The organism is Streptomyces chrestomyceticus JCM 4735, from assembly GCF_003865135.1.
Taxonomy (GTDB): domain Bacteria; phylum Actinomycetota; class Actinomycetes; order Streptomycetales; family Streptomycetaceae; genus Streptomyces; species Streptomyces chrestomyceticus.
The window spans coordinates 2,292,958-2,523,643 of record NZ_BHZC01000001.1 but is presented as its reverse complement, the minus strand read 5'-3'; the positions used below and the strand labels follow the sequence as shown (position 1 = coordinate 2,523,643).

The 230,686-nt window shown below is 72.0% G+C and carries 159 protein-coding genes, 3 rRNA genes, 10 pseudogenes and 1 riboswitch; of the genes and pseudogenes, 117 read left to right on the top strand and 55 right to left on the bottom strand.

The features are described from left to right. The first annotated feature begins 49 nt into the window (after window positions 1–49). The 3 genes from EJG53_RS10295 to EJG53_RS10285 all read left to right on the top strand — a co-directional run bounded on the left by EJG53_RS10295 (window position 50) and on the right by EJG53_RS10285 (window position 2,476). Entirely contained in the window at window positions 50–538 is a 489-nt protein-coding gene (locus EJG53_RS10295) for a DUF1453 domain-containing protein (RefSeq protein ID WP_125044605.1), read from the top strand. 73 nt (window positions 539–611) lie between these two features. Continuing rightward, entirely contained in the window at window positions 612–1,802 is a 1,191-nt protein-coding gene (locus EJG53_RS10290) for a sensor histidine kinase (protein WP_125044604.1), read from the top strand. Beyond that, the gene (locus tag EJG53_RS10285; protein ID WP_125044603.1) at window positions 1,799–2,476 is read left to right on the top strand and encodes a response regulator transcription factor; all 678 of its coding nucleotides are present in this window, start codon (window positions 1,799–1,801) and stop codon (window positions 2,474–2,476) included. Before EJG53_RS10290 ends, EJG53_RS10285 begins: the two co-directional genes overlap by 4 nt. Before the next feature lie 35 nt (window positions 2,477–2,511). Here EJG53_RS10285 and EJG53_RS10280 read toward each other — a convergent pair whose 3' ends face one another. From EJG53_RS10280 to EJG53_RS10265, 4 genes are all read right to left on the bottom strand, one after another. Next, window positions 2,512–3,186, bottom strand: coding sequence for a DUF7342 family protein (locus EJG53_RS10280; protein WP_125044602.1), 675 nt, complete (start codon window positions 3,184–3,186; stop codon window positions 2,512–2,514). Further along, window positions 3,183–5,009 (bottom strand): ATP-binding protein, encoded by a 1,827-nt coding sequence (locus tag EJG53_RS10275; RefSeq protein ID WP_244955087.1) that lies wholly within the window; start codon window positions 5,007–5,009, stop codon window positions 3,183–3,185. The genes EJG53_RS10280 and EJG53_RS10275 overlap by 4 nt, the downstream gene beginning before the upstream one ends. 377 nt (window positions 5,010–5,386) lie before the next feature. Further along, on the bottom strand, window positions 5,387–6,403 hold the full coding sequence (locus EJG53_RS10270; protein ID WP_125044601.1) for a sucrase ferredoxin: 1,017 nt from the start codon (window positions 6,401–6,403) through the stop codon (window positions 5,387–5,389). Between the two features lie 1,030 nt (window positions 6,404–7,433). Next, window positions 7,434–8,642 (bottom strand): citrate synthase, encoded by a 1,209-nt coding sequence (locus EJG53_RS10265; RefSeq protein ID WP_125049295.1) that lies wholly within the window; start codon window positions 8,640–8,642, stop codon window positions 7,434–7,436. A 561-nt stretch (window positions 8,643–9,203) separates the two neighbouring features. Between EJG53_RS10265 and EJG53_RS10260 the strand changes: the two genes are divergently transcribed. Further along, window positions 9,204–10,370 (top strand): citrate synthase/methylcitrate synthase, encoded by a 1,167-nt coding sequence (locus EJG53_RS10260; protein WP_125044600.1) that lies wholly within the window; start codon window positions 9,204–9,206, stop codon window positions 10,368–10,370. Between the two features lie 58 nt (window positions 10,371–10,428). Further along, on the top strand, window positions 10,429–11,646 hold the full coding sequence (locus tag EJG53_RS10255; protein WP_244955086.1) for a CobW family GTP-binding protein: 1,218 nt from the start codon (window positions 10,429–10,431) through the stop codon (window positions 11,644–11,646). Between the two features lie 128 nt (window positions 11,647–11,774). Here EJG53_RS10255 and EJG53_RS10250 read toward each other — a convergent pair whose 3' ends face one another. After that, window positions 11,775–14,222, bottom strand: coding sequence for a DNA gyrase/topoisomerase IV subunit A (locus EJG53_RS10250; RefSeq protein WP_125044599.1), 2,448 nt, complete (start codon window positions 14,220–14,222; stop codon window positions 11,775–11,777). Between the two features lie 241 nt (window positions 14,223–14,463). On the opposite strand from EJG53_RS10250, the gene EJG53_RS10245 reads away from it, so the two are divergent. The 4 genes from EJG53_RS10245 to EJG53_RS10230 all read left to right on the top strand — a co-directional run bounded on the left by EJG53_RS10245 (window position 14,464) and on the right by EJG53_RS10230 (window position 19,367). After that, window positions 14,464–15,807, top strand: coding sequence for a M16 family metallopeptidase (locus tag EJG53_RS10245; RefSeq protein ID WP_125049294.1), 1,344 nt, complete (start codon window positions 14,464–14,466; stop codon window positions 15,805–15,807). A 20-nt stretch (window positions 15,808–15,827) separates the two neighbouring features. Beyond that, window positions 15,828–17,195, top strand: coding sequence for a M16 family metallopeptidase (locus EJG53_RS10240; RefSeq protein ID WP_125049293.1), 1,368 nt, complete (start codon window positions 15,828–15,830; stop codon window positions 17,193–17,195). A gap of 248 nt (window positions 17,196–17,443) precedes the next feature. Further along, window positions 17,444–17,631, top strand: a riboswitch (cyclic di-AMP (ydaO/yuaA leader). Between the two features lie 13 nt (window positions 17,632–17,644). After that, window positions 17,645–18,442: a M23 family metallopeptidase gene (locus tag EJG53_RS10235; RefSeq protein WP_031009122.1), complete on the top strand. Its 798-nt coding sequence runs from the start codon at window positions 17,645–17,647 to the stop codon at window positions 18,440–18,442. 232 nt (window positions 18,443–18,674) lie between these two features. Then, complete coding sequence (locus tag EJG53_RS10230; RefSeq protein WP_125044598.1) at window positions 18,675–19,367, top strand: GntR family transcriptional regulator; 693 nt, start codon at window positions 18,675–18,677, stop codon at window positions 19,365–19,367. 302 nt (window positions 19,368–19,669) lie between these two features. On the opposite strand, the gene EJG53_RS10225 is transcribed toward EJG53_RS10230, so the two are convergent. Next, on the bottom strand, window positions 19,670–19,951 hold the full coding sequence (locus tag EJG53_RS10225) for an HPr family phosphocarrier protein (protein ID WP_030021209.1): 282 nt from the start codon (window positions 19,949–19,951) through the stop codon (window positions 19,670–19,672). 328 nt (window positions 19,952–20,279) lie between these two features. On the opposite strand from EJG53_RS10225, the gene EJG53_RS10220 reads away from it, so the two are divergent. The 4 genes from EJG53_RS10220 to EJG53_RS10205 all read left to right on the top strand — a co-directional run bounded on the left by EJG53_RS10220 (window position 20,280) and on the right by EJG53_RS10205 (window position 25,851). Then, a complete protein-coding gene (locus EJG53_RS10220; protein ID WP_125044597.1) occupies window positions 20,280–23,165 on the top strand; it encodes a bifunctional acetate--CoA ligase family protein/GNAT family N-acetyltransferase in 2,886 nt (961 codons plus the stop codon). A 91-nt stretch (window positions 23,166–23,256) separates the two neighbouring features. Then, on the top strand, window positions 23,257–23,844 hold the full coding sequence (locus EJG53_RS10215) for a DUF5998 family protein (RefSeq protein WP_003981824.1): 588 nt from the start codon (window positions 23,257–23,259) through the stop codon (window positions 23,842–23,844). After that, on the top strand, window positions 23,844–25,043 hold the full coding sequence (locus EJG53_RS10210; RefSeq protein WP_125044596.1) for an alkaline phosphatase family protein: 1,200 nt from the start codon (window positions 23,844–23,846) through the stop codon (window positions 25,041–25,043). The genes EJG53_RS10215 and EJG53_RS10210 overlap by 1 nt, the downstream gene beginning before the upstream one ends. Before the next feature lie 154 nt (window positions 25,044–25,197). Beyond that, window positions 25,198–25,851: a thymidine kinase gene (locus EJG53_RS10205; RefSeq protein WP_031012774.1), complete on the top strand. Its 654-nt coding sequence runs from the start codon at window positions 25,198–25,200 to the stop codon at window positions 25,849–25,851. Between the two features lie 123 nt (window positions 25,852–25,974). Here EJG53_RS10205 and EJG53_RS10200 read toward each other — a convergent pair whose 3' ends face one another. Then, the gene (locus EJG53_RS10200; RefSeq protein WP_125044595.1) at window positions 25,975–26,748 is read right to left on the bottom strand and encodes a VOC family protein; all 774 of its coding nucleotides are present in this window, start codon (window positions 26,746–26,748) and stop codon (window positions 25,975–25,977) included. A 291-nt stretch (window positions 26,749–27,039) separates the two neighbouring features. Between EJG53_RS10200 and EJG53_RS10195 the strand changes: the two genes are divergently transcribed. Next, window positions 27,040–27,876, top strand: coding sequence for a sulfurtransferase (locus EJG53_RS10195; RefSeq protein WP_125044594.1), 837 nt, complete (start codon window positions 27,040–27,042; stop codon window positions 27,874–27,876). 202 nt (window positions 27,877–28,078) lie between these two features. On the opposite strand, the gene sepH is transcribed toward EJG53_RS10195, so the two are convergent. Beyond that, window positions 28,079–29,134, bottom strand: coding sequence for a septation protein SepH (gene sepH, locus EJG53_RS10190; RefSeq protein ID WP_125044593.1), 1,056 nt, complete (start codon window positions 29,132–29,134; stop codon window positions 28,079–28,081). Between the two features lie 496 nt (window positions 29,135–29,630). Here sepH and EJG53_RS10185 point away from each other — a divergent pair, with 496 nt between their 5' ends. Next, on the top strand, window positions 29,631–30,776 hold the full coding sequence (locus tag EJG53_RS10185; protein WP_125044592.1) for a hypothetical protein: 1,146 nt from the start codon (window positions 29,631–29,633) through the stop codon (window positions 30,774–30,776). 295 nt (window positions 30,777–31,071) lie between these two features. Here the strand turns inward: EJG53_RS10185 and EJG53_RS10180 are convergent, their stop codons facing one another. Beyond that, complete coding sequence (locus EJG53_RS10180) at window positions 31,072–32,460, bottom strand: D-arabinono-1,4-lactone oxidase (protein WP_125044591.1); 1,389 nt, start codon at window positions 32,458–32,460, stop codon at window positions 31,072–31,074. Next, on the bottom strand, window positions 32,351–33,664 hold the full coding sequence (locus EJG53_RS10175) for an MFS transporter (protein ID WP_244955085.1): 1,314 nt from the start codon (window positions 33,662–33,664) through the stop codon (window positions 32,351–32,353). The genes EJG53_RS10180 and EJG53_RS10175 overlap by 110 nt, the downstream gene beginning before the upstream one ends. Before the next feature lie 145 nt (window positions 33,665–33,809). On the opposite strand from EJG53_RS10175, the gene EJG53_RS10170 reads away from it, so the two are divergent. Next, on the top strand, window positions 33,810–34,991 hold the full coding sequence (locus tag EJG53_RS10170; RefSeq protein WP_125044590.1) for a ferrochelatase: 1,182 nt from the start codon (window positions 33,810–33,812) through the stop codon (window positions 34,989–34,991). Window positions 34,992–35,129: 138 nt separating this feature from the next. Next, on the top strand, window positions 35,130–35,930 hold the full coding sequence (locus tag EJG53_RS10165; RefSeq protein ID WP_125044589.1) for an inositol monophosphatase family protein: 801 nt from the start codon (window positions 35,130–35,132) through the stop codon (window positions 35,928–35,930). 79 nt (window positions 35,931–36,009) lie between these two features. Here EJG53_RS10165 and EJG53_RS41045 read toward each other — a convergent pair whose 3' ends face one another. Continuing rightward, the gene (locus EJG53_RS41045; RefSeq protein WP_167515092.1) at window positions 36,010–36,183 is read right to left on the bottom strand and encodes a hypothetical protein; all 174 of its coding nucleotides are present in this window, start codon (window positions 36,181–36,183) and stop codon (window positions 36,010–36,012) included. A 495-nt stretch (window positions 36,184–36,678) separates the two neighbouring features. On the opposite strand from EJG53_RS41045, the gene EJG53_RS10160 reads away from it, so the two are divergent. From EJG53_RS10160 to EJG53_RS10145, 4 genes are all read left to right on the top strand, one after another. Then, window positions 36,679–37,332 (top strand): response regulator transcription factor, encoded by a 654-nt coding sequence (locus EJG53_RS10160; protein WP_030021221.1) that lies wholly within the window; start codon window positions 36,679–36,681, stop codon window positions 37,330–37,332. A 5-nt stretch (window positions 37,333–37,337) separates the two neighbouring features. Then, complete coding sequence (locus EJG53_RS10155) at window positions 37,338–38,591, top strand: sensor histidine kinase (protein ID WP_125044588.1); 1,254 nt, start codon at window positions 37,338–37,340, stop codon at window positions 38,589–38,591. A 545-nt stretch (window positions 38,592–39,136) separates the two neighbouring features. Next, on the top strand, window positions 39,137–39,439 hold the full coding sequence (locus tag EJG53_RS10150) for a DUF4193 domain-containing protein (protein WP_003982531.1): 303 nt from the start codon (window positions 39,137–39,139) through the stop codon (window positions 39,437–39,439). A gap of 15 nt (window positions 39,440–39,454) precedes the next feature. Beyond that, entirely contained in the window at window positions 39,455–40,309 is an 855-nt protein-coding gene (locus EJG53_RS10145; RefSeq protein WP_371858673.1) for a hypothetical protein, read from the top strand. 204 nt (window positions 40,310–40,513) lie between these two features. Here the strand turns inward: EJG53_RS10145 and EJG53_RS10140 are convergent, their stop codons facing one another. Further along, complete coding sequence (locus EJG53_RS10140; protein ID WP_125044587.1) at window positions 40,514–40,957, bottom strand: DUF3093 domain-containing protein; 444 nt, start codon at window positions 40,955–40,957, stop codon at window positions 40,514–40,516. Between the two features lie 58 nt (window positions 40,958–41,015). On the opposite strand from EJG53_RS10140, the gene EJG53_RS10135 reads away from it, so the two are divergent. From EJG53_RS10135 to EJG53_RS10095, 9 genes are all read left to right on the top strand, one after another. Further along, window positions 41,016–41,609 (top strand): PaaI family thioesterase, encoded by a 594-nt coding sequence (locus EJG53_RS10135; protein WP_031012938.1) that lies wholly within the window; start codon window positions 41,016–41,018, stop codon window positions 41,607–41,609. Next, window positions 41,606–42,127 carry a dUTP diphosphatase gene (dut, locus tag EJG53_RS10130; protein ID WP_031012935.1) on the top strand — a complete coding sequence of 174 codons (522 nt, stop codon included), beginning with the start codon at window positions 41,606–41,608 and terminating at the stop codon, window positions 42,125–42,127. The genes EJG53_RS10135 and dut overlap by 4 nt, the downstream gene beginning before the upstream one ends. 1 nt (window position 42,128) lies before the next feature. After that, window positions 42,129–42,911 (top strand): DUF3710 domain-containing protein, encoded by a 783-nt coding sequence (locus EJG53_RS10125; RefSeq protein ID WP_031012933.1) that lies wholly within the window; start codon window positions 42,129–42,131, stop codon window positions 42,909–42,911. A gap of 262 nt (window positions 42,912–43,173) precedes the next feature. Further along, window positions 43,174–44,130, top strand: a complete 957-nt coding sequence (locus tag EJG53_RS10120) for a hypothetical protein (RefSeq protein WP_125044585.1) — start codon at window positions 43,174–43,176, stop codon at window positions 44,128–44,130. A gap of 323 nt (window positions 44,131–44,453) precedes the next feature. Continuing rightward, window positions 44,454–44,543: a K(+)-transporting ATPase subunit F gene (gene kdpF / locus EJG53_RS10115; RefSeq protein ID WP_073760453.1), complete on the top strand. Its 90-nt coding sequence runs from the start codon at window positions 44,454–44,456 to the stop codon at window positions 44,541–44,543. A gap of 8 nt (window positions 44,544–44,551) precedes the next feature. Then, window positions 44,552–46,228, top strand: a complete 1,677-nt coding sequence (kdpA, locus tag EJG53_RS10110; RefSeq protein ID WP_125044584.1) for a potassium-transporting ATPase subunit KdpA — start codon at window positions 44,552–44,554, stop codon at window positions 46,226–46,228. Window positions 46,229–46,269: 41 nt separating this feature from the next. Then, complete coding sequence (gene kdpB / locus EJG53_RS10105) at window positions 46,270–48,381, top strand: potassium-transporting ATPase subunit KdpB (protein ID WP_371858797.1); 2,112 nt, start codon at window positions 46,270–46,272, stop codon at window positions 48,379–48,381. Between the two features lie 7 nt (window positions 48,382–48,388). Beyond that, window positions 48,389–49,048, top strand: a complete 660-nt coding sequence (gene kdpC / locus EJG53_RS10100; RefSeq protein ID WP_125044582.1) for a potassium-transporting ATPase subunit KdpC — start codon at window positions 48,389–48,391, stop codon at window positions 49,046–49,048. A 116-nt stretch (window positions 49,049–49,164) separates the two neighbouring features. Then, window positions 49,165–50,925, top strand: coding sequence for a hypothetical protein (locus EJG53_RS10095; protein WP_125044581.1), 1,761 nt, complete (start codon window positions 49,165–49,167; stop codon window positions 50,923–50,925). A gap of 102 nt (window positions 50,926–51,027) precedes the next feature. On the opposite strand, the gene EJG53_RS10090 is transcribed toward EJG53_RS10095, so the two are convergent. Continuing rightward, on the bottom strand, window positions 51,028–51,567 hold the full coding sequence (locus EJG53_RS10090; RefSeq protein ID WP_125044580.1) for a GNAT family N-acetyltransferase: 540 nt from the start codon (window positions 51,565–51,567) through the stop codon (window positions 51,028–51,030). A gap of 114 nt (window positions 51,568–51,681) precedes the next feature. On the opposite strand from EJG53_RS10090, the gene EJG53_RS10085 reads away from it, so the two are divergent. Then, on the top strand, window positions 51,682–52,263 hold the full coding sequence (locus EJG53_RS10085) for a hypothetical protein (protein WP_125044579.1): 582 nt from the start codon (window positions 51,682–51,684) through the stop codon (window positions 52,261–52,263). Window positions 52,264–52,346: 83 nt separating this feature from the next. Here EJG53_RS10085 and EJG53_RS10080 read toward each other — a convergent pair whose 3' ends face one another. Continuing rightward, complete coding sequence (locus EJG53_RS10080; RefSeq protein ID WP_125044578.1) at window positions 52,347–53,282, bottom strand: GlxA family transcriptional regulator; 936 nt, start codon at window positions 53,280–53,282, stop codon at window positions 52,347–52,349. Between the two features lie 71 nt (window positions 53,283–53,353). Between EJG53_RS10080 and EJG53_RS10075 the strand changes: the two genes are divergently transcribed. The 7 genes from EJG53_RS10075 to EJG53_RS10045 all read left to right on the top strand — a co-directional run bounded on the left by EJG53_RS10075 (window position 53,354) and on the right by EJG53_RS10045 (window position 61,626). Beyond that, window positions 53,354–53,689, top strand: a complete 336-nt coding sequence (locus EJG53_RS10075; RefSeq protein WP_125044577.1) for a cupin domain-containing protein — start codon at window positions 53,354–53,356, stop codon at window positions 53,687–53,689. 211 nt (window positions 53,690–53,900) lie between these two features. Continuing rightward, the gene (locus EJG53_RS10070; protein ID WP_244955084.1) at window positions 53,901–54,731 is read left to right on the top strand and encodes an ABC transporter ATP-binding protein; all 831 of its coding nucleotides are present in this window, start codon (window positions 53,901–53,903) and stop codon (window positions 54,729–54,731) included. Window positions 54,732–54,735: 4 nt separating this feature from the next. Continuing rightward, window positions 54,736–56,700 (top strand): FtsX-like permease family protein, encoded by a 1,965-nt coding sequence (locus EJG53_RS10065; protein WP_125044575.1) that lies wholly within the window; start codon window positions 54,736–54,738, stop codon window positions 56,698–56,700. A 208-nt stretch (window positions 56,701–56,908) separates the two neighbouring features. Beyond that, a complete protein-coding gene (locus EJG53_RS10060; protein WP_125044574.1) occupies window positions 56,909–59,476 on the top strand; it encodes a sensor histidine kinase in 2,568 nt (855 codons plus the stop codon). Between the two features lie 124 nt (window positions 59,477–59,600). Beyond that, window positions 59,601–60,284, top strand: coding sequence for a response regulator (locus EJG53_RS10055; protein ID WP_030021237.1), 684 nt, complete (start codon window positions 59,601–59,603; stop codon window positions 60,282–60,284). 79 nt (window positions 60,285–60,363) lie between these two features. Beyond that, entirely contained in the window at window positions 60,364–60,762 is a 399-nt protein-coding gene (locus EJG53_RS10050) for an OB-fold nucleic acid binding domain-containing protein (protein ID WP_073760467.1), read from the top strand. A gap of 3 nt (window positions 60,763–60,765) precedes the next feature. Then, window positions 60,766–61,626 carry a DUF3159 domain-containing protein gene (locus EJG53_RS10045; RefSeq protein ID WP_125044573.1) on the top strand — a complete coding sequence of 287 codons (861 nt, stop codon included), beginning with the start codon at window positions 60,766–60,768 and terminating at the stop codon, window positions 61,624–61,626. Between the two features lie 104 nt (window positions 61,627–61,730). On the opposite strand, the gene EJG53_RS10040 is transcribed toward EJG53_RS10045, so the two are convergent. Further along, window positions 61,731–62,399 (bottom strand): potassium channel family protein, encoded by a 669-nt coding sequence (locus tag EJG53_RS10040; protein WP_031011504.1) that lies wholly within the window; start codon window positions 62,397–62,399, stop codon window positions 61,731–61,733. After that, window positions 62,396–63,064: a potassium channel family protein gene (locus EJG53_RS10035; protein ID WP_031011502.1), complete on the bottom strand. Its 669-nt coding sequence runs from the start codon at window positions 63,062–63,064 to the stop codon at window positions 62,396–62,398. Before EJG53_RS10035 ends, EJG53_RS10040 begins: the two co-directional genes overlap by 4 nt. A 379-nt stretch (window positions 63,065–63,443) precedes the next feature. Between EJG53_RS10035 and EJG53_RS10030 the strand changes: the two genes are divergently transcribed. From EJG53_RS10030 to EJG53_RS10000, 7 genes are all read left to right on the top strand, one after another. Then, complete coding sequence (locus tag EJG53_RS10030) at window positions 63,444–65,495, top strand: NAD(P)-binding protein (protein WP_125049291.1); 2,052 nt, start codon at window positions 63,444–63,446, stop codon at window positions 65,493–65,495. A 127-nt stretch (window positions 65,496–65,622) separates the two neighbouring features. Further along, the gene (locus tag EJG53_RS10025; protein ID WP_174856390.1) at window positions 65,623–66,714 is read left to right on the top strand and encodes a PucR family transcriptional regulator; all 1,092 of its coding nucleotides are present in this window, start codon (window positions 65,623–65,625) and stop codon (window positions 66,712–66,714) included. A 221-nt stretch (window positions 66,715–66,935) separates the two neighbouring features. Beyond that, window positions 66,936–67,535, top strand: a complete 600-nt coding sequence (locus EJG53_RS10020; protein WP_125044571.1) for a hypothetical protein — start codon at window positions 66,936–66,938, stop codon at window positions 67,533–67,535. Between the two features lie 114 nt (window positions 67,536–67,649). Then, entirely contained in the window at window positions 67,650–69,659 is a 2,010-nt protein-coding gene (locus tag EJG53_RS10015; protein ID WP_125044570.1) for an SPFH domain-containing protein, read from the top strand. A gap of 220 nt (window positions 69,660–69,879) precedes the next feature. Then, a complete protein-coding gene (locus tag EJG53_RS10010) occupies window positions 69,880–74,964 on the top strand; it encodes a DNA repair ATPase (protein ID WP_371858672.1) in 5,085 nt (1,694 codons plus the stop codon). A gap of 257 nt (window positions 74,965–75,221) precedes the next feature. Next, the gene (locus EJG53_RS10005) at window positions 75,222–77,273 is read left to right on the top strand and encodes an APC family permease (protein WP_030021246.1); all 2,052 of its coding nucleotides are present in this window, start codon (window positions 75,222–75,224) and stop codon (window positions 77,271–77,273) included. Between the two features lie 172 nt (window positions 77,274–77,445). Beyond that, complete coding sequence (locus EJG53_RS10000) at window positions 77,446–78,774, top strand: class I SAM-dependent RNA methyltransferase (protein WP_125044569.1); 1,329 nt, start codon at window positions 77,446–77,448, stop codon at window positions 78,772–78,774. A gap of 596 nt (window positions 78,775–79,370) precedes the next feature. On the opposite strand, the gene EJG53_RS42375 is transcribed toward EJG53_RS10000, so the two are convergent. From EJG53_RS42375 to EJG53_RS09990, 3 genes are all read right to left on the bottom strand, one after another. Continuing rightward, on the bottom strand, window positions 79,371–79,514 hold the full coding sequence (locus tag EJG53_RS42375; protein WP_244955083.1) for a hypothetical protein: 144 nt from the start codon (window positions 79,512–79,514) through the stop codon (window positions 79,371–79,373). A gap of 1,370 nt (window positions 79,515–80,884) precedes the next feature. Further along, on the bottom strand, window positions 80,885–81,034 hold the full coding sequence (locus EJG53_RS40605; protein ID WP_154806367.1) for a hypothetical protein: 150 nt from the start codon (window positions 81,032–81,034) through the stop codon (window positions 80,885–80,887). A 442-nt stretch (window positions 81,035–81,476) separates the two neighbouring features. Continuing rightward, window positions 81,477–82,295 carry a hypothetical protein gene (locus tag EJG53_RS09990; protein ID WP_125044568.1) on the bottom strand — a complete coding sequence of 273 codons (819 nt, stop codon included), beginning with the start codon at window positions 82,293–82,295 and terminating at the stop codon, window positions 81,477–81,479. Between the two features lie 675 nt (window positions 82,296–82,970). Between EJG53_RS09990 and EJG53_RS09985 the strand changes: the two genes are divergently transcribed. Next, window positions 82,971–83,330, top strand: coding sequence for a hypothetical protein (locus EJG53_RS09985; RefSeq protein ID WP_125044567.1), 360 nt, complete (start codon window positions 82,971–82,973; stop codon window positions 83,328–83,330). A 110-nt stretch (window positions 83,331–83,440) separates the two neighbouring features. On the opposite strand, the pseudogene EJG53_RS41710 reads toward EJG53_RS09985, so the two are convergent. The 6 genes and pseudogenes from EJG53_RS41710 to EJG53_RS09955 all read right to left on the bottom strand — a co-directional run. After that, window positions 83,441–83,647: pseudogene (locus EJG53_RS41710) on the bottom strand (SCO5918 family protein); the annotation flags it as partial. Further along, entirely contained in the window at window positions 83,644–84,048 is a 405-nt protein-coding gene (locus tag EJG53_RS09975) for a CBS domain-containing protein (protein WP_125044566.1), read from the bottom strand. The gene EJG53_RS09975 and the pseudogene EJG53_RS41710, both read right to left, overlap by 4 nt. 46 nt (window positions 84,049–84,094) lie before the next feature. Continuing rightward, a pseudogene (locus EJG53_RS09970) lies at window positions 84,095–85,611 on the bottom strand (DEAD/DEAH box helicase). 329 nt (window positions 85,612–85,940) lie between these two features. After that, the gene (locus tag EJG53_RS09965; RefSeq protein WP_125044565.1) at window positions 85,941–86,144 is read right to left on the bottom strand and encodes a cold-shock protein; all 204 of its coding nucleotides are present in this window, start codon (window positions 86,142–86,144) and stop codon (window positions 85,941–85,943) included. A 325-nt stretch (window positions 86,145–86,469) separates the two neighbouring features. Then, a pseudogene (gene trhA / locus EJG53_RS09960) lies at window positions 86,470–87,076 on the bottom strand (PAQR family membrane homeostasis protein TrhA). A 225-nt stretch (window positions 87,077–87,301) separates the two neighbouring features. Beyond that, on the bottom strand, window positions 87,302–87,634 hold the full coding sequence (locus tag EJG53_RS09955) for a MerR family transcriptional regulator (protein WP_125044564.1): 333 nt from the start codon (window positions 87,632–87,634) through the stop codon (window positions 87,302–87,304). Window positions 87,635–88,436: 802 nt separating this feature from the next. Here EJG53_RS09955 and EJG53_RS42370 point away from each other — a divergent pair. From EJG53_RS42370 to EJG53_RS42360, 24 genes and pseudogenes are all read left to right on the top strand, one after another. Next, window positions 88,437–88,637: pseudogene (locus tag EJG53_RS42370) on the top strand (ATP-binding protein); the annotation flags it as partial. A 328-nt stretch (window positions 88,638–88,965) separates the two neighbouring features. After that, window positions 88,966–90,204, top strand: coding sequence for a glycosyltransferase (locus tag EJG53_RS09940; RefSeq protein WP_174856544.1), 1,239 nt, complete (start codon window positions 88,966–88,968; stop codon window positions 90,202–90,204). A 184-nt stretch (window positions 90,205–90,388) separates the two neighbouring features. After that, on the top strand, window positions 90,389–91,864 hold the full coding sequence (locus EJG53_RS09935; protein ID WP_244955082.1) for a glycosyltransferase family 39 protein: 1,476 nt from the start codon (window positions 90,389–90,391) through the stop codon (window positions 91,862–91,864). Between the two features lie 110 nt (window positions 91,865–91,974). Continuing rightward, window positions 91,975–93,510 carry an ArnT family glycosyltransferase gene (locus EJG53_RS09930; protein ID WP_125044563.1) on the top strand — a complete coding sequence of 512 codons (1,536 nt, stop codon included), beginning with the start codon at window positions 91,975–91,977 and terminating at the stop codon, window positions 93,508–93,510. A 149-nt stretch (window positions 93,511–93,659) separates the two neighbouring features. Continuing rightward, on the top strand, window positions 93,660–94,673 hold the full coding sequence (gene mppJ, locus EJG53_RS09925; protein WP_125044562.1) for a phenylpyruvate C(3)-methyltransferase: 1,014 nt from the start codon (window positions 93,660–93,662) through the stop codon (window positions 94,671–94,673). 73 nt (window positions 94,674–94,746) lie between these two features. Next, window positions 94,747–102,921 (top strand): annotated as a pseudogene (locus tag EJG53_RS09920) (non-ribosomal peptide synthetase); the annotation flags it as partial. Then, a complete protein-coding gene (locus tag EJG53_RS09915) occupies window positions 102,918–113,966 on the top strand; it encodes a non-ribosomal peptide synthetase (protein WP_125044560.1) in 11,049 nt (3,682 codons plus the stop codon). The pseudogene EJG53_RS09920 and the gene EJG53_RS09915, both read left to right, overlap by 4 nt. A 3-nt stretch (window positions 113,967–113,969) precedes the next feature. Beyond that, window positions 113,970–115,313: a serine hydrolase domain-containing protein gene (locus EJG53_RS09910; protein ID WP_125044559.1), complete on the top strand. Its 1,344-nt coding sequence runs from the start codon at window positions 113,970–113,972 to the stop codon at window positions 115,311–115,313. Next, entirely contained in the window at window positions 115,310–116,686 is a 1,377-nt protein-coding gene (locus EJG53_RS09905) for an MFS transporter (protein WP_125044558.1), read from the top strand. Before EJG53_RS09910 ends, EJG53_RS09905 begins: the two co-directional genes overlap by 4 nt. A gap of 457 nt (window positions 116,687–117,143) precedes the next feature. Continuing rightward, window positions 117,144–118,340 (top strand): acyltransferase family protein, encoded by a 1,197-nt coding sequence (locus tag EJG53_RS09900; protein WP_125044557.1) that lies wholly within the window; start codon window positions 117,144–117,146, stop codon window positions 118,338–118,340. 179 nt (window positions 118,341–118,519) lie between these two features. Continuing rightward, window positions 118,520–119,542: a guanitoxin biosynthesis L-enduracididine beta-hydroxylase GntD gene (gene gntD, locus EJG53_RS09895; RefSeq protein WP_125044556.1), complete on the top strand. Its 1,023-nt coding sequence runs from the start codon at window positions 118,520–118,522 to the stop codon at window positions 119,540–119,542. A 211-nt stretch (window positions 119,543–119,753) separates the two neighbouring features. Further along, window positions 119,754–120,905 (top strand): enduracididine biosynthesis enzyme MppP, encoded by a 1,152-nt coding sequence (gene mppP / locus EJG53_RS09890; RefSeq protein WP_125044555.1) that lies wholly within the window; start codon window positions 119,754–119,756, stop codon window positions 120,903–120,905. Further along, window positions 120,902–122,155, top strand: a complete 1,254-nt coding sequence (gene mppQ / locus EJG53_RS09885; protein ID WP_167515091.1) for an enduracididine biosynthesis enzyme MppQ — start codon at window positions 120,902–120,904, stop codon at window positions 122,153–122,155. The genes mppP and mppQ overlap by 4 nt, the downstream gene beginning before the upstream one ends. Continuing rightward, a complete protein-coding gene (mppR, locus tag EJG53_RS09880; RefSeq protein WP_244955081.1) occupies window positions 122,152–122,994 on the top strand; it encodes an enduracididine biosynthesis enzyme MppR in 843 nt (280 codons plus the stop codon). The genes mppQ and mppR overlap by 4 nt, the downstream gene beginning before the upstream one ends. 95 nt (window positions 122,995–123,089) lie before the next feature. Next, window positions 123,090–124,037, top strand: coding sequence for an ArsR/SmtB family transcription factor (locus tag EJG53_RS09875; RefSeq protein WP_125044553.1), 948 nt, complete (start codon window positions 123,090–123,092; stop codon window positions 124,035–124,037). A 162-nt stretch (window positions 124,038–124,199) separates the two neighbouring features. After that, window positions 124,200–124,415 carry an MbtH family protein gene (locus tag EJG53_RS09870; protein WP_125044552.1) on the top strand — a complete coding sequence of 72 codons (216 nt, stop codon included), beginning with the start codon at window positions 124,200–124,202 and terminating at the stop codon, window positions 124,413–124,415. 100 nt (window positions 124,416–124,515) lie between these two features. Continuing rightward, entirely contained in the window at window positions 124,516–125,178 is a 663-nt protein-coding gene (locus EJG53_RS09865) for a response regulator (protein WP_125044551.1), read from the top strand. 92 nt (window positions 125,179–125,270) lie between these two features. Then, window positions 125,271–126,455, top strand: coding sequence for a sensor histidine kinase (locus EJG53_RS09860; RefSeq protein ID WP_125044550.1), 1,185 nt, complete (start codon window positions 125,271–125,273; stop codon window positions 126,453–126,455). Window positions 126,456–126,668: 213 nt separating this feature from the next. Beyond that, window positions 126,669–127,064: a hypothetical protein gene (locus EJG53_RS09855; RefSeq protein WP_125044549.1), complete on the top strand. Its 396-nt coding sequence runs from the start codon at window positions 126,669–126,671 to the stop codon at window positions 127,062–127,064. 2 nt (window positions 127,065–127,066) lie between these two features. Continuing rightward, window positions 127,067–127,987, top strand: a complete 921-nt coding sequence (locus EJG53_RS09850) for an ABC transporter ATP-binding protein (RefSeq protein WP_125044548.1) — start codon at window positions 127,067–127,069, stop codon at window positions 127,985–127,987. 5 nt (window positions 127,988–127,992) lie between these two features. Further along, window positions 127,993–129,594 carry a hypothetical protein gene (locus EJG53_RS09845; RefSeq protein WP_125044547.1) on the top strand — a complete coding sequence of 534 codons (1,602 nt, stop codon included), beginning with the start codon at window positions 127,993–127,995 and terminating at the stop codon, window positions 129,592–129,594. 59 nt (window positions 129,595–129,653) lie between these two features. After that, complete coding sequence (locus EJG53_RS41705; protein WP_125044546.1) at window positions 129,654–130,274, top strand: hypothetical protein; 621 nt, start codon at window positions 129,654–129,656, stop codon at window positions 130,272–130,274. 127 nt (window positions 130,275–130,401) lie between these two features. After that, complete coding sequence (locus EJG53_RS42365) at window positions 130,402–131,133, top strand: hypothetical protein (protein ID WP_244955080.1); 732 nt, start codon at window positions 130,402–130,404, stop codon at window positions 131,131–131,133. After that, window positions 131,130–131,738, top strand: a complete 609-nt coding sequence (locus EJG53_RS42360; protein ID WP_244955604.1) for a GDSL-type esterase/lipase family protein — start codon at window positions 131,130–131,132, stop codon at window positions 131,736–131,738. The genes EJG53_RS42365 and EJG53_RS42360 overlap by 4 nt, the downstream gene beginning before the upstream one ends. On the opposite strand, the gene EJG53_RS42355 is transcribed toward EJG53_RS42360, so the two are convergent. After that, window positions 131,696–132,859, bottom strand: coding sequence for a transposase (locus EJG53_RS42355; protein ID WP_280526813.1), 1,164 nt, complete (start codon window positions 132,857–132,859; stop codon window positions 131,696–131,698). The genes EJG53_RS42360 and EJG53_RS42355 overlap by 43 nt on opposite strands. A 150-nt stretch (window positions 132,860–133,009) precedes the next feature. Between EJG53_RS42355 and EJG53_RS09825 the strand changes: the two are divergent. After that, window positions 133,010–133,926, top strand: a pseudogene (locus EJG53_RS09825) (ISAzo13 family transposase); the annotation flags it as partial. A gap of 565 nt (window positions 133,927–134,491) precedes the next feature. On the opposite strand, the gene EJG53_RS09820 reads toward EJG53_RS09825, so the two are convergent. Beyond that, complete coding sequence (locus EJG53_RS09820) at window positions 134,492–134,899, bottom strand: hypothetical protein (protein WP_125044545.1); 408 nt, start codon at window positions 134,897–134,899, stop codon at window positions 134,492–134,494. Beyond that, entirely contained in the window at window positions 134,859–138,728 is a 3,870-nt protein-coding gene (locus tag EJG53_RS43300) for a polymorphic toxin-type HINT domain-containing protein (RefSeq protein ID WP_167515088.1), read from the bottom strand. The genes EJG53_RS09820 and EJG53_RS43300 overlap by 41 nt, the downstream gene beginning before the upstream one ends. 902 nt (window positions 138,729–139,630) lie before the next feature. Between EJG53_RS43300 and EJG53_RS09810 the strand changes: the two genes are divergently transcribed. Beyond that, window positions 139,631–140,620: a hypothetical protein gene (locus tag EJG53_RS09810; protein WP_125044543.1), complete on the top strand. Its 990-nt coding sequence runs from the start codon at window positions 139,631–139,633 to the stop codon at window positions 140,618–140,620. A gap of 111 nt (window positions 140,621–140,731) precedes the next feature. Here EJG53_RS09810 and EJG53_RS09805 read toward each other — a convergent pair whose 3' ends face one another. Continuing rightward, the gene (locus tag EJG53_RS09805; RefSeq protein ID WP_125044542.1) at window positions 140,732–142,006 is read right to left on the bottom strand and encodes a PIN-like domain-containing protein; all 1,275 of its coding nucleotides are present in this window, start codon (window positions 142,004–142,006) and stop codon (window positions 140,732–140,734) included. Between the two features lie 210 nt (window positions 142,007–142,216). On the opposite strand from EJG53_RS09805, the gene EJG53_RS43595 reads away from it, so the two are divergent. From EJG53_RS43595 to EJG53_RS42335, 3 genes are all read left to right on the top strand, one after another. Further along, window positions 142,217–142,903 (top strand): helix-turn-helix domain-containing protein, encoded by a 687-nt coding sequence (locus tag EJG53_RS43595; RefSeq protein ID WP_307721673.1) that lies wholly within the window; start codon window positions 142,217–142,219, stop codon window positions 142,901–142,903. Between the two features lie 302 nt (window positions 142,904–143,205). Beyond that, window positions 143,206–143,400 carry a hypothetical protein gene (locus EJG53_RS09795; RefSeq protein WP_125044541.1) on the top strand — a complete coding sequence of 65 codons (195 nt, stop codon included), beginning with the start codon at window positions 143,206–143,208 and terminating at the stop codon, window positions 143,398–143,400. Between the two features lie 140 nt (window positions 143,401–143,540). Next, the gene (locus tag EJG53_RS42335; RefSeq protein WP_244955078.1) at window positions 143,541–144,668 is read left to right on the top strand and encodes a DUF2637 domain-containing protein; all 1,128 of its coding nucleotides are present in this window, start codon (window positions 143,541–143,543) and stop codon (window positions 144,666–144,668) included. Between the two features lie 59 nt (window positions 144,669–144,727). Here the strand turns inward: EJG53_RS42335 and EJG53_RS09785 are convergent, their stop codons facing one another. Together EJG53_RS09785 and EJG53_RS09780 are read right to left on the bottom strand one after the other, a co-directional pair. Continuing rightward, a complete protein-coding gene (locus EJG53_RS09785; RefSeq protein WP_244955077.1) occupies window positions 144,728–145,429 on the bottom strand; it encodes a hypothetical protein in 702 nt (233 codons plus the stop codon). A gap of 100 nt (window positions 145,430–145,529) precedes the next feature. Further along, the gene (locus tag EJG53_RS09780; protein WP_125044540.1) at window positions 145,530–145,772 is read right to left on the bottom strand and encodes a hypothetical protein; all 243 of its coding nucleotides are present in this window, start codon (window positions 145,770–145,772) and stop codon (window positions 145,530–145,532) included. A 464-nt stretch (window positions 145,773–146,236) separates the two neighbouring features. Here EJG53_RS09780 and EJG53_RS09775 point away from each other — a divergent pair, with 464 nt between their 5' ends. Beyond that, a complete protein-coding gene (locus tag EJG53_RS09775) occupies window positions 146,237–147,454 on the top strand; it encodes an FUSC family protein (RefSeq protein WP_244955076.1) in 1,218 nt (405 codons plus the stop codon). Between the two features lie 253 nt (window positions 147,455–147,707). Next, window positions 147,708–148,685, top strand: a complete 978-nt coding sequence (locus tag EJG53_RS09770) for an iron-containing redox enzyme family protein (RefSeq protein WP_125044539.1) — start codon at window positions 147,708–147,710, stop codon at window positions 148,683–148,685. Here EJG53_RS09770 and EJG53_RS09765 read toward each other — a convergent pair. From EJG53_RS09765 to EJG53_RS09755, 3 genes are all read right to left on the bottom strand, one after another. Beyond that, entirely contained in the window at window positions 148,665–148,967 is a 303-nt protein-coding gene (locus tag EJG53_RS09765; protein WP_125044538.1) for a CDGSH iron-sulfur domain-containing protein, read from the bottom strand. The genes EJG53_RS09770 and EJG53_RS09765 overlap by 21 nt on opposite strands. After that, the gene (locus EJG53_RS09760; protein ID WP_125044537.1) at window positions 148,948–149,610 is read right to left on the bottom strand and encodes a HemK2/MTQ2 family protein methyltransferase; all 663 of its coding nucleotides are present in this window, start codon (window positions 149,608–149,610) and stop codon (window positions 148,948–148,950) included. The genes EJG53_RS09765 and EJG53_RS09760 overlap by 20 nt, the downstream gene beginning before the upstream one ends. Window positions 149,611–149,715: 105 nt before the next feature. Continuing rightward, window positions 149,716–150,486, bottom strand: a complete 771-nt coding sequence (locus tag EJG53_RS09755) for a 2OG-Fe dioxygenase family protein (protein WP_125044536.1) — start codon at window positions 150,484–150,486, stop codon at window positions 149,716–149,718. Between the two features lie 274 nt (window positions 150,487–150,760). On the opposite strand from EJG53_RS09755, the gene EJG53_RS09750 reads away from it, so the two are divergent. Next, the gene (locus tag EJG53_RS09750; RefSeq protein ID WP_125044535.1) at window positions 150,761–151,960 is read left to right on the top strand and encodes a glycosyltransferase; all 1,200 of its coding nucleotides are present in this window, start codon (window positions 150,761–150,763) and stop codon (window positions 151,958–151,960) included. A gap of 123 nt (window positions 151,961–152,083) precedes the next feature. On the opposite strand, the gene EJG53_RS09745 is transcribed toward EJG53_RS09750, so the two are convergent. Then, on the bottom strand, window positions 152,084–152,881 hold the full coding sequence (locus EJG53_RS09745; protein ID WP_031012857.1) for an ABC transporter ATP-binding protein: 798 nt from the start codon (window positions 152,879–152,881) through the stop codon (window positions 152,084–152,086). A gap of 154 nt (window positions 152,882–153,035) precedes the next feature. Between EJG53_RS09745 and EJG53_RS09740 the strand changes: the two genes are divergently transcribed. Continuing rightward, the gene (locus EJG53_RS09740; protein ID WP_125044534.1) at window positions 153,036–154,037 is read left to right on the top strand and encodes an ABC transporter substrate-binding protein; all 1,002 of its coding nucleotides are present in this window, start codon (window positions 153,036–153,038) and stop codon (window positions 154,035–154,037) included. A 64-nt stretch (window positions 154,038–154,101) separates the two neighbouring features. On the opposite strand, the gene EJG53_RS09735 is transcribed toward EJG53_RS09740, so the two are convergent. Continuing rightward, a complete protein-coding gene (locus tag EJG53_RS09735; protein ID WP_125044533.1) occupies window positions 154,102–155,280 on the bottom strand; it encodes an amidohydrolase in 1,179 nt (392 codons plus the stop codon). A 147-nt stretch (window positions 155,281–155,427) separates the two neighbouring features. Here EJG53_RS09735 and EJG53_RS09730 point away from each other — a divergent pair, with 147 nt between their 5' ends. Both EJG53_RS09730 and EJG53_RS09725 read left to right on the top strand, forming a co-directional pair. Next, window positions 155,428–163,083 carry an amino acid adenylation domain-containing protein gene (locus EJG53_RS09730; RefSeq protein ID WP_125044532.1) on the top strand — a complete coding sequence of 2,552 codons (7,656 nt, stop codon included), beginning with the start codon at window positions 155,428–155,430 and terminating at the stop codon, window positions 163,081–163,083. Window positions 163,084–163,087: 4 nt separating this feature from the next. Continuing rightward, window positions 163,088–164,539 carry a DHA2 family efflux MFS transporter permease subunit gene (locus tag EJG53_RS09725; protein ID WP_125044531.1) on the top strand — a complete coding sequence of 484 codons (1,452 nt, stop codon included), beginning with the start codon at window positions 163,088–163,090 and terminating at the stop codon, window positions 164,537–164,539. A gap of 74 nt (window positions 164,540–164,613) precedes the next feature. On the opposite strand, the gene fes is transcribed toward EJG53_RS09725, so the two are convergent. Both fes and fhuB read right to left on the bottom strand, forming a co-directional pair. Then, on the bottom strand, window positions 164,614–165,870 hold the full coding sequence (gene fes, locus EJG53_RS09720) for an enterochelin esterase (RefSeq protein ID WP_125044530.1): 1,257 nt from the start codon (window positions 165,868–165,870) through the stop codon (window positions 164,614–164,616). A gap of 4 nt (window positions 165,871–165,874) precedes the next feature. Beyond that, window positions 165,875–168,241, bottom strand: coding sequence for a Fe(3+)-hydroxamate ABC transporter permease FhuB (gene fhuB / locus EJG53_RS09715; protein WP_244955075.1), 2,367 nt, complete (start codon window positions 168,239–168,241; stop codon window positions 165,875–165,877). Between the two features lie 109 nt (window positions 168,242–168,350). Here fhuB and EJG53_RS09710 point away from each other — a divergent pair, with 109 nt between their 5' ends. The 5 genes from EJG53_RS09710 to EJG53_RS09690 all read left to right on the top strand — a co-directional run bounded on the left by EJG53_RS09710 (window position 168,351) and on the right by EJG53_RS09690 (window position 173,049). Next, a complete protein-coding gene (locus EJG53_RS09710) occupies window positions 168,351–169,139 on the top strand; it encodes a 2,3-dihydro-2,3-dihydroxybenzoate dehydrogenase (RefSeq protein WP_125044529.1) in 789 nt (262 codons plus the stop codon). Window positions 169,140–169,267: 128 nt separating this feature from the next. Continuing rightward, window positions 169,268–170,473, top strand: coding sequence for an isochorismate synthase DhbC (dhbC, locus tag EJG53_RS09705; RefSeq protein ID WP_125044528.1), 1,206 nt, complete (start codon window positions 169,268–169,270; stop codon window positions 170,471–170,473). Then, on the top strand, window positions 170,470–172,131 hold the full coding sequence (locus EJG53_RS09700) for a (2,3-dihydroxybenzoyl)adenylate synthase (protein ID WP_125044527.1): 1,662 nt from the start codon (window positions 170,470–170,472) through the stop codon (window positions 172,129–172,131). Before dhbC ends, EJG53_RS09700 begins: the two co-directional genes overlap by 4 nt. 49 nt (window positions 172,132–172,180) lie before the next feature. Continuing rightward, window positions 172,181–172,813: an isochorismatase family protein gene (locus EJG53_RS09695; RefSeq protein WP_125044526.1), complete on the top strand. Its 633-nt coding sequence runs from the start codon at window positions 172,181–172,183 to the stop codon at window positions 172,811–172,813. 5 nt (window positions 172,814–172,818) lie between these two features. After that, window positions 172,819–173,049 (top strand): phosphopantetheine-binding protein, encoded by a 231-nt coding sequence (locus tag EJG53_RS09690; RefSeq protein ID WP_031012127.1) that lies wholly within the window; start codon window positions 172,819–172,821, stop codon window positions 173,047–173,049. Between the two features lie 76 nt (window positions 173,050–173,125). Here EJG53_RS09690 and EJG53_RS09685 read toward each other — a convergent pair whose 3' ends face one another. From EJG53_RS09685 to EJG53_RS09665, 5 genes and pseudogenes are all read right to left on the bottom strand, one after another. Beyond that, window positions 173,126–173,971 (bottom strand): hypothetical protein, encoded by an 846-nt coding sequence (locus tag EJG53_RS09685; RefSeq protein WP_125044525.1) that lies wholly within the window; start codon window positions 173,969–173,971, stop codon window positions 173,126–173,128. After that, window positions 173,971–175,250 (bottom strand): annotated as a pseudogene (locus tag EJG53_RS09680) (VWA domain-containing protein). The gene EJG53_RS09685 and the pseudogene EJG53_RS09680 overlap by 1 nt, the downstream one beginning before the upstream one ends. A 138-nt stretch (window positions 175,251–175,388) precedes the next feature. Next, on the bottom strand, window positions 175,389–176,078 hold the full coding sequence (locus tag EJG53_RS09675) for a DNRLRE domain-containing protein (RefSeq protein WP_125044524.1): 690 nt from the start codon (window positions 176,076–176,078) through the stop codon (window positions 175,389–175,391). Between the two features lie 181 nt (window positions 176,079–176,259). Continuing rightward, complete coding sequence (locus EJG53_RS09670; protein WP_125044523.1) at window positions 176,260–177,075, bottom strand: DNRLRE domain-containing protein; 816 nt, start codon at window positions 177,073–177,075, stop codon at window positions 176,260–176,262. Between the two features lie 285 nt (window positions 177,076–177,360). Then, complete coding sequence (locus EJG53_RS09665; protein ID WP_125044522.1) at window positions 177,361–178,875, bottom strand: SDR family oxidoreductase; 1,515 nt, start codon at window positions 178,873–178,875, stop codon at window positions 177,361–177,363. Window positions 178,876–179,617: 742 nt separating this feature from the next. Between EJG53_RS09665 and EJG53_RS09660 the strand changes: the two genes are divergently transcribed. From EJG53_RS09660 to rrf, 3 genes are all read left to right on the top strand, one after another. Further along, window positions 179,618–181,146 (top strand): 16S ribosomal RNA (locus EJG53_RS09660). A gap of 299 nt (window positions 181,147–181,445) precedes the next feature. Next, window positions 181,446–184,566 (top strand): 23S ribosomal RNA (locus tag EJG53_RS09655). Window positions 184,567–184,640: 74 nt separating this feature from the next. Then, window positions 184,641–184,757, top strand: a 5S ribosomal RNA gene (gene rrf / locus EJG53_RS09650). The 16S, 23S and 5S rRNA genes sit together here, the layout of an rRNA operon. A gap of 121 nt (window positions 184,758–184,878) precedes the next feature. Here the strand turns inward: rrf and cynR are convergent. Further along, the gene (cynR, locus tag EJG53_RS09645; protein WP_125044521.1) at window positions 184,879–185,790 is read right to left on the bottom strand and encodes a transcriptional regulator CynR; all 912 of its coding nucleotides are present in this window, start codon (window positions 185,788–185,790) and stop codon (window positions 184,879–184,881) included. A 145-nt stretch (window positions 185,791–185,935) separates the two neighbouring features. On the opposite strand from cynR, the gene EJG53_RS09640 reads away from it, so the two are divergent. Next, complete coding sequence (locus EJG53_RS09640; RefSeq protein WP_125044520.1) at window positions 185,936–186,547, top strand: carbonic anhydrase; 612 nt, start codon at window positions 185,936–185,938, stop codon at window positions 186,545–186,547. A 56-nt stretch (window positions 186,548–186,603) separates the two neighbouring features. Then, window positions 186,604–187,074 carry a cyanase gene (gene cynS, locus EJG53_RS09635; protein WP_125044519.1) on the top strand — a complete coding sequence of 157 codons (471 nt, stop codon included), beginning with the start codon at window positions 186,604–186,606 and terminating at the stop codon, window positions 187,072–187,074. Between the two features lie 90 nt (window positions 187,075–187,164). On the opposite strand, the gene EJG53_RS09630 is transcribed toward cynS, so the two are convergent. After that, on the bottom strand, window positions 187,165–187,494 hold the full coding sequence (locus EJG53_RS09630) for a putative quinol monooxygenase (protein WP_125044518.1): 330 nt from the start codon (window positions 187,492–187,494) through the stop codon (window positions 187,165–187,167). 715 nt (window positions 187,495–188,209) lie between these two features. On the opposite strand from EJG53_RS09630, the gene EJG53_RS09620 reads away from it, so the two are divergent. Continuing rightward, a complete protein-coding gene (locus EJG53_RS09620; protein ID WP_167515085.1) occupies window positions 188,210–188,893 on the top strand; it encodes an alpha/beta hydrolase in 684 nt (227 codons plus the stop codon). Between the two features lie 18 nt (window positions 188,894–188,911). Here EJG53_RS09620 and EJG53_RS09615 read toward each other — a convergent pair whose 3' ends face one another. Beyond that, entirely contained in the window at window positions 188,912–190,453 is a 1,542-nt protein-coding gene (locus EJG53_RS09615; protein ID WP_125044515.1) for an alpha/beta hydrolase, read from the bottom strand. 210 nt (window positions 190,454–190,663) lie between these two features. Here EJG53_RS09615 and EJG53_RS09610 point away from each other — a divergent pair, with 210 nt between their 5' ends. From EJG53_RS09610 to EJG53_RS09560, 11 genes are all read left to right on the top strand, one after another. Then, on the top strand, window positions 190,664–191,923 hold the full coding sequence (locus tag EJG53_RS09610) for an ATP-grasp domain-containing protein (protein WP_174856389.1): 1,260 nt from the start codon (window positions 190,664–190,666) through the stop codon (window positions 191,921–191,923). Continuing rightward, window positions 191,920–192,822: a Rossmann-like domain-containing protein gene (locus EJG53_RS09605; protein ID WP_244955074.1), complete on the top strand. Its 903-nt coding sequence runs from the start codon at window positions 191,920–191,922 to the stop codon at window positions 192,820–192,822. Before EJG53_RS09610 ends, EJG53_RS09605 begins: the two co-directional genes overlap by 4 nt. After that, a complete protein-coding gene (locus EJG53_RS09600; RefSeq protein ID WP_125044514.1) occupies window positions 192,819–193,907 on the top strand; it encodes a PLP-dependent cysteine synthase family protein in 1,089 nt (362 codons plus the stop codon). The genes EJG53_RS09605 and EJG53_RS09600 overlap by 4 nt, the downstream gene beginning before the upstream one ends. Beyond that, window positions 193,904–195,040, top strand: coding sequence for a dipeptide epimerase (locus EJG53_RS09595; protein WP_125044513.1), 1,137 nt, complete (start codon window positions 193,904–193,906; stop codon window positions 195,038–195,040). Before EJG53_RS09600 ends, EJG53_RS09595 begins: the two co-directional genes overlap by 4 nt. Continuing rightward, window positions 195,024–196,277, top strand: a complete 1,254-nt coding sequence (locus EJG53_RS09590; protein ID WP_125044512.1) for an MFS transporter — start codon at window positions 195,024–195,026, stop codon at window positions 196,275–196,277. Before EJG53_RS09595 ends, EJG53_RS09590 begins: the two co-directional genes overlap by 17 nt. Continuing rightward, window positions 196,274–197,119 carry a class I SAM-dependent DNA methyltransferase gene (locus tag EJG53_RS09585; RefSeq protein ID WP_125044511.1) on the top strand — a complete coding sequence of 282 codons (846 nt, stop codon included), beginning with the start codon at window positions 196,274–196,276 and terminating at the stop codon, window positions 197,117–197,119. The genes EJG53_RS09590 and EJG53_RS09585 overlap by 4 nt, the downstream gene beginning before the upstream one ends. A gap of 100 nt (window positions 197,120–197,219) precedes the next feature. Next, a complete protein-coding gene (locus EJG53_RS09580; RefSeq protein WP_125044510.1) occupies window positions 197,220–198,818 on the top strand; it encodes an ABC transporter substrate-binding protein in 1,599 nt (532 codons plus the stop codon). A 113-nt stretch (window positions 198,819–198,931) separates the two neighbouring features. Next, window positions 198,932–199,897 carry an ABC transporter permease gene (locus EJG53_RS09575; RefSeq protein WP_244955073.1) on the top strand — a complete coding sequence of 322 codons (966 nt, stop codon included), beginning with the start codon at window positions 198,932–198,934 and terminating at the stop codon, window positions 199,895–199,897. 53 nt (window positions 199,898–199,950) lie between these two features. Continuing rightward, entirely contained in the window at window positions 199,951–200,874 is a 924-nt protein-coding gene (locus EJG53_RS09570; protein ID WP_244955072.1) for an ABC transporter permease subunit, read from the top strand. Beyond that, on the top strand, window positions 200,871–202,538 hold the full coding sequence (locus tag EJG53_RS09565; protein ID WP_125044509.1) for an ABC transporter ATP-binding protein: 1,668 nt from the start codon (window positions 200,871–200,873) through the stop codon (window positions 202,536–202,538). The genes EJG53_RS09570 and EJG53_RS09565 overlap by 4 nt, the downstream gene beginning before the upstream one ends. Before the next feature lie 177 nt (window positions 202,539–202,715). Beyond that, the gene (locus EJG53_RS09560) at window positions 202,716–203,462 is read left to right on the top strand and encodes a phosphotransferase family protein (protein ID WP_125044508.1); all 747 of its coding nucleotides are present in this window, start codon (window positions 202,716–202,718) and stop codon (window positions 203,460–203,462) included. A 540-nt stretch (window positions 203,463–204,002) separates the two neighbouring features. Here EJG53_RS09560 and EJG53_RS09555 read toward each other — a convergent pair. Next, window positions 204,003–204,674, bottom strand: coding sequence for a class I SAM-dependent DNA methyltransferase (locus EJG53_RS09555; RefSeq protein ID WP_125044507.1), 672 nt, complete (start codon window positions 204,672–204,674; stop codon window positions 204,003–204,005). A 164-nt stretch (window positions 204,675–204,838) separates the two neighbouring features. After that, complete coding sequence (locus EJG53_RS09550) at window positions 204,839–205,381, bottom strand: hypothetical protein (protein ID WP_125044506.1); 543 nt, start codon at window positions 205,379–205,381, stop codon at window positions 204,839–204,841. A 229-nt stretch (window positions 205,382–205,610) separates the two neighbouring features. Between EJG53_RS09550 and EJG53_RS43850 the strand changes: the two genes are divergently transcribed. From EJG53_RS43850 to EJG53_RS09535, 3 genes are read left to right on the top strand one after another with little or no spacing between them, the layout of a single operon-like run. Then, window positions 205,611–205,934: a hypothetical protein gene (locus EJG53_RS43850; protein ID WP_371858671.1), complete on the top strand. Its 324-nt coding sequence runs from the start codon at window positions 205,611–205,613 to the stop codon at window positions 205,932–205,934. A 21-nt stretch (window positions 205,935–205,955) separates the two neighbouring features. Next, window positions 205,956–206,597, top strand: a complete 642-nt coding sequence (locus tag EJG53_RS09540) for a chemotaxis protein CheB (RefSeq protein WP_125044505.1) — start codon at window positions 205,956–205,958, stop codon at window positions 206,595–206,597. Window positions 206,598–206,624: 27 nt separating this feature from the next. Then, window positions 206,625–207,359 (top strand): Crp/Fnr family transcriptional regulator, encoded by a 735-nt coding sequence (locus EJG53_RS09535; protein WP_125044504.1) that lies wholly within the window; start codon window positions 206,625–206,627, stop codon window positions 207,357–207,359. A 13-nt stretch (window positions 207,360–207,372) separates the two neighbouring features. On the opposite strand, the gene EJG53_RS09530 is transcribed toward EJG53_RS09535, so the two are convergent. Further along, window positions 207,373–207,759, bottom strand: a complete 387-nt coding sequence (locus EJG53_RS09530) for an LppU/SCO3897 family protein (RefSeq protein WP_125044503.1) — start codon at window positions 207,757–207,759, stop codon at window positions 207,373–207,375. 846 nt (window positions 207,760–208,605) lie between these two features. Here EJG53_RS09530 and EJG53_RS09525 point away from each other — a divergent pair. From EJG53_RS09525 to EJG53_RS09500, 6 genes and pseudogenes are all read left to right on the top strand, one after another. Continuing rightward, window positions 208,606–209,118: a hypothetical protein gene (locus tag EJG53_RS09525; RefSeq protein WP_244955071.1), complete on the top strand. Its 513-nt coding sequence runs from the start codon at window positions 208,606–208,608 to the stop codon at window positions 209,116–209,118. Between the two features lie 488 nt (window positions 209,119–209,606). Next, window positions 209,607–211,205, top strand: coding sequence for a S1 family peptidase (locus EJG53_RS09520; RefSeq protein ID WP_125044502.1), 1,599 nt, complete (start codon window positions 209,607–209,609; stop codon window positions 211,203–211,205). Window positions 211,206–211,425: 220 nt separating this feature from the next. Continuing rightward, window positions 211,426–213,189, top strand: coding sequence for a lytic murein transglycosylase (locus EJG53_RS41685; RefSeq protein ID WP_125044501.1), 1,764 nt, complete (start codon window positions 211,426–211,428; stop codon window positions 213,187–213,189). Window positions 213,190–213,270: 81 nt separating this feature from the next. Next, on the top strand, window positions 213,271–215,115 hold the full coding sequence (locus EJG53_RS09510; protein WP_125044500.1) for a trypsin-like peptidase domain-containing protein: 1,845 nt from the start codon (window positions 213,271–213,273) through the stop codon (window positions 215,113–215,115). Window positions 215,116–215,370: 255 nt separating this feature from the next. Further along, window positions 215,371–218,231 (top strand): annotated as a pseudogene (locus EJG53_RS09505) (bifunctional glycosyltransferase/CDP-glycerol:glycerophosphate glycerophosphotransferase). Between the two features lie 65 nt (window positions 218,232–218,296). Further along, on the top strand, window positions 218,297–219,448 hold the full coding sequence (locus EJG53_RS09500) for a glycosyltransferase (RefSeq protein ID WP_244955602.1): 1,152 nt from the start codon (window positions 218,297–218,299) through the stop codon (window positions 219,446–219,448). 84 nt (window positions 219,449–219,532) lie between these two features. Here the strand turns inward: EJG53_RS09500 and EJG53_RS09495 are convergent, their stop codons facing one another. From EJG53_RS09495 to EJG53_RS09485, 3 genes are all read right to left on the bottom strand, one after another. Next, window positions 219,533–220,678, bottom strand: coding sequence for a winged helix DNA-binding domain-containing protein (locus tag EJG53_RS09495; RefSeq protein WP_125044498.1), 1,146 nt, complete (start codon window positions 220,676–220,678; stop codon window positions 219,533–219,535). Between the two features lie 32 nt (window positions 220,679–220,710). Next, a complete protein-coding gene (locus EJG53_RS09490; RefSeq protein WP_125044497.1) occupies window positions 220,711–221,541 on the bottom strand; it encodes a DUF4253 domain-containing protein in 831 nt (276 codons plus the stop codon). Between the two features lie 78 nt (window positions 221,542–221,619). After that, a complete protein-coding gene (locus EJG53_RS09485; protein ID WP_125049278.1) occupies window positions 221,620–222,489 on the bottom strand; it encodes an alpha/beta fold hydrolase in 870 nt (289 codons plus the stop codon). Between the two features lie 206 nt (window positions 222,490–222,695). Here EJG53_RS09485 and EJG53_RS09480 point away from each other — a divergent pair, with 206 nt between their 5' ends. After that, on the top strand, window positions 222,696–223,691 hold the full coding sequence (locus tag EJG53_RS09480) for a LysR family transcriptional regulator (protein WP_125044496.1): 996 nt from the start codon (window positions 222,696–222,698) through the stop codon (window positions 223,689–223,691). A gap of 47 nt (window positions 223,692–223,738) precedes the next feature. Here EJG53_RS09480 and EJG53_RS09475 read toward each other — a convergent pair whose 3' ends face one another. Beyond that, a complete protein-coding gene (locus EJG53_RS09475) occupies window positions 223,739–224,245 on the bottom strand; it encodes a MarR family winged helix-turn-helix transcriptional regulator (protein ID WP_244955070.1) in 507 nt (168 codons plus the stop codon). Between the two features lie 171 nt (window positions 224,246–224,416). Between EJG53_RS09475 and EJG53_RS09470 the strand changes: the two genes are divergently transcribed. Beyond that, window positions 224,417–225,796: an FAD-dependent oxidoreductase gene (locus EJG53_RS09470; RefSeq protein WP_125044495.1), complete on the top strand. Its 1,380-nt coding sequence runs from the start codon at window positions 224,417–224,419 to the stop codon at window positions 225,794–225,796. A 196-nt stretch (window positions 225,797–225,992) separates the two neighbouring features. Here EJG53_RS09470 and EJG53_RS09465 read toward each other — a convergent pair whose 3' ends face one another. Continuing rightward, on the bottom strand, window positions 225,993–226,976 hold the full coding sequence (locus tag EJG53_RS09465; protein WP_125044494.1) for a hypothetical protein: 984 nt from the start codon (window positions 226,974–226,976) through the stop codon (window positions 225,993–225,995). Between the two features lie 17 nt (window positions 226,977–226,993). On the opposite strand from EJG53_RS09465, the pseudogene EJG53_RS42330 reads away from it, so the two are divergent. Then, window positions 226,994–227,185 (top strand): annotated as a pseudogene (locus EJG53_RS42330) (cupin domain-containing protein); the annotation flags it as partial. Window positions 227,186–227,455: 270 nt separating this feature from the next. Here the strand turns inward: EJG53_RS42330 and EJG53_RS09455 are convergent. Further along, on the bottom strand, window positions 227,456–228,616 hold the full coding sequence (locus EJG53_RS09455) for a magnesium and cobalt transport protein CorA (protein WP_125044493.1): 1,161 nt from the start codon (window positions 228,614–228,616) through the stop codon (window positions 227,456–227,458). A gap of 225 nt (window positions 228,617–228,841) precedes the next feature. Here EJG53_RS09455 and EJG53_RS09450 point away from each other — a divergent pair, with 225 nt between their 5' ends. Both EJG53_RS09450 and EJG53_RS42325 read left to right on the top strand, forming a co-directional pair. Continuing rightward, on the top strand, window positions 228,842–229,231 hold the full coding sequence (locus EJG53_RS09450) for a cell division protein SepF (RefSeq protein WP_125044492.1): 390 nt from the start codon (window positions 228,842–228,844) through the stop codon (window positions 229,229–229,231). Between the two features lie 54 nt (window positions 229,232–229,285). Then, window positions 229,286–229,930: pseudogene (locus tag EJG53_RS42325) on the top strand (biotin transporter BioY); the annotation flags it as partial. Window positions 229,931–230,686 lie beyond the last annotated feature (756 nt).

Here is a 230,686-nt window from a genome sequence, read left to right as displayed (position 1 = left end):
TCCGTAGCGTCGGGACGGTTGCTGTTCCCGTGCTTCGGAGGCCCAGGTCATGAGCGGCTCGCTCAACGTTCTCGTCATCGTCGCGATCATCGCGTTGGTGGTTGTGCGGCAGGTCAAGCCGCAGCGGCTGGCGTCGGAGAACAGGCGCTGGTGGCTGCTGCCCGCCGTCCTCGGCTTCATGGCGGTCCGCGAACCGGGCCTGGTCGACAGCGCGCACCCCACCGGATCGGCCGCCCTGCTGGCCGTCGGTGTCGTCCTCGGCCTGCTCACCGGCGCCGGCTGGGCCTGGACCATGCGGATCTGGACGGACGAGGACGGGCAGGTGTGGTCCGCCGGCCGCTGGGTCACCGTCGTGGCCTGGGTCCTCGGAGCGGGGCTGCGGTTCGGCCTGTACGGGATCGCGGTGCTGGTGGGGGTCCACCTGGGCACCCAGGCCACGATGCTGACCGTGGCCGCCACGCTGCTCGCCCGTACGGGCACCCTGATGTGGCGCGCCCAGCAGGTCCGGCCGACGTACCGTGTTGCTGCCGGTGGCTGAGACCGCGGTCCTGCGGCCCGGCCGTACGTGCCGGCGGCCCAGCCCCGGGAGCATCACGCCGGAAGGATCGTTTGTGCCGCTGAGTTTCTGGACGAGCTGGCCCTCGCGGGAAGCGCTCTCCCGCAGGGCTTCGAGCCGGACACGGGTGTGGATCGGCAGGGCCATCCGCACCGTGATCATGGCCGGTCTGCTGTGGAGCGCGCTGGCGGACCAGGCGTTCCGGGACACGGGAACAGTGCTGGGGCTGGCCGCGGTCGCGCTCTGCGGCCTGCTCCTGTGGGGGTTCTTCCGTACGACGCTGGAGCACCGGCTGTGGCCGGCCCTCGGTCTGCTGGCGCTCCTGGAGGCCGGCGCGTTCTGGTTCCACACGGAAGGCGCCAGAGTGCCCGCCGCCGTGGTGTGGGGCGCGTGCGCCGTCCTCTCGATGGCACGGCTTCCGCTGGCGGCGGCCGTGCCGTGCATGGTGGTGTCCCTGGGGGCGTACGCCACGCGCAGCCCGGACGGCTGGCTGTCGATCACGGCGACCGTCACCGGGCTCGGACTGGCCGGATACGTCGTACGGCTGGACTCCGAGGCACAGGGCAACGCGCAGCGGCTCCTGGCTCAGGAGCGAGCCGCCCGTAAGGCCGAGGCCGAGACGGCCGCACTGGCCGAGCGCGGACGCATCGCCCGTGAAGTGCACGACGTACTCGCGCACAGTCTGAGCGCGCAACTTGTGCACTTGGAGGCGGCACGGCTGTTGATCCAGCGCAGCGGCGACCTGGAGGCGGACCGGCAGCAGATCCTGGAGCGGGTCGTGGCGGCGCGCGGCATGGCCAGGGAGGGCCTGGACGGCACGCGTCAGGCCCTGTCGGCGCTGCGCGGCGAGATGGCGCCGGTGGAGGACTTCCTGCGCCATCTGACCGCCGCCGAGAACGCCCGCCTGGAGGTGACGGGGGAGCGGCGCGAGCTGTCGCCCGAAGCCGGCCTCGCACTGCGCAGAGTGGCCCAGGAGGCGCTCACGAACGTACGGAAGCACGCGCCGGGCGCGCGGGTGACCGTACGGCTCGCCTATACGGAGACCGAGGTGGAGCTGGAGGTACGGAACTCCGCCGCGCGCGGGAAGCTCCGCGATGGCGGGCCGGGGACCCTCGGCGACCTCGGCTCGTCCGGTTCCGGGTACGGTCTGCTGGGGATGCGGGAGCGCGCCGAACTCCTCGGCGGAACGCTGGACTCCGGTCCCGCCGAGGAGGGTTTCGTGGTGCGGTTGAGGGTGCCGGTATGACGGCTCGGGTCGTGGTCGCCGACGATCAGACGGTGGTGCGTGAGGGCATCGTGATGCTGCTGGGACTGCTGCCGGGCATCGAGGTCGTGGGCTCCGCCGGGGACGGTGAGGAGGCGGTACGGCTCACCGCCGAACTGGCCCCGGACGTCGTCCTGATGGACCTCCGGATGCCCCGCTGTGACGGCGTCGAGGCCACCCGGAGGATCCGGAGGGAGCACCCGGGCACCGAAGTCGTCGTCCTGACGACCTATGCGGACGACGACCACCTCTTCCCCGCGCTGGAGGCCGGCTCCCGGGGCTACCTGACGAAGGACGCGGACGGCGACGAGATCGTCCGGGCCGTCGAGGACGTGCTGTCGGGCGCGGCCGGGTTGTCGCCGCAGGTGCAGCGGCGGCTGCTGGAGCGGTTCGCGGAGCCCGTACGGGCAGCCGCCCCGGCAGCGCCGACCGAGCCCCCGGACGGGCTGACCGCGCGCGAGACGGAGGTGCTGAGGCTGGTCGCCGAGGGACTCTCCAACCCGGAGATCGCCCGGTCGCTGCACGTCTCGAACGCGACCGTGAAGACCCACATCAACAACCTCTTCGCCAAGGCCGGGCTGCGGGACCGGGCCCAGGCGATCCACTACGCCTACCGGCACGGTCTCGCACAACCGCCCGGCTCGTCCATCACCTGATGGGGTGAAGAGCCCGTGAGAACGGCGCCCGGCCGTCAGATCCAGACGTAACGGTGTTCGGGACGGCCGGTCTCCCCGTACCGGAGGCTGAGGCGGACCCGTCCGGCCCGTTCGAGGAGCTTGAGGTACCGCTGCGCGGTCTGTCGGCTCAGGCCCGCCTGCCGGGCCACCTCCTGGGCGGACAGCGGCGCGTCCGCCGTGCGCAGGACGGACCGGACCCGGTCGGCGGTGGCCGTCGAATGCCCCTTGGGCAGCTCCGCGGGGCCGGCGTTGACGGAGCCCAGCGCCCCGAAGAGCCGGTCGACTTCGGACTGTTCGGCCTGGCCGCCGCCCTCGAAGGTGCGGCGCAGGGCCGCGTAGCCCTCCAGCTTGGACCGGAGCCCGGCGAACGTGAACGGCTTGACCAGGTACTGCAGCGCCCCGTGCCGCATGGCCGCCTGGACGGTCGCGATGTCACGCGCCGCTGTCACCATGATCACGTCGGTCTGCAGGCCGCGCTGCCGCAGCCGTGAGACGAGCTGGAGGCCGGTCTCGTCGGGCAGGTAGTGGTCCAGCAGGACGAGATCGACGGAGGCGGTCTCCAGGGCGTCCAGGGCCTCGGCGGCGGAGTGGGCGAGGCGGCTGACGCGGAAACCCGGGATCTTCGCGACATACGCGGCGTTGATCTCGGCGACCCGTATGTCGTCGTCCACGACCAGTACGTCGATCATCGCGCGCCTCCTGGGCCGTCACCGGAGCCACGGCCATCGGGCCCACGCTCCTCCGAGGCGTGTGCGCCCCCGTCTCGGCCGATCGCTCCGGCTTCCCCAGCGGTGCCACCGTCCGGCACCTCCTCCGAGAGGGCGTCGGACAGCGCGTCAGGGAGCGTGACGGTGAATTCCGCGCCCCCTCCGGGGCTCTCGGCCACCGCGGCGGTGCCCCCGTACCGTTCGGCCAGGCGGCGCACGAGCGCGAGGCCGATGCCGCGCTGCCCGTGCGCAGGGGGCTCCTTGGTCGTCCAGCCCTCGGTGAAGATTTCCGCGCGCCGGGCCTCCGGCACTCCGGGGCCGTTGTCACGGACCCGGACGACCGCGGTACGACCCTCGGCGCGCACCTCGACCTCGACACACGCCCCGGGAGTGCCGGCCGTGGCATCCAGGGCGTTGTCGACCAGGTTGCCCAGGACGGTGACCAGGCTGTGCGGGTCCACCACCCGGTCCGGGAGGCGGCTGCCGGGCGCGATGCGCAACGAGACGCCGCGTTCGGTGGCGACCGTCGCCTTGCCGACCAGCAGGGACGCCAACAGCGGATCGCGCACCCGCTCGGTGACCTGCTCGGCCGTCGCCCGGTGCACGCCCACCGCCTGGGTCACGAACTCCACGGCCTCCTCGTACAGCCCCAGTTCGAGGAGGCCCAGCAGGGTGTGGAGGCGGTTGGCGTGCTCGTGGTCCTGGGCGCGCAGCGCGTCGATCAGCCCACGGGTGCCGTCCAGCTCACGGCCCAGCCGCTCCAGCTCCGTACGGTCGCGCAACGTCACCACGGCCCCTCCGTCGTCGGTCGGCATCCGGTTGGCCACCAGGACGCGCTGCCCACTGACGGTGAGCAGGTCGGCGCCGCTCACCCGGCCGGACAGCACTTCCGCGGTACGGCCGGGCGGCAGTGCCTCCGCCAAGGGCCGGCCGGCGTCCTCGGAACGCAGGTCCAGCAGGCGCTGCGCCTCGTCGTTCAGCAGACGGATACGGCCGTGCGCGTCCAGCGCGACGAAGCCCTCCCGGATGCCGTGCAGCATCGCCTCGCGCTCCGTGAGCAGGGCGGAGATGTCGGAGAAGGCCAGGTCATGGGTACGGCGCTGGAGGCGACGGGCGACCAGGTAGGCGGCCAGCGCGCCGACGGCAAGCGCTCCGCCCGCGTAGGCGAGCAGTTGCGGCACGGTGCTCAGCAGCCGCTGCTGCACGCTCTCGTAGGCGATACCGACCGAGACGGCGCCGACGATCTTCCCCTCCTCGTCCCGCAGCGGCACCTTCCCGCGCGCGGAGCGCCCCAGGGTGCCCTCGTCGATCTGCATGACCTCGCGGCCCGCCAGAACGCCGCTGGGGTCGGTGGAGACATGCCGCCCGATCTCGTCGGGATCGGTGTGCGACCAGCGCACGCCACGCGTATCCATGATCACGACGTACTCCGCCCCGGTGGCACGGCGAATGCGCTCGGCCTCGTTCTGCACGGGTCCGCCGCGGCCGGGGCGGGAGCTTTCCAGCGCGTCGTCGAGCCTCGATTCGGCGGCGGTGGTCTGGGCGATGGCCAAGGCCCGGCGCATCGCCTGGTCGTCGAGCTGTGCGCTGAGCGGCGCGAGGAAGAGGCCGGTGGCGAGCGCGGTGACACCGGCGGCGATGGCCAACTGCACCAGCAGCACCTGCGCGAAGACGCGGCGCGGCCAGCCCACGCGGAGACGCAGCCCCGACAGCACGGAACGCAGCGACGACGGCACGGCACGCAGCCCGCTGCCGGCGGGCCGGTCCGTACGCGGGGGCGCGCTGCTTTCGGCCTGTTCGCTCATATGAACGAACAGTAGGCGGGGTGGGGTGCGGCTCGGTAGCCAGGTCGAGGGCGAGCGGCTGAGGCGACCGGAGCGCCTGTGGGCAAGTGATGAGGAGTTATCCACAGGGCTTTCGCGAGCTTACCGAGCGTGGTTAACCTCGAAGAGTCACAGAGAGTGACCGGCTGCTGGCGGCGAAAGCGGCGGGGCGGTCAGAAGAGGTTCGAGGGATTCAAGGACTTCGTGGGACTCAAGGGGGCGTCATGAGGGCGGAGACGGTGGGTGCTGTTGGGAGGCGCCGGGGAAGGTGCGGAAGGCGCGGTAGGTGCGGAGGAAGTGGGGGAGGCGGAGGGCGCGTGCGGTGCGGCGAGCGCGGGGGAGACGGTCGAGCGGTTGCTTCAGCCGAGAGGGCGTACGGAGAGTACGGCCAGGCGGGCGGGCCTGCCGAGCGGAGAACCGCAACTGACCGGCGCGGGGATGCCGTCGGCGCGCTGCTGGACGGTGACCAGCCAGGACCGGCCGTCGCGGTGCGTGACGGTGACGGCCCAGGTGGGGGCGGGGGCCTCGTTGTGGGCGGCCGTCGAAGGTGCCGGGGTCGTAGTGCTGGTGTCCTTGTGGCGAGGGCCTTCCGCCGCCTCGCTCGCGCCCTTTCCGCCGCCGACAGGAGGCGGCACGGATTCACAGCGCACGATGTCGATCGCGTCCGCCCGGTCCTCGCGTATCAGCTCGCGCACGGCGAGGTCGGCGGCCTGCGCCGGGCGCTCCCAGGCCGAGCGGCCACGGCAGTGGTCCAGCAGGATCCGACCGTCCCGGGCCGACGCCACGGCCTCCTTGACCAGCGGAGCGGAAGCCCGCCCGTAGGCGTAGCCGTACGGGAGGACGAAGAGGGTGGGGGAGAAGCGGTGACCGCCGATGTGGGTGACTTCCCACGCCTCGGCGCCGCTGTCGGCGAGTTCGGAGGCCAGTGGGCGTCCGAGGACGGCGCAGCAGCGGTCACGCTTGCCGTTGGTGCAGACGAAGACCAGCGGTTCACCGTCATACGGATCCCAGAGCCCACCGTGCTCACCCGCGCCCAACCGGGCGAAGTCGAGGTGCAGCAGGGCTGCCGGGTCGGTGACGGAGGTGGTCCGGATCCAGGGGCGATCGGGTGTGGTGTGGGCAAGGAAAGCCCTGCGGGCGGCGGCCCCGTGGCAGTCCGCGTGCCGGCCCGGTCGGCGGACGAGCGCCACCCGTACGCCCGTGTTCTCCGCCGCCGATTCCAAGGCCCGGCCGATGCGGGGATCGAGGTGGCTCTCGGTCAGCGCCTCAGTACCCCAGGGCCCGGTCTGCTCGACGAGCAGCCAGGTCCGGGCGGTGGCCGAAGTGCCCGCGACAGGCTCGGCGGCCTCGCGGGAAGCGGTTGCGCACGTGCTCACATAGGTAACCCTAACCTGCCGCGGAGCGGCTGGAATCCCGAACCGATACCGGGGGCATCTGAAACCGAGAACGCATGAGCTGGGAGGTGAACGGGGAGGGCGACGAGCCGGGTTGGGGATGGGTGTCTTCGCTGGTGGGCCGACGGCGGGATCGCCGTGAGGTCGCCCGCAAGGCTCGGCCAGGAGGGAGCGAACGGTGTGACATGAGCGAGGTGGTGCGAGCGACTCGGTGCGAACGGTGCAGCTCGGTGCGTACGGTGCGGCTCGGTTGAGCAGGGGGCGAGGTGAGTGGCGTGGCGCGTGGCGCGGTCAGGTGCGGGGGGCGCTGAGGTAGAAGCCGCAGGTGCAGACGAGGGCGACTTCGGGGCTGGGTATCGGCGGAGCTGCTGATGGGCGGGATGGCGTCTTGGTGCTCAGCGGTACTCGCGAGTAGAGGGCTAGGCCCCAGGTGCTGGCGGATCCGCTGCAGCGCAGGCGCATCTGTTCGCCGTCGTTCGAGCGAGGCGATCGACAGTGAACCCTGTCGTTCAGGCTTCCTTGTCAGCGCGCCTGGCCGCTCTTCGGCCCGATTCCTTCGGTCCTGGTCGGGGTCCGTCCGGGGCGAACGAGGCCGGGGCGGTGGTTTTCGCCGTACGGCGCGTGCCGTACCAAGCCGGTACGGCGGACTCCCCCCCAGGCGCCCCAGTCGAGGTCGAAGCTGCCCAAGTGGCCTCCTGCACCGGCCATTGCGGGGCTGGGGCAGTGACTGGCGGGGCGGGCTTCGGGGGCCAATGGTTCACTTCGGCCGATCAGTCCGCCCACCGTGCTCGTGGGCGCCCCGGACCCACAACCCCGAGTGCCGTCGAACGGGTTGCATGTGGAGACTGTGCGTCGTTGAGGGGCCGGTGCGCCCAGGGGCCTGCCGTACCGCTCCCACGCTGGTCGTGCCCGGAACCGCCCGGCGAGGCCGCCCCGTGAGGCCGCCAGGCGGGGCATCGCCCGTGCATGTCGGCGTCGACCGGCTGCCGCCCCACCCTGGCCCCCGGCCGGGTCAGGGGAGGGGCTGGGGTGGGGTGGGGCCTGTGTAGTGGCCGTTGGGGCGTAGGCGCATGGGGCGTTCTGCGTACTCCTCCAGGGCGTGGGCGATCCAGCCTGCGGTCCGGGCCACCGCGAAGACGGTTTCGCCGGCCTCGGGGGTCATGTTGGCCGTGACGGTCAGTACGCCCAGGGCGAGGTCGACGTTGGCGTGGAGTGCGGTGTGGCGGGCGGTCGTGGCGGCCACCTCGCGTGCGGCCCGCAGTGCCGGGGCGGCGTGCGGTACGTCCTCCAGGAGGCGGAACAGGGTACGGGCGCGCGGGTCTTCGCCCCGGTAGAGGCGGTGGCCGAGGCCCGGTACCCGGCGTCCGGCGCGCAGGTGGTCCGCCACCACGGCCGCCGCGCTGCCCCGTTCCAGCACGTCTTGGAGCATGCGGTGGGTGAGGCTGCTCGCGGCGCCGTGCAGCGGGCCGTCCAAGGCGCCGAAACCGGCCGACACGACGGTGTACGGGTGGGCCCGCGCGGAGGCGGCCACCCGGGCGGCCAGCGTGGAGGCGGCCAGGTCGTGGTCGATGAGCAGGACGAGCGCCGCGGCCAGCACGCGTAGTGACGCCTCGTCAGGTCGCTGCTCGGTGAGGCGGGACCACAGGCGGCGGGCGATCGGGGAGGTGGCGCGGTCCGTTCCGCTTTCCAGGCGGGGCAGGGCGTCGACGAGTACGGGGATGAGTGAGCGCGCCGTACCCAGGACGGCGGCCTCGGACAGGTCGAAGCGCAGCGGGTCGGCGGAGGCCGCCGCCACCACCGCGACGCGCAGCCGGTCCATCGGGCTGCTGTGGGCGGGCAGTGCGTCGACGGCCCGTCGGGCGGCCGCCAGGGCTTCCTCCGGGGCGGTGAAGTGGACGCCGGGGCGCAGTACGCCGGTCCAGAGCCACTCGGCGACCTCTTCGTAGCCGTAGCGGCCGGCCAGCTCGGTCGAGTCCACGCCGCGGAAGTAGCAGCGGTCCGCGTCGATGAGGGTGATGCCGGTACGGAGCGCCAGGTCGCCGCTGCCGGCGGACGGCTCACGCCGGGCGCCGCGTCGGGCGAGGGCGTCCACTTCCTCGGCGTCGAAGGTGCTGCCCCGGCCACCGGGCGCCCGGCGGCTGGTCAACTGGCCGCGGCTGACGTAGGCGTAGATCGTCTCCGGCTTCACGCCGAGCCGGTCGGCTGCTTCCCGGGTGGTCAGCCGCCGTTCGCTGCTGCTGCCTCCGGTGCTGCCGACGCCGTCGGCGACATCTCCGGTACTGCCGGCGCCGTCACCGAGGACGCCGGTGCTGCCGCCACTTCCTCCGCCGGCCGAACCGATGCAGGAATCGCCGGGACCGCCATCCGGATCATCCGGGCTGCCGGAGTCGTCGGGGCCGCTGGAGCTGTCGCGGCCGTCGGAGTCGCTGCTGGCGCCATGGAGTCCGTCGCCGTGGCGACCCCCACCGCCGTCGCCGGCGCTTGCGCCCGTACCTCCACAATTGCCGCCCGTCCCGCCATCGCCGACGCCTCCGAGATCGCTACCCCCGCCCCCACCGCCATCGATCCCGCCGATCTGCTCCCCGCCTTTCCCGCGGCCCACCACACCCCGCCCCTCGCCCGTTCCCTGATCCATTCCCCGATCCGCCATGCCCTTCATGCCCCAACCCTATCGATTGATCCCGCGCATGTATTGATCTGATCAACATTGACACCCGTCCAATCCAGAATAGACAGTCAAGTCAATGGGAGTGCCCAGGAGACAGACACAGGGAGGACCGTCATGTCGATTGCCGAGGCCGGCGCGACGTTCGACGCGCCCCGCGGGCTTGCGGGAGTGATCGTCACCGAGACCGAGCTGGGGGACGTACGGGGCGGGGAGGGCTTTTACCACTACCGGCAGTACTCCGCCGTGGAGCTCGCGCAGAGCCGTACCTTCGAGGATGTCTGGCACCTGATGCTCCGCGGGTACCTGCCGGACGCGGAGCAGCGCGCGGCCTTCCAGGCGGAGACCGTGGCGCTGCGTCACCTGCCCGGCGCCGTACGGGACGCACTGCCCGGTATCGCCCGTGCGAGCGCCCGCAGCGGCCCGCTCGCGGGGCTGCGTACCGCGCTCTCCCTGCTCGGCGCGGCAGCGGACTTCCAGCCTCTCTACGACATCGACGCCCGGCAGCGTGGCGCTGACGCGCTCGCCGCATGCGCCGCCGTACCCACCGTGCTCACCGCGCTGCACCGCATCGGCCGCGGCCTGGAACCGGTCGAGCCGCGGGACGACCTCCCGTACGCCGCCAACTACCTGTACATGCTCACCGGTGAGGAGCCGGACCCCGCGCGTACCCGTGCCATCGAGCGGTACCTGATCTGCACCGTCGACCACGGCTTCAACGCGTCGACGTTCACCGCCCGCGTCATCGCCTCCACGGGCGCCGACCTCGCGGCCTGCCTGGCGGGTGCGGTCGGCGCGCTCTCCGGGCCGCTGCACGGCGGCGCGCCCAGCCGGGCGCTGGACTCCCTCGACGCCATCGGCAGCCCGGACCGTATCGACGCCTGGATCCGCGAACGGGTCGGTTCGGGCGAGCGGATCATGGGATTCGGGCACCCCGTCTATCGCACCGAGGACCCGCGCTCGCGGATGCTGCGCGACATCGCCCGGGGGTTCGGCGGACCGCTCGTGGACTTCGCGGTGCAGGTGGAGGAGCGGGTCGAGGCGCTGCTCGCCGAGCTCAAGCCCGGCCGGGAACTGCACACCAACGTCGAGTTCTACGCGGGTGTGGTGATGGAGCTGTGCGGTCTGCCGCGTGAGATGTTCACTCCCACCTTCTGTGCGGCCCGGGTGGTCGGGTGGAGCGCCAATATCCTGGAGCAGGCGGACGACTCGAAGATCATCCGCCCGGCGGCCCGCTATGTCGGTCCGCCCCCGCCGCAGCCGGTGCCCGCCGCGCTGAACTGACGGCGTGCCGGACCGACGGCGCGCCGCCGCACCGACGTACGACGATGGAGGCGCCCCCTTGGCCCCGCAGGCCCCGCGACAGATTCCGGTCATCGTGCTCGCCGGATTCCTCGGTTCCGGCAAGACGACCCTGCTCAACCATCTGCTGGGCCGCAGCGGCGGCAGCCGCGTCGGAGCGGTCGTCAACGACTTCGGCAGCATCGAGATCGACGCCATGACGGTGGCCGGGCAGGTCGACTCGATGGTCTCGCTGGGCAACGGCTGTCTGTGCTGCGCCGTCGACACCAGCGAGCTGGACGAGTACCTGGAACGGCTGGCCCGGCCGTCGGCCCGTATCGATGTGATCGTCATCGAGGCGAGCGGCCTGGCCGAGCCCCAGGAACTCATCCGCATGGTCCTGGCCAGCGAGAACGACCGGATCGTCTACGGCGGACTGGTCGAGGTCGTCGACGCGGCGGAGTTCGGGGCCACCCGGGCCCGGCACCCGGAGATCGACCGGCATGTGGCCATCGCCGATCTGGTGGTCCTGAACAAGGCCGACCGGATCGGGGAGGCGGAGCAGCGCTCGCTGCTGGAGACCCTTGCCGAGCTGAGCCCGGGGACGCCGGTCGTGCCCGCCGCGTACGGGCGGATCGACCCGGAGCTGTTCTTCGACCGCAAGCCGCGCGAGGCGGACGACGAGGCGGTCCGTCAGTTGTCCTTCGAGGATCTGTTCCGTGAGGAAGCGGAGGCCGAGGAGGGGGACGAGTGTGGTGAGCACGGGCCGGGGTGTGGTGGCCACGGCCACGGTCATCGGCAGCACCTCCACGCCGCGTACGAGAGTGTCGCGTTCGAGTCGGACGAGCCGATGAACCCGCGCCGGCTCATGGCCTTCCTGGACAGCAGGCCCGCCGGTCTCTACCGGATCAAGGGGTTCGTCCACTTCGACGTACCGGAGAACCGCCAGAAGTTCGCCGTGCACGCGGTCGGCGACTTCCTGCGCTTCTACCCGTCGCCGTGGCAGCCGGACGAGGAGCGCCGCACCCAGCTCGTCCTGATCGGCAGCGGGGTCGACACGGCGGCGGTACGCAAGGAGCTGACCGACTGCCGGGAGACGGGCCCGGAGCGCGCCGACGTGAACAGCATGTGGGGCGTACTCCGGTACGTACCGTCCACGGGCGAGCCTGATGAGACCGCTGACTTCGCCGGTCCGGACGAGCCGGAGGAGCCGGAGCGGCCGGGGGAGTCGGAGCGGCCGGGGGAGTCGGAGCGGCCGGGGGAACCCGACAACCGGTAGCCGTCGGCAGCCCGCCTCTCGCGGACACCGAGCCCCCGTGGACGCCGCGACGGGCAAGGCAACGCCCCCGGCCCGGCCGCAGCCGTCCCAGGGGCGTCGTCACCGTTCTCGACGCGGAACCGTGCCCGCTACACCGGCCCGGCGAGCGCGGCGACCGGCTTCGTCAGTGGTACGCCCGAGCCGTCCCGGCGCGGGTCCGGCTCCGGCAGGTCGACCGGGACACCCTTGGCGTTCGCCGCCCGCACCGGCGCGGCGCCCGCCCAGGCCAGGGAGAGACAGTCCTCACCCTTCAGGAACCGCTGGCAGCGCACGCCGCCGGTCGCCCGGCCCTTGCGCGGGTACTGGTCGAAGGGAGTGAGCTTGGCCGTGGAGACGGAGTCGTCGAGGGTGCCGTGCGAGCCGGAGACGGTGAAGACCATGGCGTCGGCACCGGGGTCGACGGCCGAGAAGAAGATGACCTTCGCGTCCGGGCCCAGCTTGATGCCCGTCATACCGCCCGCCGGCCGCCCCTGCGGCCGTACCTGCCCCGCCGGATAGCGCAGAAGCTGCGCCTCGTCGGTGATGAAGACCAGGTCCTCCTCGCCCGTGCGCAGCTCGGCGGCGCCCACGATGCGGTCGCCCTCCTTGAGGGTGATGACCTCCAACTCCTCCTTGTGCGACGGATAGTCCGGCACCACGCGCTTGACGATGCCCTGCTGCGTGCCGAGGGCCAGGCCCGGCGAGGACTCGTCCAGCGTCATCAGGCAGATCAGTTCCTCGCCGTCCTGGAGGCTGAGGAACTCGGAGACCGGCGCGCCGCCCGACAGGGTCGGTGCCGCGATGGTGTCGGGGAGCTGCGGCAGGTCGACGACCTGGAGCCGCAGCAGCCGACCGGTGGACGTCACCGCGCCCACCTCGCCGCGCGTGGTGGCCGGCACCGCCGAGACGATCACGTCGTGCTTGACGCGCTTGGCCTCCGCGTCGAAATTGACTTCGCCGTTGGCCGTACGGGCCAGCAGGCCCGTGGAGGACAGCAGCACCCGGCACGGGTCGTCGGCGACCTCCAGCGGCATCGCGGACACCGGGGCGCCCGCCGACTCCAGCAGCACGGTGCGCCGGTCCGTGCCGTACTTCTTGGCCACCGCGGCCAGCTCGCCGGAGACCAGCTTGCGCAACTCGGCGTCCGATTCGAGGATCTTGGTCAGCTCCTCGATCTCCGCCTTGAGCTTGTCGCGCTCCGACTCCAGCTCGATCCGGTCGAACTTGGTCAGGCGGCGCAGCGGGGTGTCGAGGATGTACTGCGTCTGGATGTCGCTCAGCGAGAAGCGGTCCATCAGCCGTTCCTTGGCCTGGGCGCTGTTCTCGCTGGAGCGGATGAGGCGGATCACCTCGTCGATGTCGACCAGGGCCGTGAGCAGGCCCTCGACCAGGTGGAGGCGGTCGCGCTTCTTGGTACGGCGGAATTCGCTGCGCCGGCGCACCACGTCGAAGCGGTGGTCGACGTAGACCTCCAGCAGCTCCTTGAGGCCCAGCGTCAGCGGCTGGCCGTCCACCAGCGCGACGTTGTTGATGCCGAAGGACTCCTCCATGGCCGTGAGCTTGTAGAGCTGCTCCAGGACGGCCTCCGGGTTGAAGCCGTTCTTGATCTCGATGACCAGGCGCAGGCCGTGCTCGCGGTCCGTGAGGTCCTTGACGTCCGCGATGCCCTGGAGCTTCTTCGCGCCCACCAGGTCCTTGATCTTGGAGATGACCTTCTCGGGGCCGACCGCGAACGGCAGTTCGGTGACGACCAGCCCCTTGCGGCGGGCGGTGACGTTCTCCACCGAGACCGTGGCGCGGATCTTGAAGGTGCCGCGTCCCGACTCGTAGGCATCACGGATGCCGCCCAGGCCGACGATCCGGCCACCGGTCGGAAGGTCGGGGCCCGGCACGTACTTCATCAGCGTGTCGAGGTCGGCGTTCGGGTGCTTGATGAGGTGGCGGGCGGCGGCGATGACCTCGCCGAGGTTGTGCGGCGGCATGTTCGTCGCCATGCCGACCGCGATGCCGGACGCGCCGTTGACGAGGAGGTTCGGGTAGGCGGCCGGCAGGGCGACCGGCTCCTGCTCCTGGCCGTCGTAGTTCGGGGCGAAGTCGACCGTGTCCTCGTCGATGGACTCCGTCATCAGGGAGGTCGCCGAGGCCATCTTGCACTCGGTGTACCGCATGGCGGCGGGCGGGTCGTCGTTGCCGAGCGAGCCGAAGTTGCCGTGGCCGTCCACCAGCGGCAGCCGCATGGAGAAGGACTGCGCCATCCGCACCAGGGCGTCGTAGATGGAGGCGTCGCCGTGCGGGTGGAGCTTACCCATCACCTCGCCGACGACACGGGCGCACTTGACGTAGCTGCGCTCGGGACGCAGCCCCATCTCGTTCATCTGATAGAGGATGCGGCGGTGTACGGGCTTGAGGCCGTCGCGGGCGTCCGGGAGGGCGCGGGAGTAGATGACCGAGTACGCGTACTCAAGGAAGGAGCCCTGCATCTCGTCGACGACGTCGATGTCGAGGATCCTCTCCTCGAAGTCGTCCGGCGGCGGGGTCTTCGTGCTACGGCGGGCCATCGCGGCTGCGGCTCCTTCGCTTGCGTCCTGCTGCTTGCCGATGCGGGATCAACGTTCGGGTCTTTCGCGGACCATTGTGGCCCGGCCCACTGACAACGCCGACCGCGACCCTCCCCAGGCCCCGGACGAGGTCGCCGCGAAGTCCGCTCGTACGAGGCAGCCCGGCCGGGAACTTCGCCATAGCTCGGCACGCTTGCATACAGTGACAGAACTTTCTCGCAAGCGGATCGAAGGGACGTACATGCCCATGGGTCACACGGCCACAGAACAAGCCGGCTCCGGCGGCCTGACAGCGACCGAGCACCGGCTGGCCAACGGCCTGCGTGTGGTGCTCTCCGAGGATCACCTGACCCCGGTCGCCGCGGTCTGCCTCTGGTACGACGTCGGCTCGCGGCACGAGGTCAAGGGCCGTACGGGCCTGGCCCACCTCTTCGAGCACCTCATGTTCCAGGGCTCCGCCCAGGTCTCGGGCAACGGTCACTTCGAACTGGTCCAGGGCGCCGGCGGCTCCCTGAACGGCACCACCAGCTTCGAGCGCACCAACTACTTCGAGACCATGCCCGCCCACCAGCTCGAGCTCGCGCTGTGGCTGGAGGCCGACCGCATGGGCTCCCTGCTGACCGCGCTCGACGAGGAGTCCCTGGAGAACCAGCGCGACGTCGTCAAGAACGAGCGCCGGCAGCGCTACGACAACGTCCCCTACGGCACGGCCTTCGAGAAGCTGACGGCCATGGCCTACCCGGAGGGACACCCGTACCACCACACGCCCATCGGCTCGATGGCCGACCTGGACGCCGCCTCCCTGGAGGACGCGCGGGCCTTCTTCCGTACGTACTACGCGCCCAACAACGCGGTGCTGTCGGTCGTCGGCGACATCGACCCGGAGCAGACCCTCGCCTGGGTGGAGAAGTACTTCGGCTCGATCCCGGGCCACGAGGGCAAGCAGCCGCCGCGCGACGGCTCCCTCCCGGACGTCATCGGCACGGAGCTGCGCGAGGTCGTCGAGGAGGACGTCCCGTCCCGCGCCCTGATGGCCGCCTACCGCCTCCCGCACGACGGCACCCGTGAGGCCGACGCCGCCGACCTGGCACTGACGGTGCTCGGCGGCGGCGAGTCCTCGCGGCTGTACAACCGCCTGGTGCGCCGTGACCGTACGGCCGTCGCGGCGGGCTTCGGCCTGCTCCGGCTGGCCGGCGCCCCCTCGCTGGGCTGGCTGGACGTGAAGACCTCCGGCGGCGTCGAGGTGCCGGACATCGAGCGCGCCGTGGACGAGGAGCTGGCCCGCTTCGCCGACGAGGGCCCGAGCCCCGAGGAGATGGAGCGCGCGCAGGCCCAGCTTGAGCGCGAGTGGCTGGACCGGCTCGCCACGGCCGCCGGGCGCGCCGACGAACTGTGCCGTTACGCGGTTCTGTTCGGCGACCCGCAGCTCGCCCTGAGCGCCGTGCAGCGCGTCCTGGAGATCACCCCGCAGGAGGTGCAGGAGGTCGCCAAGGCCCGGCTGCGCCCCGACAACCGCGCGGTCCTCGTGTACGAGCCGACCGAGCCGACCGCCGCCGAGGACAACGACGAGGAGGCGGCCCAGTGAGCGACGCCGTCAGCAGCACGATGACCTTCCACCCGCAGCCGGCCGGCGGCGACCCCAAGCCGTGGGCCTTCCCGGCCCCCGAGCGCGGCCGGCTCCCCAACGGGCTCACGGTCCTGCGCAGCCACCGTCCGGGCCAGCAGGTCGTCGCCGTCGAGATCGACATCGTCGCGCCCCTGGAGGCCGAGCCGGCGGGCCTGGACGGCGTCGCCACGATCATGGCGCGCGCCCTGTCCGAGGGCACCGACAAGCACGACGCCGAGGAGTTCGCCGCCGAGCTGGAGCGCTGCGGCGCCACTCTGGACGCGCACGCCGACCACCCCGGCGTCCGGGTGTCCCTGGAGGTCCCGGCCTCCCGGCTGGACAAGGCGCTCGGCCTGCTCGCCGACGCCCTGCGCGCCCCCGCCTTCCCGGACGGCGAGGTCGAGCGCCTGGTGGCCAACCGCCTCGACGAGATCCCGCACGAGCTCGCCAACCCGGCCCGGCGTGCCGCGATGGCCCTGTCCAAGGAGCTGTTCCCGGCCGACTCGCGGATGTCGCGGCCGCGCCAGGGCACCGAGGAGACCGTCGCCCGTATCGACGCGGCGGCCGTGCGGGCCTTCTACGAGGCCCATGTACGCCCCGCCACGGCCACCGCGGTCGTCGTGGGCGACTTCATCGGCGTCGACCTGGACGCGGCCCTCACGGAGACCCTCGGCGCCTGGACGGGGTCGCCCGCCGAACCGGTGAAGGCCAGCCCGATCACCGCCGACGACACCGGCCGGGTCGTGATCGTCGACCGCCCCGGCGCCGTCCAGACCCAGTTGCTGATCGGCCGGATCGGCGCCGACCGGCACGACCGCGTCTGGCCCGCGCAGGTGCTCGGCACGTACTGCCTGGGTGGCACCCTCACCTCCCGCCTGGACCGGGTGCTGCGCGAGGAGAAGGGCTACACCTACGGGGTGCGCTCCTTCGGGCAGGTGCTGCGCTCCTCGGCCGACGGCGACGGCGCCGCGATGCTCGCCATCAGCGGCTCCGTGGACACCGCCTCCACCGGCCCGGCGCTGGATGACCTCTGGAAGGTGCTGCGCACCCTCGCGGCGGAGGGCCTGACGGACGCCGAGCGCGATGTGGCCGTACAGAACCTCGTCGGGGTCGCGCCGCTGAAGTACGAGACCGCCGCGGCTGTCGCCGGCACCCTCGCCGACCAGGTCGAGCAGCAGCTCCCCGACGACTACCAGGCCCGGCTGTACGAGCGGCTGGCGCGGACCGGCACGGTCGAGGCGACCGCCGCGGTCGTCAACGCCTTCCCGGTCGACCGTCTGGTGACGGTCCTGGTGGGCGACGCCGCCGAGATCGAGGAGCCGGTCAAGGCGCTCGGCATCGGAGAGGTGACGGTCGTCAAGGGCTGAGGGGCGTCACCGGCACGTCTCCGGCCCGGACGGACGGCCTGTGACCCGAGTGTGTGACGAACGGTGACATAAGGGATCCAGTGGTGCGCAGGCGCCACTGGATCTTCTTTATGTCCCAATTGTTGGGGGTGGTTGCACGGTGCCCGTGTGGCGTACGGCACAAATCCGGGGTTCTGTTTGCCGATTGAAAGTGGCCCCGTTTAGCGTCGATCCGGCTGTCCGCAGGATCACCGCCGCAACCGCGGCACGGACAGTCATCGCCGAGTCCCCGTACGGCGCGAGCCAGGGGAGCCGGGGACCCGCCCTCTTGTCGCCGACTTCGGCGCAGGAGGGGCCCGTCCTTGGGGTGAATCGGACGCCTTCCCGGAGGCGCCCGTAGGAGACCTTCCTGCTCCGAACCCGTCAGCTAACCCGGTAGGCGAGAGGGAAGGAAAGGACACAGCCAGCCCATGGCGTTCACCCGTGCCACCGGGAAGCACCGTGGTCCGAGCCGCAGCGCGCGGACGACCCGTAACCTCGCCGGCATAGCCACGCTCGCCGCGTCCGGCGTCATCGCCTCCGTCGCCTCCCCGGCCCTGGCGGCCGGCAACCCGGACGACGCGGGCAACCACGACACCGGCCTCCACCACGCCGTCGTCCTCGGCGACGAGCTCGCCGAGCAGATCGAGGCGCAGGCCGACGCGCAGCAGGAGGCCGCCGAGGCCGCCGCCGCGCAGGCCAAGGCCGAGGCCGAGGCGCGCAAACAGGCCGAGGAGGCCAAGCGCCAGGCCGAGGCCGAGGCCAAGAAGGAGCGCGAGGCCAAGGAGCGCGCCGCCCGCGAGGCCGAGCGCAAGCGCCTGCTCATGTACGTCGCGCCGATCGACGGCTCCTACGTCTCCACCAGTTACAAGGCGTCCAGCGGCCTGTGGTCCTCCGGCAGCCACACCGGCATCGACTTCCACGCCGACTCCGGGACCACCGTCCACGCCGTGGGCTCCGGCACCGTCGTCGAGGCCGGCTGGGGCGGCGCGTACGGGAACAACGTCGTCATCAAGATGAACGACGGCACCTACACCCAGTACGGCCACCTGTCGTCGATCAACGTCTCGGTCGGCCAGACCGTCACCCCGGGCCAGCAGATCGCCCTGTCGGGCAACACCGGCAACACCACCGGCGCGCACCTGCACTTCGAGGCCCGCACCTCGCCTGAGTACGGCTCGGACATGGACCCGGTCGCCTACCTGCGCTCGCACGGCGTGAACGTCTGACGGACACCCGTCCCGCTCGTCACTCCCGTCGCACCCGTCCCCCGTACGATGCCCCGGCCCCCGTGGCCGGGGCATCTGCGTTTCCGCCCGTGCGGCACCTGGCCAAAAAATATCCATGAATGCGCCATGGCCGTCGGATATCCGGTTCCTGTCGCATAGAGTCGCGTCGGGAAAGTCGCCGTCCGGCGGCATTTCCGGAAGTTCCCAGCGGATTACGGCGGAGGCACAGACGATGCGAGGTCCCCTTTCCGCGCATGTGGTGTGCACGGCGATCCGCGACGACATCGTATCCGGCGTCCTCCCGCCGGGCAGCCGCCTGATCGAGGAAATGCTGGCCGGCCGTTACGGGGTCTCCCGCGTTCCCGTACGCGAGGCGCTGCGCACGCTGCAGTCGGAGGGCTTCGTCGTCATCCGGCACCACGCGGGTGCCTGTGTGGCCGAGCCGACGGAGCGGGAAGCGGCCGACACCCTGGACGTCCGGGCGCTGCTGGAGCCGCTCGGCGCCGCGCGCGCCGCGGCCCGCCGCACCGCGGCGCACATCAAGGTGCTGCGCGGTGTCGTACGGCTGGGCCGTGAGCGCGCCCGGCACGGCCACTGCGCCGAGCTGCGCCAACTCGACGGCTGGTTCCACGAGACGCTCGCCCAGGCGTCCGGCAGTACGGGCCTGGCGGCGCTGCTCACCCAGGTGCGGCGCAAGATCGACTGGATGTACGTGGTCGAGCCCCCGGCCCGCGACGAGCGCTCCTGGGAGGAGCACGGGGCGGTGCTGGACGCGGTGGGCCGTGGGGACGCCGAACGGGCCCGCGCCCTGATGGCGGCGCACATCGAGCGCTCGCGCCCGGCGTACCGGCTGCGTCCGGTGGTTCCCGGGCCGGCGGTGAGGGATTCGAAACAGACCGTAAACACGGCGCGCGAACGGAATTAACAGGCGGGCCGTATACAAGCGGTAGGTGATTTCGTCGGGGTATCGGCAGGGGTTCCGGTGCGGTGCGGCGGGCTGCGGAAAAGTGCGGATGAATTACCGCGAGGGTTTTGCAGGGGTGCAGTGGAATCGCGGGGGAGGCGTTGCGGGAATTCCCCGGCGTGCTCCGTAGCGGCGGCGTGTGCATTTCCGGGGTGCCGCCCTTCGGCCGTGGCCTACGGCGACGCACGAAAAACGGCCCCGCCCCGGCGCCGGTGAACCGGCTACCGCGGCGGAGCCGCGAACACAGTGACCCGCGAAGCGGTTCAGACGGTCTCCGGGAGCTCCTCGAGGCCCTCGGCGACCAGCTTCGCGAGACGGTCGAGCGCGGCGTCGGCGCCCTCGGCGTCGGAGGCCAGCACGATCTCCTCGCCACCCTGGGCCCCCAGGCCCAGCACGGCCAGCATGGAGGCCGCGTTGACCGGGTTGCCGTCGGCCTTCGCGATCGTCACGGGAACCCCGGCGGCGGTGGCCGCACGGACGAAGATCGAGGCGGGGCGGGCGTGCAGACCCTCGGCCCAACCGACATTGACGCGGCGCTCAGCCATGGTGTTGCCCTTCAAGTCGTAACGGTTGTCTAGACCAGTGTCTCATGTCGCCGGGAGTGCTCCGGCAGCCCGCGGCGGCGCCGGGGACGGCGCTTTCCGCAGGCCGGGGGCACGCTACCGGCGGCTCCACGGCGCACGCCCGCACCGTCCGCCATCCGGGACCGCGCCGTCCAGTCCCCACCCGGCCCCTCCTCCTGAACCCTTCCGCCGCCGCGCCCGCCGCCCGGCCCCCTCCGTCCGGGGCCGACCGTCCCGACCCAGACTGCCCCGGCCCGCACGGGCCCGCACACCGAGCCGGTTGTCAGTGCCGGGCCGTACGCTGTCCCCCATGCAGAGCCCGTCGGACAGCGTCTACCCGGCCCACTGGGAAGCCGATGTCGTGCTGCGCGACGGCGGCACCGCGCGCATCCGTCCCATCACCCCCGACGACGCGCAGCGCCTGGTCTCGTTCTACGAACAGGTCTCGGACGAGTCGAAGTACTACCGCTTCTTCGCGCCCTACCCGCGCCTGTCCGACCGCGACGTGCACCGCTTCACCCACCACGACTACGTCGACCGGGTGGGCCTGGCCGCCACCGTGGGCGGCGAGTTCATCGCCACGGTCCGCTACGACCGCATCGACGACCGCGGCCGCCCCGCCAAGGAGCCGGGCGCCGACCAGGCCGAGGTCGCCTTCCTCGTGCAGGACGCCCACCAGGGCCGCGGGGTGGCCTCCGCCCTCCTGGAGCACGTCGCCGCGGTCGCCCGGGAGCGCGGCATCCGCCGGTTCGCGGCCGAGGTGCTGCCCGCCAACACCAAAATGATCAAGGTCTTCACGGACGCCGGGTACACCCAGCAGCGCACCTTCGAAGACGGCGTGGTGCGCCTGGAGTTCGACCTGGAGCCCACCGAGCAGTCCATGGCCGTCATGCGCGGCCGCGAGCAGCGCGCCGAGGCCCGTTCCGTGCAGCGCCTGCTGGCACCCGGCTCGGTCGCCGTCATCGGCACCGGCCGCGCCCCCGGCGGCGTCGGCCGCTCCGTCCTGCGCAACCTCCTCGACTCCGGCTACCCGGGCCGGGTGTACGCGGTCAACCGCGCCTTCCCCGAGGGCGGCGCCCGCCTCGACCCCGAAGGCGTGCCCGGCCACCGCTCGGTGCCCGAGATCCCCGAGCCCGTGGACCTCGCGGTGCTCGCCGTCCCCGCCGCCCAGGTCCCCGACGTGGTCCGCGACTGCGGCGAGCACGGCGTACGCGGCCTGGTGATCCTCTCCTCCGGGTACGCCGAGTCCGGCCCCGAGGGGCGCGAGCGGCAGCGCGCCCTGCTGCGCCAGGCCCGCTCGTACGGCATGCGGCTCATCGGGCCGAACGCCTTCGGCCTGATCAACACCGCGCCGGACGTCCGGCTGAACGCCTCCCTCGCCCCCCAGATGCCCGGCGCCGGGCGCATCGGCCTGTTCACACAGTCCGGTGCGATCGGCATCGCCCTGCTCAGCGGACTGCACCGGCGCGGTCCCGGCGACGGCTCGATCGCCGGCATCTCCACCTTCCTGTCGGCCGGCAACCGCGCCGACCTCTCCGGCAACGACCTGCTCCAGTACTGGTACGACGACCCCGCCACCGACGTCGCGATCCTCTACCTGGAGTCCATCGGCGACCCGCGCAAGTTCATGCGGCTCGCCCGCCGTACGGCCGCCGTCAAGCCCGTCGTCGTCGCCAAGGGCGCCCGCCACACCGGCACCGCGCCGCTCGGCCACACCGTCCCCACGGTCCGTATCCCCGACAGCACGGTCTCCGCCCTGATGCGCCAGGCCGGCGTGATCCGCGTCGACACGGTCACCGAGCTGATCGACGCCGGGCTGCTGCTCGCCTCCCAGCCGCTGCCCGCCGGCCCGCGCGTCGCCATCCTGGGCAACAGCGAGTCGCTCGCCCTGCTGACGTACGACGCCTGCCTCACCGAAGGACTGCGTCCGCTGCGTCCGCACGTCCTCGCCGCCGCTGCCACTCCCGAGGACTTCCGTACGGCGCTGTCCGCGGCTCTGGCCAACGGGCTCTGCGACGCCGTCGTCGTCACGGCCATCCCCTGGGTGGGGGAGGAGGGTGTGGCCTCCCCGGGCGAGGGCGCCGACCTCGCCGCGGCGCTGCGCGAAGCGGCCTCGTCCGCCGCGCCCGCCAAGCCGGTCACCGTCGTCCACCTGGCCATGGACGCCCTCGCCGACGCGCTGGCGGCGCCGCCGCCGTCCGAGGCCCCCGCCCCGCAGCGCGGCAGCGCCCCGCAGCCGTCCGAGGCCACCCCTCCACAGCCCGGCCCCACCCCGCCGCCCTCCGCCCCAGCCACCTCCGCCCCCGCTCCCGCCCCTCTCATCCCCGCCTTCCCCGCCGCCGAGCGCGCCGTCCGGTCGCTCGCCCAGGCGGTGCGGTACGCGAAATGGCGCCGGGACGCCGCCGACCCGGGCCGGGTGCCCGAGTACGAGGACATCGAGGAGGCCGCCGCCGGCGCCGACATCGACCGGCTGCTCGACGAGCTGGCCCGGCACGCCGACATCACCCGCTCCGTCCCGCTGCCGGCCGAGGACGCCCACGCCCTGCTGGCCCGGTACGGCATCCCCGTCCGCCCGGCCCACCCGGCCCCCGACCCGGACACCGCCGTACGGGCCGCCGCCCGCCTGGGCTACCCGGTCGCCCTGAAGACCACCGCACCGCACCTGCGGCACCGCCCCGACCTCGGCGGCGTCCGCCTCGACCTGACCGGCGAGGCGGAGCTGCGCCGCGCCTACGCCGAGCTGACCGACTTCCTCGGCAAGCCCGAGGAGCTGCGCCCGGTCGTCCAGCCGATGGTGCCGCGCGGCGTCGACACGGTCGTCCGCGCCGCCATCGACCCGGCCGCCGGCGCCGTCCTGTCCTTCGGCCTGGCCGGCGCCCCCTCGCAGCTCCTCGGCGACACGGCACACCGCCTCATCCCGGCGACCGACCGCGACGTCGCCGAACAGATACGGTCCATCCGCACGGCTCCGCTGCTGTTCGGCTGGCGCGGCAGCCAGCCGGTGGACACCGCCGCCCTGGAGGACCTGCTGCTGCGGGTCTCCCGGCTGGTCGACGACCACCCCGAGGTCGTCGGCGTCGACCTGGAGCCGGTCGTCGTCGCGGCACACGGCCTGGCCGTCCTGGACGCCACGGTCCGCCTGGCCCGTCCGCCGGTCACCACCGACCTGGGCCCGCGCCGGATGCCCGCCTACTGAGCGCCGGCACCCGGGACCCCGGCCGGGGGCCCCGGGCCCGGACGCGGCCTCTCGGGCCCGCCCCGGCCGGTACGCCCCGTAAGATGGCCGCATGGCTAAGACCGGTACGACGACCCAAGGGCTGCGCGCGGCGATCGAGCGCAGCGGCTATTACCCGGCCCTGGTGGCCGAGGCGGTGCAGGCCGCGGTCGGCGGCGAGCCGGTGGTGTCGTACTTGGTCCACCAGGAGACGACCTTCGACGCCAACGAGGTCCGCCGCCATGTCACGGTCCTGGTCCTGACCGGCACCCGCTTCATCGTCAGCCACACCGACGAGCAGTCCGCCGACGACACCTCCCCGTCGCCGTACGCGACGACCTCCACCGAGTCCGTGAAGCTGGGCCGGATCTCCTCGGTCGTCCTCAGCCGGGTGGTCGCCAACCCCGAGTCGTACACCCCGGGCCGGCTGCCCCGCGAGGTCGTCCTGACCATCGGCTGGGGCGCCGTCGCCCGTCTGGACCTGGAGCCCGCCACCTGCGGCGACCCCAACTGCGAGGCCGACCACGGCTACACCGGCTCCTCGACGGCCGACGACCTGTCGCTGCGGGTCAGCGAGGCCGGCGACGGCCCGGACACCGTGCGGCAGACCCTCGCGTTCGCCCAGGCCCTGTCCGAAGCCACCGCGGCCACCACCCGCTGATGGCGTACGCCGTCCCCGCCTGGCCGGAACCGGAACCCCTCGACCTGGCCGGCGCGCCGGTGCCCGCGTACGGCACCGGCTCGCTCGCCGACCTGCTGCCCGCCGTCACCGCGGGCCAGGGCCTGACCCTGCCCGGCGCCGCGGGCCCCGGCATGGACCTGGACCCCGCCGACCGGGTCTGCGTCTTCCTCGTCGACGGTCTCGGCTGGGAGCTGCTGCGCGCCCACCCGGACGAGGCGCCGTTCCTGACGTCCCTGCTGGACAGCTCGTTCAACCGCACCGGCCGTCCGGTCACCGCCGGCTTCCCGGCCACCACCGCCGCCTCGCTGGCCTCCGTCGGCACCGGGCTGCCGCCGGGCGAGCACGGCCTGGCCGGCTACACCTGTCTGAACCCGGACACCGGCGAGTTGATGAACCAGCTTCGCTGGCACCCGTGGACCGACCCGTACGCCTGGCAGCCGTACCCGACCGTCTTCCGGCAGGCGCACGCCGCCGGCATCCACACCTGCCAGGTCTCCGCGCCGAACTTCGAACGCACCCCGCTCACCGAGATCGCGCTCAGCGGCGGCACGTTCCACGGCCGGCTCGCCGGTGAGGAGCGGATGGACCTGGCGGCCGAACAGCTCGCCGCCGGCGACCGCTCGCTGGTCTACACGTACTACGCCGAGGTGGACGGCGCGGGGCACCGCTACGGCGTCGACTCCGACGCCTGGCGCGGCCAGCTCATGTACGTCGACCGCCTCGCCCAGCGCCTCGCCGAGCAGTTGCCGCCGCGCAGCGCCCTGTACGTCACCGCCGACCACGGCATGATCGACATCCCGTTCGGCCCGGACCACCGCATCGACTTCGACGAGGACTGGGAACTGCGGGCGGGCGTGCGGCTGCTGGGCGGCGAGGGGCGCGCGCGGCATCTGTACGCGCACCCCGGCGCCGCCGGTGACGTGCTCGCGGTATGGCGCGAGGTGGTCGGGGAACATATGTGGGTGGCGGGCCGGGACGAGGCCGTCGCCGCCGGGTGGTTCGGCCCCCGGGTCGACGACCGGGTCCGGGCCCGCATCGGTGACGTCGTCGTCGCCGCGCACGCCGACATGGTGATCGTGGCGAGCGAGACGGAGCCGCGCGAGTCCGCGATGGTCGGGATGCACGGCTCGATGACGCCGGCCGAACAGCTCGTACCGCTCCTCGAAGTCCGCACCTGAGCCCCGTACCCGGGCCGCGCGCCTGAGCCGGCCCCGCACGCCTGCCCCCACACCCTGACCCGCAAGCCCTGTCCCGTCCGCCCGGCGAGCCCACCCCCACGTGCGCTCCCGCCCGCCCCCACTCGCCCCGAGCCCGAAAGGCCCGCGTTCTCCCATGCCCGAGCTGGTGTTCTTCTCCGGAACGATGGACTGCGGAAAGAGCACCCTCGCTCTGCAGATCGAGCACAACCGCTCGGCCCGCGGCCTGCAAGGAATGATCTACACGCGGGACGACCGGGCGGGCCGCGGCAAGCTCTCCTCCCGCCTCGGACTGGTCACCGAGGCCGTCGAGGCGACGGACGGGATGGACTTCTACGCCCACATCGTCGCCGCCCTGAGCTCCGGCGGCCGGGTGGACTACGTCATCGCCGACGAGGCGCAGTTCCTCGCCCCGGACCAGATCGACCAGCTCGCGCGCGTCGTCGACGATCTGGAGCTGGACGTCTTCGCCTTCGGCATCAGCACCGACTTCCGCAGCAAGCTCTTCCCCGGCTCGCAGCGCCTGGTCGAACTGGCCGACCGCATAGAGGTCCTCCAGGTCGAGGCGCTGTGCTGGTGCGGCGCCCGCGCCACGCACAACGCCCGCACGCTCGACGGCCAGATGGTCGTCGAGGGCGCGCAGGTCGTCATCGGCGACGTCCACAGCGCTCCCGCCGAGGTGGGCTACGAGGTGCTCTGCCGCCGCCATCACCGGCGCCGCCAGACCTCGGCCTCCGCCCACGCGGCGGCGCTGTCCCCGGACGTCCTGCCGGTCTACAGCGCCGAATAGCCCCGGCCGGCGGAACCGGAGGGCGCGCGGCACCGGTACCGCGCCTCGCTCAGCACCGCGCGCCCCGTCCGCGCCCCTCCGGCCGCTCGCTCAGCGCCGCGCCCTGGCCGGGCCCCCGCCCGCTCAGCCCGGCTGCTGGAGCACCGCGAACACGGCCCCCTCGGGGTCGGCGACCGTCGCCACGCGCCCGTACGCGGTGTCCTGGGCCGCGCGCACCTCCTGGCCGCCCAGCTCCGTCACCCGCCGCACCGCGGCATCGGTGTCCGAGACGGCGAAGTACGTCATCCAGTGCGGCCCCAACTCCCGCGGCAGCGCGTCACCGACACCGTGGACGCCCGCCACCGGCCGCCCCTTCAGATGCAGCGTCAGGTAGTCCGGGACCGTGCCCTCCGGCCGGGTCTCGTACCCGAACACCGCTTCGTAGAAGGCGGTCACCCCCGTCTCCCGGGTCACCAGCTCGTTCCACACCGGCGCCCCGGGCACGCCGACCAGCGCCGCGCCCACCATCTCCTTGCCCTGCCACAGCCCGAAGACCGAACCCTGCGGGTCCGAGGCGATCGCCATCCGCCCCGCCTCGTCGTCCGCGTCCAGCGGCCCGACGGCGACCGTGCCGCCGCAGCCGCGGATCTGCTCGGCCGCCGCGTCCGCGTCGTCACTCGCCAGATAGGTCGTCCAGGCGACCCGCAGGTGGCGGTCGGGCGCCAGTTCCCCGATACCGGCCACCTCCCGCCCGTGGAGATACGCCCGGACGTAGGGACCGAAGTGCTGCGGTCCCGGTTTGAAGTCCCAGCCGAACAGCGCGCTGTAGAACTGCTCCGTCGTGGCCAGGTCGTGCACCATGAGACTCACCCAGCAAGGCGCGCCGGGCGTCCGCCGAGTCGTTGCCTCGGTCGTCATCGTCACTCTCTCCTCGGACCATCGGGGTGGTGGCCGTGCGGGGACCGGGCGCGAGTGCGCCGTCCCGTGCAGATGCTCGCACCCCTCATCCGCTGCGCGTCCCGGCCGCGCCGTCTTCGGCGCGTTCCCATGGGAGAATGCCCGATTTGATGTTTCGCACCCGTTTCGGCGACGTTGCCGTTCGGGGACGTACGACGTGCGCCGCCCGGAGGAGCCCCGTAGGACCCGGCGAAGATCCGCAGGGGTGCGGGCACCTTCAGTACTCCGCCCTCCCTGCGCGAGGATGACCCCATGAATCCCCTCATCACCGCCGCCGGACTGGCGGACGCACTGGCCTCCGGGACCCCACCGGTCCTCCTCGACGTCCGCTACCGGCTCGGCGGCCCGCCCGGCCGCCCCGAGTACGAGGCGGGGCACCTGCCCGGCGCCGTCTACGTGGACCTGGACGACGAGCTCGCGGGCCCCCCGGGGCCGGCCGGCCGACACCCCCTCCCGGACCTCGACGCCTTCGCCGGGACGATGCGCCGGGCCGGGGTCTCGGCGGACCGCCCGGTCGTGGTGTACGACGGCGCGCAGGGCTGGTCGGCGGCCCGTACGTGGTGGCTGCTGCGCTACACCGGCCACCCCTCGGTGCGGGTCCTGGACGGCGGCCTGGCCGCCTGGACCGCGTCCGGGGGAGCGCTGAGCACCGAGGAGCCGGCCCCGGCGCCCGGCGACTTCACCGCGGCGCCCGGCGCGCTGCCGCTGCTGACGGCGGACGAGGCGGCGGCCCTGGCCCGGCGGGGCGTCCTGCTGGACGCGCGGGCCGGGGAGCGCTACCGCGGCGAGGTGGAGCCCATCGACCGCGTCGCCGGGCACATCCCGGGCGCGCTGTCCGCGCCGACGACGGAGAACCTCGCCGCCGATGGCACGTTCCTGCCACCCGCCGAGCTGGCCGCACGCTTCACGGCCCTCGGGGCCACCGCGGACGCCGAGGTCGGCGTGTACTGCGGTTCGGGGGTCTCCGCCGCCCAGGAGGTGCTGGCGCTGGCGGTCGCGGGGGTGCCGGCGGCGCTGTACGTGGGTTCCTGGAGCGAGTGGTCGGGCGACCCGGCACGGCCGGTGGCCACCGGAGCGGAGGCGGGCTGACACCCGAGGCGGGCTGACGCCGGCAGCGGCGCCTGGCACCTGGCCGAAAACGTCCCGTACGCCCGTTCGCGATGACGGGCGGGTGTACGGACGGCGGCCGAATGGGTGACGGGCGCGGCCGACCGTACGGGATGGCGGACGGGGGCACGGGGCGGCGGAGGACGGCGTCCTCGTCGCCGGGCCGCCGGCCGTACCGTCCCCGCTACTCCGGTTTCTTGCGCCGCGTCCCGAAGACGATCTCGTCCCAGCTCGGTACGGCGGCGCGCCGCCCGGGCCGTACGCCGTCGGCCTCGGCCTGGCGGTCGGTGGTGCCCGTGAGGCGGTCCCGGTGACCGGCCACCGCCCGTGGCATGAGCACGTCGGCGTAGGCCGAGCCCGCGCCCGCGCTCGCCGCCGGAGCGGCCGGCTCCTCCAGCTCCTCGTCCTCGACGGACTCCTCCTGCGCCGGTGCCTTCACCGGCTCGGGGACGACCATGTCGCCACGGAAGCTCGGCACCGCCTCCAGGAGGCTGGTCAGGGAGTCGCGCTCGCCGGAGCCGTCCTCGGCCCGCGCCGGCTCGTCGTCCTCGGCACCCGCACGGTCCCGGTCGCGGTCCTGCGACTGGCGGTCCAGGGCGCGGTCCAGCGGCCGGTCGCGCGGCAGCCGCGCGATCCGCGGCACGAACGGGAAGCTGGGCTCCGGGGTGTCGTCGGTCTCGCCGATCAGCGCCCGCGCCTCGTCGTCGACGGCCTGGACCAGCCGCCGCGGCGGGTCGTAGGTCCAGCTCGCCGAGTGCGGCTCGGCGGCGACGCGGTAGACCAGCAGGACTTCCCAGGTGCCGTCGTCGCGCCGCCAGGAGTCCCACTGCACGGAGTCCTTGTCGGCGCCGCGCAGCAGCAGCCGCTCCGCGACGGCCTCGCCGAGCTGCGGGCCGGTGTTCTCCCCGGGGCGGCGTACGGGCGTCTTGCGGGCCCGCTCGGCCATGAAGGCGCGCTCGGCGAGCACCGGGCCCTCGAAGCGGCGCACCCGGTCGACCGGGATGCCGGCGAGCTGGGCGACCTCTTCGGCGGAGGCACCTGCTCTTATACGCGCCTGGATGTCCCGCGGGCGCAGGTGGCTCTCCACCTCGATCTCGATCTGGCCGAGCCGCGCGCGGTCGTTGCGGACGGCGGCGCGCAGCCGCTCGTCGATCGGAAGCGTGTACTCGGTGCTGTCCGCAGCTTTGAGCACCAGCCGTGTGCCGTCGTTGGAGACGGCCACGACACGCAGTTCGGGCATGGGGACCTCCCGGGTGGTGCCTGCCGACGTCACGTGCGTCGCTGCTTCCGCTAGTCGAGTGTGGCCTGCCCGGGTGCAGCCTGCCACAACATTGCCGAGTTACCCGGCGTGTCGAGGCTTGGCCCAGAAACGCCGTTATGACACGGTTACCTGTTCGCAACGCTCAGTGACCATGTCCTGTTCCTGCTCCCAGTCACCCGTGCCCGGTGGCGGCACCCGGGGGTGAGTGCCACCTTCCGGCCCCCTCCCGTGTATCCGGGCAGCCGGACGGGATTCCGGGGCCAGGGCTCGCCACAGTACTCCATTCGGGCCACGGAGGTGGACCGCCGCGCCGCCCAAGTTCTCCCGCGCCAAGGGAGTTGGTCGCCTTGTCGATCTCTCTACACGGTGTGACGGGTGGCGAGGTTCACAGAATCCGCAGAATCGGAACTACCGGCTTCGCCCATAGGTCACTTGTCCGTGCAAGATGGATCGAAGGGGCGATCAAAGGCTGGAGATGGACAACAAAAGCGATACCGACACGAAAAACAAGGAGAAACGGCTCGACCTGAGCGTTCCTCAGGTCGCGGGCAGTGCCCTGGCGGCCGCCGTCGCCGCCTTTCTCGCCGGGCAGCTCGGCGTGTACGGGACCATCATCGGCGCGGGTGTGGTGAGTGTCGTGGCCACGACCGGTGGCTCGATCTTCCAGCACCTCTTCCGGCGGACCGGCGAGCAGCTCAAGGAGGCCGCCACCGTCGGCACCCGGCCGAAGCCGCGCCGGTCCTCGGGCTCCCGCAGAACGCCGGGCGCCGGGTCCGGCACCGGCATGGTGCTGCCCACCTTCGACCGGCAGGGCGCGGAGGACGAGATCACGTCCGTCGCGGCCAAGGACGAGGGCCGGGCCGGCGACGCCGACCGTACGCAGTTGCTGCCGCAGGCCGGGGACCCGGACGGCGACCGTACGCGGCTGCTCCCGCAGGCCGATCCGGCGCGGGCCTCCGGAGCGGACGCCGGAGCCACCGACAAGACGCAGATGGTGCCGCGTCTCGACGACCGGACCATGGCGCTGGGGCAGGCCCGGCCCGGCCACCCGCCGGCCGGCGCCACCGCGGTGCCGCAGCGGGCCGACGAGGTCAGCACCGCCACGTACGGCACCCGGCTGCGCGGCTGGAAGCGGCCGGCGCTGGCCGCGTTGGCGATCTTCGTGCTGTCGATGGGGGCCGTCACCTGCGTCGAGATGGTCACCGGGAAGGACGCGTCGGGCAGCCCGGGTACCTCGGTGGGCAACTTCTTCGGGAGCAGCGGGCACAAGTCCGAGCCGAAGACTCCGCCCGCCACGGACCAGCCGTCGCCCGGCACCTCCCACGGTGACGGCTCGACGGGCAGCACGCCGTCGCCCGGCGTCAGCAGCTCCACCGGCACCGGCACCGGCACCGGCGACGGCGGCACCGGCAGTACGGGCAAGCCGTCCACGCCGACGCCGAGCCCGGACGCGAGCCGGAGCGGCAAGCCGACGCCGCCGCCGAGCCCGCAGCCGTCGAAGTCCGGCGGCGGCACCGGGGGCGACACCGGCAAGGGCGGTGACGACTCCGGGGGCGATTCCGGCGACCGGAACAAGCAGGAGCCCGGCGGACAGCAGGCTCCCGACCCGAAATCCTCGTGAACACGGGACGGAAATCCGTGCCCGGGCGGGACGTAATGCCGCCCCGTCCGGGGACCGAATCCCCTTAACCGGAGCGGAATTTCCGTCCTCCGCGCGGACCGAATGCCTTTCGGCGGGAGAACGGACGGGGCCGCCCCGCGCGGGCGGTGACCGAACGGCCCGGACCCGGCACTGCGCCGGGTCCGGGCCGTTCCGCTGCCGGGCCCGCGGGCCCTCCGGGCCGTTCATCCCTGCGGGACGTTGGGCCGAATGAGCGTTTCAGCCGTCCGGGCGGTCCGGCCGGCCCGGCCCTGCCTCACTCGCCCAGCACGCGCCGCAGGTAGGCGTTGGTGAACAGGCGTTGCGGGTCCAGCCGGTCGCGCAGCGCGGTGAACTCGCCGAATTGCGGGTAGACGCCGGAGAGGTACGCGGCGTCCCGGCTGTGCAGCTTCCCCCAGTGCGGCCGGCCGCCGTGCGCCGTCATGATCCGTTCGGCCGCGGTGAAGTACGCCCGGTACGGCGTCCCCCGGTACATGTGTACGGCCAGGTAGGCGGTGTCCCGCCCGGAGGCGGTGGACAGCGGGATGTCGTCGGCGGGCGCGGTCCGCACCTCCACCGGGAAGCTCACCCGGAAGTCCGAGCGTTCCACCAGCGCCCGCAGCTCGCGCAGCGCCTCGACGGCGGCCGCCCGCGGCAGCGCGTACTCCATCTCCACGAAGCGCACCCGGCGCGGGCTGGTGAAGACCTTGTACGGGATGTCGGTGTACGTACGGGCCGACAGCGCGCGGCTGGAGAGCCGGGCGATCCCCGGGACGGTGGCGGGCACCGCCCGGCCGACGGCGCACGCGGCGCGGAAGACCCCGTTGGAGAGCAGCTCGTCGTCTATCCAGCCGCTGACCCGGCCGAGCGGGGCGGCGGGGCCCTGGCTGCGGTTGTTGCGCTTGGTGCTGCAGTTGCCGGTGTGCGGGAACCAGTAGAACTCGAAGTGCTCGTTCTCCGCCACGAGCTGGTCGAACTCGGCCGTCACCCGGTCGAACGCCATGGGCTCCTCGCGGGCCGACAGCCAGAACTGCGGCTCCACGGCGAAGGTGACGGAACTGATCACGCCCAGCGCCCCCAGGCCCACCCGGGCCGCCGCGAAGACCTCGGGGTTCTCGGTGGCGGAGCAGGTGAGCACCGAGCCGTCGGCGGTGACCAGTTCGAGCGCGGTGATCTGGGCGGCTATGGACGCCGAGTCGCGGCCGGTGCCGTGGGTGCCGGTGCTCGCCGCGCCGGAGACGGTCTGCTCCATGATGTCGCCCATGTTGGCCAGCGACAGGCCGTGCGCGGCGAGGGCGCGGTTGAGCTGCTGGAGCGTGGTGCCGGCCGCCACGGTCACGGTGCCGGCGGCGCGGTCCACCTCCCGTATGCCGGTCAGGCGCTCGGGACGGATGAGCAGCCCGTCGGTGGCGGCGACCGCGGTGAAGGAGTGGCCGGTGCCGGCCGCCTTGACCGTGAGCCCGTCGGCGGCCGCCGCGCGGACCGCCGCGGCCAGTTCGCCGGTGGAGGCGGGCGAGACGCTGCGGGCCGGCTCCACGGCGACGGTGCCCGCCCAGTTACGCCAGGCGGGCCGGGGCCTGGTCCCCCGTATCGCCCGGACCGTGCGGGCCGCTCCCGCCCGTACCGCTGTCCTGTTCCTGCCGGTCGTCCGCTGTGCCTCGGTCATCTGCGCCCGTCCCCTCCCGATGCGGCGCCGGCCGCAGCCGGCGGTATCCGAGGAACGCCACCGCCGCCGCGAGCGCCCCCGCCACGGCCGGCACCAGGTAGCCGCGCCCGGCTCCGGCCGCGTCCACCACCCACCCGGCGGCGGACGAGCCGAACGCCACTCCGACCGCGAGCCCGGTGCTGGTCCAGGTCATGCCCTCGGTCAGATTCGCGCGCGGTACGTGCTGCTCGACGAGGGCCATGGTGGTCACCATCGTCGGCGCGATGGACAGGCCCGCGAAGAAGAGCGCCACGGCCAGCAACGGCAGGTTCCCGACCAGTTGGAGCGGGATCATACTCACGGCCATCGCACAGACACCCACCAGCCACCGGCGGGCGGCCGGGCCCTTGAAATGGATCATCCCGAAGACCACGCCGGCGGCGCACGACCCGAGCGCGTAGGACGCCAGCACCAGGCTGGCGGCGCCCTGGTGGCCCTGCTCCTCGGCGAACGCCAGCGTCACCACGTCGGTCGCACCGAAGATCGCGCCGGTCGCCACGAACGTCACCACCAGCACCTGGAGGCCGCGGGAGCGCAACGCCGAGCCCTTGGCCTGGTGTTCGCGCGGATGCGGCGGCGGCTCGGTCGCCCGCTGCGCCGTCAGCCAGAAGACCCCCGCCACCAGGAAGACCGTGGCCAGCAGCGGGCCCGCCTCGGGGAACCAGGAGGTGCACAGGCCGATGGAGAGGATGGGCCCGACGATGAAGCACGCCTCGTCGACGATCGACTCCCAGGAGTAGGCGGCGTGCAGCAGGCGCGGCGAGCTGTGGTGGACGGCCGCCCAGCGGGCCCGGACCATCGAGCCGACGCTCGGCACACAGCCCGCGCAGGCCGTGAAGACGAACAGCGTCCAGTCCGGCCAGCCCTGCTGCGCGCTCACCAGCAGGCCCGCGATCGCCGCCGCCGAGATCAGGGTCACCGGGCGCAGCACCCGGCGCTGGCCGTGCCGGTCCACCAGCCGGGACACCTGCGGGCTGAGCACCGCCGAGGCCAGCGCGACGGTCGCCGCCAGGGCGCCCGCGAGGCCGTACCTGCCGGTCAGCAGGGAGACCATGGTGACGATGCCGATGCTGGTCATCGACAGCGTCATCCGGCCCAGGAAACCGGCGGCCGTGAACGACTTGGTGCCGGGCGTGTCGAAGAGCGCGCGGTACGGGCTAGGCATGGGGGAGCTCCGCCGGTGAAGAGCCGATGCCCGGAAGGTCCGGGAGTCGGTAAGGCATGTCTGAGGCCGACACAGCTTACGCGCGCCGCGCTGGTGGCCGCCTCCGGTTTTCCGCCTGTCAGTGGCTGGTGGCAGGATCGAAGACATGCCCGAACAGTGCGATCCGTCCCGTCCGACCGCCGGGGGGACCCCCGGTCCCTACGACGCCCTGCTGCTGCTGTCCTTCGGCGGCCCCGAAGGCCCGGACGACGTCGTCCCCTTCCTGGAGAACGTCACCCGCGGCCGCGGCATCCCCCGCGAGCGCCTGAAGGAGGTCGGGCAGCACTACTTCCTGTTCGGCGGCGTCAGCCCGATCAACGCGCAGAACCGCGAGCTGCTGGACGCACTGCGCAAGGACTTCGCCGAAAACGGCCTGGATCTGCCCGTCTACTGGGGCAATCGCAACTGGGCGCCCTACCTGGTCGACACGCTGCGCGAGATGGTCCGCGACGGCCACCGCCGGATCGCCGTCCTGGCCACCAGCGCCTACGCCTCGTACTCCGGCTGCCGCCAGTACCGCGAGAACCTGGCCGACGCGCTGACCACCCTCCGGGCCGACGGGCTGCCCGTGCCCCGGGTCGACAAGCTCCGCCACTACTTCAACCACCCCGGCTTCGTCCGCCCGATGGTCGACGGGGTGCTCGCCTCCCTCGCCGAACTGCCCGCGGACGTCCGCGACGGCGCCCACATCGCGTTCACCACCCACTCCATCCCGACCGCCGCGGCCGACACCTCCGGCCGCCCGGAGGACCACACCGGCAACGGCGAGGGCGGCGCGTACGTCGCCCAGCACCTGGACGTGGCCCGGGTGATCGCCGACGCGGTACGCGAGGAGACCGGCGTGGACCACCCGTGGCGGCTGGTCTACCAGTCCCGCAGCGGCGCCCCGCACATCCTCTGGCTGGAGCCGGACATCTGCGACCACCTCGAAGAGGTGCACGGCGCGGGCGTCCCCGCGGTCGTCATGGCGCCCATCGGCTTCGTCTCGGACCACATGGAGGTCAAGTACGACCTCGACACCGAAGCCACCGCCAAGGCCGCCGAACTGGGTCTGCCGGTCGCTCGCTCCGCCACCGTCGGCGCCGACCCGCGCTTCGCCGCGGCCGTCCGCGACCTGGTCCTGGAGCGCGCCGCCGCCGAGCAGGGCCGCGCGCCGGCCCGCTGCGCCCTCGGTGAGCTGGGGCCGAGCCACGACCTGTGCCCGGTCGGCTGCTGCCCGGCCCGCACCCCGCGCCCGGCCGCCGCGGGCGCGGACTGGACGGGGCCGGTGGCGGAGGTCCAGGGGTAGGCCCCGCAGCGGGGGCCGGCCCCCGGAGCCCGAGGGACCCGAGGGCAGGCCCCGGAGCCGTACCGAGACGACAGACGGCGGCGCCGCGCCGCCCCGCAGGACGGTCCCGAGCGGCCGCCCGTACGAGCAAGGAGCACCGTGTCCGATCCGCTGCAGGACGAACTTCTCGGCCTCGCCCTGGAGGCCGCCCGCCGCGCCGGTGAGCTGCTGCGCGACGGCCGCCCCGCCGACCTCGGCGTGGCCGCCACGAAGACCAGCCCCATCGACGTCGTCACCGAGATGGACATCGCCAGCGAGAAGCTGATCACCGGCTTCCTCGCCGAGCACCGTCCCGACGACGGCTTCCTGGGCGAGGAGGGCGCCAGCGTCGCGGGCAGCAGCGGGGTGCGCTGGGTCATCGACCCGGTCGACGGCACGGTCAACTACCTGTACGGACTGCCCTCCTGGGCCGTGTCCATCGCCGCGGAGAAGGACGGCGAGGCCGTCGCCGGCGTCGTCGCGGCGCCGATGCGCGGCGAGACCTACCACGCCGTCCTGGGCGGCGGCGCGTTCCGCAACGGGGAGCCGGTGCGCTGCCGTCCCGCGCCGCCGCTGTCCCAGGCCCTGATCGGTACGGGCTTCGCCTACCTGAGCGAGCGCCGCGCCGCCCAGGCCGAGGTGCTGCGCACCCTGCTGCCGCAGGTCCGCGACATCCGGCGCGGTGGTTCGGCCGCGATCGACCTGTGCGACGTGGCCTGCGGCCGGCTCGACGGTTACTACGAGCGCGGGCTGAACCCGTGGGACATGGCGGCCGGCGCCCTGATCGCCCGCGAGGCCGGCGCGCTCACCGGCGGCCGCCCCGGCGAGCCCGCCTCGAACGACCTGGTCGTGGCCGCCTCGCCGGACGTGTTCGCGACCCTCCAGCCCCTGCTGGAGGAGCTGGGGGCCTGGCACGACTGAGTATCCGTACGGCGACGCGACAGCGCCCCGGACCCTTCGCGGGTCCGGGGCGCTGCCGTCGTACGTGGCCGGGAGACGGTCAGGCGCTGGCTGCGGTGACCTGCACGCCGTGCTCGGAAGCAAGGCGCTGCAGATCCTCCAGCTCGGCCTGTTCCACCTCGACGAGGAAGTCGTCGCCCGACTCGCGGGCCCGGTCGAGGTCGGCTTCGGTGTTCCGTATGCGCTGCAGAATTCCTGCGGTGAACGCGTCCATGGTGCGCCCCCTCGTCGTGGGTCGGTGGCACGGGGATGTGCCGACGGGCGGGGCGATCACGGCGTGGTCCCTGCGAATGGATCAGAGCGCGGCATGGCGCCGTACAGGGCGTGATCGCGGGTGTGCAGTCGTCCTCCCCATGAGCAACCTCACGGAAACCTCAAGCGGCACGGCAATTCGAAAACCGCCCGGAAGGCGCCGTTCCGGGCCCTGTGCCGCCTCGGCCCGGCCCGTCCGGCCCACTCGAACGGGCCCTGCGGCCCGCCTGCCCGGCCCTTGCGGCCCGCCCGTTCGAGGCCCCTGCCCCGCCCGTCCGGGGCCCGCACCCCACCGGCTCGGCGCCGCGCGAAACGGTGCCGCAAGCCGTGCGGAACGGGACCGCGAGCGTCCACCCACCCCTCTTACTGCCGGTTTACAGCCGTTCGGGGCAGGATGGAGGGGCTCCGAGTTTGCCGTGCCCCGGAACATCCAGGGCCGTGAGGAAGGATTTGCGACGTGCGTGTTCTCGTCGTCGAGGACGAGCAACTGCTCGCCGATGCGGTGGCCACCGGGCTGCGCCGGGAGGCCATGGCCGTCGACGTGGTGTACGACGGCGCGGCCGCCCTGGAACGCATCGAGATCAACGACTACGACGTGGTGGTGCTGGACCGGGACCTCCCGCTGGTGCACGGCGACGACGTCTGCCGCAAGATCGTCGAGCTGGGGATGCCCACCCGGGTCCTGATGCTGACCGCCTCCGGCGACGTCAGCGACCGTGTCGAGGGCCTGGAGATCGGCGCCGACGACTACCTCCCCAAGCCGTTCGCCTTCACCGAGCTGACCGCCCGGGTACGGGCCCTGGGACGCCGTACGACGGTCGCCCTGCCGCCCGTACTGGAGCGGGCCGGCATCAAGCTGGACCCGAACCGCCGTGAGGTCTTCCGCGACGGCAAGGAGGTCCAGCTCGCGCCGAAGGAGTTCGCGGTGCTGGAGGTGCTGATGCGCAGCGAGGGCACGGTCGTCTCGGCCGAGCAGCTCCTGGAGAAGGCGTGGGACGAGAACACCGACCCCTTCACCAACGTCGTGCGGGTCACGGTCATGACCCTGCGCCGCAAGCTGGGCGAGCCCGCGGTGATCGTCACGGTGCCGGGTTCCGGCTACCGGATCTGACGCCGATGCCCGCTTCGTCCAAGGCGCCCACCCCGCCGCCCGCCGCCCCGCCCATGCCCACCTGGGATCCCCAACCGGTCAACGTCCGGCCCTTCCCCTGGCTGCGCCCCACCATCCGGATACGGCTCACGCTGCTGTACGGCGGCATGTTCCTGATGGCCGGCATCGTGCTGCTCACGATCATCTACATGCTGGCCGCCAACGCGCTCCAGGAAGGCAGCGAGCTGCCCGTCAAGATCCTCCGGGGCAACTTCGCCGCCACCAGCAACGTCTGCGACCTGCCCAGCCAGTCCTCCGGGGAGATCTTCACCCAGGCGATCCAGAGCTGCCTCCAGCACCAGCGGGCGCAGGCACTGAACACCCTGCTCAACCGTTCCCTGCTGGCGTTGCTGGGGCTGACGGTCGTCGCGTTCGCCTTCGGGTACGCGATGGCGGGGCGGGTGCTGTCGCCGTTGGGGCGGATCACCCGTACCGCGCAGCGGGTGGCCGGTTCGGACCTGCACCGCCGGATCGAGCTGGGCGGTCCGGACGACGAGCTCAAGGAGCTGGCCGACACCTTCGACGAGATGCTGGACCGGCTGGACCGGGCCTTCGAGTCGCAGCGCCGGTTCGTCGCCAACGCCTCGCACGAGCTGCGCACGCCGCTGGCGATCAACCGGACGCTGCTGGAGGTGCAGCTCGCCGATCCGGGGGCCTCGCCGGAGCTGGCGCAGCTCGGCAAGACGCTGCTGGCCACCAATGAGCGCAGTGAGCAGTTGGTGGAGGGATTGCTGCTGCTGGCGCGCAGCGAGAACAAGATCGTGGACAAGAAGCCGGTGGATCTGGCCGAGGTGGCCTCGCAGGCCGTCGACCAGGCCCGTACCGAGGCGCAGGCCAAGGGCGTGGAGATGCGCGGCGTGCGCCAGCAGGCGTTCGTCCAGGGCAACGGCGTCCTGCTGGAGCGCATCGCGCTCAACCTCGTACAGAACGCGGTGCGCTACAACGTGCCCCAGGACGGGTGGGTGGAGGTGACGACCGAGCCGCAGCAGGGCTGTGCGGTGCTGGTGGTCTCCAACACCGGCCCGGCCGTCCCGGCCTACGAGGTGGAGAACCTCTTCGAGCCGTTCCGGCGCCTGCGCACGGAACGCACCGGCAGCGACAAGGGCGTCGGCCTCGGCCTGTCCATCGTGCGGTCCGTGGTGCGCGCGCACGACGGCACCATCACGGCGACGCCTCGCGAGGGCGGCGGACTGGAGATGCGGGTCGTCCTACCGCTGTGAGGGCCGCAGACGGACGGGGAGCCGCGGGTGAGGGGTGCGCCCCCGTCCGTGGCTCCCGGCTCGTCCTGCTGTCCTTTTTGACCTGAGACCCCACCTCTTGGCACTCTTGGTCGCCCTCCGCACGCCGACCACCCCGGCTTGACGTGACGGCGGGCGGCCATGGATCCTTCGCCGAGTTCGCTTTGCGCTGAATTCCTCCGGTCCGCCCGACGGCCCGTCCGTGTGTGATCCCTCACAGGCGCGAGATTCGAGCCACCCACTCTCCGTGATCGGAACGGTCGGCGGAAGGCCGGGAAAATCCGGGTTTCCAGGGGCCTTGATCACGGGAAGTACACGTGATGGCGTGCGCGAGGTGCGACATTCGGACCGTGTACGGTCCTGATCGCCATCCAAACCGATCACCTCTTCAGGGGTGCGGTTGGGTGTCGATTGAGTAACAGACCTTGATGTGAGGCAAAATCTCCGCCTCAGGTCGGGCACAAGTCCGGCCTCTCACGCGTTACGTGCGCTGGAGACACCGCAGACACCCAGAGGGGGAGAGCGACATGGCTACGGATTACGACACCCCACGCAAGACAGATGACGACCTCAACGAGGACAGCATCGAAGAACTGAAGTCGCGGCGGAACGACAAGTCCGCCTCGGCCGTCGACGTCGACGAGTTCGAGCAGGCCGAGGGCCTGGAGCTGCCCGGCGCCGACCTTTCCAACGAAGAGCTCGCCGTCCGGGTGCTGCCCAAGCAGCAGGACGAGTTCACGTGCATGAGCTGCTTCCTGGTCCACCACCGCAGCCAGCTGGCCGCCGAGGACAAGAACGGCCAGCCGATCTGCCGCGACTGCGCGGCCTGAGGACCGGTCGACGCCGTGGCAGGCGTGAACCCGTTCCGTAAGGGACGCAAGGGCGAGGAAGGCCCGGCGGCCGGCGCACGATCACGCGACGAAAACGCGCCCGTGCCCGCCGACCCGACCGCCCTGCCCGCGGAGCGGACGACCGGTGCACTGGAGGAGCGAGGCCGTGCGGCCTCGCTCGCGGCGGCCGTGGGCCGCGGCACCAGGAAGGGCCGTGACGGTGCCCGCAAGGGCCTGACCACGGTCGCCGGGCGCATCATCGACAACGCCCCGCGGATCCCGGTCCGCGACCTGGCGACGCTGCGCCGGCAGTTCCCCGGACTGACCCCCGAGGAACTGGCCGACAAGCTGGTCTCCGGTGCCACCCGGGGCACCGCCACCGTCGGCGCGGGGGTGGGCGCGGCGGCGATGCTGCCGGTACCGCCCGCCATGCCGGCCGAGCTGGCCGCCGAGATCGTCGGGGTGGCCTCCGTGGAGATCAAGCTCATCGCCGAGCTCCACGAGGTCTACGGCCTGCGCCCGCCGGGCACCCGCAGGCAGCGCGCCACCGCCTACCTGACGTCCTGGACCGAGGAACGCGGCATCGACGTCACCAAGCCCACCACGGTCAACGCGGCGCTGGGCGGCCAGATGAAGCGCGAACTGCGCCAGCAGATCATGAAGCGCACGCTGCGCAACCTGCCGAACCTGACCCCGTTCATGGTCGGCGCCGCGGTCGGCGCGGTGATGAACCGGCGGGACACCAAGAAGCTCGCGGACAAGATCCGCAAGGACCTGCGCACCAGACAGGTGCCGTGGGACGCCCTGCCGCACACCGAGGCGATGCCGGACAGCGCGCCGCCGGCCCTGCCGCCGGAGGACGGCCGCTGAGGCCCGCCGGAGTCGTCGTACGGCCATCGGCCGTGCTGCCGTCACCGGCCGTACGGACCGTGAGAGCCGCCGGAACCGGCTGAGAAGCCACCGAAGCCCCGCCGAGGTGTCCGGCTGCCGCCGGAACGCCGCCCCGTACCCCCGAAAAGGCCCCTGTGGCGCCCGACGGCGCCCTGCCCGCCCCCGCGGCCCCTCCGGGTCGGTTCAGGCCCGTACGGCCGCCAGCGCGGCCACCAGGCGCTCCGGCTCACGGGTCGAGAGATACGCGTACGGAGTCGGGTCCGCCGGGTCGGTGATCTCGACCCGCACCGCGGTCGGCACGTAGCTGCGCAGCAGCATGAAGGCACGGGTGTCGGCCTTGTGCGTACGCCAGGCCACCGCCTCCTCCGCGTCCAGCGCCCGCGCCTCACCCAGCGCCGAGACCGGGATCCGGGCGTCGCCCGCGATCAGCGAGTCGCCCACCACACGGATCCGTACCGAGCCGTACGAGCTGACCGCCACCGCGGACAGCGCCGCGCCGCCGATCAGCCCGCCGAGCATCGGCAGCGTGCCCAGCGGGAGCAGCATCAGGGCGCAGGCCACGCCGATCAGGCCGGCGATCACCCACCAGGAGCGGGGCGCGGTGAGGCGTTCTTCGTACGACTGCATGGCTCCAGCTTGGCACGGCGGCGCGGGCCGGTTACGCGCGCGGGTAGGGTCTGCACTCGTGAGTGGAACCGACAAGGCCCCGACGCGGCTGACGCCACCGGCCGACGCCGTCGCCCCGGTGCGGCACCCCGACGCCCCCGCGCCCGGAGAACTCCTCGGCGCGCACTACGACCACTGCTTCGGCTGCGGCCCGGCGCAGGCCCACGGCCTGCAGTTGCGGGCCCGCGCCGAGGACGGCGTCCGGGTGACCGCCGAGTTCACGGTCAAGGAGGCCCACCAGGGAGCGCCCGGCCTCGCGCACGGCGGGGTGCTGGCCACCGCCCTGGACGAGACGCTGGGTTCGCTGAACTGGCTGCTGCGGGTGATCGCGGTGACCGGCCGGCTGGAGACCGACTTCCTGCGGCCCGTACCGGTCGGCACGGTGCTGCACCTGGACGCGGAGATAACCGCCGTCCACGGCCGGAAGATCTACTCGACGGCGGTGGGCCGCATCGGCGGACCCGGGGGCCCGGTCGCGGTGCGCGCCGACGCCGTCTTCGTCGAGGTCAAGGTCGACCACTTCATCGACAACGGAAGGCCGGCCGAGATCCAGGCCGCGATGGCCGACCCGGACCAGGTCAGACGAGCTCGTGCTTTTGAGGTGAACCCGTGAGTCAGGTACGCAATCCGGTGGATGTGCTGATCCGGCGTCTGGACCCGGAGGTGCCGATTCCCGCCTACGGTCATCCCGGTGACGCGGGCGCCGACCTGGTGACCACCGAGGCGGCGGAACTCGCGCCGGGGGAGCGGACGGTGCTCCCCACCGGAGTGTCCGTCGCCCTGCCCGACGGGTACGCGGCGTTCGTGCACCCCCGCTCGGGCCTGGCCGCCCGGTGCGGAGTGGCGCTGGTGAATGCCCCCGGGACGGTGGATGCCGGGTACCGTGGGGAAATCAAGGTGATCGTGGTCAATCTGGACCCGCGCGAGAGTGTGCGGTTCGAGAGGTTCGACCGGATCGCCCAACTGGTCGTCCAGCAGGTCGAGAAGGTGCGCTTCCACGAGGTGGCGGAACTTCCCGGCTCGGCGCGGGCCGAGGGGGGATTCGGTTCCACCGGCGGTCATGCGGCGGTGGACGGCTCCACGGGTGGGAATGGATACGCATCGGTCGGTGCCGACCGGGAAGGACAGTGACGTGTTCGGTCGTCGCAAGAAGAACGAGGCTCCCGCAGAGTCGGTCCCCGCAGCGGAAGCCGCCGACGAGACGGCCTCGGACGAGACCTTTGCGGACGAGGGTGCCGGGTCCGGCGAGGAGGAGCGCCGGGTGAACCTGCCCCCGGCCCCCCGCCCCGACGGCCCCTGGGACCTCTCCGAGGTCACGGACGCCGCCGAGGGCCGGGTGGACCTGGGCGGCATGTTCGTGCCCGGTGTCGAGGGCATGGAGCTGCGGGTGGAGGTCGCGGGCGACGCGATCGTCGCCGCGACCGTGGTCCTCCAGGACAGCGCCGTACAGCTCCAGGCGTTCGCCGCGCCCAAGAAGGAGGGCATCTGGGGCGAGGTCCGCGAGGAGATCGGCGTCGGCATCACCCAGCAGGGCGGCGTCATCGACGAGGTCGAGGGCCCGCTGGGCTGGGAACTGCGCGCGCAGGTCCCCGTACAGCTCCCGGACGGCACCAACGGCGTCCAGGTCGTACGCTTCGTCGGCGTCGACGGCCCGCGCTGGTTCCTGCGCGGCGTCATCTCCGGCCAGGGCGCGGTCCAGCCCGAGGCGGCCGGCATCCTGGAGCACATCTTCCAGGACACCGTGGTCGTCCGCGGCGACGCCCCCATGGCCCCCCGCGACCCGATCGTCCTCAAGCTCCCCGACGACGCCCAGATGGTCCCCGACGGCGTCCAGCAGGAGCCCGCGGAAACCTCCCGCTTCGGCGGCGGCGTCGAACGCCTGGAGCGCGGACCGGAGATCACCGAGATCCGCTGACGCGCGGCGTCTTCCGGCGCACCCGCACGTCGCTCCCGTAACCGTCGCGGTTCCGGGAGCGACGTGCGTAACGGGCCGCCGGAGCACTTCCGCCACGTCGCGGACGGGGCCCGTGTGCCACGCTTCCTCCGATTCGAGGGCGGTGTTCGCCCGCCCTCCCGGATTCCGAATCGGAGGAAGCACTTCCGTGCGCGTTCTCATATCGCCTTCCTACGGGAGTTCAGCGACGCGTCGCCACTGGTCCGACACCGTCGACCAGCCCGTGGCCTTCGCCGACGACAGGTACGCCCATGCGCTGACCGCAGATCAGCGCGCCCGGCTGCAGGCTGCCCATCCGGAAGGCACGGCGTGTTTCTGGGGCGCGGTGCCCAAGCACGACGCGAAGCTGCGCGATGTCGTGCCCGGCGACATCGTGTTGTTCACCGGGCAGAACAAGGTGCGGGCGGTGGGGGAGATCGGGGCGATCTTCCGCAACGCCGAACTGGCCGATCTCTTATGGCCCCCGAAGCAGGGCGACCCCAGCTGGCACACCATCTACACCGTGCTGGACCTGGCCGAGGTGGACATCCCGTACACCGAACTGAATGCCGTGCTCGGTTACCAGCCGCAGCACACCCACCCGGGACTGAAGGTCCTGCGCGATGACAAGGCGCAGGCCGTTCTGGACGCCTTCATGATCACTTCTGGTCTGTTCTTCAGCCGGGCTTGCGCGGAAACGGTCCCCGCGCCGACCGCGGACGAGGCCCGCGAAGCCGTCCGCCGGGCTGCGGCGGAGGAAATGCGCACCTCCTCGACTTCGTACCGGAGGACCGGGCGGCTCATCATCGTCGACCGCCGGGAAGCCCGGCTGGTGGCTGCCTACCGGGAGCACCTCGCGTCCTGCGGGCGAGGACCGGCCGATCGCTTCTACTGCCGGTCGGGCATCAGCGACCTCTATCTCGACGATGCCGAAGGCGCCGAGCTCATAGAAGCCAAGAGTGATGCCTCGCACCAGTGCGTCCGCCAGGCGCTCGGTCAACTGCTGGACTACGCGCCGTACTGCCCGGCGCCGCCCGATCGCTTGAGCGCGCTGCTCCCGTCCCTGCCGGCGCGCACAGACCTCGCTCTGCTGCATCGCTACGGCATCGACTGCATCCACCGCGGCACCTCGGAATCCTTTGTACGGGCCGAGGCTCCGGCGGAGCGCCGCGAGCTGATGCGGTCGCTCTGGTCCTCCTGACCAGTGCCGCCACCGGCGCTCCCCAAGAGCGCCCGATCGGCTCGAAACCCGCGTCCCGATGGGTCGTGCCCCCTCGCGAGGGGATGCGGCCCATCGGCGTTTCCGCAGGTCAGATCGGTAAGCGTATGAGAATCGTCAACGGGGCGCTAATGGCCGTAAGGGAGGCGTCAACGGCGTTCGTAAACGGTCATGTTGACGGTTTGCTCTAGGTGTCCGTTCAACCGAACCCACTAGGAGCACCCGATGGCCGACGTGGCCTTCGTCGTCACCATGCTCGCGGTCTTCGCGCTGGTGGCCCTCGTCGCCAAGGGGGTGACGAGGCTGTGACCGTCGAGAACGTCGTCGGGCTGATCGTCGCGGTCGCCCTGCTCGGCTACCTGGTCCTCGCCCTCGTCTTCCCGGAGAGGTTCTGAGCGTCCCGATGAGCCCCATCCTGGCCGGCGTGCTCCAGCTCACCGCGCTCGTCGCGGCGCTCGCCCTGGCGTACCGTCCCCTCGGCGACCACATGGCCGCCATGTACAGCTCGCGCAAGCACCTGCGCGTCGAAAAGGTGATCTACCGCTGCATCGGTGCCGACCCGGACGCGCAGATGCGCTGGCCCGCGTACCTGCGCGGGGTCCTGGCCTTCTCGCTCGCCGGTGTGCTCTTCCTCTACCTGCTGCAGCGGCTCCAGGGCAGCCTGCCCCTGTCGCTCGGCTTCGCGTCGATCAGCCCGGACCAGGCGTTCAACACGGCGGCGTCGTTCGTCGCGAACACCAACTGGCAGTCGTACAGCGGTGAACAGGCCATGGGCCACGTCGTGCAGACGGCCGGCCTGGCGGTGCAGAACTTCGTCTCGGCCGCGACCGGCATGGCCGTCGCGATCGCCCTCGTCCGCGGCTTCGCCCGCACCCGCACCGGCGACCTGGGCAACTTCTGGGCCGACCTGGTACGCGGCACCGTGCGCATCCTGATACCGATCGCCGTGGTCGGCGCGCTCGTCCTCGTCGCGTGCGGCGCCATCCAGAACTTCTCCGGCATCCACGAGGTCGGGCAGTTCCTGGGCGGCACCCAGCAGACCAACGGCGGCGCGGTCGCCTCCCAGGAGGTCATCAAGGAGCTGGGCACCAACGGCGGCGGCTACTTCAACGCCAACTCGGCCCACCCCTTCGAGAACCCGAACGGCTTCACCAACCTCTTCGAGGTCTTCCTCATCCTGGTCATCCCGTTCGCGCTGACCCGTACCTTCGGTCGGCTCGTCGGCAACGTACGGCAGGGCTACGCGATCCTGGCCACGATGGGCGTCATCTGGCTCGGCTTCACCGCCCTGATGATGTGGACCGAGTTCGCGCACGGCGGCCCGGCGCTCCAGGCGGCGGGTGCCGCGATGGAGGGCAAGGAGAACCGCTTCGGCATCGGCGGCTCGTCGATCTTCTCGGTCGCCACCACCCTCACCTCGACCGGCGCCGTGGACGGCTTCCACGACTCCTTCACGGCCTTCGGCGGCGGCATCCAACTGCTGGGCATGATGCTCGGCGAGATCGCGCCCGGCGGCGTCGGCTCCGGCCTGTACGGCATGCTCGTGATGGCCGTGATCGCGGTGTTCCTCGCGGGCCTGATGGTGGGCCGTACCCCCGAGTACCTCGGCAAGAAGCTCGGCACCCGCGAGATCAAGCTCGCGGCCTGCTACATCCTCGTCACCCCGACCCTGGTGCTCGGCTTCACCGCCGTCTCGATGGTGCTGCCGGACGCGCTGGGCTCGATGCTCAACACCAAGGCGCTGGGCGCCGGGTCGCACGGCTTCTCCGAGGTGCTGTACGCCTTCACCTCCGGCGCCAACAACAACGGCTCGGCCTTCGGCGGCCTGAACGCGAACACCCCCTGGTACAACACCACGATCGGGCTGGCGATGCTGCTGGGCCGCTTCCTGCCGATGGTGTTCGTCCTCGCCCTGGCCGGCTCGCTCGCCGAGCAGCAGCCGGTGCCGGAGACGGCGGGCACGCTCCGTACCGAGAAGCCGCTCTTCGCGGGACTGCTGGTCGGCACGATTCTGATCATCACCGGCCTGACGTACTTCCCGGCGCTGGCCCTCGGCCCGATCGCGGAAGGGCTGTCATGACCACCGATGTGAACGACGTACAGCAAGAGGAGCGCCGCTCCATGTCCACCGCAACCCCGACCCGCGCGCCCCACCAGGACGTACCCGGCGGGCACCCGCCGGACGGCGGCCGCGTCGGCGGCGGGCTCTTCGACCCCAAGCAACTGGTCAAGTCGCTGCCGGACGCGCTGCGCAAGCTGGACCCCCGGGTGATGATCAAATCCCCGGTGATGTTCGTGGTCGAGGTCGGATCGGTCCTGACCACCTGCTTCGCCGTCGCGTCCCCCGCGGACTGGTTCGGCTGGGCCATCGCCGTCTGGCTCTGGCTCACCGTGATCTTCGCCAACCTGGCGGAGGCGGTCGCCGAGGGCCGCGGCAAGGCCCAGGCGGACACGCTGCGCAAGGCCAAGACGGACACCGTGGCCCGGCGGCTGAACGGCACGGCGGAGGAGCGGGTGCCCGGCACGGAGCTGCGCATCGGCGACCTCGTCGTCTGCGAGGCCGGCGACATCATCCCGGGCGACGGCGACGTCGTCGAAGGCGTCGCCTCGGTCGACGAGTCCGCCATCACGGGCGAGTCGGCCCCGGTGATCCGCGAGTCCGGCGGCGACCGGTCCGCGGTGACCGGCGGTACGAAGGTGCTCTCCGACCGCATCGTCATCAAGATCACGACGAAGCCCGGCGAGACCTTCATCGACCGGATGATCAACCTGGTCGAGGGCGCCGCCCGGCAGAAGACGCCGAACGAGATCGCGCTGAACATCCTGCTCGCCTCGCTGACCATCGTCTTCCTGCTGGCCGTGGTCACCCTCCAGCCGTTCGCGATCTACGCGGGCGCCGAGCAGCCCATGATCGTACTGCTGGCGCTGCTGGTCTGCCTGATCCCGACGACGATCGGCGCGCTGCTGTCGGCCATCGGCATCGCGGGCATGGACCGCCTGGTCCAGCGCAACGTGCTGGCGATGTCCGGGCGCGCCGTCGAGGCCGCCGGCGACGTCTCCACGCTGCTGCTCGACAAGACCGGCACCATCACCCTCGGCAACCGCCAGGCCGCCGAGTTCGTCCCCGTCAAGGGCGTGACCGAGGCCGAGGTGGCGGACGCCGCCCAGCTTTCCTCGCTCGCCGACGAGACCCCCGAAGGCCGCTCCATCGTCGTGCTGGCCAAGGAGAAGTACGGCCTGCGCGAACGCCACCAGGGCGAACTGGCCGAGGCCGAGTGGGTGCCCTTCACCGCCCAGACCCGCATGTCGGGCGTGGACGTCACCGAGCACGGCACCGTACGCAAGGTCCGCAAGGGCGCGACCGGTTCGGTCATCGCCTGGGTGCGGGAGCAGGGCGGCACCGTCCCCGACGACGCCGACCGGCTGGCCAACGGCATCTCCGAGGCCGGCGGCACGCCGCTGCTGGTCGCCCTGGAGGACGAGCGGGGCGCCCGCGCGCTCGGCGTCATCCACCTCAAGGACGTCGTCAAGGACGGCATGCGCGAACGCTTCGTCGAACTGCGCAAGATGGGCATCAAGACCGTCATGATCACGGGCGACAACCCGCTGACGGCCAAGGCCATCGCCGACGAGGCGGGCGTGGACGACTTCCTCGCGGAAGCCACCCCCGAGGACAAGATGGCGCTGATCAAGCGCGAGCAGGCGGGCGGCAAGCTGGTCGCCATGACCGGCGACGGCACCAACGACGCCCCGGCCCTGGCCCAGGCGGACGTCGGCGTCGCCATGAACACCGGCACCTCCGCCGCCAAGGAGGCCGGGAACATGGTCGACCTGGACTCCAACCCGACCAAGCTCATCGAGATCGTCGAGATCGGCAAGCAGTTGCTGATCACCCGGGGCGCGCTGACCACCTTCTCGATCGCCAACGACGTCGCGAAGTACTTCGCGATCATCCCGGCGATGTTCGCGGTGGCCTACCCGGGCCTGGACACCCTCAACATCATGCGGCTGCACAGCTCGCAGACCGCGATCCTGTCCGCGATCATCTTCAACGCGCTGATCATCGTCGCGCTCGTACCGCTGGCCCTCAAGGGCGTGCGCTACCGCCCGGTGAGCGCCGACCGGATGCTCCGCCGCAACCTCGGCATCTACGGACTCGGCGGCCTGATCGCCCCCTTCATCGGCATCAAACTCATCGACCTGCTCATCTCTGCGATCCCCGGGATCGGGTGACTTCCTCATGAACAACTCGGTACGCAACACCGCCCGCCTCCTCGGCGCCGGCCTGCGCGCCCTGCTCGTCCTGACCGTGGTCTGCGGCGTGCTCTACCCCCTGGTGGTCACCGGCGTCGCCCAGGCCGCCTTCCACGACAAGGCCAACGGCTCCGAGGTACGCCAGAACGGCAAGGCCGTCGGCTCCGAACTCCTCGGCCAGCGCTACGACAAGGGCACCGACGCCAAGGGCAACCCGATCCCCGACCTCCGCTACTTCCAGCCCCGCCCGTCCGCGGGCCTGGGCAGCAACAAGACCAACGGCGTCAACCCCCAGTACGACCTCCAGGTCTCCGGCGCCACCAACCAGGGCGCCACCAACACCGACCTGATCGCCGCCGTCCAGGAACGCAAGAAGTGGGTCGCCGAAACCTACGGCGTCCCCGAGTCCCGGGTCCCCGCCGACGCCGTCACCTCCTCCGGCTCCGGCCTCGACCCGGACATCTCCCCGGCCTACGCCGAACTCCAGGTCACCCGGGTGGCAAAGGAGAACCACCTGGACCGCGCCAAGGTCGAACGCCTGGTGCAGGACAGCGTGGAGGGGCGGGTGCTGGGGCTCATGGGGGAGCCTCGGGTGAATGTGCTGAGGTTGAACATGGGGGTGAGGGATCTGCTCGGCAAGTCCTGACCTCGCCGCTTGCCCGATCTGCTCGACCGGCCCCTGAATCCCGCATTCAGGGGCCGGTTTCCGATTTCTTCCTGTACAGCTGTACGGGTTCGGGAACGTGTGGTGAGGGAGCCTGGATGCGCGTACCGGAAGATCTGAACCCCTCCGAGCGTCGACTGTGGACAGCCTTCACCGAGGGTGGCCAACTCGACCTGGCAGAAGGCCGCGATGCACGCACCGACGTCCGGCGGGCGACCGAGTGGGGGCCTGAGCGCCGGATCCGGGCAGCGGCACTCACCGCCCTGCTTCACGGGGTGCGCGAGGCGTCCGGAGGAACAACCGCCTTGCACCTGAACGGGGCAAGGATCACGGGAGCACTCGGCTTACGGCATCTCAGAGCCGAATGCTCGTTGCTCCTTGAGAACTGCTACTTCGACGAGCCCGTGGACATGGCCCACGCCGAGGTGCTCTCCCTGTCGTTCCGAGGTTCGCGGATCCCCGGAGTGGACGCTTACGGTGTGATCGCCAGAGGCGACCTGATGCTCAGCCACGTCACCGCGGACAGAATCGAGCTCTTCGGGGCACGTGTGGAGGGACGACTGTGGTTGGTCGGCGCCCGGCTCACCTGCGCTGACGGGTACGCCCTCGACGCGCCGGACATGGTGGTCTCGGGGGGACTGTACTGCGGCGGCGGATTCACCGCGCACGGCGGTGTGAACCTGTACGGCGCGTCAGTAGGAGCGGGTTTTGAACTGGACGGTGCCAGGCTCGTCAACTCACGCGGCTTCGCACTCCGAGCCCCCAACCTGGTCGTCGCATCGGACCTGACATGCCGCAACGCGGTGTTCGCGGGTGGCGTCAACGTATTCGGGGCGGAAATCGGCGGACAGTTCTGGCTGAACGCGACCCGGCTGACGAACACCGACGGGTGGGCGCTCAATGCTCCCAACGCGAAGGTCGGAGGCGGGCTTTACAGCCGTGGCGGCATGGTGGCCGAAGGCGGGGTGAACCTGTACGGCGCGACGATCGGAGCGGGCGTCGAGCTGGAAGGCGGGAAGCTCGTCAACCGTCGAGGTGCCGCGCTCAGGGCGCCGCACATGACGGTGGCGGGAGATCTCACGTGCGGCGACGGATTCAGCGCGGTCGGTGGTGTCGAGCTGTCGGGCTGTCGCGTCGCGGGTCGCCTCTCCTTCCGGGGAGCCGACCTGGGCGGCGGCGAGCCCATGGTGCTCACCTGCACGAATGCTGAGGTGCGCGAGTTCTTCCTCGACCGGCTCCGGTCCGCACCGGGTGTTGTCTCCCTGGCGGGAGCCACGGTCGAGACGATCCACGACGATGCCGGCTTCCGGCCGGAGAGCCTCGACCTGGACCGGGCCCGGTACGTCGTGCTCGCCCCCTACCGGCCTGCCCGCGACCGCATCGCGTGGATCCGGCACGGCCGAACCTGTTACCAGCCATGGTGTTACGAACAGCTGGCGGCCTACTACCGGCGTATCGGACACGACGAGGACGCCCGCACCGTACTGCTGGCGAAACAGCGGCACCGGCGGGACACGCTGCGTCTGCCGGCGAAACTGTGGGGACGACTGCAGGACGCCACTGTCGGTTACGGATACCGCCCGCTGCGTGCTCTCGGGTGGCTAGGGAGCGGAATCGCGGCAACGGCCGTCTTCTTCGCGCTCCATCCGCCGAAGCGTGCCACCGGAGAGGGTACTCCGCACTTTTCGGCGGTGGCCTACGCGGCGGATGTGTTCCTACCGGTGCTCGACCTGGGGCAGCAACGTGCGTTCGTCCCTCAGGGGGCGGGGCAGTGGGTGGCCTGGGCAGCCGTGCTGGCAGGGTGGGTTCTGGCCACGACGGTGATCGCGGGAATCACCAGGAACCTGGCTCGGACCTGACGAGCGGGTCTCCGGCCGCCCGTCGGCAGGGACCGCATCGGCGCACGGACCGCATCACCGGCCCGGAACCGTCATCAGGCGTCCCCCGCTCCCGAGATCCGGCTACCAGACATCCCCGCTCCGCCAGTCGCAGGCCAGTTGCCCCGTGAGATCCAGCGGGGCGCCGGCCTGCAGGACGTAGATAGCGCCGTCCTCCTCCTTGGTGAGTTGCAGGCCGGTGGGGGAGAGGACGGCGGACGGGCCCTGCCAGAGGTGCCAGCCGCGGGCCGCGTAGAAGGCGGCGGCGTCCTCGGAGGCGCTGAGGGCGCCCAGGTCGTAGGCGGTGCGGACGATCCGTTCCAGGGCCGTCATCATGGCGGCTCCGTGGCCACGGCCGCGCCGGTCCGCGCGGACGCCGACGCCCTCCACGTAGCCGCAGCGCAGAGGGCGGCCGACGTGCAGCATCTGGCGCTGTACGACGGAGGCGTGGCCGATCAGTTCGTCGCCCTCCCACACCAGGGCGTGTACGCCGCCCAGTGCGTGGTCCCAGTCCTCCTCGGTCAGGTCGCCCTCGAAGACGTCGTGGAGGAGTGCCTTGGCCGCGGCGCGGGTACGGGCGTCGAGTTCCGCGGTGTGGGCGAGGTGGGTGTGTGCGTCGGTCATGGTTGCCATGATCGTGGAGTGGGTGGGGGAGGGCCAGTTGGGGCGGAGGGGGCGGGCCGGGGCGCGCGTTGGGGTGCGTTGTCATGTACTGCGCCATCGTGGTGGGATGGCTCCGTGAGTATGCCCGCAGCCCCGCCGCGCCCGCCCGGTCAGCCGTACGTCCAGCTCGGCGGCCCGCCACCGTACTTGGGCGAGGAGTGGGAGGCGCAGCCGAACCGCTCGCGGCGGGTACTGATCCTGTGCCACGTCGGGATGCTGATTCACTTTCCGGTCCATGTGGCGATGTTCCTCGCCGTGTTCGCCTTCATCCTCGCGTTCTCGCTCGTGGGCGAGTTCGTCTTCGTGGTGTTCTTCTTCCTGGAGAAGCCGGCGTTCCGGCTGCTGGACCGCGGCTTGGGTCTCCTTACCCTCCGGCCCAAGTGGTGGGCGACGTGGCGGGAACTGCGTCACGAGGGCGAGCCCGGATTCCCCCGGGACCGTATCGAGGCAGTGCTGAGCAGGCAGAAGCCCAAGGCCACTGACGCCATGCTCCGGGCCCACCTCTACCGAGGCATCGGGCCGCGTGCCGCACTGGAGCTCGCTGCGTCGTACGGCTGGCAGTTGAGCGACAAGGTTCCGGTCCGTCCGAAGGTCGAACTGGTTCTGCGCCGCGCACCGGGGCCCGCCGATCTGACAAAGACTGGGCCCGTCGGCTGAGGTGATCGGGTCGGTCGCCTCGCGGTCCGAGGCAGTCCGGGGTGGTCCGGGGCGGTCCGAGCACCTGGGGCCCGTCCGGCGGATCACGGAACCCGGAACGCCCGCCGGTAGGCGCCCGGAGTCGTGCCCGTCGCCGAACGGAAGCGGCGGCGCAGGTTGACCGGGGAGGAGAGGCCGACGCGGGCCGCGATCGCCTCGACCGGCAATTCCGTCTCCTCCAGCAGGGTGCGTGCCGCGGCCACGCGACGGGAGAGCAACCACGCGCCCGGGCTCGTGCCGAGCTGGTCGGCGAAGCGCCGGGCCAGGGTGCGGGGCGAGACGCCGAGGTACGCGGCCAGGTCGGCCACCGACAGTGGCGTGCCGAGGCGCTCGTCGGCCCATTCGAGCAGGCCGTCGAGCGCGTGCCCGGGCGGCGGGGGCGGCGTGTACGGTACGTGGCCGGCCTCGCGGTGCGGCGGCAGCACCATGTGCCGCCTGAGCGCGGCGGCGTACGCGGCCCCATGGTCCTTCCGGACGAGATGCAGGCACAGGTCGAACCCGGCGCCCGCGCCGGCGCTGGTGGCGACATCGCCGTGATCCACGTAAAGCCTGTCCGGTTCCACGCGCACGCGCGGGAACGCACGCCGCAGTTGCTCGGCGCGCGCCCAGTGGGTGGTGGCCGAGCGGCCGTCCAGCAGTCCGGTGCGGGCCAGGGCGAAAACCCCGGAGCAGATCGTGACCAGCCGGGCCCCGCGCGCGTGCGCCCGCAGCAGGGCCCGGCGTACGGGGTCGGAGGGCGGCTCCTCCACCGGGAGCCAGCCCGGGATGATCACGGTGTCCGCGGTCGTGAGCGCCGAGAGGCCCTGCGGCACGGTCATCGCGTACCCGCCGGTGGTCGGTACGGGGCCGGGCGTCTCCGTGCACGTTTCGAACGCGTAGTGCTGCGGCATCCCGGGGCGCTCCGTGCCGAAGACCTCGACGGCGCAGCCGAGTTCGAAGACCGACTGCACCGGCCGTACCAGAGCCACCACGCGATGCATGGCAGGAAAGTACCCCATGACGTCATGGTCGTCTCTGCCCGCCGTGGCCCGCGCGCGGCACTGTTGCAGGCATGCACCCCGAGATCCTTGCGCAGGAGGGTTACGCCTCCGTCTCCGTCGGCGAATCCCCGGTCCGTGAGCTGTTCCCCGGTATCCGGCTGCGCCCCTTGTGGCGGGGGCCGGACGGCGCGCACGCCAACGTGCTGGAGATGGAGGCGGGTGCCTCCTGGCCGCACCGCGATGTCCACGAGCCGGGCCCTGAGGAGGTCTATGTCGTTGCCGGAACCTTCAACGACGGAGCCCGCGACTACCCTGCCGGCACGTTCCTGCACGCCCCGGCCGGGTCGTGGCACGTGCCTTCGACCGCCACCGGATGCACGCTGTTCCTCTTTTATCCAGAGGGCTAGGCACTGCCATTTCCGGGTTGCTGACTCGCCGGTACGGCACGCCGGGGTGCCAGCCCGGTCGCGGCAGTGAGAGGTGGCGTGAATGCGTGGGTCGGCCGCGTGCCGGGCCCGCTCGGTATGACCCGGTGTGAACCGCCGTGTTATGACGACCGGGTTTGCACGGGGTGGACGTCGGCCGCCCCGGGTGGTGCACCGGACGGAGAGAAGGCACGTGGACAAGCACGCAGGCGTGGGGACCCGCCGTTACGAAGAGGACGGAGCGGCCCGCAGCCGGGCACGGGGGCGTGCCGGGGCAGGGCAGGCGCGGCGTTCGCCCTGGGCGGTGCGCCTCGGCGGGGTCACCAAGTCGCACGGCAGTGGGAGGGCGGCTGTCACGGCGCTCGACGAGGTCACGGCGGAGTTACCCTACGGAACGTTCACCGCCGTCATGGGCCCTTCCGGATCGGGCAAGAGCACGTTCCTGCACTGCGCCTCCGGGCTGGAGCGCCCGGACCGGGGCACGGTGGAGATCGCGGGCCACGACCTGGGCCCGCTGAACGAACGACAGCGGACCGAACTGCGTCGCGAACGCGTCGGTTTCGTCTTCCAGGGCTTCCACCTCCTCCCGGCGCTGACGGCGGAGCAGAACATCACCCTGCCGGTGCGGCTGGCCGGCCGCCGCCTGCGCCTGGATTCCGGCCGGCTGGAGGAGTTGCTCACCCGCACCGGCCTCGCCGACCGCCGTAAGCACCGGCCGGGGGAGCTGTCCGGCGGACAGCAGCAGCGCGTGGCGATCGCCCGCGCCCTGATCGCCCGCCCCGAGGTGGTCTTCGCGGACGAACCCACCGGAGCCCTGGACACGGCGTCGGCCCGCGACGTGCTGGAACTTCTGCGTCAACTCGTGGACGACGTCGGGCAGACGGTCCTGATGGTGACCCACGACCCGGTGGCCGCCTCGTACGCGGACGCCGTGCTGCTGCTGGCGGACGGACGCGTCACCGACGTCCTGCACCGGGCTCCGGCGGAGGCCATCGCCGAGCGCATGACCCGCCTGGGAGCGTGAGGCCGTGCTTCTCCCACTGGCGTGGTGGACCATCCGGTCCCGTAAGGCGTCCTTCGCCGGTTCGTTCGTCACCATGCTCTGCGCGCTGGCCCTGACCACCTGCTGCGCGGTGCTGCTGGACGCCGGTGCCGGGGCGTCCCCGGCGCAGGGCGGCGCGGAGGTGGTGTCCTTCGCCGTACCTTTCGGGTTCGTCTGCCTGTGCGTCATGGCGTTCGCGGTGGCGGGCACCTTCTCCCTGTCGGTCCAGCAGCGGACGCGGGAGATCGCCCTGCTCCGCGCCGTCGCCGCGACCCCAGGGCAGGTCCGCCGGCTGATCGCTCACGAAGTGCTCGTCCTCACCGCGGTCGCCGCCGTCCCGGGCTGCGCCCTCGGCGTGCTGCTGGCCGACGGACTGAGGGCCTGGCTGGCCGCCCGGGACATGATCCCGGCATCCTTCCCCTTCGCCTTCGGGCCGGTCAGCGTGGTGGCCGCCGTGCTGATCTGCTGGGTGACCGCCGAAGCGGCCGTGTGGAGCAGTGGCCGACGCGCGTCCCGGGTGCGCGCGGTGCAGGCGCTCGGCGAGGCGGCGGTGCCCCGTCGGCGGGTGGGCGCGGCCCGTACCTGTCTCGGTCTCGTGATCCTGGCCTCGGGGGTCTGGGGGCTGGTGGCGATCGGGAGCTCGGACGGTCCGGGCGCCGCGAACACGGCCGTGAGCATGGTCATGGTGCTGATGGCCGCCGTCGGGCTGCTCAGCCCGTGGGTGGGCAAGCTGGCGGGAAGCGTCTTCGGGGCGCTGTGCCGGGCGCTGTTCCCCGCCGTCGGGCTGCTGGTGAAGGCCAACCTCGGCGCGGGTTACCGGAGGTTGGGCGCCGCCGCCGGGCCGCTGTCCCTCACCGTGGCCTTCGCGGCCGTCGCCCTGCTCGTCCCGCAGCTGAAGTGGGACGAGCAGTGGCACCAGGAGCGGCAGCGGCTGGTCGCCGACGAGGTGGTACGCGGAGACGGGGCGGGCCTGCCGGTCGCTGCCGCGCGTACGGCCGCGGCGGTGCCCGGAGCGGGAGCGGCTGTGGGTGCCACGGGGACGTTCGTCAACGTGCTCGGCGACGGCGGTGGCGACGGTGACGGCGGCGGCGACGGTGACGGTCAGGGCGACGACGCCGCCCTGGGCCCCGGCGGTATGGCGCAGGCCGTCACGGACGGGCCGCTCGACGCGGTCCTCGACCTCGGGATCACGCACGGAAGCATGCGGCATCCGGGCCCGCGGGACATCGCCCTGAGTGCGGACCTCGCGCAGCGTGCGCACGTCGGCGTCGGTGACACGGTGACGCTGTCCATGGAGGACGACCGGACGGAGAAGGCGCGCGTCGCGGCCGTCTACACCCGCTCCCGGGGCTTCGGTGAAGCCGTCCTTCCGCTACGGCTGGCCGCCCGCCACCTGGACGGCGAGCAGCCGCTCCTGGACGAGGTGTACATACGGGCCGCCCCCGGCGCCCAGCGGCAACTGGCCGACGGCCTGCGGGCCCTGCACCGGGCCGAGCCGTCCTGGCGGCTGCTCGACCACGCCGCCTACCGTGCCGAGGCACTGCGCGCCAGGGACGCCTCCATGACCGCCACGTACCTGCTCCTGCTGGTGGTGACGGCCTTCACGTCGATCTCGGTCGTGAACACCCTGGTGATGACGACGATGGAACGTTCCGGCGAATTCGCGCTGCTGCGCCTGGTGGGCGCCACCCCCGGACAGGTCGCCCGCATGATGCGCCTGGAGAACGCGGTGGTCGTCATCACCGCGCTGCTGGTCGGAGCGGCGGTGGCGGGAGCGGTGCTCGCGGTGTTCAGCCGGGCTCTGACCGGCTCGGCGGTCCCGCACCTGCCGGCCGGCACCGTCGCCCTCGTCCTGGGCGGTGCGGGTCTCCTGGCCCTGGGGACAGGGATCGTGACCACGCGCATCGCCCTGCGGCAGTCCCCGACGGCGGCCCTGCGGGGAGCCGGGTAGGCGGCGGCACGGGTCCGGGCCGGGTGGCGGTACGGCCCGGCCCGGACGGCCGCCGCCTGCCCGCCCGGGCGGCCCCCGCCCCCGTATCAGAGTCGCGTCAAGACCTGGCCCGCACCCGTCACCTGCGGCTTTTGTGCGGGTGTGGGGTCGGTAGGGTCGCCTCAGGTTCAGCCCGGTGGGGGCGGCCTTCACGTAAGACAATGGGGCCATGGCACGCGGCAAGCTACGGATCTATCTCGGCGCTGCACCGGGCGTCGGCAAGACGTACTCGATGCTGTCCGAGGCGCACCGGCGGGTGGAGCGCGGTACGGACGTCGTGGTGGCGTTCGTCGAGCACCACGACCGGCCCCGCACGGAGGTCATGCTGCACGGGCTGGAGCAGACCCGGCGCGTGGAGCTGGAGTACCGGGGCTCGGTCTTCACCGAGATGGACGTGGACGCGGTGCTGCGCCGCGCACCGGCGGTGGCCCTCGTCGACGAGCTGGCGCACACCAACGTGCCGGGCTCCCGCAACACCAAGCGCTGGCAGGACGTCGAGGAGCTGCTGGAGGCCGGGATCGATGTGATCTCGACCGTCAACATCCAGCACCTCGAATCGCTCGGCGACGTCGTCGAGTCGATAACGGGGGTACGGCAGCGCGAGACCGTGCCGGACGAGATCGTCCGCCGGGCCGACCAGATCGAGCTGGTCGACATGTCGCCCGAGGCGATCCGGCGCCGGATGGCGCACGGCAACATCTACAAGCCGGACAAGGTGGACGCCGCCCTCTCGAACTACTTCCGGCCGGGCAATCTGACCGCTCTCCGGGAGCTCGCGTTGTTGTGGGTCGCCGACCGGGTGGACGAATACCTCCAGCAGTACCGTTCCGAGCACAGTGTCTCCAAGATCTGGGCGGGCCGCGAACGCATCGTCGTCGGCCTCACCGGCGGCCCCGAGGGGCGTACGCTCATCCGCCGCGCCTCCCGGATGGCGGCCAAGGGTTCGGGCAGCGAGGTGCTCGCTGTCTACATCGCGCGCAGCGACGGGCTGACCTCGGCCTCGCCCAAGGAACTCGCCGTGCAGCGGACCCTCGTCGAGGATCTCGGCGGCACGTTCCACCACGTCATCGGCGACGACATACCGAACGCGCTGCTGGAGTTCGCGCGCGGCGTCAACGCCACCCAGATCGTGCTGGGCTCCAGCCGCCGCAAGACCTGGCAGTACGTCTTCGGGCCCGGCGTCGGCGTCACCGTCGCCCGGGACTCGGGGCCCGACCTCGACGTCCACATCGTCACGCACGACGAGGTCGCCAAGGGGCGCGGCCTGCCGGTGGCGCGCGGCGCCCGGCTCGGGCGCACCCGGATCATCGCCGGCTGGCTGGTCGGCGTCGTCGCCCCCGTCCTGCTGTCGCTGCTGCTCACCGCCATCGACAACGGCCCGGGCCTGGCCAACGACGTCCTGCTGTTCCTCTTCCTGACCGTCGCCGCCGCGCTGCTCGGCGGGCTGATGCCGGCACTCGCCGCGGCCGCCGTCGGGTCCGTACTGCTGAACTTCTACTTCACCCCGCCCACCCACTCGATCACCATCGCCGACCCCAAGAACATCGTCGCCATCCTGATCTTCTTCGCGGTCGGCGTCTCGGTGGCCTCCGTCGTCGACCTGGCCGCCCGCCGCACCCACCAGGCGGCGCGGCTGCGCGCCGAGTCGGAGATCCTCTCCTTCCTGGCGGGCAGCGTGCTGCGCGGCGAGACCACGCTGGACGCGCTGCTGGAGCGGGTACGGGAGACCTTCGGCATGGAGTCGGTCGCGCTGCTGGAGCGGGCCGGCGACGTCGAGCCGTGGACCTGCGCGGGCCGCGTCGGCGGCGCCGCGGAGGGCGACCCGCAGACCAGGCCGCTGATGCGGCCCGAGGACGCGGACGTGGACATGCCGGTCGGCGACCACATGGCGCTGGCCCTGACCGGCCGGGTGCTGCCCGCCGAGGACCGCCGGGTGCTCGCCGCCTTCGCCGCGCAGGCCGCCGTCGTACTGGACCGCCAGCGGCTGGTCGGCGAGGCGGAGCGGGCCCGCGAGCTGGCCGAGGGCAACCGCATCCGTACGGCGCTGCTGGCCGCCGTCAGCCACGACCTGCGGACGCCGCTGGCGAGCATCAAGGCGTCGGTGACCTCGCTGCGCTCCGACGACGTCGCCTGGTCCGAGGAGGACGAGGCGGAGCTGCTGGAGGGCATCGAGGCGGGCGCCGACCGGCTGGACCACCTGGTCGGCAACCTGCTGGACATGTCCCGCCTGCAGACCGGCACGGTCACCCCGCTGATCCGCGAGATCGATCTGGACGAGGTGGTGCCGATGGCGCTGGGCGGCGTCCCCGAGGGCAGCGTCACCCTGGACATTCCCGAGGAACTGCCGATCGTCGCCGTCGACCCGGGGTTGCTGGAGCGCTCCGTCGCCAACCTGGTCGAGAACGGCGTCAAGTACAGCCCGGAGGGCGAACGGGTGCTGGTCTCCGCGAGCGCCCTCGGCGACCGCGTCGAGCTGCGCATCGCCGACCGCGGGCCGGGCGTGCCGGACAGCGCCAAGAACCGTATCTTCGAGCCCTTCCAGCGGTACGGTGACGCCCCGCGCGGCGCGGGCGTGGGCCTGGGCCTCGCCGTCGCCCGCGGCTTCGCCGAGGCGATGGGCGGCACCCTCGCCGCCGAGGACACCCCCGGCGGCGGCATGACCATGGTCCTCACCCTGCGGGCCGCCCCCGGCGGACCGCCGGTGCAGCCCGACCTCCCGGCTCAGGCGACGACGTGAACGGGCGTCCCGCCGCCACCGGGGCGGCACCGCGCGTGCCGCCCCCCGGCCCACTGGAGCCGCCATCCAGCCGACACCCCGCGGGCGTGGCCCGGCGGGTTTCCCCACCACGAGGAGAACGACAGTGAACCGGGTGCTTGTGGTCGATGACGAGCCGCAGATCGTACGGGCCCTCGTGATCAACCTGAAGGCGCGCAAGTACGAGGTCGACGCCGCCCCCGACGGGGCCACCGCCCTCAAGCTGGCCGCCGCCCGCCACCCCGACGTGATCGTCCTGGACCTCGGGCTGCCCGATATGGACGGCGTGGAGGTGATCAAGGGGCTGCGCGGCTGGACCCGGGTGCCGATCCTGGTGCTCTCCGCCCGGCAGACCTCCGACGAGAAGGTCGAGGCGCTGGACGCCGGGGCGGACGACTACGTCACCAAGCCGTTCGGGATGGACGAGCTGCTGGCCAGACTGCGGGCCGCGGTGCGCCGGGCCGAGCCGACCGGGCCCGCCGAGGACGAGGTGGTCGTGGAGACCGAGGGCTTCACCGTCGACCTGGCCGCGAAGAAGGTCAACCGGGACGGCCGGGACGTGCGCCTTACGCCGACCGAGTGGCATCTGCTGGAAGTCCTGGTCCGCAATACGGGCCGTCTCGTCAGCCAGAAGCAGCTCCTCCAGGAGGTCTGGGGGCCCTCGTACGGCACCGAGACCAACTACCTGCGGGTCTACATGGCACAACTGCGCCGGAAACTGGAGAGCGATCCCTCGCACCCCCGGCACTTCGTCACCGAGCCCGGCATGGGCTACCGCTTCGAGCAGTGACCCCGGCCCCCGGAGACCGGCCGGTGCGGCGTCGTCCGCGGCCGTGATCCAGGGCCCCGCGCACCGGTACGCTGGCCTCATGAGCGCTGGGACCCGATCCGAGAAGCCGGCAGGCCGTTTCCGCCGGATGCTCGACAGGCTGTCCTCCTCCGAGGAGGAGCTGGAGTCCGCCGAGCTGCAGCAGGACGCGCAGAACACCGGCTGTACCCGTATCTGCGACTGCGACGACCGGCAGATCGTCAAGGTCACCGGCACCCTGCGGCATGTGACGCTGCGGCCGCGCGCCGGTGTGCCCGCCCTGGAGGCGGAGCTGTTCGACGGCTCCGCCGCACTGGACGTGGTGTGGCTCGGCCGGCGTGCCATCACCGGCATAGAGCCGGGCCGCAAGCTCATCGCCTCCGGCCGGATCTCCATGAGCCACGGCCGCCGGGTGCTGTTCAATCCGAAATACGAACTCCGACCACTCGGACAGGAGTAGCCGGTGACGTCTGACGACCGACCGAACCGAACCACCGGACCGGCCGGCGGGCCGGCCCAGGAGCAGGACGCCGCCGCGGACGGGAGAGCCGTCACCGAGGCCGCCCTGTTCGAGGCTTTCGGCGGCGTGCGCGGCATGGTCGAGACCGTGCTGCCCGGCCTGCTGTTCGTCACGATCTACACGGTCAACAAGGACCTGCACGTCTCGGCGATCGCCGCGCTGGCGGTCTCGCTGGTGCTGGCCGCCGCCCGCCTGGTCCGCAAGGACACCGTCAAGCACGCCTTCGGCGGCGTCTTCGGGGTGGCCTTCGGCGTGGTCTTCGCGATGATGACCGGCAACGCCAAGGACTTCTACCTGCCCGGCATGCTCTACACGCTGGGCCTGGGCGTCGCCTACATCGTCACCACGCTGGCCGGCGCGCCGCTGATCGGCCTGATCCTGGGGCCGGTGTTCAAGGAGAACCTCTCCTGGCGCACCCGCAACCCGGGCCGCAAGAAGGCGTACGCCAAGGCCAGCTACGCCTGGGGCGCGATCCTGCTGGCCAAGTGCGCGATCCTCTTCCCGCTGTACTGGTGGGCGGACACCACGCACCTGGGCTGGGTGCTGATCGCGCTGAAGATCCCGCCGTTCCTGCTGGCGGTCTGGCTGACCTGGCTGTTCCTGGCCAAGGCGCCGGCGCCCATCGACGTCTTCGCGGAGATGGAGGCCAAGGAGAAGGCCGAGGAGGAGACGAAGGCGCGGCGCGAGCGCGAGGCGCGGGAGAACGGCGTCCTGGACGGGGTGGCCGCGGATCTCGCCGCGGACGTCACACCGCAGGCGCTGGCCGCCGAGCAGCAGGGCCGGGCGCCGCAGCACCGCGGCTGACACCGGGCCGTACGTACGAAGGCACCGGGCCGTACGACGGCGAAGGGCCGGGAACCTACGGGGTTCCCGGCCCTTCGCCGTGTCGTCCTACGGACCGCCCGCCGTCACGCCTCCCGGCGTACCGACAGCAGGTCCTCCAACTGCTCCTCGCGCGACTGGGCCGCGACGAACAGCAGCTCGTCCCCGGCCTCCAGCGCGTCCTCCTTGTTCGGAGTGAGCACCCGGGTGCCGCGGATGATCGTGACCAGGGAGGTGTCCTCCGGCCAGTCGACGTCCCCGACGCGGGTGCCCGCCAGCGCCGCCTCCGGGGGCAGCGTCAGCTCGACGAGGTTGGCGTCGCCGTGGCTGAAGCGCAGCAGCCGTACGAGATCGCCGACGCTCACCGCCTCCTCGACCAGCGCCGACATCAGACGCGGGGTGGAGACGGCGACGTCCACGCCCCATGCCTCGTTGAACAGCCACTCGTTCTTGGGGTTGTTGACGCGGGCCACCACCCGCGGCACGCCGTACTCGGTCTTGGCGAGCAGCGAGACGACGAGGTTGACCTTGTCGTCGCCGGTCGCCGCGATGACGACGTTGCAGCGCTGCAGCGCGGCCTCGTCCAGCGAGGTGATCTCGCAGGCGTCGGCCAGCAGCCACTCCGCCAGCGGCACCCGCTCGACCGAGATCGCCGTCGGCGCCTTGTCGATGAGCAGGATCTCGTGCCCGTTCTCCAGCAGCTCGCCCGCGATGGAACGGCCCACCGCGCCCGCGCCCGCGATAGCGACCCTCATGCGTGCGCCTCCTCGGGCCCTTCGGCGAACACCGCTTCCACCTTCTCGACCTCGTCGGTGCGCATCATCACGTGCACCAGGTCGCCTTCCTGCAGCACGGTCTGCGACGTCGGCAGCATGGCCTCACCCAGCCGGGTGAGGAAGGCGACCCGGACACCGGTCTCCTCCTGCAACTGACTGATCTTGCGGCCCACCCAGGCCGGCGAGGTGTGCACCTCGGCGAGCTGGACACCGCCGCTCGGGTCGCGCCACAGCGGCTCGGCCCCGGAGGGCAGCAGCCGGCGCAGCATCTGGTCGGCGGTCCAGCGCACGGTGGCGACCGTCGGGATGCCCAGCCGCTGGTAGACCTCGGCGCGGCGCGGGTCGTAGATCCGGGCCGCGACGTTCTCCACGCCGAACATCTCGCGGGCCACCCGGGCCGCGATGATGTTGGAGTTGTCGCCGCTGCTGACGGCGGCGAAGGCGCCGGCCTCCTCGATCCCGGCCTCGCGCAGGGTGTCCTGGTCGAAACCGACCCCGGTGACCCGGCGGCCGCCGAAGCCGGAGCCCAGACGGCGGAAGGCGGTCGGGTCCTGGTCGACCACCGCGATCGTATGACCCTGGCTCTCCAGGGTCTGTGCGAGCGCGGAACCCACCCGCCCGCACCCCATGATGACGATGTGCATCGGCCCCTACCTCGCACCTTTCCCTGTGCTGTGACGCCGGCTGCTTCGACCTGGCGTGTTCGGCGACCACGCTACCTGGCGTGGGAGCCGCTGCATCCACGCAGTTCGCCCGCACGGCCCTCCCGGGCGTTAAGAACGCGACAAGAGAACATAAGGGGAGGGTAAGTTTCCTTGCGGTACGGACGGGAATCTGGTCCTCGATCGAGGGGCGGCGCGTTCGTGCCGGGCCCGCCCGGCCTGTCCGGGACCGGCCCCCTTCGCCCCGGTCCGGGGCCTGCGACCGGCCGTGATCACGTGCGCCGGGACCGCTCCGTGCGGCACGCTGAGCGGCGTGTCCACCGTGCCTCAGCAGCCCCAACAGGGCGCACCCGCCCCGCATATGGTCGTCTGCGGCGACGACGCCCTCGCGCGCCGCCTCGCCGCCGAACTCAAGGACGTCTACCGGGAGCGGGTGACGCTTGTCGTCCCCTCCGCCAGAGAACCGCACCGGCCGCGCATTCCGCCGCCCGCCGGAGCCCTGGGGCGGGCCCAGGCCCTGCTGGGGCGGGTCTCGGCCGCCATGGTGCGGACCCCGACCGGCGCGCCCGGCGAGGCCGGGAGCAGCGGGGGTGCCGGGGGCGCCGAGGAACCGCCCGACGAGCCCATACGGGTCCTGGAAGCGCCGGAGGCCGACGACGACACGCTGGCCGAGGCCGGCATCGGCGCGGCCGAAGCGCTCGCGCTGGTGTACGACGATGACGAGACCAACATCCACGCCGCGCTGCGGGCCCGGCGGCTCAACCCCCGGCTGCGGCTGGTGATCCGCCTCTACAACCGCAAACTCGGCCAGTACCTGGAACAACTGCTGGACCAGGCGGCGGCCGTCGGCGCCCCGGACGCCGAGGGAGCCGACGCGTCCACCACGGTCCTGTCCGACGCCGACACCGTGGCCCCCGCGCTGGCGGCCACCGCCGTCGCGGGCACCAGCAAGGTCATCGAGGCCGACGGCCTGCTGCTGCGCGCCGTGGAACGCGGCCCCGGCAACCGGCAGGGCCCCGCGGCCTCCGGGCTGTGCCCGCTCGCGGTCCTGACGGCGACGGCGGACGTGGCCGCCGACCCGTCGGATCCCTCGGTCCCCCCGGGCGCGTCGGGCGGGAACGATCCGTCCGCCGACGACGGCCCCGAGCTGCTGCCCGACGACGTGACCACGGCGGCCGCCGCCGGGCGCGGCACCGTCGTCCTGGAAACCGTCACCTACCAGGGCCGCCAGCCGCGCCCCGGCAGCCGGAACGGCCGGGGACTCACGCGGCGGCGTGACGGCGCGGGTGTCCGGTGGGGACCAGGCAGCCTGCGCGGCCGGGGTGTACCGCTGGGCTCCTTCTTCTCCCGCAGACTGCGCTGGTCGCTGGCCGGCGTCGTCGGCGCCGTCCTCGCGCTGGCCGTCGCCTCCTCCCTGACCACCGGCGACTCCCCGCTGCACGCCACCTACCTCTCGCTCCTCGACCTCTTCGCCATCAACGAACCGGCCATCGGCGAGCCGGTCTCCCGCAAGGTGCTGCAACTCCTCTCCGGGCTCACCGGCTTGCTGCTGCTGCCCGTCCTGGTGGCCGCCGCGCTGGAAGGACTCGGCACCTTCCGCAACGCCACCGCGCTGCGCCGACCGCCACGCGGGCTGTCCGGGCACGTGGTGCTGCTGGGTCTCGGAAAGGTCGGTACGCGGGTGCTGGCGCAGTTGCATGAGCTGGGCACCCCCGTGGTGTGTGTGGAAGCCGACCCCGAAGCGCGCGGCATCGCGCTGGCGCGTCGGCTGCGGGTGCCGACCGTGGTGGGGGACGTGACGCATGAAGGCGTACTAGAAGCAGCGAAGATCCAGCGCGCGCATGCCCTGCTCGCTCTGACCAGCGACGACACCACCAATCTGGAGGCGGCCCTCTACGCCCGCTCGGTCAAGCCGCAGCTACGCGTGACACTGCGCCTGTTCGACGACCGCTTTGCCACCGCCGTCTACCGCACGCTGCGCGCTGCCCATCCCCCCGCGCGCACCCGCAGCCGCAGCGTCAGCTTCCTGGCCGCGCCCGCCTTCGCCGGCGCCATGATGGGCCGCCAGATCATCGGTGCCATTCCCGTCGAGCGGCGGGTGCTGCTCGTCGCCAGGGTCGAGGTGCGCGGCCATGCCGCCTTGGAGGGCCGTACGATCGCCGACGTGTTCCGGCCCGGCCTGCTGCGCGTCCTGGCCGTGGACACCTCCGCCCCGGACGACCCGTCGGACGCGGCGCCCGGTGCCGCCCAGGAGCCGTCGGAGCGCGGCCGGGCCCGGCTCGTACGGGAGCTGGGGGACGGCTACGCGCTGCGGCCGCAGGACCGCGTCCTGCTCGTCGCCACCCGCCAGGGGCTGGGCGAGCTGATCTCCCGGCGTCCGCGCGCGGCGGGGGCGGTACGGCAGGAGGCGTGAGGGGCCTGCCCCCTGGGGCCCACCAGATCGGACGCCCGCGCCCCGTCCGGCAGGATGGAGGGTGCTCCGAAGGACGGGGCGGTGCGCGGCGCGGCGGCAGGGAGTGCGGACGGTGAAGGACGGCGGGATGTCCCCGGAGTACCTGGAGGGCTACACCACTCTCCTCGCCGAGGTGTCCGACACCGGACGGCTGCCCCGGCGCGCGGAGCTGGACGCGCTGCGGGAGCTGGGCGAGCGGGCCGCCGAGTCGGGCCACGGGCTGCGCGAACTGGTCGGGCTCTTCCTGGGGGAGACCCGGCGGGTCTGGGGCACGCTGCCCGGCGTGGCGCGGGCGGCCGGCGCGGCGGAGCGGGCCCGTACCGGCGATGCCGTGCTGGGCGCGGTGGACGCCGCCATCGCCGCGTTCGGCGAAGGCCACGAGCGCGCGCAGCGGCTCGCCGTACGCCAGGAGGAGGCCGCGCGGCGCGAGTTCGTCGACGACCTGCTGTACGGGCGCAGCGACCTGGGACGGCTGGCCGAGCGCGCCGAACGGTTCGGACTGCGGCTCGCCCATGAGCACGCCGTCGCCGTGGCCGAGGGCGACGAGCCCTTCGACGACATCCACCCGGTCGCCCGCCGGGTCGAACGCGAACTGCTCGGCCGGTTCGGTGACCGGGACGTGCTGATCACCACCAAGGAAGGCCGGCTGGTCTGCGTCGGCGCGAGCCGCGAACGTACGGTGCTGGACGCCTTCGCCACGTACGCGCGCTGGCCCGAGGTGGGGCGCCCCGGCGCGCGGCGGGTCGCCATCGGCCGGGTGCACTCCGGCGCGGGCGGGGTGGTGCACTCGTACGAGGAGGCGCTGGGCGCGCTGGAGCTGGCCGAGCAGCTCGAACTGGACGAACCGGTGCTACGCGCCGCCGACCTGCTGGTCTTCCCCGTCCTGCTGCGCGACCGCGCCGCCATGGCCGACCTCGTCCACACGGTCCTCGGGCCGCTGACGCAGTCGCGCGGCGGCGCCGGGCCCCTGCTGGAGACGATCGGGGCGCTCGCGGCGTCCGGGTACGTCAACGCCGAGGCCGCCCGCCGGCTGAAGGTGAGCGTCCGTACCCTCTCGTACCGCCTGGAGCGCATCAAGTTCCTGACCGGCTACGACCCGGCGGACGGCCTCCAGCGCTTCACGCTGGAGACGGCGGCGATGGGCGCGCGGCTGCTGGGCTGGCCGGACAAGCCGCTGTAAGGCGGTCAGAGGGCGTTCGGGGGGCGTTCCGCGGGTGTCCGGAGGGCGGATTCCGGCCGGTACCCCTACCGCCCGGCCGCCCCCGACGGCAAGACCGTGCCCCGTTAACAGGTCATCAGGAACACATAAAGATTGCCGGGATCCGGCAATGTGCGCACCCCCGGCAGCCTGCCACGATCCAGTAACCGGCAGGAACAGACGCGAACGGGGGACGGACACCCATGGGGGACTTTGCAGCGTTCACACGAGCCGCGCTCGCCTTCCCGGCCGTGTTCTTCACCTTCGCGCTGCTGGTGGTGGCCGCGTACTGGCTGCTGGTGCTGCTCGGCGGGGCAGGCGTCGACATCCTCGACGGGGGTGAGGGTGTCGACGGCTCCGCCGGCACCGCCGGACTGCCCGTGACGGTCACCCTCTCGCTCGGCGTGCTGATCGCCTGGGCCGTGTCCCTGGCCGGTGCCGCGCTGACCGAGAGCCTGCCGCTGCGCGCCGCCGCGCTGGCGCTCGCGCTGTTCGCGGCCTGGGCCGGCACCCGCGTCGCGGTGCGTCTGGCCCGCCGCCTGCTGCCTCCTGAACGGGTCGCCTCGCGCGGCGACTTCGTCGGCCGGGTGTGCGTCATCCGCACCGGCCGGGTCTCGTCCGACTTCGGCCAGGCCGAGGTGCGCGCCGACGACGGTTCGACGGCCGTCGTCCAGGTCCGTACGGAGGAGACCGGCCTCACCGCCGGCAGCAGCGCGCTGATCTTCGATTACGACGCCGACGGCGAGTTCTTCCGGGTCGCGCCCTTCGACGCCGCCCTGGACCCGTACGGCCCGGCCGTCTGAGCGCCGGCCGGCCACCGACCGGCCCGACCGACCACCGACCGGAGCGCACCGCGGCCCCGAAGCCGCCCTCCGCGCCCGTCGACTGCCCGACACCTCGCAGGGACTGATGTACCGATGGATGCCATCACCGTAGGAATCGGCGTGACCGTCGCCGTGGCCGTACTGATCGTGCTCGTCACGGTCCTCGCCCTCACCCGCCTCTACCGCAAGGTCCACCAGGGCCAGGCCCTGATCGTCTCCAAGTACCGCAAGGTCGATGTGACCTTCACCGGCTCGGTGGTGCTGCCGGTGCTGCACAAGGCCGAGACGATGGACATCTCGGTGAAGACCATCGAGATCGGCCGCACCGGCCACGAGGGCCTGATCTGCAAGGACAACATCCGCGCCGACATCCGCATCGCGTTCTTCGTCCGGGTCAACAAGACCCGCGAGGACGTGGTCAAGGTCGCCCAGGCCATCGGCACCGAGCGCGCCAGCGATGTGGGCACGCTCCAGGAACTGTTCAACGCCAAGTTCTCCGAGGCCCTCAAGACGGTCGGCAAGCAGCTCGACTTCCAGGATCTCTACACCAAGCGGGACGAGTTCCGGGACCGGATCATCGCCGTCATCGGCACCGACCTCAACGGCTACAGCCTGGAGGACGCGGCGATCGACTACCTGGAGCAGACCCCGCTGGAGCAGCTCGACTCCGCCAACATCCTCGACGCCCAGGGCATCCGCAAGATCACCGAGCTGACCGCGATCGAGCACGTCCGCACCAACGAGTACCGGCGCAACGAGGAGAAGGAGATCACCCGGCAGAACGTCGACGCCCGGGAGGCCGTCCTGGAGCTGGAGCGCCGGCAGGCCGACGCGGAGATCCGCCAGCAGCGCGAGATCGCGACCGTACGCGCCAAGGAAGAGGCCGAGACGGCCCGCGTCCAGGCCGAGGAGCGGCTGCGCTCGCACTCCGCGCACCTGAAGACCGAGGAGGCGCTCGGCATCCAGAACGAGAACCGCGAACGCGAGATCGCGGTGGCCCAGAAGAACCGCGAACGCGTCATCGCCATCGAGAACGAGCGCATCGAGAAGGACCGCCTCCTGGAGGTCATCGCCCGCGAGCGGGAGACCCAGTTGACCCGGATCGCCGCCGACAAGGAGGTCGAGGCCGAGAAGCGGGAGATCGCGGACGTCGTACGGGAGCGGATCGCCGTCGAGAAGACCGTCGCCGCCCAGGAGGAGGAGATCAAGAAGCTCCGTACGGTCGAGGAGGCCGAGCGGGAGCGCCAGGCGATGATCATCCGGGCCGAGGCGGAGGCCCAGCAGCGGCTGGTCAAGGACATCAAGGCGGCCGAGGCCGCCGAGCAGTCCGCCGCCCACCGCGCGGCGGAGGAGCTGACCCTGGCCGAGGGCCGGCGCAAGGCCGCCGACCTGGACGCGCAGGCCAAGATCCGGCTCGCCGAGGGCACCCAGGCCGAGGCCGCCGCGGCCGGGCTGGCCGAGGTGAAGGTACGGGAGATGAACGCGGCCGCCGTCGAGAAGGCCGGCCGGGCCGAGGCGGAGGCGGCCGAGGCGCTGCTCAAGGCCGAGGCGGCCGGGCTCACCGAGAAGGCCGCGGCGATGGCGGCGCTGGACGCCGCGAGCCGGGAGCACGAGGAGTACCGGCTGCGCGTGGCGGCCGACAAGGAGGTCCGCCTCGCGGGCCTGGACGCCCAGCGGCAGATCGCCGAGGTGCAGGCGAAGGTGCTGGCCACCGGCCTGGAGAACGCGAAGATCGACATCGTCGGCGGGGAGAGCGTCTTCTTCGACCGGCTGGTCGGCTCGATCGGCGCCGCCAAGGGCCTGGACGCGCTGGTCGAGCGCTCCGAGACGGTCCGTACGGCGGCCGGTCCCTGGCTGGACAAGAACGGGTCCACCTTCACCAAGGACCTGACCACGATGCTCGGCGGACTCGGCGCGGCCGGGCTGCGCGACCTGACCCTGGCGGGAGCCCTGACCAAGCTCATCGACCGGGGCGGGCCGCAGTCCGGGCAGCTCCAGAGCCTGCTGGACGCCGCACACGCCAACGGCCTGGCGGACACCCGGATCGCCGAGGCGGTCGCGGCTCCGGCGCCGGCCAACGGCGCGGCGGTGGCGGCGAAGTAGCCGCCGCCCGGGCGGACGGGCCGTGGGGGAGTGCTTCCGGGGGGACGCACTGCCGCGCGGTCCGGCCGCCGCGGGCCATCCGGCTGCGTACGGGGCGGTTGGGCCCCGTACGCAGCCACGACGGACACGGAAGAGCTGGTGGGCGGCGAGCGCGCGCAGGCGGGCGCGGGGCCGTGCGGGCCGGGAGACGGCCCGCGTGCAGGGACAGGAGACGCATCTCGTGCAGGACGACCTCGTGACGGAGACAGGCATCCGCGACGGACTGGACGGACCGGGCCGCAGCCCTGAGGACGCGTCGTCCCAGGCCCCCGCGTCCGGCCCGGACCCCGACCTCGCCGACGGCACGTACGAGCTGCTGCGCGACCGCCTCGCGGGCGCCGCCGCCGACCTCGCCGACCGGGCCCGTACCCTCAACGCCCGCCGCGTCGAGACCTTCGGCGGCACCGAATTCGCCCTGCTCGGCACCGACGGCCTGCGCACCGCCGACGCCTGTGTGATCCGGGACGTCGCGCAGGTCGGTGGCCTGCTGCTGACCGGCCGTAACGGCCGTCCCGAGCCCGGCGCGCCCGCGACTGCCGTCACGGACGTCTTCGCGCTGCACCGCCTGCACACCACCGGCGACGCCGTACGCCTCGAACCGGCGGAGCCCGGCGCCGTGCCCGGCCTCCTCGACGACCCGCGCTTCCAGCGGGACTTCGAGGAGCTGTACCGCTACTACCGCCAGGCCCGGCTGCTGCGGCTCCACCGCACCGGCGCCCTGCTGCTCGCCGTCTTCCGTACCGGCGAACGGCTCGACGACATCCGCGTACTGCGCTGGAAGATCACCGCGTCCGGGGACGCGGCGGAGCCCGGCACGCCCGTCTACCTGGACGCCAAGGGCGAACGCGACCACACTGCCCCGCCCTCCCACGACTTCACGTGGACCCCCGCCACCCGCGAGGACCACGTGGCCGGCCGCTACCCGCAACTGTCCGTCCAGGGCGAGGTCTTCCTCTCGACCGCCGGCGGCTCGCTCACCCTGAAGACCGAGCCGGACACGGAGACGGCCGACGGCCTGTACTCCGAGCCGGTGGACGAGCCCTTGCAGTCCCTCGCCGACGCGGAGGTCGCGCACGCCCGGGTCGGTCCGCTGGTCCTGCTGCGCGTCCGCCCGTACAAGGAGACCGCCGACCGGTACCTGGTCTTCAACACCCGCACCCACGACGTGCGCCGGATCGACGCGATCGGGCAGGCGTGCCGCGCGCTGCCCGAGGACCAGGGCATCGTCTTCCCCGGTGGCCACTACCTCACCACCGGCACCGCCAGAACCTTCGACACCGACACCACCGGCCTCGCCTTCGACCGCGAACACCGCTCCCCGAACGGCGAGGACGTCCTCTACGCGTTCCACGACCGCGCCGAAGGCCGCACCCTGCTCCTCCCGTACAACATCGTCCGCGAGGAGGCCGCCACCCCGCTGACCGCGTACGGCCACGCGCTCCTCGGCGACGGCACCCTGGCCGTACTGCGCGGCTCCCGCGAGCCCGGCCGCGTCCATCCCGTCCAGATCTGGCGCACCCCCTTCACCTCCGACGCGCACGCCGCGGCCCAGCCGGCCGGCGACGGCGGCCCGCTGGCCCGGATCGGCAACGCCGAACTGGTACGCGGTGTGTCCGACGCGCTCTCGGTCGCCCGGATGGCCACCGACATGGCCCCGGCGGGCCCGGTGTTCGAGGCCATCGCCGCCGCGGCCGCGCGGGTCGCGGACCGCCACCACTGGCTGGACGAGGCCGGGCTCGGCGCGCTCGGCGAACCCCTGGAAGCCGTACGGGCCGCCGCCCTCCAGGTCGTCGAGGAGTTCGCGCGGGTCACCGAACTGCGCCGCCAGGCCGCCGCCGCACTGGAGGAGGCCGCGGACCGCACCACCGCACTGATCCGGCGCATCCGAGGCGAGCAGCCCACGACCGCCGAAGCCTGGGTACGGAACCTCACCGCGCTCCGCCACGCCCAGGGCCGCCTGGAGACCCTGCGGGAGACCCGCCACATCGACCTGGACCGCCTCGCGGAACTCTCCGCGAGTGTCGCCGACAGCCTGGCCGCCGCCGGGCGCCGGGCCGTCGCCTTCCTCAGCGGCGCGGACGCCTTCACCGCCACCCACCGCGCCGTCGAGGCCCTGACCGAGGAAGCCGGCGTGGTGGCCACCGCGGCCGACGCCGAACCGCTCGCCGCGCGCATCGACGAACAGGCCGAGGGACTGCGCGTCGTCACCGAGGTCGTCGGCACCCTCGACGTCGCGGACACGACCGTGCGGACCGCCGTCCTGACCCGCGCGGGCGAGGTGCTCGGCGCCGTCAACCGCGCCCGCGCCACCCTGGACGCCCGGCGCCGCGAGCTGCTCGAAGCCGAAGGGCGCGAGGAGTTCGCGGCCCGGTTCGCGCTGCTCGGGCAGGCCGTCTCGGGCGCGCTGGCCGCGGCCGGCACCCCCGAGGAGTGCGACGACGAACTCGGCCGCCTCCTCCTGCAACTGGAGAACCTCGAAGCGCGTTTCGGCACGTCCGACACCCACCTGGAGCGGATCGCCGCCCAGCGCGAGGAGATCCACGAGGCGTTCTCCGCACGCAAGCAGGCCCAGCTCGACGCCCGCGCCCGGCACACCGACCGGCTCGCCGGGTCCGCCGGACGCGTCCTCGCCACCGTCGTCCGCCGGGCCGCCACCCTCACCACCCCCGACGAGGTCAACGCCTTCTTCGCCGCCGACCCGCTCGTCACGAAGATCCACGCCACCACCGGCGAACTGCGCGACCTCGGCGACGGCGTCCGCGCCGACGAACTCGACGGGCGGCTGCGTGCCGCCCGCCAGGAGACGGCCCGCGCCCTGCGCGACCGCACCGACCTCTACGACGCCACCGGCACCATCCGGCTCGGCCGCCACCGCTTCGCCGTCAACACCCAGCCCGTCGACCTCACCCTCGTCCCGCACGGCGACCACCTCGCGTACGCCGTCACCGGCACCGACTACCGCGCGCCCGTCCACGACGCCGTGCTGCTGGCCCACCGTGCCTTCTGGGACCAGCCACTGGTCTCCGAATCACCGGAGGTCTACCGGGCGGAGCACCTGGCCGCACTGGTCCTCGCGCAGGCCGAGGAAGGCACGGGCGTACGGAATGCCGATGCGCCGATCCCGGACCTCGCCGCGCTCCAGAAGGCAGCCACCACAGACACGCTCCTTCCGCTCGTCCGCCAGATGGCCGAGACCCGCTACGACGAGGGGTACGACCGGGGCGTCCACGACCACGACGCCGCCGCGATCCTCGCCGTACTCCTGCGCCTGCACACCGCCGCCGGTCCGCTCCGCTACCCGCCGCACCTGCGCGCGGTCGCCCAGCTCTTCTGGGCGTACGGCACCGACGCTCGCGCCCGCGCGCTGTGGACCACCCGCGCCTGCTCCCTGGCGCGCGCCCGGTCGGTGTTCGGGACACCGACCGGGTGGAGCGAGCTCTCCGCCGAGCTGGGAGGGGCGGCGTACGGGTTCCTGCGGGAGGCGGGTGTGGGGCTCGCCGGAGAGGCGGGCGACCCGTCGTCGCCCCTCGGCGACTACCTGATGGCCGAGCTGACCGCGCTGGCCGAACCGACCGCGCTGGGCGGGCCGGCCGCCGCCGGACGCCCCCGCTTCGCCACCAGCGCCGCCGCGCGCGACCTGCTGGCCGGATTCCAGGACGCCCTGGGCGGCCCGGACGCGCCCGCCGTCAAGGAACTCGCCGAGGACCTGCGCGCCCTCGACGGCGACCTGGCCGCCCGCCACCAGCTCGTCACCGGCTGGCTCGGCGCATACGCCCAAGCGCGCGGCACCGCCACGCGCGCGCTGCCCCAAGCCGAGTCCGCCGCCGACGCGCCCGCCGCAGACGCAATCCTCGCCGACGCGCTGCCCGAAGCCGTAGCCATCGAGGTCTGCGGCCCGGCCCTGGACCGCCGGGAGCTGACCGCGCCCACCGGCGACGCCGTGCGCGGCCTGCTCGGCAGCCACCCGAGGATCGCCGCCGGCGGCACCCTCCCCGTACGGCTGGACGAGCTGCTCGCCCGGACCGAAACGTTCCGCCGCACCCGCGTACCGGCACACCGCGCCTACACCCGGCGCCGCACCGAACTCCTCACCGCCGAACGCGACCGGCTGCGCCTGGACACGTACCGCCCCCAGGTCATGTCCGGCTTCGTCCGCAACCGCCTCATCGACGAGGTCTACCTGCCGCTGATCGGCGACAACTTCGCCAAGCAACTGGGCGCCGCGGGGGAGCGGCGCCGCACCGACAGCCAGGGCCTGCTCCTGCTGCTGTCGCCGCCTGGGTACGGCAAGACGACGCTCATGGAGTACGTGGCGGCCCGCCTCGGCCTCCTCCTGGTGAAGGTGGACGGCCCGGCCCTCGGGCACCGCACCACTTCCCTCGACCCCGCCGCGGCCCCCGACGCCGCCGCCCGCCGCGAGGTGGAGAAGATCTCGTTCGCGCTGGAGGCGGGCAGCAACGTCCTCCTCTACCTCGACGACATCCAGCACACCTCGCCGGAACTGCTCCAGAAGTTCATCCCGCTGTGCGACGCCCAGCGGCGGATGGACGGGGTGCTGGACGGCGAGGCCCGTACGTACGACCTGCGCGGCAAGCGCTTCGCGGTGTGCATGGCGGGCAACCCGTACACCGAGTCCGGACAGCGCTTCCGGCTGCCGGACATGCTCGCCAACCGCGCCGACGTCTGGAACCTCGGCGACGTCCTGAGCGGCAAGGAAGCGCTCTTCGCCCACTCCCACATCGAGAACGCGCTGCCGGCCAACCCGGTCCTCGCCCCGCTCGCCGCCCGCGACCGCGCCGACCTCGGGCTGCTGGTCCGGATGGCCGAGGGCGACGACTCCGTACGCGCCGACCGGCTCGCCCACCCCTACGGCACGGCCGAACTGCGGGAGATCGTCTCCGTACTGCGCGGCCTGCTCCAGGTCCGCGAGGCGGCGCTGACCGTCAACCGCGCCTACATCGCGTCCGCCGCACAGGCGGACGCCACCCGCACCGAGCCGCCGTTCCTCCTCCAAGGGTCGTACCGCAACACCGGCAAGATGGCGGCGCGCATCGTCCCCGTGATGAACGACACGGAGCTGGCGTCGCTCATCGACGACCACTACCGGGGCGAGGCGCAGACCCTCACCACCGGTGCGGAGGCCAATCTCCTGAAGCTGGCCGAGCTGCGCGGCCGCCTCACGCCCGAGCAGGCGCGGCGCTGGGCCGAGGTGAAAGAGATGTGGAGATCCCGGGCGGACCGAGAGGGCGCGGGAGCCGTGGCATAGGCCCGGACGTTAAGAAAGCGTAGAAATCCCGAGGCGCCGGACGGCGGCCTTTACCAAGTCATGGAAAAGCGGTGGCGTTAAGAAGTCGTAGAGAAGAAGAAGGCGTCGGGGAGCGCCGGTCCGCGTTGTGCAGGGACGATGAAAGCGCTGGTGGCCGCCGTGGCCGCGAAACACCCTCGCGGCATACGGACCCATCGCCGCCGCACGCACGGGTGGCGGGTGGGCGACCACCTTGACGAAGGCTTAGCATCCTCTGCGTGTCCAAACTGACCGACGTGCCCAAACGGATCCTTATCGGGCGCGCACTGCGCAGCGACAAGCTCGGCGAGACCCTGCTCCCCAAGCGCATCGCGCTCCCCGTGTTCGCCTCCGACCCGCTCTCCTCCGTGGCCTACGCCCCGGGCGAGGTACTGCTCGTCCTGTCCGTCGCGGGTGTGTCGGCGTACCACTTCAGCCCCTGGATCGCGGTCGCGGTCGTGGTGCTGATGTTCACGGTCGTGGCGTCCTACCGGCAGAATGTGCACGCCTACCCGAGCGGCGGCGGTGACTACGAGGTCGCCAACACCAACCTCGGGCCCAAGGCCGGGCTCACCGTCGCCAGCGCCCTGCTGGTCGACTACGTCCTGACCGTCGCCGTCTCCATCTCCTCCGGAGTGGAAAACCTCGGCTCGGCGATCCCCTTCGTCACCGAACACAAAACGCTCTGCGCCATCGTCATGATCGCGCTGCTCACGGTGATGAACCTGCGCGGCGTCAAGGAATCCGGCAAACTCTTCGCGATTCCGACGTACATCTTCGTCGCCGGCGTCTTCATCATGATCATTTGGGGCGTGGTGCGCGGCGCGATCATGGGCGACACCATGAAGGCGCCCACCGCGGACTTCACCATCCACGCCGAACAGGGCGGCCTGGCCGGCTTCGCCCTGGTCTTCCTCCTGCTGCGCGCCTTCTCCTCCGGCTGCGCCGCGCTCACCGGCGTCGAGGCGATCTCCAACGGCGTCCCCGCCTTCCGCAAGCCCAAGTCGAAGAACGCCGCCACCACCCTGGCCCTCATGGGCGGCCTGGCCGTCACCATGTTCTGCGGCATCATCGGCCTGGCCATGGCCACCGACGTGAAGATGGCGGAGACCCCGGCCAAGGACCTCCTGCACAACGGCGTCCCGGTCGGCTCCGGCTACGTCCAGAACCCGGTCATCTCGCAGGTCGCCGCCGCGGTCTTCGGCGACGGCACGTTCTTCTTCGTCGTGCTCGCCGCCGCCACCGCCCTGGTCCTCTTCCTCGCCGCGAACACCGCGTACAACGGCTTCCCGCTGCTCGGCTCGATCCTCGCCCAGGACCGCTACCTGCCGCGCCAACTGCACACCCGGGGCGACCGGCTGGCCTTCTCCAACGGCATCGTGCTGCTCGCCGGCGCGGCCATCGTCCTCGTCTACATCTACGGCGCGGACTCCACCCGCCTGATCCAGCTCTACATCGTCGGCGTCTTCGTCTCCTTCACGCTCAGCCAGGTCGGCATGGTCCGCCACTGGAACCGCCATCTGCGGACCGAGAAGGACCCGGCCAAGCGCCGCCGGATGCACCGCTCCCGGGCGATCAACGCCTTCGGCGCCACCCTCACCGGCCTGGTGCTCGTCGTCGTCCTGCTGACGAAGTTCAGCCACGGCGCCTGGGTCGCCGTCCTCGGCATGGTCATCTTCTACGTCACCATGACCGCCATCCGCCGCCACTACGACCGGGTCGCCGAGGAGATCGCCGCCGAGGACGCCCCCGGCGACGAGGCGGTACGGCCCTCCCGCGTGCACTCCGTCGTCCTCGTCTCCAAGGTCCACAAGCCCACCCTGCGCGCCCTGAGCTACGCCAAGCTGATGCGCTCCGGCACCCTGGAGGCGGTCAGTGTCGACGTCGATCCCGCCGAGACCAAGGCCCTCAAGACCGAGTGGGAACGCCGCAACATCGACGTCCCCCTGAAGGTCCTCGCCTCTCCCTACCGCGAGATCACCCGCCCGATCATCGACTACGTCAAGTCCCTGCGCCGGGAGAGCCCGCGCGACGCCGTCTCCGTCTACATCCCGGAGTACGTCGTCGGCCACTGGTACGAACACCTCCTCCACAACCAGAGCGCCCTGCGCCTCAAGGGCCGCCTGCTCTTCACGCCGGGAGTCATGGTCACCTCCGTCCCCTGGCAGCTCGACTCCTCCGAAGCCGCCAAGCGCCGCGCCCGCAAGCGCGCGGAGTGGAACGCGCCGGGGGCGGTACGGCGGGGCCCGGTGGCCCAGCCGAAGAAGGAAAAGGCGGCCACGCGCAAGTAACGTCTGCCTGCCGCCCGGGCCCGGACCTCCCCCTTAGGGAGGCCCGGGCCCGTGTGCTACCCGCCTCCGCCCCCGCTCCCGGTTCGGACTCCGTCCGCCCGCCCCGTAGACTTGCAGGTCGGCATCCGCCGCTCTGCCCCTTCTTCCGTCCCACCCCAGGAGCCCTCCCACCATGCAGACCGAACCCAAGAAGTCGCTGGTAGGCGAGGAGTACGAGGTCGAGGTCGGCCCCGTGGCGCACGGCGGCCACTGCATCGCCCGTACGGACGAAGGCCAGGTCCTCTTCGTCCGGCACGCCCTCCCCGGCGAACGCGTCATCGCCCGCGTCACCGACGGCGAAGAAGGCGCCCGCTTCCTCCGCGCCGACGCCGTGGAGATCCTCACCCCCTCCAAGGACCGCGTCGAGGCCCCGTGCCCCTTCTCCGGCCCCGGCAAGTGCGGCGGCTGCGACTGGCAGCACGCGGCCCCCGGCGCCCAGCGCCGCCTGAAGGCCGAGGTCATCACCGAGCAGCTCTCCCGCCTGGCCGGCCTCACCCCCGAGGAGGCCCGCTGGGACGGCACCGTCGAACCGGCCCCCGGCGACAAGGTCCCCAAGGGCGAGGTCCCGGCCTGGCGCACCCGCGTCCAGTACGCCATCGACGCCGAAGGCCACGTGGGCCTCCGCAAGCACCGCTCCCACGACATCCAGCCCGTCGACCACTGCCTGATCGCGGCACCGGGCGTCTCCGAACTCGGCATCGAAAAGCGCGACTGGCCCCAGATCGCGACGGTCGAGGCCATCGCCGCCACCGGCTCGAACGACCGCCAGGTCGTCCTGACCCCCCGCCCCGGCGGCCGCCTCCCCATCGTCGAACTCGACAAGCCCGTCTCGGTCCTCCGCGTCCACGAGAAGGACGGCGGCATCCACCGCGTCCACGGTCGCCCCTTCGTCCGCGAACGCGCCGCCGACCGCACCTGGCGCGTCGGCAACAGCGGCTTCTGGCAGGTCCACCCCAAGGCCGCCGACCTCCTGGTCGAAGCCGTCATGCAGGGCCTGATGCCGAAGAAGGGCGACATGGCCCTCGACCTCTACTGCGGCGTCGGCCTCTTCGCCGGCGCGCTGGCCGACCGGGTCGGCGAAAAGGGCGCCGTCCTCGGCATCGAATCCAGCAAGCGCGCGGTGGAAGACGCCCGCCACAACCTCCAGGACCTGGACCGTGTGCGGATCGAGCACGGAAAGGTCGAGCAGATCCTGCCGCGTACCGGCATCTCGGACGTGGACCTGATCGTCCTGGACCCGCCGCGCGCGGGCGCGGGACGGCAGACGGTCGCCCATCTCGCTTCGCTGGGGGCGCGACGCATCGCGTATGTGGCGTGCGACCCGGCGGCGCTGGCCCGCGATGTGAAGTACTTCGCGGGGGAGGGGTATGTGCCGCGGAGGATGCGGGCGTTCGATCTGTTTCCGGTTACGCATCATGTGGAGTGCGTGATGATTCTGGAGAAGGCTGCTAAGGGCTCCTGACCTGTGGTTTTGCCCGTGCGCATGATGTGCGGCACGGGCGTTACGGGCGATGTCTTGACGCTGAAGTGACGCTCATTTGACGCTCGTTCTGATGGGGTGTCAGTGCCTGTTCGCCACGCGAAATCGGGCCGTGCTGCTGTGCGCCGCCATCTGGCCGAGGAAGCTCGCCCCGGACGGTGGGGCTGGGGCTGTGCCGTACGGACTCGCTCAGCGGGGTGTCGGCCTGCCGAATCCGACCGCGGGTGGTAGGGTCGAGCCGGTCTGCGTACGCGGCGCGGGACAGGGGGGCGAAGGCGGTCGGCGGTCTCATGGGCGATCCGGTAGCCGCCCCGCACGCACTCCTCACAGACCACGACACCGTTATCCGCGTGAACGCGGTGGTCTTCCGGCGCGCAGCCGTGCGTGGCCATGGTCGGGGGTATTGCGTCCCCCCTCCTGCCGAACTGCGGCCGGAGGCCCACAGATCGGGAACTGGCCGTCGTGCCCAGCCGTAGGGTGGCGCGGCGCCCCGGGCAGGGCGGTGCACCGCGGCCCTCCCTTCGGCTGCGGCGCACCCGGGCGTCCGGGGCCGCCCGGCGGTGGCCCCGGGTCGGCGGTCAGCGGCGGCCCCAGTGCTTGGTGTCGATGATGCGGCGGTGGTGGTTGCGCAGGGTGGCGGTGCCGCGGTGGTTGTCCCAGGCGTAGGTGCGGCGGTCCTGGTAGACGTCGCGCCAGGTGTCGCGTCCGTGACCGGTGTGCACGCGCACTTCCTGGCGGCCGCCCGGGCGCAGGATGTTGAAGCGGTAGGTCTTGTGAGTGCGCTCGCTGGTCAGGGTCCATCCCTTGAGGGTGACCGGGCGGGAGCCCGGTGCTTTTCACGGTGAGCCATTCGCCGTTGAGGCTGCGGTCGGAGCCGTCGTCGCGGCCGGGAGAGTCAGCCTGCACCGCACCGATGACAAGGGGAGAACGGTGGTGGGCGGGCAGAGTGTGGGCGCCGATGGCGGATGCGGGCGTCGCGGCGGCGGTGACCAGGGCGGCCGAGCCGAGCGCGGCAGCGGCCGGACGAGTGGAGCGGATCATGGCGAACCTCCTGCGGACAGCCCCGCCGCGGGGCGGGGCCGGTGGGAGCCAGTGCCCGGTCCTGTGCCGGGCGGACATCACTGTGCGCCCGCACACACGGCCGTGGTTGAAGATCGGACTGCTCATCACTGAACACGGACATTTGCCCAACCGCCCTGCCCCCGCCGTCCCCCAGCACGTCTGACAGTCACACGCCCCTGCCGCGTCGACCGCCCTGTGCCGCTGAGCTGCGCTAATCGGCCAGGTCAGCAAGCCCGTCCCTCGGGAGTGTGATCACTCGTACGGGCATGGCACCGCGCCGAACGACGGTGAGCGGGCCCCTTTCGCCAGGCCGCTCGCGCGTTACGGCGGCGAAGCAGGCGGGCTTGGCCACTTGACCGCACCGATGCCGGTGGGGCTGCGAGGCGACGGGCGGCGTGAGGTCACCCGTCCCCTCGCGACGGGTACATGGTGCGCTGTCCCCGAGCGTCAGTGCGGCAGTGCCGACCCGTGCCTGGGGCGCCTGCCCGCCCTGGCGGGCAGCAGACTGGTCCGATCGGATACGGCCCGCCCCGCCCGTGCCACGGCTTGGCGGGGCGGATGACAGGTCCAAAGCAGCCGCCCGGCCGTTGAGCGGCTTCAGCGTCACGGAGCGGCCTGGACAGTTGGGAGGGTGTCACCGCAGCAGATCCCGCCGGCTTTCGATGCTGCGGTCGCGGTGCTGGGTGAGCTGACGGTGCGCGTCGAGGAGCCGGTGGTTCTCCTCGATCACCGCTCGCGCCGTTCGCTGCAGTTCACCGGCGAGCTCGCGGGCGCTGCCCAGCCGCTGCTGTGCAGGGTCTTCCCGTGTTCCTCCGCCGTCGTGAACACCGGGTTCCCTGGGCCAGCGCTGCCACGTCCGCACCGCCGAGCAGATGCCTCCGGCGGGAGGCAACCGTGGTGACGCGGGCGCACTCCGGCCGCAGGCCGGACACCGATCCCCGTGCGGAGAGTGGCCGATCAGTCGGTGAGACCGTCTCGGTGAAGAAGCCCTGCTCCCGCGACCACTGGTTGGGGGAGCAGGGCTTCTGGCTCACTGGTGCAGAACAGCGATCACCGCGACAGCCAAGGTCATCGATGCTAAGAACGCTGTAGCGCCAGCTTTCAGCACAGCCATGCCAGGCCCCTCGTTCCAGCAGACGATCAACGCGACCGCCAGCCCCATGACCAGCGAGACGAACACGGCGACTCCCATGAGCCGCAGCCGGGTTTCGAAGCTCCAACGCATACGGATCTTGACCTACCTCGCTCCAACCGAGCGTGGCCGAACTTGCCGCTGGGCAGCCTCAGCTCGGCCACCTGACAGCAGTGGCTTCGGCTGAGGACCCGCCGACGTTTCAGATCCGCACGGAGCCGACCCGCACCTACCGGCTACCTCCAAGTGGCCTAGAGCTGAGTCTCTCCTGTGAGCGGGGTTTCGGTTTGTTTCGCGCTCCCAGCACGTCGACCCCGGGAGGGCGGAGACAAGCGACGGGCTTTGCCATTCCCGCGGCAGCCTCATGCTCATCTCACATGAGCGCGCCTATCGTGGCACGGCCGAACCATCACGCGCAGGCCCTCCGGCGAAGTCAGCCGGAGGTGCTGTGAGCGGGCGGCGAGCTGACGCACCGCCGCTTTCCCGCCCTTCATGCCGCGGTGTCGATCTTGGGAGCGCACGCCGCGCGCAGCACGGTCAACCGCGCGATCGCCTCCCGGCTCGCCGGTGCACCGGGGTTGGTGATCGCCTCCATCACCAATGCTTCCAGCGTCCTGAGCCTTTCGGTGGGGAGGACGAAGGTTCCGTACTGGTGGAACCCGGTCTCCACCTTGTTGCGGAGCGTCCGGTGCAGATCGTCCCAGGCATCCTCGGCGGCATCCCGAAGCGGTCGGCGGTCCGCGACCGCGCCGCGGGACAGCCGGGTCAAGCACCGCTCCAGCTTCTGCGCGCGGGCATCCAGTTCCGTGGCCAGCTTCCGAACGCGCACGAACACCTTCCCCGACGTGACCACGAGTCCGACCACCACGCTGATGCACGCTGTGAAGACCGCGGGCTCATAACGCCCGGGGACCGGCAGGCTGCGGATCAAGCAGACGGCGCCCACGGTGCCGCAGCACATCGCGGCCACCTGTAGGGCCGCTGCCCACGTGAGACGTCCCCGCAGACGCTCGTAGGCGAACGATGCCGGCTCCCGCAACGCGCCGCTGACGTGCAAGATCCAGATCATCACCAAGGCCGAGCCGGCCACCACGGGCTGGTCCGGCAGGGAGCTGACCGCCGCCATGACCAGGCCGATGGCCATCATGTATGCCGTCCTCGGCACGAACGTGATCACCCGGTGCCAGGTCTCCGAGCGGGCAATGAACCACGGCGCTGCGACCCAGTAGGAACCAAGCAGCAGGAGAGCCGACAGGGGAGCCAACCGGCCGAACAGCTTCGGCGAGGTGCTGGGTCGCAGCGCCACCACGGTCAGGACGAGGACGGTCCCGGCACCGGCCGCCCCGGCCCACGGCCGCCAGCGAGCTGGGCGAGACCCGGCTTCGGGGGGAGGGACTCGGATGTCACGGACGACCTCCATACGTCGGCAAGCGTCAACCCTGCCAACGCCTGCTGACGAGAAAAGCGCCCGCCACTGACAAACCGAGCGCAACACCACCCGGTGACAGCGGAAACCCCGATGTCGTCTCCCGCCGGGACTGTCACGTGCGGCTGGAGGTTGCGGCATCGGCCGCGGGTGATCAGCGGGACGAAGCTTGTGTCTTCACAGCACCCGCCGAGGTGGTGAAGACCTGCCTTGCGGATGTGACGGACGGCGACTCGTCCGGCCGTCTTTCATGCTCGGATCGGCAGGTGCCCGCTAGGTAGCTCGTCCATCCGCGGGCCCATCCGCAAAGTGAAGCTTCAATCCGTGAGGCGGATTTTGACGCGGCCTTCCTGTGGACGTGCCGGGTCGGTCTGCGTGCCGTCGTTGTTCACTGCGTTGACGTGTCGGTGTGCTGGCCGTGGCTGCGGGCGTGGTGGCGTATGGCGTTGAAGGAACAGTGTGGTCCGCGCCGCCCTCGCATGCACAGTTCGATCTTGCATGTCGCACCAGCCCCACCGCTCAGGCGGGGCCGAGCGGCGTTGATTAGAATTGCTCCTCATGTCGAATCCTGACGAACTGCTTGTCGATGTCGTGGCCCTGGTGGAGTCGGGGCAGAGCAACCAGATGACTCTGACTGTGGTCGCCGGTGGTGCTGTCATCACGGGGCGGCTGGCTCCCGAAGCTGTCTGGAGGCAGCGGGTGTCCGAGGTCCTGACGGACTCGGCCCGTCTCCGTGAGTTCTCCGCCGCCTTCACCGCTACGACGTGTGAGGAAAAGGCGCCCACGCATCTGCATTTCCATGTGGCGCGGATTCTGCAGGGCACGGTGGGGATTCCGGAGACAGGCGGGATGTACCGCGTGGCGATCGATGACGTCAGCGCGTGGACCGTGGGCGACTTCAGCTATTCCGACCAGTGACGTACAACGCCGCGCGCTGACGGCCGCACGGCACGTGGCGAGGGTCCGGCCGGCACCCGCCGGCCGGACCCTCACTCTTGTTCCGGTGGTGGCTCGCGTCTGCCCGTCGGTCAGACGGCGGCAGGGGCGCCGAGCTCCGTGGAAGCCCGCTGCAACGGGGTGGGGGCACCCTCGGGCTCAGCGGTCTGGGGGAGGCCGGAGCAGGCGAAGCCGAGCCGAGTCATGGCCCGGATCACTTCACCGGCGCTGAAATCACGGCGATCCTGGCGCGTGATGACCTGACCGACCTGCTTGACCGGGTAGGCGCGGCGGTTCAGTGGGCAAGGGCGAGGACGCCCCGAGCGCTGTCCTGGTCTTCGAGGACCGGCATTGCAGCGCGCCGGCGGCCCGGCGCTGCGTGCTCGGCTTCGGCGATCGTGGCCACGGGTGAGGTGAGCGGCCCGCTGCCGCCGAAGATGTCGCGCAGTTGGACCCGGTCGGTGTACGCGGGACTGTCACGGACTGCGGTGAGCTGGGTCTGGGTGACCAGTTGGGTGCACAGGCCGTCGTTGTCGCAGACAGCCAGGTGTCCGGTGCGGGCGCCGGCCATGACGGACAGAGCGACTTCGATGGTCATGTCGTCGCAGACTTGCGGTGCGCCGGTGTCCATGGCGTCTGCCGCGGTCTGGTGTGCGGGGGTGACGGTTGTCGGGCGGGACTGCATCTGGACCAGCGTCAAAAGGTGTCTCCTGCAGTGGTGGGTCAGTTTCCTGATCATGAGGTTTCTAGGCCGCCGCCGCGCCCTCGGAGGAGGTCTGCCGCGTCGACTTGCGCAGGGCAGCCGAGGCGGGGCTGCGCCGGCCCCGTGAGGATGCGCTGCGCTTGCGGCGCTCGGCCACCGGCGCGGTGATCGTGACGGGGATGCCGGAGGGTGCCTGGGCACCGGTGATCTGACTCAGCGCCTCTTCGCCGATGCGGATCTGAGTGGTCTGGGGCACGATTCCGGCGGCGGTCATGAGACGGCTCATGCCGCGGCGCTGGTGGGGGGTGACGAGGGTGACGACGCTGCCTGACTCGCCGGCCCGCGCGGTACGGCCGCCGCGGTGGAGGTAGTCCTTGTGGTCGGTCGGCGGGTCGATGTTGACGACCAGATCGAGGTTGTCGACGTGGATGCCGCGGGCGGCGACGTTCGTGGCGACGAGCACGGTGACGTGCCCGGTCTTGAACTGGGTCAGCGTCCGGGTGCGCTGGGGCTGGGTCTTGCCGCCGTGCAGTGCGGCGGCCCGTACCCCACTGTTCAGCAGGTGCGTGGTGAGCTTGTCGACGGCGTGCTTGGTGTCCAGGAACATGATCACCCGGCCGTCGCGGGCCGCGATCTCGGTGGTCGTACGGGTCTTGTCCGCGCCGTGCACGTGCAGCACGTGGTGCTCCATCGTGGTGACCGCACCGGCGGACGGGTCGACGGAGTGGACGACCGGGTCGGTGAGGTAGCGGCGGACCAGAAGGTCGACGTTGCGGTCGAGGGTGGCGGAGAACAGCATCCGCTGGCCTTCGGGGCGGACCTGGTCCAGGAGCGCGGTGACCTGGGGCATGAAGCCCATGTCGGCCATCTGGTCGGCCTCGTCCAGGACGGTGATCGCGACCTGGTCGAGTCGGCAGTCACCGCGGTCGATGAGGTCCTTGAGCCGGCCCGGCGTGGCGACGACGACTTCGGCGCCGCCCCGCAGCGCGCCTGCCTGCCTGCCGATCGACATTCTGCCGACGACGGTGGCCAGGCGCAGCTTCACCGAGCGGGCGTAGGGGGTGAGCGCGTCGGTCACCTGCTGGGCCAGCTCACGCGTCGGGACGAGGACCAGGGCCAGCGGCCGGCGGGGTTCGGCGCGCCGGCCGGCGGTGCGGGCCAGCAGGGCCAGGCCGAAGGCGAGGGTCTTGCCGGATCCGGTGCGTCCGCGTCCCAGGGCGTCGCGGCCCGCGAGAGTGTTGGGCAGGGTCGCCCCTGGATCGGGAACGGGACGCTCATGCCCTGCGCGGTCAGCGCGGTCAGCAGCGGGGTGGGCATGTCGAGGTCGGCGAACGTCTCGACCGCGGGCAGTGCGGGAGTGACCGTCTTCGGCAGGGCGAACTCGCCCGAGGGCGCGGCGGACCGCCGGCCCTGGCCGCCGGAGCGGCTCTGGCCCCCTGAACGGCTGGGGGCGGACGAGCCGAAACGACTGCCCCGGCCCGAACCGGCGCCGGAGGCCGGAGCGGGGCCGCCGGTGCGGCGGGGGCGGGAGGTGCGGTCGTTCGTACGTGTGGGGTTCATTGGGGAACCTTCCTTGATACGGCACGTATCAAGGAATTCCCGCAGCGGAAGTACAGCGCGGGGAATCGCAAGAACGGGCCGAGATGTAATGCAATAGCGAAGCTGCCATGCAAGCAATTTTATGCGGGTGCAGGCGATGAAATGGGTGACGTCATATGGGCGTAACATCCCGGACGTCGATGGGCGCGGCCCCGAAAAAGGCGTGCGCCTCTGGAGAAGAGCTGGGGGGCGGCGGTTCTGTCCCATAGCCGGTATCGCTGAGGGAAACGCCTGCGGCTGGGGCCCGCACCCCGATGGATGCGGGCCCAGCTTCGAAGTCTGCGTCAGCGTCAGGCGGGAACGATGTTCTCGGCCGTCGGGCCCTTCTGGCTCGGTGCGATGTCGAAGGTGACCCGCTGGCCTTCGAGCAGCTCACGGAAGCCCTGGGTGGCGATGTTCGAGAAGTGGGCGAACACGTCGGCACCCCCACCGTCCTGCTCGATGAAGCCGAAACCCTTGGCCGCGTTGAACCACTTCACAGTGCCGGACGCCATGTCATATCTCCTCGTGGGGCAGTACGCCGGCATCCGCAATCCACGGATACCGGGTCGCCGCGATGATGTCCCGACCGGAGAACAACCGGAAATGCAAAACGCTTCCTGCGATTGCATGACGACGCAAGCGTTGATTTTTTTGGGGAACCACAACTGCAACTGAGGCCGAGACTAGCACGCTAGAACGGTGCACGTCCCGTTGCTGGCGGCACCTTGCTTGCGTCGGCAGAAACACTCTTCACGCCGCACGCTGAATCCTCATCCGGCCGTAATAGATAGGCGGGTAACCGTGCACGCCTTTTGCGGCGGACATGGTTGTCGCCGGTCAGGTGGCTCCCAGGAAGATGGCTGTGTAGTGCGCGGTGAACGCGGCGATGGTGAGCGAATGGAAGACCTCGTGGAAGCCGACCAGGTGGGTGATGGATCAGGGCGTTTGAGGCCATACACGGCGGCGCCCGCGGTGTAGAGGAGGCCGCCGACGATGATGAGCGCGACCACTGCGGTGCCGCCGGTGTGCGCGAAGTCGGGGAGGTAGAAGACGGCGGCCCAGCCCAGGGCGATGTAGCACAGGGTGTAGAGCCAGCGCGGGGCATTGATCCAGAAGACGCGGAATGCGATGCCGGCCGTGGCACCGCCCCACACCAGGGACAGCAGAATCCGCTGCTGTCCCGCGGGCAACAGCAGCACTGCCAGTGGCGTGTATGTGCCGGCGATGATCAGAAATATGTTCGCGTGGTCCAGCCGCCGCAGGACGGCCTCCCCGCGTCGGCCCCATGTTCCGCGATGGTAGAGCGCACTGGTGCCGAACAGCAGGCAGGCCGACAGCGTGTACACCGAGCAGGCGGCGACTGCCGCCGCGGAGCGGGCAACGGCGATCAGGACGAGGCCGCCGGCCAGCGCGAGGGGCCCCCGGCGTGCAGCCAGCCCCGCATCCTCGGCTTCAGCGCGGCCGCCGCGCGCTGAAGGGCGTCTTCCCGGGCGGCGCCTGTCCGCCGGACGTGCGGGCCGGCAGTCGCATCGACCCCTGGGACGTGGTGGGCGCCGGAAAGGTGCTGGGTTGCGCGGCTGTGTGACGCCGGACGGGTATTTTCAGCAGTCATGTGCTCATGCGGGGAATCGGTGGACGGAGGATGCCGGAAGACTGCCGCGACCGCAGGTCAGTCGCCGGTTGCGGGCTGAGGCGCGGCGCGGCGGTATTCGGCGTTGATGCGCTGGGCTTCTTCGAGCTGGTCTTCGAGGATGATGATGCGGCAGGCGGCCTCGATGGGGGTGCCCTGGTCGACGAGTTCGCGGGCGCGGGCGGCGATGCGTAGCTGGTAGCGGGAGTAGCGGCGGTGGCCGCCGGGTGAGCGGAGCGGGGTGACCAGGCGCGCTTCGCCGATGGCGCGCAGGAAGCCCTGGGTGGTGCCGAGCATTTCGGCGGCCCGGCCCATGGTGTAGGCGGGGTAGTCCTCGTCGTCGATCCGGCCGAACGAGTCGTCTGCTGTCACGTACACCTCTCTGTGGAACGCGTCGAGGGGCCCGGGTGCCGTACTGGCACCCGGGCCCCGAAGGAACTGCTACACCATCTGCCGGCCTTGGTACTGCGCCGACCTTCTGTGTCCGCCGGCCCGGCCGAAAGGCTGCCGGGGCCGCGGGGATCGCGGTTGCTTGACCGGAGACCACCTCACTATCGGATGTCCTGCGGTACCCGGGCCTCTCACGTGCGCCCGGGCGATCCTGATGGTGACCGTTCCTCCGTTCTTCCCTCAGTGATCAACTGCTGTACTGCTGGTGATGCGAACTGCTCAGCGGCCTGAGGCAGCGCCGCCTTCCGGCAGCCGGCCCCGCCGCCTGTCGTGCATCTGCTGCGGCGGGGAACCCACTGCCTTACGTTCCGGTGCGCGCGCCTGCAGCCGACGCCTTCACCGGGTCCTGCTCACGGCGGCCCCTGATACTGCGGGCCACCCGGTGCGGCCGTCAGCCCCGTCGCCGTCCTGCATCAGCCATGGCTTCGGGACTCCACCGCCGCACCGTCCTGCGTGCTGCATGTGCGGGTCCTGCTGCCTGGCAGTTCGTCTCTGCCGGGCCCTGCGATCTCTCTCGGTACGAGAGAAACCATAACCGCCCCACCACCCAATGTCTACTGCGGCCGACATAGATTTTCGGTCGGACGGTGGGGAGGTAACCGGCTTTGACCGGCGAGGGGGCAGGGGTGTGGCCCGCACCGCCGGAGTAGCGGGCTGCAAGCCGGGCACATGCACCGGGCGGGCAGGACCGCGCATTGACGATCCAGAGACCAGGTGACCTGCGGGCGGCGCCTGGACCCTGGAGCTGACCGCGCACCCGGACGGCATCGAGGTGGCCGTGCACGACCCCAGCCCGCAGCCGCCACGCCCACGCACCCCCGACCTCAACGGCGGCACCGGAGGGTTCGGCTGGCCCCTGGTCAACCGCCTCGCCCGTACCACCGCGGTCACCCCCGGGCCCTCCGGCGGCAAAACCGTCAGCGCCCCCTCTCGGCCGCCCGTCCCCGCCCGCAGATTGACTTCTCCGTCAAAGAGGCAGCGCTCGGGCGCTACTTGGGCTGTGGTGATCTCTCGGCAGTCCGTCGCGGGCGGACCGGTCAGTGCTGTCCGGGTCAGGGGCCCGGCCTCGTCCTGCCCGGTGGTGTGCGGCGCCGGACTGCGGACGCGCGTCCGTGGGAGGGGTGGTGTCCCCTCGGCGGGCGGCCCGCCGGCCCTCGGTGGGCGTGTGACTGGCTGACCCCTCAGGAGGAACCGTGGCACCCGGCTCGTCGTCTTCGATCCCCCGACCCGCAGCCTCGGCTCGGCGGCAGCCGGTGCCGGACGCCGACGACGGCGGGGCACCGGGGGCGTCCGGTGGTACGGCGCTCGCGGTGTCGCTGATCGTGCCGACGTTCAACGAAGCGGAGAACATCGACGAACTGCTGGACACCGTGAGCGCGGCCCTGCCCGAGGGGCTGGCCGTCGAGGTGCTGTTCGTCGACGACTCGACCGACAACACCCCCGAGGTCATCGAGAAGGCGGCGGCGCGGTACGCGATGCCGGTCTCCGTCCTGCACCGCGAGGTGCCCGAGGGCGGACTCGGCGGTGCGGTGGTCGCAGGCATCGCGCGGACCAGCGCGCCCTGGATCGTGGTCATGGACGCGGACCTCCAGCACCCGCCCCACCTGGTGCCGGAGCTGGTCGCCGCGGGCGAGAGCGCCGGCGCGGAGCTGGTGGTGGCCAGCCGGTACGCGGCCGGCGGCAGCCGGGGCGGGCTGGACGGCGGCTACCGGATGGCGGTGTCCGGGGTGTCCACGAAGGTGACCAAGGCGCTGTTCCCGCGGCGGCTGCGGGGCGTGTCCGACCCGATGAGCGGGTTCTTCGCGATACGCCGGGAGGCCGTCGACCGGGCGGCGGAAGCGGCCGAGACGCAGACGGACGCGGGGGGCGGTCTGCGGCCCCTCGGGTACAAGATCCTGCTGGAGCTGGCGGTGCGCTGCCGGCCGCGCTCGGTGGTGGAGGTGCCGTACGCGTTCGGGGAGCGGTTCGCCGGGGAGTCCAAGTCGACGGTCCGGGAGGGGCTGCGCTTCCTGCGGCACCTGGCGGAGCTGCGGACGAGCGACAAGCGGGCCCGGATGGTGGTCTTCGGGCTGATCGGGGTCACCGGGTTCGTGCCGAACCTGCTGGCGCTGTGGGCGCTGACCTCGGGCACCTCGCTGAACTACGCGGTGGCCGAGGTGCTGGCCAACCAGCTCGGCGTGCTGTGGAACTTCGTCCTGCTGGAGGCGGTCGTCTACCGCAGCGGACGGCCGGGCGGGCCGGCCGTCCGGCTTCTGGGGTTCGCGGCCCTGAGCAACGCCGATCTGGTGGCGCGCATCCCGTTGATGATGCTCTTCGTCGAACAGGCGGGGATGCCTCCGGTGCCCGCCACCGCGCTCAGCCTGGTCGTGGTGTTCGTGCTGCGCTTCCTGCTCGTGGACGGGCTGGTCTACCGGCGCCGGGGCCGGGCCGCGGCCCGTGAGCGCACGAACACCCAAGGCGGCGGGGCAGACCGGACCGACCAGGCTGCTTAGCTGACGAGGCAAACTCGTGGCGGCCCGGAACGGCCGTCCCGGAGACTCCGCGGTGTGATCAACACGATCACGGTGGTCGTGACGACCACGGGGGACGGTGCGGTCGTCGCGCCGAAATCCCGGAACCTCGGACCTCCTGGACGGAAAGAGGCAGGGAGACGTGCGCACAGTTCCGGTTGATCTTGTGACGCGCCCGCGTACGGCGGTCCGTCCGGCCTGGAGGCCGATCGCCGCAGTCGCGGGCGTGGTGGTCGTGCTGCTGCTGGCGGTGTCCGGCCGGTACGGCTACAACGTGGACGAGTTGTACTTCCGGTTGCTCGGCGAACGCGGCTGGGCCTGGGGCTACACCGATCAGCCGCCCTTGGTGCCCGCTGTGGTGCACGTCGCCTCCGCGTTCCTGGGCGACGAGGCAGGGGCGATCCGGGCGCCGGCGGCGCTGTGCGGCGGTGCCGTCGTGCTGCTCGGCGCCCTGATCACCGCCGAGTTGGGCGGTACCCGGCGGGCGCAGGTGCTGTCGGCCCTCATGCTGGGCAGTTCGTTCCTGGTGCTCAGCGTCGGGCACATCATGGTCACCACCACGCTGGACCTGGTGGCCTGGTCCGCCGCGCTGCTGTTCGTGCTGCGCGCGTTGCTGCGCGGCCAGGGCAAGTGGTGGCTCGCGGTGGGCGCGGTGCTGGGCGTCGCCCTGTACGCGAAGTACATCGTGGCGCTGCTGCCGGTGACGTTGCTGATCGGGCTGGCGGTGGCCGGACCGCGCCGGGTCTTCCGGGACCGGTACCTGTACGCGGGGGCCGCGCTCGCCCTCGTCATCGGCTCGCCCAACCTGGTCTACCAGATCACCCATGACTTCCCGCAGCTCCAGATGGCCGACGCACTGGCCGCCACGGACGGTCCGATGAACCGGATCGTCTTCCTGCCGGGCCTGGTGCTGCTGGTCGGCCCGGTGCTGACGGTGCTGTGGCCGGCCGGGCTGGTGAAGCTGTGGCGGGATCCGGCGTGGCGGCCGGTGCGGGCGCTGGGCCTGGCGTTCCCGCTGGCCGTGGGCCTGACGCTGTACGGGGGCGGGCGGCCGGACTACGTCGGCGGGTTCTTCGTCCTGCTGCTGGCCGCGGGAGCGGTGGCCGCCGACCGGTGGTCGGCCGGCCGCACGGTGCGGCGGGTCCTGCTGACGGCCGGGCTGGCGCTGAGCGCGGTGGTACAGGTGCTGATGGCCCTGCCGGTGCTGCCGCCCGCCTCGCCGCTGTCGACGCTGAACAACATCTCCCTGGAGAGCGTCGGCTGGCCCCGGCTCGCGGACCAGGTGAGCCGGGTGTACGACGGCCTGTCGCGGCGGGACCGGGACCGTGCGGTCGTGCTGGCCGGCAACCTCGGCGAGAGCGGCGCGCTGGACCGTTACGGACCGGACCTGCCCCGGGTCTACAGCGGGCACAACGAGCTGCACTCCTGGGGCCCGCCGCCGGAACACGCCGACGTGGTGGTCGCGGTGGGCGTGCCGCGCTCCCGGCTGGCGGCGGACTTCCGGAGCTGCGTGGCCGCCGGGCGGGTCGACAACGGGCTGGACATCGAGAACGCCGAGCAGGGCACGGAGATCACGGTGTGCCGGGGACGCGCCCGGCCCTGGGCCGAACTGTGGCCCGCATACCACTACTTGAGCGGCTGACCTGGCCGCCGGACCGGACGCGCGTGCGCGTTCATCCGTGACGCGCCCGCGTCACGGACAAGAACGGATCACGGCGAGTGATCCTTCAACCGAGGCGGAGGAGAGGTGCGATGACGGCGACGACGAGGACGGTCGACCGCGGAACACGGGCCGGACGGCCGACGGGAGCGCACCGCGCGGCCCCCGTGGCGTGGCGGCCGGTCGCGGTGGTGGTGGCCGGCCTCGCCGCGCTGCTGTTCGCGTTCGCGAATGAATACGGCTACCACGCGGACGAGTTGTACTTCCGGCTGCTCGGTGAGCGGGGACCGGCCTGGGGTTACGTGGACCAGCCGCCGCTGCTGCCGATGGTGGTCCGGGTCGCCCAGGAGCTCTTCGGCGACACCATGGTGGGCGTCCGGGTGCCGGCGGTGCTGTGCGCGGCGGCCGTCACGGTACTCGGCGCCCTGATCGCCGCGGAGCTGGGCGGTTCGCGCCGGGCCCAGACGCTGACCGCGATCGGCGTGGGCACCTCCACGATGGTGCTCAGCTTCGGCCACTGGATCCTCACCACCAGTTTCGACACCGTGGCGTGGGCGCTGGTGCTGCTGTTCGCGCTGCGGGTGATGCTGCGCGGCGAGGGCAGGTGGTGGCTGTGGGCGGGCGCGGTCGTCGGGCTGGCGCTGTACGCGAAGTACATCGTGCTGCTGCTGCCGGTGGCGCTCCTGGTGGGCATGGCGCTGGTGGGCCCGCGGTGGGTCTTCCGCGACCGGCGGCTGTACCTGGGCATCGCGCTGGCCCTCGTCATCGGCTCGCCCAACCTGGTCTACCAGATCACCCACGACTTCCCGCAGCTTCAGATGGCCGAGGGGCTGGCCGGCACGGACGGCGAGGCCAACCGCGCCATGTTCGCCACCAACCTGGTCCTGCTGTTCGGCCCGGCGCTGTTCGTGCTGTGCCTGATCGGGCTGGTCAAGCTGTTCCGGGTGCCCGAGTGGAAACCCGTACGGGCGCTCGGCGTCGGCTACCTCGCGGCGACCGCGGCGGCGTACCTGATCGAGGGCGGCCGTCCCGACTACACCGGCGGCCTGCTGATCGCGCTGCTGGCAGCCGGGTGCGTGGCCGCCGACCGCTGGGCCGGCCGGCGCGCCCTGCGGCTGTCGGTGCTGGCCCTCTCCCTGGCCGTCAGCGCCGTCGCCCAGATGCTGCTGTCGCTGCCGGTCGTGCCCAAGAGCGCGCTGAAGGACTTCCAGGTCGCCAGCATGCCGCTGGAGACGGTGGGCTGGCCGCGCATGGTCGAGCAGACCGAGGCGGTCTACCGCGCGCTGTCCCCGGGGGACCGGGACCGCGCCGTGATCCTGACCGAGAACTTCGGCGAGGCAGGCGCCCTGGACCGGTACGGCAAGGGGCTCCCCGAGGTGCACAGCGGCCACAACGAGCTCTACCACTGGGGCCCGCCGCCCGAGCGGGCCCGGGTGGTGATCGCGGTGGGCGTCGACGAGCGGCGGCTCGCGGCGGACTTCGCCCGCTGCCGGCCCGCCGGCCGCGTCGACAACGGCCTGGACATCGACAACCCCGAGCAGGGCGTGCGCATCTCCGTCTGCCACGACCCCAAGAAGCCCTGGTCAAGGCTGTGGCCGCAGTACCGCCACTACAACGCCTACCTGTGAGGGGGGGCCGCGCGCGGCCCGGCCGACCTGCTTCGCTGCACGGTAAAAGTCGTGGATCAGCCATGGGGGCCCCTGGAGACTGAGGCCGCTGGATGTGTACGTCAATCGGACCGACTTCCGGATGAACCCCCCGCGGGTGGAGGCGTGAAATGAGTACCGAGATTTCCGACACGCAGGCACGGCGTGCCGTGGCCGACATTTTCAACGCGACCGTGGCCTCGCACGCCATCGGCGCGGCTTGGGAGCTCGGCGCGCTGGACGAACTGGGTGAGAACGGCAAGCTGGACGCGGCCGAGTTCGCCGCGCGCAACGATCTGCACGAGCCGGCGGTGACCGGCATGTTCACCGCGCTGGCCAGCGTCGGCATCGTCCGCCGGGAGGGCACCGTCGTCCTGACCGGACCGTATTTCGACGAGGTCAACCACACCCGTTCGCTGTTCCACTGGCTCAACCAGGGCAGCGGCGAACTGTTCCGGCGGATGCCGGACGTGCTGCGCAACGAGAAGCGCGTCGGCGACTTCTACCGGCGGGACGCGGCGGCCATCAGTTACGCCTGCCGGGAGATCAGCGAGCGCTATTTCGACCCGGCTTTCTGGTCGGCCGTGGAGGGCCTGGGCTACGAGCCCACCATGGCCGCCGACCTGGGCTCGGGCAGCGGCGAGCGGCTGATCCAGATAGCCCGGCGGTTCCCCGGCGTGCGCGGCCTGGGCGTGGAGATCGCGCCCGACGCCATCACCATGGCGGAGAAGGAGGTGGCCACCAAGGGGTTCGGTGACCGCATCTCCTTCGTCCGCGGGGACGCCCGCGACATCGACGCGGTCGAGGCGCGCGAGCGGTTCGCCGAGGTGGACCTGCTCACCTGCTTCATGATGGGCCACGACTTCTGGCCCCGGGAGAACGCCGTCAAGACGCTGCGGGACATCCGCGCGGCCTTCCCCAACGTCCGCCGATTCCTGCTCGGTGACGCCACGCGCACCGTGGGCATTCCGGACCGGGAACTGCCCGTCTTCACGCTGGGATTCGAGTTCGGGCACGACATGATGGGCGTGTACCTGCCGACCATGGACGAATGGGACGGCGTATTCGAAGAGGGCGGCTGGCGCTGTGTGAAGAAGCACGCCATCGACTCGCTCTCCCGTTCCGTGGTCTTCGAACTCGAATAACCACTTTCACGGGCACGTTGACCACGCAGGCAGGCTGAGGGGAATTTCGATGGGTGAGTGGCGCGATCGTCGCCTGGACGAACTGTTCGCCGAGCAGGTCGCGCGGACACCGGACCGCACGGCGGTGACGTACGGGGACGAGCACCTCAGTTACCGCGCGCTCGACGACCGCGCGGAGCGGCTGGCCCGCGTCCTGGCCGCGCGCGGCGCGGGCCCCGAGCGGTTCGTCGCGCTGCTGCTGCCCCGCTCGGCCGACCTGATCGTGGCGATCCTCGCCGTCCTGAAGACAGGGGCCGGGTACGTCCCCATCGACCCCGCGTACCCGGCCGACCGCATCGCCTACGTGCTGGGCGACGCCCGTCCCGTGGTGACCGTCACGACGGCCGGCGTCCGGGCCGGCCTGACCGGCGTGGAGACCGACGCGCCCTGGCTCGACCTGTACGCGCCGGAGGACGACGGGACTTCGGCCACCGCCGCGGGGGCCGGCGCCCACCGCTCCCCGGAGAACCCCGCCTACGTCATCTACACCTCCGGATCCACCGGCCGCCCCAAGGGCGTGGTGGTCCCGCACGGCAACGTCGCCCGGCTGCTGTCCTCCACCGCCCACTGGTACGGCTTCGACGAGCACGACGTGTGGCCGCTGTTCCATTCCTTCGCCTTCGACGTCTCGGTGTGGGAGATCTGGGGGGCTCTGCTGCACGGCGGCCGGCTCGTGGTCGTCCCGCACGCCGTCACCCGAGCCCCCGCGGACTTCCTGCGACTCCTGGTGGACGAGCGGGTCACCGTCCTCAACCAGACGCCGTCCGCCTTCTACCAGCTCATGGCCGCCGACCGGGAGGACCCGGAGCTGGGCGCGCGACTGACCCTGCGGTACGTCGTCTTCGCGGGCGAGGCGCTGGACCTGGGCAAGCTCGGCGACTGGTACGACCGGCACCCGGACACCGCGCCCACGCTGGTCAACATGTACGGCATCACCGAGACCACGGTGCACTCCTCGTACCTGGCCCTGAACCGGGAGCTGGCGGCCGCCGCCACCGGCAGCGCCGTCGGCGTCGCCATCCCCGACCTGGACTTCCACGTCCTGGACGAGAACCTGCGGCCCGTTCCGGCCGGCGCCGAGGGCGAGCTGTACGTGGCCGGGCCCGGCGTGGCCCGCAACTACGCCAACCGGCCCGGCCTGACCGCCGAACGCTTCGTGGCCTGCCCGTTCGGCCCGCCCGGCGCCCGGATGTACCGCTCCGGCGACCTGGTACGGCTGCTGCCGGACGGCGGCCTGGAGTACCTGGGCCGCACCGACGACCAGGTCAAGATCCGCGGCTTCCGCATCGAACTGGGCGAGATCGCGCACGCCCTGACCCGCGACCCGTCCGTGGACCAGGCCGCCGTCGTGGTCCGCGACGACCAGGGCGAACGCCGCCTGGTCGGATACGTCGTCCCGGCCGGCACCGGCCGCCCCACGCCGTCCCGGCTGCGTGCCGCGCTGGCCGCGCACCTGCCCGGCTACATGGTGCCGAGCGCGTTCCACGTCATGGACGCGTTCCCGCTCACCGCCAACGGCAAGCTGGACCGCCGGGCGCTGCCCGCGCCCACCCGCGGGGACAGCGTGGACGCCGAGTACGCCGCGCCCGAAGGCCCCGCCGAGGAAGCGCTCGCCGCCATCTGGCGCGAGGTGCTGGGCACCGAGCAGGTCGGTGCGCTGGACGACTTCTTCGAGCTGGGCGGCGACTCGCTCTCCATGGTCCGGGTGCTGTCCCGGATGCGCGCCGGGTCGGGTCCGGAGGTGAGCGCGGCGGACTTCTTCGCCGCGCCGACCGTCCGGGCGCTGGCCGCGCGCGGTACGGGCACGGCCGTGGCCCCGATCCCGGTCGCCCCGCGCACCGGACCGGTACCGCTGTCCTTCACCCAGCGGCGGTTCTGGCTCTTCCACGAGCTGGACCCGGCCGAGACCGCGTACAACGTGCACACCGCGCTGCGGCTGCGCGGCGACCTGGACACCGGCGCGCTGCGCACCGCGCTGGCCGGGCTCGCCGCCCGGCACGAGCCGCTGCGCGCCACCGTCGTCACCCGGGACGGCGAGCCGGCCATGCGCGTCGCGCCCGCCGACGGGTTCACCGTCCCGCTGGACGTACGGGACCTGACGGCGCTGACCGGCGAGGCGCTGGAACGGGAGCAGGAGCGGCTGCTCGCCGAGGAGACCGCCCGGCCCTTCGACCTCGCCGCGGGCCCGCTGCTGCGGGTCCTGCTGGTGCGCCGCACCGCCCGGGACCACGTCCTGGTGCTGGGCGCGCACCACGTCGCGACCGACGGCTGGTCCACCGGCCTGATCACCGACGAGCTGAGCGCCCTGTACCGGGCGGCGCGCGAGGGCACGCCCGCGGAACTGGAGCCGCTGCCCGTCCGGTACGGCGACTACGCGGTGTGGCAGCGGGGCGAGGAGCAGCGGGCCCGGCTGGAGGATCAGCTCGCCCACTGGCGCGACCGGCTCGCCGGGCTGACCCCGCTCCAGCTCCCCACCGACCGCCCGCGCCCCGCCGTCAAGAGCTGGCACGGTGCCGCGCACCGCTTCACGCTCGACCGCCGCCTGGTCACCGCCCTGAAGGAGCTGAGCGCGGCGCACGGCGGCACCCTGTTCATGACGCTGACCGCCGCCACCCAGACGCTGCTGGCCCGCTACTCCGGCCGGCGTGACATCGCCCTGGGCATCGCCGTCTCCGGCCGCGCCCACCCGCAGGCCGAGCGGCTGGTGGGCCCGTTCATCAACACCGTCGTGCTGCGCACGGACGTGGACGGCGCGCTGCCCTTCGCCGACTTCCTCGGCCGGGTGCGGGAAACCGTCCTGGACGCGTTCGCCCACCAGGATGTGCCCTTCGAGCGGCTGGCGGAGGCGCTGGACACGGCCCGCGACCCGAGCCGCACCCCGCTGATCCAGGCGATGCTGCTGTTCCAGAACGCCCCGGCCGGGTCGGAGAACTTCGCCGGGCTGCGCACCGAGCGGGTGGCGCTGCCGCGCCCCGCGTCCGTCTTCGACCTCACGCTGGAGTTCACCGAGCGCGCCGGGCAGGTGGAGGTGATGGCGGAGTACGGCACGGACCTGTTCGACGCCGCCACCATCGAGCGGCTGGCGGACCACCTGCGGGTACTGCTGACGGCGGTGACCGCCGACCCCGGACGGGAGCTGCGCGATCTGCCGCTGCTGCCCGAGGCGGAGCGGCACGCGCTGGTGACCGGCTGGAACGACACGTTCCGGGCGCCCGCCACGACGGCGGTGGTGCACGAGCAGTTCGCCGACCGGGCCCGCCGCGCCCCGGACGCGCTCGCCGTCACCCACTCCACCGGCACCCTCACGTACGGCGAACTCGACGCCGAAGCCAACCGGTTGGCGCACCACCTGCGCACCCTCGGCGTCACCCGGGGTACCCCCGTCGTCCTCAACCTGGACCGCACGCCGGACCTGGTCGTGGCGATGCTCGCGGTGCTCAAGGCCGGCGGCGCGTACGTGCCCACGGCCGCCGACATCCCCGCGGCGCGGCTGGGACAGCTTCTGGCGGAGACCGGCACGCCCGTGCTGCTCACCACGGGAGAGCGGGCCGCCGCGCTGCCGCACGCCGGGGTCACCGTGCTCGTCCCGGCCGCCGCCCGGGACGAGATCGCCCGGCACCCCGCCACCGACCCCGGCGTGCCGGTGGGCCCGGACGACCTGGCGTACATCGTCCACACCTCCGGCTCCACCGGCGTCCCCAAGGGGGTCGCCGTCCCGCACAGCGCCCTGACCGACTACTGCGCCTGGCACAACGACGCCCTCGGCGTGGGCCCCGGGGACCGCTCCTCCTCCGTGGTGGGCCTGGCGTTCGACGTCGCGGTGGGCGAGGTGTGGCCGTACCTGTGCGCGGGCGCGCGGGTGGACCAGCCCGACCAGGAGACGCTGGACGACCCGACGGCCCTGGTGGAGTGGTTCGCCGCGACGGGGACGACGGTCGCCTACCTGCCCACGCCCCGGATCGAGTCGCTGCTCGACGTTCCGGCGATCACCAGGACGCGGCTGCGCACCGTGCTCGTCATCGGTGACGCGCTGCGCCGCCGCCCGCAGCCCGGCCTGCCGTTCACGCTCGTGAACGCGTACGGACCCGCCGAGGCCACCGTCGCCGCCACCCAGGCGGTCGTGGAACCCGAGGGCCCGGACGCGCCGCCCGGACTGCAGGGCATCGGCGCCCCCCTGTACAACACCGCCGCCTACGTGCTCGACGACCGGTGCAACCCCGTCCCCGTCGGCGTGCCCGGCGAGCTCTACCTCGCCGGTGACGGGCTGGCACGCGGCTACCACGGCCGTCCCGACCTCACCGCCGAACGGTTCGTGGCCTGCCCGTTCGGGCCGCCCGGGTCCCGGATGTACCGCACCGGCGACGTCGTGCGCCGGCTGCCGGACGGCACCCTGGACTTCCTGGGCCGGGTCGACAACCAGGTCAAGCTGCGCGGCCACCGCATCGAACCGGGCGAGATCGAGAGCGTCCTCGGGCGCCGGGACGACATCGCGCAGATCTTCGTCACCGTCCGCGAGCCGGCCCCCGGCCGCAGACAGCTCGTGGCCTACCTCGTGCCCGACGGGAGCGCCGCGCCCGACCCGCGCGACCTCGCCGAGTACGTCGCGGGCCTGCTGCCCGCGTACATGGTCCCGGCCGCCTTCGTCGTGCTGGACCGGCTGCCGCTCACCCCGAACGGGAAGATCGACCGGCGGGCGCTGCCCGACCCGGCCCCGGCCGACGGCCGGGAGGAGTACGTCGCTCCCGGCACGCCCGTGGAGAAGGTGCTCGCCGACATCTGGGCCGAGGTGCTGGGCGTCGAACGGGTCGGCGTCCGGGACAACTTCTTCGCCCTGGGCGGCGACTCCATCCTGAGCCTCCAGACCGTGGTCCGCGCCCGCCGGGCCGGACTGCGGCTCACCTCCAAGGACCTCTTCCAGCGGCGCACCATCGCGGCGCTGGCCCCCGTGGTGACGACGGAGGAGAGCGCGGCCGGCGAAGGGACCGTCCCGGCGTTCGCCCTCAGCGGCCTGGACGCGGACGGCGTGGCCCGGCTGACCGCCGCCACCGGCCCGGCCGAGGACGCCTACCCGCTCACGCCCATGCAGAGCGGCCTGCTCTTCCACACCCTCATGGACGCCGAGGGCGGGGTGTACGTCGAGCAGTTCCACTTCGCGCTGGAGCACGTCCGCCGGCCGGAACTGCTCGGCACCGCCTGGCAGCGGGTGGCCGACCGGACGCCCGAGCTGCGCACCGCCCTGAGCTGGGACGGCCTGGCCGAACCGCTCCAGGTCGTGCGCACCGGCGTGGAGATACCCGTCGCGCACCTGGACTGGTCGGCGCACGACGCCGACGGGCAGCGCGCCGCCCTGGACCGCCTGCTGGCCGAGGACCGGGCCCGCGGCCTGGACCCGCGCACCGCGCCCCTGACGCGCGTCACCCTCGCCCGGCTCGGCGACGGCCGGGTCCGGGTCCTGTGGACCTTCCACCACCTGCTGCTGGACGGCTGGAGCGCCATGCAGGTGCTGGCCGAGGTGGTCGCCGAGTACGCCGCGCTGGCCGACGGCGTGCCGCACACCCCCGCACCGCGCCGCCGGTACGCGGAGTTCGTCCGCTGGCTCGGCGCCCAGGACGGCGCCGCCGCCGAGACGTACTGGCGCGCAGCGCTCACCGGCCGCGAGTCGCCCACCCCGCTCCCGTACGACCGGCCGCGCACCGGCACCGGTCAGACCGCCCCGGACGCCGAGCTGGAGCTGCGGCTGCCGGCCGCGGTGACCGCGCGGCTGGGCGACGCCGCCAAGCGCGCCGGGGTCACCCTGAACACGCTGGTGCAGGGCGTGTGGGCGCTGCTGCTCGCCCGCCACAGCGGCGAGTCCGACGTCCTGTTCGGTGCCACGGTCGCCGGGCGGCCGGACGAACTGCCCGCCGCCGAGTCGGTGATCGGCCTGTTCATCAACACCCTGCCGGTCCGCGTGCGGGTGGACGAGGACGCGCCGCTGGCCGCCTGGCTGCGCCGGGTCCAGGACGAGCAGGCCGAGGCGCGCGCCCACGAGCAGGTCTCGCTGGCCGAGGTGCAGGGCTGGGCGCCCGAACGTTCCGGCACCGGCCTCTTCGACAGCGTCATCGCCTTCGAGAACTACCCGGTGGACTTCGGCCCGGCCGAGCACTACGGCCTGCGGCTGTCCGCCATCAAGGCGAGCAACACCTCCAACTACCCGCTGAACGCCATCGTCCAGACCGACGGGGACGGGCTGTCCGTCCTGCTGCGCTACGACTCCGCGCTGTTCGACGCCGGCACCGTCGAGCGGCTGCGCGGCCACCTGCGGACGCTGCTGGAGGAGACGGCCGCCGACCCGGACCGCCGGGTCGGGGAACTGCCGATGCTCACCGCGGCCGAGCGCCGCACCCTCGCCCACGAGTGGACCGACACCGCTTCCGCGTACCCGGTCGACCGGCGGCTGGACGCCGTGATCGCCGAGCAGGCGGCGGCCCGGCCGGACGCGGTGGCCGTCGCCGACGGCGACCGGCGCCTGACCTACGGCGAACTGGACCGGCGCGCCAACCGGCTCGCCCACCACCTCCGGGACCTCGGCATCGGCCGGGACGACCTGGTCGGCGTCGCCGTCGAACGGAGCGCGGAGGTCGTCGTCGCGATCCTCGGTGCCCTCAAGGCCGGTGCCGCCTACGTCCCGCTGGACCCGGAGTTCCCCGCGCAGCGGCTGGCCGCGATGCTCTCCGAGTCCCGGCCGCCGGTGCTGCTCACCCAGGAACACCTGCTGGCCGGGCTGCCCGCGACGGACGCGCGGATCGTGTGCGTGGACCGGGACCGCGCGGCGATCGACGCCCGCCCCGACACCGTCCCGCCGGTGACCGGCGGCCCCGGCGACCTGGCGTACGTCACCTACACCTCGGGCTCCACGGGCCGCCCCAAGGGCGTGATGGTGGCGCACCGCTCGCTGTTCAACATCGTCACCGAGGCCCGGCGGCTGTACGCGCTGGGCCCGGACAGCCGGATCCTGCAGTTCTACACGATGAGCTTCGACGGCGGCGTCTGGGAGGTCTTCACCTCCCTGACCTCGGGCGCCACCCTCGTCATCGCGGACGTGGAGGCCCGGCAGAGCCCGTCCCGGCTCGCGGAGCAACTGCGCGCGGACGGCATCACAGCGCTGACCCTGCCGCCCGCGGTGGCCGCCGTGCTGGACCCGGAGTCGCTGCCCGGCGTGACGAGCCTGGGGCTGGCGGGCGACGTGCTCGCGCCCGAACTCGCCCGCGCCTGGGCGCGCGGCCGGCGGCTGTTCAACATCTACGGGCCCAGCGAGGCCACCCTGTCCGTCGCGCTGCACCGCGTCGAGGAGGCCGCCGAAGGCCGCAGCGTGCCGCTCGGCCCGCCCGTCCCCAACACCCGCTTCCACGTGCTGGACGAGCGGCTGCGGCTGCTCCCGGTGGGCGCCGTCGGCGAACTGTACCTGGGGGGCGCGGGCCTGGCCCGGGGCTACCTGGAGCGGCCCGACCTGACGGCCGAGCGGTTCGTCGCCGACCCGTTCGGGCCGGCCGGGTCGCGGCTCTACCGCACCGGGGACCTGGTGCGCTGGACGCCGGAAGGCCGGCTGGAGTTCGCCGGACGGGTGGACAAACAGGTCAAGATCCGCGGCTACCGGGTCGAGCCCGCCGAGGTGGAGAGCGCGCTGCTGCGGCAGCCCCGCGTCGCCGAGGCCGCGGTCGTCGCCCGGGACGACGGCACCGGACACAAGCGGCTGGTCGGCTACGTCGTCCCGCCCGCGGGTGAACCCGCCCCCGACCCCGAGGAGTTGCTGCGCGCCCTGTCCGGGCAGTTGCCCGGCTACATGGTGCCCACGGCCGTGGTCCCGATGACCGCCCTGCCGCTGAGCCCCACCGGCAAGGTCGACCCGCGGGCGCTGCCCGAGCCGCCGCGCACCTCCCGGACCGCCGCCGCGCCCGTCGCCCCGCGCAACCCCACCGAAGAGGCGCTGGCCGCCATCTGGGCGGAGGTGCTGGCGGTGGAGAGCGTCGGCGTGGAGGACGACTTCTTCGCGCTGGGCGGCGACTCCATCACCAGCCTGCGGCTGATGTCCCGGGTGAGCGGGACCTTCGGCGTCGACGTGTCCCCCCGGGACTTCTTCGACGCCCCGACCGTCGCCGCCCTCGCCGAACGCCTTGAGGACCTGATCCTCGCGCAGTTGGAAGAAGCCGTCGGAGGCGGCGCCGTATGAGCACCTTTGAAGCGGACCAGTCGCAGACGTCCCAGCAGCAGCCGCCCGGGGAGGGCGTCCCGGGATCGGGTCAGCCCCTCGCGCCCGGCGCCGTGAGCCCGTCCGGAGCCGGGGCCGCCCCCGGCGCCCAGGCCCCCGGTACCCCCTCCCGCGACGCCCGCCGGGCCGCGCTCCCCGCGCACCTCCAGGAGGCGCTGCGCGCCCGCCTGGCCGGGCGGGGCCCCGGGCCGGAGCGCGCGGACGGCGTCCCCGCCGTGCCGCACGACGGCCCGGTGCCGCTCTCGCCCGCCCAGGAACGCCTGTGGTACCTCCACGAGGTCGACCCGGACAGCGTGGAGTACAACACCCTGCGCGTGCTGCGGCTGCGCGGCGAACTGGACCGGGACGCGCTCGGCGGCGCGCTGGACGACGTGGTCGCCCGGCACACCGCCCTGCGCACCGTCTTCGGCTCCCGCGACGGCCGCGCCGAGCAGTCCGTGAGCCCGCCCGCCCCGGTGCCGCTGCCGCTGACCGACCTGTCGGACCGGGACGCGGCCGGGCGGGACGCCGCCGTCCAAGCCCTGCTGCTGGACGAGTCCCGGCGCCCCTTCGACCTGCGCCGGGGGCCCGTCCTGCGGGCCGGGCTGGTCCGGCTGGCGCCCGACGAGCACCTGCTGACGCTGGCCATGCACCACATCGTCACCGACGGCTGGTCCATGGGCGTGCTGACCGGCGACCTCACCGCCCTGTACGCGGCCCGGCGGGCCGGCGTGCCCGCGTCCCTGCCCGAGCTGCCGGTGCGGTACCTGGACGTCGCCGCCTGGCAGCGCGACCGGCTCGGCACGCCGCGGCTGCGCGACCAGGTCGAGTACTGGCGCCGGACCCTGGACGGACTGGCCCCGCTCGACCTGCCCACGACCCGGCAGCGCCCGCCGGTGCGCAGCGGCGCGGGTGCCGCGCACACTTTCGCCGTGCCCACGCCGCTCGCCGGACGGCTGCGGGAGCTGGGCCGGGAGCACGGCGCCACCCTGTTCATGACGCTGACCGCCGCCGTGCAACTGCTGCTGGCCCGCTGGTCCGGCGGACGCGACGTGGCCGTGGCCACCGCCGCGTCCGGCCGCGGCCGGGTGGAGACCGAGCACCTGATCGGTTTCTTCGTCAACACGCTGATCCTGAGGTCCCGGATCGAGGAGTCCGGGTCCTTCGGCGAACTGCTGCGCGCGGTCCGCGCGACCGTGCTGGACGCCTTCGCGCACGACGAGGCACCGTTCCAGCACGTCGTGGAGGCCCTGAAGACGGAGCGCGACCCCAGCCGCCCCGCGCTGGCCGAGGTCGCCGTCAACCTGCACAACACCCCGGGCGGCGAGGCCCGGGCGCCGGGCCTGCGGATCGAGGAGCACCCGGTGCCGGTGCTCACCTCCAGCATGGACCTCTCGTTCGACTTCACCGGGCGGCCGGACGGCGCGCTGGACGGCCAGCTCACCTACAACACCGACCTGTTCGCGCCCGAGGCCGCCGAGCGGCTGACGGCACACCTGCTCACCCTGCTCGCGGGCATCGCCGACCGCCCGGCGGACCCGGTCGCCGCGCTGCCCGTCCTGCCGCCGGACGAGCACCGCCGGGTCACCGAGGAGTGGCCGGTCACCGGCCCCGGCCGCGCACCGCGCACCGCGCCCGAACTGTTCGCCGAGCAGGTGGCCCGTACCCCCGGCGCGGACGCGCTCGTCTCGGACAGCGGCACGCTGACCTACGCCGAACTGGACGCGCTGACCAACCGGTTGGCCCGCCTGCTGCTCGCCCGCGGCGCCGGCCCGGAGCGCATCGTCGCCCTCGCGCTGCCCCGCTCGCCCGAGGCCGTCGTCGCCGTCCTGGCGATCCAGAAGGCCGGCGCGGCCTACCTCCCGCTGGACGCCAGGAACCCGGCCGAGCGCAACCGGATGATGCTCCAGGACGCCCGGCCGCTCCTGGTCCTCACCTCCGCCGCCTTCGGCCAGGACCTGGCGGCGGACGTCCCCGTGCTGCGGACGGACGACCCCGGCACCCTCACGGAGGTGCGGGAACTGCCGGACGGCCCCCTGGAAGCGGACGAGCCGTCCGCACCCCTGCTGCCCGCCCATCCCGCGTACGTCATCTACACCTCGGGTTCCACCGGCCGCCCCAAGGGTGTGGTGGTCACCCACGGCGGTGTGCACGGCCTGATCGCCGCGCAGTCCGCGCACTTCGGCACCGGGCCCGGCTCCCGGACGCTGCACTTCGCCTCGCTCGGCTTCGACGCGGCGTTCTCCGAGATCGGCACGGCCCTGCTGACCGGCGGCGCGCTGGTCGTCGTGGACCAGGACCGCATCCTGCCGGGCGAGCCGCTGACCGCCGTCCTGACCGAGCACCGGGTCACCCATGTCACCCTGCCGCCCACCGCGCTGTCCGCGCTCACCCCGGGCGCGCTGCCCGAGGGCCTGACGCTGATCGTGGCGGGCGAGGCATGCCCGCCCGCCGCGGCCCGCACCTGGTCGGCCCGGCACCGCATGATCAACGCGTACGGGCCCACCGAGTCCACCGTCTGCGCCAGCATGAGCGACGTCCTCGCCCCGGACTCCGTCGGCGACGAGCCGGTGCCCGTCGGCCGCCCGCTGGACGGCGTGACCGTCCGCCTCCTGGACGAGCGGCTGCGCCCCGTCCCGGTCGGCGTGCCCGGCGAGGTCCACCTCTCCGGCGCCGCGCTGGCCCGCGGCTACCTCGGCCGCGCCGCGCTCACCGCGGAACGTTTCGTGGCCGATCCCTACGGCCCGCCCGGCACCCGGATGTACCGCGTCGGCGACCGCGCCCGCTGGCGCGAGGACGGCGCGCTGGAGTACCTCGGCCGTACCGACGACCAGGTCAAGGTGCGCGGCTTCCGCATCGAACTCGGCGAGGTCGAGGCCGTGCTGGCGCGCCACGCGGCGGTCGGCGCGGTGGCCGCCGCCGTCCGCGCCGACGACCGGGGCACCCGCCGCCTGGCGGCCTACGTGGTGCCCGCCGGCCCGGAGGGCGCCGACCCGGCCGCGCTGCGCGCGCTCGCCCGCGAGATGCTGCCCGAGCACATGGTGCCCGCAGCCTTCGTCGTGCTGGACCGGCTGCCGCTGAACGCCAACGGCAAGGTCGACCGCAGGGCGCTGCCCGACCCCGACCTGCGCCGCGACGCCGGGACGGACCGGGTGGCGCCCCGTAACGCCACGGAGGAGACGCTCGCCCGCATCTGGTCGGAGGTGCTGGGCGTCGCCGGAATCGGCGTCGAGGACAACTTCTTCGACCTGGGCGGCGACTCCATCCTCAGCCTCCAGGTGGTCGCGCGGGCGCGCGCGGCGGGCCTGCGGCTGACGGCCAAGCAGACGTTCCTGCGGCAGACCATCGCCGACCTCGCGGCGGAGGCCGTCCAGGAGACGGACGGCACCAGCGCTCCCGACCAGGGGCCGGTCACCGGCGAGATGCCGCTCACCCCCATCCAGCACTGGTTCTTCGGCACCCTCGGGGAGAGCCTGGACCGCTTCAACCAGCACCAGTACCTGGAGCTGACCGGCGACCCGGACCCGGAGGCGCTGCGCGCCGCCCTGGCGGCCCTGACGGAGCAGCACGACGCGCTGCGGCTGCGCGCCGTCCAGGAGGACGGCGCGTGGCGGCTGCGGCACGCCCCGGCGGAGACCGGCGAGCTCCTGGAGCACCACGACCTGTCGGACCTGGCCCCCGATCAGCAGGACGCCGCCATGGCGGCGGCGATCGACGCCGCGCAGTGCGGGTTCGTCCTGGCCGCCGGGCCGCTGCTGCGGGCCCGGCTGTTCACCCTCGGCGCCGCCCGGCCGCCCCGGCTCTACCTCGTCGCGCACCACCTGGTCGTGGACGGCATGTCCTGGCGCGTGCTGCTGGCCGACCTGGAGACGGCCCACCGGCAGGCCGCCGCGGGCCGGCCGATCGACCTCGGGCCCAAGAGCACGTCCTTCCGCGACTGGTCGCGGAAGCTGTCCGCGCACACCGCGGCGGGCGGCTTCGACGCCGAACTGCCGTACTGGCAGGGCGTCGAGAAGGCCGCCGGAGAGGCGGCCCGGCTGCCCGTGGACACGGAGGGCGGCGCCGACACCGTCGCCTCCGCGCGCACCGTCACCGTACGGCTGGACGCCGGCATCACCGAGGCGCTGCTGCGCAAGGTCCCCGAGGTCTACCGCACGCAGATCAACGACGTGCTGCTCAGCGCCCTCGGCCGGGTGCTCACCGACTGGACCGGCGGCTCCCGCGCGCTCCTCGCGCTGGAGGGGCACGGCCGCGAGGACCTGTTCGCGGACGTGGACCTCACCAACACCGTCGGCTGGTTCACCACCCTGTTCCCCGTCGCCCTGGACGTCCCGTCCGGCGGCGACTGGGGCACCGTCCTGAAGTCCGTCAAGGAACAGGTGCGGGCCGTGCCGCGCAACGGCATCGGCTACGGCGCCCTGCGCCACCTGCGCGCGGACGGCACGCCGCTGGGCCGCGGGCCGGAGCCCGAGGTCGGTTTCAACTACCTCGGACAGTTGGACGTCCAGGGCGAGGGCACCGGCCTGGCCGGCCGCCTGCTGCCCAGTGAGGGAGCCGAGCGCGGCGACGCGCAGACCCGGCCGCAGCTCATCGAGATCAACGGCGTGGTCACCGGCGGCAGGCTGGAGTTCCACTGGACCTACTCCGCCCACCGCCATCACCGCGCCACCGTCGAGCGGCTGGCCGGCGCGTTCATGGCCGCGCTGGAGGGCATCGTCGCGCACTGCGCCGCGCCCGGCGCGGGCGGTGCCACCCCGTCCGACTTCCCGCTCGCCGCCCTCGACCAGGCCACCGTGGACCGGATCGCCGGCGACGGCCGGGACGTGGAGGACGTCTACCCGCTCACCCCCATGCAGAGCGGCATGCTCTTCCACGCCCTGAGCGAGTCCGGACGCGACCCGTACACCGGGCACTTCGGCGTCCGGCTGGACGGCGTGACCGACCCGGAGGCGCTGGCCCGCGCCTGGCAGCGGGTCGTGGACCGCACGCCCGCCCTGCGCACCGCCGTGGTCTGGCAGGACGTGCCCGAGCCGCTGCAGGTGGTCCGCGCCGGCGCGCCCGTCCCCGTCCGCCACCTGGACCTGCGGGCGCTGGAGGAGACGGCGCGGCAGGCGGAGCTGGACCGGATCTGGGAGCGCCGCGAGGAGACCACGATCGATCTGACGGCGGCGCCCGCGCTGTGGCTGACCCTGGTGCGGCTCACCGACACCGCCGTGCAGATGTTCTGGACCTCGCACCACCTGCTGGTGGACGGCTGGAGCTTCGCCGGGGTGCTCTCCGACGTGTGCGCCGAGTACGCCACCCTGACCGGGAGCCCGGCGGAGCCGCCCGCGGCCCGCCGCCCGTACCGCGACTACGTCCGCTGGCTCGCCGGGCGGGACCAGGAGGCCGCCGAGGCGCACTGGCGGTCGGTGGTCGCCGGGTTCAGCGTGGCCACGCCGCTGCCGTACGACCGGCAGCCGGTGAAGGCGCACGCCACCCGCTCCACGTGCGAACTGCGCACCCACCTGTCCGCCGAGCGCTCCGCCCGCCTCACCGAGGCCGCCCGCGCGGCCCGGCTGACCGTCAACACCCTGGTGCAGGGGGCCTGGGCGCTGCTGCTCGCGCGGTACGCGGGCGTGGACGAGGTGTGCTTCGGCACCACGGTCTCCGGGCGCCCCGACTCGCTGCCGGGCGCGGAGTCCATCGTCGGGCTGTTCATCAACACCGTGCCGGTGCGCGCCCGGATCGACGGCGCGGCCCCCGCGGTGGAGTGGCTGCGGCACCTCCAGAACGACCAGCTCGACGCCCGGCAGCACGAGCACGTCTCGCTGGCGCAGATACAGCGCTGGAGCGGGGTGCCCGCCGGCTCCCCGCTGTTCGACAGCATCGTCGTCTTCGAGAACTACCCCTACGACCCGGACGCCGCGGCCCGCCACGGCCTGCGGATCGGCACCTTCCAGGGTGACGAGGTGACGAACTTCGCCCTCACCCTCACCGCGTACACCGCCGGGGAACTGCACCTGAACCTCGGCTACGACCCCGAGCTGTTCGACGCGGAGACCGTCGAGCGGATGGCCGGGCACCTGACCGTCCTCCTCGACGCGCTCGCCGCGGCGCCCGAGACCCCGGTGGACGCGCTGCCGCTGCTCTCCGAGGGCGAGCGGCACCGGCTGCTGACCGCGTGGAACGCCACCGCGACCGGCTTCCCGCCGGCCCGGCTGATCCACGAGGCGTTCGCCGAGCAGGCCGCGCGCACCCCGGACGCGGTCGCCGTACGCGACGCCGGACGGACGCTGACCTACGCCGGACTCGCGGCCCGGTCCCACCAGCTCGCCCACCACCTCGTGGGCCTGGGCGTGGGCCCCGGAACCCTGGTCGGGGTGTGCGCCGACCGCGGGGTGGACGCCGTGGTGGCGCTGCTGGGCGTGCTGCGGGCGGGCGGCGCGTTCGTGCCGCTGGACCCGGCGTACCCGGCCGAGCGGCTGCGGGTGATGCTGGAGGACGCCGCCGTCTCCGTGGTCGTCACCGAGGAGCGGCTGCTGGACCGGGTGGCCGGGCACGACGCCGCGGTGGTCTGCCTGGACCGGGACCGGCCGCTGCTGGACGCGCTGCCCGCCACGCCGCCGGCCACCTCCGTGGCCGTGGACGACCTCGCGTACGTCGTCTACACCTCGGGCACCACCGGCCGCCCCAAGGGCGTGATGGTCGAGCACCGGCACGTCCACCACATGGTGCACGCGTGGAACAAGCGCTACGGTCTCACCGAGTTGAAGCCCCGCGTGCTGTCGGTCTCCAGCCTCTCCGTCGACCTGTTCTTCAGCGACTTCCTGCTGTCCGCGCTGTTCGGCGGCACCATGGTCATCTGCCCGCAGGACGCGGTGGCCGACCAGGTGGCGCTGGCCGACCTCCTCCTGGAGAGCCGCGCCCAGCTCATGATCACGGTGCCGACGCTGGCCCGCGCGATGGTCGCCGAACTGTCCTGGCGCGGGGTGCGGCCCGACGACCTCCGCGTGCTCATGGTCGGCTCCGAGGGCTGGCCCGCGGACGCCGCCGCCGAGATCCTGGCCGGGCTCGCCCCGGGCACGGTGCTGGTCAACGCGTACGGATCGACCGAGACCACGGTCGACTCCACCACCTTCCAGCTCGGCGGCGACCCGCTGGGCGACGCCGCCTACGTCCCCGTCGGACGGCCGCTGGCCAACACCCGCATCTACGTGCTGGACGCCGAGCGGCGCCCGGTGCCCACCGGCGTCGTCGGCGAGTGCTACATCGGCGGCGACGGCGTCTCGCGCGGCTACCTCAACCGGCCCGAGCTGACCGCCGAACGGTTCCTGGACGACCCGTTCGCCCCCGAACCCGGCGCCCGGATGTACCGGACCGGCGACCTGGTGCGCTGGCGCGCCGACGGCAACCTCGAATGCCTCGGCCGGGTCGACGACCAGGTCAAGATCCGCGGTTTCCGCGTCGAACTCGGCGAGGTCGAAGCGGCGCTGGCCCGGCACCCCGCCGTCGGGGCCGCCGCCGCGGCCGTCCGCAGGGACGACGGCGGCCCGGCCCGCCTGGTGGGCTACGTCGTGCCCGCGCCCGGCGCCACCCCGGACCCGTCCGAGCTGCGCGCCTTCGCGGCCGAGCGGCTGCCGGCGCCCGCCGTCCCCACCGCGTACGTCCTGCTGGACGCGCTGCCCATGACCCCGAGCGGCACCGTCTCCCGGCGTGCCCTCCCGGCGCCCTCGGGCACCGCCGAGGCCGCCCCCGCCCACACCGCGCCGCGCGATGCCACGGAACTGGCGCTGACCGGCATCTGGCGGGAGGTCCTGGGCGTCGGCAAGGTCGGCGTGCACGACAACTTCTTCGACCTGGGAGGCGACTCCATCCTCAGCATCCGGGTCATCTCCCGGATGCGCGCCGCCCTGGGTGTGGCGCCCTCGCCGCGGCAGCTCTTCGACACCCCGACCGTCGCCGGGCTCGCCGCCGCCCTCGGGCCGGTGACCGCCGGAGCCCCGGCGGCGGCCCCGCTGGAGCCCGCCGACCGGAGCGCGCCGCTGCCGCTGTCCTACGCCCAGCAACGGCAGTGGTTCCTGCACAACTTCGACCCGGACAGCAGCGAGTACCACATCGTCACCGGCCTGCGCCTGGAGGGCGAGCCGGACACCGCCGCGCTGCGCGCCGCGCTCACCGCCGTCGTCGCCCGGCACGAGCCGCTGCGCACCACCTACGCCGCCACCGACGACGGCGGCGAGCAGATCGTGCACCCGGCGGCCGCTGCCGACTTGGGGGAGACCGACCTGTCCGGCGTCCCCGAGGACGCGCGGGAGGAGGCGCTGCGGGCGCACGTCGCCGCCCTCGCCGCCCGCCCGTTCGACCTCACCGGGGGACCGGTCTGGCGCGCGGAGATCGTCCGGCTCGGCCCCCGCGATCACCTGCTCGCGCTGGTGATCCACCACATCGCCACCGACGGCGTCTCGATGGGCGTGCTGCTCGACGAACTGGGCACGCACTACGCCGCCGCCCTGCGGGGCGAACGTGCCGAGCTGCCCCCGCTGCCGGTGGCCTACGCCGACTACGCGGCCTGGCAGCACCGCGAGCTGAACGGCCCGGCCATGGACGCCCACCTCGCCTACTGGCGGGAGACGCTGGCCGGCGTCCGGCCGCTGGAACTGCCCACCGACCGGCCCCGGCCCGCGGTCCGCGAGTCCGCGGGGGCCATGCTGGTCGTCGATCTCGATCCGGAGGTCACCGCCGGGCTCAAGGACCTGGCGCGGCGCCAGGACGCCACGCTGTTCATGGTGCTCACCGCCGCCGTGCAGCTCCTGCTGGCCCGCTTCACCGGGCAGGCCGACATCGTCGTCGGCACCCCGGCGGCCGGGCGCGGCCGGCAGGAACTGGAAGGGCTCGTCGGCCTGTTCGTCAACACGGTCGCGCTGCGCACCACCGTGGACCAGGGGCTGTCCTTCGACGCCTTCCTCGGCCGCGTCCGGGACACCGTCCTGGAGGCGTTCGTGCACGACGAGGTGCCCTTCGACCGGCTGATCGAGGTGCTGCGCCCGCGCCGGGACCCCAGCCGCAACGCGCTGGTCGAGGTGTTCGTCGGCCTGGAGACCGACCGGACCGGGCCGCCGGAGCTGCCCGGCCTCGCCGTCGCCGAGGTCCCGTACGTCAGCGGCGAGGTCAGCCACGACCTCAGCTTCGACTTCGTCGAGCACGGGGACACCCTGCGGGCCGCCGTCGGCTACAGCACCGCCCTGTTCGACCCGGAGACGGCCGAGCGGCTGGCGGCCCGCCTCCAGGGCCTGCTGGCCGCCGTCCTGGACGGCCCCCGCACCCTGGCCGACATCCCGCCCGCCGACGCGGCCGAGGCCGGACGGCTCGCCGCCCTGCGGTCCGTCGCGTCGGAGCCGGCGCCGGACGCCGAGGACCGGGACGAGGACGCGCCCCGGGCCTACGTCGCGCCGCGCACCCCCACCGAAGAGACGCTGGCCGGCATCTGGGCCGCCGTCCTGGCCGTGCCGCGGGTCGGCGCGGACGACAACTTCTTCACGCTCGGCGGCGACTCGCTGCTCAGCATCCAGGCCGTGCAGCGGATGCGCCGGGCGGGCCTGCCGGTCACCACCAAGGACCTGTTCGTCCGGCAGACGCTCGGCGAGCTGGCTGCGCTCGCCGACTCACGGGCCACCGACACCCCGGCGGACGGCGCCGACGAGCCCGCCGCCGGATGGGGCGAGGTCCCGCTCACCCCGGCCCAGCACGACTGGTTCGCGGCCGACCCGGTGGCGCCGCACCACTTCACCCAGTCCGTCTTCCTCGAACTGGACGCCAGCCTGGACGAGGCGGCCCTGCGTACGGCACTGACCGCGCTGCTCGGCCACCACGACGCGCTGCGCACCCGGTTCACGCGCGGCGAGGACGGCCACTGGCGGCAGTACGCGCTCCCGCCGGAGCCCGCCGACGTGCTGGTCCGGCACGACCTCGCCGAAGTCCCCGCCGCCGGGCGGGCGGAGGCCGTGGACCGGCTGGCCCGGGCCGCCGACGCGGGCCTGCCGCTGGAGCGCGGCCCGCTGCTGGCCGCCCTGCTGTTCACCTTCGGGGACGGCGAACGGGCCCGGCTCTTCCTCACCGCCCACCACCTCGTCGTCGACGGTGTGTCCTGGCGCGTCCTCCTGGAGGATCTGGAAGCCGCCTACGCCCAGGCGCGGGCGGGCGGGCCGGTGTCCCTCGACGAGCGCACCACCCCCTTCCGGGACTGGGCCGCCCGGCTCGCCCGGCACGTCGCCGACGGCGCGCTGGACGAGGAGGCCGCCTACTGGCAGGCGCTGCCGCCGGGCACCGAGGTCCCCCGGGACGGCGACGGGCCCGGCCTGGTCGGAGCCGTCGACTCGGTGGCGGTGGAGCTGGACGAGGACGTCAGCGAGGTCCTGCTGCGCCGCTCGGCCGGCGCGTTCCGGACCCGCTTCCAGGACGTGCTGTTCGCCGCGCTCGCCGAAGCTTTGGGCACCTGGACCGGACGACGGCAGGTCGTCTTCGACACCGAGGGCCACGGCCGCGAGGACCTGTTCGACGACGTGGACCTCTCCCGCACCGTCGGCTGGTTCACCACCGAGTACCCCGTCGCCCTCGACCTGGACCAGGGCGGGGACGACTGGGCCGGCCGCGTCCGCGCCGTCCGGCGGCAGTTGCGCAAGCTGCCCGGCAACGGCTTCGGCTACGGCGCGCTGCGCCGGCTCGCCCCCCGGGGCACCCCGGGCGCGGCACTCGCCGGACGGGCCCCCGCGCAGGTCGTGTTCAACTACCACGGCCAGGCCGACGACGCGCAGCGGAACGCGGACAGCCCGCTGTACCACGCGTTCCACGACGCCGTCGGCAGCGAGCAGGACCCCCGCGAGCGGGTCGGGCACCTGGTGGAGGTGGTCGGCGCGGCGCGCGCCGGACGGCTCGGCTTCACCTGGTACTTCGCGCAGGACGTCCATCACCGGTCCACCGTCCAGAAGGTGGCGGAGGAGTTCGCCGACGCGCTGCGCGCCATCGCCCGGCACATCACGGAGCAGTGATCCATGGAAGACAGACTCAGCCGCACGCTGGCCCAGTTGGCCGCCGAGCACCGCGTCCCCGGGGCGCAGCTCGTGGTCGTCCTCGAAGGGGAGCGCCATTCGGTCGCGTACGGGGTGCGGGACACCGCCACCGGCGCGCCCGTCACCCGGGACACGGCCTTCCCCGTCGGCTCCCTGACCAAGCCGTTCACCGCCGCGCTGGCGATGATGCTGGTCGCCGACGGGGACGTGGACCTGGACGAGCCGATGCGCGACCAGCTCCCCGAGTTCGGCGCCGGCCGCCTGGTCACCCTCCGCCAGCTCCTCAGCCACACCTCCGGGCTGCCCTCCGACCTGCCCGAGGGCAGTGAGCGGACCACGGACCGCGCCCGGTGGGTGGCCCGCCACGGCCGTGAGGCCGACCTGGCCCACCGGCCCGGCACGGTCTTCTCGTACTCCAACGTCGGCTACCTCGTGGCCGGCCGGCTCGTCGAGGAGGTCACCGGCATGGACTGGCGGGAGGCGCTGGAGGCCGTCCTGCTGGACCCCTTCGGCCGCCGCCCCGGATACGTGACCGGGCCGGACCGCGGCGAACGGACCGTGGCGCTGGGCCACGCCGTGCAGGCGGCCCGGGACCGGGTGGTGCCGATCCCCGAACAGGACCTGCCCGAGGTGGAGATGCCCAACGGCTCCCTCGCCCTGAGCGCCGAGGACCTGGCCGCGTTCGCCGAGCTGTACTTCGCCGGGTGCCGTGACCCCCGGCCGCTGGGCCGCGCCACCGCCGACGACATGTGCTTCGACCAGCTCGCCGCCGTCCGGATCGGGCCGTACGGCATGGCCGACGGCTGGGGCCTGGGCTGGGCGCGGTACGAGGACGGTCCGGCCGACGACGTGTACGGCCACGACGGCACCGGCGACGGCACCTCCTGCCACCTGCGGTTCGACCCGGTCTGCGGGAACGCCGTCGCGCTGACCGCGAACGGCAGCGCGGGAGCCGCGCTGTGGCAGGCGCTGGGGCCCCGGCTGCGCGAGCTGGGGCTGCCGGTCGGTGACCGCCCGGAGCCCGGGCCGCCCGCCGCCGGGGAGTTCCGCGCGCCGGACGGGTGCCTGGGCCACTACGCCAACGGCGACACCGAGTTCGCGGTGGTCCGCGGGGCGGACGGCGGGCTGCTGCTGTCCTTCGGCGGGCAGCCGCACGCCGAGCTGCTGTGCCGGCCGGACCTGCGCTTCGTCATGCGCGAGCTGGGCGGCGGCGCCCGCTCGCCCGGCCGCTTCGTCACCGACCAGGACACCGGCCGGATCGGCCACCTCCAGATCACCGGACGGCTCGCCGCCCGGATCAAGGACGAGGGCGGCCCGGCGGCATGACCACCGCGCCCGCCGACGAGGAGGCGACCGGGCGGCACGGCACCGGACCGCGGCGGGCGTCCGCCCGCCCGGCCGTCCCGCTGTCCCGCAACCGCGACTACACCATCCTGTGGACCGGCCAGCTCATGTCCGAGCTGGCCATCGAGATCGGCGCGGTGGCCGTCCCCCTGCTGATCATGGCCCGGTCCGGTACCCCGCTGGAAATGGGCCTGGCCTCGTCGGTGATGGCGGCGGCCCACATGGCCGCGGTGGTGCCGGCCGGGGTGCTGGCGGACCGCTGGGACCGCCGCCGCCTGATGCTGGTGTGCCAGGTGCTGCGGGTCCTGGCGGTGGCGAGCCTGGCCGGCGCCCTCTTCTGGGACCGGTACTCCTTCGCGCACCTGCTGCTCGTCGTGGCGCTGGAAGGCGTGCTCGGCTCGGTCTTCGACCCCGCCGAGCACGCCGCGCTGCCCCAGGTCGTGCCGCCCGAACAGCTCTCCACGGCGGTGGCCAGGAACGCCGCCCGGCCCTACGTCGCCACCCTCGTGGGCCCGGGCGTGGCCGGCTTCCTCTTGGCCGCGTACCCGCTGGGCCCGTTCCTGACCAACGCGGTGATGTTCGCCCTGTCCGCGGTGGCGCTGTGCTTCCTGCGGCTGCCCCGGCGCGCCCCGCGCGCGCACGACGGGGCCGACCCGCCGGAGCGCGGGGGCCGGGCCGCGTGGGGGGACTTCCTGGCCGGGTTCCGCTGGGTGCTGGGGCAGGCGGTGATCAGGACGACGATGGCCTGGATGATGATCACGAACCTGGTCTTCGGTGCCCTGCTCATCGTCCTGCTCGCGATGTCCGGCGAGGAGCAGGTGGGCGCCGGCGAACTGGGCCTGACGATGGCCTGCTTCGGCGCCGGCGGGCTGCTGGGCGGCCTGTTCGCCGCCCGGATGCACGCGACGGTCCGCCCACCGGTGATCATCATCGGGTTCAGTTGGACCGCGGTCCTCGCCACCGCCCTGATGGCGGTGGTGCCCACCGGCCTGCCCACGGGCGCGCTGCTGGGTCTCATGGCCTTCTTCGCGCCGCTCGCCAATACGACGGTGCTCACCTACCAGTTGACGGTCACCCCGGACGAGCTGCGCGGCCGGATGAGCGGCGTGGCCGGCTTCTGCTCCGGCGGCGCCGGCGCCCTGGGGCCCTCTCTCGGCGGCCTGCTGACCGGCGCGGCGGGCGGCGGCACCCGGGCGGTCCTGCTCTGCGCCGGCTGCCTGGCCCTGGTGGCGGTCGCGGCCACGGCCGGCCGCACCCTGCGGCGGTTCCCGGCGCCGGAGGGGACCTCGGGGGAGGTGCCTGCGGAGAAGGCGCCGGTGGGGGAGTCCCGGGCGCCCGACACCCGTACGCCATAGGGCTGTCGGAGGGACGGGCCGGCATCACCCGGGGGCTTCCCCGGGCGCCGGGTCCGGCGCCCCGCGCTGACGGCGAACGGCGGCGGGGGCCGCCGGCGGGCGGCGTACCGGGACAGCCGGTGAGCGGCGCCACGCGTGGCTGCCGGACGCTGTCCGGGCCCCGGCCGGTGGCATACCGCCCCGCCGCGGCCGACGCCGCCAGCCCCTGGTGGGCCCTCAGTCACCTCTCCGGCCCCGCAACTTAGCTGCGAAGTCAAACATCTGGCCCGCCTGGCGTGCACGGGTCAGACTCGCGCCCAACGGGGGACGCATGGCCGGCCGCTGCCACGGGACCGCGCGCGCGGTGGACATCGGGGGCGGGCGCCCGCGCCCGGAAACAAGCTTCCACCGCGGACGACGACGTGGACGCGGGTGCCGCAGGCCACGCCGCTCGTCGCGCACCTGGCGAGAGGTCCATATGCAAACGAGACCGTCCAAACCGAACCTGAAGTCCCTGACCGGCCTGAGATTTCTGGCCATGCTGCCCGTCTTCCTCACCCACGCGGCGTTCGAGGGCGTCTTCACGGACGCCGACGCGAGCTGGGGCTTCCTCAACGTGATGGGCACCAGCGGATATCTGGCGGTGTCGTTCTTCTTCGTGCTGAGCGGCTTCGTCATCACCTGGTCGGTCCGGCCGGGCGACACCGCGCGCGCCTTCTGGCGGCGCCGCTTCTTCCGGGTCTTCCCCAACCACGTCACCTCCTGGGCGCTGGCCCTGGTGCTGGTGCTGACGGTGGGCACCGGCATCGGCCTGCTGCCGTCGGTGACCCAGCTCTTCCTGCTCCAGTCGTGGGTGCCCGACCCCGCGTTCACCGACACCGGCAACAGCGTGAGCTGGTCGCTCGCGGTGGACGTGGTCTTCTACGGGCTGTTCCCGGCGCTGCTGGCGCTGGTGAACCGGATCGCCCCGAAGCGACTGTGGTACTGGGTGATCGGCACCGCCGTCGCGGCGGCCGTCGTGCCCGCGGTGGGGCTCGCCGTGCTGCCGGACACCCCCGAGATGCCGCTGAGCGGGGTCTCCGAGAGCCAGTACTGGTTCGCGTACTTCCTGCCGCTCTTCCGGATGCTGGAGTGCTTCCTCGGCATGCTGATGGCCCGGATCGTGCTCACCGGTGTGTGGATCAGGCTGCCGGTGCTGCCCGCCGTCGTCCTGCTGGTGCTCGCGTACTGGGCCGCGCAGCAGGTGCCGTACCTGTACCGGCTGAGCGCGGTGACGGCGCTCCCGGTGGCGCTGCTGACGGCCGCGGTCGCGGTGGCGGACGCCGAGGGACGGGGCACCCCGTTCGGGAACCGGGTCATGGTCTGGTTCGGCGAGCTGTCCTTCGCGTTCTACCTGTTGCACAACCTCGTCCTGAAGTACGGGCACCTGCTGCTCGGCCACACCGAGGTGGACGGCGAGCAGGTGGGCCGTACCTGGGACGTTCCGGGCGGTGTCGCCGTGATCGCCGGCGGCTTCGTGGTGTCCGTCCTGCTGGCGTGGCTGCTGCACAACGGCGTGGAGAAGCCCGCCATGCGCCGCTGGTCCCGGCCGCGCAAGGCCCGGACGACCGCTTCCGCGGGCGGCTCGTCCCGCCCGGCCGACGCCGTTCCGGCCGGCGAGGTACTGGCGCCCTGAGGGCCCGGGGCAGCCCCGCGTGACCCTCGTGGTCCCCGGGCCGCAAGGGAAGCAGGGGGCAACTTAGCCAAGGAGTAAAGGTGGTACAGCGGGGTCCGGAAACGCGACATGATCCCGACTGGCCAGGCATTCGGCGCCGGACCAGACCGATCCGGCGCCCTATCTGGAGGGACGGGTACGTGCTGACGCTCCACCTGCAGGATGACGACGTCGCCGCGATCGATTCCGTGGTCGACGAACTCATCCGGCGTTACGACTCCGTGGAATCCACGGAGTTCCAGGCCGAGAGCCGCCTTTACGCGGATGAGCTTCCGCGTCGGGTGCGGCGGGCGCTCCACGAATACCGAAGCACCGAGAAGTCCGGGATCATGGTCGTCAGCGGCCTGCCGGTGGACGACACGACGCTGGGCAGGACCCCGGCGGAGCGCCGGACCAAGCCGGAGTCCACGTCGCTGCGCCAGGACATCGCCTTCTACCTGATAGCCAACCTGCTGGGTGATCCCATCGGATGGGCCACCCAGCAGGACGGCCGGATCATGCACGACATCTACCCCGTGCGGGGCTTCGAGCACGAGCAGATCGGCTGGGGCAGCGAGGAGACGCTGACCTGGCACACGGAGGACGCCTTCCACCCGCTGCGCACCGACTACCTGGGCCTGATGTGCCTGCGGAACCCGGACGGCGTGGAGACCACCACCTGCGACATCGCGGACGTGGTGATCGACGACGCGACACGGGAGATCCTGTCCCAGAAACGTTTCCGCATCCTCCCCGACGACGCCCACCGCATCCACGGCGAGGCGTCCGAGGACGAGGACGAGCGGGCCGCGGCGCTGCGCCGGCGCAGCCGGGAACGCGTGGCCGCCGCGCTGGAGGCGCCCGACCCGACGGCCGTGCTCTTCGGCGACCCGGACGACCCGTACATCTGCATCGACCCCCACTACATGCGCGGTGTCCAGGGCGAGGAAGAACAGCGCGCACTCGACACCATCGGCGCGGCCATCGACAAGGCGATGTCCGGCGTCGTGCTCCAGCCCGGAGACATCGTCTTCGTGGACAACTACCGCGTCGTGCACGGCCGCAAGCCCTTCCGGGCCCGGTTCGACGGCACGGACCGCTGGCTGCGGCGGCTGAACGTCGCCCGGGACCTGCGCAAGTCGCGCGAGGCCCGGCTGGCCGCGCACACCCGCGTCATCTACTGACCGGCGGCCCCGCCGCCGTCCACCACCGCTCACACCCCACCGCCCCGACCGGCCACCCGGAGACGGAACGCGTCACCGCGGGGACCGGCCGCGGCTCGCCCGGGGCGGTCAGCACGACCGCGCGCGCCCGCCGAGCGGCGCGTCACCGTGCCCACTCTCCCCTCGACACGAGGGCCCACCCATTTCTCTGCGAGGTACACCTGTGTCCGGAATGCTGCGAGACAAGACTGACGTGCGGGCGCCCGGCGGCGACTCCGGCAACCTCACCCAGTTGGAGTTCCTCGCCCTCAACAGCGAGTTCAACATCGCCGACGGCCACGCCCGGCAGGCGCTGACGGCCGGCCAGAGCAAGATCGTCGAAGACCTGCCGCTGCTCTTCGCCGAGGGCGAGAAGCGCCCCGTGGAGGAGCTGGAGACCGAGGCGCACGCCGCCTTCTTCACCGCGCTGGGCCAGCACAGCTACCCCGCCACCCCGGGCCGGGTCCTGAGCTGCTACTCCTCCTCGGTCGCCATGGAGATCCTCTCCCGGGCGCTGGGCGAGAGCGTCGAGTCGGTGGCGCTGGTCCACCCGACCTTCGACAACATCGCGGACCTGCTCCGCGGCAACGGCCTCAAGCTGGTCCCGCTGGAGGAGGACCCGCTGCACGGTGCCGACCTCGACCCGGCCCTCCTCAAGTCGGTGGGCTGCGTCTTCATCACCACGCCCAACAACCCCACCGGCCGCGTGGTCTCCAAGGAGCGGCTGACCCGGCTGGCCGAGCAGTGCGCCGAGTACGGCGTCGTGCTCGCCCTGGACACCTCCTTCCGCGGCTTCGACACCCGCGCGCAGTACGACCACTACGAGGTGCTGAACGCCAGCGGCGCGCGCTGGGTCGTCATCGAGGACACCGGCAAGCTGTGGCCCACCCTGGACCTGAAGGTCGGCATGCTCGTGCACGCCGAGAACCTGGGCCTGCCGGTCGAGAAGATCTACTCCGACATCCTGCTCGGAGTCTCGCCGCTGATCCTGGCCATGGTCCGCCGGTTCTCCGAGGACGCCGCCAACGGCGGCCTGGAGGACCTGCACCGCTTCATCGCCGACAACCGCGCCATGGTCCGCGCCGAGCTGGCCGGCCTGCCGGGCGTCAGCGTCCCCGACCCGGACAGCCGCGCCAGCGTCGAGCGGGTCCGCATCGACGACCTCACCGGCACCGAGGTCTGGGCGCTGCTGCGCGAGCACAACGTCTACGCGCTGCCCTGCCGGCCGTTCCACTGGGCCGACCACTCCCAGGGCGACCACACCCTGCGGCTGGCGCTCGCCCGCTCGACCGACCCGCTGACCCGGTCGGTCCGCGCGCTCCGGCACGTCCTGTCCTCGCGTTGACGGCCTCCGTCGCGGACGGGGCGGCACCACCCCACGGCTTCGCGGGCCCGCTGTCGCACACGCGGCGGTGGCACGCGGGAGTCGTGCAGGAGGCCGCCCCGGCCGGGGTCCTCGACCTCGGTCCCGGATACATCGAGCCCGCCCTGCTGCCCGTGGACCTCATGCGGGACGCGTACGCGGGCGCGCTGGAGGAGTACGGTGCCGCGGCGCTCGGCTACGGCCACGACCCGGGCGCCGAACCGTTGCGCGCCGAGCTGGCCGCCCGCGCGGCGGCGGCCGGCGGGCACCCCTGCGGGCCGGACCAGGTGGTCCTCACCTCGGGAACGTCCCAGGCCCTGTACCTGCTGGCGACATCGTTCGCGGCACCCGGCGACACAGTGCTGGCGGAGGAGCTCTGTTACGACCTGGGTCAGCGGATCTTCAGGGACTGCGGCCTGCGGGTGCGCACGGTCGCCACGGACGGGTCCGGGATGCTGCCCGAAGCCCTGGACCACGCCCTGGCGGCCGTACGACGGGAAGGCGGCCGGACCGCTTTCCTCTACCTCACCCCCACCCACCACAACCCCCTCGGGCGCACCGTGCCGACGGAGCGCCGGCGGCGGCTCGTCGAGGTGGCGGCCCGGCACGACACACTGATCCTGGAGGACGACGCCTACGCGGAACTCGCCCTGACCGACGGCTGGACCCCGCCGCCCTCGCTCGCCGCCCTGGCCGGCTACCGGGGCGTGGTACGGCTGTGCAGCTTCTCCAAGACCCTGGGCCCCGGGCTGCGGCTGGGGTGGCTGCTGGCCGACGCCGAGGTGGCGGCCCGGCTCTCCGGGCACGGGCTGTTCGTCAGCGGCGGCTCCCTCAACCACACCACCTCGCTGGCCGTGGGCCATCTGCTGGCCACCGGCGCCTACGACCGGCACCTCGACGCGTTCCGTACCCGGCTGCGGGCCCGCCGGGACGCGCTCGTGGACACCCTGCGCGCCGCCCTGGGCGACCGGGTGCGGTTGCGTACCCCGGAAGGCGGCTTCTTCCTCTGGCTGGAGTCCACGGCCGGACCCACCGAGGAGGCGCTGCTCGACCGCGCCGCCGCGGCGCACGTGCGGGTCGCCGCCGGCTCCCGTTTCGGCACCACCCAGGGGCCCAGTGTGCGCCTGGCGTTCAGTTTCAACCCCCCGGCGGCGCTGGAGCGGGCCGCGCGGCGGCTGGCCGCCGCCTGGACCGGCACCGCGCCGCCCCCTCAGATCGGAGAGAGCACGTGACGACCACCACCGGGAACAGCACCCCCCGCACGCACACCGGGCCGGGGGGCGCCGGGCCCGTCGGATACAGCCTGCCGCTCTCGCCCACGGGCGCGTCGTCGATGCTCACCCCGCCGCCGTGGCACTTCTCCGGCGAGGTCGTCATGGTCGAGTACCGGGTCGACCCGGACGCCGCCCGCCGGTTCCTGCCGCCGGGCCTGACGCCGGGCGCCGACCCGGGCGCCGCGGCGGCGGTGTTCGCCACCTGGCAGTGGTGCTCGGCGGACGGCGCCGAGCTGGCCGACCCCGGGCGCTGCCAGTTCGGGGAGTTCCTGATCCTGCTGAGCTGCGAGTTCGAGGGCCGCCCCATGGCCCGCTGCCCGTACGCCTGGGTCGACCAGGCCGTGCCCATGATGCGCGGCTGGGTCCAGGGAATGCCCAAGCAGTTCGGCACGATCCACCAGAGCCGTCCGGTGACGGTCGGCAGGGCGGGCTCCCGGCTGGAGCCCGGCGGCCGGTTCGACGGCGCGCTGTCCGTCCACGGGCGGCGGGCCGTGGAGGCATCGGTGACCCTGGAGCGCTCGGGCGACCGGGCCCCGGCGCTGCACGACGTTCCCCTCGCGCACACCCTGACCTTCCCCGAGTGGGTCCCGTCGGCCGACGGCCCGCGCGCCCGGCTGGTCGCCTCGGAGGTCAGTGACGTCGAGTTTTCCCGGATCTGGTCCGGATCCGGAAACCTCTCCTTCCTCGATGGTGGTCTTGGGGATGATTTCGCTTCACTCGTACCGTTGGAGGTAGGAGATGGACATGTGTTCGCGTACGGAGAGACCCTCCACGGCGGACGCCTGCTTACCGACTGAGCCGGCCACGAAGCACCGGACCGAACCAGTCATGAACACGGGGGAACACATTGCTGAGGATTCACTTCACAGTTGAGGACATCACCAACACACGGATGCTGGCGACCCTCGGCCCGATGGCCGAGACCGCGTTCGCGCTGTATCTCTTCGGACGCAACGGCGACATCGCCTTCCACCAGTGGCGCCGCAGCGTCCGCGCCGGGCTGGGCAAGGACGCGGCCCGCTACACCGCCCTGTCCCAGCAGTTCAGAACGCTGTACGAACTGCCTGTGGCGTTCGCCGACGCCTTCACGCAGAGCACCGACCCCACCCACGACGCGTCCACCGACGTCCGCCGCAGCACCGAACTGCTCGCCGACCTCTGCCAGGTGGCCGTCCTGCCGCACTGGCCGATGATCCGCAGCAACCTCGACGGCGCCCGGGAGGCATGGGGCCGGGTCGCCATCGCGCACGGCGTGGAGCGGCTGCTCAGCTCCATCCACCCCAAGGTCCGCTGGCGCTCCCCGGTCCTGGAGATCCGGCACGGCCAGAAGCGGGACATCCACCTGGACGGACGCGGACTGCTGCTGTGCCCGTCCTTCTTCCTGTCCGAGCAGTCCTGCGCGTTCCTGGACGCGGTGGGGGAGAACGGCGTACCCGCCCTCGTCTTCCCGGTGAAGGCCACCGCCAAGGGTGACTTCTGGGGCCCCGCCGAGCACGACGAGCAGGCGCTGGGCGCCCTGGTCGGACACACCAGGGCGGCGGCGCTGGAAGCGCTCGCCGAGGGATGCTCCACGGGCGAACTCGCCGACCGGTTAGGGATATCGCTGGCCGGCGCGAGCAAGCACGCGGCCGTACTGCGCCGCTCCGGCCTGGTCACCACCTCGCGGAACCGCAACACGGCGCTGCACGCGCTGACCCCCCTCGGCAAGGCACTGCTGCGCAGTTGCGAGCCCTTCGTCGCGCCGGCCCCGCGGGCCTTATCCCCTGGCGTGCCCCAGCAGCGCGTACGCCCCCTGCGGCTCGGCGGCGTCGGGGCCGGCGTCGCCCGCCAGGCGGTGTGACGAGACCACCGGCCGACCACCGACGCCGCGGACCGGACGCCGAGGAAGGCGCTCCGGCGCAAGGCATCCCGGCGGAGGAGACCGCCCGCCGCCCGTGCCGCCGCGACCGGCACGGGCCGCCCCGGCACACCCCCCCGACGCACGAGCGAGAAGGAGAACACTGTGGGCACGAACCCGTTCGACGACCCGGACGGCACTTACCTGGTGCTGGTCAACGACGAGCACCAGCACTCGCTGTGGCCGGCGTTCGCCGACGTACCGCAGGGCTGGACGGTCGCCCTGACCGAAAGCGACCGCCGGACCGCCCTGGACTACGTCACCGCGCACTGGACCGACATGCGTCCGCGCAGCCTCGCGACGGCGATGGGCGACGCGTAACGGGCCTGCGGCGGGCCTCCCCGGAGGCCCGCCGGAGCCCGGCCCGCCCCGCACCACCGAGAAGGCATCCCGTGATCCCGGTACGGCACAATATCCGCTTGTGACTATTCGCTTACTGATCGCCGACGACCAGGAAATGGTCCGCCGCGGAATGCGCCGCATCGTGGAGAGCCAGCCGGACATGGAAGTGGTCGGCGAGGCGACCAACGGCGTGGACGCGGTCGAACTGGCCCGCTCCCTGCGACCGGACGTGGCGCTCGTGGACATCCGCATGCCGCGCATGGACGGCCTGGAAGTCACCCGGCTGCTGGCCGACCCCGCCGCCGCGCACCCCGTCCGTGTCGTCGTCGTGACCACCTTCGACCTGGACGAATACGTCTATCCCGCGCTGCGTTTCGGCGCCTCCGGGTTCCTGCTCAAACGCTCCGGCCCGACGCTGCTGGTGGAAGCCGTCCGCGCCGCCATGGCCGGGGACAGCCTGATCAGCCCGTCCATCACCGTGCGGCTGCTGCAGCACGTCACCGGCTCCGGCACCAAGCGCCGCCCGCGCGAGAGCGTCCTCACCGAACGCGAGGCGGAGATCGCCGGAAAGGTGGCCGAGGGCAAGACCAACGCCGATATCGCCGACGAACTGTTCATCTCGGCCGGCACGGTCAAGACACACATCGCGAGCATCCAGCGGAAACTCCAGGTGCGCAATCGCGTCGGAGTGGCCGTCCGCGCCTGGGAGATGGGATTCGCCACCGGGCGGACACCTGGCTGAACCGCGGTGAATATCTGCCGTTCGGCAGATGCCCGGAATTCCCGTCCGTGCCCGGCACTCCGCCCCTGAGGAAAATGCGTAGCCTCGGCCCCATGGACAACCAGGAACACCCCGATTCCGGCGCGAGCGGCCGGCGCCGGAGCCGCTGGATCGCGGCGGCCGTGGCGCTGGTCCTCGCGCCCGCCGTCGCCGCGCCCCCCTCCGCCTGGACCGTCGCGGTCATGGCCGCGCTCGCGCTGGCCGTCGCGATGCTGGCCTGGCCCGCCGGCCGCCTGGACCGGGCGGCGGGCGGCATCGCGGTCCTCTCTCCCGTGGCGGACGCCGCCTACTTCGGGCCGCCCGGACTCGTCCTCCTGTGGTTCCCCGTCGAAGCCGCCGCGCTGCTCGTCCTCCTGTACCGCGTGGTCCGCCATGTCCCGCCGCCCCGCGCGGCCGTGGCCGGCGCGCTGACCGGCGCCGCCTTCCTCGCCCTGCCGCTGCGCTTCACCCTCCACGCACCCCAGACGGGCCTGAAGGAATCGGTGTTCGTCGTCGCGCTGGCCCTCTTCCCGGCCGCCGCCGCCACCGGCGTCGGCCTGTACCTGCGGTCCCTGGACAACCGCCGGGCCCGCGCGGTCGCCCTGGCCCGCCGCGAACAGCGCCTCGAAGTGGCCCGCGACCTGCACGACTTCGTCGCCCACGAGGTGACCGGCATCGTCCTGGAGGCCCAAGCCGGACAACTGGAGGCGGACGGGTCCGGGCCGGAGGAACACCGCGCCCTCCTCCTCCGCATCGAACAGGCCGGACTGCGGGCGCTGGACTCCATGGACCAGACCGTGCAGGCCCTGCGCGAGGCGGACGGCCGCAAGTGGGACGAGCCCCCGCCGACCCGCCTCTACGGCCTGGCTGACCTCCCCGAACTCGTCGGCCGCTTCTCCTCCATGGCCGCCTCCGAGGTGGACCTCTCCCTGGAGGACGACATCGCCGGCACCCTCGCCCGCGAGGCCGAGGACACCGCCTACCGTGTGGTGCTGGAGGCCCTGACCAACATCCGGCGGCACGCCCCGCAGGCCGCCCGGGTCGAGGTCTTCGCCGGCCGGACCGCCGACCGCGCCGTCGAGATAGCCGTCGCCGACGACGCCGGGCCGAGCGCCCCCGCCCCCACCCGCCACGGCGGCGGCACCGGCCTGGCCGGCCTCGCCGAACGCGTCAGCGCCCTCGGCGGCACCCTGGAGGCCGGCCCGCACGAGAAGGGCTGGCGGGTGCGCTGCGTCCTGCCGGCACCGGCGATGCGCTGAGGGGCGGGGGAGGGGTGAGGTTCCGGGGGCGGGCGGGGCTGCTGTGATGACCGGTCGGCCCGCCGGACGAACGCCTCCTCCCCCCCGGATATCTGCCGTTCGGCAGATGTGCCCGGTCCCCCCTCCGGCGATCCTTATGACGTGCGCCAGTCCGAACCTCTGGACGCAGGTCCGGAGCACCGGACACCAGCTCGTGACTATGGAGGAACCCCGATGTTCTCAGGCATCACCTCGAAGCGGTCCGCAACCCTCGTCGCGGTCGCGGCGCTCGCCGCCACCGTCGGCCTGACCGGCTGCTCCGTGGACGCGTCGAAGGTCAAGCCGGAAGCCAAGGTCTTCCCGTACAAGGGCGAGACCCTGAAGCTGACGACGCACGAGGTCGCCACCAAGCTGGTCGCCAGCGACCGCAAGGACATCAAGGTCACCCGCTGGTTCGACTCGGCGGCCGGCACCGAGCACCTGAAGTGGGAGCTCAAGGGCGACACCCTGGACATCGACGCCGGCTGCAGCGGCATCGCGGTCTGCGACGCCAAGTTCCAGGTGGACGTGCCCAAGAACCTGACCGTCATCAAGGACGGCAAGAAGGCCGACCTGAAGGGCAAGAGCTGATCATGCTCGACCTCGTCAACGTCACCAAGGTCTACAAGGGCGGCAAGCGTGCCGTCGACGACATGACCATGAGCCTTCAGCCGGGGATGCTGGGTCTGCTCGGCCCCAACGGCGCCGGCAAGTCGTCCCTGATGCGGATCACCGCCACGGTCACCCGCCCCACCTCCGGCACCGTCCGCTTCCACGGCGAGGACGCGGTGGCCAAGCCCAACGTGCTGCGCCGCAAGCTCGGCTACCTGCCGCAGGACTTCGGCGTCTACCCGAACCTGACCTCCCGCGAGTTCCTGATGTACCTCGCGGCGGCCAAGGGCGTGTCCGCCAGGTCGGCCAAGGCCCGGATCGACGAACTGCTGGAGCTGGTCAACCTCACCGAGGCGGTCAAGCGCCCGCTGGGCAAGTACTCCGGCGGCATGCTGCGCCGGGTGGGCATCGCCCAGGTGCTGCTCGCCGACCCCGAGGTGATCATCGTCGACGAGCCCACGGCGGGCCTGGACCCCGAGGAACGCGTCCGCTTCCGCAACCTGCTCAGCGACCTGGCCGCGGACAAGGTCGTGATGCTCTCCACCCACATCGTCTCCGACGTCGAGTCGGTGGCCTCCGACATCGCGGTGGTCGCCAACGGACGCCTGCAGCGCCGCGGCACCCCCGAGGAACTGCTGCGCTCGGTGGAAGGACACGTCTGGGAGGTGCTGGTCGACCCCGCGTCCGTACCGACGGTGCAGACCCAGTACATCGTCAGCCGCATGGTGCGCACCACCGAGGGCGTCCGCATCCGCCTGCTGGCCCCCGAGGCCCCCTACGACGGCGCGGTGCGGCTGACCCCCGACCTGGAGGACGCCTACCTCGCCATCATCCGCGGCGCGTCCGGCGGCGAGTCCGCGCAGCGCTTCGGCGCCGGCCCGATCCACGCCGGGACGGTGTGACCCCGATGCTCCGCACCATCACCGGTCCGGCGGTGGCCGACTTCCGCGACCGCGTCCGGCGGCCCGCGTACGTCGTCATCCTGGCCGCCGCGGTGGCCCTCGGCTACGTCGCGGTGCCCGACTCGGACGCCAAGTGGATGATCATGCAGGTCGGCGATCACCGCGGCGTCTACAACAGCGCGTACGTCGGCATGGTGACCGCTCTGGCCAGCGGCCTGTGGATCATGCTCGGCGGGTTCTACATCGTCCGCAACTCCGTCGAACGCGACCGCAGCACCCGCGTCGGCCAGCTCGTGGCCGCCACCCCGCTGCGCACCACCGCGTACATGGCGGGCAAGTTCCTCAGCAACCTCATGCTGCTGTCGTCCATGCTCGGCGTGCTCGCGATCACCGCGCTGGTCATGCAGTTGGCCCGCGGCGAGTCCTACGACGTCGACCTCTACGCCCTCTGGCAGCCGTTCTTCCTGGTGGCGCTGCCGCTCGCGGCCCTCACTGCGGCGTGCGCGCTGCTCTTCGAGACCCTGCCGGTCCTGCGCACCGGCTTCGGCAACATCGTCTGGTTCTGCGTCTGGCTCGTCATCGCGACGGTCGGCCAGGGCCCGGGCCAGTTGCTCGGCGGCACCGGCGTCTACGAAGTCGCCCGGTCCATGTACGACGACATGGTCGCCCAGAAGATCGACATGACGGGCTCGTTCAGCCTCGGCCTGACCTACCTGGACAAGCCGCTCGGCACGTTCACCTGGGACGGCTTCACGCCCACCGCGACCTACCTCCTGGGCCGCATCGCCCTGCTCCTCCTCGCCGTGGCCGTCGCCGTCCTGCCCGCCCTGTGGTTCGGCCGCTTCGACCCGGCCCGCACCTGGCAGCGCCGCGAGCGCACACCGCAGCCGGAGAGCGCGGCCGGCGCGTTCCAGCCCGTCTTCATCGACGAGGTCGCGGGACAGTCCCCGCCGTCCACCCGCCCCGCGGCCATCCTGCGCACCCGCCCCGAACCCGGCGGCGTGACCGCGCGCATCTGGGCCGGCGAGATCCGCATCCTGCTCAAGGGCGTGCCCTGGTGGTGGTGGCTGGGTGCCGCGTTCCTGATCCTGCTGGGCATCACCGCCCCGCTGCACGGCACCTCCCGCGTCATGCTGCCGCTGGCCTGGATCTGGCCCATCATCATCTGGTCCCGCCTGGGCACCCAGCGCCACGAGTACGCCGTCGAGACCGTCCTCGGTGCCTATCCCGCGGTGCGCCGCCGGATGTTCGCCGAGTGGGGGGCGGGACTGACCATCACCGCCGTGGCCGGCATCGGCCCGCTCATCCGCATGATCATCGAGTCCGAGACGACGGGCATCGCCTCCTGGATCGGCGGGGTGCTGTTCATCCCGTCCCTGGCCCTGGCCCTCGGCACCCTCAGCCGCACGCACCGGCTCTTCCAGGCGGTCTACCTCCCGCTCTGGTACACGGTCGCCAACGGCCTGCCGGTCTTCGACTACATGGGCGCCCTGCGCGACAGCAGCGAACTGGCCGCCGCCCAGCCGCCGGTGACCATGACGGTGGCCGCGGTCCTGCTCGGCATCGTCTTCGTGGCCGGCACCCTTCGGCGCTACAGCCGGGACTGACACCCACGCTCGACACTTCGTCACGGGGAGGGGAGAAAGCGGTGAAGGAGCCGGAGAACGTGCACGCCTTTCAGGACCCGACCAACCCGAAGACCGCGCGCCACCTGCGCGACGCGAACGACGTACCCCGCGCGAACGGCATGTGGAGCGCCGGAGGGGCGGACGACGAACCGCCACACGCATACGACGCACCGACCACCCGGGAAGCGGGGGAGGTGACCAGCCTGAGAAAGGCACCCGCCCCGGGAAGAGCGACCGGACTCCGGTCCGTGAGCGAGAAGGGCCGACCGGCCGGCCGCGATGGGGGCAGGGAGGGCCTCGACGACACGAGCGACCTCACGCGCCCGTCCACCCCGGCGGGGCTGTTCGACCCCACCGGGCCGTTCGACCCCACCGGGCCGTTCGACCCCACCGGGCCGTTCGACCCCACCGGGCCGTTCGACCCCACCGGGCCGTTCGACCCCACCGGGCCGTTCGACCCCACCGGGCCGTTCGGCCTGCTGACGGACGACTGCGAGCGGTGCCGCGACAAGCCCGCCCGCGGAGACTCCCGCCGGATAGCGGAACTGGAAGCCGAACTGGCCGTACTCCGCAGCGCCAACGAGATCCTCGTCTCGGTGGCCACGTACTTCGCGAAGAACGGCCCCGGCCCGGCGCACCGGGCCGCCGACGAACACTGACTGACACTCCGCCCGCGACACAGAACGGCGACAGGGCGGCGAACGGGGGGCATCACCTGACCCAGCGAGGCTGAACGACCGAGAGGACTGGCACATGCGGTGGCGATTCCGGAACGGAGTCGGGAGCGTGCTGACCGTGATCACACTGGTGGCGGTGGCCGGGGCCTGTGCCCCAGCCTCCCCCACGCTACGGACCGAAGGAGCGACACCCGCCGCCACCGTCCCCCAGTGGACGACCACCTGGGGAGCGGCCGTGCAGCAGGCGGCCAGCGGCCCGGCCGACGTCGACCGCAACTGGTCCGAGGAGGGGTTCGCCGACCAGACGCTGCGGCAGGTCTTCCGGGTCAGTGTCGGCGGCACCAAGCTCCGCCTGCGCCTGTCCAACGCCTACGGGACCAAGCCCCTGCACATCGCCGGCGCCACCCTCGCCCGCTCCGACGGCGGCCCGAAGGCCAGGCCCGGCACCATCAAGGAACTCACCTTCCGCGGCGCACGCGCCACCACCGTCCCGGTCGGCCGCGACCTCCTCACCGACGCCCTCCCGTTCCCCACCTCGGCCCTGGAAAAGCTGACCGTCTCCCTCCGCTTCGACCGCCCCACCGGCCCCGCCACCGTCCACCGCTTCACCACGGCCACTTCCTACCGCGCCCCCGGCGACCACCTGCGCACCGTCTTCACCGACGCCTTCGACCGGAACACGTCCTACGCCTGGTACTACCTCACCGCGGCCGAGGTCACCGGCCGCCCCCGCACCTCCACCGACCAGCGCGCCGCCCTCCTCGCCGACACCGCCGAGGCGCCCCCCGCCCCTTCGCCCGCCCCGTCCCCCCGTCCTTCCTCGTCTTCGGCGACTCCCTGATCGACGGCGTCGGCACCACCCCCGGCACCGACAACCGCTTCTCCGACAAGCTGGCCGAACGCCTCCTCGCCGCCCGCCGCCCCCAAGGCGCCGTCAACGCGGGCCTGGCCGGCGACAGCCTCCTCCGCGATTCCCCCTGCTACGGCGAGAAGGCCCTCACCCGCTTCGAGAAAACCCTCCGCGAACACCCCGACCTTCGCACCGTCTTCATCCACATCGGCGCCAACGACCTGGCCACGACCGGCCCCGACAACCCCTGCATGCAGCCCCACCCCCCGGTGACCGCCCGCCGGCTCATCGACGCCCACCGCACCCTCATCCGCCAGGCCCACGCCCACGGCCTCAAGGCCGTCGGCATGACGATCCTCCCCGTCCGCGGCGCCGTCTTCCCCTTCACCGACGCCGCCGGCGACAAGGTCCGCCAAGAACTCAACACCTGGATCCGCACCAGCGGCGCCTACGACACCGTCCTGGACGCCGCCCAGATCCTCACCGACCCCACCACCGGCCGCACCGCCCCCGGCTACGTCTCCGAAGACGGCCTCCACCCCAGTGACGCCGGCTACGCGGCCCTCGCCTCAGCAGTAAACCTGAACGACCTGTAACCCCCCGCCCCCGAGCCCACCCCCGCCCCCTCCCGGGCCGCTCGTCCGGCCCCTCCCGGGCCCCAGCGCCCGGGCCCCCGAACCGCCCCGGCCAGGTGTTCCCCCGTCCCTGGCCGGGGCTCCCGGAGGCGATTCCGCCCCCACCCCGAACCGCCCCGACCGGGTGCCCCCGTCCCCGGTCGGGGCCCTTCCCGCCCTGACCCGCCGCGGGCCTCTCGGACCGCCCCGGCCAGGTGCTCACCCGCCCTGGCCGGCTTGGGGTTTCCGACCCCGGGGGTCATCAGCCCGGTGCTTCGAAGCGGCATCGACATGACATGGAGGTGGGCGTGCCCCCCCCGATCCCGTAGCTGCCCGCCTCGGGCCGAAAGCGTTCGATTCACCGACCAGAAACGAACGCCTGTGTGCCTGTCGTTATTTGGTGAGAGCCGCTGTTCGGTGAGGAAGGCGTGGGCGGCGGTGGCCAGGGCGACGTAATGGCGCCGGCCCGGCCAGGAGCGTCCTTCGAAGTGGTCGAGTCCCAGGCCGGTATCGGCGGGCAGGTTCGAGAACCAGTACTCGGTGGGTGCTTCCGCCGCGGTCAGCCACTCGGCCAGTAGCCACAGGCCGGGCAGAACGCCGTCCCACCAGCCCTGCTCGGCCGCGGCCCGGGCTCTGAGCGGGCGGATGACGGAGTTGCAGGCCGGGTGGACCCGCAGAGCCGCGAAGTGCGAGCGCCTCGGGCCGCGCGAGCCCTGCCGCCAGGTGACTGCGCTGAAGCCGCAGCATCCCAGGCCGACGGCGTGCGCGGCCACGGCCAGTGGGGTCCAGCGGTAGCGGGGCTGAGGCCGGCAGCGGTTCGCGCCCTTACGGGCGGGCGCCTCGGGGACTGCGTCGAAGGGGTGGGTGGTGGCGCCGGAACCGACGGACAGCACACGGTCCAGGGCCCGGCCGGAGAGTGCGCCACGAAAGGCGGCGTCGACCCCGTACACCGCGTCGGCGAGCACGACCCGTGGCGGGATGCCCCAGGTGATGAGGTCCTCAAGGGCGTCCAGCGCGAGCAGCCACTTCTCGCGGTGCCCGATGTGGGCCGGCACCTTGCACGCAGTGCGGCGTTGGGGATCGTCGGCCCACTCCTTGGACAGAAACAGGCGTCACTGCAGGGGGCAGGATGCCTGGGCGGTGGCGGCGTGCACGCTCACCGCGGCCTGGCAGTTGGCCCGCTTGCCCAGGGCTCGTACGTAAATCACTGTCAGGATTGATCTGTGGGTCCGGACGCAGTAGGAGGCTGGGGCATGACTACGCCTCCGCGACATCGCATCCCGACTACCGCACTGCAGGCCAAACCCGATCACATCCTCCCGCGCCTCGATGAACGGCGTCGCCGGCTCTACCTGGCCGACGAGGCCGTCGTGGTCGGCCACGGCGGGATCAGTGTGGTGGCCGCAGTCTCCGGCACCAGCACCGCCACCATCGCCCGCGGCATCACCGAGCTGGTCGCGCCGTTCCCGCCAACCCGCCGCATCCGTGTCCCAGGAGCCGGCCGCAAGCCGCTGACAACGACCGCCCCCGGCCTGCTGCCGGACCTTGAAGCGCTGATCGAGCCGCACGCCCGCGGCGATCTGTCTCCCCGCTTCGCTGGACCACACGGCCGCTGCGCAATCTGGCCCAGACCCTGACCGCCCAGGGCCACCCGGTCAGTGCCACAACCGTCGTCGGGCATCTCCCGCACAAGATGGGCTACAGCCTGCAAGGCACCGCCAAAACCACCGAGGGATCCCGCCATCCGGACCGTAACGCCCAGTTCACCCACATCAAGGCCGCCGCCGCTGCCTTCCTCAGCGCCGATCAGCCGGTGATCAGCGTTGACACCAAGGCCAAAGCGTGGATCGGCAACCGCGACCGGCCCGGACGCACCTGGCGCCCAGGCAAGGATCCGATCAAGGTGGACTGCCACTGCCACCTCATCGCCGACGGCCAGCCGGTTGCCGTGCCCTACGGTGTCTACGACCTCGCCACCAACGCTGGCTGGGTAAACATCGGGACCGACCACGACACCGCTGCGTGCGCCGTGGAGTCCATCCGTCGCTGGTGGCACCGACGCGGACGACTCGACCACCCGCGCGCCATCCGGCTGCTGATCACGGCCGACTCCGGCGGCTCGAACAACCCCCGCTACTGGACCTGGAAGAAGCGGCCGCACGCCTTCGCCCACGCTCCGGCTTCCGGGACGCTTATCAGGAATTCTTTGCCTTGCCCTACCCTGACCGTCCGAAACCCGGGGAGCTGTCGGCCGGGGTTTCGATCTGTTCGACATCGACTGTCAGATCGCTGGATATGCGGACCAGGTCGGCCACGGTGACCTGAGCGCCTCGGGCATCCCGGATCTGGACGAGCACGCCCGCAAGATCAAGGGTCTGCTCAGCTCGTTTGCTTCGGCGCGCACCGACTCGGACGAAGGGCTTCAACTCAAGGGGAAGTTTCATGCCTACGTCGCGACGCTGGACCGGACGATAGTTGAACTGCAGCGGTCGGCCGCCGGCTGACGGGGTGGAGCTTCAAGGGCAGCGTTGACGGAAGCCGGAAACCGCCAATCACTGGTGATTAACTTGGCGGACGTGGATGAGACCCGTGTGATTCAGGGGACTGCCGGCACGAAGAGTTCGCTGTCAAGGTGGCCCCGCCGGTGGGTACCGGCGGGGCCACCTTGACCAGGATGGTCGACCTAGCGCCGCATGGCAGTGCTCGGCCTCGTGCTCTGCTGTACGGTGACGTCTTTACTGGCTGCTAAACCTCTCATAGAGGTCGCGGTCGCTCCATGAGTCAGAGAAAGCGTCCAGCATCGCTTCGTACAGTCGGATGTTGCTGACGTTCCCGATGTTTCCGGTGACCCTTCCCCTGATCTCCTGCTCTATTCGAGGCCACCGCAACTCGTGCATGGTGAAAGCCACCAGCTCGACTATGCCTTCTCTGGCTGGGTCGATGAGGGAAATCAGCTCCGTTTCAAGTTCTTGCCTCATTTCCGGGGTCGCTCGGAGTATTTCGAGTGCGCGTTCGAGGTCCGGTTCGAGGGCCTCGGTTCCGCATGACTCGTGAGCTCTCTTTGTGAGCGCCAGGGCGCAATTCCGCAGCGCTTCGACCGGGTCAGCAGTGGGGTGCTTCCCATGCGGCGATGTATTTTCCATCGGAGTGAAGTCCATTTCTGTTGAAGGCGTCTATGGCAGCCTTCTGTGCGTTCTCTCCGTACGGCCGATAATGTCCGGACTTATTGTCCAGGTAGACAATTTGTCCACCCTTGGTCTTGAACTCTCCCGCAGCCAGCACCTTACCTCCCTTGGCCAAGCTGACGTGGCCTGCGGTTCTCTTGCCGATGACCAGTTCGCCGCTTTCGAGTACCACGTACGCGTAATTGCCGGATCGAATCAAGACGGTGCCGGGCGCGATCGGCTTGAACCAGTCGGGCTTGTCTTCAGGGATGAGGTTCTCGAACGATGCAGGGTCGGCGCTGTTGTGCACCAGGACCGATGTCTTCCCGGCAAGCACATAGTACGTGTGCAAGTCGTCCACGGTCAGGTTGTAGGTGCGGGCATTCCCGGCGAACGGGTGATTGTCGATCACCTTGACCGAGGATCCGTCAGCTGACCTGAGGGTCATTCCCCTCCGCAGTTCAGTGGCCTTGAGCCATCCATTTTGCGAGGGCGACCAGAAAGGGTGGTCACTCGTAGCCGTCAGATTGGCCCGACCCTGAGGTGTGGCCATGGTGAGGCGATTGAAGCGCTTGTCGTGGTCGGTCACGATCACTGCGGTCACTTTATGAGGAGCCGTCTTGCCACTCATGGGATCGGTGGCCGTGACGAAGTCGCCTTTCCGCACCGTCTCTATGTTCTTCGTCGAGTTGTCACCCATGAGTACTTTGGTGCCGGCGAGGAAGCATTTGCATCCGCGCCCCGTCCATTTGCGTACTTTCTTGGCGACCTTTTCAACGACTTCGCCACCGTATTTGATGGCGAACTTACCGGCGAGTTTGACACCTTTGCCCCAGGGGGTGACGCCGATGAGGAAGGAGCCGCAGTCGGCGAGATTGGGGTCCTTGACGCAGTTCAGGGCCGTGTCGATGTCGGCGAGTTCCCATACGATCGCGGAGACGATGGGGTTGGGCTCGACTTGCTTGAGCTTGCCGCCGGCGGCCAGGCAGGGCAGGACGGCAAGTTCACGGGTGGGGTGCTCGTAGCAGATCTTCTGCTCGGACTGCTCCTTCTCCTTCCGCTTGCGCTCTTCTTCCGCCTTGCGGCGCGCCTCGGCCTCTTCGGCCTCCCGTTTCTTCTTCACCTCTGTCCAAGCCTGAGAAGCCAGGGAGGAAGCCTCCTCGGCGCTCTTTCCGGCTTCCAGCGCGGACTCCCGGGCATCGGCAGCGGCGTCATCTGCGAACTTGGCCGAGTTACGGGCATAGTTGGCGGAGAATTCGGCTTGGGCTGCTGACTGTTCGGCGGCGGCGGCGTCGCGTTGGGCGTTGTCGGCGGCGTTGCGGGCGACCTTGGCGGATCTGGCGGCCTGGGCGGCGCTGGCTTCGGCGCTGTCGGCGGCCTTGTCGGCGTCGATCCGGTACCCGTCGGCGAGTTTCGCGTTCTTCTTGGCCTCGTCGGCAGCTTTGGCGGCCTCGTCGGAGGCATTATGGGCGCGGGCCGCGGCCTGGGCGGCGATCCAGCGGTTGCGCTGGGCCTCGGCGGCGACGATGCCCGCTTCGGCGACCAGGCGCTGCACCTGGGCGATGTGGGTGGCGGCGAGCGTGTCCTTGCGGTCGGCCATGTACTGGCCCAGCTGGACGAAGTCGTGCACCTCCTCCGCCGGACCCGCCAGCGCGACCTTGGCGGCCGCCCTGACCTCCGGACCGCCGGCATTGACCAGCTTGGAGGCGGTGACCTCCTCGTCCGAACGCTGGGCCAGGTACTGGCCGGTGGCGATGAACGCTGCCAGCACCTTGCCCCGCCCGTCCTTCAGCGCCGCCTTGGACGCTTCCTTGACGCCTGGCCCGCCGGCATTGTTGATCTGCGAGACGCGCACGGTCAGGTCGGTGACGGCCACCTCGTACTGCCCCGTGGTGTAGAAGTCCCTCACCTGCTGGTCCGAGCCCTTGAGCGCCGCGGCGGCAGCGGTGCGCACCACCTCGTAGGGGCTCTGGGTGCTCAGCTCGAAGACCCGCTCGCGTATCTCGTCCAGGCCGGCTTTCTGCCACCCACTGCGCAGATACTCCAGCACGTCCTCGTCAGAACCCGAGAGAGCGAGGGTGGCAGCTTGCTGACTCCAGGGGCCGCGCGTCTTCAGCGCCTTCATCGCCAAAGCCCGCCCCTTGGTGACGAGAGCTTTGGTGTCCGCGTCGGGCTTGGCGGCCTCGGCGGCGAGTTCGGCGGCGGTGGTGTCCAGCGACTTGGCGTCGACCGCGGCGGCGGCCGAGGCGGAGGTCATCTCGGCGACCTGGGCCTTGTCGCTGCGGGCTCCCTCGATGGCGGCGGCGGTACGGGTGGCCAGGTCCTCGGCCTCGGTGGCGCGGGCGATGTCGAAGACCTTCTGCGCGGCCGTGGCGGCGGCGTCGGACGCCTTGGCGGCTTCCTCGGCGGCCTTGGCGTGCTTGGTGGCCTCCGCTGCGGCGTCGGCCGCCTCGCCGGCGTGCTTGGCGGCTTCGTCCGCCGCCAGCGCGGCCTTCTCGGCGTGGTTGGCCGCCGACTCTGCGGCCGCCCGGGCCTCGTCGGCGGCATCGGCCGAGCGGTTGGCCAGCGCCTGGGCGGCGTTGGCCGCGCGCCGGGACTCGTTCGCGTGCCGGCGCGCTTCGATCGCGGCGTTCCTGGCCTCGCCGGAGTGAACGCCGGCTTCGTCGGCGAAGCGGTTGGCGCGCTCGGCGGAGTCGGCCGCCGCATCGGCGTTGTCACTGGCGCTCAGGGCCGCTCGGGCGGCGTTGCCGGACTCTCGGGAGGCCGCACTGGCCTTCTTGGCGGCTTCGACGGAGTTGCGGGCCATCTTGGACGCATCGTGCGCCTTCTTGGCCATGTCCCGGGCGTGCTGGGCCTTGCCCGCGTCGGAGGCCGCCGCGATGGAGGCGTTGTAGGCGTCGTTGGCGGCGTTGGCCGCGTTGGTGGCGGCCGCGGCGGTCTGGGCTGCGGCCATGGCGGCGATGCGTGCCGCGCGGTTGGCGGCGTTGGCCGCACCGATGGCGTGCTGGGCCGCCGCGGCCGCGCCGCGGGCTGCGTCGGCGGCCTGCTTGGCCTTGACGGCCGCACGCTTGGAGTCGTTCTTGGCCAGCTCGGTTTGCTTCGCCGCCTCGGCGGCGGCTTCCTTGGCGGCCTCGGATGCCTTGATGGCGCGGTCGGCGGCGTCCTTGGCCTTGTCCGTTTCATTCGCGGCCCGTTTGCCGGCCAAGGTGGCCTGCTCGGCCAGCTCGGCGATGGTGGCGTGCTCCTGGTCGCGGTTGCGCGCGGTGAACTGCCCGATCTCCAGGAACTCAGCGATGTCCTCGGCCGTGCCCTTGAGCGCCACCTTGCCGGCCGCCTTGACGGCCGGGCCGCCCGAGTTGATCAGCGCCGAAACCTCAACTTCGTTGTCCTGGCGGCGCGCTTCGTACTGGCCCTTGTCGAGGAAGGCGGTGACGGCCTCGGGGCCGCCCTTCAACGCGACCTTGCCGGCCTCCCTGACCCCGTAGCCGCCGAAGTTGATGACCCGCGAGGCTTCGACCTCGTTGTCCTGCCGCAGCGGCTCCTGCCAACCGTCCCGTAAGAACGCACGCAGCGGCTCTGGGTTGTCCCGCTTGCTGGCCTTCAGAGCGGCCTTGGCCCTCTCGCGTACCGCAGGTCCTGAAGTGCCGAGGATTTTGCTGGCAGCTATGTAGTTGTCGTCGAACTCCAGACCGTCCTTCTCGGCGAAGAACCTCTGGATGTCCTCGTCCGTGCCCAGGAGCGCCTGCTCTGCCGCCGCCTTGATGCCGGCGCCACCTTCGGTCCAGGCTTCAACCAGCTGCTCCCGCATCGAGATCAGGTCATCCTGATCGGGAGGGGCGGCATGGGCAGGACCCGCTCCAAGCAGCCCTGTCACCAAAGACGCGGACAGTAACGTCGCACAAGCGCCACGCCGCCAGAATGTGGCCCTTTGGGAGCGGAAACCGTCACCGAGGGGCCATCCGGTCCTCGGCGAAAACCGTCTCTGTTTCATCCGGTCAACTCTTTCTTGTTCATCTTTCAATCACTGGCAGGAGTTCCAGGCGCCAGTCCTCTGTGGTCCGGGCGGCCTGGGGTGAGCGCTGGAATGGGAGAGCGGAAGTGACCACACGTCCGGTGGCCGGTGGATGCGCGAAACGTGCGCTTCGATAGTTGTGCGAGCTTCGGTCGGGCTCGACTGAGATGCGGGCGCATAGCTTACATAGGCATTACTTCGCCATTCGTGGGCCGGCTGTCGTTCACCTCGCCCTTGCGAGGGCGTTGCGCCGAGGCCGTGGACCCGCACGCACCTGCTCAGTGGGCCTGTTGGCCGGCTCTCCCCGGCAGCCGTGATCGTCGGGCTGGCGGCCGCTCGTGCTGGGATGGAGCCTGCAACTTCGCCAACTGCGGTCGATGCTGCGGGCCCTGAGGGGCCTGAGGGTGCGCGGAAAGAGCCCGATGGCCGAGCCGAGTAGTGGAATCTGCGGGGAGTGTGGGCTTTGCCCCTGAACTTGCCGAAGTGCTCCGCTACCTCCCCGAAAGAGATGCGCTCTCCGGGAGTTGTCCACTTCTATGGTCTGGGCGGACCGCGTAGACGGCACGGATCTCGGCCACTGGTTGTCGTAGACCCGAACTTGTGGGCTTGGACTGGGCAGGGGCTCAGTCGCCTCGGGTAAATGCGATGCCACCCCGCATACCCTCATTCGTGATTCAGGAAAAGGGAAAATGGACAGCATGCGTATTCGCAGGGCGTTGATGACGGCAATGACCGCGGTAGCGGTGGCCGGCGGCGCGGTGGTTGGGGCCGCCCCGGCGCAGGCCGCCGGCGGTGCGCCCGCCGCGGGTGGATCTCAGGCGTCCGCCGTGAAGCCGGTCGCCGGTGTCGGTGCTTCCGCGCCGTGGGGCAAGGCCACGCACATTGCCACGGGGTACTTCACCGGTGGTTCGGCGGGTGGCGCCCGGCACATGGACATGCTGGTGCGTTGGAGTGACGCCGAGGTGACCCTCTACGAGGGCTCGGACGGCAAGGACCCCAAGCGGCCTTTCTCCGCCGAATACCAGCTCGTGGCGCCCAGTGTCGGTGGGAAGAAGAGTGCTTGGAGCTTCGCGGAGGGGATCACGGGGGCGAGCTTCGGCAACGGGTCGGACGGGCTCGTGGTGCGCTGGAGCGACGGTGAGCTGACCCAGTACACCCACGTGGACAAGAACGGCTTCCACGGGGAGAAGCAGCTCGCCCCGGCCAACGACAAGGCGTGGGGCCACGCCGCGCAGATCACCGCGGGCCGCTTCACGGCCAACGCGCAGCGTGACGACCTCGTGGTCGTCTGGGACGACGGCCAGGTCACGCTCCACCCCGACCTGGACACCAACGGCGTCAAGCCGGCCGCCGAGAAGACGCTGGTGCAGACGAATGGCGCGTGGCAGCACGCCGCGCAGGTCACCGCCGGTGAGTTCAGCGGCAGGAAGACCGCGGATCTGCTGGTGCGCTGGGCGGACGGTGAGGCCACCATCTACCAGGGTGTCGACACCGAGGGTCTGCACGGTGAGACGCAGATCCGGCCGCAGCGGTCCGACTGGCTGCACGCCGCGGTGGTCGGTGCCGGTGCCTTCGTCGCCAACGAGCGGCCCAACGACGTCGTGGTGCGCTGGGCCGACGGCACGCTGAGCATGTACCCGGGCGTTGACGCCAAGGGGCTGCACGACGAGGTCAAGATCGACGGCTGAGCCGGGTCGGTGATCGGGGCCGGCCGGCCCGTCCGCAGCAGTACGGCGGGCGGGCCGGCCGGGCCTTCCGTCTTGTGGTGGGGTGCCTGGCCGGTTCGAAAAGGGTGCGGGTTACGACTCGTCGTCCGTGGCGTCGTTCAGAAGAGGGACGAGGCGGGGGCGGACGCGGAAGCCGGAGGCGCGGCCCGGGCCGTTCTGGTACTCGGCGGTGAGCACCGGGACCGCGGTGTCCGGGATGAGGCCGCGTTCGTGCAGGTTGCCGCTGATGCGTTTGACCGGCTTGGTGAAGCCGCGCAGGCTGCGGTCGTCGTCGTAGGCGCAGATGTCGTAGACCGCCGCGGCCTCCACATGGCCGTCCATCTCGGCCGCGTGGCGGATGACGGCGACGCGGTCGCCGTAGCCCTCGTACGACAGCCCGCGGAAGAGCTCTTCGAGAGCCGCGGCGGTCCATCCGCCGTGCGTGTCCTCGGCCTCGATGCGTTCGACGCGCTCGATGTCCTCGACCGAACCGTCCTGGAGGCTCAAGCGCAGGACGGGCGCGGCGACTTCGAGGAACTGCTTGGGGGAGAGCAGGAACAGCCGGCTGCCGCAACGGGACCGGAGTTCGGTGGTCAGCTCGGGGCGGGGGCCGCGGTTGTTGCCGCGCTCCTTGCGCCACCAGTCCTCCTTCGCGTCCGCGGTCACGAACAGGACGTCACACCGGCGCCGGGACGCCTCGCGCAGCAACTGTTCCCATACGAAGAAGTCGCCGACCGCGCCGTCGCCGTCCTTCTTGGCGTCCATGTACCCGGGCGGAACGCGGTCTCCGACCCGTTGGCGCCCCAGTGCGATCAGTTCGGGGGTCTCTTCGGTCGTGAACGGCCTGCCGACCCGGCGGGCCAGTACCTGTTCCAGCCTGGTGATCACCGGGTCGGCGCTGGTGTCGTGGCTGATGTGCTGCCACTCTCCCTCGCCGACCTCGGTGATCTTCTTCCGTACCTCGTCGAAGGTCCCGTTCAGCCGGTCCCGTAGCTGCTCGATCTCCTCGTCGCTCAATGCCACGCGGTTGGCCCAGGTACGCAGTGCCTGCACCGCCTGCTGCGCGTGCGCGGTCATCTCCTGGGCGGCCTTAGCGCTGGTCGACCGGGCGTCGGAGATGGTGCTCTCGCGGTTGCGCCAGAACTCCACGAGGGCCTGGTGCGGAACCCAGAGGCGGTCTCCCAGGGCGCCGAGCGCGTCGAGGAGGTCGGCGCGTGCCTGTTCGGTGTAGCGGTAGAGGTTGAGCAGGACGTTCGCGTCGGGGGTGACGAGGCCGTTCGTCAGTACGGCGGTGAGGTCCGCTGTCGTCGGGGTGCGGAAGGCCCCGAAGTCGTCGAACAGACCGCGGGGTTCTTCGTCGTCCGCCATGCCGATCACCATTGCCGCCCCTGTCAACTGTGCTGTTTACGCAGCCTGTTGGCGGTGTGTTCGATGGTGACCTTAGCGGGTCGGGTGGGTGGTGGAGAGGGGTTGGTGGAAGGGAGGGGGTGTGGGGGCGTGGTCGGGGGGAGGTGGGTTTGTGCGTACGTGTGCGGGAGGCTTGACCTTCGAGGTCATGGCTGGTCTGTGGGGGCGTGTGTGGAAACCGGGCGCGCCCGGCCCAGCCAGAAGATGGTGCTGCGCCTGGCCCACTATCTGGACGTACCGCTGCGTGAACGCAACAGCCTGCTGATGGCCGCGGGCTATGCCTATGAGGTGCCCGCGCACGAGGCCCTGGCGCCGGCACAGGAGCGCGGACCTCGTGAAGCGGTGGTGCCGATACGGTTCCGGACTCCGTACGGGGAACTGGCGATGTTCAGCAGCAATGCCACGCTCGGCGCACCGGCCGATGTCACGCTCTCGGAGCTGGCGATCGAGCTGTTCTTTCCCGTGGATCGGCATACGGAGGGGGTGTTGCGGGGGTGGGTTGGTGAGAGGCGAGACCTTCCGCATCGAGGACGCCACGTCACCCCGGACAGCGACCCGGACCTCTTCCGGGCCCGGCTGGGCGGTCGCGAACAGCTTCGGCATCGTCACCGGGTTGGAGACCGCCTGCTGCCGGTCCGGCGGACCTTCGGCGAGATCATGAACCCTTCGGTGGCGCTGTTCCCCTGCCCGGACGCCCCGGTTGTCCCCGCACCGCTGCATGGCCGCCACGTGTGTCACTTCCGCATCATCCACACTGGGGCACCGTCGAGGGCGAGCGCCTGCTCGGCGGCCAGGCAACATCTTCCGTCTCCACTGCAACATCCCGCCCTTGGCGGGAGCGGACTGATGGGCGGATAGGTGCGGGAAGCGAGGCGGTCCGGTGAAGGCCGTAGGGCCGATGCGGGGAAAGTGTCGGGTTTGCCGGGGAATTTAGCTGTTTGGTGGCGACTCTCCCTTTATGGTGTTTTCGCTGGTCAGTGGCGCGCCTCGGAGGGACGGTCCGATGGGGCCGCCGTACGGTGTCCGGTCTGTTCCACTCGTGCGGGTGCGGCTGCTCCCGGTTCCTTCGGCGAAGCACCGTTATGAGGAATTAGTTATCTTAATTCTCATTCGCCCGTATGCCGCAGTCACCCGCTGTGAGGCGCATTCGTTGACGACATATGACTGAGACGATCGTTTCCCCCACGCGACAGCTCGGCTCCTGGAAGCTGAGTTCGACCGTGCCCCGCAGCGCGCCCGACGTCCGCCCCGACGTCCACCTGCTGCGTCCCGGGCAGCGCGTGCGGCTGGAATACACGGGCGACCTGCTGGAACAGTTGCTGGCCGCCCTCGACGGCATCAAGGACGGCCGGTAACGGCCCCTCCGGCGCCCGCCGCCCCTGCCGGGCGGCGCGTCGGCCGGCCCCTTCCCCACCGGCCACCACCGATTCCTGTGAGAGCTGTTGTGAACGACACCCCGCGGGTCCCCGTGCCTCCCGGTACCGGACGGCACCGGTTGCCACGCCAGAGCACGGAGGAGTCCGTCGCCTTCTCCGGCGGCATTCCGTACCCGCACCACCCGCACTACCCGCGCGACGGGTACCTGGGCCAGGAGATGGCCGACGACGGATGGGACGCCGCCGTCGTGGAGGAACTGGGCCACGAGCTGGCGGAGCTGTGGGACACCACCGCCGAGCAGCCCCCGGTGGCAGGCGGCGGAGGTCCGGCGGCCGTGTTCCCGGGCGGCGAGACCGTGTTCCCCGCCGGTGACCCGGTGTTCCCGACCGCCGAGTCTGTCTTCCCGGCCGGCGACTCCGGCTTCCCCGTCGGCGATTTCGGGTTCCCGACCGCCGAGTCCGTTTTCCACCCGGAGAGTTCTTACCCGGGCCTTGAAGGGGCGTTCCGCCCTCCCGGGGCCGTCTTCGGCGCCGACGACATCGCGTACCGCATGGACTCGGACGATGCCATCGGGTACCGCTCAGACTTGGACGACGACTTCGCGTACCGCTCGGACGACCGCGTCGCCCACCACCCTGACGGCGTCGTCTACCACCCCGGGAAGGCGGTCTTCCACGCCGCCTCGGCCGAATTCCCCGCCGAGGAGACCGCGTTCGGCCCGGCGGACCCGGCCGGCCGTGCCGCACCGGTCTCCGGCGCCCACGCGGACCGTGACACGGCGACCGTCGGCTGGTCCTGGCGGCGCCTGCTCAGCGCCTCGTCCGTCCTGATGACGGCGGTGATCGCGATCGCCGTCGCCGGGCTGGGCGCGGTGGCCTCCTACCCCTCGCTGCGCGCGATCGCGGCCGGCGTCGCGCCGTCGGGCATCGCGGAGCTGTGGCCCCTGCTGATCTACGGCCCCTGGGTCGTGGCCACGCTGTCCATCCTGCGCGCCCGCGCCTACCGGCGCCGTACGCTGCACTCCTGGGCCGTCGTGATCTTCTTCGCCGCCGTGGCCACGCTGCTCTGCATCGCCCGGGTGCACCCGTCACCGGCGGGTATCGCCGTGGCGGGTCTCCCGCCGCTGACGGTCCTGCTCTGCTTCCACCAGTTCGTACGCCAGCTCGACCTCGCCACCGCACCGCCGCCCGCCGCACGGCACGCGCAGAGCAACCGGGGCCAGCACCGCCATCGTTCCGCGGGGTGAGGCCGGAGGGGTGGGGGTGGGTGAGGTGAGGGGAGGTCGGGAGAGCCCGCCGTACTGCGTCAGGACGTCGCCGTGTCCACGAGGTCGGTGACGAACTTGCGTACCCGGCCGCGGAGCACCGGTGTGACGCCGTGGATGACCTGCGCGCCGTACGCGACGGCCACCCCCGGCCCGGCGTCGGTCAGCCACCGGCTCTTGCGCGGCGCGCTCAGCCACTGCGGGGTGACCTCGTGGGCGGCGGGGCCGTGCGGCAGGCTGTGGGTCAGCGGGGTGTCCGGCTCGTACCCGTCGGCCGCGCCCAGCAGGGTGTCGGTCCAGGGAGCGGAGTCCGACGTGGTCTCGATGTAGAACCGGCCGCCTTCCGCCGCGTCCGCGATCGTCACGCCGATCCGGCCGATGCGCCGGGGCGGCGTCCGCGGGCTGCTGATCCCGTCGAGGTGGGTGGGCACGCTCTCGCCCACGGCGAGTTCGGTGTAACCCCAGTGGCCGGACCCGGCGATGGACGGCATACTGCGCCGGATCGCGGGCAGTGCCCGCTGGGTGGCGTCGGCCAGGACCTCCTGGGCGGTGGCCGGGGCCTTGAGGACCTCGGCCTGGTGGCGGGGCTGCCAGCCGGCCGCCTCGCTGTCCATGATCTTGACCAGCCGGGAGATCTCCTCCGCGGTGAGGAACTCCTCGACCGTCTGCAGCATGAGCGTCTCGCTGATGTGGATCACTTCGCTCTCCTCGTCGGAGTCCGGGGTACCGGTTCTGTACTCCACGGTGCCGTCGGGGCGAGGGGGCGGGCAGGCGCAGACGGGGGCGCACACGCGCGCAGCGGCTCGTACGTGCGTGCGCCCTGGGGGTGACTGCCCCGCGCTGTCACTTCCCGGTGAGCGAGGCGCCCTTCTCCATGTTCAGCGGCCGGGCGGCCGTCTCGGCGAAGCCCAGGACCGTCGCGACGTTGGACTCGCTCAGCGGGATGCGCAGCAGCCCGACGGCCTCGGACTCGGTGAGGGAGGAGATCGTCGGGCTCGATGCCGAGTTCGCGGCGGCGGGCTGCGGGGCGAGGGCGGCCGCGCCGGCCGCGGCGAGCGCTGTGACGACTGCGGAACGGATACGCATCAAGGTGAGGCTTCCATGGGGGAGGAGGGGAGGATGGGGAGGGGAAGTACGGGGTGGTGGGGCTGACTGGGAAAAAGCGCGCATCCAGTCAAGGTGCGCATGGGCGGTTGCGAAGCGCCGTGGTCGGTGCGACCACCCCTACGGGTGCCCGGGATCACCCGTGCGGCAGAGGGAACGGCAGGGGTGTTCGAAGGCAGTGCGGCTGCCCGGCGGCATCCGGCGCCCTTCGCTGCTCGGCTCCCGCCGCTGCTCCGGCTCCGGCCCGGCCCGTACGCCCGCGCCGGTCCGCCCCGGGGGGACGCGGCCGGACGCGGGCGGGACGCCGCCGCGACTAGCCCGGACGATCATGGGTACCCAGCGCGCCGGGCCCCCGGTCACCGCGGCGGACCCGACCCGCACGGAAAAGTGAGCCGGGAGGCGGAGTTGGCGGAGGCGCGCGGCACGGCCGGGTGGCGGTGGGTGTGGTGGGAAGTGGCCGCGGTCGGCCGCACGGTGCGTGGCGCGGTCCGGGGGCCGGGCCGGAGCGGGACACCGTCGTCCAGTCGCTGAAAGCGGCCGGCGCCGCGGTCACGGCCTGGGCGCTGACGGGCTGGTGGCTGAACGCGCCGCTGGCCCTGATGGCCCCGTGGACCGCGCTGGCGCTGGTCGACGCCACCGTGTACCGCTCGCTGCGCTCCGGACTCCAACAGCTCGTGGTGATCGTGCTCGGCGCCCTGCTGGCCTCCGCGGCGATGGCCGCGACGGACGGCAGCACGCTGGGCGCCATGCTCATCGTGCTGCCGGTGATGACGCTGGTCGGCACCCACCGCAGACTGGGCGCCCAGGGCATCTACGGCGCGACCACCGCCCTGTTCGTCATCACCTACGGCGCCTACTCGCTGACCGAGGTCGGGCACCGGCTCATGGAGACCGCGATCGGGGCGGTCATCGGCATCACCGTCAACGCGCTGATCCTCCCGCCGGTGCACCTGCGCAATGTCCACGACCAACTGCGGCGGCTGCCCCGGGAGAGCGCCGAACTGCTGCGGCTCATGGCCGAGGGCCTGCGTGACGAGGAGTGGAGCGCCACGGACGCGGCGGGCTGGCACGATCGCGGATGCCGCCTCGGCCAGGTGCTGCGGGCGCTGGCCAGCGCGCGCGAGTGGAACGCCGAGAGCTCCCGCTTCAACCCCGGCTTCCGGCTGCGCCGTACCGGACCGCACCCGCCGCCGCCCGAGAAGGCGGACGCGGTGTGGGAGCGGGCGGTCGCCCACCTCCAGGCCATCACCCGCACGCTGGCCGGCACGGCAGGGGAGAAAGCACGGCTGACGGCGCCCGGCGCCGCGTTCCTGCGGCGTTACGCGGATCTCGCGGACGAGGCCGCGACGCTGTGCCAGGCCGAGGAGGACCTGCTCGCGGACCACGAGCGGGCGGAGGCGGGGGAGCGCTACCGCCGGGCGCGTGCGCGGGCGCAGGAGCTGTACGACGGGCTCGCGGACGACTTCCGTGAGCAGCGCGACCCGCCGGCCGCCGCGGCGAGCGGCGAGCTGCTCGTGGAGATGAAGCAGCTACTGCACGAGCTGACCCACTTCGCGGAACCGGACGCCCCGAAGAGCGCGGAGAACTTGGAGAGCGCGGAGAAAGTGCGGCAGTCGGAGGCCGGAAGGATGCGTGGAGGCAGGGGGAGCCGGGGCGGGAGGTGAAGCCGGGGCGGCCGAAGCCGGGAGAGCCGCGGGGCCGGGACCGTACCGCAGGCGCGGCCGACACCTCGTCCGGCCGTCGGACACCAACTGAGCCCCCCTTCCGCCCGGCCGTCGCCCCCCCGGCTGACGGGCGCCCGCCCGGCCCCCGCCCACCCCGTACCACCAGGCCACGGCGTTTCCCCGAGACCGCCGGGGGCACCCGTGAGCCACACGGCACACCGTCCCCCGGACGGGTGAACGGAAGGACCGCGACGTGAAACGCCCCCCGCCCCGCGGAGACCTGTCGGCGGCGGTCGTCGCCGCACTGGAGCAGCCGCCCGGTACCGTACGGCTGCCGGACAGCCGTACGGCGGCGGCGTCGGACCCGTACGGCGACGACCTGCACCTCGCCCTCGCCCTCTGCTACGAGCTGCACTACCGCGGCTTCGACGCCGTACCCGACACCTGGGAGTGGGACCCGGAACTGCTGCGCTTCCGGGCAGCCCTGGAGCGCGCCTTCCTCGACGCGCTGCGCGCCGACGTCCCCGAGCGCGCGGACGTGGACGCGCTGCTCGACGACCTGCTGGTGGAGCCGGCGGACGGGGACGGCGTCTCGCACTTCCTGCGGGACCAGGGCGAGTACCGGCACCTGCGGGAGTACGCGGCCCAGCGGTCCCTCTACCACCTCAAGGAGGCCGACCCCCACCTGTGGGTGGTGCCGCGCCTGTGGGGGCAGGCCAAGGCCGGGATGATGGCGGTGGAGTACGACGAGTTCGGGGCGGGCCGCGCCGAGCGGGTGCACTCCCGGCTCTTCGGCGACCTGATGGACGACCTCAGCCTGGACCGTACGTACGGCCGCTACCTGGGCGTCTGCTGCCGGCAGATGCTCGCCGTCAACAACCTGATGTCGCTCTTCGGGCTGCACCGGGTGCACCGGGGCGCCCTGATCGGCCACTTCGCCTGGGTGGAGATCACCTCGTCGCCCGGTTCCCGCCGCCTCGCGCAGGCGCTGGAGCGGCTGGAGGCCGGACCGGCGGCCGTGCACTTCTACGCCGAGCACGTCGAGGCGGACGCCGTGCACGAACAGGTGGTGCGCCACCAAGTGGTGAAGGGACTGCTGCGGGAGGAGCCCGCGCTCGCGCCGGACGTCGCGTTCGGCATCGGGGCCACCGAACTGCTGGAGGACCGGCTGGGCGAGCACCTGCTCAGCGCCTGGCAGGCGGGCGAGTCCTCACTGTTCGCCGCGCTCTGACGCGCCCCCGGCCGTACGCGCGGCCGGGGGACGCTTGCGGCCTCGGTGACTGGTGTCGCACCACGGGTAGGTCCGGCTGCGGCGGCACATGCACAGCGCCACGAACGGGCGGTCCGAACGGGCCACGGTCCCGTCGTCCGCCTCCACTTCGACCGGGCCCTCGATGAGCACCGGGCCACCGGGGTCCTGGACGACCCGGCGCGCTTCCTTGCGCGCCCGCTCCGCCCCTTCCGCCCGCTCCGGTACGGATTCCCGCTCCTGCTCACTCGGGTCGCTGCGCACGGACCACCACCAGCTCTTCCTTGTCCTGGCCGGGGGCGATCAGCCCCTGGGCCTCCAGCCACGGGGCGCGCTGCCGCATCACGGGCCCGAAGGGGATGAACCTCCGGTCGGTGACCGAGGTCTCCAGCCCGGCGCCCGTCAGCAGGTCCACGGTCCGGTCGGGGGCGCAGAGCTGCGAGTGCACGAGCAGCAGCACACCGCCCGGGGCGAGCAGCGCCGGTACCTGCGCGCACAGCCGGTCCAGTACGGCGCGCCCGTCCGGCCCGGCGTCCCACGCCCGCGCCCGGCCGCCGCGCGGCAGTACGGGTGCCGGGCAGGGCACGTACGGCGGGTTCGCCATGACCAGGTCGAAGTGGCGCCCGGCCACGGGACGCAGCAGATCGCCCCGGTGTGCGCGCACCCGGCTCGCGTGCCCGGCGAACCAGGCGTTCAGCCGGGTGGTGAGCACGGCGGCGAACGCCGCGTCCGTCGCGGTGACCCGCCCGGCCCCGTGCCGGGCCGCGGCGACCGCCAGGGCACCGCTGCCCGCACCCACGTCCAGCACCTCGGCACCCGGGCGCAGGGTCTCACGCCGGAGGGCCGCGGCCAGCATTCCGGTGTCTTCCTGGGGCGCGTACACGCCGGGGGGTTTGATGAAGAACACGGGCCACGAGTACCCCGGAAGCATCGTTCATTTCACGACGGACGAAAGTCGCGGGGACGGGACGCCGAGCGGCCCACGGAAGTCGCGGTCCCGGGGCCCCGGACGTCACCGCACGGCGGTGAGCGTGGTCACCAGCACGTCGCGATACGCGGGCCGCGACCGGTCCATCGGCCGGATCGGGGAGACGCAGTGCAGCGAGTCCCGGTCGTCCGACAGCAGCAGGCTGCCCGGCCGGTACAGGGTCGTGGACAGCAGCTCCCGCCCGTCGAGGGTGTAGACGCTGCTCTGGCCGCCGGTGGCGTTGTCACGGTTGACGAGGAGCGACGACACCAGCGTGACGCCGTCCTTGTGGCGGCCCTCCGGGGTGGGGTCGCCCACGTCGTCGGCCGTCGCGACGACCCGGAAGGGGTGCACCTTGACGATCCACCGCCCGGCGTCGTCCAGGGCGGCCGCCGCCTGCCCCAGCAGGGTGAACAGCGGCCGCAGCAGCGGGTCGGCGACGAACGCGTCGGTCAGCGGCTCGAAGTGCCGGTCCACCGTCTCGTACAGCGGGTTGGTGTCCTTCGGCTGCACGAACGGCGTATGGGAGAGCTGGACGAGTTCCCCGGTGGCCGGGGTGAGGGAGAACTGGCCGTACCGGCGCAGCCTGCGGGTGCCCTGCTCGGCCGCGTACCGGTCCTCGCCCAGGTCGTCCCAGTGCGCGGCGAAGCGCGCCCACGCCGTGTCGTCCGCGCCCATCTGGGCCCGGACCGAGGCCGGGGACATCAGGCAGACGGCGGAGTGGGTCAGGCACGAGCGCGCGGCCTCGACCGGGGAGTCGGCCCCGGCCGCGCCGCCGGTGCCGGACGGCGCCGAGCGGTCGTCGATGTGCTCCACGTCGGTTGTCCGCCTTCCTGCCGGGCGTGCGCCGCAGCGCCTGCGTGGTCCCATCGTGTGGCGGCCGGCCGCTGATCGCATCTTGCGCGCACCCGGGGCCCGGTACGGGAGCGGCGGGGTGGATCATGGGCCGGGCCCTGCCCGCTCGGCGGCCTGTTCATGCCGGATGACTCAATGTCGTCGTATGTCGTCACCTTTCTTTGACACCTCTTTTCGGCGCTTCCTACGGTGATCGCACCGCCTCCGCCAGAGAACGCCCAGAGAAGAGGAACCCATGCGCGTCCTGTGCACCGCGACCGGCTCTCCGTCGCACGGCAGAGCCCTGCTGCCGCTGGCCCGCGCGCTGGCCGGGGCCGGCCACGCCGTCACGGTGGCCACGACGCCCGAAGTGGCCCCCGTCTTCGCCGCCGACCCGGTCACGGTGGAAACCTGCCTGCCCCGGATCGACTTCGGGTCCGGCTGGCAGGAGAAGGCCGACGAGGCGGCAGACGCGGACGGCCTGTCCGACGAGGACCGGCACCTGCGCATGCTGCTCGACCGGCTCGTCGGCGACATGGCCGTCGAGAGCCACCAGGTACTGGCCGAACTGGCCCGCACCGTACGCCCGGACGTCATCATCCGGGACGGCATGGACTTCGGCGCGTGCCTGCTCGCCGAACGGCTCGGCATCCCGCAACTGCCCATCCCCGCGGGTACGGTCAACATGCTCGACCCGGAAACCCTGCTGCCGGGACTCAACAAGCTGCGCGAGCGACTGGAACTGCCCGTACAGGAGAAGCCCGAATCGCTCTACCCGCACGGCCGTTTCGACTACCTGCCCGCCGCCTTCTCCTTCGCCCGCTTCCCCACGACGGTCTTCGCCTACCGCCAGACCACCGTCGTGGACCGCACTGCCGGACTGCCCGACTGGGTGACCGAACTGCCCACCGACCGGCCCCTGGTGTTCGCCGCGGTGGGCACCGCGCTGCCGATGTTCCGCGAGGTGCTGCCCGAGGGCGCGCCGCTGCCGGTGGGGATGACCGACCCGGCCGAGCAACTGGGCATCATCGTCGCGGGGCTGTCACAGCTCGACTGCACGGCCGTGGTGGCGACCGGCGGCATCCGTCCGGCCGGCGCGGAGCCCGCGCCGCACGTCCGCCTGACGGACCGTCTCGCGCAGCCGCTGCTGCTGGAGTGCGCCGATCTGTTCCTCACCCACGGCGGCTACAACAGCGTCCGGGAAGCGGTGCGCACGGGCACGCCCATGGCGGTGCTGCCCAACTTCGGCGACCAACTGCCCAACGCCCAGCGGGTGCAGGAACTCGGCCTCGGCCGGCACCTGACCGACACCGCGCCGGAGGCCGTCGCCGCCGTGTGCCGGGAGATCCTGGGCAACCGCGGCATCGCCGCCCGGATGCGGCAGGCGCAGCTCGCCAGCCTGGCGCTGCCGGACGTGGGGCAGGTCGTGGACGATCTGGAGAAGATCATCGCCTGAGGTGGCGTGGGTCGTCTGAGGCGGCACAGGTCGGGAGTGCGGTGCCCCTGTCGTGGGACGGGGGCGCCGCACTTCCGCGTTGCGGTCCAGGGAGCGGCCCGGGGGCGTTCCAGGACGGATGCTTCAGGTCCGTACGGACTCCGCCGCCGCGCGGGCCGTCGGGACGACCACCGGCGCGCCGTCGGACGGGGCGGCCAGGATTTCCGCGTCGACGCCGTACAGCTCCTTCACCAGCGGCGCGTCGATGATCTCGCGCGGCGGGCCGGCGGCGACCACCCGGCCCGCCCGCATGGCGACGACCGTGTCGGCGTAGCGGGCCGCGGCCGCGAGGTCGTGGACGACCATCACGATGGTCCGCCCAGCCGCCGCGACCTCGCGGACCAGGTCGAGCACCTCCACGGCGTGGCCGATGTCGAGGGCGCTGGTCGGTTCGTCGAGCAGCACGACCGGGGTCTCCTGGGCGAGGGCCATGGCCAGCCAGCAGCGCTGGCGCTGGCCGCCGGAGAGCTGGTCGAGGCGGCGGTCGGCCAGGCCGGTGGTGCCGGTCGCCTCCAGGGCGCGGGTGACGGCCCGTTCGTCCTCGCGGGACCACTGGCGGAACAGGCCCTGGTGCGGGTGGCGTCCGTACCGTACGAGGCCCGCCACGGTGACCGCCTCGGGCGCCTGCGGGGACTGGGGGAGCAGGGCGATGCGGTGGGCCGCCTCCCGCTGCTTGAGCCGCCACACGTCGGCGTCGCCCGCGAACACCCGGCCGGACGCGGGTTCGTGCAGACGCGCCATGCAGCGCAGCAGTGTGGACTTGCCGCAGCCGTTGGGGCCGACCACCGCCACCACCTGACCCGACCCGACCGTCAGGTCGACCCGGTCGACGACCGGGTGACCGGCGTATCCGGCGGTGAGCTGCTCGACGCGGAGTTCCACTGAAGCCGGCCTTTCCCCGGGGCCAGAGGTCACACCTCTTGCCTATTTGTCATAAGGTAAGGCTAACCTTAACGCTAATCGGCGGAAGTGCGGCTGCCGCGGCAGCCGTACGCACGCCTCGTCACGTCGTGTTCATTGAAACCCGGAGTCCCCGATGACCGTGTCCCGCCGCCCACTTCTCACCGCCCGACGCCGTACCGCCTCGGCCGTCGCCGCCCTCGGTGCCGCGGCGCTGCTGCTGACCGGCTGCGGCGCGGACTCCGGAGCGGACGCCAAGGACAAGGGCGGCAAGGACGCGGCGGCGTCCGGTGGCACCCGTACGGTCAAGGACGCCACCGGCAAGGTCGTCGAGGTGCCCGCGAACCCGCAGCGGATCGTCACGCTGACCCAGGAGGACCTGGACGCGGTCCTCGCCCTGAAGATCAAGCCGGTGGGCATCACCAACGGCCAGGGCCTGGACGAGCCGCCCGCCTACCTGAAGGACAAGGTCAAGGGCATCGACATCGTCGGCGGCCTGCTCAAGCCCGTCATGGACAAGGTGGTCGCGGCCAAGCCCGACCTGATCCTCGCCGGTGACATGCAGGACGAGCAGGTGCTCAAGCAGCTCCGCGAGATCACCCCCGCCACCCTGGTGACGATGGCGCCCACCGACGACTGGAAGGTGTCCTTCCGCGGCATCGGCAACGCCGTCAACAAGCTGAACGACGCCAACAAGGTCATCGCCGACCACGAGGCCGCCGCCAAGGCCGCGGGCGAGAAGCTGGGCGCGAACAAGGGCGCCGCCGTCTCCATCGTGCGCTGGAACCCGGACGGGCCGAGCTGGATGGAGAAGAAGCAGTTCGCCAGCGGCGTCGCCCTGGAGATGGGCCTGCAGCGGCCCGCCAACCAGAACAAGGACGGCAACGCGCACGCCCCGTCGCTCAGCCTGGAGAAGATCGACGAGATCGACGGCGACTGGCTGTTCCTGTCCACCCTCACCTCCGACGGTGAGAAGGCCCTCAAGGACGTCCAGACCAAGCCCGCCTACAAGGAGCTGGGCGCGGTGAAGAAGGGCCACGTGGTGACGGTCGACGGCTCCGTCTGGTCCACCCGCGGCGGCCCGCTGGCCAGCGATGTCGTCATGAACGACATCAGCAAGGCGCTGACCAAGTCCTGACCCGGAGCGGCCGGGAGGCCACTGCGGTGCCGGTGGCGCCCCTCGGGACGCCACCGGCACTCCGTCATGCCCCGGCCGCGCCGTGGTTCCTGGCGTACGCGAAGTCCGCCGCGGTCCAGGCCAGGCCCACCGCTCCGTCGAGCAGGGCCTGCATGGCCCGCGGCGACACCGCAGCCTCCGCGAACTCCGGCTCGTGCGGCCCGCAGGCGCCCCCGCTGATGTCCAGCACGGGGTGGATGGCGGGCACCACATGGGACACATTGCCCATGTCCGTACAGGCGAAGGGCCCGCGCTCGACCGGCTCGGGACGGCCCAGGGCGCGCGCGTTGGCGCCCCACAGGGCGATCAGCTCGGGGTCGCCGCGGAAGTCCAGGTAGTCGGGCTCCGGGCGCTCCAGGGTGACCTCGCAGCCGGTCGCCAGCGCACCGGCCCGGAAGCACGCCTCGACGCGCTCCCGCAGCTCGCGCAGGTCCTCGGCGGCCTCGGCGCGGATCTCGTACTCGGCCGTCGCGCGGTCGGGTATCGCGTTCGGCGCGGAGCCGGCCGAGGTCGTCACGCCGTGCACCCGCCACTGCGGCGGCAGTTGCTGGCGCAGCAGGCCCAGCGCGACCTGGGCCACGGTCAGGGCGTCGGCCGCGTTGCGGCCCTCGTGCGGATTCAGGCTGGGATGGGCGGTGCGGCCGGTGTACGTGACGGACAGCGTGCCGAGCGCGAAGGACCGGAAGTCGGACATCTCGAACGGGCACGGGTGCACCATCATCGCCGCGTCCACCCCGTCGAACGCGCCCGCCTCCAGCAGCAGCGCCTTGCCCGCGCCGCGCTCCTCGGCCGGCGTGCCCACGACCCGGACCGTCAGGCCCAGTTCCGCCGCGTACGGAGCCAGGCCCAGCGCCGCGCCGACACCGGCCGCGGCGATCAGGTTGTGGCCGCAGGCGTGGCCGAGGTCCGGCAGGGCGTCGTACTCGCAGGCGATGGCCACCGTGACCGGGCCGGTCCCGGTGGTGGCGGTGAACGCGGTGTCCAGGCCGTGGGCGGGCGCGGTCACCTCGAAGCCGTGCTCGCGCAGCAGGCCGGCGCACCAGGAAGCGGCCTTGGTCTCGGTAAAGGCCGTCTCCGGACGGCCGTGGATGCGGCGGCTGAGGTCGGTCAGGACGGGTTCTTTGCCGTTGATGCGCTGCCGTACGGCGTCCTTGACGGCGGTGAGCGCGGCGGGGCCGGGGGTGGGGGCGGGGGCGGACGTCATCGTCTCCTCTTCGGGCTCGGTGACCGGTGCCGGTGGCGGTCGGCGGCACCGCAGAAGAGTAAAAATAACTTAGGCTTCCCTAAGTTTGTGCGCGGGCTGCCGGCCGGCCCGCGAAGCTCGGTTTCCTCCCTGGGAGTTGTCACACACATGCATCAGCGTCCGGTCGACCAGGCAGTCCCCGCGGCCCTGTCGCGCCCCAGCGCTCCCGCGCCGGGAACACCACGTCCCGCCGGGCCCGGGGGGTTCCCTCTGCTCACCGCGCAGGCCGGCATCCATTACGCGGGTCAAATCAATCCCAAGAGCCCGGCACTCAACACGGCGGACGTCGTCGAGATCCAGGGCCCCCTGGACGAGACGCTGTTCGAGCGCGCCCTGCTGCGTACGGTCACGGAGGCCGAGACGCTCGGCGTGTGTGTGAGCGAGACGGACGGCGAGCCGAGCCAGTACGTCGTACCGCCGGACCCGGAACGACTGCTGCACCGCATCGACCTGCGCGACGCCGGCCGGCCCGCCGAAGAGGCCGCCCGCGACTGGATGCGCACCGACCTCACCCGCGCCGCCGACCTCGGCGAGGCCGGACAGCTCACCACCCAGGCCCTCTTCCGCGTCGCCGACGACCGGTACTGGTGGTACCAGCGGGTGCACCACATCGCCGTCGACGCCTACGCCCTGCAACTCGTCGGCAGCCGCGTCGCCGAGCTCTACACCGCCCTCGCCACCGGGCAGGAGCCCGCGGCCACCCGGTTCGCGCCGCTGCGCGAGCTGGTCGAGGAGGAGACGCGGTACCTGGAGAGCGAGCAGTACACCGCCGACCGGGAATTCTGGGCCGAGAGGATGGCAGGGCGGCCGGAGCCGGTGGTCCTGGCGGGTGGCACGGCCGGCGCCCGCGCGGCACGTACCTCTGAAGCCTCGGCCTCCGAAGCTCCGGCCTCCGAAGCCTCGGCCTCCGACGAAGTCCCGGCCTCCGAAGCCCCGGTCACCGCGGCCTCGCTCGCCGACGCCATCGCCGCCGGCGACGTCCTCCGTACCCGTACCGACCTGCCCGCCGCCACCCTGGACCGCCTCACCCGGGCCGCCGAAGCGGTCAAGGCGACCTGGGCCGAACTGGTCATCGCCGCGACCGCCGGCCACCTGCACCGCCTCACCGGTACCGAGGACGTCGTGCTCGGCCTGCCGCTGACCAACCGCCGCGGCCCCGCCGCGCTGCGCACCCCGGCCATGACCGTCAACGTCCTGCCTCTGCGCATCGCCGTGCACCCGCAGGACACCGGGGCCGTACTGCTGCGCCGCATCGTCCTCGAAATGCGCGCGGTACGCCGCCACCAGCGCTACCCGCAGGCCCACATCCGCCGCGACCTCGCGCTCTCCTCGGCCGCCACGCCGCTGACCGGTCCCATGGTCAACATCAAGCCGTTCGACGGCGACCTCGACTTCGCCGGCCTGCCCGGCACGGTCCACAACCTCGCCGCGGGCCCCGTCGAGGATCTCGCCGTCACTGCCTCGCCCGACGCGGACGGCGGGCTGCGCATCAGCCTCGACGCACACACCGGACGGTACGCCGAGGACGAACTCGACCGGCACCGAGAATCGTTCCTGCGCTACCTCGACGGGCTCGCCGACCTCCTGCTGACCGACCCGCACCGCCCCGTAGGCACCATCGACCTGCTGGACGCCGACGCCGTACGCCGGGCCACCACCGGACGCGACGAACCGCCCGCCGGCCGCACCCTGCCCGCGTACTTCGCCGGACAGGCCGCCCGCACCCCGCACGCCGTGGCCGTCCGCACCGGTGACACCGCGCTCACCTTCGCCGAACTGGACGCCGCCGCCAACCGCCTGGCCCACCTGCTGGCCGCCCGCGGCGCGGGCCCGGAACGCCCCGTCGCCCTCGCCCTGCCACGCGGCACCGGCATGATGACGTCCCTGCTCGCCGTACTGAAGGCGGGCGGCGTCTGCCAGCCCCTCGACCTCGGCCACCCGGCCGCCCGGACCCTGGCCGTCCTCGAAGACGCCCGCCCGGTGTGCGTCGTCGGCACCACCGCGACGCTGGCCGCACTCCCCGCGCACGGACTGCCCGTCCTCGCGCTGGACGACACCGCCACCGCCGACGCGCTCGCCGCGCAGCCCGACAGCGCGCCCGCCGTGCCGATCGCGCCCGGCAACGCCGCCTACGTCATCCACACCTCCGGCTCCACCGGGCGCCCCAAGGGCGTCGTCGTCAGCCACGCCTCGCTCGCCAACCTGTACGCCGGGCACGGCAGCGACCATGTCGCCCCCGCCGTCGCCCGCACCGGCCGGGAACGGCTGCGCGTCGCGCACAGCGCGTCGTTCGCCTTCGACGCGTCCTGGGACCCGGTGCTGTGGATGGTCCACGGACACGAACTGCACCTCCTCGACGACACCGCCTACCGCGACCCCGCCGCCCTCGCCCATTACGTGGACGAGCACCGCATCGACTACCTCGACGTCACCCCCTCCTACGCCGAAGCCCTCCTCGCCGAGGGGCTCTTGGAGGACGGCCGGCACCGCCCGGCCGTGATCGTCGTCGGCGGCGAGGCCGTACCCGTACCGCTGTGGGAACGGCTGACCACGACCGCGGGGCTGCACGCGGTCAACCTCTACGGGCCGACGGAGACCACCGTCGACGCGTACTACTGGACCGCGCCGGAGGCCGAGGGCGGTGCGGTCGGCGGCGGTGACATCGGCAGTGGTGACACCAGCAGTGGTGCGACCGGCATCGCGGCCCCCGCAGGGCGGCCGGTGCGCGGCTCCCGGGCCTACGTCCTCGACGCCTGCCTGCGGCCCACGCCGGACGGCGTGACCGGTGAACTGTACGTGGCGGGCGCCTGCCTGGCCCGCGGCTACCTCGGACGGCCCGACCTGAGCGCCGAACGCTTCGTCGCCGACCCGTACGGCGCCCTGCACGGCGCGCCCGGCAGCCGGATGTACCGGACGGGGGACCTCGTACGGCGCCGCGCGGACGGCACGGTCGAGTTCCTGGGCCGCAGCGACGACCAGGTCAAGATCCGCGGCTTCCGCATCGAACTCGGCGAGATCCAGGCCGTCCTCGCCCAGCACCCGGCCGTCGCCCAGGCCGCGGTGATCGCCCGCGACACCCCGCAGGGCAAGCGGCTGCTGGCGTACGCGGTGCTGCGGACGGACGCCGACGGCGCGGGGGGCGGCGCTGCGGCGAGCGGCGAGGTGGCCGGGGGCGCTGTCTCCGCCACTTCTCCCGGGGCCCCCGCCCCCGCCCCACCCACCCCCACCACCCTCCGCGCACACCTCGCCGCCACCCTGCCCGCGCACATGGTCCCGGCCACGGTGACGCTGCTCGACGCGCTGCCGCGCACCGCCAACGACAAGCTGGACCACCGCGCCCTGCCGGACCCCGCGCCGGGCGTCCCCGGCTCGGGTGACGGCGGAGCCGCCGGCACCGGCGCTGATTCGGGCCGTGCCGGAACCGGTTCCGGCACCGGGCCCGGCGGTACGGACGCCGCAGGCACCGGCAGCCCGCACACCGACATCATCCGCGGTCTGCTGGCCGACCTCCTCTCACTGGACACCAGCCCCCCGGCGGACGCCGGGTTCTTCGACCTGGGCGGTCACTCGCTGCTGGCCGCCCGCCTGGCCGCGCGTATGCGGGAGATCTTCCAGGCGCCCGTGAGCACCGCGGACGTCTTCCGCAACCCCACCCCGGCCGCGCTCGCCGCCCTCGTCCACTCCGCCGCACCGGCGGCCGGCGACACCGACGGCCCGCCGTCCGCGGCCCTGCCCGCGACTCCCGTACCCCGCACCGGACACCTCCCCCTCTCGCCCGCCCAGCAGCGCCTCTGGTTCCTCCATCGGCTCGAAGGCCCCAGCCCCACCTACAACATCCCGCTCGTGCTGCGCATCGACGGACCGGTCGACCGTGGCGCGCTCCAGCTCGCCCTGCGCGACCTGACCGCTCGCCACGAGACACTCAGAACGGTATATCCGACCACTGACAACGGCGGGGAGGAGAAGCCCTACCAGCGGATTCTTCCCGCCGAGCACCCGCTGGCGCAGCCGGAGGTGCATCTCGCCGAGCCCGGCGGTGACGACCTCGCCGAGGCCGTACGCCACTGCTTCGACCTGGCCGCCGAACCCCCGCTCCGCGCCACGCTGTTCAGCGACGGCCCGGACCGCCACACCCTGCTCCTGCTGCTGCACCACATAGCCGGTGACGGCGCCTCCACCACGCCCCTGGCCCGCGACCTCGCCACCGCCTACACCGCCAGACACGCGGGCCGGGCACCGGAGTTCGCGCCGCTGCCCTTCCAGTACGCCGACCACGCCGCCCGGCAGCAGCAGCTCCTCGGCACGCCCGCCGAGCCCACCCCGCTCGCCGCCGCCCAGCTCGCACACTGGAAGCAGGCCCTCGCCGGCCTGCCCGACCAGCTCGAACTGCCCACCGACCGGCCGCGCCCGGCCGTCGCCTCGCACGCGGGCGACACCGTCCCCTTCACCCTCGACGCCGCGGCCCACGCCGCCCTCCAGCGCCTCGCCCGGACCACCGGCACCAGCGTCTTCATGACCGTGCAGGCGGGCCTCGCCGCCGTCCTCACCCGGCACGGCTGCGGCACCGACATCCCCCTCGGCACCCCCGTCGCCGGTCGCGCCGACGACGCCACCGCCGCCCTCGTCGGCTTCTTCACCAACACCGTCGTGCTGCGCACCGACACCTCCGGCGACCCCGCCTTCCGCACGCTCCTGGAGCGCGTACGGGCCACCACCCTCGCCGCGTACGAGCACGACACGCTGCCCTTCGACCACCTCGTCGAGGAGCTGAACCCGCGGCGTTCGCTCGCCCGGCACCCCCTGTTCCAGACGATGCTGGCCTGGCAGTCCGTACCGGACGCCGCGTTCGCGCTGGGCCCGCAGGCCACCGCCCGGATGACGGCCGTGCCGTCCGGTACGGCCAAGTTCGACCTCACCCTCAACGCGGGCGAGCAGCCCGGCGGGGGCATCGGCGGCTTCTTCGAGTTCCGCACCGACCTCTTCGACCGCGCGACCGTACAGGGCCTCGCCGACCGGCTGGCCCGGCTGCTCACCGCGGCCGCCGACGCCCCGGACACCCCGCTCGGCCTGCTGCCCCTGCTCGGAGACGAGGAACGCCACCGCGCCCTCGTCGCCTGGAACACGCCCGCCGAGCCCCTCGCCGCCCGCCCCGCCACCACGCTCGCCGACGTCTACGAGGCCGCCGCCCGCAGCCACCACGGGCGCACGGCCGTCAGCTACGAAGGACAGTCCCTCACCTACGCCGAACTCTCCGCCCGTGCCCACCGCCTGGCCCGGCTGCTCGCCGCCCGCGGCATCGGTCCCGGCTCGATCGTCGCGCTCGCCCTGCCGCGCTCCGTCGACCTGGTCACCGGCCTGCTCGCGGTCTCCCTCGCCGGAGCCGCCTACCTGCCGCTCGACCCGGACTACCCGGCCGACCGCCTCGCCTACATGCTCGACGACGCCGCCCCGGCCGCCCTGATCACCGACACGGCGACCGCACCCCGGCTCCCGGCCCACACCCTGCCGCTGATCACCGTCGACGGCGGCGCGGCCGACGGATACGACGCCATCCCGCTGACCCAGGCCGACCGCACCCGGCCGCTGCGCCCCGACGACGCCGCGTACGTCATCTACACCTCGGGCTCCACCGGCCGCCCCAAGGGCGTCGTCGTCACCCACCACAACGTCACCCGCCTGTTCACCGCCACCGACCACTGGTTCGGCTTCGGCCCCGACGACGTCTGGACGCTGTTCCACTCCTACGCCTTCGACTTCTCCGTCTGGGAGCTGTGGGGCGCGCTGCTGTACGGCGGCAAGGTCGTCGTCGTACCGCACCTGACCAGCCGCGACCCGCACGCTTTCCGGAAGCTGCTGGCCACCGAGCGGGTCACCGTCCTCAACCAGACACCGTCGGCCTTCTACCAGCTCGCCGCCGCCGACCGCGAGAGCGACGGCGCGGAACTCGCGCTGCGGTACGTGGTGTTCGGCGGCGAGGCGCTGGAGCTGGGGCGGCTCGGCGACTGGTACGAGCGGCACGCCGACGACGCGCCGGTCCTGGTCAACATGTACGGGATCACCGAGACCACCGTGCACGTCTCGTACTTCCCGCTCGACCGCGCCACCGCCGCGGGCGCCACCTCCAGCACCATCGGCGTCAACATCCCCGACCTGCGCGTCTACGTCCTCGACGACCGGCTCCAGCCCGTACCGCCCGGCGTCACCGGCGAGATGTACGTCGCGGGCGAGGGCCTGGCCCGCGGCTACCTGGGGCGCGAGGAGCTGACCGCCACCCGCTTCGTCGCCGACCCGTACGCCCACCTCTTCGGCGAGGAGGGCAGCCGCATGTACCGCTCCGGCGACCTCGCCCGGCGCCGTGCCGACGGCGCCCTGGAGTACTTCGGCCGCGCCGACCAGCAGGTCAAACTGCGCGGCTTCCGCATCGAGCTGGGTGAGATCGAGGCGGTGCTCGCCGCGCACCCCGCCGTCGCGGACACGGCCGTCGTCGTACGGGAGGACACCCCCGGCGACAAGCGGCTCGTCGGCTACGCGGTGCCCGCCGCGGACCAGGCGCCCGACCCCGCCGCCCTGCGCGACCACGCCGCCGCCGAACTGCCCGTCCACATGGTCCCGTCCGCCGTCGTCCTCCTCGACCGGCTGCCGCTGACCAACAACGGCAAGCTGGACCGCAAGGCGTTGCCCGCCCCGGACCGCCCGGCCGCCACCGGCCGCCCGCCCCGCACCCCGCGCGAGGAACTGCTCTGCTCGGTCTTCGCCGAGGTGCTGGGCCTGGACCGGGTCGGCGTCGAGGACAACTTCTTCGACCTCGGCGGGCACTCGCTGCTCGCGGTCCGGCTGGCCGGCCGCGTCAAGGCCGTGCTCGGTACCGAGGTGTCCATCGGTACGGTCTTCCAGTCGCCGACCGTCGCAGCCCTCGACGCGGCCCTGGACGCCGTACGCCACGACGACCCGCTCGACGTGCTGCTGCCGCTGCGCCCCGCCGACCCGAGCGGGCAGGGCAGCCGCGCCCCCGTGCACTGCGTCCACCCGGCGGGCGGCCTGAGCTGGTGCTACGCCGGACTCATCCGCCACCTGCCCGCCGACGTACCGATCTACGGCCTCCAGGCCCAGGGCGTCGGCGCCGCCACCGCGGACCAGCCGCTGCCCGCCACTCTGGAGGAACTGGCCGCCCACTACGCCGCGCGCATCCGCGAGGTGCAGCCGGCCGGCCCGTACCGGCTGCTCGGCTGGTCCACCGGCGGCATCATCGCGCACGCCATGGCCACCCACCTCCAGGACGAGGGCCACGAGGTCGAACTCCTCGCCATCCTCGACGCCTACCCGGCCGAGGGCTTCCGCGACCTGCCCGTACCCGACGAGGCCGAAGCACTCGAATCGCTGCTCACCATGGGCGGCTACGGGCCGGACAGCCTGGAGGGCAAGCCGCTGACCACCGCCACCGTGGTGGAGGTCCTACAGCGCGAGGGCAGCCCGCTGTCCACCCTGTCCACCGACACCATCAAGGCCCTGGGCGCCATCTACCTCAACACCAACGACCTCGTACGGGCCTACGACCACCGCGTCTTCCGGGGCGACGTGCTCTTCTTCCGGGCCGTCGTGGACACCATCGACGACACCCTCACCCCCGACACCTGGACCCCCTACGTCACCGGCCGCATCGACAACACCGACGTCGAGTGCTCCCACAAGGACATGACCCTGCCCGAGCCCATCGCGCACATCGCGCGCGTGGTGGCCGACCGCCTCACCGAACTGGAGGGGTGACCCGGTGACCACCACCGAACCGACGACCCGGCCCCGGCTGAACCCGAGAACCGCCGTCGTCCTCGTCTACACGGCCGCCATGTGCATGAACGGCCTGGACTCGACCATCGTCAACCCGGCCCTGTTCACCATCGCGGGCGACTTCGGGCAGCCCGTCTCCGCCGCCAACACCGTCGAGACGGCCTTCCTCGTCGCCCTCGCGCTGGCCCTGCCGGTCGCCGGCTGGCTCGGCGACCGCTACGGCACCAAGCGCGTCTTCCTCGGCGCGCTCGCCGTCTTCACCACCGCCTCGGCCGCCTGCGGTCTGGCGCCCAGCCTGTCCGCGCTGGTCGTGGCGCGGGCCGTGCAGGGCCTGGCGGGCGGCCTGCTGACCCCGGTCGGCATGACCCTGCTGTTCCGCGCTTTCCCGCCGCACGAACGGGCCAAGCTGGGCAAGGTGCTGATCGTTCCGACGGCCCTGATGCCCGCGCTCGGCCCGCCGCTGGGCGGCTTCCTCACCCAGCACCTGTCCTGGCACTGGCTGTTCTTCGTGAACGTGCCGATCGGCGCCGCCGCCGTCCTGCTCGGCGTCCTCGGCCTGCGCGAGCACGTCGAGGGCGTACCGGGGCCGTTCGACCGAGCCGGGTTCTGGCTCGCCACCCCGGGCCTCGGACTGCTCACGTACGCACTCGGATTCGGGCCGTCGCACGGCTGGACGCAGCCCGCCGTCGCCGTCAGCGCCGTACTCGGAGTGGCCCTGCTGACCGCCGCCGTCATCCACCAGCTCCGCACGCCGGAGCCGCTGCTGAAGCTGCGGCTGCTGGCCGGACGGGCATACGGCACGGCCTCCGCGCTCGCGGTGCTCACCGCCGCCGGCCTGATGGGCGTGCTGTTCGTCTTCCCGCTGCTCTACCAGGCGGCGCTGGGCGCCTCGGCCCTGGACGCGGGCCTGAGCGTCTTCCCGGAAGCGATCGGCCTGATGCTCGCCTCCCAGGTCGTCGACCGGCTGCTGCCGCGCATCGGCCCGCGCCGCCTCGTGGTGCCCGCGCTGCTGCTGGCCGCGGTGGTCTTCGCCGCCCTAGCCGTACCGGGCGCAGCGGACAACGCCTGGCTGGTGCGCGCCCTGATGTTCGCCATCGGCCTGGTACTCGGCACGGCCGTGCTCACCGTCCAGCTCGCCGGATTCGAGAACATCGCGCCGCCCGACATGGGCCGCGCGATGGGCCTCTTCCAGATCGTGCGCACCCTGGGCGGCGCCCTCGGCATCGCCGTCTGCGCGGGCGTGATCGGCGGCCACGGCACCGACGGCACCGGGCCGGGCCCGTACCGGCTCGCGGTGTGGGTGACGGCCGCGCTGGTCGCGGTGGGCGCGCTGGTCGCGCTGCGGCTGCCGAAGGAACCGCCGCAGCCGCCGCCGTTCGACGACGACCTCGATGAGGAAGCGGGGGAGGGGGCACCGGCCCCGGCGGCGGGCTGAGCCGCGCCGCACCGGATACGACCGCGCCCCGGACCCGCACTCGGGTCCGGGGCGCAGTGCGTCGGCGAGGGGGCTCAGCCGCCGGACAGCAGATCCGCCAGCCCGGCCGCCAGCCCCCCACGCCAGCACGCGTAATCGTGCCCGCCGTTGAACTCCTCGTACGTCACGTCGTAGCCGCGCGCCCGCAGGACGTTGCGCAGGCGGCGGTTCTCCGCGAGCAGCATCCACTCCTGGAGGCCGACCTCCAGGCGCAGGCGCACAGGACGGCGTTCGGCGGTGGCGTACTGGCCGGTCAGCCACTCGGTGCCGCGCTCGTCGTCCGGCCACCAGAAGGAGCCGGACTGCGAGAGCGCCAGACCGAACCGGTCCGGTCGCCGGAAGGCCGCGTATGCCGCGGTCAGGCCGCCCGCGCTCTGCCCCGCGACGACGGTACGTTCCGGGCGCAGCCCCGCCCCGTACGCGTCGGCGGCCCACGGCAGCAGCGTGTCCGCCAGCCAGTCGACGAACTCCCCGCTGCAACTGAGGTCTTCCATCCGCCGCCCCATCGTGTCCACGAGCAGGGCGACCGTCGGCGGTACGGAGGCGTCGGCGTGCAGATTGTCGAGCAGGTCACCGGCGCCGAGGACCGGGCCCCACATCTCGCCGTCCAGCAGTACCGCGACCGCGTACGGGCCGCCGTCCGTGCGGTGGCCGGGCGGCAGATGAGCCGTGATGTTCCTGCCGTCCACCTGGGTCTGTACGGAGGTGCCGCGCGCCGCGTCGGGCCTGCGGCCGGTGCACGGCTGTGCCGGGGCGCCGGGCAGCTCCAGTACGGAGGCCGGGTTGCGGCCGTCCCGCGACGGCAGGACGGGCGCGGTGTTCAACGGGTCGGGGACGGCGCTGTCCAGGACCTTCAGCCACGCCTTGCGGTCCGTACGCAGCAGGTCCTCGCGCGGGCCGGTGCCGGGGTGGAACTGGTACGAGGCGCGGTGGTCGGAGCGCAGCCGGTGGCTGAGGGCCCAGACCGCGGTGCCCTCGACGCGGGTCATCAGGTTCGGCGTCAGGTCGCCCGCGTGCCGGTCCCGGTCGGTGACGGTGTGGAGGAGCGTCAGTACGTCGGTGGCCGGGCGGGCCGGATCGTCCCGCCAAACGAACGTGACCAGGACGTGGCCCGGCTCGCCGTCCGGGTCCGGTTCCACGAGCGGCGTCCCGGCCGCCTCGGCGCGGTGCCAGAACTCCTCCTCGGCGCCGGGCCGTCCGGCCCGTACGTCCTCGGCGAGGCCGCGCAGCAGCGGACTCCGGACAGCGGTCACTTCCGTACCCCTCTCGTCGGGTGCGTCAGGAGAAGACATCGCGTCAGACACGGGTCGCCGCCGAACGGCCCAGCAGCACCCACAGCAGGAAGGGCCCGCCCAGCACCGTCGTCACCACACCCACCGGCACCTCCGTGCCCGCGAAAACGATCCTGCCGACCGTGTCCGCCGCCACCACCAGCAGCGCGCCCGTCAGCATCGTGCCGACCAGCGGCACCCGCAGCGGCCCCGCCAGCCGCGACGCGATGACCGGCGAGGCCAGCGCCACGAAACCGACCGGCCCGCAGATACCGACGGCCAGGCCCGCCAGCGCCACCGCCAGCAGCAGGCACACCGCGCGCGTACGGCCCGGAGTGGCGCCCAGCGAGGAGGCCGTGGCGTCGTCGAAGCGCAGCACGCCCAGATGGCGGGCGACCGCCAGGCTCAGCGGGACCAGCACGGCCAGGCCGATCAGGACGGGCACGGCGACCGCGTAGCTGCGTCCGTTGAGGCTGCCCGAGGTCCACACGTACAGCGAGCTCGCCGAGTTGAGCGAGCGCCGGGACAGGGCCACCTGGGTGGCGGCGGAGGCCAGCGCGGACATCGCCAGGCCCACGACCAGCACGCGGTAGCCGCGCTGTCCGAGGCCCCCGGAGACGACGGTGACCACGATCGCCGCGACCAGCGCGCCCAGCGGGCCCGCCCACCAGGCGCCGAACGTGCCGGTCGCGCTGAGGGTGACGGACAGCAGGACGGCGGCGGTCGCGCCGTCGTTCACGCCGAGCAGTTCGGGGGTGGCGAGCCGGTTGCGGGCCAGCGTCTGGGTGAGGCAGCCGGCCAGGCCCAGCGCCGCGCCCGCCGCCAGCCCGGCCACGATGCGCCCGAGCCGGAACTTCTGCACCAGCAGGACGTCGAACCGGTCGCCCTGGCCGAAGATCGCCTGGAAGGTGCGGGTCACGCCCATGTCGCTCTGCCCGGCGTACGCGGACAGCACCACCGCCACCAGGAGCAGCACGGCCAGCAGGAGCCCCGCGAGCGTGGCGCGCCGGGCGACCAGGAAGGAGAGCGGGCCGCGGCGCAGCACGAACGTGTCGGCGGGGCGCACCCGGCCGGGCTTCGGGGCACGGGGCTTCGGGAGACGGCGCGTCAGGCGCTCCCGCAGCGCGTGCAGTACGCCGCGCGCCGCCTTGCCCGGCGTGCGCTCCTCGGTCGCCGGTTCGGTCATGCCCATCGCGGTGAGCTGCCGGGACCGGACGATGCCGATGAGGACGGGCGCGCCGATCAGCGCCACGATGACGGAGACCGGCGCCTCGAACGGGCGGGAGACCACCCGGGCCGCCACGTCCGCGAGGACCAGGACGGCGGCACCGATCAGCCCGGCCAGCAGCAGCCGGGCGGCGAGCCGGGTCCCGGCGACCGCCCGCGCCAGGAAGCCCGCCAGCAGCCCGAGGAAGGAGATGGGACCGGCCAGCGCCACCGCGGCCGCGGTCAGCAGCGTCACGCCGACGGCGACCACCGTACGGATCACCGGCGGCCGGTGGCCGAGGCTGCGGGCCAGGTCGTCGCCGAGCGCCAGCGCGGACAGCGGCCGGGCGACCAGCAGCGCCACCAGGAACCCGACGACGAGCACGGGCGCGAGCCGGCCCAGTTCGCCGAACCCCTCCACCCCGGCCAGCGAACCGAGTACCCAGAACCGGAACCGGTCGTAGGTCTCCGCCGAGTTCACCACGATCACACTGGTCAGCCCGCCGAAGGTGGCGCCCAGCGCGGATCCGGCCAGCACCAGCCGCATCGGCGAACCACCGCCCCGGCGCCCCGCGATGAGCAGCACCAGTCCACTGGCGACCACCGCCCCGGCGAACGCGCACACCAGGTAGGCGTAGCCGCTGTCCAGGCCCAGCAGCGCGATGCCCGCCACGACACCGAACGAGGCCCCGGCGTTGACGCCGAGCAGACCGGTCTCGGCGAGCGGGTTGCGGGTGACGGCCTGGAGCAGGCACCCGGCGACGCCGAGCGCGCCGCCGACGAGCAGGGCGGTGAGCGTACGGGGCAGCCGCAGGTCGCCGACGACGAGAGCCAGCCGCGGGTCGCTGCGCGCGCCGCCGCGGTCGAGCAGGTAGTCCAGGACGCCGCTCGCGCCGACCTCGCCGGCGCCGACGCACAGGGACACGGCGGCCAGGACGAGGACGGCGGCGGTGAAGCCCGCCACGGCGAGCGCGACGGTGCGGCGCGTGGTGCCGGCGGGACGCTCTTCCGAGGGGTGCTCGTCCTCGGTGCGCTCGCCGGGGCCGGCGGCGGGTCGTCCGGAGGCAAAGCGCGGGTCATCGGCAGGGGGTCGGGCAGCCTTTTGCGCCACCGCGCCCGGCAACGCGACGCCTTCGGCGCCGTGTTCGGAGGGCGGGGTGGCTATACCCGTACGCTGCTTTTGCATAAGGTGAGGCTAGCCTAACCATTTCTGCGGCGTGCGGGCGGAATGGCAGAGTGGCTGGGCGCCTGTCCTATATTAGGTTAGGCTTGCCTAACAAATGGGGAGGTTGCTCATGCCTGAGCACATACCGGGCCGTGCCGAATTCACCGGCCGTATCGCGCTGGTGACCGGCGCCGGGCAGGGCATCGGCGCCGCGGTCGCCGCCGCCCTGGCGCGACAGGGCGCCCACGTCGTGGCCACCGACCGCACCGCACCCGCGGCAGCGCCCGCCGGGGACGACGGCGCCGGAACCGTCACCACCGAGGCCATGGACGTCACCGACCGCACCGCGGTCGACGCCACCGTCGAACGCGTCGAGCGCGAACTCGGCCCGATCGCCGTCCTGGTGAACGTCGCCGGCATCCTGCGGCCCGGCGCCGCCGCCGAGCTGACCGACGCCGACTGGGCCGACACCTTCGCCGTGAACACCACCGGCGTCTTCCACACGTCACGCGCCGTCGCCCCGCACATGGTCGAGCGCGGCGCCGGAAGCATCGTCACCGTCGGCTCCAACGCCGCCGGCGTCCCCCGTACCGGAATGGCCGCGTACGCCGCCTCCAAGGCCGCGGCGGCCATGTACACCAAATGTCTGGGGCTCGAACTCGCCCGCAGCGGAGTGCGCTGCAACATCGTCGCGCCCGGCTCCACCGACACCGCCATGCAACGCGCGCTGTGGACCGACGACGACGCCCCCCGCCGTGTCATCGCCGGCGACCCGCAGACGTACCGCACCGGCATCCCTCTCGGCCGGATCGCCGACCCGTCCGACATCGCCGACGCGGTCGTCTTCCTCGCCTCCGACCGCGCCCGGCACATCACCATGCAGGAGCTGTACGTCGACGGCGGCGCCACCCTGCGGTGACCCGCGCCGCGCCCCGCCGCCCGGGACGCGCGCACACCGCACCCCCGCTCTCCGCACGCCCCCTCCGCACCACCACCCGTATCAGCCATACCCCGGAACCTCGCACCCTTCCGAGAATTGGAGCTCCCGTGCCGACGGCACCCGAAGTCGCCACGCACGTCCCCCTCGCCGAGACGGCCCACCCCGCCGTGGGAGCGGCCACCTCGCTCCTGGGCGCCTACACCCCCGGCGCCCGCTTCCTCGGCACGCCCACGCGCACCATCCTCGCGCAGGGCACCCACAGCGAAGTCCCGCACGACGAACGCCCCCTGCACCGGCGGGTCGCCGCCACCCTTGGCGCCGCACAGGCCGCGGGGCACGACGCCCCCATGGTCATCGGCGCCGTGCCCTTCGACCAGACGGCCCCGTCCGCGCTCACCGTGCCCGCCACCGTCCGCACCGCGCCGCCGCTCACCGCCGACCCGCTGATCGCGCTGCCCGCCGACCCGCCCGCCGCGACCCACTGGGACATCAGACCCGTACCGGCCCCCGAGGTCTATGGCGCCGGCGTGGCCGCCGCGGTCGAGCGCATGTGGCGCGGCGAGTTCAGCAAGGTCGTCCTCGCCCGCACCCTCGAACTGACCACCCCCGAGACGCTCGACATCCCCGCGCTGCTCCAGCGACTGGCCCGCCGCGACCCCTCCGGCTACACCTTCGCGCTGCCCACCGCGCCCGGCCGCACCCTCCTCGGCGCCAGCCCCGAACTGCTGGTCACCCGGCGCGGCCGGCGCGTCGTCGCCAACCCGCTGGCCGGGTCCATACCGCGCAGCGACGACCTGGCCGAGGACGTCCGCCGGGCCGCCGCCCTGCTGGAGTCCGCCAAGGACCTGCACGAGCACGCCGTCGTCGTGGACGCCGTCCACCGGGCCCTCGCCCCGTACTGCTCCGACCTCGACGTCCCCGTCCGGCCCACCCTGGTGCGCACCGCCGCCATGTGGCACCTGTCCACCACCGTCACCGCCACCCTCGCCGCGCCGGACACCTCCGCCCTGGAGCTGGCCTGCGCCCTGCACCCCACCCCGGCGGTCTGCGGCACCCCCACCGACACCGCCCGGCAGGTGATCACCGACACCGAACCGTTCGACCGCGGCTTCTTCACCGGTATGGTCGGCTGGGGCGACGCGTCCGGTGACGGCGAGTGGGTGGTGACCATCCGCTGCGCCGAGGCCGAGGAGCGCGCCCTGCGTCTGTACGCCGGAGCGGGCATCGTCGCCGCCTCCGACCCCGGCGCCGAGACCGCCGAGACCGGCGCCAAGTTCCGTACCTTCCTGAGCGCCGTCGGAGCCGAACTGTGACCGATCAGTACGCCTACGCCCACTCCCACGCGCCCACCTGGCCCGCGGAGTTCGCCGAGCGCTACCGCGAGGCGGGCTGGTGGCGCGGCGAGACCTTCGGGCAGATGCTGCGCGACCGGGCCGCCGCCCACCCGGACCGGGTCGCCGTCGTGGACCCGGCCGGCGAGGGCCGCCGCTGGACGTACGCGGAGCTGGACCGCCGCGCCACCCGGCTCGCCGCCGGACTCCACGCGCGCGGCATCGTCCGCGGTGACCGGGTCGTCGTGCAGCTCCCGAACGTCGCCGAGTTCTTCGAGGTGATCTTCGCGCTGTTCCGCCTCGGCGCCCTCCCCGTCTTCGCGCTGCCCGCGCACCGCGAGACCGAGATCCGCTACTTCTGCGAGTTCACCGGCGCCGCCGCGTACGTCATCGCCGCCGAGCACGGCGGCTACGACTACCGCGCCCTGGCCGCGACGGTACGCGACGACGTCCCGGGCCTGCGCCACGTCTTCGTCACCGGCGGCGACCCGGGCCCCTTCGAGGCGCTCTCGGACGTACCGGCCGACCCGGCCTCCGACACGGCTGCCTGGGACGAGCCCGCGCCGGACGACCTCGCCTTCCTCCAGCTCTCCGGCGGCAGCACCGGCGTCCCCAAGCTCATCCCGCGCACCCACGACGACTACATCTACTCGCTGTGGGGCTCCAACGAGCTGTGCGGCGTGGACGAGCACAGCGTCTACCTGTGCGTCCTGCCCGCCGCCCACAACTTCCCGCTCTCCTCGCCCGGTTCGCTCGGCGCCCTGTACGCGGGCGCCCGCGTCGTGCTGAGCCCGCAGCCCAACCCGGACGTGGCGTTCCCGCTCATCGAGCGCGAACGCGTCACCATCACCGGCCTGGTCCCGCCGCTCGCCCTCGTCTGGACCGAGGCCGCGCCCACGACGCCGTACGACCTGAGCAGCCTCGACGTGCTGCTGGTCGGCGGCGCCAAGTTCAGCGAGGAGGCCGCCCGGCGCGTCCGGCCCGCCCTCGGCTGCACCCTCCAGCAGGTCTTCGGCATGGCCGAGGGCCTGGTGAACTACACGCGGCTGGACGACCCCGAGGAGACCATCGTCACCACCCAGGGGCGGCCCATCTCCCCGGACGACGAGATCCGCGTCGTGGACGACGAGGACAACGACCTGCCCGTCGGCGCGACCGGCCATCTGCTCACCCGCGGCCCGTACACCATCCGCGGCTACTGGAAGGCGCCCGAGCACAACGCCCGCTCCTTCACCGCGGACGGCTTCTACCGCACCGGCGACGTCGTCCGGCTCACCCCCACCGGCCACCTCGTCGTCGAGGGCCGCGCCAAGGACCAGATCAACCGCGGCGGCGAGAAGATCGCCGCCGAGGAGGTCGAGAACCACCTGCTCGCGCACCCCGCGGTGCACGACGCCAACGTGGTCGCCGAACCCGACCCGTACCTGGGCGAACGCACCCTCGCCTACGTGATCCTGCGCTCCGGCGCCGAAGCGCCGACCCCCGTCGCCGTCAAGAAGTTCGTCCGGGCCCGCGGCCTCGCCGCCTACAAGGTGCCCGACCGCGTCGTGTTCGTGGACGCCTTCCCGCAGACCGGCGTCGGCAAGATCTCCAAGAAGGACCTCCGGTCCGCCGCGACCTCCGCCACCGGCGACGCCTGACCGCTCCCGACCCTCCGCCTCCACAGTCCTGAAGGGACCGCACCGCACCATGGCCCTGCCCGCCATCGCCCCCTACCCCATGCCGTCCGCCGGCGACCTGCCCGCGAACCGCGTGGACTGGAAGGCCGACCCGTCGCGCGCCGTCCTGCTCGTCCACGACCTGCAGAACTACTTCCTGTCGGCCTTCGACACCCAGGCGTCCCCCGCCACCGACCTGCTGCGCAACGTGGCCGCGCTGAAGAAGGAAGCCGCCCGGCTCGGCATCCCGGTCCTCTACACCGCGCAGCCCGGCGGCCAGACGCCCGAGGAACGCGGTCTCCAGCAGGACTTCTGGGGCCCCGGCCTGCCCGCCGACGAGCACGCGGCGGCCATCGCCGACGCGGTCGCCCCGGGCCCGGACGACACCGTGCTGACCAAGTGGAAGTACAGCGGCTTCGTCCGCACCGACCTCGAAGAGCGGATGCGCGGCCTCGGCCGCGACCAGCTCGTCATCACCGGCGTCTACGCCCACATCGGCGTCATGATGACCGCCTGTGACGCCTGGATGCGCGACCTCCAGGCGTTCCTCGTCGCCGACGCGGTGGCCGACTTCTCCGCCGACGACCACGCGATGGCATTGCGCTGGGCGGCCGCCAAGTGTGCCGTGGTCACCACCACCGCCACCGTCTTCGAAGGGAAGTGACCCCCATGGCATTGACGCTGGAGCAGTTGCGCAAGGACGTCGCGGACGTCCTCGGCGAGGACCCCGCCGACATCCCCGACGACGAGAACCTCGTCGACTACGGCCTCGACTCGGTCCGCCTGATGGCCCTGGCCGGCCGCTGGAACCGTGACCACGGCATCGAGGTCGCCGTCACCGACCTCTCGGAGGAGCCCGCCCTGGAGAAGTGGGCGGTGCTGCTCGGCGCCACCGGCTGAGCCTCCGTACGTACGGCAGCGGGGCGGTACGCGGATCGCTCCGCGCACCGCCCCGCTCCGTATCCGCGTGGCGCCGTCAGACGCCCGGCGGCACCCGCGACGGACGGCCGCTGCCGCGCGTCATCGCGTACCCGCCGATCCCGGCCAGCGCCGCCAGCACACCGCCCGCCGCCGTCCACGCCCACCGGTCGGACCACCGGCCCGAGGACCAGCCGCCCTCCGGCTCGGACGCGGCGACCGACCGCTTGCCCGCCGCCGAAGCCGACGCCGACGGCTCCGGGGAGGCGCTCTCCCCGTCCTTCGGGCTCGCGGCGGCGGCCCCCGGCACCAGCGGGGTGGCCAGCTTGCCGTCCACCGCGTACGCGCCGCCCGTCCCGGCCACCGTCGGCTCGAACTCCGCGTGCACCGGCAGACCCAGGTCGTCCTGCGGCAGATCGGTGACCGTCAGCCGCACGTAGTACGTGCCCGGCAGCGGATCGTTGGACGACTGCTCGGCCCAGGAACGGACCGTCCGCAGCGTGCAGGACAGCTCCACCGAAGCCGCGTCCGCGGCCGCCGCCCTGGTCTGCGGCCCGTACGTGCACGCCTGACGCCGCCGCAGCCCGTCGTACACGTCGAGCTGCCAGGTCGCCGCGCCGTGCCGGGCCGCCTTGGGCAGCGACACCTTCGCCTTCATCGTGGCGCGCTGCCCGGTGTCCACCGGCACCGCCCAGTACAGGTAGTCACCGGTGGACGCCCCGGCCGTCGCCCGCTGCCCCGGCTGCACCGGCGTCGCGGTACGGAACGACGTCCCCGCCTCCGTCGGCCCCTCGGCACTCCCGCTCGCGGAGGGCGACGGACTGTCCGCCACCGCCCCGCCCGCCGTACCGAAGAGCGCGGCCCCCGCCAGCAGCGCGGCGGTCACAAAAGTACGCGTACGCATCAGTTGGTCCTCCAGACGGCGACACGCCAGCGCGACAGCCAGCCCCACAGCAGACCGGCCACCAGGCCGACGAGCACCAGCGCACCCAGGAACCACCAGCCGCGGCCCAGACCGAAGGACGCCACGTCCGAGGCGTCCGACGGGCCGTCCACGACGTCGACGGCCAGCTCCACCGGCAGCCCCGGCTCGGTCTTGACCCCGGCCGGCGCCGCGAAGGAGTTGCTCAACTGGAGGCAGACCGTCTCCGGCGCGTCCTTCGCCGCGCCGTCGGCGTTCTTCAGCGGCGCCTTCGGGTAGCGCAGCCCGGACGAGATGACGTCGGTACGCCCGTCACCCGCCTCCGAGCCGCGCACGATCTCCCGGCCGTGCACGGTCGAGGCGCGCAGCAGCACGCCGTAGTCGTTGTTGACGGCACGGTCGGCGCCGATGCTCGCCGACGCGCGCAGCTCCTGGCCGGGCCGTACGTCCACCCGGTACCAGCGGTGCTCGGCGAACTTTTCCCGGTCGGTGTACAGACCCGGCTTGAGCACCGGCGCCTTGGCGCACTGGTCGGCGCCCTGCGTCGCGACCGGCGTCACCACCGGATCGGCCGCCCGGTCCACCAACTGGTGCACCCGGTCCCGCAGTTCCTTGGTGTGCTGGACGGAGGTGTACGTACCGCCGGTGGCCTCCGCGATGCAACTGAGCTGCTTGCGGGTCTTGGCGTCCGGCAGCAGCCCCAGCGTGTCCACGGTCAGGTGGATGCCCTTGGCGGCGATCTCCCGCGCCACCTCGCACGGGTCGAGCGGGGCGCAGGTGTCCTCGCCGTCGGTGATCAGCACGATCCGGCGGGTCGCGTCACCGCCCTTGAGGTCGTCGGCCGCCCCCAGCAGGGCCGGGCCGATCGGCGTCCAGCCGGTGGGGCGAGCGTCGCCACCGCGGTCTTCGCCTCGGTCCGGTCGAGCGGTCCGACCGGGTAGAGCTGCTTGGTGTCCTTGCACCCGGTCTGCCGGTCCGGGCCCGGATAGTTCGCGCCGAGGGTACGGATGCCGAGCTGGACCTCGCCCGGCACCGCGTCCAGCACCTCGTTGAACGCCTGCTTCGCCGCCGACATCCGGCTCTGCCCGTCGATGTCCCGCGCCCGCATCGAACCGCTGACGTCGAGCACCAGCTCGACCTTGGGGGAGGGCTTCTTCGTGTCCGGTTCGTCGGCGGCTGCCGCGGAGGTGGGCAGCAGCCCCACGGCCAAGGTGGCGAGCAGGCCGCACACCCCGGCCGCCAGCCGTTTTCTTGTGATCATCGCCGGATCGTATTGACGATCGGGCTCGGCGATCAAAACGGGCGGACACCGCTGACGGGAGATCAGGGCCCGGAGGACGCGCGGCCGCCCCGGCGGACCGAGCGGTCACCGGGGCGGCCGGGGAGCGTGCGGGCGGTGCTAGTTCCAGTGCACGACCAGTCTGGCCGTGGACGGGGTGAAGGTCTTGTACGCGTCCGAGCTCCGCTCGTTCGTCGACTTCAGCCCCAGGGTCATGCTCGGCCACCGGTTGTGCTGGGCCGCCCGGGCGCTCGCCGTGACGTCGAAGGACAGGGTGCGGTTCTGGCAGGGCCGCGGCGCGGGCGAGACCCAGCCCAGCAGCCGGTACCACCGCGGCTGCCGGTCCCACGTCGTGGACGGGTAGACCCGTCCGGTGTCCCAGACCTCGACGTTGTAGGGGGCGCACGACTGGGACGTGGCGTTCCTGACGCGGAGTTCGGCCTTCCGGATCGTGCCGGGCCGGTGCAGGTCCTGGCTGCCCATCGTGATGAACGAGCGCCACACACCGTTCAGCTCGCGATTGTTCCTGAGGTCCCGCTTGCCGACGCGCGCGATGTCGTCCGTCTGACCGTGGTAGACCCTGTTCGGGTGGGCCTGGTTGACGCTCGTCCACAGGCCCACGCGGCCCCTGGGAGCGGCCGGGCCGGGCTGCCGCTGCTTGCTGACCGACATGCCGGTGTGCCCGGTCTGCGTGCCGGGGCTCGCGGCGACGGCCGCCGGGGCGGCGAGGCCGCCGACGAGACCGCAGGCCAGCAGGGCGTATCCCGACCGGGAACGCTTCCGGCCGGTGAGTGAACGGGATGTGGGCATGAGCTGCCTCCAGTGCGGGGAACGGCTGAACGGTTTCCAGCCTTTCCCCGCCGTCCGCACACCGCGCTCCCACCGCGTCCGACCGTGACAGCGGCGGCCGCGTATTCACTCGACCGACGGAAGACGATGAACGGAGGGTGACGGCGGCCCCGGGGCCGGGGCGCTGGGGGTGCTGAAGGGCTCAGCCCTTGGACCAGGTGACGGCCAGCTTCGCCGTGCTCGGGGCGAACTTCTTCCACGCGTAGGTGTCGTTCTCGTTCGCGGCCCGCAGCCCCAGGGTCATGTCCGGCCACTTGTTGGCCTTCGCCGCCTTGGCGTTGTCCGTGACGTCGAACGCCAGCACGCCGGCCGGGCACTCCCTGGCGCTGTGGCCCTTGGCGTCGGTGACGGTGGCCAGCAGCTTGTACCACTTCGGCTGCTCATTCCACGTCGTGCTCTTGTAGGCGCGGCCGGTGTCCCAGAGCTGCACGGGCCGCTTGGCGCACGACCAGGAGTAGGTGTTCTTGATCTCGAACGCGGCGCTCTTGATCGTCCCGGTCCGCTGCAGGTCCTTGGTGCCCATGGTGATGAACGAGCGCCAGGTCCCGCCCGTCTCGTTCTCGTGGCCGACGCGGGCGACGTCCCCGGTCTTCGCCCAGTAGGACGTACTCGGATACTTCTTGTTGACGCTGGTCCACAGGCCCACCGGCCCCCTGGGAGCGCGCGCCTCGGGCAGGCTCTGCTCGGTGGTGTACGTGCCGGACGGGTTGGCGTACACCCGCACGGTGTCGGTGCGCTGCGACCGCACCTCCACCCGCCGGCCGGAAGAGGCGGCCTGCTCGGAGGCCCGCCGGAACTCCGCCTGCTGGGCCGCGGACGACCGCGGCTTCGTGTCGTGGGCGTCGGAACCCGCGGCCCAGGCGGAGGGGACGGCCAGGCCGCCGACGACGCCGCAGACCAGGACGGGATACCACGGGCCGGACGGCTTCCAGCCGGTGAGGGAACGGGATGTGGGCATTGCGCACCTCTCATTGCCGGGAGCGGCGAACGTACAAGGGCCCGTCACCGCCACCCGCACGCCGCGCCGCCCCTGCGGCCGTCCGGGGGAAGCCGCCGGCCTCACAATTCACTCGTTCGTCGGAAGGATGAGGACGGAGGGTGACGGCAGACGGGTGGTGCGCGCGGCCCTCGGGCGGGGATATCGCGTCAACGTCTCCGCTGTTCCCTGCGGCTGTCCGCTGTCCGCTGCCCGGCGCTCCGCATCGACATGGACGTTCCGGCACGGCGCCTCGCGTCGCCGCTCCTACGCCGCTCCTCCCGCCACCCCCTGCGCCCGTCCCGCCGACGCGTCCCGCTCGCGCGCCGCGGTGGCGATGTTGCGCGCCATCCCGCCGAACACCACCGAGTGGAACGGCGCGACACTCCACCAGTACGCATGGCCCGCCAGCCCGTGCGGATGGAACACCGCCCGCTGGAGATAGACCGTACGGCCCGCCCGGTCCCGTCCCACCTTGAGCTCCAGCCACGCCAGCCCCGGCAGCCGCATCTCGGCGCGCAGCCGCAGCAGCCGACCCCGGTAGATCTCCTCGACCCGCCAGAAATCGAGCGAGTCACCGGCCCGCAGCCGCTCCGCGTCCCGCCGCCCCCGGCGCAGCCCGACACCGCCCGCCAGCCGGTCCAGCCACCCCCGCAACGTCCAGCCGAGCGGGAAGGAGTACCAGCCGTTCTCCCCGCCGATGCCCTCGATGACGTCCCACAGCGCCTCGGGCGAGGCGTCCACCCGGCGTGCCCTGCGGTCGGTGTAGAGACTGCCGCCCGCCCAGTCCGGGTCGGTCGGCAGCGGGTCGCTGGGGGCCCCGGGCACCGAGGCCGACGACCAGCGGGTGGCGACCCGTGCCTCCCGTACCCGGCGCAGCGCCAGCTCCACCGCACGGTCGAAGCCGGTCAGCCCGCCGGGCGGGTCCGGTACGTACCGCGCGATGTCGTGCTCCTCGGCCACGGCCTCGTGGCGCAGCGACTCCGCCAGCGGACGCGCGATCCCCGCCGGTACGGGCGTCACCAGCCCCACCCAGTGACTGGAGAGCCCCGGCGTCAGCACCGGCACCGGCACGATCAGACGGCGGGGGAGCGCCGCGACCCGCGCGTAGCGTTGCATCATCTGCCGGTACGTCAGTACGTCCGGGCCGCCGACGTCGAAGCCCCGGCTCACCGACTCCGGCAGCGCCGCGCAGCCCACCAGGTAGTGCAGCACGTCCCGGACCGCCAGCGGCTGGATACGGGTACGCACCCAGCTCGGCGTCACCATGACCGGCAGCCGCTCGGTCAGGTATCGCAGCATCTCGAAGGACGCCGAGCCCGACCCCATGATCACGGCGGCCCGCAGCACCGCGGTCGGCACCCCGGACTCCAGCAGGATGCGCCCCACCTCGTCCCGCGACCGCAGATGCGGCGAGAGCTTGCGCCGGTCGACACCCCTCGGCACCGGGCCGCCCAGATAGACGATCCGCCGCACGCCGGCCTTCCGCGCGCATTCGGCGAACGTACGGGCCGCCCGGCGGTCGGTGTCCTCGAAATCCTTGCCCGAGCCCAGCGCGTGCACCAGGTAATAGGCGACCCCGACACCTTCCAGCGCCGCCGTGAGCGACTCCGCGTCCGTGACGTCGCCCCGTACCGTCTCCACCTGCTCCGACCAGGGGTGATCCCGCAGCTTCCCCGGCGTACGCGCCAGACACCGCACCGGGTACCCCGCGGCCAGCAGCTCCGGCACCAGCCGCCCGCCGATGTACCCGCTCGCCCCGGTCACCAGACACCGTTCCACGCCGCGCCTCCCACAGCCGCTCGGTCCCGAAGGCCGCTCGGCCCCCGCGCCTTCTGACACCTACTACCTCGCTCCTACCCCGCGCGGCAGGCGCCCGCGAATGCGGCGCGGCAGTGGAGGGGGGTGCCTTTGGCCCCTCCGGCCCGTCGTGTAGTGTTCTCCGAGTTGCCACGGGGCCGTCAGGCGCCGCGACAGCCTTCACGCCACACCGGCACATCACCACTGCACGGCTCCTCAACGGGAAGAATTTCGGCATGCCGAAATTCGGAACAGCGACTCGATTATGAGTCGCCAGGGAAAACCGCTAAAGTAGTGAACACGCCGGAAGGCGCGAAGAAAACCCGCTCCAACAGGGGCCGGAAACGGAAAGCGGAAACGCCGAACGGATCTGGTAAGGTTGGAACCGCGAAGAAGCCGAAAGGCCGAAACGCACCGGCGGAAATCAGGACCGCGAGGATCTGATAGAGTCGGAAACGCAAGACCGAAGGGAAGCGCCCGGAGAGCCTGGTGAAACAGGCACAAAGGAAGCGTCCGTTCCTTGAGAACTCAACAGCGTGCCAAAAGTCAACGCCAGATATGTTGATACCCCGTCCACCGGCAGCAGCCGGAGGATGAGGTTCCTTTGAAAAGCCCACCAGCATCCACGCGGTGCGGGTGGCACACAGCGAGGACGCTGTGAACGGGAAGCCTATTCCGCTTCCTGTTCCGCTCTCGTGTGTGTTACCGGGAGAACCCGGAAACATTCACGGAGAGTTTGATCCTGGCTCAGGACGAACGCTGGCGGCGTGCTTAACACATGCAAGTCGAACGATGAACCTCCTTCGGGAGGGGATTAGTGGCGAACGGGTGAGTAACACGTGGGCAATCTGCCCTGCACTCTGGGACAAGCCCTGGAAACGGGGTCTAATACCGGATACGACACGGGATCGCATGATCTCCGTGTGGAAAGCTCCGGCGGTGCAGGATGAGCCCGCGGCCTATCAGCTTGTTGGTGGGGTAATGGCCTACCAAGGCGACGACGGGTAGCCGGCCTGAGAGGGCGACCGGCCACACTGGGACTGAGACACGGCCCAGACTCCTACGGGAGGCAGCAGTGGGGAATATTGCACAATGGGCGAAAGCCTGATGCAGCGACGCCGCGTGAGGGATGACGGCCTTCGGGTTGTAAACCTCTTTCAGCAGGGAAGAAGCGCAAGTGACGGTACCTGCAGAAGAAGCGCCGGCTAACTACGTGCCAGCAGCCGCGGTAATACGTAGGGCGCAAGCGTTGTCCGGAATTATTGGGCGTAAAGAGCTCGTAGGCGGCTTGTCACGTCGGATGTGAAAGCCCGGGGCTTAACCCCGGGTCTGCATTCGATACGGGCAGGCTAGAGTTCGGTAGGGGAGATCGGAATTCCTGGTGTAGCGGTGAAATGCGCAGATATCAGGAGGAACACCGGTGGCGAAGGCGGATCTCTGGGCCGATACTGACGCTGAGGAGCGAAAGCGTGGGGAGCGAACAGGATTAGATACCCTGGTAGTCCACGCCGTAAACGTTGGGAACTAGGTGTGGGCGACATTCCACGTCGTCCGTGCCGCAGCTAACGCATTAAGTTCCCCGCCTGGGGAGTACGGCCGCAAGGCTAAAACTCAAAGGAATTGACGGGGGCCCGCACAAGCGGCGGAGCATGTGGCTTAATTCGACGCAACGCGAAGAACCTTACCAAGGCTTGACATACACCGGAAAACCCTGGAGACAGGGTCCCCCTTGTGGTCGGTGTACAGGTGGTGCATGGCTGTCGTCAGCTCGTGTCGTGAGATGTTGGGTTAAGTCCCGCAACGAGCGCAACCCTTGTTCTGTGTTGCCAGCATGCCCTTCGGGGTGATGGGGACTCACAGGAGACTGCCGGGGTCAACTCGGAGGAAGGTGGGGACGACGTCAAGTCATCATGCCCCTTATGTCTTGGGCTGCACACGTGCTACAATGGCCGGTACAATGAGCTGCGATACCGCGAGGTGGAGCGAATCTCAAAAAGCCGGTCTCAGTTCGGATTGGGGTCTGCAACTCGACCCCATGAAGTCGGAGTCGCTAGTAATCGCAGATCAGCATTGCTGCGGTGAATACGTTCCCGGGCCTTGTACACACCGCCCGTCACGTCACGAAAGTCGGTAACACCCGAAGCCGGTGGCCCAACCCCTTGTGGGAGGGAATCGTCGAAGGTGGGACTGGCGATTGGGACGAAGTCGTAACAAGGTAGCCGTACCGGAAGGTGCGGCTGGATCACCTCCTTTCTAAGGAGCACTTCTTACCGGCCTTCGGGCTGGTCAGAGGCCAGAACATCGGCGAATGTCCGGTGCTGGTTGCTCATGGGTGGAACGTTGACTACTCGGCACACTTGACTCACTGGTCACTAGTACTGCTTCGGCGTGGAACGTGTCAGGGGGCGAGGGTGTCGGGCACGCTGTTGGGTGTCTGAGGGTGCGAGCGTTGCTCGCCCTTCAACGCCGGCCCCAGTGAACCGGTCCGTCAGGGCTGGGTGGTGGGTGGCTGGTCGTTGCTTGAGAACTGCACAGTGGACGCGAGCATCTGTGGCCAAGTTTTTAAGGGCGCACGGTGGATGCCTTGGCACCAGGAACCGATGAAGGACGTGGGAGGCCACGATAGGCCCCGGGGAGCTGTCAACCGAGCTTTGATCCGGGGGTGTCCGAATGGGGAAACCCGGCAGTCGTCATGGGCTGTCACCCATACCTGAACACATAGGGTATGTGGAGGGAACGCGGGGAAGTGAAACATCTCAGTACCCGCAGGAAGAGAAAACAACCGTGATTCCGGGAGTAGTGGCGAGCGAAACTGGATGAGGCCAAACCAGTCACGTGTGATACCCGGCAGGGGTTGCGTGGTTGGGGTTGTGGGAGTTCTCTTGACCGGTCTGCCGGCCGGTCGGCGAGTCAGAAACCGTTGATGTAGGCGAAGGACATGCGAAAGGTCCGGCGTAGAGGGTAAGACCCCCGTAGCTGAAACATCAGCGGCTCGTTTGAGAACCACCCAAGTAGCACGGGGCCCGTGAAATCCCGTGTGAATCTGGCGGGACCACCCGCTAAGCCTAAATATTCCCTGGTGACCGATAGCGGATAGTACCGTGAGGGAATGGTGAAAAGTACCGCGGGAGCGGAGTGAAATAGTACCTGAAACCGTGTGCCTACAAGCCGTGGGAGCGTCGCTATGCAGCTTGCTGTGTAGTCGTGACTGCGTGCCTTTTGAAGAATGAGCCTGCGAGTTTGCGGTATGTTGCGAGGTTAACCCGTGTGGGGAAGCCGTAGCGAAAGCGAGTCCGAAGAGGGCGTTGAGTAGCGTGCCCAAGACCCGAAGCGGAGTGATCTAGCCATGGGCAGGTTGAAGCGGAGGTAAGACTTCGTGGAGGACCGAACCCACCAGGGTTGAAAACCTGGGGGATGACCTGTGGTTAGGGGTGAAAGGCCAATCAAACTCCGTGATAGCTGGTTCTCCCCGAAATGCATTTAGGTGCAGCGTCGTGTGTTTCTTGCCGGAGGTAGAGCACTGGATAGGCGATGGGCCCTACCGGGTTACTGACCTTAGCCAAACTCCGAATGCCGGTAAGTGAGAGCGCGGCAGTGAGACTGTGGGGGATAAGCTCCATGGTCGAGAGGGAAACAGCCCAGAGCATCGACTAAGGCCCCTAAGCGTGTGCTAAGTGGGAAAGGATGTGGAGTCGCAGAGACAACCAGGAGGTTGGCTTAGAAGCAGCCATCCTTGAAAGAGTGCGTAATAGCTCACTGGTCAAGTGATTCCGCGCCGACAATGTAGCGGGGCTCAAGCACACCGCCGAAGTCGTGTCATTGCAGTACATACTCCTAACGGGGACTGTGATGGGTAGGGGAGCGTCGTGTGCCGGGTGAAGCAGCACCGGAAGGTAGTTGTGGACGGTTCACGAGTGAGAATGCAGGCATGAGTAGCGATACACACGTGGGAAACGTGTGCGCCGATTGACTAAGGGTTCCTGGGTCAAGCTGATCTGCCCAGGGTAAGTCGGGACCTAAGGCGAGGCCGACAGGCGTAGTCGATGGACAACCGGTTGATATTCCGGTACCCGCTTTGAAGCGCCAAACATCGAATCCATTAATGCTAAGGCCGTGAAGCCGCCCTGGAGTCTTCGGACAAAGGGGAGTGGTGGAGCCGCTGATCCAAGGTGGTAGTAGGTGAGTGATGGGGTGACGCAGGAAGGTAGTCCAGCCCGGGCGGTGGTTGTCCCGGGGTAAGGGTGTAGGACGCACGGTAGGCAAATCCGTCGTGCATGAAGTCTGAGACCTGATGCCGAGCCGATTGTGGTGAAGTGGATGATCCTATGCTGTCGAGAAAAGCCTCTAGCGAGTTTCATGGCGGCCCGTACCCTAAACCGACTCAGGTGGTCAGGTAGAGAATACCGAGGCGTTCGGGTGAACTATGGTTAAGGAACTCGGCAAAATGCCCCCGTAACTTCGGGAGAAGGGGGGCCATTGCTGGTGATGGGTCTTGCACTCTGAGCTGGTGGTGGCCGCAGAGACCAGCGAGAAGCGACTGTTTACTAAAAACACAGGTCCGTGCGAAGCCGTAAGGCGATGTATACGGACTGACGCCTGCCCGGTGCTGGAACGTTAAGGGGACCGGTTAGCTTCATTTCGGTGGGGCGAAGCTGAGAACTTAAGCGCCAGTAAACGGCGGTGGTAACTATAACCATCCTAAGGTAGCGAAATTCCTTGTCGGGTAAGTTCCGACCTGCACGAATGGCGTAACGACTTCTCGACTGTCTCAACCATAGGCCCGGTGAAATTGCACTACGAGTAAAGATGCTCGTTTCGCGCAGCAGGACGGAAAGACCCCGGGACCTTTACTATAGCTTGATATTGGTGTTCGGTTCGGCTTGTGTAGGATAGGTGGGAGACTGTGAACTCGTCACGCCAGTGGCGGGGGAGTCGTTGTTGAAATACCACTCTGGTCGTGCTGGATGTCTAACCTGGGTCCGTGATCCGGATCAGGGACAGTGTCTGGTGGGTAGTTTAACTGGGGCGGTTGCCTCCTAAAGAGTAACGGAGGCGCCCAAAGGTTCCCTCAGCCTGGTTGGCAATCAGGTGTTGAGTGTAAGTGCACAAGGGAGCTTGACTGTGAGACTGACGGGTCGAGCAGGTACGAAAGTAGGGACTAGTGATCCGGCGGTGGCTTGTGGAAGCGCCGTCGCTCAACGGATAAAAGGTACCCCGGGGATAACAGGCTGATCTTCCCCAAGAGTCCATATCGACGGGATGGTTTGGCACCTCGATGTCGGCTCGTCGCATCCTGGGGCTGGAGTCGGTCCCAAGGGTTGGGCTGTTCGCCCATTAAAGCGGTACGCGAGCTGGGTTTAGAACGTCGTGAGACAGTTCGGTCCCTATCCGCTGTGCGCGTAGGAGTCTTGAGAAGGGCTGTCCCTAGTACGAGAGGACCGGGACGGACGAACCTCTGGTGTGCCAGTTGTCCTGCCAAGGGCATGGCTGGTTGGCTACGTTCGGAAAGGATAACCGCTGAAAGCATCTAAGCGGGAAGCCTGCTTCGAGATGAGGGCTCCCTCCTCCTTGAGAGGGTAAGGCTCCCAGTAGACGACTGGGTTGATAGGCCAGATATGGAAGCCTGGTAACGGGTGGAGTTGACTGGTACTAATAGGCCGAGGGCTTGTCCTCAGTTGCTCGCGTCCACTGTGTTAGTTCTGAAGTAACGAACTCGCCTTGTCGGCTGGAGTTCATCTTCATAGTGTTTCGGTGGTCATAGCGTTAGGGAAACGCCCGGTTACATTTCGAACCCGGAAGCTAAGCCTTTCAGCGCCGATGGTACTGCAGGGGGGACCCTGTGGGAGAGTAGGACGCCGCCGAACAATTTTTGATAGTGGGAAGCCCCGCACCGTATGGTGCGGGGCTTTCTGCGTTTGTACCCCCGGCGCCGGCTGCCGGGTGGCGTAGCTCGTGGCTCACGACAGTGACGTCCCCGAAGGCCCCTCAGCCCTGCCCCGGCCCGTCCCCGTGCTCCCGCCCCCACTCCCGGGCCAGCCGCGCGAAGGCGCCGGACGCGGCGCTGCGGTAGGCCGTTTCCCGGTACAGGAGCGTCACCGTGCGGGCGGGGAGCGCGGGGGAGAGGGCGACGGGGTGCAGGCCGGGCTGTTCGCGGGTGATGGCGTCGGGCAGCACGGTGGCCAGGGGAGTGCGCCGGATCAGTTCGGTGAGGGTCGTGATGGAGTTGGCCTCCACCGCGATGTCCGGCCGCACCCCGTGCTCGCCGAAGTGCGTGTCGATGTGCAGGCGGGTGGCGAAGTCCGCGCTGAGCAGCGCCAGGCGGTGGTCGCGCAGGGAGCGGATCGGCAGCGGCGCCGTCCGGCCGGCGTACGGGTGGGTGGGGCCGACGACCAGGCTGAGGGACTCGGTGAACAGCTCGGTGCCGGTGACACCCGGCAGGTGCGGCCCGCTGAACGCGATGCCGAGGTCCAGTTCGTCCGCCAGCAGCGCCGACTCCATCAACTCCTGCGGCATCTCGCGCAGGGTCAGCGAGATGCCCGGGTGCCGGGTGTGGAATTCCCCGGCCAGCGGGCCGACGAGGTACGCGGTGAAGGTCGGCGTCGTGGCCAGGCGCAGCGTCCCGCGCGACAGGTCCCGTACGTCCAGCACGGCGCGCTCGGCCGCCTCCAGGTCCCGCAGCGCGCTGCGGGCGTAGTGCGCGTACGCCGCGCCGGCGTCGGTCAGCCGCACGGTGCGGCCCGTACGGTCCAGCAGTTGCACCTTCAGCGTCCGCTCCAGTTGTCTGACCTGCTGGGAGAGGGTGGGCTGCGAGACGTGCAGGGCTTCGGCGGCGCGGGTGAAGTTGGCGTGCTCGGCCACCGCGAGCAGATAGCGGAGGTGGCGCAGTTCCAGGGCCATACCGGCCACTGTAAGCGGTCCCGAGCAGCAGCTATAGGCAGCGCTGATAGCTGCCATGAGTTGCACGTCTTGGACGCTATAGCGGCAGGTCACGCATGGTGGAGACATCGGCTTCCCGGCCGGTTCCCCTCAGCAAGGAGTGGCTGTGCACCCCGACCTCACCGACGGCGTCCGGCGCTTCCGGCGCGACGTCCACCCCGCCAGAGCGGCCCTCTTCGAACGGCTCGCCTCCAGCCACCGGCCGGGCGCGCTGTTCATCGGCTGCTCCGACGCCAGGGTGGTACCGGAGCTGCTCACCCAGTGCGGGCCCGGTGAGCTGTTCGTGATCCGTACGGCCGGGAACCTCGTGCCGGTGTACGGGCCGGCCCCCGACGCGGTGTCGTCCAGCATCGAGTACGCGCTGGCCGTGCTCGGCGTCCGTGACGTGATCGTCTGCGGGCATTCCGGGTGCGGTGCGATGACGGCCCTGGCCACCGGTGAGGACCTGACCGAGCTGCCCGCCCTCGACGGCTGGCTGCACACGGCCGGGCCCGCCGGTCCCCGTACGGCCGCGCGGGACGGCGGGGCCGAGGCGGCCGTCACGGCGCTCGTCCACGACAACGTGACCGTCCAGCTCGCCCACCTGGCCACCCATCCGTCCGTGGCCGACGCTCTCGCGCGGGACGCGGTGACGCTGCACGGCTGGACGCACGACATCCGTACCGGAGCCGTCGACGTCCTCGATCCGCGCAGCGGAACGTTCACCCCGCTCGCCTGAGCCCCTGCCGGGCGCGGCCCGTCCGGGCCCGCCCCCACTTCCGAAAGGACGCTTCCATGCCCCATGCCCAGCTCGACCCGCAGGCCCGTCAGGACCTGGCCCTCGCCGTCGTCGAGGCCAAGATCCGCAAGGATCTGACCTGGCAGGAACTGGCCGACGCCACCGGCCTGTCCGTCGCGTTCGTCACCGCGGCGCTCCTCGGCCAGCACGCCCTGCCCGCCGACGCCGCCCGGGCCGTGGCCGAGCGCCTGGACCTGGACGAGGCGGCGGAGCGGCTGCTGCAGACGATCCCGCTGCGCGGCTGCATCCCGGACGGCATCCCCACCGACTCCACCCTCTACCGCTTCCACGAGATGCTGCAGGTCTACGGCACCACCCTCAAGGCCCTGATCCACGAGAAGTTCGGCGACGGCATCATCAGCGCCGTCAACTTCCGCCTGGACATCCAGAAGGTGGACGACCCCGAGGGCGGCTCCCGCGCGGTGATCACCCTGGACGGGAAGTACCTTCCGGCCGCACCGTTCTGATCCCGCCGCCCGCCGGCCGTACGGCCCACATGGACCGTACGGCCGGCGGAACGGGGTTCTCCGGTGCGGGAGGAGCCGCGCCCCCGCCGGTCAGGCCTCGCGCGGCGACAGCTCGCCCATCGGGGACCAGCCCTCGGCGGCGATCTCGTCGCTGATGATCTGCGGGGTGGTGGCGATGGCGCCGGCCATGGTGTCCATCGCCTTCCGGAAGTGCTCCGAGTTGACGTGCTGGTCGCCGGCCTCGCGGTCCGCGAAGCCCTCGACCAGGACGAACTGGCGCGGGTCGTCGACGCTGGTCGACCACTCGAAGAACAGGTTGCCGGGCTCCTGCCGGGTGGCCTGCGTGAAGTCGTCCACCAGCGACAGCCACGAGTCCTGGTACTCGGGCCGGACGGTGAACTTGACGACGATGAAGATCATGCTGGCTCCTGCGCTGGTACGGACCGGCTGCGCCTGCGCGGCCGGGCGGGCTGCCGCCCGCGTCGTCCCCATGGTGGGCGCCCCCGCCCGCCTTCCGAAGAAGGATCGCCGCGCATTCCGGCCCTCCCGGAAAATCCGCCGCCGCGCGGCCGGGGAGGCGCCCGGGGCGCCGGGAAAATCCGGTGCGCTCCGGCGGCCTGGCGTGTTCGGATGCTCGCCGGTGAAGTCGAGCGGAAGGCGGCAACGGCATGGCGGAAGCGGAGATCTGCGGTACGGCATCGGACGGCGGGGCGACGGCGACCGCGCGGCGCACCGTACCGCGCCTGGAACTGCCGCGCCCCACCGGCCGCCGTGCGGTGGGCGTGCGCACCGTCCACCTCGTGGACGACGCGCGGAAGGACCCCTTTCGGCCCGGCCGGGTACGGGAGCTGATGGCGCACCTGTGGTATCCGGCGCAGGCGGGAACCGGCCAGGTACCGGGCCGGTACGTCTCCGAAGCGATGTCCCCTCTGGTGGTCGACGCGTGGGAGGAGGAGCCCGGCTGCTCCGGACTGCCGCGCGGCACGGCGGCCGGCATCCTCGTGCACGGCACGGCGGACGCGCCGCCCGCCCCGGACGCACGTGGCTGCCCGCTGGTCCTGCTCTCGCCCGGCCACTCCCGGTACCGCGCGGACCTGACCGCGCTCGGGAGGATCTCGCGAGCCGCGGATTCCTGGTGGCCGCCCTGGACCACCCCTCGGACGCGATCGGCGTGGAGTTCCCGGACGGCCGGATCGTGCCGTACCGGGAACCGGACGGGCTCGCGGACGGCGACACCGGCGACCTCTCCGGCCGCTACCTGGACGTACGGGTCGCCGACCTCCGCTTCGCCCGCGCCCGGCTGAGCGATCCCGGGTTCTGGTGGCATGCCCATCTGGACCCGTCACGGACCGGCGTCGCGGGCCATTCGCTGGGCGGCGCGGCGGCGGCCGAGGCCATGCGGCTCGACCCGGGCTTCACGGCCGGGGTGAATCTGGACGGCATCCCGTACGGCGATGTCCTCCGCACGGGTCTGGAACGCCCTTTCCTGCTGTGCCAGTTCACCCCGGACGACCCGGAGTTCCCGGAGGAGACGCGGAGCTGGGCGCGGTTGTGGAGCGTGCTGCGCGGGCCGCGGCACCATCTCCTGGTGTCCGGGGGCGGGCACGCGTCGCCCACCGACCTCGACGTCCTTGCCGGACCCCTCGGCTACCGGGAGTTCACCGAAGCCGAGGACTACGCCTTCGCGCTCGGGTCCCTGCCCGGCGGCCGGGGTACCGAGATCACCCGGGCGTGCGTGGGCGGGTTCTTCGAGGAACACCTGCTGGGCGCCGACGGGTTCCCGCACACGCTGCCGCCCGAGGTCGCGGTGGTGGGCTGAGGGACGCGGGATTCACGATCACTGCGACGGCTCGGGCAGACCCGGGCCGTCGCAGTGCACGTTCCCGGCCGGGACGGTGCCGCCGACGAGGTACGCGGCCACCGTGGAGTCCACGCAGGAGTTGCCGCGGCTGGCGAAGACGCCGTGCGAGTAGTCGTGGTGCAGGGTGACCAGCCGGGAGCCGGGCAGCGTGCGGCCGAGGGCCCGCGCACCGGCGATCGGCGTCACGGGGTCGTGCGCGGACGCCACCAGCAGCGCCGGGGGCGCCGTGGGGCTGCCGAGCCGGGTGCGCCCGTCGGGACGCGTGTGCCAGTACGCGCAGCTCGCCGCCTCCAGGCCGGTCAGTACGGGCTGCGGGTCCAGGCGCCGCAGCCCACGGATGTCGGCGAGGACCCGGCCCGGCGTGGGCCCCGGACCGTCGGCGCACTTCACGGCCCGGTTGGCCGCCTCGTACGTACGTGACTCGGGTCCGTCGAAGGGCGCGGCGGGGCGGAGCCGGTCGACCACGCCCTCGTCCAGGTAGGCGCGGAGCCCGTCGCCCAGGGCGGTCCAGCGTTCGGTGCGGCCCAGGGCGCGGTAGACGCCACGGTCGAAGGCCGCCGCCCCGAAGCCGGCCACCGGGCGTGCGGTCAGGCCGTCGCGCGTGCGCAGGTAGGCGGCGCGGACCTCGCGCGGGGTGGTGCCGAGCCGGAAGCGGGAATCGTGCCGCGCCAGCCAGCCGAAGAGCACGTCGCGCTGACGCAGCATGGCACGCGCCTGCCGTACGTCGAACGCGTGCCAGTCCTCCGGACCGACCACGCTGTCCAGCACCAACTTGTCCACCCGGTCCGGGAACTGCGCGGTGTACGCGGCGCCGAGGTAGGTGCCGTACGAGACGCCGAGGAAGCTGATGCGCGGCTCCCCGAGCGCGGCGCGGACGGCGTCCATGTCGCGGGCGGTCTCGGTGGTGGACAGGTGGGGGAGGGCGTGGCCGGTGCCTGCGGCGCAGTCGGCGGCCAGTCGTCGCTGGGTGTCGAGGTAGGCGCGTTCGCCGGGACGGTCGTGCGGTACGGGGTCGGCGGCCGGGCTGTCGAAGAGCCCGCCCATCGGTCCGCAGTCGGCGGGTGTGCTGTGCCCGGTGCCGCGCGGGTCGAAGCCGATGACGTCGTAGGCGCGGCGTACCGCCGCCGGGAGTTTGGCGCGCTTGGTGACGGCATACGGGAGGCCGGAGCCGCCCGGACCGCCGGGGTTGACCAGCAGGACGCCGCGCCGTTCGGCGGGCGTCCCCGAGGCCCGGACGCGGGAGACGGCGATCCGTATGTGCTCTCCGCCCGGGCGGGTGTGGTCCAGCGGCACGCGCACCGTGCCGCATTCGACGCGGTCGGGCGCGGGCGGCGTGGGGACCGAGTCCGGGCAGGCGCCGAAGTGCAGGGGCTGGGCGGCGGAGGTGGCGAGGCCGGTGGCGGTGGTTCCGGGGCCGACGGAGGTGGCGGGTTCGGCGGTGGCGGTGCCGGTGGTGAGCGGTACGGCGCAGGTCAGGAGCGCGCAGAGCAGGGCGGTGCGGCGTAGGGCGGGAGGCATGGGGCTCGCATTCGGTGAGGGCGGGGCCGTGCGGTGGAGGGGGTGACGGCAGGCGTCAGGGAGGCGGGCGGCCGAAGGGAAAGGCCGACCCAAGAGGTGACAATGAAAATCATTACGGTTAGCATCGCGTTCGGTCAACACCGCACCGCGGCACCGGGGGCCTCCCCACGGCGTGCCCGGACGCGAAACCGCCTGCGCAGAAGGAGAGTTGTGGCGCATCTGCTGATGGTCGAGAGCTGGGTCGGGTCGATGGGCAGGCTGCTGCCCCGCGCCCTCCGCGAGGCCGGACACGACTTCACCTTCCTCACCCGCGACCTGCACCACTACCTGCGGGCCGCCCCCGAGGGCACCGCCCACCCGCTGCTGGCGGCCCGCAACGTGATCACCGCCGACACCAACGACACCGACACGCTGCTGCCGTACGCCGAACGCCTGCACACGGCGACGGGCTTCGACGGCGTCCTCAGCTCGTGCGACTACTACCTGCCCACCGTGGCGCGCATCGCCGCGTACCTCGGCCTGCCCGGACCCGCGCCGGAGGCCGTGGAGGCCGCCTGCCGCAAGGACGCCACCCGGCGCGCCCTGGAGGCGGCCGGAGTCCCGGGCCCCCGGTTCGCCGTGTGCGCCGACTGGGCGAGGACCGCCGAGGCGGCGCGCGAGATCGGCTTCCCGCTCGTCCTCAAGCCGGTGGACCTGTGCGCCGGGATGTACGTACGGCGGGTGGACGACGAGGCGGAGCTGGCCCGCGCGCACCGCGCGCTCGCCGGGTTCCCGGTCAACGCGCGGGGGCAGTTGCGGGCCCCGGTGGTGCTGCTGGAAGAACTGCTCGACGGGCCGGAGGTCAGCGTCGAGACCGTGTCGTACGGCGGCGCGGCGCACGTGGTCGGGGTGACCGACAAGAGTGTGGGCGGCGCCCCGGCGTTCGTCGAGACGGGGCACATGTTCCCCGCCGCGCTGAGCGCCGCCGACGCCGGAGCCGCGGCGGACACCGCGTGCGCCGCGCTCAAGGCGCTGGGGCTCGACCAGGTCGTCGCGCACACCGAGATCAAGCTGACCGGGGCCGGGCCGCGCGTCGTCGAGGTGAATCCGAGGCCCGCCGGCAACCGCATCACCGAACTGGTCCGGCATGTCACCGGCATCGACCTGGCGGCGGCGTTCGTCGAGGTGGCCCTCGGCCGCACACCGGACCTCACGCCACGCGAGACCGGGCTGCGCAGCGCCGCCATCGGCTTCCTCGTGCCCGAGCGCACCGGTGTGCTGGAGGGCATCTCCGGGGCCGCCGGGCTCGACGCGCGGCCCGGTGTGCTGGAGGTGCAGCTTGCCGAGGCCGGCAAGACCGTCAAGGACACCGGCAGCAACAACGGATACCTGGGGCATGTCATGGCCGGTGACGGCGAAGGGGCGGGTGCCCGCGCTCGCGTCGAGGAACTGCTGGCCGGGCTGTGTCCGCAGGTGGTGGAGGAACGATGAGCCCGCTGGGACAGGGGGCGGCGGCCGACGGTGCCGTGGCGGACCGCGCAGTGCGGCCCGCGGCGGCCGGGCTCCCGGACCTCGTACGCCGCGTACGCGCCGGAGAGCTGGGGCCCGACCCCCGTACGCAGAAGATCGCGGTGGCCTTCACCACCAGCCAGGCCGTACGCCACGAAGGGCGCAGCGGCGGCTACCGCAACGAAGTGCTCAGCCTGCGTCTCGGCAGCGCGGTGGGGTCCTGCGCCGTGGAACCGGGCGCGCTGCCCGCCGCCGCGATCGACGAGTGTGTGGGCGCCGACATCGCGACGCTGCTCGACCATCCGCTGGCGCCGGTACGGATCGCCGCACTGGACGCGTACCTGATGCACGCCCTGCCGCACACCCCCGCGAACGGCGCGCGGCCGTGGGCGCTGCCCGCCGGCGACTCGCTCGCCAAGTCCCGGGCCCGCGCCCGTGGCGTCGCCGGGCTGCTGGCCGTCGCGCCCGGCCGTACCGTCCTGGTCGTCGGCGTCGTCAACTCGCTGCTGGAGGCGCTGCGCGCCCGCGGCCTGGTCTGCGTACCGTGCGACCTCAAGGGCGGCCGGACCGAGTGGGGCGAGCCGGTCCGTACCGACGCGCTCGCCGAACTGGACGGCTGCGACGCGGTGCTGGCGTCCGGCATGACGCTGGGCAACGGCACCTTCGAGCCGCTGCGCGCCCACTGCGAGCGGTACGGGAAGCCGCTGGTGATGTTCGCCCAGACCGGCAGCGCCGTACTGCCGCGCCTGCTGGGCGCCGGAGTGAGCGCCGTGTGCGCCGAGCCGTACCCGTTCTTCTGGCTCGACGGCGGACCCGGCGTCGTCCACCGCTACACCGGCGACGACGGGTATGCGCTGCTGGGCCGGGGAGGCGACCGATGACCGCCGCCGTACTGGGCGCACCCGCCGCCAACCGGGAGCTCCTCGCCCTCGTCGGCCGAACGCCGCTGGCCCGGGTCACCGGCGACCTGCCCTGCCCGCACCCCGGCTTCTGGGCCAAGCTGGAAGGGCTCGGCGCGGGCGGCATGAAGGCGCGCGCCGCCGTGTCCATGCTGCTCGGCGCCCGCGAGCGGGGCGAACTGCGGCCCGGCGCGCCGGTCGTGGAGTCCACCTCCGGCACCCTCGGCGTCGGCCTGGCCTTCGCCGGGCAGGCGCTCGGCCACGACGTGATCCTGGTCTGCGACAGCGAACTGGAACCGTCCATGCGCCGGTTGCTGCGGGCCTACGGCGCCCGGCTGGAGATCGTCGACCGGCCCGCCCCGGAAGGCGGCTGGCAGGCCGCCCGGCTCACCCGGCTGCGCGAACTGCGCACCGTGCTCCCGCACGCGTACTGGCCCGACCAGTACAACAACCCCGACAACGCGGCCGGTTACGCCTCACTCGCCGCCGAGATCGCCGCCGACCTGGACCACCTCGACGTCCTGGTGTGCAGCGTCGGCACCGGCGGCCACAGCGCCGGGATCATCGGCCCGCTGCGCCGCCACTGGCCCGCGCTGCGCCTCGTCGGCGTGGACGCCACCGGCTCCACCATCTTCGGACAGCCCGCCCGGCCCCGCCTGATGCGCGGCCTCGGCAGCAGCATCCACCCGCGCAACGTCGCCTACGGGGCCTTCGACGAGGTGCACTGGGTAGGGCCCGCCGAGGCCGCGGACGCCTGCCGACGGCTGGCCCGGGGCAGCTTCGTCAGCGGCGGCTGGAGCACCGGCGCCGTCGCCCTGGTCTCCGCCTGGGCGGCCCGCGTGCACCCCGGCGCGGTCGTCGCCACCGTCTTCCCCGACGGCCTGCACCGCTACCTCGGCACCGTCTACGACGAGGACTTCGCCGCCGCGCACGGCCTGGACCGGCAGCCCATCTCCACCCGTCCGGTGGAGATACCGCATCCCAGGGCGGCCGAGGCCATCGGCTGGGGGCGCTGCACCACGGTCGTGGACCCGAAGGCGGCGACGGTGGGGGAGGGCGTCGCATGAACGTCACGCTGCGCGTCGTACGCCTCCAGCTCGCCGAACCCCTGCGCATCTCCCGCTCCGTGACGACCGAACGGAACGCCGTCTGGATCACCATCGGGCACGGTGGTCTGCGTGGTCACGGCGAGGCTGTGACCAGCGTGTATTACGGGCTCGACACGGACACGCTGCGCCGGCTGCTGGCCACGGCCGGCGCGGAACTCGGCCGCTTCGCCGGCCCGGAGAGCGCCCTCGACGCCCTGCGGGACGGCGAGCTGCCCGCGCCCGGCACGCCGCCCGCCGTCACCGCCGCCGTCGAGTCGGCCCTGCTCGACCTGGCGGGCAAGCGGGCCGGGCAGCCGGTGCACCAGTTGCTGGGGACCGTGGCACGGCCGGTCGCCGCCACCGCCCGCACCATCGGCATCGTGTCCGCCGAGCGGGCCCGGACGCAGGCCCGCTGCCTGGCGGAGAGCGGCTTCACCGTCCTCAAGATCAAGGCCGGTACGGCGGACCCCGAGGACGACCTCGCCCGCGTACGGGCCGTACGGGACGCCGCGCCCTCGGCGGCGCTGCTGCTCGATCCCAACGGCGCCTGGACACCGGAGCAGGCCCGGCACCTGCTGCCGCGCTTCGCCGCACTGGGCGTCGAGGCCGTCGAACAGCCCACCGTCCCGGGCGACCCCGAAGCGCTCGCCCGGCTCGCCGCGCACTCTCCGCTGCCCCTCATCGCCGACGAGGACGCCGTGTCCCCTGCCGACGTCGAACGGCTGGCCGGGCGGGTGCAGGGCGTCAACGTCAAGCTCGCCAAGTGCGGCGGCGTGCACGCGGCACTGCGCATCGAGGAACTGGTCGCGGGCAGCGGCACCCGGCTCATGCTCGGCTGCCTGACCGCCGGCACCCTCGGCATCGCCCCCGCCGTCCACCTCGCCGACCGTGCCCGCTGGGTCGACCTCGACGGGCACCTGCTGCTGGCGCACGACCCGTGGACCGGCATCGGCGGCACCGACGGGACCGTACACGCCGGGACGGGGGCCGGGCTGGGGGTACGGCCGGTGCCGCCGCGCGCCGCGCCGGCCGTACCCGCTCCGTCCATCGCACAGCCCTCAGTACAGCCCGCAGTACAGAAGGAAAGGCACCACCGTGAAGACGTGGAGTGAGATGCGGGCCTTCCCGCTCGCCATCCGGCTCCTGCTGGTCAACCAGCTCGGCGTGAACATCGGCTTCTACCTGCTCATCCCGTACCTCGCCACGCACCTCGGCGCGGACCTGGGGATGTCGGCCGCGGTCGTCGGCATCGTGCTGGGCGTACGCAACCTCAGCCAGCAGGGCCTGTTCATCCTCGGCGGCTCGGCCGCCGACCGGCTCGGAGCACGCGGCGTGATCATCGCGGGCTGCGCGCTGCGTACCGTCGGCTTCGCCCTGTTCGCGCTCGGCGACGGGCTGCCCGTCCTGCTGGCCGCCTCCATACTCAGCGGGCTCGCCGGGGCCCTGTTCAACCCGGCCGTGCGCGCCTACCTGGCGGCGGAGGCGGGGGACCGCAAGGCCGAGGCGTTCGCCCTGTTCAACATCTTCGCGACGACCGGCGCCCTGGTCGGGCCGCTGATCGGCAGCGCCCTGCTGCTCGTCGACTTCCGGGCCTCCGCCCTCACCGCCGCCGCGATCTTCGCCCTGCTCACCGCCGCCCAAGCCGTCGTACTGCCCGCCCGAGAGGTGCCCGCCTCCAAGGGCAGCGTGCTCAGCGACTGGCGCGAAGTCCTGGCCAACCGGGCGTTCCTGGCCTTCTCCCTCGCCATGGTCGGCATGTTCACCATGGAGAACCAGCTCTACCTGCTGCTCCCGGACGGCGCCCGCAGGGCCACCGGCTGGGACGGCGCGGCGGGCATCGTCTTCCTGGTCGGCACACTGGCCAACCTCACCCTCCAGATGCGCATCACGCGTTCCCTCAAGGAGCGTGGCAGCCGGGCGCGTTGGGTGGCCGTCGGGCTGGCGCTGATGGGCGTGGCGTTCGTCCCGCCGATGGCGGTCGCCAGGACGTCCGGAACAGGCGGCGGCGTGGGCGGGGCCGCGCTCGCCCTCGTACCCGTACTGGCCGGGGCGCTGCTCCTGTACGTCGGCGTCATGATCGCCCAGCCGTTCGTCATGGAGCTGATACCGGAGTTCGGCCGCGCCGAACTGACCGGTACCTACTTCGGGATCTTCTACGTCGTCTCCGGCATCGCCGCCGCCGTCGGCAACACCGTCGTCGGCTGGGCCATGGACGCGGGCGGGCACGGCGGCGCCGCCTGGCTGCCCTGGGCGTGCTGCCTCGCCTTCGGCCTCCTGTCGGCGGCCGGCGTCGGCTGGCTGCACCGGCTGCGGGCCCTGCCGGTACGGGCCGTGGCGGTGGCGGCATGACGGACAGCGTGGCCGCCCGTAATCTGCTGACCGACAACCCGGCCCTGTACGAGGCCCGGTTCCCCGACCCGGAACGGCTCGCCGCCCGCTGGACCGAGGACGTCCTGCGCCGGTACGGCGCCGGGCCGCACGTCCTCGACATCGGCTGCGGCACCGGGCGGGACGCCGCCCACCTGCACACCCTGGGCCGTACGGTCGTCGGCGCCGACGTCTCGGACGCGATGCTGGCGTACGCCCGTAGCCACCACTCCGGTCCTCGGTACGAGCGCGCCGACCTGCGCGGATTCGACGCGACGGACCTCGCTCCACAGCCGTTCGACGCCGTCGTCTGTCTGGACAGCGCGCTGCTGTACTGCCACACCAACGACGACCTCGACGGCTTCCTGGACTCCTGCCGCCGCGCCCTGACACCCGGCGGGCTGCTGGTCGCCGAGATGCGCAACGGCGCGTTCTTCCTCGGCCGTACGGAACTGCTGGACGCACCGGCCATCCGAGGTTTCGAGTGGGAGGGCACCGTATACCGGTCCGTCACGACGCTCACCGTCGACCGGTCGGCCCAACTGCTGCGCCGACGCCGGGTCTGGACCACGGAGGACGGCACACCGCCGGTCGAACAGCACTCCGCCTGGCGACTGCTGTTCCCCCAGGAACTGCGGTACGCGCTGGCCGCGCACGGGTTCACGGTGTTGGCGCTGCATGACGGGCCCGGTCCCCGGACGGAACCGCCTTGGCGGCCCGAGTTGGCCTCGGTCCCTGTCGGCTTCGCCGGTACGGCCGCGTCTTCTGGTGGCTCTGCCGACGGCGACCGGCTGCACCTCGTGGCCCGACGGGGCGACGGCTGACCGCCCACCGCTTCCTGCCCGTACCTGTCCTTTCCTGCCCTGCCCTGTCCCTTCCTGCGCTGCCTTCCTGCTCACCCACTCACACGAGGCGAGACCCACCATGACCGAACTCCCTCCCACCGACCGGGAAACCGCCGTCCCGCCCGGCCTGCGGCGGCGCGGCTTCCTCGCCGCGACCGCGGGCGCCACGGCCACCGCGGGGCTCGTCCTGGCCGGCTGCGGTACCGGATCCGGCTCGTCGGGCACCGGCGGTGGCACGCCCCGGCGCGGCGGGCGGCTGCGCGCCGCCTTCGCCGGTGGCGGCGCCTCCGAGACCCTCGACCCGCATCTGGGCAACCTCTTCGCCGACGTCGCCCGCGCCAAGGCTCTCTACGACAAGCTGGCCGACTGCGGTACCGACATGTCCGCCCGTCCCCGCCTGGCCGCCAAGTGGGAGCCCAACGACACCCTCGACCGCTGGCGGATCACCCTGCGCAAGGCCGCCTTCCACAACGGCAAGCCGGTCACCGCCGAGGACGTCCTCTACAGTTTCCGCCGCATAGCCGACCCCAAGAAGGCGTACCGCGCCAAGGCGTCCCTGGAGCCCATCGACCTGGCCGCCAGCCGCGCGGTCTCCCCGGACACCGTCGAGTTCCGCCTCAAGCGCCCCACCGCCGAATTCCCCAACGTGCTGGCCGCGTTCGGCGCGTACATCGTCCCGGCCGGCACGACCACCGCGGACTTCGCCCGGCTGGTCGGCTCCGGCCCCTTCCGCTTCGTCTCCTTCACCCCGGGCCGCTCCTGCGTCGTCCGGCGCAACGACGCTTACTGGGACGGCGCGCCGCACCTCGACGAGCTGGAGTTCGTCGTCGCCAACGAGGAGTCCGCGCGGGTCAACGCCCTGCTCGGCGGCCAGGTCGAGTACGCGCACGAACTCAACCCCACCACCGCGCGCGCCCACGAGGGCAAGGGCCAGATCGAGATCGTCCGGCTGCGCAACAGCGCCATGCAGTCCTTCGCGATGAAGACCGACCGCGCGCCCTTCGACGACAAGCGGGTCCGCGAGGCGTTCTTCCTCATCGCCGACCGCAAGGAACTCGTCGACGGCGCGCTCTCCGGTGCCGGCGAGATCGGCAACGACCTGTTCGGGAAGGGGTACGAGTACTACGCCGCCGACCTGCCGCAGCGCCACCAGGACCTCGACCGGGCCCGCCACCTCCTCAAGCAGGCCGGTGCCGAAGACCTGCGCCTCACCCTCGACACCTCGCCCGTCGCCGCTGGATTCACCGAGGCGGCCGGCATCTTCCGCGACCAGGCCGCCAAGGCGGGCGTGACGATCCAGGTGAAGTCCGGCAGCAAGGACAGCTACTGGAGCGACATCCTCGACTCCGGCACCCTGTGCTGCTACCGCTCCGGCGCCATGCCCATCGAGTCGCACTTCTCGCAGCGGCTGCTGAGCGGTTCGACCACCAACGCCACCAAGTGGCGGCACAAGGACTTCGACGCCCTGTACCAGCAGGCCCAGTCCACCAAGGACAAGAAGGAACGGGCGGCGGTGTACGGGCGGATGCAGCGCCGCCTGTACACCGAGGGCGGGTTCCTGGTGTGGGGTTTCGCGGACTGGATCGTCGGCACCTCCCGCCGTGTGCGCGGCGTGGCGCACGACGCGCCCGCGAACACCCTGGACTGGGCCCGCTTCGACAAGGTGTGGCTGGCGTGAGCGCACCCGTCGCGCCGCCTCGGCGGCTGGCTGATCGTGCTGGGCGTGGCGGGCATGGTGGGAGTGCCGGACGTGCTGGACGTGGCGGGCGAGACGGGCGCGCCGGCCGTGCCGTGTCCGTCGTACCGGCTGTGCTGCGCTCCTGGCTCGCCCGCCGGCTGCTGCTCGGTGTCGCGCAGACCGCCGCCGTCGTGCTGCTGGTCTTCGTCCTCACCGAGGCGCTGCCCGGGGACGCCGCCGTGGCCTTGGCGGGCGACCAGCCCGACCCGGCCCGCATCGCGGCCATCCGTACGGAGATGGGCCTGAACCGCCCGGCCGCCGAACGCCTCGCCGACTGGGTCGTGGGGCTGCTCCACGGCGACCTCGGGACCTCGCTGACCTCCGGCCGGCCCGTTGCCGCGTACCTTACCGACGGTTTCGGCCCCACCCTGCTGCTCGCCGCCGTGACCGTGGTGCTGCTGGTGCCGGCCGGGGTGGGGCTCGGTGTCCTGGCCGCGCGCCGCGAGGGTTCCGTCGCGGACCGGCTGGTCAGCTCCATGACCCTCGCGGTGTACGCCGTACCGGAGTTCGCCCTCGGCGTGCTGCTGGTCACCCTGTTCGCCCTCCGGCTGGGCTGGCTGCCGCCGACCGCCGTCGGCTCCGGCGGCGACCTGCTCGCCCAGCCGGCCGTCCTCGTCCTGCCCGTCCTCGTGCTGCTCTCCCGCCCCGTGTGCTCGATCAGCCGCCTGGTACGGGCCGGGATGATCGACGCGCTGCGTTCCCCGTACGCACGGCAGGCGGCCCGCTACGGGCTGTCCCCGGCGCGCGTCCGGTACGCGCACGCCCTGCCGAACGCCCTCGCGCCCGCCGCCCAGCAACTCGCCCGTACCGTCGACTGGCTGCTGTGCGGAGTGATCGTCGTGGAGGCGCTGTTCGTCATCCCGGGCCTGGGCACCGTCCTGATGAACGCGGTCGCCGAACGCGACGTCCCCGTGGTCCAGGGCCTGGCCGTGGTCTTCGGCCTGGTCGCGGTCGTCCTCAACCTCGGCGCTGATCTGGTCGCCCGCCGGCTCGCGCCCCGGGCGGGGGTGGCGGCGTGATGCGGAGGTTCGGTGGTCCGGTTGGGCGGTGGTCCGGGGTGGTGCGGAAGTTCATGCGTCCGGCTGGGGGGCGGCAGCCCGGTCTGGCCGGACTGCTGATCGCAGGTGTTCCCCTGCTCCTCGCCCTCCTCGGGCCGCTGCTGGCGGGCGACCCCGGCCCGCGGTCCGCGTCCTTCACGCTCGGTGGCGGCCACTGGCTCGGCACCGACTTCGTCGGCCGCGACGTGGGACGGCAGATCCTGCTCGGCGGGCAGTCGGTGGTGCTCGTCGCCCTGGCCGCCACCGCCCTCGCCTACGCGGTCGCCGTCCCGCTGGGGCTGGCCGCCGCCCTCACCCACCGCACCTGGCTCGAAGAACTGCTGATGCGCCCACTGGACGTACTGCTCGCGGTGCCGTCACTGCTGCTGATCCTCCTGGTGGCCGCCGTCTTCTCACCGGGTGCCGCGGGACTCGCGCTGCTGGTGGCGCTCGTCAACATCCCGGACGCGGCCAGAATCGTCCGCGCCGCTGCCTCGGAAGCAGCCGCGCGCCCCGCCGTCGAGGCGCTGCGCATGCAGGGCGAGACCTGGTGGCGTACGGCGATCGGCTACGTCGGCCGGTCGGCCCTGCGCACCTTCGCCGCCGACGCGGGCGTCCGCCTGACCGGCGTGCTCTACCTCGTCGCCACCGCCGCGTTCCTGGGCGTCGGCGTGGAACCGGACGCGGCGGACTGGGCGGTCATGGTCGACCGCAACCGCACCGGACTCTTCGTGCAGCCATGGGCCGTTGTGGTGCCCGCGCTGCTGATCGTGGCGTTGTCGATGGGCGGGAATCTGGTCGTGGATGCGGTGCTGGGAGGGGAGCAGCGGAGGCGGTCGGGGGCGGCCGCGCCTGATGCGCGTCATGCGCCTGATGCATCTGACGTGCCTGATGTAACTGACATGCCTGATCTGTCTGATGTGGCTGATGTGGTTGATGTGAAGGAGGGGCGCCGGTGAGCGTGGCAGCGGACGTCGTCGCCGAGGTCGAGGACCTGCGGGTGGAGGTCGGCGGCCGGGCCGTCGTCGACGGAGTGAGCCTGCGGGTCCGCGCGGGAACGGTGACCGCCCTGGTCGGCGCCTCCGGCAGCGGCAAGACCACGACCGGACTGGCCCTGCTCGGCGCCTACCCGCCGGGCGCCCGGGTCTCCGGGACGGTGACGGTCACGGACCGCCTGGTCGGCCACGTACCGCAGCACCCGGCAGCGGTCCTCAACCCCGCCCGCCGGGCCGGTGCCCTGCTGACCGACATCGCCCGTACCCAGGTACGCCACCTCCCGCGCCGCGAGCGCGCCCGAGCCGCCACGGCCCGTATCAACGAGGCGCTCTCCCGCGCCCAACTCACCGACCCCTCCGAACTCTTGCGCCGCTACCCGCACCAGTTGTCCGGCGGCCAGCAGCAGCGCGTCGTACTCGCCCAGGCCCTGCTGCTGGGCGCCCGCGTCGTGGTCGCCGACGAACCGACCACCGGACAGGACGCCCTCACCAAGCGCCGCATCGTCGCGGAGCTGGTGTCGGTCGTCCGGCAGGGCATCGGCGTCCTGCTGCTCAGCCACGACCTGGACGTGGTGCGTGAACTGGCCGACGAGGTCGTGGTCCTGAAGGGCGGACGGGTGGTCGAAGCGGGGCCGGTGGAACAGGTGGTGACGAGCGCGCGGCATGCGTGGACGCGCCAGTTGTTCGGGGCGGAGGAGGGGAGTGGCGCCGTACCTGGGGTGAGGGGCGACACCGGGCCTGACGCGCCCCCGGAGGGGAAAATCGATGCCGATTCCAGCCCCGGTGCGGCCCTGGAAGTGCGGAGCGAGACCGATGCCGTCCTCGAAGTACGGAACCTGGCCGCCCACCACCGCGGCGGCGGTGCCCGTCGTACCGTCGACGTGCTGTGCGACGTCTCCCTGCGCGTCCGGCCCGGTGAACGGGTGGCGGTCGTCGGTCGTTCCGGCAGCGGCAAGACCACGCTCGGCCGGTGCCTGGCCGGGCTGCACCGTACGTACGACGGCGAGGTCCACCTCGACGGCGTACCGCTGCCCCGCAGCCTGCGCAACCGTACGCCCCGACAACTGGCAGCGGTGCAGTACGTGTTCCAGGACGCGCACTCCTCCTTCGACGAACACCGCACGCTGCTGGCGCAGGTCGCGCGCACGGCGGTACGCCTGCGCGGAGCCATGCCCGCCGACGCCGCGCGGGAGGCGGAAGCGCTGCTCGCGGAGGTCGGGCTCCGTGAGCAGCATTTCCACAGCCGTCCGGGCCGGCTCTCCGGAGGCGAACTCCAGCGCGCGGCGCTCGCCCGCGCCCTGCTCGCCCGCCCCCGTGTCCTGGTCTGCGACGAGATCACCTCGGGCCTGGACACGGTGACCCGGCGCACCGTCCTCGCCGTCCTCGACCGACTGCTGCGCGACCAGCCGGACCTGGCCCTGGTGTGGATCACCCACGACCTGAAGACGGCCGCCCGCACCGACCGCATCCTGGTGCTGGACACCGGCGACGTAGTCGAAGAGGGGCCCGCCACCCGGGTCCTCACGGCTCCCGGACATCCCTTCACGGCGGCTCTGGTCGAGGCATCGGGCGAGGGAGGTGGGGCGATCCGGGGAGCGCGTACGGCGACACGGGCTCAGGACTTCTGACGAAAGTGGTGGGCTTGACCTCGTCGGAGATCGGTGCCGTGGGTCGGTCTCGCGCATCGGTCTCGTGGATCGGTCTCGTGCATGAGGCCGCCGGGTGGCGGGACGCGGTAAGCCGTGCGACCGCAGGAACGATAAATCCGGCGACCGCGGCGATCATCCCCGGGATACTGGACGCCCATGGATGAGGTCAAAGTCGTCGTCGCCCATTCCGAGCGAGCGACCCTGCGCGTCGGCGACGTGTTCCTGAAGGTGGACGCCGATCAGGCGCGCATCGACGCCGAGGTCGAGGCGATGTCCCGCGCGCCGGTCCCGACCCCGGAGATCCTGTGGCGCAAACCGCCTGTACTTGCGATCGCCGCACTCCCGGGGAGCACGCTCGGGCGCCTCGGCGGGCCGACGACCGGGTCGCCGACGGCATGGGCCGCGGCGGGCGCCGCCATCCGGAAGCTGCACGACGCCCCGCTGCCGCCCCGGCCCGGCCGGGCAGGCCGGAGCATCGACGCGCTGGCAGCGGAACTCGACGCCGAGTGCGAGTCGCTGGTGACGAGCGGCCTCCTACCCGCCGACCTGGTCACCCGCAACCACCAGGTCGCCCAGGCCGCACTCCGGCCGTGGACTCCGTCGTTCACACACGGCGACCTCCAGATCGCCCACGTCTTCATCCACGGCGACGAGGTCACCGGCATCATCGACTGGTCCGAGGCAGGCCAGGGCGACGCCCTGTACGACCTCGCCACCTTCACACTCGGACATGAGGACCACCTCGACGACGTCCTCGTCGGCTATGGCACCGACATCGACCTCGACGTGATCCACGCATGGTGGTCGTTGCGAAGCCTGCTGGCAGTCCGCTGGCTGATCGACCACGGCTTCGACCCCTTCGCACCGGGCTGTGAGGTCGACGTGCTGAGGTCCCGGATGTGAAACTGTGCGGGCCTGGCTGCTCCGTATGCGTTCTGCCGCATCAAGCAGGCTGACCCTCGGGGCGATCCCCCCCGTGACCCAGCGGTACACGCCCAAGCCGAAGCCGTGCCCGGCGGTCGGCGTACGGGCGCCCGGAGCGGCGCAGTGGCCGGCCGCGCTTGCCGGGGGCCGGCGGGACGGTCCGCATCAGCGGAACCTGTTGGGCTCAGCCAAGTGTCGCCGTTGCGACTGCCGCCGGTGGTGATCGCCGCGACCGGGATGCCGTGCGCTTCGACGATACGGCGGTGCTCGCTTCCCACCTTGCCCCGGCCCACGAGCCCGCCCTCGGTGGCCGGTCCACCAAGGGCGGGCTGGTGGCTGACCCGCCCACCATCGCGCGGATGTGACCGGCGTCGACCGCTGCGCGGGCGAAACCCAGCAGGTCTGCGGCCCACAGCTCGGGCAGCAGCAGCCCGTACAGCCACTGCACTGCCAGAACCCGGCTCCGTCCCAGTCCCGCAGCCGTCACCAGCGGTCAAGGGCGCACAGAAACCCTCTCTCCTACGCCGGGCCGTCCGCGGCCGGTTTGCGGGCCATAAGGAAGGCTTGGGCCGTCCGCTCGGCGAACCTGCCCTCATAGGGCTCGCGTACCAAACGGGCACGCACGGGCAGGCCCGCCCGGTCCAGCAGGTCGGCCATCCGGTCCGGGTGCCGCCGGTGGAATTCGAGTGAGATCTGCCGGCCGAAGGCTTCCTCCATGCGCAGCGGCTCGTCTCCCACCTGGAAGGCGGCCAGCAGATAACCGCCGGGCGCGAGCACCCGGTGAAACTCGGCGAACGCCTCCGGCAGCAGCTCCAGCGGTACGTGGATGGTCGAGTACCAGGCCACGACACCGCCGAGACTGTTGTCGGGGAGGTCGAGGGCCAGCATGGAGCCCTCGGCGAAGCGCAGGCCCGGGTGCTGACGGCGGGCCACCGCGAGCATGCCCGGCGACAGGTCGATGCCGGAGACGGACAGGCCCAGGCCGGCCAGATGTGCGGTCACCCGGCCGGTGCCGCAACCCACATCGGCCACAGGCCCGCCACCGGCGGCCTGTACCTCCTCGGCAAAGCCGGCGAGCATCGCCCGGTCCAGCGGCTTCGCTTCCAGATCGCCGTGCTCGAAGGCGAGGTACTCGTCGGCTATGGCGTCATAGGACCGCCGGGTGTCCTGCAGGAAGTCTGGTTCGGTCATGGAGGAGGACCCTACTGCCCGCGCCACGGCCCCGCCCCGCGGCCTGATGTGTACTTGATACCGAGCCCTCCTGCTCAGCGGCTCGTCCGCCCTGGCTGGCGGCCCAACCTCCTTGTCAGCGGCCCAACCTCCCTGGCTGGCGGCTCATCCTCCCTGTCTGCGGCTCAACCTTCCTGATGGGCAGCGCGAGCGGCCTCGATGAAGTCCTCCAGTGCCTTCCAGAAGGGCGAGAAGGCGGTGCCGAACTCCTGCTGCGCATCGGTGTCCCCCTCCATGGCCCCCTTGACGCAGCGGTAGAACGTGCCGGTCGTCCGCTGGAGAGCGAGCGCGGCGGCCGCCGCCTCGGGCGGGCCCTCCAGTTCGACGACGCGAGCACAGCGACGGATCTTCGCGTACTCGGCGATCTCCCGGTCGTGCAGTTCCTTGAGTACCTCCGCCGTACCACGGTCACCGGCCCCTGCGCTGTTGCGCAGGACGGCCAGGATCTCCCAGTAGAGCTCGCCGAGACGGTGCGTCTGCTCGATCAGGTCGAGGTACGCGGTCCGCCGGCTCTCGCGCAGCCGCTCGGTGCGCTGCGCGCGAGCGGCGATCTCCGCCTGGATGCGCGCGGCCCGCGTGCTGCCCCGGCCGGCCACCCAGCTCGCGAGCACGGCGGTGCCGCCCGTCACCGCCGCGATGGCCAGAGTCCACACTGTGCTGTCACCCACGCGACGCCACCCTACCGAGCCGCCGCAGTGCCACTGCCCCGGAAGGCCCGTACGGACCGGTATGGACGTAAGGCCCGTTACAGCTCGGTACGGCCCCGCACGGTCACCGCAACTGCCCCAGGCAGCGCCCCCTTCGGCCGCCCCACACCTCCGACGCGGTTCACTCGCAGGCGATCGCCGCCAGCATGTCCGTACGAGCCGCACGGCGGGCCGGCCACCCGTCTACTCGGTGCTGCTGGCCATCATCGCCCGCCCCTACACCCGGTGGCGCAGCCTGCTGGTGCTGGCCATGGCCGTGGCCTTCGCCGCAGTACTCGTCATCCCGTTCCTCCAGGAGTTCTTTCCACTGCAGCTCGTCGGCACGACCGCACCCAGGGCGGCAGTAGGTCTGGCCGCGGCAGCCGGTCTGCTCCTGGAGGCGATATGGATAGGCACCCGCCGCGGGGCGCCCACCCGGCCGTCACTTCGATGGCGTAACCGGGACGAGAGACCTGGGGTGGCGTCCGGCCGCCTTTTCCGCCGAGCTACCGTTGTGTTCGGTTCCGGGCATTAGGGTGGTGCTGTGTTCGGTACCGTGCAGAAGACTTCCGCCGCCTTCGATGTGGTCTGTATGACCGCGTCGCTCGGCGGTGTGAGCGCCTACCGTGAAATTCTGGCAGCACTGCCCGAGGATTTTCCCGCAGCGGTGGTGCTGGTGCAGCACCGGCCGGTGCGGGAGCAGGACGGCCTGGTGGGAGTGCTGCGCTACCGGTCCACGCTGCCGGTGCGGTTGCTGGAGGAAGGGGATCGGCTGGCCCCGGGCGTCGTGCATGTCGTACCGGCGGGTCACTGGGCCGCCTTCACGCCGGAGGGCAAGGTGTCGCTGCACGTGGCGGACGGGTACCGTTCGGCGGATCCGATGTTCGCCTCGGCGGCGGCCGCGTTCGGCCCCCGGCTGCTGGCGGCCGTACTGACCGGGCGCCTGGAAGACGGGGCCCTGGGCGTGCGCCACGTCCGCGGCGCGGGCGGCCGGGTGCTCGCCCAGGACATCACCACGGCGGAAGCCTTCGGTATGCCGAGCGCCGCGATGGCCACCGGCTGCATAGACTTCGTGCTGCCCCTGCCGGTGCTGGCTCACGCAGTGGTCAGCCTGGTGATGGTGCCGGGTGCCGCGGGTCTGATGCGGGTGTCGCTGCCGTCCTGGGCGGCGGTGATCCCACCGGCGGTCGCCACCTGACCACGGGGACGAAAGGCGGGCAGACCCTTGGCAACCGGCGCAACCGGTTCGTACGACATCGGCGGCAACCGCATTCTCGCCGCGCTGCCGGAGGCCGAGCAGCGGCGATTGCAGGCCCACCTTGAACTGGTGGAGCTGAGCACCGGAGATCTTCTGTACCGGCCCGGGGGCCGGATCGAGACCGTGTTGTTCCCCCTGCTGGGTGTCTGCTCCATCCTGGCCGAGCTGGACGGCCCGGCCGTCGAGGTGGCCACCGTCGGTGACGAGGGCATGGTCGGACTTCCGGTGTTCCTGGGTGTCGGCAGCCCGACCGAACGGGCCGTGTGCCAGGTCGCCGGGTTCGGGCTGCGGATGGACGCCGACCGGTTCCGGCACGAGATCGCCGTACTGGACGGGCAACTGCAACAGACGCTGCAACGTTTCACCCAGTCCATGTTCACCCAACTGGCACGCAACGCTGGATGCAACCGCAGCCACCGCACCCGCCAGCGGTGCGCCCGCTGGCTGCTCATGACGGCCGACCGGATGCACAGCAACGAGTTCGACCTGACGCAGAAGTTCCTCGCCCAGATGCTCGCGGTCCGCAGGTCCTCGGTCAGCGAGGTCGCGGGCGCCCTGGCCGAGGACGGCTGCATCAGCTACCGCCGCGGCACCATCACCATCCTGGACCGCGCCCGCCTCGAAGCGAACGCCTGCACCTGCTACCGCGTCATCCGGGAAGCCATCGACGCCACATTCCCGCCGGCCGCGAAAAAGGCGTGACACGGCCGGCAGGTCACGAGTTGTTTCCGAAACAGACTACGAACGAGTCTGACCCCACCTGGCTGAAGGCGCCGATCGTGCCCGGCACCCCAGAACACTCCAGAGTCGCGGACACGCCGCCCTTGACGACCTTCACGACCGAGTAGTCCGCGCTCGGTTCCGTGCAGCTCAGCTTCTCCGGCCGGGGCTTCTCCGTGGTGCCCGTGTTCTTGAAGCAGTCACCCTGTCGCAGGCTGGCCGCGTCGCCCGTCTTGTCACTGCGGAGGAACCACGCCAGGGCCAACAGCCCCGCGAGCACCACGAACATGCCCACGAAGAGCAGACGGCTGCGTCTGTGGTGGACATCGGCGGCCGCGTCGGACGGGTCGGCCGGAACGTACGAAGGCGGTATTTCGGACACGTCGAGGTGCCTCTCGGTGGCAGTGGGAGAGCCGCGCCAGGGGAATCGTCTGTCCCGGCCGTGCCCTGATGAAAGGTGATCATAGCGGCGCAACGGCCCGTGGAAGGGCGGTTTCCGGACGGTGACGGCGGAACCTGGCGTAGTCCGGACGGGCACGGGAACGCAGGGGAACCCTGGCCGCCTTCGGCCTTCTGACGGGTGCGGGTACAGGCGCGGGCCCTGGTCGCTGATGGCCTCCGGACGGGCACGGACCTCCGGCCCTGGCTTCTTCCCGACGGATGCCGCAGCCCCCCGGCTCAGGCTTGGTCTAGACGAGTGCGGAAGCCCAGCCTCCGGCACCGTGACCGTAGCCAACCTGGCGCAGTTGTCGCGGGTTGGCGACTTCGGTGCCGTAGCCGGTGCGGCGCACGGTCGACCCGTCCGTACGAGTTGGGGGAGACCGGCCAGGAGGGCGTTGTCCCGGACGGCTTCGCGGGCGGAGCGGAAGGGCTCCGACGCTGCTGAAGCCCACAATCGAAAGGCCGGGCGTCCCTGTCTGGATGCCGTCATGGCCGTCGCTGATCATCGGGTCCAGGGGAACAGCGGAAGGGGGACAGCGAAAGGCAAGCGGCGAAAGGGCGAGGTTCGCCGTGGCGATGGAGTCGCTGTCTGGACACCCCGTGAGGCCGCACGAAAGGGCCTGGTCAGGTGCCGTTTGGTCGGCGTGCACGGCCCCGTATGCGGCGCGCGCTGGGGGGAGTTCGTGCGATTGCAGCTGAGATGAGAGCACAAAGCCTACATATGCTTTACTTCGCGTTCCGTGGGCCGACTGCCGCCCACCTCGTCTCCCGGAAGGACACTGTGGCGATGCCTCGTGCCCGTAAAGCTCTGCTCACCGGTCTCATCGGCGCGTTCTCCGTGTCGGCTGCGATAGCCGGCCTCACGGTTGCGCAAGCCGCACCGCAGTCCGCTGCTTCGCCGACCGTGGCCTCGGCGGCCGATGCCGATATGCCGCCCGCCGTCGAGGACTTCGCTTACCCCGACGCCGACCGGATTCTCCAGGACCGGAAGATCACGCTGAAGCGGGGTGACGGTCACATCACGCTGGTCGACTGCGCTGCCCCGCACGACATCATGGTCAAGTCGCGTACCGGTTCGGGCGAGTTCTGTTTCGCGGTCAATGGCAACAAGGGCTACTTGGCCCTGGAGTTGGACCAGGCATTCGGCATGTGGACCGAGGGGCACCCGGTGCAGGCCAAGGTCACGTCCGACGGCAAGGAAACCGTCATCAACGCGCCCAAGAACGACTACAAGCCCTTCGGTGAGGCCGGAAACGCCGGTCAGTCCACCGTGCTGGTCGAGCTGCGCGTCACCAGCTGACCGTCTCTCGACGTCATTCGACCGGTCCTGACGGGGCCCGGGCCCGACCGGCCCTGACGAGGCCCGGTGGAGGGCAGTGGCCCGCCCGGAACGAACGGCAGGAGCCCGCCTGGACGCCTAGGCGTACGGAGCGGGGCGGCCGGACCGGGCGCGTGCCGGGGAGTGTCGCCGGAAACGGCTGCCGCCCGGCCTCGGGACTTGCCGAAGTAATTCTCGCTCTTCGAGCGGCGGTTCATCAGAACGCCGCAATCGCCTGTAATTGAGGCGGCTACACAACCGTCCGGCAGTTCGCCGTCGAAGTGACGACGAGACTGTCCGCCGGAGAATCAGTCGGTGCCCGTATCGAAGGGCCGGCCGACTGTTTTCACGCAGTGCCGTACAGCTTCCCGATCCTCGGTCCGTAACCGGACGTGCGCCTGGCTGCGCGAAAACGGGGGAGGGCGTGCACGTCGCTACGTGCCTCATCTGCCATTTCAGGAAAAGGGAAAATGGAAAAGATACGTTCCCGCAGGGCGTGGCTGACCGCGGTGGCTGCCGCCGCGGTCGCGAGTGGCGCGCTGGCCACCGCCGCCCCCGCGTTCGCCGTGTCCGGAAGCCCGGTCACGAACGGCTCCTACACGTTCGCCGCGAAACTGGACATCGGTGACGGTGTGCGCAGTTGCTCGGGTGCGCTGGTGGACCGGCAGTGGGTGCTCACCGCTGCCCGGTGCTTCTCCGACGACCTGAACGACACGCGAGTTGCCGAAGGTGCGCCGAAGTGGAAGACCACGGTGACCGTCGGCCGGACGGACGTGACCGCCACCGGCGGAGCGGTCACCGAGGTCAGTGAGCTGGTGCCGTACGCGGGCCGGGACCTGGTGATGGCGAAGCTGGCCAAGCCGGTCAGCGGTGTCAACCCGGTGGCGGTCAGCTCGGCGGCTCCCCGGCAGGGCGACGAGCTGAAGGTTCTCGGGTACGGCCGGACCAAGGCCGAGTGGGTGCCGAACCAGCTGCACGCGGGTTCGTTCACGGTCGGTACGGTCCAGGCCGGGAAGCTGGGCATCACCGGCAAGGACGCGGCGGTGTGCAAGGGCGACACGGGCGGTCCGCAGTTGCGTGAGGCGGGCGGCCGAGTGGAGCTGGTCGGCGTCAACAGCGCGTCGTGGCAGGGCGGGTGCCTGGGTACGAACCCGGCCGAGACGCGTACGGACGCGGTCGGCGCCCGTGTGGACGACATCAGCACCTGGGTGCAGAAGGTCCGCTACCGGCCGGTCTTCGCCTCCGCGCCGTGGGGCAAGGCCACCCACGTCGCGACCGGTTACTTCACCGGTGGTTCGGCGGGCGGCACCCGGCACATGGACATGATCGTGCGCTGGAACGACGCCGAGGTGACCCTGTACCAGGGTGCGGACGACAAGGACGCCAAGGTGCCCTTCGTCGCCGAGTACCAGCTCGCCGCGCCCAACACCCCGACGAAGAAGAGCACCTGGGACTTCGCGCGGGGGATCACCGGTGCCAGCTTCGGCAACGGCACGGACGGTCTGGTGGTGCGCTGGAGCGACGGTGAGCTGACCCAGTACACCCACGTGGACAAGAACGGCTTCCACGGGGAGAAGATGCTGGCCAAGAGCGCGGACTGGACGAAGGCCGCGCAGATCACCGCGGGCCGCTACACCGCCAACGCGCAGCGCGACGACCTGCTGGTCGTCTGGAACGACGGCCACGTCACGCTCCACCCCGACCTGGACACCAACGGTGTGAAGCCGGCGGCGCAGAAGGTTCTGACCAAGGCGAACACGACGTGGCCGCACGCCACGCAGATCACCTCGGGCGAGTTCACCGGCAAGAAGACCGCTGACCTGCTGGTGCGCTGGTCCGATGGTGAGGCCACCATCTACCCGGGCGTGGACACCGCCGGCTTCCACGGTGAGACGCAGATCCGCCCGCAGGGCTCCGCCTGGACCAATGCGACCGTGGTCGGCGCGGGTGCCTTTGTCGCCAACGACCGGCCCAACGACGTCCTCGTGCGCTGGGCCAACGGCTCGCTGAGCATGTACCCGGGCGTCGACGGCGCGGGGCTGCACGACGAGGTCAAGATCGTCGGCTGAGCCGAGCCGGTGACCGGTCCGGCCGGCCCGTCCGCAGCACGGTGGACGGGCCAGCCGGACCTACCGGACCTCCCGCCTTCCGGTGGAGGCACCGCCCCGGTACGGAACCGGGCCGGCGCCCCGCCTGCCGCTCGCGGCACACGGACCGGTGCCACTGGGCGCCGGCCCGCTTTCGCTTCGTACGCCGAGGACTCGTACCCCTGTGAAGACGTTTCCCCCGATGCCTGCTCTGTCCACTCTGGTCGCGCGCCGGGTGCGGCAGGGCCTGTGCGTGTGCGCGCTGGCCGCCAGCCTGACGGCCGCGGTCGCCGTCAATCCTCTGCCGCTCGGCGGTCCCGCCCGGGCCGGTGCCGACGAGGCCGGGCCGGGACCCGGCAGCCCGCAGTCGCGGCACCGGGGTGATCCTGCGCTCGATCTGCCCAACCTTTTGAAGGAGGGCAATAAGCCGCAGGGGCCGGCCGGTGATGGTGTCGCTACGCCGGGTTCTGCGGGTATTCCTGCTACGGCGTTGGCTGCGTATCGGAAGGCGGAGGGGGTGTTGCGGGGGAGTCAGCCGTCGTGTGGTCTGCCGTGGGAGTTGGTGGCGGGGATCGGGCGGGTGGAGTCGGTGCATGCGTCGGGGTATGGGTTGCGGGGGGATGGTTCGACGGTGCGGCCGATTCGGGGGCCGCGGCTGGACGGGGTGGAGTTTGCGTTGATCCGGGACACCGATGGGGGGCGGTGGGACGGGGATGCGGTGTTCGACCGTGCGGTGGGGCCGATGCAGTTCATTCCGTCGACGTGGGGGAGTTGGGGGGCTGACGGTAATGGTGACGGGGTGAGGGATCCGAACAATATGTTTGATGCGGCGTTGGGTACGGCGCGGTATCTGTGTGCGGGGGAGCGGGATCTGCGTCGGTCTGCTGATCTGGACCGGGCCATTTTGAGTTACAACAATTCCCGTGCGTATGTGAATGCGGTGCGGAAGTGGATGGATACGTATCGTGGTGGCGGGGTGGTGGAGACGCCGGATGGTGCTCCGGCCGTGCCGCACCGGCCGGATCCTGCGGACAGAAGCTCGGGGGTGCGCCCGGGGCCGGGTCCCCTTCCGGGGCAGGGGCAGGGGCAGGGGCAGGTACGGCCTATGCCGCAGCGTCCTTCGGGCAAGCCTGCTCCTGAGCCCGTGGAGAAGCCGGAGCCGGAGCCGGAGCCGGTAGAGAGGCCGAAGCCGGTCGAGAAGCCGCAGCCCGTCGTGGATCACCGCACCGTGACCAGGCTGGAACCCCTCGGCAGTCGCGAGCTGGATGCCGAGGTCGGGCATGCCGTCGCCAGGCGCCCGCAGGTCCGGGCCCTCGACGCGCACGGCCACCCCGTTCCCGGCGCCCGGATCACCTTCCGTATCAGCGGCACGGGCGGGATACGTTTCGCCACCACGCCCGCCACCATCCTCGCCACCGTGACCTCCGACTCCCACGGCACCGCCACCGCCCCGTCCCTCCTGGCCGGCGACCGCCCCGGCCGCTGCACGGTCGTCGCGACAGCCCCAGGGGTACGTGGACCGGCCGCCGTCTTCACCGCAACGGTTCGTCCCGCTGCGGAACCCACCGCCGACCGCCTGGAGTTGTGGGATCCGGAGACGGCGAACTTGCCCGAGTTGTTGCGAGCCGAGACAGGGAGCCGCTTCCCCGGCCTGCCGTCGCTTCGGGCCACGGATCGCGCTCGGCCCGCCTCCGGCGTGCGGATCACCGCCACGCTCCTCCCCGCGGACCGGGCGGAGGACGCCGTGGACAGCACGGTCGGGCCGTATTTCGAAGGTGCGCACGGTGAAGCGGTCCGTACTCTTACCCTGCCGCCCGCCGGTGCGGACGGCCGTGTCACGCTGCCGACGCTGTTCACCGACCAGCGCCCCGGCACCTACACCCTTCGTCTGACCACTCCGTCCGGGACCGTGCTGGACTTCCCGCTGACGGTCACACCGCCCGGTAGCGGGCCCCGCACGTCCTGAAACCCCTTTCGTCCCACTTCCCTTTCGTCCCACGTGGCCGGGCGCTGCCCCGGCCACGTCTTCCCCAACGGAAAAAACTTCATGAGACGAATACCTCGCCTGCGCACCGCCGCCCTGGGCGTCTGCGCGTCGGTCGCCCTCGCCGTCCCGGCGGGCACCGCCTTCGCCGTTCCGCTTCCGGGTCCGAGCGGCCCGGCCTCAGCGCCGCGTACGTCCGGGGACGTGCCTGCCGATCAGTTGCGTGAGGCGCGGGAGGTGCAGCGGTACTGGACGCCGGAACGTATCCGCAGCGCCGTGCCGATGGAGACCGCCGAGGCCGGCGCCAAGAGCGGGGGCGCACAGCCTGCCCCGAGCCTGCGGAGCAAGCGGTCGGCGGAGCCGACCCACCAGGTGGCCGAGGGCATCCCCACCGTCGGCGTGTTCCTGGTGCGCGGCAGCGACGGGTCCGCCACCCCGAACCAGTTCTGTACGGCCAGCACCGTGACGTCGGGCTCCAAGAGCCTGGTCGTCACGGCCGCGCACTGCATCAAGGGCAACACGTCGCTGCGTGACGCCGCCTTCGTCCCGGGCTACCGCGCCGGGGCGACCAACGCGGGGCAGGCCGGCGAGATGCCGTACGGCATCTTCCCCGTGCTGGACGGCAAGGTGTGGGTCGACCACCGCTATCAGCAGAGCCCGGCCGACGACGACGTGGACTTCGCCTTCCTGCGGGTGGGGGTCAATACACAGGGGCAGTTGCTGGAGGACGCCGCGGGCGCAGGCAACACCCTCACGTCCGTCGATTCCGCACATCTGGCGCGCCCGGGGGTGACGGTCGTCGGTTACCCGGCCAAGCAGAAGACGCCGTTGTCGTGCACGAATGACACGCGGGCTTTCCAGGGCCGTTTCATGGAGATTCAGTGTGACGGTTATCGGAATGGGGTGAGTGGCGGCCCGTTCATCGAGGATTTCGACGGGACGCGCGGCAAGCTGGTCGGTGTGATCGGCGGGTACAAGACCGGCGGGCTGTACGACCACACGTCCTACACCTCGCAGTTCGATGATGATGCGGTGTGGCTGTATCGGCAGGCTGTCGCCGATCTTCCGCTGGACGGGAAGTTCACGATGGGCGGGGCGGGCACTTGGCAGCATGCCCGCTCGATGACCGCCGGCAGTTTCCATTCCGCGTCGGTGCGCAACAACGTCAGTGACCTGATTGTGCGCTGGTCGGACGGGGAGGTTTCCCTGTACCCGGGGAATGGTGCGTACGGTTTCGGCAAGGATGTGCAGTTGGCCAAGGACCCGGAGTGGAAGAACGCGGCGGTGATGACCGCGGGTGATTTCACCGGGGACGGGACCAGTGATCTCCTGGTGCGCTGGACGAATGGCAAGGTGACCCTTTACAGGGACGTCAACGAGACGAACAAGCTCAAGAACGCCATCCAGCTCAAGGCGCCGAACAGCACCTGGACGCAGGCGGTGGGAATGGCCGCCGGGCGTTTCGGCGGCGGCAATACGCGCAGTGACGACGTGGTGGTGCGGTGGGCGAACGGCCGCGTCACCTTCTTCACCAACGTGGACGCCAACGGTTTCCATACCGAGTCGCGGCTGGTCGCCCCCAACGGCACCTGGCCGCACGCCCGAGACCTGGCCGCCGGCGACTTCAACCCGTCCACCGGTGACCAGGACCTCTTCGTGCGCTGGTCCGACGGCGAAGTCACCGTCTACGACAACGTCGGCACCAACCAGCTCAAGACCGAACACCAGTTGCGTCCCGGGCAGTCGAACTGGAGCGAGGTGAGCCTCGCCACAGTCGGCGCCTTCGGCGGTGATGCCGAGCGCAGCGACGATGTGGTCGTTCTGTGGCCCAACGGCCGCCTCACGCTCAACAGCGACACCACCACCTCCTCCCTCAACCGCGAGCGGACCCTCGTCCCCGCCTCCTAGCTCCTGATCCGCCCGAGCGCTCCGTGCGCCCGAGTCCTCCGTGTGCCCCGTGCCCCGCCGAAGCGTGATCAGCCTCGGCGGGGCACGGGGCTGCGCCGGTCCGCGCCGCCTCCGGGCGTCCAGGAGCAGTCGGGATGCCACCCGCAGTCATCGTCGCACTGCAGCCTGTCGTACACTGTTGCGATTTGTGGGCGATATGGCGTCTTGGCGCGGATAAACCCTCATCTTTTGCCTAGTGGTCGTCTTTTCGGAGAGATGGTTTCTGTGACCGAAATCTCAGTCGTCGTAATCGTCTACAACGATGCCGAGCGGTTGCCTGCTGCGGTGCAGTCGGTGCTGGGGCAGTCGTTCGGTGATGTCGAGGTGGTGATTGTCGACGACTGCAGTACGGATGGTTCTTTTGCGGTGGCGCAGGGTCTGGCGCGGCGGTGGCCGGGGCGGGTGCGGGCGTTTCGGCTGGAGGAGAACAGTGGGGCGGGGGGTGAGCCGCGTAACCGGGGTATCCGGGAGGCGGTGGGGCGTTATGTGATGTTCCTGGACAGTGATGATGTGCTGGAGCGGAATGCCTGCCGGAATCTGGTGGAGGCCGCGGAGGCGACGGGGGCGGATCTGGTGTCGGGTCTGTGTGTGCGGCTGCACAAGGACGCGCCGGTGGAGAAGCGTAATGAGTGGTATGCGTGGCTGTACCGGCAGACGCGGACGCTGGAGTCGGTGGCGGAGCTGCCGGATCTGTTCGTGTGGGACACGCTGTCGACGAACAAGTGTTACCGGCGGGATTTTCTGCTGGAGCATGATCTGCGGTTTCCCAAGGGCATGTTCTATGAGGATCTGCAGTTCATCGCGCAGGCGTATCTGGCGGCGTCGCGGATTACGCTGATTCCGAATCAGGTGTATTTCTGGCATGTGCATCAGGCGGCGGCGGTCAAGTCGGTGACCAACCGGCGTCATGAGATGACCAATTACGCGCACCGGCTGGAGGTGCACCGGCGGATCGATGCGATGCTCGCGGAGCGGGGCATGGCCGAGATGCGGGTGGCGAAGGATGTGAAGTTCCTCAAGCACGATCTGGTGCTGCACCTGCGGGATCTGCCGTTTCGGGATGCGGAGTACCGGGCGGAGTTCGCGCGGCTGTCGGCGCAGTATCTGGCGACGCTGGATCCCGAGGCCTATGGGCGGGCGCAGCCGCTGCAGGCGGTCTGCGGGTATCTGCTGGGGCGGGGGGACTGGGCGAATCTGATTCCGGCGGTGGACGCGCTGCTGAATCCGGGCAAGGTGGCGGTGCCGCTGGCCGAGCGGGACGGGCGGGTGTTCTGGTGCGCCGAGCACCTGGACGATCCGCTGGGCCGCCAGGTGCTGGATGTCACGGAGCTGGGGTATCACACGCGGCCGCTGGAGAAGATGTTCCTGCGCAACCAGCTGACCGCCTTCGAGGCGGCGGCCGGCGGCGGGGTGCGGCTGGCCGGGCGTATCACCAACGCCCTGGGCCGTATCGGCGAGGGGGCGCAGTTGCGGGCGGAGCTGCAGTTTTCGGCGCGGCGCCGGGGGCTGCAGGCGTTCACCTTCCCGGTGGCCGCGGTGCGGCATGCGGGGGAGGTCATCGAGTGGGAGGCGGTGGCCGATGTCAGTGGGCGGCTGCGGCCGCTGGGCATCATCGACGCGGTGTGGGACGTGCGCCTGGTGCTTGAGGCGGACGGGGTGCGGACCACGACGCGGCTGAGTGTGGCGGACACCGACCTGTCGGGGCGGCCGCTGCCGGTGCGGCCGCGGCTGACGCGGATGGTCGCCGACCATGTGCGCCCGCACGTCTCGGCCAAGGGGCATCTGGCGTTCGAGCTGGTGGGCGAGGACCCGGGCCGGGAGCGGGCCCGGGAGCTGATCACCAAGTCGGTCCAGGGCCGGCCGGGGGCGCTGGCGAAGTCCGGCTACCGCCGGGCCCGGGCGCTGCGTAAGCAGCTGACCTCGGGGGAGGCCAAGCTGCGGGCGTATCACGAGGTGTTTTCGCGGCTGCCGGTCAAAAAGCGCACGGTGGTCTTCGAAAGCCACCTGGGCCGGCAGTACAGCGACAGTCCGCGGGCGCTGTATGAGGAGATGCGCCGCCAGGGTCTGGATTTCGAGGCGTACTGGGCCTACTCGGGGGATCCGGGGGCCTTCCCGGCGGATGCGACGCTGGTGCGGCGGTGGTCGCTGCCGTATCTCAAGGCGCTGGCGCAGGCGGAGTTCTGGGTGGACAACCAGTCCTTCCCGCTGAAGCTGGCCAAGCGCCCGGAGACGACGTATCTGCAGACCTGGCACGGGTCGGCGCTGAAGAAGATGGGCTTCGACCAGCCCGCCCAGAAGACCCTGACGCGGGCGCAGCAGGCGGAGCAGCAGCGGGCGCTGGACCGCTTCGACCGGTTCTTGGTGCGCTCGGAGCATGATGTGCGCACCCTGGCCAAGGCGTTCCGGCTGCCGGAGCGGGCGCTGCTGCGGGTGGGCTATCCCCGCAACGACGCCCTGGTCCAGGCCCGCAAGGCCGAGGAGGTCGGCGGGGCGCGGGTGCGCGGCCCGCTGGCGGCGGAGCTGGGCATCCCGGCGGACAAGCAGGTCATTTTGTATGCGCCGACGTTCCGCACCAGCGGGGGCGCTCGCACCGCTTTGAGCTGCCGTTCGATGTGGAGCGGTTCGCGGAGCGGTTCGGACACCGGTATGTGCTGCTGGTGCGCTCGCACTATCTCAACCATGTCACGCTGCCGCCGACGGTGGCCGGCTCGGTCCTCGATGTCTCGGCGCATCATGATGTGGCGCCGTTTTTGGAGCTGGCGGATGTGCTGGTGACCGACTACTCGTCGGTGATGTTCGACTATGCGCTGCTGGACCGGCCGATGGTGTTCTTCACCTACGACTACGAGGCGTATGTGCACGAGCAGCGCGGCACCTACTTCGATCTGCGCGAGCACGCGCCGGGCCCGCTGGTGGAGACCGAGGAGGCCTTCTTCGCCGCGCTTCAGGGCCTGGGGGCGGGCGGGCCGGAGTACGCCGCGGCCCGCAAGCGTTTCGTTGCCCACTTCGGCGAGTACGAGCGCGGGGACGCCGCCCGCACCCTCGTCGAGCAGTTCTTCTCCCACTGGAGCCGTTGATGACCACCACCCCCATACCCGCCGACCCGCACCCGGCCCCCGACGCCGGCGGCGCCGCCCCGGCTGTGCCGGTGCGGGACATCTTCTTCGTCTCCAACAGCGTCAACGAACTGGGCGGCATCACCAGCTGGTCGCACCAGATGGCGGAGCTGTTCGCGGCCCGCGGCCACCGGGTGCACCTGGTGGGCATCACCCCGCCGCCGCCCGGCCGCGCCCGCCCCCTGGCCGACGGTCTGCCGTATGCGACCACGACGCTCTATGACCAGCACCCGCCGCAGGTGCGGCCGGTGCGCACGCTCAAGGACCGGGCCAACCTCGCCGAGCACCGGCGCCGGGCGGCCCGCGAGGCGGGCATGCGCGCCCAGGCCGCCAAACTCTCCGCGCTGTTCGCCGCGGCCCGGCCGGGCGCGGTCGTCATCGTCACCCAGGTCTGGGCGATGGAGTGGGTGGCGCTGGCCGACACGTGCGGGCACACGGTGATCGGCATGAGCCACGAGTCCTTCGAGACCTGCCGCAAGTCCTCGCGCTTCACGCGCGTGAAGACCTTCTACAAGGACGTCGACCGGATGCTGGCGCTGACCCGCGAGGACGCGGACGCCTGGATCCGCCAGCGCCTGGACAACGTCGGCTTCATGCCCAACCCCCTGCCCTTCTTCCCCGAGACGCCGTCGGCGCGCACGGCGAAGGTGGTGGCCAGCATCGGGCGGCTGCACGAGGAGAAGGGCGTCGACCTGCTGCTGGAGGCCTGGGCCCTGATCGCCGCCCGCCACCGCGAGTGGACCCTGCGCCTGTACGGGGCGGGGGAGGAGGAGGCGGCGCTGCGCAAGCAGAGCGCGCAGCTGGGCATCGCCGACAGCGTCGCCTTCATGGGCCGCACCAGCGACGTGCCCGGCGCGCTGCGCGAGGCGTCGGTGTTCGTGCTCAGCTCCCGCGGCGAGGGCTTCCCGCTGGCGCCGATGGAGGCGATGGCCACCGCCGTGCCGTGCGTGGCCTTCGACGTCGCCCCCGGGGTGCGCGAGATCATCCGGCACGGCGAGGACGGCCTGCTCGCCCCGCCCGGCAACACCAGCGAACTCGCCCGCCACCTGGACACGCTCATCAGCGACCAGGCCCTGCGCGACCGCATGGGCGAGACCGCCCGCACCAACATCCAGCGCTACGCCACCGGTGAGATCGTCCAGCGCTGGGAGGACCTCTTCACCTTCCTCCAACGCTGAACCATCGCATCGCCCCGGCGACGGAGCCTCCACAGCAGATCAACCCGGCCGTTCGACAGCTCGGCCGTTCGATCGCTCGGTGGCTCAGTCGCCGGGCAGCAGCCGTATCTCGGCGGCCGGGAGGCCCTTGGTCCACCAGTGGTCGTAGCGGCGGTAGGGCGCGGGGTCCCGGTCGGCCAGGAAGGCTGTGAGCGACCGGGCCTCCGCGGCCAGCTCCTCCCAGACCTCGTCCGGGAGGGGGTGGAAGGCGGTGGCTTCGATACCGCCGTCGGCGGGACGCCAGACGCCGGCGACGTAGCCGTCCACCAGCAGGGTGGGCAGAACGTCGCCGTTCATGCGGATCACGAGCTTGCGGTACGCGGGCGGGATGACGCGGCCGCGGTCGGCGTAGGCGAGCAGGATGCTGTCCCACATCGCCATCAGCCTGGGCGGGGCCGGGGTGTCCTCGGCGGGCCGGGGCGCGTCGGGGACGTCGTACAGCACCGTGCCGTCCGGGCCCGCCAGCTCTACGAGGCCGTCGGCGAGCGTCTGCAACGCGGCTTTGACACGGTCCCGCCGTACCAGCGAGAACTGGGCCACGTCCGCGACCGACGCCGGACCGAACCCGGCGAGGTAGCGGCGCACCAGAACCTGCAGGCCCGCCGCGGCGGCATCGGGGTCGGTCAGTGCCGGTCGCCCGCTTGCCGCGACGTAGGACAGCCGGGTGTTGAAGAGCCACGGTGCTTCGGCGGGCGCGTGCCACAGGGGGACGTACTGGCGCAGCATCCGCCAGGCCGACGGTTCCAGCGGCGCGCCGAGCCGCTCTTCGAGGTGGCTTTGAAGGGCAGTTGCGGTGCGTGGCCGGTCGGCGTGTGCGAGCAGTTCCGGGACGAGGGCGTCGGCGTCGGCCGCCGTCAGCCCGGATGCCCGGAAACGGGCGTCGCCGAGTTGGGAACCGCGCAACGTCGGCTCCATGGCTTCGCGGAAGATCCGGTAGTCCTCGGCGTGGACCAGGTGCAACGTGACCCGCATGAGCGTGGCCTTGGCCGCTTCACGACCGGACACGGCAGCATCGAGGTCGCCCGGGGTGAAGCCGGCGAGCCGGTTCCACAGGGCGATGTACGGCGAGGCGGGCTGCTGTGCCTGGAGGGCGACCACCTGCCGCAACGCGTCGGTGACACCGACCGGTTCGCGGCCGAGCAGCAACTGCCGTGCGAGCGTGGAGCGGTTGAGGGAACGCGCAGTGATCACACCGGTCTCACCGGTTTCCCCGGTGCGGCGCGTCAGTCCCACCACAGCTCCCAATGCCCGGCGCCTATGAGACCTTCGGCGTACGAGTCGAGGGACGGGTGGCAGCTCTGCCAGAGGAGGTCGGGGCAGACGGCGAAGTGCTCAGCGGCGATGAGCAGGGCGTCCTCCTTGTCGGTCGGCGGCGCGGCGACGCTGAGATGCAAGGTCGAGAAGCCGACCGCCACCACCCGGGCGCCGAAACGCCGTTCCCAGTCCCGTACGACCGCGGAGTACTTGGCGGTGTCGTTGTCGTAGTTCATCGGGCCGCTCCAGCCGACGGCTGTGAGGGCGTCGGCCCCGCTGCCCGCCGCGACGAGGCCCAGACGTACATGCGGTCTGCGCGTGGCGAAGAGCCGGGCGAAGGCGACGGCCACCGCCTCCGGATCCGCTGCCGGCTCCCGGCCGGGCGCGCACCCCGGCCACGACAGCCCGAACGGGGCGGTGGCGGCCGGGCAACCGTCCGGCGACTGCTCGGCCTCGCCCTCCTCACCGTCCTGAGCGAGACTGTCGTGAGCGTGCCTTCCCCACCACGTGGCGAGGAGATCCGCAGGGGAGTGGGCCTGCGGCGAGGACATGCCCTCGGGGTACAACTCGCCCGAGGCCCAGGGCCGGAACGCGTCGTCGCAGGGATCGAGCGAGTCGAGCAGCAGCGGCCACCATCCGGTCGCGGCGTGCTCGGCACACAGCCGCGCCCAGAGGCCGGCGGAGGCGGCGCCGTCGCTCAGCCACAGGGGCGCCACGTCTCCGTCCCCCTCGTCGGACGCGATCATCCGGCCGGGTGGGAGGGCGGTGTCGATGGGCGGGCCGAGCAGTTCCGTGTTCATGCTCGAAGGGTAGAACCAGGGTCTGACAATGCCCCGGCAACGGCGTTCAGCACCGGTACGGCACGGCCCGGTCCGGCCTCACCGGACCAGAGCCGAAGCCAACTCCTGCGGCCGCGCGGCGAACGGGCTGTGGCTGCCGGGGAGGGTGCGTACGGTGAACGGACGGGCGGGCGCGGCCCGGTCGGCCTCCGTGATCATCAGGTCCTGTACGGCGGGAGGCAGCGCGTGGTCGTCCGCGCAGCGCAGGAAGGTGCGCGGAATCCGGCCCCACCGCTCCGAGGTGACGGTGACCGGGGAGCCCACGACCGCCAGCGGCAGATCGGTGCTCAGCAGGGACCGCCAGCGGTCGAAGCGGTCCGCAGGCGTGTCCTGGTAGTGGGTCTGCCGCAGCATCTCGATGTAGGCGGGGTCCGGCGAGAGCGGGTTGATCCGTATCGCGCCGAGGGCCTGCGGGTCGCCGAGGGTCAGGCCCTGCCCCAAGGCGGTGGCGTTCTCGGGTGCGTCGATGTAGTCGGAGAATCGGGGGCGTCCACCGGGGACGAAGGCGGACAGGTAGACGATCCGGTCGACGAGTTCCGGTGCCCGCTCGGCGGCCAGTGACGCCGGGCCGCCGCCCGCACTGTGGGCGACGAGCACGACGTCCCGGTAGTGACGGACCTGGCGCAGTACGGCCAGCACGGCGTCGGCGCAGTCGTCCATCGTCACGTCGGCGGCCTGCGACTTCTCGGTCAGCAGGCCCGGCTGTCCGGGCCGCAGGTAGCCGGTGGGCAGCGGCGCTTCGGTGCCGTGTCCGGGCAGGTCGACGGCCACGCTCGCGACACCGAGTCCGGCGAGGGCCCGCTGCGTGGGCGCCCAGTGCGCGGAGCTGTGCCAGGCGCCGTGGACGAGGACGAAGACGGTGCCCGGCAGGGAGCCGTCGGCATGGGGTCGGGAGTTGTCCGTACGCATCAGGGAGCCGCCCGTCGGGCCGGTCGGGGGAACGTTGTTCATACGGCCATCCCAGTCGGCCACCGCGGCGTCATCCAGCGGAAGATCTGAGAAGGTGGGTGGCGATACCTCTGAGGTATTGCCGGAGGGCGGAGGGGCCCGAAGGACCGGAGGGGCCCCGAAGGACCCGAGGGGTCGGAGAGTCGAAGCACCGGAGGCCGTTCGCCATGGAAGCCCGCCATCTGCGGTACGCGCTCGCGCTCGCCGAGCACGCGCACTTCGGCCGGGCGGCCGGTGCGCTGGGGATCGCGCAGCCTCCGCTGTCCAAGCAGATCGCCGACCTGGAACGCGAGGTGGGCGCCCGGCTGTTCGACCGTACGCGCCGGGGGGTGTTCCCGACGGCCGCGGGCGAGGCGTTCCTCGCCCGGGCGCGCCGGGCGCTCGGTGAGATGACGGCGGCTGCGTCCGACGCGGGCCGGGCCGCGCGGGGTGAGACGGGCCGCCTGCGTCTGGGATTCATCGCCTCAGCACTGCTCGAACCCCTCCCGGTCGTCCTGGGCCGGTTCGGCCGCGCGCGGCCCGATGTGCGGCTGGAGCTGCACGAGATGGCGACCAGCCGCAGCACCGCCGCCCTCGTCGCCGGAGAACTGGATGTGGCGGTCACGCTCGGGTATCCGAGAGGCGCCGGGGCCGAGCATCTCGTGTCCGTACCGATCGGCCACGACCACCTGGTCGCCGTCGTGAGCACCGCGCACCCGTATGCGGGGCGCCCGTCGGTGACTGTGGACCAACTGCGGCACCAGCGGCTGATCGTGGCCTCCGGCGAGGACGAGCCCGCCATCTCCGCCGGGCTGCGCGCCCTGCTCGGCGAGGACGCCGCGGCGCTGTGCGGCGCGACCGTCGCGCGGGACGTCCACACGATCATCGGCCTCGCCGCCTCCGGGGTGGGCGTCGGCCTGGGGCCGTCCCGGATGGCGGCGGCCCCGCGTCCGGGGACGTGGCTGTGCGAGGTGACGCCGCGTACGCCGCTGCCGGACCTCGTCCTGTCCTTCGCGCCCTCGGAACGGTCGCCGGTGCTGCACGCCTTCCTCGACGTCATCCGACGGAGCTGCCCCGATGTCGGCGCCGCACTCGATCACCGGCTTGATCACCGGCCCGATCACGGGCCCAGTCACCGGCCCGACCCCCGGCCCGTTCACCGCCCGAACCCGCCGCGCACCTGACGGACGTCACCGACGCCCCGCACGGGTACGTACCTACGGCGGAGTCCTCAGTCCCCCTGGGCCAGACGCGCCGCATGGTCCCGCTGCCGGCGCGTGGCGAAGCGGAGGAAGGCGACCATCTCGCCCAGGATGTCCGGACCGAGTCCGCGCAGATACTCCGCTCCTTCGCGCGCGAGGGGCGTGAAGATCTCGGCGACCACCGCGCGGCCCTTCTCGGTGGGTGTCACGATGACCCGGCGCCGGTCGGCCGTGTCGCGGACGCGGGCCGCGTACCCGGAGCGTTCGAGGCGGTCGATGGCGGTGGTGACGCCGCCCGTGGTCAGACCGGCGGCACCGGCCAGCTCGCCGGGGCTCATGGGGGCGGGCCCGAAGAGCAGGTCGAGGCAGCGCAGATCGGTGCGGTTGAGCCCGAGCCGGTCCGCGACCTGCTGGTCGAGGGTGTCTGTCGAACGCTGGAACTCCTGCATGACCAGGCCGAGCTCCTCGATGAGCCGCTCCCGCTCGTCCTCGGGCGTCGGCTCGGGCCGCCGGCCGGTCGCCTGCTCCGCTGTCACGTCGCGTCCTCTCCCCGGTGTCTCTTGAAATTCTAGCGACCCGATCCGTACAGTCGACGAAGAATTAGCTAGAAGTTCTAGTGACTAGAACTTCGCCCTAACCCCGCGCCACCGATATCACCACCAACCCACGCGACCCACCCGCCAGAAACGCGAGGCGAACACCCCGACATGACCGACGCACCGTTCCACGTCCTCATCATCGGTGGCGGCACCGGTGGTATGGCCCTGGCGCACGGCCTCAAGCGGGCCGGAATCAGCTTCGCGGTCTACGAGCGCGAGCAGACCCGCAGCGCCGGCCTGCACGGTTACCGCGTAGGCATCAATCCCGACGGCAGCCGGGCGCTGAAGTACCTGCTGCCGCCCGAACTGTTCGACACCTTCCGTGCCACCTGCGCCCGGGCGCCCAAGTACTTCAGCTTCCTCAGGGAGGACCTGAAACCCAGCCTCACCCTCGGCCTCGTCGACAGCGACGACCCCGTCAACAGTGAGAAGTCCGTGAGCCGGATGACGCTCCGGCAGGTGCTGCTCACCGGCATCGAGGACGAGGTCCACTTCGGCAAGACCTTCACGCACTACGAGAAGGAGGCCGACGGCCGCGTCACCGCGTACTTCGACGACGGCACCAGTGCCACCGGCGACCTGCTCGTCGCCGCCGACGGCACCAACTCCCGCGTCCGGCGCCAGTACTTGCCGCACGCGCGGGTCAAGGACGCCGGCATCATCTCCGTCACCGCCAAGGTCCCGATCACCCCGGAGAGCAAGGCGCTGCTCCCGCCCGAGGTCTTCCAGGGCATCGGCCTGGTCGTCGCTCCCAAGGGGTATAGCTGCATCCTGCACACCATGGAATTCGGCTGGGACCGGGCAGGCCGGATCAAGAACGGCATCGGCGGCAACGACGCCGAACTCCTCAAGCGGTGGCCCGGCCTGCTCTTCGACAACACCCGGGACTACATCAACTGGGGATTCTGGGCCTCCGCCGACAAGTTCCCGCCGGACCTCCTGAAGAAGTCCCCGGACGAGCTGATCGAGACCGTCCTGAGCATGACGCCCGACTGGAGCCCGAGCCTCCGCAAGCTCTTCAGCATGGGCGACCGGCAGACGACCTTCCCGATCAACATCCGCACCTCGGTACCGATCCCGCGCTGGACCGCCGGCAACATCACCCTTCTCGGCGACGCCATCCACACCATGACCCCAGGCCAGGGCGTCGGCGCCAACACCTCCCTGCGCGACGCGGCCCGGCTGTGCAGCGGCTTGATCCAGTACGTCCGTGGCGACACCACGCTGCTGGAGGCCATCGACGCGTACGAGGAAAAGATGGTCCGCTACGGCTTCGAAGCGGTCAAGGAATCACTCGAGCAGACCGGCGGCGACCAGCCCCTCCACAAGCCGGTCATCGGCCGGGCCGCACTGGCCGCCATGCGCGGGTACTTCTGGGTCGCCCGCCACGTCCCCGCCGTGCGGAAGAAGATGGCGCAGGACCTCTACCTGGGCCGGGGTGGTGATCGCGAGGAGTACGGGCGGCTGGTCCCTCCGGGCGAGAACTGATCACCCGGCTTTCCAAGGGAGGAAACATCTCCTCCTGGGCAGAAGAAGACGATGCTCCGGCTGGGCCGTCGGCATTCGGTGATCGCTCAGGGCAATTCAGGGAGGCCCTACGTGACAAGTACCGCGCCGGTAGCTGCCTGGGGTCGGCCGGCAGGGCATGGGCTGACCTGCCGGACCGGCACCTCGTTGAGCTTGTTCAGCCGGAGAAGTCGAACGAGGTGCCCAGCCCCCGCTCGTCCGCCCACGCGCGGATCCACGCCAGGATCGGGACGTCCCACTGGTAGGGCGCGGCCAGTTCGAACACGATCGTTTCCGTGTCGGAGGTGCGGGCGGGGGCCTTGCCCGTGATCATGTCTGTCAGTTCCAGTGCGCCGGAGGGGGCCGGCGGCGGGGTCTTGCCGATGAATCCGCTGGCGAAGCCGAAGGCCACCAGTTCAGGGCGCTGCGCCGTGGGTACGGCCAGGCGGGCGCCGTGTGCGAGCAGGTTGCCGCCGGCACCGGTCATGCTGACCACCAGCGCACCCGGACGTACGCAGCCGGGATCAGGTATGGCTGCCTCGCCGAGGGAGTGGCGGCCTGCCGCGGTGATGACATCGGCTCCGGACACCGCCTCGTCGACGGTGTCCGCGACCGACACCCGTACGGCGTCGCCGAGTTGGGCGCGCAGGTCCGCGCCGAACGCCGTCCGGCTCTCGTGCGACGGGCTCCACAGCTTCAGGTGTTTCAGGTCCGGCATCACGCGCCGGATCGTACGTACGTGGCTCCGGGCCTGTGCCCCGCTGCCCAGTACCGTCAGTGTGGTGGCGTCGGCGGGAACGAGGTGGCGCACACCGACGGCGGCGGGGGCCGACGTACGCCGTACGTTGAAGTCGTCCAGTGCGATCATGCTGTCGACGGCGCCGGTGGTGCCGTCCAACTGCATGCCGAGCCATGCGTTGGGGCGTTCGCCCTTCACCCCGTTGGGGAAGCGCCGCAGCGTTGCCGGGCCGCTCGCCAGCGAGACACACTGCGCGGCCAATTCGTCACCACCGGCCAGGTTCAGGCCCGCGAAGAGGGTCTGCGCCCGGTCGCCGGAAGCGCACTGTACGGCCGATTTCTCGACGGCGTCGATGGCGCCGTCGAGTTCGTCGTCGGCGGCGGCGAGTCGGCTCAGGTCGGAGCGGATCAGCAGGAGTGGCATGGGAGTGCCTTTCTCGGCACGTCCTCAACGGCAGGTTCCGCCTGCGCCTCGGCGACCGCGTCCTGGTCATGGCGCCGGGGGAAGTCGCGGAATTCGACACCCACGACCCGCACTGGCTGGGCTCCGACAACGACCAGCCGGTGGAGCTGCTGGTCATCTTCGGCAAGCAGGGCGAACGCGCTCACCTGCGCGCCCGCCCCACCTCCTGACGCCCTCGCGCCCGGGTGCGGCCCTCCCGCTACCGGCTGCTGGAGTTCGGCCGTAGGCGTGGCGTGGTGCGACGTGAAATGCCCGGTGCGCAGTGGCGGAAGATCGAGCCGTGGCCGTCGGCCGACGACCGACCGGGCGGGCAGCGGTCTATAGCTGTACCGGCCAGAGGGCGGCAGAGGTGATTCTCCCCAGATTTTCCCCAGCGGGCTGAATGGGGTGCGCCGCGCGCTTCCGCGACGATCGGCTTGCAGCGCCCTGGCGCTGATTGCTCAGAGCCAGTCCCGCCGTTTGAAGATGACGTACAAGCTCGTACACACCACCGCCATCAGCACGATCGCGAACGGATAGCCGAACGCCCAGTGCAACTCCGGCATGCGGTCGAAGTTCATGCCGTAGATCGTGCCGACGAGGGTGGGGGCGAAGAGGATGGCCGCCCACGAGGAGATCTTCTTGATCTCCTCGTTCTGTTCGAAGCCGGCTTCCGCGAGGGCGCGCATCTCGGCGTTCTGTTGCTGGTTCACGAGGGTGGCGTTGACGGTGAGGATGTCCTGGAGGGCCTGGCGGAAGCCGTCCACGCGTTCGGTGGTGTGGGTGGCGTGGTCGGCGACGTCGCGCAGGTAGCGGCGGAGTTCCTCGTCGATGCCGTATTTCTCGAAGCCCGCGGTCAGGCTTTCCAGCATGCTGTTCAGGGGGCGGGTCGCGCGCTGGAATTCCACGACCTCGCGGGACAGTTCGTAGATACGGCGGGAAACGCGCGGGTCGCCGCCGAAGACCTCGGTCTCGATCTCGTCGATGTCGTTCTGGACACCGGCGACCACCGGAGCGTAATCGTCCACGACGGCGTCGAGAATCGCGTACAGGACCGCCTCGGGGCCGCGGTCGAGCAGTTCCGGGGCGGCTTCCATGCGGCGGCGTACGGCGGGCAGGTCGGGGGCGCCGCCGTGCCGGACGGTGATCACGAAATCGGGGCCGACGAAGACGTGCAGTTCGCCGAACTCGACCTCCTCGGGGTCGTCCAGGTAACGGGCGGCCCGCAGGACGACGAACAGAGTGTCGCCGTAACGCTCCAGTTTCGGCCGCTGATGGGCCTCCAGCGCGTCCTCTACGGCCAGCGGGTGAAGGTCGAATTCCGAAGCCAGGGTGACCAATTCGGAGGACGACGGCCGGTGCAGGCCGATCCAGGCCATGGAACCGGCGGTGGTGCGCAGGTGCCGGAAGGTGTCGGCGAGGGTTTCGTGGGTACTGAGGCGATGTCCGTCGCGGTAAAGAGTGGCATTGATGACACTGCCGGCGGACGGGGCCCCGGCGTCCGGCGCCGGCGGCCCGTCCGTGGTGCCGGCGGGTGTCGCCGCGGCGGCCGGCCGCTTCTTCGCCGGCTTGCGGAGCCCGCGCAGGCCGCGCAGCCCGCGACCGGGAGGATCGACGCTCATGACGGAACCGACCTACGTGACAGAGGGAGTGAACAGGAACAAGGGAGGGATCTCGTCGCAGGATATAGGTCCGGGGTGTCGGCGGTGATCAGTGGGCATGGTGCAGGATGGGGGAGCCGGGTGACGCCATCCGTGTGTCGTACCCGAAGACGTATAAGTGTTTATCCCTACAATTGCGCGATGCAGATAGCGAAGTTGTCCAGCCCCTCCGGGAGAGGTGATTCGGTGAACGGGCCCGACGCCACCGACGAACAGTGGGAAGGGCTCGCCGAGGTCGTTCCCCTTCGCAGCGGCAGTGAATGGCCTTCGTGGCCCGATCACCGTGCCCTGCCCGACGAGGAACCGGGCGAGGAGATGCGGCGGTTCGTCGTCATCCGGGTGCAGACCTTCGCCGACGCGCGCGAGGTCGCCGAGTACCTGATGGCGCAGATCCCCGTCCTGCTCGACCTCAGCAGCGCCGACGCCGACGTGGCCAAACGCATCCTGGACTTCTCCAGCGGCGTGGTCTTCGGGCTCGCCAGCGGGATGCACCGGGTCGACACCAACGTCTTCCTGCTCGCGCCCGTCGGCACCGAGGTCGCCGAGCCGCCGACGGGTCTCGTACCCCGATCGTAGGAAGGCGTTGCAGCCGTAACGGTTTTGCTTTCGCCGGTTGCCTAGCGTCCTCGTATGGACACAGAAAGTGTGCGCCCGGCGGTCACCGAATTACGCCTGTCCGCCTTCAAGTCGCATCGCGGCGCGACCTTCCCGCTGGGCCCGTTGACCCTCCTGACCGGCGCGAGCGGCAGCGGGAAGTCCAGCGTGCTGCAGGCGTACGAGATCCTCGCGCGGCTCGGCAGCGGCGCCCGGCTCGGGCGGGCCGTGGCGGCGGCGCCGGGAGGCGCGGCCGGATGCGTCCCGGCCTGGGCGCGACCGGACGGGCAGGGCAGACGCGGGTTCCGCATCGGCTGCACGGTCGACGGACCGGTCGGCCCGGTGCGACTCGACGTCGCCGTACAGGCTGAGCCGGAACTGCGCATCGTCGGCGAACGACTGACGGGTGGTGGCGAGACCCTGCTGTCGACGGCCCTGACGGACCCTGCCCGGCGCGCGGTGCAGGCCGCCTGGTACACGGCCGGAGCTACGCCCGTGACGCGCGCGCCGCTGCCCGACGACCGTCTGGGTACGGCGCTGCTGCCATTACGGGTCGCGGGCAAGACGGCTGGGCAGCGGCTCGTGCTGGCGGCGGCGGAACAGGTGGTCGTGGCGCTGCGGTCGGTGTTCGCGTGCGATCCGCGGCCGGAGGTGATGCGCGGGTCGGGCCTGGGGGGCGGGTGCGGTGCGGGCGCGGTGACGGGTGCGGAGGCGGCGAGCGGTCCGGGGCCCAGGGGGGCGACCAGATGCAGTTCCGGGAGCAGCGGGTACGGGGCCGGAACCGCGGCCGGTGCTGTGCCTGGAGCTCGCGCGGCCGGTGCCCGTGGGGGCGGCCGCACAAGCCGCGAGAACGTGGGTGGCGGCTATGGCCCTCGTACCGCCGCCTCCGGGTCGGTTGATGCCGCCGGGTCGGGAGCGGGAGGGGCAGGTGGGCCGAGCGGACCGGGTGGAACGGGTGGGGTGGGCGGGCCGGGTGGTTTCACCGACCCGAGCGGTGCTGCCGAGGCCGGTGGTGCCACCGGAAACCGTGGGACCACGGGGGCTCGGGGCGGCACCGGAACTCGTGGCACTGCCGGGACGCGTGGCGCCACTGGTTCCGGCAGCGCCTCCCGTGCCGCTTCCCACGCCGGTCCCCGCGCTGATGCGCGTACGGAGGCCGATCCGCCGGAAGGCTCTCCGGAAGCCTTCGCGGCCGGGTCCGGCGGCGAGGGGGCGGCGGACGACGGCGGCATGTTCGGCGGAAGCTGGGGGTGGAGCGCGGGGGACGGGCGGCTGCGTACGGCCTGCGACAACCTCCCCGCCGTACTGGGACGGACCAGCCGGGAATGCGCGCGGCGGCACGCGGTGCTGGTCGAGGCGGTGCGCGCCGGCTGCGTCGGGCCGGTCGCCGGCCTGCGGGCCGAACCGGTGGAACACGGCGGCACGGTCGGCATACGG

What these genes read in the sequence shown, in the direction of transcription:
- EJG53_RS10000 (WP_125044569.1), top strand. Translation starts at nt 77,446, where the DNA reads ATGCAGACCGAACCCAAGAAGTCGCTGGTAGGCGAGGAGTACGAGGTC.
- EJG53_RS09630 (WP_125044518.1), bottom strand. Translation starts at nt 187,494, where the DNA reads ATGATCTTCATCGTCGTCAAGTTCACCGTCCGGCCCGAGTACCAGGAC.
- EJG53_RS10205 (WP_031012774.1), top strand. Translation starts at nt 25,198, where the DNA reads ATGCCCGAGCTGGTGTTCTTCTCCGGAACGATGGACTGCGGAAAGAGC.
- EJG53_RS09875 (WP_125044553.1), top strand. Translation starts at nt 123,090, where the DNA reads ATGCTGGCGACCCTCGGCCCGATGGCCGAGACCGCGTTCGCGCTGTAT.
- EJG53_RS10195 (WP_125044594.1), top strand. Translation starts at nt 27,040, where the DNA reads ATGAATCCCCTCATCACCGCCGCCGGACTGGCGGACGCACTGGCCTCC.
- EJG53_RS10185 (WP_125044592.1), top strand. Translation starts at nt 29,631, where the DNA reads ATGGACAACAAAAGCGATACCGACACGAAAAACAAGGAGAAACGGCTC.
- EJG53_RS10235 (WP_031009122.1), top strand. Translation starts at nt 17,645, where the DNA reads ATGGCGTTCACCCGTGCCACCGGGAAGCACCGTGGTCCGAGCCGCAGC.
- EJG53_RS09605 (WP_244955074.1), top strand. Translation starts at nt 191,920, where the DNA reads ATGAGCCCGCTGGGACAGGGGGCGGCGGCCGACGGTGCCGTGGCGGAC.
- EJG53_RS09855 (WP_125044549.1), top strand. Translation starts at nt 126,669, where the DNA reads ATGTTCTCAGGCATCACCTCGAAGCGGTCCGCAACCCTCGTCGCGGTC.
- EJG53_RS10180 (WP_125044591.1), bottom strand. Translation starts at nt 32,460, where the DNA reads ATGACCGAGGCACAGCGGACGACCGGCAGGAACAGGACAGCGGTACGG.
- EJG53_RS10035 (WP_031011502.1), bottom strand. Translation starts at nt 63,064, where the DNA reads ATGCACATCGTCATCATGGGGTGCGGGCGGGTGGGTTCCGCGCTCGCA.
- EJG53_RS09465 (WP_125044494.1), bottom strand. Translation starts at nt 226,976, where the DNA reads ATGCCACTCCTGCTGATCCGCTCCGACCTGAGCCGACTCGCCGCCGCC.
- EJG53_RS10020 (WP_125044571.1), top strand. Translation starts at nt 66,936, where the DNA reads ATGGGGGACTTTGCAGCGTTCACACGAGCCGCGCTCGCCTTCCCGGCC.
- EJG53_RS10225 (WP_030021209.1), bottom strand. Translation starts at nt 19,951, where the DNA reads ATGGCTGAGCGCCGCGTCAATGTCGGTTGGGCCGAGGGTCTGCACGCC.
- EJG53_RS41685 (WP_125044501.1), top strand. Translation starts at nt 211,426, where the DNA reads ATGCCTGCTCTGTCCACTCTGGTCGCGCGCCGGGTGCGGCAGGGCCTG.
- EJG53_RS10140 (WP_125044587.1), bottom strand. Translation starts at nt 40,957, where the DNA reads ATGCAGTCGTACGAAGAACGCCTCACCGCGCCCCGCTCCTGGTGGGTG.
- EJG53_RS09965 (WP_125044565.1), bottom strand. Translation starts at nt 86,144, where the DNA reads ATGGCGTCCGGCACTGTGAAGTGGTTCAACGCGGCCAAGGGTTTCGGC.
- EJG53_RS09905 (WP_125044558.1), top strand. Translation starts at nt 115,310, where the DNA reads ATGACCACCGCGCCCGCCGACGAGGAGGCGACCGGGCGGCACGGCACC.
- EJG53_RS09570 (WP_244955072.1), top strand. Translation starts at nt 199,951, where the DNA reads ATGCGTCCGGCTGGGGGGCGGCAGCCCGGTCTGGCCGGACTGCTGATC.
- EJG53_RS09750 (WP_125044535.1), top strand. Translation starts at nt 150,761, where the DNA reads ATGCGCGTCCTGTGCACCGCGACCGGCTCTCCGTCGCACGGCAGAGCC.
- EJG53_RS10175 (WP_244955085.1), bottom strand. Translation starts at nt 33,664, where the DNA reads ATGCCTAGCCCGTACCGCGCGCTCTTCGACACGCCCGGCACCAAGTCG.
- EJG53_RS10230 (WP_125044598.1), top strand. Translation starts at nt 18,675, where the DNA reads ATGCGAGGTCCCCTTTCCGCGCATGTGGTGTGCACGGCGATCCGCGAC.
- EJG53_RS09850 (WP_125044548.1), top strand. Translation starts at nt 127,067, where the DNA reads ATGCTCGACCTCGTCAACGTCACCAAGGTCTACAAGGGCGGCAAGCGT.
- EJG53_RS09910 (WP_125044559.1), top strand. Translation starts at nt 113,970, where the DNA reads ATGGAAGACAGACTCAGCCGCACGCTGGCCCAGTTGGCCGCCGAGCAC.
- kdpC (WP_125044582.1), top strand. Translation starts at nt 48,389, where the DNA reads ATGAACAACTCGGTACGCAACACCGCCCGCCTCCTCGGCGCCGGCCTG.
- EJG53_RS09470 (WP_125044495.1), top strand. Translation starts at nt 224,417, where the DNA reads ATGACCGACGCACCGTTCCACGTCCTCATCATCGGTGGCGGCACCGGT.
- EJG53_RS09480 (WP_125044496.1), top strand. Translation starts at nt 222,696, where the DNA reads ATGGAAGCCCGCCATCTGCGGTACGCGCTCGCGCTCGCCGAGCACGCG.
- EJG53_RS09585 (WP_125044511.1), top strand. Translation starts at nt 196,274, where the DNA reads ATGACGGACAGCGTGGCCGCCCGTAATCTGCTGACCGACAACCCGGCC.
- EJG53_RS09860 (WP_125044550.1), top strand. Translation starts at nt 125,271, where the DNA reads ATGGACAACCAGGAACACCCCGATTCCGGCGCGAGCGGCCGGCGCCGG.
- EJG53_RS09580 (WP_125044510.1), top strand. Translation starts at nt 197,220, where the DNA reads ATGACCGAACTCCCTCCCACCGACCGGGAAACCGCCGTCCCGCCCGGC.
- sepH (WP_125044593.1), bottom strand. Translation starts at nt 29,134, where the DNA reads ATGCCCGAACTGCGTGTCGTGGCCGTCTCCAACGACGGCACACGGCTG.
- EJG53_RS09595 (WP_125044513.1), top strand. Translation starts at nt 193,904, where the DNA reads ATGAACGTCACGCTGCGCGTCGTACGCCTCCAGCTCGCCGAACCCCTG.
- EJG53_RS09820 (WP_125044545.1), bottom strand. Translation starts at nt 134,899, where the DNA reads ATGGAAAATACATCGCCGCATGGGAAGCACCCCACTGCTGACCCGGTC.
- EJG53_RS09455 (WP_125044493.1), bottom strand. Translation starts at nt 228,616, where the DNA reads ATGAGCGTCGATCCTCCCGGTCGCGGGCTGCGCGGCCTGCGCGGGCTC.
- cynR (WP_125044521.1), bottom strand. Translation starts at nt 185,790, where the DNA reads ATGGCCCTGGAACTGCGCCACCTCCGCTATCTGCTCGCGGTGGCCGAG.
- EJG53_RS10250 (WP_125044599.1), bottom strand. Translation starts at nt 14,222, where the DNA reads ATGGCCCGCCGTAGCACGAAGACCCCGCCGCCGGACGACTTCGAGGAG.
- EJG53_RS10245 (WP_125049294.1), top strand. Translation starts at nt 14,464, where the DNA reads ATGCCCATGGGTCACACGGCCACAGAACAAGCCGGCTCCGGCGGCCTG.
- EJG53_RS09900 (WP_125044557.1), top strand. Translation starts at nt 117,144, where the DNA reads ATGCAAACGAGACCGTCCAAACCGAACCTGAAGTCCCTGACCGGCCTG.
- EJG53_RS10215 (WP_003981824.1), top strand. Translation starts at nt 23,257, where the DNA reads ATGGCTAAGACCGGTACGACGACCCAAGGGCTGCGCGCGGCGATCGAG.
- EJG53_RS09915 (WP_125044560.1), top strand. Translation starts at nt 102,918, where the DNA reads ATGAGCACCTTTGAAGCGGACCAGTCGCAGACGTCCCAGCAGCAGCCG.
- EJG53_RS09675 (WP_125044524.1), bottom strand. Translation starts at nt 176,078, where the DNA reads ATGCCCACATCCCGTTCACTCACCGGCCGGAAGCGTTCCCGGTCGGGA.
- EJG53_RS09795 (WP_125044541.1), top strand. Translation starts at nt 143,206, where the DNA reads ATGACTGAGACGATCGTTTCCCCCACGCGACAGCTCGGCTCCTGGAAG.
- EJG53_RS10025 (WP_174856390.1), top strand. Translation starts at nt 65,623, where the DNA reads ATGTCCCCGGAGTACCTGGAGGGCTACACCACTCTCCTCGCCGAGGTG.
- EJG53_RS09555 (WP_125044507.1), bottom strand. Translation starts at nt 204,674, where the DNA reads ATGACCGAACCAGACTTCCTGCAGGACACCCGGCGGTCCTATGACGCC.
- EJG53_RS43300 (WP_167515088.1), bottom strand. Translation starts at nt 138,728, where the DNA reads ATGCGGGAGCAGCTGGTTGAAGCCTGGACCGAAGGTGGCGCCGGCATC.
- EJG53_RS10285 (WP_125044603.1), top strand. Translation starts at nt 1,799, where the DNA reads ATGACGGCTCGGGTCGTGGTCGCCGACGATCAGACGGTGGTGCGTGAG.
- EJG53_RS41045 (WP_167515092.1), bottom strand. Translation starts at nt 36,183, where the DNA reads ATGGACGCGTTCACCGCAGGAATTCTGCAGCGCATACGGAACACCGAA.
- EJG53_RS10050 (WP_073760467.1), top strand. Translation starts at nt 60,364, where the DNA reads ATGAGCGCTGGGACCCGATCCGAGAAGCCGGCAGGCCGTTTCCGCCGG.
- cynS (WP_125044519.1), top strand. Translation starts at nt 186,604, where the DNA reads ATGCCCCATGCCCAGCTCGACCCGCAGGCCCGTCAGGACCTGGCCCTC.
- EJG53_RS10015 (WP_125044570.1), top strand. Translation starts at nt 67,650, where the DNA reads ATGGATGCCATCACCGTAGGAATCGGCGTGACCGTCGCCGTGGCCGTA.
- EJG53_RS09485 (WP_125049278.1), bottom strand. Translation starts at nt 222,489, where the DNA reads ATGCGTACGGACAACTCCCGACCCCATGCCGACGGCTCCCTGCCGGGC.
- EJG53_RS09690 (WP_031012127.1), top strand. Translation starts at nt 172,819, where the DNA reads ATGGCATTGACGCTGGAGCAGTTGCGCAAGGACGTCGCGGACGTCCTC.
- EJG53_RS09985 (WP_125044567.1), top strand. Translation starts at nt 82,971, where the DNA reads ATGTCGAATCCTGACGAACTGCTTGTCGATGTCGTGGCCCTGGTGGAG.
- EJG53_RS10040 (WP_031011504.1), bottom strand. Translation starts at nt 62,399, where the DNA reads ATGAGGGTCGCTATCGCGGGCGCGGGCGCGGTGGGCCGTTCCATCGCG.
- EJG53_RS09525 (WP_244955071.1), top strand. Translation starts at nt 208,606, where the DNA reads ATGCCTCGTGCCCGTAAAGCTCTGCTCACCGGTCTCATCGGCGCGTTC.
- EJG53_RS09560 (WP_125044508.1), top strand. Translation starts at nt 202,716, where the DNA reads ATGGATGAGGTCAAAGTCGTCGTCGCCCATTCCGAGCGAGCGACCCTG.
- EJG53_RS09735 (WP_125044533.1), bottom strand. Translation starts at nt 155,280, where the DNA reads ATGACGTCCGCCCCCGCCCCCACCCCCGGCCCCGCCGCGCTCACCGCC.
- mppJ (WP_125044562.1), top strand. Translation starts at nt 93,660, where the DNA reads ATGAGTACCGAGATTTCCGACACGCAGGCACGGCGTGCCGTGGCCGAC.
- EJG53_RS10275 (WP_244955087.1), bottom strand. Translation starts at nt 5,009, where the DNA reads ATGAGCGAACAGGCCGAAAGCAGCGCGCCCCCGCGTACGGACCGGCCC.
- EJG53_RS09695 (WP_125044526.1), top strand. Translation starts at nt 172,181, where the DNA reads ATGGCCCTGCCCGCCATCGCCCCCTACCCCATGCCGTCCGCCGGCGAC.
- EJG53_RS10150 (WP_003982531.1), top strand. Translation starts at nt 39,137, where the DNA reads ATGGCTACGGATTACGACACCCCACGCAAGACAGATGACGACCTCAAC.
- EJG53_RS10200 (WP_125044595.1), bottom strand. Translation starts at nt 26,748, where the DNA reads ATGACGACCGAGGCAACGACTCGGCGGACGCCCGGCGCGCCTTGCTGG.
- EJG53_RS10210 (WP_125044596.1), top strand. Translation starts at nt 23,844, where the DNA reads ATGGCGTACGCCGTCCCCGCCTGGCCGGAACCGGAACCCCTCGACCTG.
- EJG53_RS10095 (WP_125044581.1), top strand. Translation starts at nt 49,165, where the DNA reads ATGCGCGTACCGGAAGATCTGAACCCCTCCGAGCGTCGACTGTGGACA.
- EJG53_RS10060 (WP_125044574.1), top strand. Translation starts at nt 56,909, where the DNA reads ATGGCACGCGGCAAGCTACGGATCTATCTCGGCGCTGCACCGGGCGTC.
- fhuB (WP_244955075.1), bottom strand. Translation starts at nt 168,241, where the DNA reads ATGCAAAAGCAGCGTACGGGTATAGCCACCCCGCCCTCCGAACACGGC.
- EJG53_RS10220 (WP_125044597.1), top strand. Translation starts at nt 20,280, where the DNA reads ATGCAGAGCCCGTCGGACAGCGTCTACCCGGCCCACTGGGAAGCCGAT.
- EJG53_RS09670 (WP_125044523.1), bottom strand. Translation starts at nt 177,075, where the DNA reads ATGCCCACATCCCGTTCCCTCACCGGCTGGAAGCCGTCCGGCCCGTGG.
- EJG53_RS09780 (WP_125044540.1), bottom strand. Translation starts at nt 145,772, where the DNA reads ATGCGTATCCGTTCCGCAGTCGTCACAGCGCTCGCCGCGGCCGGCGCG.
- EJG53_RS10030 (WP_125049291.1), top strand. Translation starts at nt 63,444, where the DNA reads ATGGTCGTCTGCGGCGACGACGCCCTCGCGCGCCGCCTCGCCGCCGAA.
- fes (WP_125044530.1), bottom strand. Translation starts at nt 165,870, where the DNA reads ATGTCTTCTCCTGACGCACCCGACGAGAGGGGTACGGAAGTGACCGCT.
- EJG53_RS09490 (WP_125044497.1), bottom strand. Translation starts at nt 221,541, where the DNA reads ATGAACACGGAACTGCTCGGCCCGCCCATCGACACCGCCCTCCCACCC.
- EJG53_RS10090 (WP_125044580.1), bottom strand. Translation starts at nt 51,567, where the DNA reads ATGACCGACGCACACACCCACCTCGCCCACACCGCGGAACTCGACGCC.
- EJG53_RS10075 (WP_125044577.1), top strand. Translation starts at nt 53,354, where the DNA reads ATGCACCCCGAGATCCTTGCGCAGGAGGGTTACGCCTCCGTCTCCGTC.
- EJG53_RS09740 (WP_125044534.1), top strand. Translation starts at nt 153,036, where the DNA reads ATGACCGTGTCCCGCCGCCCACTTCTCACCGCCCGACGCCGTACCGCC.
- EJG53_RS09510 (WP_125044500.1), top strand. Translation starts at nt 213,271, where the DNA reads ATGAGACGAATACCTCGCCTGCGCACCGCCGCCCTGGGCGTCTGCGCG.
- EJG53_RS09710 (WP_125044529.1), top strand. Translation starts at nt 168,351, where the DNA reads ATGCCTGAGCACATACCGGGCCGTGCCGAATTCACCGGCCGTATCGCG.
- kdpB (WP_371858797.1), top strand. Translation starts at nt 46,270, where the DNA reads ATGTCCACCGCAACCCCGACCCGCGCGCCCCACCAGGACGTACCCGGC.
- EJG53_RS09520 (WP_125044502.1), top strand. Translation starts at nt 209,607, where the DNA reads ATGGAAAAGATACGTTCCCGCAGGGCGTGGCTGACCGCGGTGGCTGCC.
- EJG53_RS10295 (WP_125044605.1), top strand. Translation starts at nt 50, where the DNA reads ATGAGCGGCTCGCTCAACGTTCTCGTCATCGTCGCGATCATCGCGTTG.
- EJG53_RS09810 (WP_125044543.1), top strand. Translation starts at nt 139,631, where the DNA reads ATGCGTATTCGCAGGGCGTTGATGACGGCAATGACCGCGGTAGCGGTG.
- EJG53_RS09615 (WP_125044515.1), bottom strand. Translation starts at nt 190,453, where the DNA reads ATGCCTCCCGCCCTACGCCGCACCGCCCTGCTCTGCGCGCTCCTGACC.
- EJG53_RS09845 (WP_125044547.1), top strand. Translation starts at nt 127,993, where the DNA reads ATGCTCCGCACCATCACCGGTCCGGCGGTGGCCGACTTCCGCGACCGC.
- EJG53_RS09930 (WP_125044563.1), top strand. Translation starts at nt 91,975, where the DNA reads ATGACGGCGACGACGAGGACGGTCGACCGCGGAACACGGGCCGGACGG.
- EJG53_RS09600 (WP_125044514.1), top strand. Translation starts at nt 192,819, where the DNA reads ATGACCGCCGCCGTACTGGGCGCACCCGCCGCCAACCGGGAGCTCCTC.
- EJG53_RS09730 (WP_125044532.1), top strand. Translation starts at nt 155,428, where the DNA reads ATGCATCAGCGTCCGGTCGACCAGGCAGTCCCCGCGGCCCTGTCGCGC.
- EJG53_RS10170 (WP_125044590.1), top strand. Translation starts at nt 33,810, where the DNA reads ATGCCCGAACAGTGCGATCCGTCCCGTCCGACCGCCGGGGGGACCCCC.
- EJG53_RS09805 (WP_125044542.1), bottom strand. Translation starts at nt 142,006, where the DNA reads ATGGCGGACGACGAAGAACCCCGCGGTCTGTTCGACGACTTCGGGGCC.
- kdpA (WP_125044584.1), top strand. Translation starts at nt 44,552, where the DNA reads ATGAGCCCCATCCTGGCCGGCGTGCTCCAGCTCACCGCGCTCGTCGCG.
- EJG53_RS10240 (WP_125049293.1), top strand. Translation starts at nt 15,828, where the DNA reads ATGACCTTCCACCCGCAGCCGGCCGGCGGCGACCCCAAGCCGTGGGCC.
- EJG53_RS10080 (WP_125044578.1), bottom strand. Translation starts at nt 53,282, where the DNA reads ATGCATCGCGTGGTGGCTCTGGTACGGCCGGTGCAGTCGGTCTTCGAA.
- mppP (WP_125044555.1), top strand. Translation starts at nt 119,754, where the DNA reads ATGCTGCGAGACAAGACTGACGTGCGGGCGCCCGGCGGCGACTCCGGC.
- EJG53_RS10260 (WP_125044600.1), top strand. Translation starts at nt 9,204, where the DNA reads ATGTCGATTGCCGAGGCCGGCGCGACGTTCGACGCGCCCCGCGGGCTT.
- EJG53_RS09685 (WP_125044525.1), bottom strand. Translation starts at nt 173,971, where the DNA reads ATGCGTACGCGTACTTTTGTGACCGCCGCGCTGCTGGCGGGGGCCGCG.
- EJG53_RS10155 (WP_125044588.1), top strand. Translation starts at nt 37,338, where the DNA reads ATGCCCGCTTCGTCCAAGGCGCCCACCCCGCCGCCCGCCGCCCCGCCC.
- EJG53_RS10280 (WP_125044602.1), bottom strand. Translation starts at nt 3,186, where the DNA reads ATGATCGACGTACTGGTCGTGGACGACGACATACGGGTCGCCGAGATC.